The sequence below is a fragment of the Bradyrhizobium sp. JHI2711 genome (genome assembly GCF_056156565.1).
This window is the reverse complement of record NZ_JBPZPT010000001.1, coordinates 109,759-333,701: the sequence shown is the minus strand read 5'-3', so window position 1 is coordinate 333,701 and position 223,943 is coordinate 109,759. Positions and strand designations below refer to the sequence as shown.

The following is a 223,943-nucleotide window of genomic DNA, read 5'->3' as shown; positions in this document are numbered from 1 at the left end:
GGAGGCGGCGGCGGAGCGGCGGGCCTGGCGGCCTGCGGCGGCGGTGGCGCGGGCCGACGATCCTGAACTCCGGACGGTGTCCGCGCCGCTACGGGCGGCGGCGGAGGTGTCGCGGGTTTGACCGCAGTCGGGGCCGCGGGCTTGCCGGTGGCCGCGCTCGGCGGCGGCAAAGCGCCCGGCTGGGGCCCGCCCGGCCTGCCGCGCAGGTCAGGCACAGGCGGGGTCGTTGTCCCCGGCGGCCTGGGCAGGGCCGCGGACGGGCTCGCCGCGGTTCCGGAAGCCGGCGGGGGATTGGGCGTCGTTGCCGCGTTCGGCTGCGCCGGCGGAACGTTGCCGCTCGGCGCCGTGGCGGTCGCGGCGGGCTTGCCAGGGGGTGGGACGGTCCCGGGCACAGCCCCTGCCCTGGCCGGCGGCGGCCCGCCGGGGGTGCCGGGCACGGGCAGCGTATTGGCCGGCGGCAGCTTGGTCGGGGCCAGCGCTTGCGGGGTTGCTGCGGCGTTGCCGGCGGGAGCGTTCGCGCTCGGACTGGGCGTGCCGCCGGGCGTCCCCGTCGCGGGCGGCGCTCCGGCCGGCGGGCTGCCCGGAGATCGCGGCACCGGCAGCGTATTGGCCAGCGGCGGCTTGGTCGGGGCCAGCACTTGCGGGGTTGTAGCGGCGCTGCCGGCGGGAGCGTTTGCGGTCGGACTGGGTGTGCCTCCCGGCGTCCCAGCTCCGGGCGCCGCTCCGGCTGGCGGGCTGCCGGGAGTTCCCGGCGGCGGCACAGTATCGGCCTGCGGCAGCTTGGCGCTGGCGGGCGGCGGCGCTGTCGTGCCAGGGGCGACATTGGCAGGAGCTGGTGTCGGGATACCCGGCCTTGCCGTCGGCTGGATGGTCGCGCTCGGCGGCATCGGCGCCTTGCCCTGCTGGATCAGGGCGGCGCGCTGAACGACCGCCTGCGGCACGGCCGGTCCTGCCGGCGTGGCGCGGCCGGCAACCGCCGGCGCCAGATTGCCAGGTCCGATCCCAGATCCGAGCGCCGGCCCCGCGGCCGGCGGCGGCGCCGGCGGGCGGTTAATCACGGTGTTGATGACCGTGGTGTTGTGGATGTTCTGGTAGATGATGTTGTTCGGCGGCGGCGCGACATAGACCGGCGGCCTCACGAACACCGGCATCGGCACGAACACCGGCTGCGGCAGCACGAACAGGCCGACCACGGGCAGCGGCGGCGGCAGCACGACGAAATCCGGCGGCGGCGGCGGCAGATAATAGACCGGCGGCGGCGGTGGCGGCGCGAAGCCGAAATCGGGATCGCTGAAATACAGCACCGGGCGATCGACATAGACCACCTCCTCCGGCGGCGGTGGCGGCACGTCGTAGTCGATCATCGCGAAGGTCGGCGGCGGCTCGGGCGGCGCGGTGAGGATCGCAAGGCGGCGCCGCGCATCCGCCGCATGCGGCCCGCGCGGATAGCGGCGCAGATACGACCAATAGGCCTCCGGCGTGTCGGTCCGGTAGGTCCGCCGCCAGGTGATGGCTTCGCGGCGTGCGGCAACGATCGCCATCACGCGCTTGGCAAGCGGATCATTCGGATAGGCCGCGAGAAACTCCTCATAGGCCGCCAGCGTGTCGCGCTCGAGCGCGGCGGCATAGGCGTCCTGCACGCCGAGTTCGCGGATCGGCTTGCTGCGGATCGCGGCGACCTGGTCGGGCGCAGCCTGCGGCGGCGGCGCATCGGGCGCGCGCTCGAAGAACGAGAATGGCGCCGAGATCTTCTGCTCGTTCCAGGGCACCTGCGCACCCTTGGAGGCCTCGTTGACGCGCAGGCGGACGCGATCGAACACCTCGGGCAGCGGCAAGCCGCCGGTGCGGATCATCTCGGCGAGCGACTGCGCATAGATGCCGTAGGGCCCCGGCTCCTCCGGCGCCACCGTGCCGGGCGCGGCATTGAAGGCGATCAGCATGTTCGCCTCGGGCTCGACCAGCGCCAGACCGCTCGCGATCGGCTGACCGCCCTCGATGAAGGGCTGCGCACGGGCTGCGTCGAGCACGACGATATTGGCCTTGAGCGGAATCGAGGCGAGCTGGCGCGCATAGTCGCTGATGCGCAGGGCCTCGGTCGGTATGTCGGTGTCGCGGCTGATGTTGGAATCGACCGGGATGAAATAGTTCTCGCCGGCGAGCTGCACGCCGTAGCCGGCAAGATAGATCATCGCGACGGTGCCCGGGCCCGACGCCTGGGCCTTCTGGATGAAATCGCGCAAGCTCTTGCGCAGCGTGTCGCCGTCGAGATCGCGCGCGCCGACCACGTCGAAGCCGGCCGCCTGGAGCGTCTGCGCGATCAGGCCGGCATCGTTCGCGGTGGTCGCGAGCGGCGATTTGGCGTAGGCGCCATTGCCGACCACGAGCGCGATACGCTTTTCCTGCTGCTGGGCACGGACCGGGCTTGCGGCAAGGACAATGATCGGGAGGAGAAGGCAGATGACGGCTTTGAGCGTCCCACGCATGGCTTGTGCCTGCTATCGTATGAGGTGCCAGCACGCATGAGGCGCGCGGCCGGCTGAATGGCACTTGAACGAGATGACCGGATTGAGGCGGCGACATGGCCGCGCCGCCGCCAGCGTAAGGCCGGCGGAGGCACGACGAGCGGACTTCCGTAAACGCCTCCCGCTCGCCTATTCGGCCAGTCGAAGCGCTGCGACCGTCGTCCGCGCGGCCTGTTCCTCCAGCGGCAGGAAATCCAGGGGGCCCTGATTCTTGTAGCCAGACGTGATCGCGAGCGTGAGGCCCCAGCCGAGCAATCCCGTACTCGAATTTGCGATCATCGCGTTTTTTCGCTCGCTGTAGCGCGCAACGAAGAACAAGGTCTGGCCCGATCGCGCGGTGAAGTCAACGCGCGTGACACCGAGCGCCGCCTCTTCCGCCACGAACTGATGCTGGCCTGCGGGCCGATCGACATAGACGTATGTCCCGGTCTTCAGACCTTTGACCGGCATTCCATCGATGCTGAATGCCCAGTCGGGATCGCCAAACCCGCCGAAGCCCTTTTCGCGCAGGACGACCACACGTGCTTGCCCTGCTTTCGGTGGACCGATCTTTCGCTCTGCTGTCGCATAGTCGAGCCCGCTCCTTGCGGTTTCGCAGCCGCACAGCAACAAGGCAGCCACGAACAGTACCAGTCCACGCAGCAACATTACGCCCCCAGAAATTCCCCGGAAGCATTCTAGTGGAAAACACTACCTGGTTGCAACAGCATCCGGCGACCACTGCGTGGAGCGTCAACGGGATAATCCGCCGGCCGGCCTCTCTCTGGAAGAGGCACGACCACCCCACGCCCGATGCTCTCAGCCTTGGGCGAGCAACTCGACGGTCCCTGTGCTCAGCCGATAGATGCCGCCGACCACCTTGAGCTTGCCCTGCGCGACCGCCGCGTTGAGGATCGGCGCCGCCGATTTCAGCTTGGCAACGTTGTCGATGACGTTCTGGCGAATGGCGTTGTCGAGCGCGTTGCCGCTCTGCTGGGCCGCCGTCTTTACCGCCGGCGCAATCGCGGAGACCAGCGAGGGAATGTGCCCCGGCAACGGCTTGTCGTCCTTCAGCGATTTGATCGTCGCATCGACCGCACCGCAATTGTCGTGGCCGAGCACCAGGATCACGGGCGTGCCGAGCACCGCGACAGTGTATTCCATGCTGGCAACGGTCTCGTCGCCGGCAAAATTTCCGGCGACGCGGCACACGAAGAGGTCGCCGCGTCCGCTGTCGAAGGCATATTCCGGCGCGATGCGGGAATCGGCGCAGCTCAACACGGCCGCGTAGGGATTCTGACCGCCGACCAGCGCCTCGCGCTCGTGCTTGAAGTCGTGGCGGCGCGACACGCCGGAGACGTAGCGCGCATTGCCTTCCATCAGCCGCTTCAGCGCCGCATCGGGCGACAACACGTTCTGCGGCTTCGGCGGCGCCTTCGCCTCCTTGGCCAGCGCGGACCCGCCAAACACCGCCGCTGCAAGTGCCGAACCGGCGAAAAGCATCATCGAGCGCCGGGACGGAGTAACAGCTTGATGCAGGTTTTCAGAGCATTTGTCGCACATGGTTGTATTTCTTCCTGGTTTCTCGCCGAACGAGATTGTCGGGGCAGCAACTGATAGCTGCGCCCGCGCAAGCATGAAACCACGCGCGAAGCAAATAGTTAAGCTTTAGTTTGCAGCGATGCGAGCAAGGTCAGAGCTGCTGCACGTCGACGACGCCTGCCACCGCCTTGATCGCGCCGGCGATCTGCGGCGAGACCTTGAAGCGGCCGGGCAGCTTCATCTCCACCTCGGTCTCGAGGTCGAGCATCAGCACCAGCGAGACCTCGCCGTCGCCGTTTCCGCGCGGTGCGATGCCCGGACTGCCGACCTTCGGCGCGCCGCCGTTGGAAGCCGCCATCTCGGGCCCGGCGAGACGCTTGGCAATCGAGTCCAGCGGCTTGGTGTCGCGCAGGAAGATGCGCAGCCCCTTCTGCGTCTTGGCCGCGGCATCATCGAGCGGCTCGGCATGCAGCACGCGGGCGCGGACGTCCTCGCCCTGAAGCTCGGCCCCTAATTGCAGCAGCACGGCCGCGCCCGGCTCCAGCACGTCGCGATATTGCGCAAGGCCTTCCGAGAACAGCACCGCCTCGAAATGGCCGGTGGGATCGGACAGCCCCATGATGCCCATCTTGTTGCCGGTCTTGGTACGCCGCTCCATGCGCGAGACCACGGTCGCGGCAACCTTGCCAGCGGTGGCGCCGGTCTTCACGGCGCGCGAGAACTCGGCCCAGCTCTGCACCCGCAGCCGCTTCAGCACGGTCGCGTAATCGTCGAGCGGATGTCCCGACAGGAAGAAGCCGATCGCGTCGTATTCGCGGCGCAGCCGCTCGGCCGGCAGCCATGGCTCGACCTGCGGCAGCATGATGGTCGGCGCATCCGCCGACATGCCGAACATGTCGTTCTGGCCGATGGTCGCAGCTTCATGCGCGCGCTGGCAGGCGGCGAGGATCGCATCCGCACCGGCAAAGACGCGCGCCCGGTTCGGCTCCAGCGTGTCGAAGGCGCCGGCGGCGGCGAGACTTTCGATGATGCGCTTGTTGATCGCGCGCGGCGAGACGCGCGCGGCGAAATCGGCGAGCGAGGTGAACAGGCCGCCCCGGGTGCGCTCCGCGATGATCTGCTCGATCGCCTGAATGCCGACGCCCTTGAGCGCGGCGAGCGCGTAGTAGATCGTGTTCTCGCCGACCTCGAAGGTCGCGCCCGACCGGTTGATGTTCGGCGGCTCGACCTTGATGCCGAGCCGCTGCGCCTCGGAGCGGAATTCGGAGAGCTTGTCGGTGTTGTTCAGATCGAGCGTCATGGACGCGGCGATGAACTCCACCGGATAATGCGCCTTCATGTATGCGGTGTGGTAGGACACCAGCGCATAGGCCGCCGCGTGGCTCTTGTTGAAGCCGTAGTCGGCGAATTTCGCCAGCAGCTCGAAGATGGTTTCGGCCTGCCCCTTCGGCACGCCGTTCTTCACCGCCCCCGCGACGAAGATGTCGCGCTGCTTGTCCATCTCGGCGCGGATCTTCTTGCCCATGGCGCGGCGCAACAGGTCGGCGTCGCCGAGCGAATAGCCCGACATCACCTGCGCGATCTGCATCACCTGCTCCTGGTAGATGATGACGCCGAAGGTCTCCTTCAGGATCGGCTCCAGCACGGGGTGCAGATATTCCGGCTCCTCGTCGCCGTGCTTGCGCGCGCAATAGGTCGGGATGTTCGCCATCGGGCCCGGCCGATAGAGCGCGACCAGCGCGATGATGTCCTCGAAACGGTCCGGGCGCATGTCGATCAGCGCCCGCCGCATGCCCTGGCTTTCAACCTGGAACACACCGACCACGTCGCCGCGCGCCAGCATCTGATAGCTCTCGGCATCGTCGATCGGCAGCGTGGCGAGATCGACATCGATGCCGCGCGGCTTGAGCAGCTTGCAGGCGACGTCGAGCACGGTGAGCGTCTTCAGGCCGAGGAAGTCAAACTTCACGAGGCCCGCCGGCTCGACCCATTTCATGTTGAACTGGGTCACCGGCATGTCGGATTTGGGATCGCGGTAGAGCGGCACGAGCTCGCTCAAGGGGCGATCGCCGATCACGATGCCGGCCGCGTGGGTCGAGGCGTGGCGGGTCAGGCCTTCGAGACGCTGGGCGATGTCGAAGGCGCGCGCCACCACGGGATCCTCGTCGCGGAACGCCTGCAGCTTCGGCTCGCTCTCGATCGCGGCGGCCAGCGTCACCGGCGCCGCCGGATTCTGCGGCACCAGCTTGGTCAGCTTGTCGACCTGGCCGTAGGGCATCTGCAGCACGCGGCCGACGTCGCGCAGCACGCCGCGCGCCTGCAGCGTACCGAAGGTGATGATCTGCGCGACCTGGTCGCGGCCGTAGCGCTGCTGCACGTAACTGATCACCTCGCCGCGGCGGTCCTGGCAGAAGTCGATGTCGAAGTCCGGCATCGAGACGCGTTCCGGATTGAGGAAGCGCTCGAACAGCAGGCCGAACTTGATCGGGTCGAGGTCGGTGATCGTGAGCGCCCACGCCACCAGCGAGCCTGCGCCGGAGCCGCGGCCCGGCCCGACCGGAATGCCGTGAGCCTTGGCCCATTTGATGAAGTCGGACACGATCAGGAAGTAGCCCGCGTACTTCATGCGCATGATGACGTCGAGCTCGAACGCCAGGCGCTTGTTATAGTCTTCTTCCGTCGTGCCCTGAGAGAGGCCGTGCACGCGCAGACGATTGGCGAGCCCCTCCTCCGCCTGCCGCTTCAGCTCGGCCGCCTCGACCGCGGCGGCATCCGAGCTCGCCGCGGCGCCGACGGTGAAGAACGGCAGGATCGGCTTGCGCGTCATCGGCCGGAACGAGCAGCGCTCGGCGATCTCCACCGTCGAGGCCAGCGCCTCCGGAATGTCCGCGAACAGCACCGCCATCTCGGCGCGCGTCTTGAAGCGATGATCCGGCGTCAGCTGCACACGGTCGGTCTCGGCGATCAGCCGGCCGCCGGCGATGCAGAGCAGCGCATCATGCGCTTCGTAATCGTCGGTGGTCGCGAAATATGGCTCGTTGGTCGCAACCAGCGGCAGCCCCTTGGCGTAGGCGATGTCGATCAGGCCGCCTTCGACGCGCCGCTCCTTCTCGGCGTTGTGGCGCTGCAATTCGATGTAGAGACGGTCGCCGAACAGAGCAGCCAGACGCTCGCACCGCGCCCCGGCGAGCTCGGCCATGCCGCCGGCGAGCGCCAGTGAGATCGGCCCGTCCGGCCCGCCCGTCAGCGCGATCAGGCCCTCGGTCTCGCCCTCGAGCCAGTCGAGCTTGATGAACGGAGCATGGCTGTCGGGCGATTCCAGGAACGCACGCGAGTTCAGCCGCATCAGGCTGCGATAGCCGCGCTCCTGCGCGGCGAGCAGCACCACGCGCGAGGGTCCCATCGCGTTGCGCGCGTTGGGATCCTGGTCGCCGAAATCGATGGCGAGCTCGCAGCCGACGATCGGCTGGATGCCGGAGCCCGCCATCTTGTCGGAGAACTCCAGCGCGCCGAACAGATTGTCGGTGTCGGTCAGCGCCAGCGCCGGCTGGTGGTCCTTCTTGGCAAGCTCGGCGAGCTTGGCGATCTTGATCGAGCCCTTGAGCAGCGAATAGGCCGAGTGAACGTGAAGGTGGACAAATCCGGCGCTCGGCATGGTCGCGTGACGGCCTCTTGCAGATGAGATGGAGCGGTCGCCGGCGCCTCAAGGCATCATGCACTCGCGGCCGACTCGCCTCTCAATGGTGGGGTCTCACAGCTTGAGAGTCCACGCCGGAGCGGCCGCTTGGGCGCGTCGTCCCGCTTTTCCCCAAGAGGTCGGAGAAAGCCGGCCTACAGCTGCGGAATGACCTGGGCCCAAATCGCGATCATCCCGACGAACAGCGTGATGGACGCCAGTGCGGCGGCTTCTTCCACGAAAACCCTGAACATGGCCTGCTCCCTTGTTGGAACGTATGAAGAACATTGTTCTCATTTCGTTCTATGGAGTCAAGCGATCCGGAAGCCGCCGAAAGGAGATGGTTAACTCGCTGAAGACAAACAGCAAAAAAGCCCCGGCCGAGGCCGGGGCTTTCGTCAGCCACTCACGTGGAGCGGTCAGTCTCAGTAACGGCCGATCATCGGGCCGCCGAACTTGTAGTTCAGGCGGACGAGACCCATGTCGATGTCCTGCCCGATGCGTTCGACAGCGCCACTGGCGAAGGTGACGTTGTGGTCGCCGAGGAAGATGTGGTTGTACTCGACGCCGACCGTCCAGTTCGGAGCAAAACCAAACTCCAGGCCCGCGCCAACCGTGGCACCCCAGCGGGTCTCGTCGGCCCGGTCGAGATTCGCACCCGTCACGACGCTGTAGACGTCGTACTTGTTGCTGACGACCGCCGCACCGCCCTTCGCGTAGAGCAGGACGTTGTTCCAGGCATAGCCAACCTGGCCTGTGATCAGACCGAACGCATCGACGCGCGTCCGGTTCCGCAAACCGGTGATTGCGCTGATGTTGTCACCCGAGAAGTCGGCCCAGTTGCCCTGGCCCTCGAGACCGAACACGAACTGGCCGGACTGAAAGCGGTAACCGATCTGGCCACCGACGGTGCCGCCGGTCGAGTTGTGGGAGCCTTCCGGACCGAAGCCGACCAGATCCCACGACGTGTCAGCCGAACCGCCGCCGCCGTTGATACCGATGTAGAAGCCGCTCCAGTCATACACCGCAGCGATCGCCGCGGGCGGTGCTTTGGTGTAGGGCCGTGCCGCGAGATCAGCCGCAAGTGCCGGCGCAGTCGCACCAAGCGCGACCAGGCTGACAGCTGCAAGCAACAAATTCTTCTTCATTTGATTCCCGTTCCAGTTTCTTCAGTAGTGGGCCCCCCGGCCGTGGGTCGTCATAACAGCGATCGACGGAATTGCTGTAGCCGCGGCGCCACAGTGTGATCGAAAGGACTTTGCTCATTAACGAATGTTAATCGAGCATCGCGGACACCCTATCAAACAAGGGGTTTTGCAGCAGTTTCAATGTTGACGAGGCGAGACAAGCTGCATGCGCGCGCAACATCGTCGCGCGCACATTAGCGTGATGGAAGAGGCGAATGCGAATAAGTTCCTCATCCAAATTGTCGCCATCTTTTCGCTCGCTTTCATCACATTCGTGGGCGCGTCAATCGCTAGCTCGCCTCCGCGCGTACTTCGCCGGACAAAGCGACACCCCATACGCGATCAGAGTCGTCTGCGTGATGAGGCCAATCAGCGACAGTGCCTTTTGGAAGCTGCAGCCTCACACACCGTCTTTCACCTGAAAAGCCCGCCTGAAGCGGACATCTCGAAGGATGGTCGCAGGAACGGCTGAACAGCTCTCAAATGCCATAGCCCTGCGATGAGCGCGCTGCGTCTGCTCAGCTTTGCCAGGGCGCATTGCGGATCCGCGTGCACGCGTTCGGCCTTTGGAAGCTCGGATCGTGATCTGCGATGTAGTCGAAGTTGACCGTCCCGAACGTCGTCTGCGGTTTCTTCAGCGCCGAGCAGGTCTGTACCTTCACGAACTCGTTCTTGAAGTCACCGCGCGGGAACGCCGAGATCACCTGCTCGCGCTGCTCCGGTGTGTAATGATCATACCCGATGCCCACCACATCCACCAGAACGCCTGCGTTGGTGAGCGCGATTTCCGGTCTCATATATTGCGGAATGCCGGGCGTGGTGTGCAGGGCGATGGCCTCCCACACCAGATCGGCCTGGGAATCAGCGATGCCGCGTGCCCGCAGAAACTCGCGCGCTGCATCGGCACCGTCGACTTCAAACCGCTTGGTCGCGGTATGGTAGTGATCGACGAGGCCGAGGTCGTGAAACAGGGCCGCGACATAGAGAAGCTCGGAATCAAACTTCAGCTTCTGGCGCAATCCCGTCATCGCGCCGAACACGTAGACGCGAACGGAATGGTTGAACAACATCTCGTCTTCGTAACTGCGCACCAGCTCGGCGGCCTCGCGAGCCAGTTGGCTGTCGGGAATTTTGACGCCGGAGATCACTCTCGTCATTTTCAGGTTCCTGCTTTCTGTTTCGGCTGATTCCCTTCGGGTCAGGCGGCCTCCTCGAGCGCGGCCTGCGGCGTATTTCGAAAGCTGATCGACATGCGATTGTACGCATTCATCAGGCTGATCGCGATCGTGAGATCGACTAGCTCGCGCTCGCTGAAGACTTTGCGAACAGCTTGATAGGCCTCATCCGGGACGTTGGTCTCGGCGACGCGGGTGATCGTCTCGGCCCATGCGAGAGCCGCACGCTCGCGCTCGTCGAAAAGATGGCCCGCCTCGGCCCAGGCCTGGACCAGCGCGATCTTTTCGATTTTCACGCCGCTCTTCAGCAGGTCGCGTGTATGCATGTCGAGGCAGTAGGCGCAATTGTTGATCTGCGACACGCGAAGATAGACCAGGGTGACAAGCGTCGCGGGAAGTCCGCTCTGCATGACGTAGCCGTAGACACCGCCCAGCGCCTTCATACCTGCCGGTGCGACGTGATTGTAGTTGAGCCGTTCGCTCATCTGCCTGCTCCTTGATGATCGGGGATGAACCCTCCCTCTTGCCCCCTTAGGTGCCCCTGCACTGGTCCACAAAAAAGCACCAAGAACGTACAAAACTCGTGTACCACGCAGGCATGACGAGGCCGCTGCACCTGGAGCTCGATCGATCTGCAAAGACGCCGCTGGCCGAGCAGATCCACAAGGGGATCAGGACCGCGATCGAAAGCGGCGTTCTCGCCCCCGGCGCACGCCTGCCCTCCTGGCAGGATCTCGCCGCCCAACTCGGCGTCGCCCGCGGCACCGTACGGGTGGCGTACGAAAAGCTCTCATCCGCCCAACTGATCGTCGCAAGCCGCGCGACAGGAACCCATGTCGCCGACAGGCCCCCGTTCCCAGTAAGGCGGGACAGCGCCCCGTCGCCCGGCTCGTTCATGGAGATGTACCAGGAGCTGACGGCGGGGCCCGCGATCTTCCAGATGGGCGTGCCTGCGCAGGAGACCCTTCCCGCGACATTGCTGGCGCGGATGCGCGCGCAGGCAGTTCGGGCGGAGGTGAGCGCACCGGCGATCTACCCGGATCCACGCGGCGAGCTGGCGTTGCGGCGCGAGATCGCGGCCTACCTCGCGCTGGCGCGCGGGATCGAATGCGCGCCGTTCCAGATCATCGTCACTGCCGGTTTCAGCGGCGGCCTTGGCTTGGCGCTCCGCGTCCTCGGACTCGAGCAGAAGAAGGCCTGGATGGAGGACCCTGGCTTTCCCTTTACCCGGCAGGGTCTCGCGCTTGCGCGATTGTCGGTTGCGCCGATCCCCGTTGATGCGGACGGCATCGATGTCGATTACGGCATGAAACATGCTCCTGATGCGGCACTGGTGGTCGTGACACCGGGCCAGCAGGCGCCGCTCGGCTCCACATTGTCGCTTGTGCGGCGCTCACGCCTGCTCGACTGGGCAGCGCAAAGCAAGGCATGGGTGATCGAGGATGACTATCTCAGCGAGCTTCAGCTCAAGGGCCGGGCGACGCCGGCGCTCGCATCGCTCGACCGCGCCGGCCGCGTCATTCACATCGGCTCTTTCAGCAAGACGGTGACGCCTGCCCTGCGGCTGGGCTTTGTCGTCGCACCGGCCGCCCTGGCGTCGCAATTTGCCGAAGCTGCTGCGTGCCTTGCGCCCGCGCCTGGGCCGGCGGTGCAGCGCGCGATGGCCGACTTCATGCGCGAGGGCCATTATCTGCGGCATCTTCGGCGCACGAAGCGGGTTTACGCTGCACAAGGCGATGCATTGCTGAAGTACCTTCGCGCGCGCACCGCGAACATTGCGCTTGCCGGGTTGGCGGCGGTCCTGCAATTGGCGGACGGAGCACCCGATCTGGCCGTCGCCAGGGAAGCAGCACGGCTGGGACTTGCGCCTACGCCGCTATCGCTCTGGTATGCGTCGAACGGATCAGTGCGCCCGGGACTTTTGCTCGGCGTGGCAACGTCTCCGCTCAAACGAATTGAGGCGTCCTGCGATCGACTGTTGCAAATCATCGATCGTCTGACCTGATCTTGACCTGACGGACGACAGCACGCCGCGCATGGGTGCGTTGCTGCGGTGGCCGGTGAACGAAATAAGCGTGCACCGGCCGGCCATCAAAAGTTGTGATAACGGTGGTCCTCATATAGGGTCGAACCTCTTCCTCGCCGTGCGTGGTCGCTTGCTGCATGCATGTCCGTATCCTGCTCCTCCTTGCCTCGCTCTTGCTTCCCGGCACTTTGCGTGCCGAAGCAATGCCGGCCGAGAAAACCGGATTTGCCTCCAGGCTGACGATCTATCTCGCCAAGGGGCCGGCCGACGCATGCGGCCCGGGCTGCGATCGCTGGATCGCCATCGAGGGCGAGATCGATCGCGAGGCTGCGCTGCGCATTCGCCGCTTCCTCGCCGCCGTCAAGGACCTGCAGCGTCCGATCTACGTTCATTCGCCCGGCGGCAACGTCGAGCAGTCCTACGCGATCGCGCGGTTGCTGCGCAGCCGCAAGGCGATTGCCAGGGTCGGCCGGACGATCGCGACCGCCTGCGCCGCGGGCACGCAGGGAGACGCCGCTTGCTTGAAGCTCAAGAACGCGAGCGGCGAGTTCGAGGCCGAACTCACCACGACCCGTGCCATGTGCAACTCGGCCTGCGCATACCTGTTTCTGGGGGCGGCATCGCGCGAAGTCGCCCCCGACGCCGCAATGGCGGTCCATAATTCCAGGCTGGTGCTCGCCTTCGATGGACGGCCCGATCCGGCGGCCGTCGCGGAATACAGGCGTCGCCGGCTGTTGGCGGCCGATCGCGATCGCGCCGCGTTCATCGCGGCGATGGGAATTGGCCGCGAGCTCGATTCGCTGATCCGGACGGTGAAGTTCGAAAGCCTACACGTATTGACGCGATCCGAGCTCTACGGTTTCGGCATCGACACGCGACCGCTCGCCGAAACGAAATGGACGCTGGAGAAAGAGGCCCGGCCGTTCATCCGCAAGATCGCGACCGCCAAGAAGGAGAACGCCTCCACGTTCCGAACGATGGAGCTGCGCCTGTCTTGCGAAAGCAGCAAGGGCGCACCGCTGACATTTGCGGCCGAGGTCGACGAAACGGCCACCGGCAAGAGCACGATCCTGATCACGGCGGATGCCGACAAGGAGAAGACGACCGGAGGATCTCCGCTGCGGACCGGCAAGCACGAGGTCTGGCGCAGCAACATCGACCCCGACATGGTCAAGGCGATACTGGCCTCCCGCTCCCTGCATGTCCGCGAAAGCACGCCGATCGCGGACGACAAGACGGACATCATGACATTCGAGCTCGACCTGGCGGGCCTGCCGTCACAATGGGCTCGGCTCAAGGCATCCTGCGCATTGCCGACGCCGGGCCCGACAAGCTCCTGGCCGACGACGCCTGGGAAAGCGGCTCCCTGGCAGGCAGTTCATTGGCCCGAGAGCCCTTGGACGCCCGCCCCCCAACTGACCGTCAGCACAAACCCTCGGCCCGCTCCGTCGCCTTGAAATGACGTCGGACATCGCCTCGGGGGACGATTCAACGCGCAACATTCATTCACCCCTCGTCGAGCAGGGAGCGGACCTTGGCGGCCAGGTCCTCGATCGCAAAGGGCTTGGAAAGTAAATGCTTGCCGGCATCGAGCACGCCATTATGGACGATCGCGTTGCGCGTGTAGCCGGTGGTGAACAGCACTTTCAGATCCGGGTATCGTCTCGACAGCTCGGCCGCGAGTTCGGCACCGGTCATGTCGGGCATGACGACGTCGGTGAACAGCAGATCCGGAACGAAACCGCCTTCGATCTTGCCGATCGCCTCCCGGGCGCTGGCGGCCTCGACGACGGTATAACCAAGCTCGCGCAGGCTTTCGGACGAGATGCCGCGGACCCGCTCGTCGTCCTCGACGACGAGGATGGTCTCGCTCTGCGGACTTGCACCGGGATGTGGCACGCCGTGCGACGGAGTTGAGACAGGCTCCTGGCCCGCGAACCGTGGAAGATAGATCTTCACGGTCGTACCGACGTCCACCTCCGAATAGATTTTGACATGGCCGCCCGACTGCCGCACGAAGCCGTAGACCTGGCTGAGGCCAAGTCCAGTCCCCTTGCCGACGACCTTGGTCGTAAAGAACGGATCGAAGACCTTTCCCAGCACGTCGGCCGCGATGCCCGTGCCGTTGTCCGTCACCGCAGTGAGCACGTACTGCCCGGGCTGCAGCGCGTATTCGCGGGCGTATTTTCGATCTATCGAGGCGTTGGCGGTTTCGATCGTCAGCCTGCCACCCTTCGGCATGGCATCGCGTGCATTGACAGCAAGATTGACGAGAACGCTTTCGAGCTGGGCAGGGTCTGCCTTGACGCGCCAAAGGCCAGCCGCGAGGACCGTCTCGAGACGAACGAGCTCGCCGAGCGAGCGCTCGAGCAACTCACTCATCTCACCGACCATCTTGTTGATGTCCACGACCTCGGGCGCAAGAGGCTGCTGCCGCGAGAACGCCAACAATCTTTGTGTCAACGTGGCGGCACGGTTCGCACCATCCGTTGCACTATCCAAGAAACGGTCAATGTTGAGCTCGCCCTTGCCGAGCCGCCGCTTGGCGAGATTCAAGCTGCCGAGGATGACGGCCAGCATGTTGTTGAAGTCGTGGGCGATCCCCCCGGTCAATTGCCCGACGGCTTCCATTTTCTGCGATTGCCGCAATTGCTCCTCGGCCTTCATGCGCTCGGCGATCTCGTCGGCGACACGTTGCTCCAGCTCGGCATTGAGCGCTTCGAGCCTGGTCAGCAGCCCGGCATTGTCGATCGCGGTCGCGGCGTGGCCGGCGATGCCGAGCAATGCGGATTCGTGCTCCTCGTGGAATCGACCGACCTCCGCATGACCGAAGAAAAGCCCACCGAGCACCTCGCCGCTGCGCGAGATCACGGGGACCGCCAGATAGGACCGGACCGGAAGATGGCCCTCGGGCATGCCTTTCCGCGGCGCATTCTTGCCATAGCGCGGGTCTTGCAGGATGTCGTCCGACCTCACCACGCCCGTGCCCTTGAAGGTCGGCTCGAACACGGCGGTGGCGCGCGGCATCGGGAAGTTTTCGAAAGCGGATCGCGGCACGCCGGACAGCGAATACAGCATGTAGCTGCCGCCGTCCGCGGCCAGGACGTTGTAGAAGAAGGCTCCGAACTGGGCGCCCGTCAGCTCGACGCCGGCATCCGTCACGATCTGCACGATCCTCTCGAGATCGCGTTCGCGGGCAACCGATGCTCCCGTGTCGTTGAGGATCCTCAGATGACGCTCGGTCTTCTTTTGCGCGGATATATCCAGCACGGTCCCGATGAATCGCGTGGCGTGGCCGTCAGAAAAGATCGCGTGACCCGTTGCGGCGATCCAGCGCTCGACACCATCCTCGATGCCGACGGTGCGGTATTCGATGTTGTAGCTTCCCGGAGAATTGGGCTGTAACGCGGTCGAGACGGCCTCATGGGCGCGCTGCCTGTCGTCGGGATGGATGCCCTTCAGGAATGAGCCCTCGTAGCTGACCTCGGCATCCGGTGAGAGACCGAACACCTCCTTGCAGCGGTTATCCCATCGAAGAATGTCGTTGACCGGATCGTAGTCCCAGGTGCCGATTCCGGCGGCCTTGTTGGCGAGGACGAGCCGCTCGGCAGCTTCGCGCGCCGCCTGCTCCGATCGGACGCGCTCGATGTGCGCCCATGATCGCTCCGTCACCTCGGTGAGCAAGGCAAGTTCGCGCGGCGTCCAAAGATGCGGGCCACGGTGATGAATGGCCATCAAGGCGGTCAGGCGCCCCTCCTTCACCAAGGGCATGCAGATCGTCGAACCGATGCCGATGCGCTGGAAGGTGGCGGCTTCCTCGGGGGCGATCTCCTTCAGATTGTCGTTGATGATGAGGGGGCGGCCGGCGCCCAGCTCTCGCACCGCCTTCTCGCCGAAGTCGGCAAGGCTGTAGTGCCCCACTATGTGCATCGCACCGGGGGCAGCCCAATCCCCGCGGATGGTGAAGCCGTCCTGATCAGGATCCATGTCGGCATAGGCGCAGTTGGAGACGCCGAGATACTCACCGACCATTCGCGTCGTCACTGCCATGACGCCGTCTGCATCGCGCGTCTTCGCCGTTTCCTTGTTGAGAGCGTCCAGGAAGAGGAGTCGCGCTTCGTTCTCGCGCACCGCGCTCTCGGCGCGGCGACGTTCAACGGCGGTGCGGGTGCGTTCGGCAACCTCGCGGATGAGCTCGAGCTCCGCCGGGGTCCATTCGCGCGGCGTGGCATTGTTGAGGTAGAGCAGCGCCACGACCCCATCGGGCTCGGAGATCGGCATGTTGACGAATGCGCGCGCCGAGATCGCCTCGAGAGCTCGGGCGCGGTCGCCGACGCGAGCGTCCTTTTCAGCATCGGCGCAGACGACCGTCTCGCCCCGCTTCAAGTCTTCGATATAGCTGCCATAGTCGCGAAAGCGCAGCACGCCGGCCAGGCTCAAGATCCCAGGCGCATTCCAGTCGCGCGCGATCGTGATGGTCTCGGCGGAGGTGTCGACGGTGCCGTAACCTGCCCGGCTGACATTGAGGCTGCGGCCAAGCAGCTCGGCCGCCGCATAGGCGAGATCGTCGGGGCTGCCGATCTCTCGAATATGATCGCCGAGGGTGGCCAAGACGGCGTTGCGGTCGGCCGAGGATCCCCCGGTCGCTGTCGTCATCGGTCAACCCCGAACACGTCCCTCGCTCCACCTGCACAATGATGAGACAGTAACTGTAGGCGGGGCCTTCGGTTCCCGGCGCGAGGGGCGGCTCAGCATCAAGACGCCTCTCGGGTCCTGCTCGGCCCAGCGCGCGATGCAGGTGGTCAAGTGTCTTCAACAACGGCGGGCTTAGAGCGGCGTATAGATCACGAGCTTCAGCGCGGGATCGTCGTTGGCCTGGAAGCTGGTGTGCTCGAAGTGCAGCACGCCTTTGCTCGTATGGTTCATGGTCTTGCGGCCCGAGATGGTGCTGCGGATGTCGTGCGCCTCCCACCATTTGACGAATTCCGGGCTGCCCTCGCGCAGCCGCGTCAGCAGCTCCGTGAAGGCGGGATCGCCGGCCCAGACGTCGTGGGTGGCGCGAAACATCGCCACCATCGCCTTGGCTACGTCGGTCCAGCCGGCGCCGTAGGATTTTCGCGTCTGCTTGTTCGTCAACATAAGAAGCAGCGTGTTGCGATCCTGCTCCGGCAATCGCCCGAACCCGAACACCTCCTCGGCCGCATCGTTCCAGGCCAGCACGTCCCAGCGCCGGCCGGTGATGTAGGCCGGCTGATGCAGGCTCTCGATCATGCGACGAATGGGCGGAGGCACGATCTCGCGGGTGAAGGGGCTCCTTGCGGGCTCGCGCGCCAGCGCCTTGAGGTGGGCGTGCTCGGCCTTGCTGAGACGGAGGGCCCGGGCCAGCGCATCCACGGTGGTCACGGACGGGCTGACCGTGCGGCCCTGCTCGAGACGGATGTACCAGTCGACGCCGATGCCGGCGAGCTGCGCGACTTCTTCGCGGCGCAGCCCCGCGGTGCGCCGGCGCCGGCCCACCGGAAGCCCGACCGCCTTCGGCGACAGCTTTTCGCGGCGGGACCTCAGGAAGTCCCCGAATTCAACGCGGCGTGGATCGACCATGGCGGGTGTCCCGGCGATGGAGGGCCTATGAAATACTAGGATAATACCAGGCCTTCCTGACTTCCGCCAGGGCAGCATATGGACCTCACCCGACCTCGAGGTGAACATCATGAAAGCTGCCGTACTCAAATCCTTCGGATCGCCGCTGGCGATCGAGACTGTCCCCGAACCGGTGCTCGGCACCGGCGAGGTCATCATCGACGTCGTCGCGACGCGCGTGCTGTCCTACATGAACGAGGTCTTCGACGGGACGCGCAACTACGCGCTCGACCTGCCCATCGTCCCCGGCCCCGGCGGCGTCGGCCGCGTGCGCGCGATCGGTCCGGACGCGACCAGGCTTGCCGTCGGCGACTGGGTGTTCTGCGATCCGACAGTACGCTCGCGCGACGATGCCGTGGCGCCCGATATCGCCCTGCAGGGCCTGACCGCCGCGGGAGCTGGCGGCATGCGCCTGCAACGGCACTTTCGCCACGGCTCTTTCGCCGAGCAGATGCGGGTGCCGACCGAGAACGTCAAACCGCTCGGCCCGATCACGTCCGAGCAGGCGACACAATGGTGCGCGCTGGGCACGCTGCTGGTGCCCTATGGCGGCTTCCTTGCGGCAAATCTTCGCCCGGGCGAGACCGTGCTGGTGAGCGGCGCCACCGGCAATTTCGGCAGCGCCGCCGTCTCCGTCGCGCTGGCGATGGGCGCAGCCTGCGTGGTCGCGCCGGGCCGCAACGAACGGATCCTCGCCGACCTCGTCCGCCGCTTCGGGGCGCGGGTGAAGCCGGTCAAGCTCTCGGGTGACGAGGACGACGACCGTGAGACGATGAAGCGCGCCGCACCGGGGCCGATCGACTGCGTCTTCGACATCATGCCGCCCTCGGTGAGCCCGACTGTCGTGCGCGCGGCAGTCATGACGGTCCGCGCTTACGGACGCGTCGTGCTGATGGGTGGCGTCGGCATGGCGGGCGGGCCGGGCCTCGAGCTGCCCTACCCCTGGATCATGCGCAACTGCATCAGCATCCACGGCGTCTGGATGTATCCGCCCGATGCGGCCAGCCGCCTGATCGCACTGGTGCGTGCCGGGCTGCTGCGGCTGGAAGAGTACGAGACAGAGACCTTCGATCTCGACCACGCCAACGAAGCCGTGGCGCATGCTGCCGCCAATGGCGGACCGTTCAAATTGACGGTGATCAGGCCCTGAATCGTGAGGCGGCGACGGACCGCCGTCTTCGATTTTTTTCGGAAGTCTCACCAAGCACTTGGCTACTGTGCATGGGGTTGTTTTCGAGCTCTTTAGTCGAGCTCGACCACCTGGCCGTTCGACAGCGAGACCCGCCGGTCCATGCGGCCGGCGAGCTCCATGTTGTGGGTCGCGATCAGCATCGACACATGCGTCGCCTTGACCAGCTGCATCAGGGCCTGGAACACGTGCTCGGCGGTGCCGGGGTCGAGATTGCCGGTCGGCTCGTCCGCAAACAGCACGCGCGGCGCGTTGGCCACCGCACGGGCGATGGCGACACGCTGCTGCTCGCCGCCCGACAGCTCGGCGGGGCGGTGGGTGATGCGGTCGCCGAGGCCGAGATAGCCGAGGATCTCCTTGGCACGCTTGACGGTCTCGGACTTCTTCAGGCCGCGGATCATCTGCGGCAGCATGACGTTCTCGAGCGCCGAGAACTCCGGCAGCAGCCGATGCGACTGGTAGACGAAGCCGATATCGGTGCGGCGCAGCTGCGTGCGCTCGATGTCGGGCAGTTGCGAGGTCGGCGCGCCCGAGACATAGACCTCGCCGGAATCGGGGGCTTCCAGCAGCCCAGCGATGTGCAGCAGCGTCGACTTGCCCGAGCCCGACGGCGCCACCAGCGCGACCGACTGACCGGCCCACAGCGCCAGCTTGGCGCCGTCGAGGATCGTCAGCGGCACCTCTCCCTGCAAGTACTGCCGCTTTATCTCGTGGAGATAAATGACCGGTACATCTTCTGCCCCCTGCTGCTGCTCCATCAGCCCCTCACTCGTACCGGAGCGCTTCGACGGGATCGAGGCGCGCGGCGCGCCACGACGGATAGAGCGTCGCCAGGAACGACAGCGTCAGCGCCATGATGACGACGGCCGTGGTCTCGCCGACGTCGATCTCGGCGGGCAGTTTCGACAGGAAGTAGAGCTCCGGCGAGAACAGCTCGGTCGAGGTCAGCCAGGACAGGAATTGCCGGATCGATTCGATGTTAACGCAGATCACGAGGCCGACGCAGAAGCCGACCAGCGTGCCGACGACGCCGATCGAAGCGCCCGTGATCAGGAAGATCCGCATGATCGAGCCTTGCGAGGCGCCCATGGTGCGCAGGATCGCGATGTCGCTGCCCTTGTCCTTCACCAGCATGATCAGGCCGGAGACGATGTTGAGCGCGGCGACCAGCACGATCATGGTCAGGATCAGGAACATCACGTTGCGTTCAACCTGGAGCGCGTTGAAGAAGGTCGAGTTGCGCTGCCGCCAATCCACCAGGAAGATCGGCCGGCCCGCCGCCTCCGTCACCGCCTTGCGGAAGGCGTCGATCCTATCGGGGTTGGTCGTGAACACCTCGATCGAGGTGACGTCGTTGCTGCGGTTGAAATAGGCCTGCGCCTCGGCAAGCGGCATGAACACGAAGCCGAGATCGTATTCGGACATGCCGATCTCGAACACCGCGACGATCTTGTACGGTTTTATCCGCGGCGTCGTGCCCATGGGCGTCACTGCGCCCTTCGGCGCCACCAGCGTGATGCTGTCGCCGGCATGCAGCGAAAGCTGATCGGCGAGGCGCCGGCCGATCGCAACGCCCTGTCCTTCGTCAAAGCCCTCGAGGGAGCCCTGCTTGATGTTCTTGGCGATCGAGGTGAGGTTGTTGAGATCGTCGGAGCGGATGCCGCGCACCAGGACGCCCGAGGCGTTCCAAGGCGATGACGCCAGCGCCTGACCGTCAACCACCGGCGCCGCGAGCCGGATGCCCTCGACCTGGCTGAGGCGGTCGGCAACGTCCTTCCAGTCGGTCAGCGGCGATTCCAGGGGCTGGACCAGGATGTGGCCGTTGAGGCCCAGGATCTTGTCGAGCAGCTCCTTGCGGAAGCCGTTCATCACGGCCATGACGATGATCAGCGTCGCAACGCCGAGCATGATGCCGAGAAAGGAGAACCCGGCGATGACCGAGATGAATCCCTCTTTCCGCCGCGCCCGCAAATAGCGCGCCGACAGCATCCACTCGAAGGGCGCGAAAGGCGCGGTTTGCACGGTTTCGGTCATGGTCTCATCCATCGCTCGATAATCCCATGATTCGGGGTCAATTGTGGCCGGATTGGCGGCCGCGATATCGCGCGATGAACAATATTCAGCCGATCAGCCTTCTCAGCCCACAAGTCTTGCGACCGCGTCGGCAGGCGACATGGTCTCGCGCGCGCCGTCGCTGCGCCGCTTGATCTCGACCTTGCCGTCGGCAAGCCCCTTCGGCCCGATCATGATCTGCCAGGGGATGCCGATCAGATCGGCGGCGGCGAATTTGGCGCCGGCGCGTTGATCGGTGTCGTCATAGAGCACGTCGACGCCCTTGCCCGTGAGCTCGGCATAGAGCTTCTCGCAGGCCGCATCGACGGCCGCATCGCCCTGCTTCAGGTTGAGGATCGAGACGCGGAACGGTGCCACCGGTTCCGGCCATTTGATGCCGGCATCGTCATGGCAAGCCTCGATGATGGCACCCAGCAGGCGCGAGACGCCGACACCGTACGAGCCGCCATGGATCGGCACGTCGACACCATCAGGCCCCGCCACGAGCGCCTTCATCGGCTCGGAATATTTGGTGCCGAAATAGAAGATCTGGCCGACCTCAATGCCGCGGGTGTTCACCCGCTTGTCCACCGGCACCTCCTGCTCGAACCGCGCGGCATCGTGGACGTCTTCGGTCGCCGCATAGAGCGAGGTCCATTGCTTGATGATCGGCGTCAGGTCGCTCTCATAATCCACGTCCTCGCCCGGCACCGGCAGGTCCAGCACATCGCGATTGATGAACACGCCGGATTCGCCGGTCTCGGCGAGCACGATGAACTCGTGGCTGAGATCGCCGCCGATCGGGCCGGTCTCGGCGCGCATCGGGATCGCCTTCAGCCCCATCCGCGCGAAGGTCCGCAAGTATGCGACGAACATCTTGTTGTAGGCAACGCGCGCCGCGGCCTCGTTGAGGTCGAAGGAATAGGCGTCCTTCATCAGGAACTCGCGGCCGCGCATTACGCCGAAACGCGGACGCTGCTCGTCGCGGAATTTCCATTGGATATGATAGAGATTGAGCGGCAGGTTCTTGTAGGACTTCACATAGGCGCGGAAGATCTCGGTGATCATTTCCTCGTTGGTCGGTCCGTACAGCAGCTCGCGCTTGTGGCGGTCGGCGATGCGCAGCATCTCCGGGCCGTAGGCGTCGTAGCGGCCGCTCTCGCGCCAGAGGTCGGCGAGCTGGAGCGTCGGCATCAAGACCTCGATCGCGCCGGAGCGATTCTGCTCCTCGCGCACGATCTGCTCGATCTTCTTCAGCACGCGAAAGCCGAGCGGCAGCCAGGCATAGATGCCCGCCGCCTCCTGCCGGATCATGCCGGCACGCAGCATCAGCCGATGCGAGACGATCTCCGCCTCTTTCGGATTTTCCTTCAGGATGGGCAGAAAGAACCGCGACAACCGCATGGTAATACTCTGGGAATCAGTGATCGCCTGCAGTGAAACCGGATTGGGAGCGAAAACACAAGACGGGAATGAGGAAAAGCCGCTAACGCGGCGAAATACCTGTCATTTTTCCGTTGCCTTCAGGTTTGACTTCAGGAGCACCGTGCTCAGCAAAGCCGGTGAGCCTAGGGCGGTGGCACCTCGAGTTCATCCGCCAGCGTGATCTTCTCGAAATCGCTCACAAGCGCCTCGATCCGCACACGCCAGCGGCCGGCGAAGGGCAGCTCGACCTTGCGCACGTGCCAGTAGCCATCCGGCCCGAGCAAGGCGTCCCGTTCCATCGGCTCGATGCCGCGCTCAGGCAGGCTGAGCGTCAACGTCACCTCTTTGGCCGCCAGGGGCGTCCCCTCGCCGGTCATGAGCTGGAGCACGAAATCGTCCTTGCCGACCTTTCCAGGTGACACCAGCACCTGGAACATCGCCTTGTCGCCGTGGATGTGGATCGCCAACGGCGTCTCCGGAATGATCGTTCGCGGCGGCGGCGTGAAGCGCCAGCCGGCGACGACGGCAAAGATGGCGAGGGCGATCACGCATTCGAGGAGGATCGAGCGCTTGAGGATGGTCTGGGCTCCACGATCGCGGGCGAGTGCCGGAGTGAGGCGGAAGCGGTTGAGCGCCGCAAGTGCGAGCAGCATGAGAACCAGGCCGAGCTTGATCGAGAGGATGAGGCCATAGCGGGTCTCGACCAACGCCGAAACTTTTTCGAGCTGAACAATCGCAAGGGCGAGGCCCGTCAATGCCAGCACGCCGACCGCCGGCATGGCGATGCCCGAGAAGCGCTTCACGACGGCGAGTGTTGCCGGCGTCGGCTTCGACAGCAAAGCCGCGAGCGGAGCAAGAGCGCCGATCCATAGCGCAACGCACAGGCCGTGAAGAAAGATCGCCGGGCGCATCATCATTCGAGGCGGCGCCGTTGCGGCATGCCCGCTCATGGCGAGCGACAGGCCCACGCCGACCATGGCAATGATCGCAAGAGCCCGCGAAGACCATGCGCTGCGGAGCGCCAGCAAGGCGAACAGCATCGCGGCGGCAGCAACTAGAAACGCGCGGCCGGCACTGGTTGCCACCGCGACCTTCCAAGGCGCGGCCGTCGCGAGCGCCGCCGGCGGCAGGCCGAGGAGATCGAGACCCAGCGCACCGAGCGACACCACCGCGCTGGAAAGGCCGACCGCGAGCGCCATGCGCGGCACGGTCATGCCGGCCAGAGACCATGATATCCAGCGCGCAAACCACACACCGCCGACGCCTACGAACAGACCGAGATAGAGGCCAACGCGCGCCAGCCAGATCAGCGCGGCCAACCAATGGTCAGTACTCGCGGACGGCTTCGTCTCCGACGGCATGCCGACTGAAAACATCACCGATCCCACGATCGGATGGCCATCCTGCGAGACCACGCGATAGCTGACGACCGCGGTCCCCTCAGGCAGATCCGCCGGCATCTGGATCGAAATCGTGTCGCCGGACGCGCTGACGCGCGTCTCGTCCCGCGCCCTGCCCGTCCCGTCGATCAGCCGGATCGCGCCCGGCGTTACCGGTTCGTTGAACCGCAGCTCGACCATCTTGGGCGCGGTCGCGAGCGTGCTGCCATTCGCCGGCTCGACCGAGATCAGCGCCGCATGCGCGAGCGCACCGCTCGCGAAGCCCGCAGCGAAGAGCAGCGTCGCGAGCGCGGCGAGGAGGCGCATCAGGGTTTCGGCAGGAGCTTGACGCCAGGCGCCGGCGACTTGCCCTCATGCGAATGGCTTGACCCCTCGGTTGGGATCTCGATCCAGCGTCTGACGCCGGTCTCGCATTCTTGAACCACTGGGAAGTACAAGGTCGTGTTCGCCTTGAGCTTGTCGGTCAGCACCGTCTGCATGATGAACTCGTCATAGTTCTTGTCCGGCAGCTTGCCGCCGGACCACGCCACCTCCTTGACGCCGGACGAGAGCTTGTTGCCGTGATAGTCGTATTCCCCCGCATATTTGCCCTCGACGACGTCGATGGTCCAGCCGGCCTTCGGCATCGGCTTCACCGCGATGACCCCTTCCGGAATCTGCACGCGGAGCTTCACCGTCGGCGAGCCCGCGCAGCCATGCGGCACGGTGAACACCGCCTTGTAGGACGCGCCGATTGTGGCTTGCTTGGTCTCGAGAGAGACATGCGCCGCCACTGGTGATGCGGCGACCGCGGCAATCAGAATCAGGCAGGATCGCTTCGACATATTCGGTCTCCCGAGAGTCCAGAACAGTCTCATTTCATCTTCATTCCCGAATGATCCGGCATTTTCTTCATGTCCATGTGACCCGAGTGCCCCCCGCCGCCCGGTGCTTGCGCGCCGACGCCCTGGACGTCGAGGGCAACAGTGATCTTGCCGGCCTTCTCGAACTGAAGCGTCACCGGCACCTTGTCGCCCTGCTTGAACGGCCCCTTCAGCTCCTGAAGCATCAAATGATTGCCGCCGGGGGCGAGCTTCACGGTCTTGCCGGGCTCGATCGCCAATCCCTTGTCGAGCGCGCGCATCTTCATCACGCCGTTGTCCATGGCCATCTCGTGAATCTCGGCCTTGCCTGCGATATCGGCGGACACGCTGACCAACCTGTCGGCGGCGCTCCCCTTGTTTTCGATGGTCAGATAGCCGCCGGCGACCTTGGCGCCGCCCGGCGTCGCCCGGCTCCAGGCCTGCGAGATGACGAGATCGCCGGCCTTGACGTCGTCGGCTGCGACTGCCGCGCTGGTGCCGAGCAGCATGGCGGCCGCCAGAAGTGATAGCTTGATCCTGTTCATTTGGTTCCCTCGGTTTTGATCTGATTGGATCGGTCGTGGTGGTCTCGGCAGCCTCAGTGCGCTTTACCATCGATACCTCATTCCGGTGTAGACCGCCCGGCCCGCACCTGGCTCGAACAACGCCGACGTCGCGGTGGCGCGATCGATGATACTGACGCTTGCAATGTAGGTCCTGTTGGTGAGGTTTCGACCCTCGATATAGGCGGAGAACGGCCCGCCATTGTCGAAGCCCGCTTTCAATCCGAGCAGTGCATACGGCTCGGTCGTCAACGTGTTCATACTGTCGACAAAATAGGCCTGCGGCACCCATTCGACGTTCGGACCAGCATAGAACCCGGTCGGATGCTTATAGAGCAACTCGGCGCGCAAATAGTGACGCGGCGCGCCGGGCAGCTGGTTGTTGCCGAACGCCGTGTCGCTGTCGAAGCGAAAATCGCTGTAAGTATAAGCGAGGTTGAGCCACACCTTGTCGGGCGCGCCTCCTGTCACGAAGATATCGCGGAAGATTGCTGCCCCTGCCCCCGCCTCGACGCCCTGGTGGAAGGTTCGGTCGGCATTGGTCACGTTGCAATTGCCGAACGCGCTGTACAGGCACAGCAGCTCATCGCGGATATCGGCGCGATAGGTGGTCAATTCCCACGAATAGTCGGGCCGTCGCATGCGGGTCCCTATCTCGTAGGTCGTCGCAATCTGCGGGCGGATGCTGGTGAACGGAATCGTCGGAATGCCAGGACCGCGCGCGCTCTCGCCGAAGCTCGGCACTTCGGCGCTCCGCGAAACATTGGCGAAGGCCTGCCACGTCGGGTCGATCTGCCACAGCAGGCCCGCCTTCGGCGACCACAGATCAAAGCGGGTTGCTCCCGACTGGTCGCCGTCGCTGAGAAACCGGTCCTGCCGATTGCGGGTCGCATGCAGGAATTGCGTGCCGGCGATCGCGGCGACATTCGGCAGAAAGTAGAAGGTGTCCTCCACGTAAACCGAGGTGTTCTCCGAGCGATCGATCGACGACGACAGCAATGCCCCCTTCTGTCCGGCAATGTTGGCGAACTGCTGGTTGTCGACGCTGCCGTTCAACAGGTTGACGCCCGCAACCAGCCTGTTGCGGTAACCGCCGATGATGCGGTCGTCCGTAACCTTCGCGAAGCCGCCATAATCCTTGTAGCGATAATCGAGCCACTGGAAGATCGGATGCATGAGGTGCCGGTCGACGCCGAAAGCGCCGAACTCCAACCTGGTGTCGTCGAATCGGATCGTCGTCTTGTTTGCCAGCCTGATCGTGTCGATGTTGCGCTGCTGGTCCAGCGCAACGTTCGCCGGAGCCGAGGCCTCCGGATTGGTCAAGGCAGACGCCTTGGTGACGGTTCCTGGAATGCGCTGCCGCACCTCGTTGGCGTTAAGATAGAATCGCGTCTCGAAATCCGGCGAGAACTGGTAGCCAACATTGCCGCTCACGCGGTTGCCCGAGCCGAAGCTGTGATCGCGGAGGCCGTCCGTGGCCTGCGTTGATGCGGTGACGAAACCATCCCACGGCCCGTTGGCGCCTCCTGCATTGGCCTGCAGTCGCCTGAAGCCGAAGGCTCCCACGTCGAGCGAGACTCCATTCGGAAATCGGTCGCGTCCCGATGGCGTCACGAAGTTGACGGCGCCTCCCAGCGAATTGGCTCCGAACTGCAGCGCGTTCGCGCCCTTGTACACCTCGACGTATTTGTAGGCGGTCGGGTCGATCTCCTGGAAATCGCCATAGCCGTCCGCCGTATTGATCGGGATGCCGTCCATGTAAAGCTGCACGCCGCGCAGATGGAAATTGCGCGACAGGCCGGATCCGCGGATCGAAAGCCGGGTGTCGTCGCCCCATTTCGGCTGCGCAAACACGCCGGGAACGTAGTCCAGGACATCCTTGATCGTGCTGGCGGGAGTCGAATTCCGGTAGGCCTCCGCTGCGACCAGCGCTACGCCGCCCGGCGTCTGGTTGATCTCGCTCAGCGCCTGCTGGGCGGTGAGAACCGCCAGGGCACCAGGGCCAGGGGCCCCTTCGGAAGCTGCCGTCGGTTGCGGACGCGCAGTTGCGGGCGCGCGGGCCCGCGTTGATCGCGCGGCGGTTCGCTGTGCGCGGGCTGGAGAGGCCCGTTTCTCCCGCGGCGCGTCGACTGTGACGGGAGGAAGCTCGCGTCGGTTTTCCTCCGCGATTGCGTTGGATGGCACAACGAGGGCAGAAGCTGAGGCAAGCAGAATTTTGCGTGCGGAAAGCAGTCGAAAGAAGCCTGTACGAGGCATGAGGTCATTCCTGATGCCGGCAGAGAGCCGGTGCATAGCGATCCCGGCACGGCCGAAGCCGGCGCGGAGCTGAAGGTTTCGCGGATCAGGAAATGCGAGGGGGAGCGCGCGCCCAAGCGCTCGAACCGTCGATGGCGGCGAGGACGGGCGCGTTCGCCACGTGCCAGACGATGCGGGCGATGGGGCGGACGGGAGTTGAGAACGCCGCATGGGGCGGCGCGTCAAGCGAGGCGTCAGCGTGCGCGAGGCAGCAAAGCGCACATGCGCCAGCTTTTGCGGCCGGTGTCCCGGTCTCGTCGACCGGGCCGCCCTGCTCACTTGCGCTGTGGCAGATGACGCCTGCAGAGAACGGATCGGCCGCAGCCTGGCCGGCCGCGAGACAGGCGGCGATCGGCGCCAGCACCTGCATCACCAGGGCGAGCAGGACCAGAGGCAGGAATTTTTGCAGACGTGCGCGCATCCGCCGGACCATTCGTTCGTGCGCTAACTAATCACTCGGGCGCGGCCGAGTCGAGGCCAGTTCCACCGCCTGTTGGGCCCTGCGCAAACTGCTCGAAAAATTGTGGTCGGACGACCCCACCCCCCGGGCGGGCCGGCATCTGAGGCAGGAAAACCCGCCCGGCCATCCGCAAATTTCTTATATCTGTCATATATTTAGGGGACCGAAAGCCCGATCGTTTCGTCAGCTGCTCCTATTTTGAACATTCGTTGCCGAAAATGATGACAAGTGAGAAAAGTTGATCTAGCATCCCTCTTGCTCAGGCGCTGACCGCGAGGTCGAGGCCTGGTGGTCCAAGTCTCGGGAGGAGCCCCTGGCGCGCAAAACGCAGCGTCGCCCCGTCAATCAAGATCAAATCTTAAGATCGGGGATAATAGGGTCGACACAATTTTTGAGCGGGGCCGGGGCCCCGCTCTTTTTTTGCCCGCGGCGCTGAACCGTCGATGAACGCGGCCTTTCATCCCATCCACGACAGCTTCGAACGTGCGGCCTCGCGCTGCGCCGACCTCACGCCGTTCGTCTCTCGACGTCTGTTCGATCTCCATCCGGAAACGCAGGCGATGTTCCGCACGGACGGCGGTGACCTCGTGAAGGGGTCGATGCTGGCGCTGACGATCGAGGCGATTCTCGACTTCGCCGGCGAGCGCCGCGGGCATTTCCGGCTAATCGCGTGCGAGGTCGCCTCGCACGACGCCTATGGCACGCCGCGCGAGCTGTTCATCGCGTTCTTCGCCGTCATCAGGGATGCGCTCCGCGATCTGCTCGGCGATGAATGGACGCCCGAGATCGCGCAGTCCTGGGATACATTGCCCGCCGAGATCGACGCATTCGCCGTCGCGGCCACCTGACGCTTTGCGCTGCACCAACGCGCGGGCTGCGACGACACTGCGGCTGAATGCAGATTGAGTGCGAACAACTCTTGTGAGAGACTTTCGGAGTCGGTAGCGCTACCAATGACGCGCCGACGACAAAATATATGGGAGCGAGCGATGTCCGGGACGAAAGATTTCTCGACGACCAGGCGCGATCTTCTTCAGGCGGCTGCAACCGCCGGCGCCGGAGCTGCCATCCTCGGCAGCATGGGCATAAACCCCGCACTGGCCGCAGTCGGACGCAGCGAGAAGCCGTTGAAGGCGGCGTTCTCCAACGCCGGCCTCCAGGCCACCTGGTGCGCGCAAGGCAAGCAGGCGGCGGAATTCTGGGGCAAGCTGTTCAATGTCGAGGTGACCTGGTTCGACGGGCAGCTCGATGCGGTGAAGCAGCGCGCGGCGATCGACAACATGGCCTCGCAGAAATGGGACTTCGTCGCGATCCAGGCCTTCGGCATCGGCACCCTCACCCAGCCGGTGCAGAAGATGATCGATGCCGGCACGCCTGTGATCGACATGGACACGCTGATCGCGCCGCTCGATCAGATCAACGTCCATTCCTTCCTCGCTCCCGACAACGAGTTCATGGGCGCTTCGGTGACACAGGCGCTGTGCAACGCCATGGGCGGCAAGGGCAAGATCATCATGACGCAGGGCGCGCTCGGCCACACCGGTGCGCAGGGCCGCGCCAAGGGCTTCAACTCGGTCGTGAAGCAATTCCCGGGCATCGAAGTGCTGGACACCCAGCCGGCCGATTGGGACGTGTCGAAGACCGCCCGTCTCTGGGAGACCTATCTGACCAAATACCCGCAGATCGACGCGGCCTTCTTCCACAATGACGACATGGCGCTGGCCGCCGCCAACATCATGAAGGCGCGCAATCGCACCAACATCCTGATCGGCGGGGTCGACGCCATGCCGCCGGCGATCCAGGCGGTCAGCGAAGGCCGCATGTTCGCGACCGTCCGCAATCCGTCCTGCCGCATCCATGGCGGCGCGATCGTCGCGGGCGTCTCCGCCGTGGTCGGCGGCGAGAAGAGCGGACAGGGCATCCCGAAGAACGTCGTCACCGACGGCCCGGTCGTGACCAAGGCCAACGCCGCCGGGATGCAGTGGATGCAGGATCACTTCCTGATCTGAGCCTCCAGATCCTTCATGAGCGTGGGACAACAGCCCATCCTGGAACTGCAGGGCATCACGAAGAGCTTCGGCGGCGTCGAAGCGCTTCGTGGTGTCGACTTCGCGCTCTATCCCGGCGAGATCCATGGTCTCGTCGGCGAGAACGGCGCCGGAAAAAGCACGCTGATGAAGATCATCGCCGGCGTGCACACCGAGTTCTCCGGCCGCTTCCTGGTCGACGGCCAGGAGATGCATTTTCGCTCGGCGCGCGATGCGCACGCCGCCGGCATCGCCATGGTGCACCAGGAGCTCAGCGTCGCGCCCGACCTGACGGTCGCGGAGAACGTCTTCCTCGGCAACCAGCCGACCAACGCCTTCGGCCTCGTGCAATGGCGGCGGATGGCGCGCGAGGCGGGCGAGCAGCTCGCCCGCTTCGGCATCGACGTCGATCCGATGGCACGGCTCGGCGACCTTCCGATCGGGCTGCAGCAGTTGATCGAGATCGCGCGCGTGCTGTTCTCCGGCGCGCGCATCGTTATCCTGGACGAGCCGACCTCCGCCCTCTCCCCGCCCGAGGTCGAGCGACTGTTCACAACGCTCCGACGGCTGCGCGAGGAAGGCACCGCGATCGTCTTCATCTCGCATTTCATCGAGGACATCCTGCTGGTGTCCGACACGGTGACCGTGTTCCGCAACGGCCGCAAGGTTGCGGAGACGGCTAGCGCCGCGACCAGCAAAGGCGCGCTGATCGAGGCCATGATCGGCCGCGGCGGCGAGGCGCTCGAGCATAGCTACACCGACGATCTGATGCTGCCGGAGCCGAGCGACAGCAAGGTCATTCTCAGCGTCGATCAGCTGTCGCTGTCACGCAGCCTTCAGGACGTCTCGTTCGAGGCCCGCGCCGGCGAGGTGCTCGGCATCTACGGCTTCATGGGCTGCGGCCAGCAGGAGCTGTCCCGCGTCCTGTTCGGCAAGCTGAAACCGGACGGCGGGACGCTTGCAGTCGAAGGCGTGACGAAAACCTTCGCCAGCACAGCGGCGGCGCGGCGCGCCGGCGTGGCGCTGGTGCCGGAGAGCCGGCGCGACATGCTGTTCCACCAGGAGCCGGTCTACAAGAACATCTCGATCAGCATTCTCGACCGCATCTCCTCGCTGCTGCTCAAGCCGGCGCAGGAGCGCGACATCGCCAAGCGCCAGGTCGAGCAGCTGCAGATCAGGCCGCCGGTGGTCGGCCTCGATCTCGGCATGCTCTCGGGCGGCAACCAGCAGAAGGTCGCGCTGGCGAAATGGCTGACCTATCCGCCCAAGCTGCTGGTGCTGTGCGAGCCGACCCGCGGCATGGATGTCGGCGCCAAGAACGACGTCATCAACATCGTCCGCGACCTCAGAACAAAGGGGCTCGCGATCATCGTGCTGTCGACCGAGCCGGAAACGGTGCTGTCGCTGGCCGATCGCATCCTGGTGCTCAAGCGCGGCGCCCTGGTGCGGGAATTCAAGAACGAGCCGGTCAGCAAGGACCGCCTGCTGGAAGCGGCGTGACGGAGAAGCACATGAGCAGCGAGACGGCTTTGGCGGCAGGACGGAGGGCGCGGGGCCTTGCCCCCTTCCTGCGCTCGCAGATGCGCAACATCGCCCCGTTCCTGACGCTGATCTTCCTCACCGCCTTCTTCGCCTTCGCCAGCCCCTCCTTCGCGACGCTCGACAATCTCGGCAACATCCTGACCCAGGTGTCGGTGACGGGCATCATCGCTGTCGGCCTCACCTTCGTGATCCTCTGCGCCGAAATCGACCTGTCGGTCGCCAGCATCGCCAACGTCACGGGCATTGCGGTCGCCTACTTCACGCTGCAGGAATCCTACGTCAACATCGCCAACATCCCCCTGCCCGGCGCCGTCGCGATCATCCTGTCGCTCCTGCTCTGCGCCCTGCTCGGTCTCGTCAACGCGGTGGGGCTGACCGTGATCGGCATCCCCTCCTTCATCATGACGCTGGCGATGATGCAGATCGCCGCCGGCATCTCCGCGCTGCTGGTGCGCGGCCAGATCGCCTACAAGGTGCCGAGCCTGATCACGACCCTGGGCTCCGGCTCGATCGGGGGCATCCCCTGGATCGTCATTGTCGCCGCGCTGATGCTGCTCGGCGGCCACCTGGTGCTGACCTACACGCGCTTCGGCCGCTACGTCTACATGGTCGGCGGCAATCGCGAAGCGGCCGAATATTCGGGCCTCAACGTCAAGCTGATCCTCGGCGCGGTCATGGTGATCTCGGCGGTGTGCTCGGGCCTCGGCGGCATGCTCGGCGTCGCCCATTTCGGCAGTGCGCAGCAGAACGAGTTCGACACCTACCTGCTCGATTCCATCGCCGCCGTCGTGGTCGGCGGCACCAGCCTGTTCGGCGGCCGCGGCGGCATCGGCAACACCATCGTCGGGCTGTTCGTACTCGGCGTGCTCAACAACGGCCTCGACCACGTCAACATCGACAGCTTCCTGAAGATCCTGATCCGCGGCCTGATCCTCCTGGCGGCGCTGGTCATCAACGTCTATGCGCAGCGCTTGAGGGAGAAAGCGGCGGAATAGACGGCCGGCAAGACAAAAATGCGAAACAACCCCATGCACAGTAGCCGGGGCCAGCGGAATCAACGACTTGCCGGTGGGTGTCGTTAAATTGCGGATTCGGCGAAGTCGATTTGCTCCGTCGGGCAAAACAGGGGTATAGTGGCATCATCGGCAGCCGGCTTTGAAAGGTCGGTGCGCCCCCGTCCCCCGTCATTGCGAGCGCAGCGAAGCAATCCAGGACTCTCTCCGCGGATGCATTTCTGGATTGCTTCGCTGCGCTCGCAATGACGACGTGGATTCGGGATCAGCTATATCGCGGGTGCGGTCTAACTCCCGGTCTTGGCATTCGATGGCAATCGCGAGAAGCGGAAATTGCAGTGGGTTGCGCCGCCCGCCAGCGTCTGGGTCCGTTCCAGGCGGATGCCTCGCGTGGCGTAGGCGACGAAGTCGAGGCCGCAGATGTTCGGCAGGATCTCCTTGTCGCCGCGGCGCGCCGCGAGCTTGCAGAAGCCGCAGGCCTTGTAGTCGATGCCGAATTCGAAAGTGTCCTGCGGACCCGGCTCGACGAAATCGTAGACGAAATCTTCCGGAAACTCCGCTTGGTGAGCCTCTGTGACGCTCCTTGCCGCCTGTTCACGCATCAAGGCCTGGTTCTCGGGCGACATGAACTGACGCCCTGCGGCGAGACGCTCGGATTCAGGCGTCGTCAGCAGTTGCGCCTTGTAGGTTTCCCGCTCGATCTCGCCGATCACGGGCACCGGCACGCCGTGACGCCGCAGCACCCGACTGATGGCCATGAAGCCGGTCAGACGCATGAAGAAATCGCTCATGCGGCTTGCCGCGCCGCCGACATAGGGCATCTGGGTGAGGACGATCTGAAATTCGTCCATCACCTCCTGCCTGATTGCGTCGATGTCGGAGAGATGCGTGCGCTCGCGGAGCTTCGCTTCGGCAAGGCCTATCCGCTCGCGCATGGCGGCCTCCATCGCATGGCGATGCGTCTGGTAGAACGGATGAATCTCAGCCATTGGACACCTGATATGCTTGCCTCATCGCAACATCGACGACGCCGCCTCATTCCGCGGCGATCGCCTCGATCTCCAGCAGCCATTTGCTGTCGACGGTCTCGACGACCACAACGGTCAGTGCCGGCTGGTGCTCCCCGAGCATGGCCCGACGAATGGCGCGGTTGGTGACGACTTGGCTGCGATCAGTCAGGAACGTGGTGACCTTGACCAGGTGCTCGACGCCAAGGCCTGCCGCGGCGAGCACCTCCCTGACATTGCGCCAGGCCTGCTCGCATTGCGCCTCGAAGCCTTCAGGCACGGTGCCGTCGGAATTTTGAGGCACCTGGCCGCTGATGAACAGCAGGCGGTTATGCTGCTTCAGCTCCAGACCCATGCAGTAGCCGCCGGCGGGCGGGTGAACCGTTGCGGGATTGTGGCTGACGATGTGAGCTGGCGGCATGGCGTTTCTCCAGATTTTGCGCGTCAAGCGTATCCGGCGGCATCAGGGCCACGCAAAGCATCATTGCTGCGGTTCAGCGCAAGAAAATCTATTGCAAGGACGCGGCCTATCGGTGTCAAAGTGCAGTTGCGATGACCTACGCCCTTCCCCCGCTCAACGCGCTCCGCGCCTTCGAGGCCGCCGCGCGCCATCTCAGCTTCAAGCTGGCCGCGCACGAACTGCACGTGACGCCCGCCGCCGTGGGGCAGCAGGTGAAAGCGCTGGAGGCGCGCCTTGGCGTGCAGCTGTTCGAGCGGCTGCACAAGCAGCTCATCCTCACCGAGGCCGGCCAGGCCTATCTGCCAGGGATCTCCGAAGGCTTTCGCCACATCGCCGAGGCGACCTCGCAATTGAAGCCGTCAGGCACGGTGCTGCTGCAAGTGGGAGTGCACGGAAGTCACGACCTGCGCCGCCTCGAGCTTGCAGCGTTTCGCAGCGCACATGCGGAGATCGGTGTGCGCGTGCTGCAGCCCGCCGGCCTGCACGAGCTGGTCGAGGGAAAGGTGGACGTGCTGATCGCCCGCGGCGTGAGCCACCATCCCGGCTATCGCTGCGAACGGATCGATGAGGGATCAGGCGCGGGTGATTGGCTGGTTGCGCCGGAAGGCACGGCGGATTGTCCGGAGATCGTCAGTTTTCGTGAATGGCTACGCAGCCTGCCCGCGGCAAAACCGCTCGCAAATCGCCGCCCGCGTCTGGTCGGCGGCGTCGGGAGTTGAAGAGGCCCGACGTTGCGTGCCGAGGCCCAGGGCTGCTGTTCAACTTAACGCATCCTTAGCCGCAAAGAAAGTCGTGGTGACCGTCTAGGCGTCGTCATAAACCCGCGCCGCAGTTGGAACGCGGATGAGGTCCGCTGTGCTCCTGATAGCTGCCCAGAAGCCGGCCTCACCAGCCGTCAGAGTTGGGCCACAAGCGGAAGTCGGCTCTCTATTCGATAACTTCATCGGCGCGGGCGAGGAGGCTTTCGGGTAATTCCAAGCCGAGCACTCTCGCGGTCTTGCGGTTGATGATGAATTCAAATTCGGTCGGAGCTTGCACTGGCAGGTCCGCCGGATTGGCGCCGCGCAAAATTCGATCAACGTAGGATACCGCGCCTGCATATACTTTATTGAGGTTTACTCCATACGAAACAAGACCCCCTACATCGCAGAATAGTCGTAGGAAGTAGATCGCGGGCAACCTGCACTTAGCAACAAGCGCGGTCATTTCCTTCCGTCGTGCGGCAGTCAGTGCGTCAGGTAGAAAAACAAGACCAGCGTTCCGCGCGTCTTGGAGAGATACGATTAGCCGTTCGACGCTGGAGCTATCGCCGTGGGGCGTCTCCACCGAAACCACTCCGGAGGTTTGTGCGACGGCCTTTATCGAAGCGAGAAACGCAGCAGAGTTATTCCCTGGTTCTGGGTTGTAGACAACGCCGATCCGCTCAATCTGCGGCGCGATTTCCTTCAGCAGGGAGACCCACTTACCCCCGAGAGATGGTACAAAGGCAGTGAAGCCGGTAACATTACGACCGGGCCGCGCGAAAGTCTCGACATAGCGCATTCCAATCGGATCGCTGACCATCGCAAATACGGTCGGGATGTTAGACCCCTCAGCTTGCAGTGACGCCATCGACGTGTTGGTAACCGCGAACAAGACATCAGGCTTCAACGAGATCAATTCGCGCGCGCACTTGCGGCTCTCCTCAGTATCGCCATCGCTTATGCAATAATCTATGAGCAGGTTCTGACCCAACAGCCAACCTTTCTCCTTCAATACTCTTTCGAGAATTGGCCTGCTTAGAGGGCTAGCTAGGAGCGCACCCACGCGGCGGACTTGGGCTTGAGCCCCCGCAGCAAATGGGAGGATTGCTACGGCACCGCTGAAGGCTATGAATTCCCGCCGTCGCATGCGTCGCTCCCTCTAGGGATCACGCCTGTGGGAAGATCAGCTTAGCACTTTTTTCGTGAGACCATACCGGGTGCAATGACTGCTTCGGGCCAGGAGCGGACTCATGCACCGTGACAACTACAGTTCTTTACTCGATCACTTCGTCGGCCCGCGCCAATAGCTGCTCAGAGAACACTACTCCGACTTCCTTTCCAGCCGCCCGATTGATGACGAGCTCGAACTTTGTTGGCTGGTAAAACGGAATGTCAGCCGGCTTTGAGCCCTTAAGAACTTGATCAATGGCACCTGCGGCACGGCGAAAAACTTCAACCAGATCGATCCCATAAGCTACCAGCCCACCGGCTTCGACAAATGCACGAAACGGGTAAATGGTCGGCAATCGGGACTTCGCCGCCAATTCGACGATTAGTCGTCGCTTTGTAATGTGCTCCGGACTACCGTCGACGAAGAGAGCATCGGCACCTGTCAGCGACATTGTCTCAATAATACTTCGGTACTCTTCCTCACTCCCATTATCTACATAAGAGGGGCCCACAACGGTGATCCCGGCCTTATCGGCCGCCTCACGCATTGCGGCTGCCTCCGGATTTGCTCTTGTAGCTAAAATACCGAGTTTTGATATCTTGGGGGCAATCTCCCTCAGAAGCTCGATGCGTTTCGCCCAAAGCTCCAAGCCGGGATCGACGGTAACGCCAGTAATGTTTCCGCCCGGCCGAGCGATGCTGGCTGCAATGCCGTGACCCACGGGGTCGCTGGTCATGGCAACGATCGGGACTGTTGGCGTTTCCTGCTTCATTGCAAGGACCAGGGAAACGCTGATCGCAAAAACAACGTCTGGATTGCGAGCTGCGGCGTCGGTTGCGAGCTTAGGATAGCCATCAACGCGACCTTCTCCGGAGAAGCGTTCAATAGATAGATTTCTCCCTTCGACATATCCAAGACGACGAAGTTCCCTGAAGAACTCCCGGTAATAGCGAAAGCGGCTAAGTTCGTTCAGCTCTGTTACGGGGTGCGATGGATGCAATATCGCCATCCGGTGCACTTTACTCGATTGCCCGTGTGCCACAGCAGGCAGCATGGATGCTGCACCAACAAACGCAATAAAATCGCGTCGTCGCATGTGTCCCTCCCAATGCCAGGGCTGCACTGAGACAATTTAGCAGATTCAAAGCCGGATGTCGGCAATTGAGTTAAAACCCGAAGAACTCAGGTTGAGCAAATCTGGTCCGCTCCGGCCGAGCGACCGGACTAGCGACCGCCGAGGCGCAACTTCGCCGACGGGCCACAAGCGGACCATTGCGACCGAACCAATAGGCCCCATCTTCAGCCACTCTCCAGGTAGTCGCTCCCGACAAATCGCGGGTCGACGGTCGGGTTCGAACTAATATGTTCGATCATGCCGCGCGAAATCCCGATGTCCTTGAGGTAATGATCGTTGAGTGCATACAAAGCGGTCCGCAATTTTTGACGCCGCCGCTCCTCCTGAAAAGTACGCCAGTATTGTTTGAAGAAGGCGCAGATCGGATGGATGGAAAGATTCAGACGTGCCGTTCCGCCTGTAACGTGGTTCGTGCTCATGAAATTTGCCTCCGGGTAAGCGGTCACCGGAAGGAACGTGCCTGCGCCCGAACAGACCTGCTTTATCTGCGGCTTACATTTTGATTACCGGCGGCTTAATGTTTTGCAGTCGGCCGTTGCAGCGCCTCCCGAACATCCCTGGGCATGGAGGAAGTGGCAGATGCGCTATCACTTTGAAGAACACACACTTGACACGGACCGGCGCGAGCTGCGTCGAGGCGCCGAGCTGATCGCTCTCGCACCACAAGTGTTCGACCTGCTTCACTACCTGATCCGCAATAGGGAACGGGTGGTCAGCAAAGACGACATCATCAGCGCAGTCTGGAACGGCCGCATTGTCTCGGATGCAGCATTGACGACCCGTCTCAATGCAGCCCGGACCGCCGTCTGCGACACCGGCGAAAGGCAGCAGGTAATCAGGACGCTGCAGCGCCAGGGCTTCCGGTTCGTCGGCAGGGTCATCGAAGATCAGGAGCGTTCAGTTGCAGCGGCGCATGACAACAAGGAGACCTCCCCCACCCCGGCACCTCGTCTTTCCATTGTTGTGATGCCGTTCGCAAACATAAGCGGCGACGCCGAACAAGACTATTTCGCCGACGGCGTTACGGAGAGCCTGACCACGGACCTGTCGCGCATCAGCGGTTCGTTCGTCATTGGCCGACACACAGCGTTTACCTACAAGGGCAAGTCGATCGATCTCAGACAGGTCGGCCGCGACCTGAACGTTCGCTATATCCTGGAAGGTTCGATTCAGCGGGCCGGTAGCCGGCTTCGCGTAAGCGTACAGCTGATCAGCGCCGAAACGGGCAACCATCTTTGGGCAGAGCGATTCGACAAACCTGTCGCCGACCTTTTCGACATGCAGGACGAAATTGTGTCACGGCTGGCCAACACGCTGAACGCCGAGCTGATTGCAGCTGAGGCGCGGCGAGCCGAGAGCTCCGCAAACCCGGACGCGATGGACCTGTATTTCCGGGGCAGAGCCATCTCCAACATGGGGCAGACCCCCGAGCTCCTGACGCAAGCACAGGGCTTTTTCGAACGTGCCTTGGTGCTCGACCCGTCCTGCATGGAGGCACTGGTCGGCAGAGCAGAGGTCGATGTAACTTTTCCAGCGTCTTTCTTGACCGACGACGCGACCCCTCGCCTTGCAGCGGCAGAGAAGACGCTGGGCAAGGCCTTGTCGCTGGCGCCACAGAATGCCATGGCGCACTTGCTTCTCGGCCTCGTCCAGATCACCACAAATCGCGCCGCTCAAGGTATTGCGGCATGCGAACGAGCGTTGGCTCTGGATCGCAATTTGGCCGAGGCCCACGCTTGGATTGGTCTGGCAAAAACCTACACCGGTCGAGCCATGGAAGCCGAGATGCACATCCTTGAGGCGCTCCGGCTGTCTCCTCGCGACATAAGAGCCTTCCGTTGGCTGATGGTCATTGGCGCAGCCAAGTTGAACCTTGATGCCGCCGCGGAAGCGGTGGTTTGGTTAAGGCGCAGCATTGAGGCCAATCGCAACAATCCACTTGCGCAGGTTTGGCTCGCCGGCGCCTTGGTGCGACTTGGCGAGTTGGATGAGGCAAAGGCCGCTGCGCGAGCGGCCCTTGTCCTTGATCCGACTTTCACCATCCGCCGCTTGCGCGCCACAGCACCGAGCAACAATCCGACCTTCCTTGCCGGACGCGACCGAATTTACGAGGGTCTGCGCTTGGCCGGGGTGCCGGAGGGTTGACGTCCGCTTGGGTCATTAGCGGCGGTCAGTGCCACCATGGTGCCATGTCCGGTATCCCGTAGAAAGCCGACATGGCGGCGCCTCGTCTCTGGTCAGCTTGGGGCACAGAAGCCGACGTGATGGTTTGGGGCTGTCTGGCGCAACAGGACGTCGGTCAATCTGATTCGATGGTTCGCGGCGGGTGAGAAATCAATTAACGCGAGTCGCTTTCTGTGCCTCTTCGATATGGCGCCGCTGATCGAGAAACGCCTGGCTGGACCGCGTCTTGTACAAATCCAGAGACTCGGTCTCGTCGGCCTGCAGCGTGATCGCCGCATCGACATAGGCGAGCCGGTGCGGATCCGACTTGACCTTGCGCGCCAGCCGGTGGAGGCGCAGCGCGAGCGAAGCCCATTGTACCGCCTTCACCGCGGTGTCGGCGGCATAGCGAGGATAAAAGGACCAGGCCGGCTCGACCGGCAGATGCGGACGGCGCTCGTCGCGGCTTTTGAGCCGCAGCACACCCCCTTCGAGCGGATGGACGCGCTCGATGGGATGGTAACCTTTGAAATAGAGCGCGTAGGTGCCGATCTTGCCGACATTATTGCCCATCGCCGCGGCACGCCGCATCAGCGTCTCGATGTGCTCCCAGCTGTAATAGGTGTTCCAGGCGAGCTCGACGGCGCGCTCCCAGTCCGCCTTGGACATGGCGGGGTGGTCCGTCGCGACGTGGTCCAGGTCGTATTTGTTGAGGTCCGCATCCATCGCGACGCCCTTCAGGTAGAGCGTCTTGTGATCTTCCGAGCCCGGCAGCGGCGTCAGGAAGAAGAACTCCAGCATGTCGATCGGCAGCTCATGCTTGATGATCTCGATGTCGCGGACGATCGATTCCGGTGTGTCGTTGGGAAAGCCAATAATGTAGCCGCCGACGGTCATGATCCTGGCCTTCTTCCAGGCCATCATCATCTCGCGATAGTCGGTGATCTTGTTCTGTCGCTTCTTGGCGCCGAGCAGACTGTCCGGATTGATGTTTTCGAGGCCGATGAAGCATCGCCGGACGCCGGCCTTGGCGCATTTCTCGATGAAGTTGGGCAGCTTGTGGCAGAGCGTGTCGACCTGGATCGTGAAACGGAGGTCCCAGCCCTCCGTCTCGCGCAGCGCGATGATGCGGTCGAGCAAGATCTCCCAATCCTTGTTGCGCGCAAAATTGTCGTCGGTGAGAAAGAAGGCGAAGACGCCCTGAGCGACGTTGGCGCGGATCACGGCCTCGATGTCGTCGGCGCTGCGGCGTCGCGACTTGCGGCCCTGCACGTTGATGATGGTGCAGAACGAGCACTGGAACGGGCAGCCGCGCCCCGCGTCGAAGCTCGTGGTGTGGCCGATGACCCTTCCGATCTGCTGGCGGGGAATGATCGGCAAAGGCTGGCTCTCCAGGTGCGGCAGATCGTCGATGTAGTTGTAGAGAGGCCGCAACCGCCCGGCGACCGCATCCTGCAACAGTTCCTCGAGCCGTCCCTCGGCTTCGCCTGCGAAGACCGACACACCGACGTCCATCATCTCCTGAACGCCGGGATCGCGCTCCGGCAACATCGAGAGGGTGCCGGACACATGGAAGCCGCCGATCGCAACTTGGATTCCGAGCTTGCGAAACTGTCTCGCCAGATCGAGCGATCGGGGAAACTGGTTGGACTGGACCCCGACCAGCATCACCATGCCGGCGTCCGCAGCCTTGATCGCACGCGCCAGATCCGCGACACGCACCTTCCAGTTGGTCTCATCGATGGCGTCGATCTCGATGTTGAAATCGGGCCCGAGAACCCCGCGTTCGCGACAATCGAGCGCGATGCCGTAAAGGCAGGCTAGCGAATTCGAAGGCAGGCCGCCGCGCCACCATCGAATGACGTAGCCATCGTCGTCGTAATGTGACGGCTTGATCAGAACAAGCCGGAAAGTCTTGTTCGTCCTCATGAGCTACGGGTAGCTCGATCTCGGTCAAGGGCCAACTGGTTTCCGTCAGCTCCCCGCAAAAAGACAACGAACTGTGGCGCGAAAACATCCGGTCAGCTAACCGCAGACGGTGCTATAGCATGTTCGGCACAAATGGGGCTGCACAGTCGCCAGCTCATGCGCAAGACGTCCGCTCCCGGTCACGTGCGATAATGCTCTGATTGATCACAGGATTTTCCTATGCCCTCAGAAGCTGACATCGCCTTTCTGTGAGTACACGCCCAGGTGGAATAGACGTGCCTTCCCCCTTGGGCCATCAGCCCTCCGCCGAGACTAGTGCCGACCGCCCGGCAATCTCCTCGCTCCGCCAGCACCGCACCGCGTGCCCATCTGCGCGCGTCTCCAGCGTTGGCCCCGGCTCGCTCCGGCACACCGCCTCCGCGTAGCGACATCGCGGGCTGAAGGCGCAGCCGTTCGGCGGGTTGAGCGGATTGGGCAGGTCGCCGCCGGTCGTTGCCAGCGGGGCATGGCGCAGCGGATCGGGGATGGCGGCGATCAGGGCCTGCGTGTAGGGGTGCGCGGGACGCTCGAAGATCTCGCGCCAGTTGCCGTTCTCGACGATGCGGCCGAGATACATCACCGCGACGCGGTCGCTCATGTGCTCGACGACGCCGAGGTCATGGCTGATCATGATGTAGGACAGGCCGAGCGTGTCCTTCAATTCCAGCAGCAGATTGATGATCTGGGCGCGGATCGAGACGTCGAGCGCCGAGACCGGCTCGTCGCAGATGACGATTCTGGGGTTGAGGATCAGCGCGCGAGCGATACCGATGCGCTGGCGCTGGCCACCGGAGAACTCATGCGGATAGCGGTCGGCCTGCTCGGGGCGCAGGCCGACGTGCCTGAGCATCGTCGCGAGGCGGTCCTCGATCTCGCTTTTCGCGGTCACGCCGTGCACGCGCAGGGGATCTTCGAGCGTGCGGCGCACGGTCTGGCGCGGATTGAGCGACGCGTAGGGATCCTGGAACACGATCTGCACGATGCGGGCGAGCGCTTTCCGGTCTCCGGATTGCCGGTTCGTGACGACCTGCCCGTCCAGCACGATGCGGCCGCGCGTCGGCGTCAGCAGGCCGAGGATCGAGAGCGCGACCGTCGACTTGCCCGAGCCGGACTCGCCGACGAGGCCGAGGCATTCGCCGCGCTTCAGCCTGAGGTCGACGCCGTCGACGGCGCGGAGCAGCCGACGGCCGCGGCCCAGCAGGCCGCCTCCAAGCGGAAAATGAACGGCGAGATCCTCCACGCTGAGGATCACATCGTCATCCGCTCTCCCCTTTGGCTCATGCATGGTGGTGACACCGGACGAAACCGCCCGCCTCCAGCCCTTCCGTCTGAGGCGCGGTGGTTCGGCAAATATCCGTCGCCTGCGCGCAACGCGGATTGAACCGGCAGCCATCGGGGAAGCGCGTGATCGCCGGCACGACGCCCGCGATCTCCTTCAGCCTGCTGCGGCCGAGCGCAGCACGGCTGCCGAGACGCGGCAGGGAGTCGACGAGGCCCTGCGTATAGGGATGGGAGGGCGCTCGGAAGATGTCGGCCGAGCCGCGCTCCTCGACGATGCGGCCGGCATACATGACGGCGACGCGGCGGCAGACATTGGCAACAAGGCCGAGATCGTGGCTGATCATCAGGATCGCCGTTCCGCGCTCGGCGCACAGATTGCGCATCAGCTCGATGATCTCCGCCTGCACGGTGACGTCGAGCGCCGTCGTCGGCTCGTCGGCGATCAGCAGGTCCGGACCGCAGGCGAGCGCAATCGCGATCATCACGCGCTGGCGCATCCCGCCCGACAGCTGATGCGGATAGTCCTTCACGCGCCGCTCCGGCGCGGGGACGCGGACGCTCGCGAGCGCCTCGACCGCCAGCTGGTTGGCCTCCCGCCAGCTCTTGCCCTTATGCAGCACGAACATCTCGGCGATCTGCCGCCCCACCGGCGAGACCGGGTTCAGCGCCGTCATCGGCTCCTGGAAGATCATGGCGATGCGATTGCCGCGCAGTTGCCGTTGCCTCGCAGCGGACAGGTGCTGGATCTCCTGGCCCTGGAACCGGATGACGCCGCCGCCGATCGACAAGGGTGGCCGCAGCAGGCCGATCAAAGCGAGCGCCGTGATGCTCTTGCCGCAACCGGACTCGCCGACGAGGCCGAACGTCTCGCCGCCATCGATGCGGAATGAAACGCCTTCGGCCGCAGCAACGCGCCTTAATCCGTCATCGAGATCGATGCGGAGATCCTCGACCTCGAGCAGCGGCGCGCCGGTCATGTGCGCCGGCTCCGCGATTGCGGATCCAGGATGTCGCGCAGGCCATCGCCGAGCAGATTGAGGCCGAGCACGGTGAGGAAGATGGCAAGGCCCGGGAAAATCGAAAGCCACGGCGCCGTCGTGATCTGCTCGCGCGCTTCCGACAGCATGCTGCCCCAGCTCGGAAAGGGCGGGCGGACGCCGAGGCCCAGGAACGACAATGCGGCTTCGGACAGGACCGCGCTGCCCATGCCCAGCGTGCCGATGACGACGATCGGCCCCAGCATGTTCGGCAGGAGCTGCGTGATCATGATGCGGATATCACCGTAGCCGAGCACGGTGGCCGCCTGCACATAGCCCTGGCTCCGCAGCGACAGCGCCGAGGCCCGTGCCAGGCGGCAAGTGAACGACCAGTTGGTCAGCCCGAGCGCGATCAAGAGGCTGGTCAGCCCGGGACCGAGCACGGCCATGATGGCGAGCGCGAAGATCAGCGAGGGGATCGCGAGCATGAGATTGGTCAGGGCGTTGACGACATCGTCCCACCAGCCGCCGAAATAGCCGGCGCTGAGGCCGAGCGCCACGCCGATGACGCTGTTGATGAGCTGGGAGACGATACCGACCGTCAGCGAGACGCGCGCGCCGTAGAGGACACGGGAATAGATGTCGCGGCCCTGCGCGTCGGTGCCGAACCACCAGGTCCAGCTCGGCGGCTCCTCCGCATTCATGAGGTTGGCGTCCATGACGGGATCGGTGTGCGCCAGCCATGGCGCGAGCAGACCGACCACGATCGCCAGCGCGAACAACGACCCGCCGATGACGAGATTGGCGCGCAGCTTCATGCGTATCTGATCCTGGGATCGATCACGCCGTAGAGCATGTCGATCAACAGATTGATCGCGAGAAAGAACATCACCACGACGAGGATGGAGCCCTGGACGGCGGGAATGTCGCGCTGGAGCACGCTGTCGACCAGCAGCGAGCCGATGCCCGGCCAGGAGAACAGTTTCTCGACCACGACCGCCTGCCCCATCAGGGCGCCGAACTGCAGGCCCATGGTCGTGAGGATGAGGACGAGCGCGTTGCGCATCACGTGCCACTTGACGACCCTGGTCTCGCTCATGCCCTTCGAGCGCGCGGTGCGGACGAAATCCGCGGTCATGATCTCGAGCACCGCGGCGCGCGTCGTCCGCGCCAGCAGCGCCATCGGCGAGACGCCAAGCGTCACGGCGGGCAGGATCAGGTATTTGAGGCTGCCGTCACCGTAGCCGAAACTCGGCAGCCAGCCGAGCTTGAGCGCGAACAGGTACATCAAGAGCAGCCCGAGCCAGAACTTGGCCAATGACAGGCCGGACACTGCCAGCATCATCGAGACGGTGTCGACGAGGCTGCCCGGCCGCAAGGCGGCGACGAAGCCGAGCGGCACGCCGAGCAGAATCGCAAACGCCATGGATGCGAAGATCAGCTGCAGCGTCGGCCATGCCCGCTTGGCGATCATGGTCGTGACAGGCTCACGGGTCCGGAACGATGTTCCGAAATCGCCGGTCGCGAGCCCGGCGATGTAGGTGCCGAAACGCATATAGACGGGCTGATCGAGGCCGAGCTGCTTCTTCATGCGCAGCTCGACCTGCGGATCACTGTCGTCGCTCATGCTCGAGACGATGCTGCCGGGAACGACGCTGAACAGCACAAACACCAGCAGCACCACGGCGAGCACGGTCGGGATGGTCTGCAGGACGCGGCGGATCAGGAACGCGAGCATCTCAACTTTTCCCCGCTCCCTCCCTCGCCCGTCGCGCTAGGCGGGAGCGCGCGTGTCACTTCGCGGGCGAGGTCTCGTCGACCCAGAGGTCCTCGACGTTCTGGTGGGTCAGCTCGGTCGCGTTGAGCTGAATTCCCTTCAGCCAGGGCTGCACCGCCATGACCGCCTTGTTGTAGTTGAAGAACCAGACCGGCGCCTCCTCGTAGAGCAGCGCATTGGCCTTCTGCAGCAACTGGATGCGCTTTGTGGGATCGTCGGCCTGTCCGGCTTCATCGAGGATCTTGTCGAAGTCGGGATTTTTGTAGGTCGTGTAGTTACAGGCCGCCTGCGGCGTCGCCGAATGGAAGCATTTGAGCGCGGCCTGAGGATCGGGGCCGCTCGCCTGGGAATAGATGAAGGCCTGATAGTCGCCGGTGCGAACCACCTCGGCCAGCACCGCGGTCTCGACCTGCTTGACCTTGGCCTTGATGCCGACCTTGTCCAGCATCGGAATGACGGCCGAGACGATCGGCAGGCCCCAGCTTTCATTCTGGCTGGTGGTCCATTCGAACTCGAAGCCGTTAGGATAGCCGGCTTCGGTGAGCAATTGCTTGGCCTTTGCGGGATCGAAGGGATAAGGCTTCATCGCCTTGTCGTAGGCCGGCGAGGTCAGCGGCAGCCAGCTGGTGGCGCGGTAGGCCTTGCCCTTGACCAGCTTGTTGATGATCAAATCGGTGTCGATGGCGTAATTGATCGCCTGCCTCACGCGCTTGTCGGAGAACGGCTTGACCGCGGGATTCATGCCCATGTAGCGCGTGAACACCTCGGCGACCTCGACGATGGTGCCCTTGAGGTCGGCGTCGGATTGGTAGGCGACGTACTGCGCAGGTCCCAGCACCGAGGTGTCGATCTCCTTGTTGCGGAAGGCGACGTCGCGCGCCGCGGCCTCGCCCATCACCGACACCACGATCTTGTCGGCATAGGGCTTGCCGGGCTTGTAGAACCGGTCCCAGCGCTCCAGGACGATGCGCGATCCCGGCACGTGCTCCACGAACTTGAACGGACCGAGACCGATCGGCTTCTGGATGAAGCTTTCCTTGGCGGCCTCGTCGGCGGGATAGATCGAGGTCAGCGCGGTGAAGAAGTAAAAGCCGGGATCAACCTTCTCGGTCAGCTTCATCTCGATGGTGAAGTCGTCGATCTTCTTCAGGCCCGAGATCTCCTTGGCCTGGCCCTTCTCGACTGCGGCTGCGCCCTCGATGACACGGACGTAACGCGCGCCGGGATAGGCCTTGCTGCCGTCCATGATGCGGTTGTAGGACCAGATGATGTCGTCGGCCGTCATCTTGCGGCCGCTGTGGAAATAGGCGTCGTCGCGCAGCTTGAAGGTGTGAACGAGGCCTCCGCCCGAGACCACATCCTCCTTGGCGAGCTCGAGCACCGGCTTTCCTTCCGCCGAATTCCAGATGTACAGCGAACGGTGCAGGGCCTTGGCGTAGATCTCATCCTGGGCGCGCTGCGTGGTGTGAATGTCGAGGCTGGTGAAGCTCGAGCCGTAGGGCGCCGTCATGCGGATGGTTCCGCCCTTGCGCGGTGTCTGCGCCTCGGCTGTGGCGGCGAGCGCCAGTCCCAAACCGGCAACGATCGCGATGGTCTTGAACATCATGTGTCCCCCCGACGCAGGCGTATTGCGATGAGTGATTTGATCATTCGTCGCCTGCCGAAAGCAAGCTTCGTTTTGACGGCAAATGATGCCGGTTCCTGAGGCAGTCTTTCGGCGGGGCATTGACGCGGTGCGTCATCGGGCGAGAAGGATTGATGAACATTTTTCCTGATCAACGCGACCAAGCTCAGGATCATTATCTGAGCCCCAAGGGATCTGGAAAAAAATGAATCGCCGAACGCTAGCTGCCCTGCTCGCGGCCGGTCTGGTCGCCGCGACGGCCGTGCTGGCGCGCCCGGTCGCGGCCGGCCTAGGTGGAGAGAGCGTGACAGACGCTATCCAGTTCGGCTGGAGTCGCACCTCCGGCGCGAACGACAATGTCGACCAGACCTGGTGGGCGGTCCGGAGCCATGACACTCTGGACAATTTCGTCGAACGACTGCTCAGCATTCCCGTCGGGATGATGGCGCGCGGTGCGGGAGCACGTTTCGAAGCCAAGCTCTCCGAGCATACCGGCCTGCCGCTGCCCGAAGGCTGGGCCCTCGCGACGGCGAAAGATTCGCCGCAGATCCGGTCGATTTACGCCGAGACGCCGCGCGATCTCGGTTCTGTGCTCGGCTTCTATCGCGACGCACTCGGCAAGCGTGGCTGGACGGAGAAAGAAGGTGCCGTCGAAGAGCCGGACCGGGCCGTGATCACGTTCCTGACGAGAGAGGGACCGGTCCTGCTCCGGCTCTCACGTCAGGACGACAAGACAATTGCCGAGCTGTCGAGGCGCAAGCTCGCCTCGGCGACCATCGGCCTGCTGCCGAAGCCCGGGCATGTGAGGCTGATGCTCGGCAACAAGACGGATGAAGCGGCGGTGATCACCGTCGCCGACCAGGCCGTCAATCTGGCGGCGCACGCCGGCGAAGAACTGGCGAACTCTGACGGTGCCGCAGGCGAATTGCCGGACAGCCAGAAGCTCGATCTGCCGCCCGGCAGGTACAAGGTCACCCTCAAGGTGGACGGCGGAGCGGCAGCGAGCCGGGAGTTCGAGGTCGCGGCCAACGAGACCTGGGGTTTGCTGGCCGGCGCGGACGGCGTCCTGCTGCCGATGCGGCTTTACTAACGTTCCGGGGACGATCTCTCATCTCGCAATCACGGAGCGTGGGCGGGCTCCTCATGAGGCTGGTTCAGCCCGACAATTCCGGCATCCAGTCCCGCAGTTTTCGCGCGGCATTCGTCACATCCGCGATGGTCCGGAACGACGCCGTCTCCACCATCATCGCCCTCGCCAGCCGCACGGCACGGGCTTCGCTGACCGCCCGCGTGCGCGGGTCCTCGATCAGCTCGAAATCGATGTTGTGGGCGAGGCCGAAGATGCGGCGGATGATTTTTGCGGCTGCGAAGCCGACAGCGTCGGCGAACAGGCGTTGCACGTAACTTTTTCGCTCGGCTTCCAGCCGCACGGCACCCTGCTCGCCGGCGAAAAGCGTGACCGGATAGGCATCGCCGGTGCCTCCCGCCCGCCAGAGATCGAGGAACTTTCGGGCGAACTCGGTCCAGACCTGCTCGACCGTCTCCAGCACCCAGGCCTCGAATGCCGCCCGTTCGCCCGGCGCGCGCTCGTGGCCGGCGGAAGCGAAATAGGCCATCAGGAGATTGGCCAGCACGGCGCCGATGTCGAAGCCCATCGGACCGTAGAATGCGAATTCCGGATCGATCACCCGGGTCTGGCCGTCCGTGACCATGATCGAGCCGGTGTGGAGGTCGCCATGGATCAGCGCTTCCGGGCTCGCCATGAATTTCAGCTTCAGCCGGGAGACAGCGACATGCAGCTCCAAGTCCTCGCGCAGGTTCGCGGCAAGGCCGTCCAGATAGGGCGCGGTCCAGCGGTTCTGCTCGGCGATGCGGTAGGGATCGGTGAAGATCAGGTCCTCGGTGATCTTGCACAGGGCGTGGTTGCCGGCAAAGGCCGCGATGGCCTCCTTCTTCTCGGCCGCTGACAGCGCGAGGTCGGAGGTGAAGAACAGCGTCCGCGCCATGAAGGTGGTGATATCGTCGACGAAACGCGGATAGCGCGTTGCCGCGACCAGGCCCTTGCGCATGATGATGTGGGGCTCGAGCAGCTCCATCACCGTCAGCGCCAGCGCCTCGTTGTGATGCAGCACGGCCGGCACCAGGCCGGGCGCGAGCTGGGCCTGGCGCGACAGCGCCAGATATTCGTAATGGGCGCGCGACAGCGGCAGGGGCCAGCTCTCGCCGACGAGGCGGACGTAAGGCAGCGCCTGCTTCACGGCGATGCCGCCGCGCGCGCCCTTGACGATGAAGACGAGGTTGAGGTTGCCGTCGCCCACCTCGGTGATCGCCCAGGAGGACGCCTCGCCGCCAAGGAGCGCGGCGATATCAGGCAAGCCCGCGAGATAGTCCCGCAAGTCCGCCTCGTGCAAAATCCGATAGTCCCCTGCCCGGTCCCCGGTCATTGCGATCCCATCCCATGTCTGGGCCGGATCGCTACTCCCGATGCTGGCAAGCTCGAGCCGATCCGGCCATTCTTTTCATCGGATCGTAGCCACAATGTACGTTGTCTGCCACCCGGTGCTTTGGTGGCGGCCAAGCTGGGACGCTTGGTCGCGAGCTCCGATTGGTCGATTGAGGAACCCAAGCAAGCTGAGACGGTTTTGGGTTTCTGACCTTCTAAAAGGAGCGAGCGATGAGCCGCGGAATGCCATCTATGACTGCCCTGCTGGCGATGCTGGCCATCGCCGGATATCAGAACCGCGACAAGCTGGCGGAGCTGCTGAAAGGCGCCGGCGCCGGCTCGTCCACCGGCGGCCAGCAACCGCTCGGAGGCATGCTCGGCAATCTCGGCGGCATGCTCGGCGCTGGCGGAATCGGGGGCCTGCTCAATGGCGGGATTGGCGAGCTCCTGGAGAGGTTCAACCAGAATGGGCAGGGCGAGATCGCCGATTCATGGGTGAAGCCAGGCCCCAACAAGGAGATCTCCCCGCCGGAGCTCAAGCAAGCCATCGGCAGCGACGTCCTGGAGAAGCTCGCGCAGCAAACCGGGCTTTCCCAGGAGGAGATCGTCTCACGGCTAACCCGCGAGCTTCCTTCCGCAATCGACAAATACACGCCGGATGGACGCCTGCCCGACGCATAGAAGCAGCGGCTCAACTCGAAAAGGTGTACTCATGAGCATTCTCTGGACCATCATCATTGGCTTTCTCGCCGGCGTGATCGCCAAGTTCATCATGCCGGGCGACAACGAACCTTCAGGGTTCATCCTGACGACCATCCTCGGCATCGTCGGCGCCTTCGTCGCTTCGTATCTTGGGCAAGCGCTGGGCTGGTATCGCCCTGGCGAGGGTGCGGGCCTGATCGGTGCCGTGGTCGGCGCGATCATCGTGCTGTTCGTTTACGGTCTCTTCGCCGGCCGGCAGCGCCGCGCGATCTAGCTAGAAAGTCTCCCGCTCCAGGAAGCTGGAGCCGATGTCGGCCTTTCTCTTGATCGGATCGTAGTCGCAATAGACGCTGTCCGCGACCAGCGTGTAGCTGGCGCTGACCGTGTATTTGTCCGTCTTGACCGAGTTCAGGCCGATCACCGAGGTGCTCTTGCCGCCGTTCCATTTGAACGGCGTCGAGCTCTTGGCCTGTTCGCAGGCCAGCACAGCCTCGTTGAAGACATAGCCCTCGACGAACGCCTTCAGGGTGCGCACCTGCGCCGCCATTCGCCATTCGAAATAGCCGATGGCACCGAGCCCTGCGACGATCAGCACCAGAAGCGCAATGACGATACGCTGAAATGTCATTTTTGACCCCATAACAACGCCAATCAAAACTTAAAACGGCATTCCCATCATCTTCGACAGGCGCTCGATCGAGAGATAGCCGGCATGATAGGCCGCAAGGCCAATGCCGAACACGATTGCCGAGATGATCGTGGTCCAGATCAGCTTGTGCCCCATGCGGGTGAGGATGGGAGCACCGGGATCGGTGCCGGGCGCGCCAACACCGTCCTCGTGCTGGCTGCGCACGCCGAACGGCAGCGTCACGAACAGCATGACCCACCAGAGCACGAAATAGATCGCGAGCCAGGTTGAAATCTGGATGGCCATGACGCGGCCCTATGCCTGCTCGATCTCGACGAGGGCGCCGGAAAAATCCTTGGGGTGCAGGAACAGCACCGGCTTGCCGTGGGCGCCGATCTTCGGCACGCCGTCGCCGAGCACCCTCGCGCCCTCCTTCACCAGCGTGTCGCGCGAGGCGATGATGTCGACGACCTCGTAGCAGACGTGATGGATGCCGCCGTCGGGATTGCGCTCGATGAACTTCGCGATCGGCGAGGCCTCGCCGAGCGGCTCGATGAACTCGATCTTGGTGTTGGGCAGGGTCGCGAACACGGTGGTGACGCCGTGCTCGGGCAGCGGCACGGCCTCGGAAATCTGGGCGCCGAAGGCCGCACCGTAGATCTTCGCGGCCTTGACCGCATCCTTGGTCGCGATCGCGACATGGTTGAGCCGGCCCAACATGTTCCCCTCCCTATACCGTCAGTACATGTACCAGACAGGGGGGCTTTTTGCCCCAATGTTCGTTGATCACGGCCCGGACAGCGCGTCGCACCGACTCGGCCAAGGCGTCCGGATCGCGCCGGCGCGCCCTCGGCAAGCCTTCGATGGTCGACATCACGGCATCGAAGACGACGTCGTCGAAGGCCTCGCCGGCCCTGTTCTTCTCGGGGATGCCGACCAAATCGAGCTCGGGATCACCGGCGAGCTCACCCTGCGCGGTCATCGCGATGGCGACGAAGGCGCAGCCGGAAAAGCCCATGCGGCGCCGCTCCACGACGGCACGGGACTTGGAGTCTTCCAGGATCGTGCCGTCCTTGTACAGACGTCCCGACGGCACCTCGCCGACGATGCCGGGATCGCCGGGGCCGAGCTTGACGAGGTCACCGTTGCGGCAGACCAGCACGCGCGGCACGCCGGCAGCGCGGGCGAGCTTGGCGTGCTCATGCAGGTGCAGGGCCTCGCCGTGGACCGGGATCAGGATCTGCGGCTTCACCCAGGAGATCATATCGCGCAGCTCGTCACGGCGGGGATGGCCGGAGACGTGGACCAGCGCATCGCGGTCGGTGATGACCTCGACGCCCTGCAGCACCAGATTGTTGATGATCGAGCCGACCGCCTTCTCGTTGCCGGGAATGGTGCGCGAGGAGAAGATGACGCTGTCGCCGCGGTTCAGCGTGATTTCAGGATGGTCGTCATTGGCGATGCGGGCCAGCGCGGCGCGCGGCTCGCCCTGGCTGCCCGTGCACAACGCCAGCACCTTGTCCTGCGGCAGGTGGCCATAGACCTCGGGCGAGCGGAAGTTCTGCACGCCCTCGAGATAGCCGGTCTCGCGTGCAACCTGCACCACGCGCTCCATGGCCCGGCCGACCACGACGACCTCGCGGTCCGCGGCCCTCGCCGCGTCAGCCACCGCTTTGACGCGGGCGACGTTGGAGGCGAACGTCGTCACCGCGACGCGGCCCTTGGCGGATTTGACGAGGTCGATGATGGTTCGGGCGACCTCGGCCTCCGAGGGCGAACGGCCGTCGCGCACGGCATTGGTGGAATCGCCGATCAAGGCGAGCACGCCCTGCTCGCCCAATTCGCGCAGCCGCTTCTCGTCGGTCGCGGCTCCAAGCGTCGGGGTCGGGTCGATCTTCCAGTCGCCGGTGTGCAGCACGATGCCGGCGTCGGTGTGGATCGCCAGCGCATGCGCTTCCGGAATCGAATGCGCGACCGGAATGAACTCGACGTTGAACGGACCGATATCGACCCGGCCGCCTGAAGGCACCACGGTGACCGGAATCTCGGGCGCGTTGCGCTCGGCGGCGCATTTGGCCTCGAACAGCGCGGCGCTGAACCTGGTTGCGTAGATCGGGCATTTCAGCTTCGGCCAGAGGTCGATGATGGCGCCGAAATGATCCTCATGGGCGTGGGTCAGCACGAGGCCCATCAGGTTCTTGCGCTCCTTCTCCAGGAAGGAGATGTCGGGCATGATCAGGTCGATGCCGGGCAGATGCTCCTCATCGCCGAAGGAGACGCCGAGATCGACCGCAAGCCAGGCGCGCTGGTGACGGTTGCCTAGGCCGTAGATCGACAGGTTCATGCCGATCTCGCCGACGCCGCCGAGCGGCGCAAACACCAATTCGTCCGGCCTTGCCATCACGCTGCTCCCACCGAGGCGACGGGGCCGAAGAACACCTCGCCGGCCGCAACCGGCACGAGGCGGCCCTCCGCGGTGCGGACGATCAGGCAGCCGGTGTCGTCGATCGTGTCAAAAACACCTTCCAGCGTCATGGTTCCCGTGTGGATGGCAACCTTTTCGCCGAGGCCGGCGGCGCGCTCCAGCCAGAGCCTGCGGATCTCGGCAAAGCCGCGGCCATTGTCCCAGATGCCGCGGAACTCGACCCAGGCATCCGACAGCGCCATGAATAGCTCCTCGGCGCTGATCTGGACGCCGAGGGCGGCCAGCGATACGGCGGGCGTCGGGGTGCCCTCGGGCGCGGCGACCACATTGGTCCCGATGCCCACCACGACGGCAAGGCCGCCACCGACGGCCTCGGCCTCAAGGCCAATGCCGACCAGCTTCTTGCCGCTGGCGAGCACGTCATTCGGCCATTTCAGCGCGTAGCGGGGCCGGCCTTCGCCGAGACGGAGCGCGGCCTCGAGGCTCACCTTCTCCAGTGCCGCCTCCTCGGCCAGCCCTGCGGCAAAGCCGAGCGTGGCGGCGACGGCGGGGGCGACGTCCATGACTTCGAGGATGCTGGCGGCGAGATTGCCGCGCGGCGCGATCCAGGCGCGCTGGCGCCGGCCGCGGCCGGCGGTCTGCTCGGACGTGACGAACCACATCGGGCCGCGCTCGCCGGCCCTGGCGTGTTCGATCGCCTCGCTATTGGTCGAGCCGGTCCGTTCGAACGCCGCGAGCCTGTAGCCCGCAGCCGATGCGCGAGGACCGAGCGCGAAGGCCATCCTAGAACAACGACTTTGCCGCGGCGGAGGCGACGCTCACCACGGGCCCCGCGAACAGCGCAAACAGGATATTGAACAGGCCCGCCACCGCCAGCACCGTCCGCACCTCGATGCGCACCGGATCGACCCGGCCGGCCGGCTCGTCGAAATACATCGTCTTGACGATCGCGAGATAATAGTAGGCGCCGACCACGCTGGTCAGCACGCCGATGACGGCGAGCGTGAACAGGTTCGCCTTGATGGCGGCGACGAAGACGTACCATTTGGCGAAGAAGCCGGCGAGCGGCGGAATGCCGGCGAGCGAGAACAGCAGCATCGCGAACATGAAGGCGAGCAGCGGATTGGTGCGCGACAGGCCGGCGAAATCGCTGATCTGCTCCACGGCCTGGCCGTTGCGCTTCATCGCGAGGATGATGGAGAACGAGCCGAGCGTCATCGCGACATAGATCACGATGTACATCAACACGCCCTGCGCGCCTTCCACCGTGCCGGAGGCAAGGCCGACCAGCGCGAAGCCCATGTGACCGATCGACGAATAGGCCATCAGGCGCTTGATGTTGCTCTGGCCGATCGCGGCGAAGGAGCCGAGCGCCATCGAGGCGATCGACACGAACACCAGGATCTGCTGCCATTGCGAGACGATGCCGGGGAATGCGGTGAGCGTGACGCGGGTGAAGACGGCGAGCGCGGCGACCTTCGGCGCCGACGCGAAGAAGGCGGTGACCGGGGTCGGCGCGCCCTCGTAGACGTCAGGCGTCCACATGTGGAACGGCACGGCCGAGACCTTGAAGCAGAGGCCGACGAGCAGGAAGACGAGGCCGAACACCAGGCCGACATTCGAGACCGTCGCGGCCGCGGCGATGCCGGTGAAGCTCACCGTGCCGGTGAAGCCGTAGACCAGCGAGGCGCCGTACAGCAGCATGCCCGAGGACAGCGCGCCGAGCACGAAGTACTTCAGGCCGGCTTCGGTCGACTTGGCGTTGTCGCGGTTCGAGGCTGCCACGACGTAGAGCGCCAGCGACATCAATTCGAGGCCGAGATAGAGCGAGATCAGGTCGCCGGCCGAGATCAGCACCATCATGCCGAGCGTCGAGAGCAGCACGAGGATGGCGTATTCGAAAATCCGGCGCGACGGGTCTGACAGGAACTCGGTCGACAGGACGAGCGTCACGGCCGAGCCGATCAGGGCCAGGATCTTCATGAAGCGGGCGAAGTCGTCGACGATGAAGCTGCCGCCGAACGTCACCTGCTTGCCCGCGGGCTGCATGTAGACGAGCGCGCCGACCACGATGAGGAGCAACACCGCCAGCGACGTCACGGTCCTGGTCGTCTCCTGCCCGCGATAGGCGCCGAGCATCAGAAGCGCCATAGCGCCGACCGCGAGCACGAGCTCGGGCAGCACCGGCGCCAGTTGATAACCTGCAGTCGAAAAGCTCATGGCGATATCCTGACCTGCCCGATCACTGGAGCAGTGCGGCGGCCTTCACGGCCGTCACGGCGGTATTGTAATTGTTGACGAGTTGCTGGACCGAGGCGGCCGACATGTCGAGCACCGGCTTCGGATAGACGCCGAACAGGATCGTCAGCGCGATCATCGGGAATAGAATGACGCACTCCCGCAAGGTGAGATCCTTCATGCTCGCCAGCTGCGGCTTGACCAGCGCCCCGAACACGACCTTGCGATAGAGCCATAGTGCGTAGGCCGCCGAGAGGATCACGCCGAAGCTGGCGAAGAACGCGGTCGGGATCGAGACCTTGAAGGTGCCGAGCAGCGTCATGAACTCGCCGACGAAGCCGCTCGTGCCGGGCAGACCGACATTGGCCATGGTGAACACCATGAAGGTCATCGCATAGAGCGGCATCCGGTTGACGAGGCCGCCATAGGCCGCGATCTCGCGGGTGTGCAGGCGGTCGTAGACGACGCCGACGCAGAGGAACAGCGCGCCGGAGACGATGCCGTGCGAGATCATCTGGAACACGCCGCCGGCGACGCCCTGCATGGTGCCGGCGAAGATGCCCATGGTGACGAAGCCCATATGCGCGACCGAGGAGTACGCGATCAGCTTCTTCATGTCCTCCTGCATCAGCGCCACCAGCGAGGTGTAGATGATGGCGATGGCCGAGAGCGTGAACACCAGCGGCGCGAAGTCGTGCGAGGCCAGCGGGAACATCGGCAGCGAGAAGCGCAGGAAGCCGTAGCCGCCCATCTTCAGCAGGATCGCGGCGAGGACCACGGAGCCCGCGGTCGGTGCCTCCACGTGCGCGTCGGGGAGCCAGGTGTGCACCGGCCACATCGGCATCTTCACCGCAAAGGAGGCAAAGAAGGCGAGCCACGCCCAGGTCTGCAACGACCGCGGCACGGCGGTGTGCATCAGCGTCGGGATGTCGGTGGTGCCGCCGTTCCAGTACAGCGCCATGATGGCGAGCAGCATCAGGACCGAGCCGAGCAGCGTGTAGAGAAAGAACTTGAACGAGGCATAGACCCGGCGCGGACCGCCCCAGACGCCGATGATCAGGAACATCGGGATCAGGCCGCCCTCGAAGAACAGGTAGAACAGCACGAGATCGAGCGCCGAGAAGGTGCCGATCATCAGCGTTTCCAGGATCAGGAACGCCATCATATATTCGCGGACGCGGTTGGTGATCGCCTTCCAGCTCGCGATGATGCAAAACGGCATCACGGCGGTGGTCAGGATCACGAGCGGCAGTGAGATGCCGTCGACGCCCATGTGGTAGGTGATGCCGGTGGCGAGCCAGTTCGCCTTCTCGACGAATTGGAAGTCGGGGTTGCTGGGGTCGAAGCGCATGACCAGGATCACCGACACCGCGAAGGTGATCAGCGTGGTCCAGAGCGCGATCCAGCGCGAATTGCGCCGCGCCGCCTCGTCGTCACCGCGGCTCAGATAGACGATCAGCGCGCCGACCAGCGGCAGGAACGTCGTGACCGAAAGAATGGGCCAGGTTGTCATTTACTGGCCTCCAAAGCCGAACATGAACCAGGTGATCAGGCCGGCGGCGCCGATCAGCATGGCGAATGCATAGTGATAGAGATAGCCGGTCTGGATCTTGACGACGTTGCGGGTGACGTCCAGCACGCGGGCCGAGACGCCGTCGGGGCCGAAGCCGTCGATGATGAAGCCGTCGCCCTTCTTCCAGAGCTGGTAGCCGATCCACTTCGCCGGTCGGACGAAGATGATGTCGTAGAGCTCGTCGAAGTACCATTTGTTGAGCAGGAACTGGTACAGCATCGGCTGCGTGTTCGCGAGCTCGACCGGCAGGTAGGGCCGGCGGATGTAGAACAGGTAGGAGACGAGGAAACCCAGCACCATCATCACCGTCGGCAGGAAGGCGATGGTCTGCGGGATGTGATGCATCTCCTCGATGATGTGCGGGTTCATCTTGACGGACTCGCGGAAGAACTCCTCGACCCCGTGGCCGGCGAACAGCTCCTTGAACGGCAGGCCGGCGACGAACGAGCCGACCGCGAGCACGCCGATCGGGATCAGGATCCAGAGCGGAGCCTCATGCGCGGCCTCGTAATGATGCTCGTCATGCGGCTCGCCGTGGAAGGTCTTGAAGATCAGGCGCCAGGAGTAGAACGAGGTCAGGCCGGCGGCGATGATCGTCATCAGGAAGCCGTACACCGCGAACGGATTGTGCGAGGCGTAGGCGGACTCGATGATCGCGTCCTTGGAGAAGTAGCCGGCGGTGAGCGGGAAGCCGGTCAGCGCCAGCGTGCCGACCACCATCACCGCATAGGTGTAGGGAATCTTCTTCCAGAGGCCGCCCATGTTGCGGATGTCCTGCTCGTGGTGCATCGCGTAGATCACCGAGCCGGAGCCCAGGAACAGCAGCGCCTTGAAGAAGGCGTGCGTGAACAGGTGGAACATGCCGACCGAATAGGCCCCTGCTCCCATCGCCACGAACATGTAGCCGAGCTGCGAACAGGTCGAGTAGGCGACGATGCGCTTGATGTCGTTCTGGACGAGGCCGATGGTCGCGGCGAAGAACGCCGTGGTCGCGCCGAAGAACATCACGACGGCCTGGGCATTCGGAGCGAGCTCGAACAGCGGCGACAGGCGCGCCACCATGAAGACGCCGGCGGTGACCATGGTCGCGGCATGGATCAGCGCCGACACCGGGGTCGGGCCTTCCATCGCGTCCGGCAACCAGGTGTGCAGCAGGAACTGGGCGGACTTGCCCATCGCGCCCATGAACAGCAGCAGGCAGGTCAGCGTCAGCGCGTCGGCGTGCCAGCCGAGGAAGTTGATGGTCTTGCCGGTGAGGCCGGGCGCGGCGTGGAAGATGGTCTCGAAATCGGTCGAGCCGACCAGCATGAAAACCGCGAAGATGCCGAGCGCGAAGCCGAAGTCGCCGACGCGGTTGACCACGAAGGCCTTGATGGCGGCAGCGTTCGCCGAGGGCTTCTGGTACCAGAAGCCGATCAGCAGATAGCTGGCGAGACCCACGCCTTCCCAGCCGAAGAACAGCTGCACCAAATTGTCGGCCGTCACCAGCATCAGCATGGCGAAGGTGAACAGCGAGAGATACCCGAAGAAGCGCGGCCGGTTCGGGTCCTCGTCCATGTAGCCGATGGAATAGAGGTGCACGAGCGAGGACACGGTCGTCACCACCACCAGCATTACGGCGGTGAGCGTATCGACGCGCAGCGTCCACCAGACCTGGAGATCGCCGGAGAAGATCCAGGGCAGCAACTGGATCCTGTAGTCGTGATGCATGAAGCCGACGTCGACCAGCGTCATCCAGGACAAGGCCGCCGAGACGAACAGCAGCCCGGTGGTGATCAGCTCGGCCGCGCGCGAGCCCGCCGCCGGCGGCTCGGTCGGGCCATGGCCGTGATCGTCGTGAGCGTCGTCGTGATGGCTCTCGTGGATGACCGAGGCATCCTCGTTGATCTTGTCGGACGCATGGGCATGCGCGCCATGGCCGTGGCCGCCGTGATGATCGAGCTCGTCGCCCGAGGGATTGCGGGCATGCGCGCCGAACAGCGCGATCAGGCCAGCCAGAATGGCGCCCAGCAGAGGCAGAAAGACAATTGCCTGAACCATGACTTACTCTTTCCGCATGATCTGGTCGGAAAACCGGTACCCACTTTTCCGGATCATGCGCTCAGCCCTTCATCAGATTGACGTCCTCAACCGCGATCGAGCCGCGGTTGCGGAAATAGACCACCAGGATGGCGAGACCGATCGCAGCTTCGGCAGCCGCGACCGTCAACACCAGCAGCGCGAAGACCTGGCCGACGATGTCGCCGAGGAAGCTCGAGAACGCCACGAGGTTGATGTTGACCGAGAGCAGGATCAGCTCGATCGACATCAGGATGACGATGATGTTCTTGCGGTTCAGGAAGATGCCGAGGATGCCGAGCGTGAACAGGATCGCGCCGACCGCCAGATAGTGTCCGAGCCCGATCGTCATTTCACCCACTCCGCCGCGTCCGCGTCCGAGAGCCCCTGCCCCGGCGCCACCTTGCGCACCGCCATCGCGATGTCGGGCGTGCGCGCGTTCTGAACGTTGATGTCCTGCCGCTTGACCTTCTCCTTGTGGCGCAGCGTCAGCACGATGGCGCCGATCATGGCGACCAGGAGCACCATGCCCGAGAGCTGGAAGTAGTGGATGTACTTCGTATAGAGCACGAGACCAAGCGCCTCGGTGTTGCTGACGTTGGCCGGGATCGCCGCCGTGATCGTCTTGGAGACGCCGGGGTTGATGACCCAGAAGCCGACGGTGAGCAGCAACTCGAACATGAAGATGCCGCCGATCACGAGGCCGACCGGCAGGTACTCGATGAAGCCCTCGCGCAGCTCGAGGAAGTCGACGTCGAGCATCATGATCACGAACAGGAACAGCACCGCGACCGCGCCGACATAGACGACGATCAGCATCATGCCGAGGAATTCGGCGCCCATCAGCACGAACAGGCCGGAGGCGTTGACGAAGGCCAGGATCAGGTACAGCACGGAGTGCACGGGATTGCGCGAGACAATCACCATCACGGCCGAGGCGACGCAGACGCCGGCGAAGAGATAGAAGAACAGCGCGGGAAGGATCATGCCCTCACCTCACCGGTACGGCGCGTCGAGCTCGATCGCCTTGGCGATCTCGCGTTCCCAGCGGTCGCCGTTGGCGAGCAGCTTGGCCTTGTCATAATAGAGCTCCTCGCGGGTCTCGGTCGCGAACTCGAAGTTCGGGCCTTCAACGATGGCATCGACCGGACAGGCCTCCTGGCAGAGGCCGCAATAGATGCACTTCACCATGTCGATGTCGTAGCGCACGGTGCGGCGGGTGCCGTCGTTGCGGCGCGGGCCGGCCTCGATGGTGATGGCCTGCGCCGGGCAGACCGCCTCGCACAGCTTGCAGGCGATGCAGCGCTCTTCGCCGTTCGGATAGCGGCGCAGCGCGTGCTCGCCGCGGAATCGGGGCGAGATCGGGCCCTTCTCGAACGGATAGTTCAGCGTCGGCTTCGGCTGAAAGAAATAACGCATGGCGAGGAAGAACGCCGAGACGAATTCCGACAGCAGAAGCGAGCGTGCAGTGGCGTTGACGTTGATACCCATGACGGCCCTCACTTCGGCGCGATGCCGGCGAAATGCAGCACGCCGGCCACCACGATCACCATCGCCAGCGACAGCGGCAGGAACACCTTCCAGCCGAGGCGCATCAATTGATCGTAGCGGTAGCGCGGCACGATCGCCTTCGCCATCGCGAACAGGAAGAACATGAAGAACAGTTTGAGCGAGAACCAGATGATCCCCGGAACCCAGTTGAAGGGCGGCAGGTCCACCGGCGGCAGCCAGCCTCCGAGGAACAGGATGGTCGCCAGCGCACACATCGTGACGATCGCGACATACTCGCCGAGCATGAACAAGAGGTACGGCGTCGAGCCGTACTCGACCATGAAGCCGGCGACGAGCTCGGATTCGGCTTCGACGAGGTCGAAGGGCGGACGGTTGGTTTCCGCCAGCGCCGAGACGTAGAACACCACGAACATCGGGAACAACGGCCAGACGTACCAGTTCAGGATCGTCAGCTGCGGCAGCCCGATCAGGCTGGCGAGGCCGCGCGCGTGCTGGGCCTCGACCACCGCCGTCAGGTTCAGCGTGCCGGCGCAGAGCAGCACGGTGATGATGACGAAGCCGATCGAGACTTCGTACGACACCATCTGCGCGGCCGAGCGCAGCGCGGCGAGGAACGGATACTTCGAGTTCGACGACCAGCCGGCCATGATGATGCCGTAGATCGACAGCGACGAGATCGCGAAGATGAAGAGGACGCCGACATTGATGTCGGCGATCACCCAGCCGAGATTGGTCGGGATCACGGCCCAGGCGGCGAGCGCGAGCACGCATGAGACCAAGGGAGCAAGAAGAAACACGCCCTTGTTGGCGCCGGCCGGGATGATCGGCTCCTTCAGCACGAACTTGAGCAGGTCGGCGAAGGATTGCAGCAGGCCCCACGGGCCGACGACGTTCGGGCCGCGGCGGATCTGCACCGCCGCCCAGATCTTGCGGTCGGCGAGCAGGATGTAGGCGATCGCGACCAGCAGGACGACGAGCACGAGGACGCTCTGCGCGACCATGATGATCAGCGGCCAGAGGAACCCGGTCCAGAATGCGCTTTCGAAGAATTCCATCAGATCACGCTCACTCCGCTGCGGTCAGCATCTGCCCGGAGGCGAGGCGCGAGCATTCCGCCATCACGGCGGACGCACGCGCGATTGGGTTGGTCAAATAGAAGTCCTCGACCAGAGGCTTGAACGGCGCCTTCTCGGGCGAGCCGCCCTTGCCCGCCAGCTTCTTGATCTGGTCGGCCGAGCCGGCCTCGATCTGGTCGAGACGGATCAGATGCGGCACGGCCTTGAACACCGCCTGGCGCAGGGCTTGAAGCGAGTCATAGCCGAGCTTCTTGCCGAGTGCTTCCGACAGTGCGCGGATGATCGCCCAGTCCTCGCGGGCCTCGCCCGGCGGGAACGCGGCGCGGCCCGTCATCTGCACGCGGCCTTCGGTGTTGACGTAGATCGCGGACTTCTCGGTGTAGGCGGCCGCCGGCAGGATGACGTCGGCGCGGTGTGCGCCGCGATCACCATGGGTGCCGATATAGACGACGAAGGTGCCGTCAGACGCCTTGATCTCGTCGGCCCCGAGCAGGAACAGCAAGTCGAGCGTGCCGAAGGTCGTCATCTGCGCAGCATTGAGGCCGCCGCTGGTTGCGGCAAAGCCGATGTCGAGCGCGCCGACGCGCGAGGCGGTCTCGTGCAGCACGCCAAAACCATTCCAGCCGTCCTTGACTGCGCCGACATCGAGCGCGAGCTTGGCGCTGGCGGCGAGAATGGCGGCGCCGTCGTGACGGGCGGCCGCGCCCGCACCGACCAGGATGATCGGATTCTCAGCGTTCTTCAGCACGTCCATGAAGGAATGCTTGCCGGCCGCGAGCTCGGCCAGCGTCTCGGTACCGGCACCGAGGTGGTCGAAATCATAGGTCAGGTCGGCCTTGGCACCGATCACGCCGACCTTGAAGCCGCCGGCGCGCCAACGCTTGCGGATGCGGGCGTTGAACACGGCCGCCTCTTTCCGCGGGTTCGCGCCGATGATGAGCAGCGCGTCCGCCTGCTCGACGCCGGCGAGCGTCGGATTGAAGATGTAGGAGCCGCGGCCGAGCGCGGGATCGAAGGCGTCGCCGCCCTGCACCGCCAGATTGCTCGAACCGTATTTGCCGAGCAGGTCCTTCAGCGCGAACATCTCCTCGACGCCGGCGAGATCGCCTGCGATCGCGCCGATGCGCTTGCCGTCGGTGCGCGCCGCCTTGGCGGCGATCGCAGCGAAGGCTTCGGTCCAGCTCGCTGCGCGCAGCTTGCCGGCTTCGCGGATATAGGGCCGGTCGAGACGCTGGGTGCGGAGGCCATCGACCACGTGCCGGGTCTTGTCGGAGATCCACTCCTCGTTCACGGCCTCGTTGATGCGCGGCAGGATCCGCATCACCTCGCGGCCGCGGGTGTCGACGCGGATCGCAGAGCCGACGCCGTCCATGACGTCGATCGACTGGGTCTTGCCGAGCTCCCACGGGCGCGCCGCGAAGGCATAGGGCTTCGAGGTCAACGCGCCGACCGGGCAGATGTCGACGAGGTTGCCCTGCAATTCGGACGTCAGCGCGTGCTCGAGATAGGTCGTGATCTCCATGTCCTCGCCGCGGCCGGTGGCGCCCATCTCGGGCGCGCCGGCGACTTCCGCCGAAAAGCGGACGCAGCGCGTGCACTGGATGCAGCGGTTCATCGAGGTCTTGACCAGCGCGCCGAGATATTTGTCCTCGACCGCGCGCTTGTTCTCGGCGAAACGGCTGGTGTCGACACCGTAGCCCATCGCCTGGTCCTGCAGGTCGCACTCGCCGCCCTGGTCACAGATCGGGCAGTCCAAGGGATGGTTGATCAGGAGGAATTCCATCACGCCTTCGCGTGCCTTCTTCACCATCGGCGAACGCGTCGAAATCTCCGGCGGCTCGCCCTTGGGGCCCGGACGGCAGTCGCGCACGCCCCAGGCGCAGCTCGCGACCGGCTTCGGGCCGCCCTTCACCTCGACGAGGCACATCCGGCAATTGCCGGCGATCGACAGCCGCTCGTGATAGCAGAAGCGCGGAATCTCGGCGCCGGCCGCCTCGCACGCCTGAAGCAGCGTGTACTCGGCGGGGACATCGATCTCTTTGCCGTCGATGATGAGCTTGGTCATGTCTCTTACTCCGCCGCGACCATGTTCACGGGATCGCGGACCCCGATGTCATCGACATCGGCCTTGTGCGAATATTGGTCGATGCGCGCTTCGATCTCGTGGCGGAAGTGCGTGATCAGGCCCTGGATCGGCCAGGCCGCGGCGTCGCCGAGCGCGCAGATGGTGTGGCCTTCGACCTGCTTGGTGACCTCGAGCAGCATGTCGATCTCGCGCTTGTGGGCACGGCCTTCGGCCATGCGGGTCAGGACGCGCCACATCCAGCCTGTGCCTTCGCGGCACGGCGTGCACTGGCCGCAGCTCTCGTGCTTGTAGAAATAGGAGATGCGGGCGATCGCACGGATCAGGTCGGTCGACTTGTCCATCACGATCACCGCGGCGGTGCCGAGGCCCGAGCGCAGCTTGCTCAGGCTATCGAAATCCATCGGCGTGTCGATGATCTGCTCGGCCGGCACCATGCGCACCGACGAGCCGCCGGGGATCACGGCCTTGAGGTTGTCCCAGCCGCCGCGAATGCCGCCGCAATGCTTCTCGATCAGCTCACGGAACGGGATGCCCATGGCCTCTTCGACGTTGCAGGGCCGCTCGACATGGCCGGAGATGCAGAACAGCTTGGTGCCGACATTGTTCGGGCGGCCGATGCCGGCGAACCACGCCGCGCCGCGGCGCAGGATATCGGGCGCAACGGCGATGGATTCGACGTTGTTGACGGTGGTCGGGCAGCCGAACAGACCGACATTCGCCGGGAACGGCGGCTTCAGCCGCGGCTGACCCTTCTTGCCCTCGAGGCTTTCGAGCAGCGCGGTCTCCTCGCCGCAGATATAGGCGCCGGCCCCGTGGGCGACGTAGAGGTCGAACGGCCAGCCGTTGAGATTGTCCTTGCCGATCAGCTTGGCTTCATAGGCCTGGTCGATCGCGGCCTGAAGGCGCTCGCGCTCGCGGATGAACTCGCCGCGGACATAGATGTAGCAGGCATGCGCGTTCATCGCGAAGCTCGCGATCAGGCAGCCCTCGACCAACAGATGCGGATCATGCCGCATGATCTCGCGGTCCTTGCAGGTGCCGGGCTCGGATTCGTCGGCGTTGACGACGAGATAGCTGGGACGGCCGTCGGTCGATTCCTTCGGCATGAAGGACCACTTGAGACCGGTGGGGAAGCCGGCGCCGCCGCGGCCGCGCAGGCCCGAGGCCTTCATCTCGTTGATGATCCAGTCGCGGCCCTTGTCGATGATGTTCTTGGTGCCATCCCAGGCGCCGCGACGCCGCGCACCCTCGAGCCCCCAATCATGGAGGCCGTAGAGGTTCTTGAAGATGCGGTCCTTGTCCTCGAGCATATCAGTGCTTTCCGATCAACGAATGGACTGCTTGTAGGCAAGTCCGGCGGCGCAGACGGCGAAGAACAGCGCCCAGAGCAGACTGGTCTCCTGCGACGCGTTCATGAAGTAACGCTGCAGCAGGAACATGAAGGCAGCCGCGATCGCGGCGTGCATGGCGACGAAGCCCCATTTCTTCACGGCCGCGGTCCCTCCGGTTACGACGAGATCACGCATCAGGTGATCTCCTTGAGCGTGGTCGGTCCGGTGATCGGCGCCGAGAATTGGCGGCCGTTCTGCGGACCGGGCTTGGGCGGATTGCCCGAAGCGAAGCCATCGAGCACCTTGCCGAAGCTTTCCTTGGTCAGGTCCTCATAGGTGTCCTTGCCGATCAGCACCATCGGCGCGTTCACGCAGGCGCCCAGGCACTCCACCTCCTCCCAGCTGAAATTGCCGTCCTTGGAGAGATGGAAGGGCTCGTGATGGATGCGGTGCTCGCAGACGTGGATCAGATCCTCGGCGCCGCGTAGCCGGCACGGCGTGGTGCCGCAGACCTGGACGTGAGCCTTCTTGCCGACGGGGGCGAGCTGGAACATGGTGTAGAAGGTCGCGACCTCCAGCACGCGGATATAGGGCATGTCGAGCATGTCGGCGATGACGCGGATCGCGGCTTCCGACACCCAGCCCTCGTTCTGCTCCTGCGCACGCCAGAGGATGGCGATGACGGCGGAGGCCTGGCGGCCTTCGGGAAATTTCGCGATCTGCTGCCGGGCGAATGCGAGGTTCTCCTCCGTGAACGCAAAGCTCGCGGGCTGGACTTCCTTCGGTGCTAATCGGCGAACGGACATCTCTTCAATCTCTCACTGCATGCGGCGCGCGGACTTGGCATTCAGATTCTTGGCATTCAGATTTTTGGTATCCAGGTTCTTGGCGTTCATGGCCTCGATCCTGTCCTGCCAGAATGCGCTTGCGGTGCCGAAAACGTTGTAGCCGACGTGGGTCGAGACCTTGATGCGGTCGAGGATCGACAGCTCGGTCACGGTTTCCATGCGGTTGCTGCGCGGATCGAACACGATCAGCTTCAGCGGGGTCTGTTCGAGGATGAAGCGCGACACTGCGTGCGAGCGGTCGCTGCCGTGCTCCTCGCACATGATGACGCTGTCGGTCTGCAGCAGGCGGACGCCGCCCTTGATCGCCTCGATCTCGACGCCTTCGACGTCGAGCTTGATCAGGTACTTGCCGGTGGCCGCGACCTTGCCGTCCTCGATCAAATTGTCGAGCGCGATCACCGGCACCTCTTCGCCGCCCGCCGACTGATCGCCGGCGATGCTGAAGGCTTCGTGCTTGGTGCCCGACAGACGCGCGGTGCCGCGCGCCGCGCCGATGGCGCATTTCATGGTCTCGAAGCGGCCAGCGTTGATGCGGGCATTGTTGGCGAGCTTCGAATAGTTCTGGCCCGACGGCTCGATCGCGATCGCCTTGTGCGCGCCGAACGGCTTGCTCGAGACCAGCACCGACCAATAACCGTAATTGGCGCCGCAATCGAGCAGCGTGTAGTCGACGTCGATGGAATCGGCGAACAAGAGCTCGAGCTCGTCCTCGTAAATGTAGGAGCGGTTGAGCAGCTTGCTCCAATAGCCGTCGCCGTAAGGGAATTCGAACACCGCGTCGGGATTGAGCCTGATCGCGATGTTGCGCTCGGGCAGCGTCTTGCGCAGCAAATTCGCGCAGGCGATGTAGCCCATATGCGAGAAGTGCGAAGAGATCTTCGATCCCGTCACCAGCGCCAAGGCAGCCGTCCGCTCCCACAGGTTGGCCCCTTCAAGGGCCCCCGAGGCACGGTCAAACTGGATTGGCGCCTGCGCCATCACCGATCGACCTCTCCGAACACGATGTCGAGCGATCCTAGGATCGCCGACACGTCGGCCAGCAGATGGCCGCGGCAGATGTGGTCCATGGCCTGCAGATGTGCAAAGCCCGGCGCGCGGATCTTGCACTTGTAGGGCTTGTTGGTGCCGTCGGCGACGAGATAGACGCCGAACTCGCCCTTGGGCGCCTCGACCGCAGCGTAGACCTCGCCGGCCGGCACGTGAACGCCTTCGGTGTAGAGCTTGAAGTGGTGGATCAGCGCTTCCATCGAGCGCTTCATCTCGCCACGGCGCGGCGGCGCGACCTTGTTGTCTTCGACGACAACGGGGCCCTTACCGTCAGGCGCGTTCAGCTTCTGGATGCACTGTTTCATGATGCGCACGGACTGGCGCATCTCTTCCATGCGGATCAAATAGCGATCGTAGCAGTCGCCGTTCTTGCCGATCGGAATGTCGAAATCCATCTCGGCGTAGCACTCATAGGGCTGCGACTTGCGCAAGTCCCAGGCCGCGCCCGAGCCGCGCACCATCACACCCGAGAAACCCCATTCCCAGGCTTCCTTGAGCGGCACCACGCCGATGTCGACGTTGCGCTGCTTGAAGATGCGATTGGCGGTGAGCAGACGGTCGAGATCGTCCACAACCTTGAGGAACGGATCGCACCAGGCCTCGATGTCGTCGACCAGCTTCTGCGGCAGGTCCTGGTGCACGCCGCCGATACGGAAATAGGCCGCATGCATGCGGCTGCCCGAGGCGCGCTCGTAGAACACCATCAGCTTCTCGCGCTCTTCGAAGCCCCACAGCGGCGGGGTCAGCGCGCCGACGTCCATCGCCTGCGTGGTGACGTTGAGCAGATGCGAGAGGATGCGGCCGATCTCGCAATAGAGCACGCGGATCAGCTGGCCGCGGCGCGGCACCTCGATGCCGAGCAGCTTCTCGGCGGCGAGGCAGAAGGCGTGCTCCTGGTTCATCGGCGCCACGTAGTCGAGCCGGTCGAAATAAGGGATCGCCTGCAAGTACGTCTTCTGCTCGATCAGCTTCTCGGTGCCGCGGTGAAGCAGGCCGATATGCGGATCGACGCGCTCTACCACTTCGCCGTCCAGCTCCAGCACGAGGCGCAGCACGCCGTGCGCCGCAGGATGCTGCGGACCAAAGTTGATCGTGAAGTTACGAAGATTCTGCGGTTGCTCGTTCATGATCAGACCTTCGGCCCCGCTTTTTCATCGCCCGGAAGCACCGGATAGTCGGCACCTTCCCAAGGAGACAAAAAGTCGAACTTGCGGAATTCCTGGTTGAGCCGGACCGGCTCGTACACCACCCGCTTCTCCTGGTCGTCGTAGCGGACCTCGACGAAGCCGGTGAGCGGGAAATCCTTGCGCAGCGGATGGCCCTCGAAGCCGTAGTCGGTGAGGATGCGGCGCATGTCGGGATGGCCGACGAAGAACACGCCGTAGAGGTCGTAGGCTTCGCGCTCGAACCAGTCCGCGCCCGGGAAGACGTCGATCAGCGAGGGCACCTGCGTGGTCTCGTCGGCTTGCGCCTTGAGCCGGATGCGCGCGTTCAAGGTCGGCGACAGGAAGTGATAGATGACGTCGAAGCGCTTCTCGCGATCCGGGTAGTCCACCGCCGTGATGTCGGTGATGTTGACGAACCGGCAGTTCGGGTCATCGCGGAGGTACTTGACCACCTCGACGATCCTGGCGGCCTCGACGTCCACGGTGAGCTGGTTGAAGGCCAACGAGTGACCGGTCGCGGCGCCCGGAAGCGCGCTAACGATCGTCTGCCCCAGGGCGTCGAGCTTGGCGTCGTCCATGACGTAAAACCTTAGCGTTCGATGGTGCCGGTGCGCCGGATCTTCTTCTGCAGCAGCAGCACGCCGTAGAGCAGCGCCTCCGCCGTGGGCGGGCAGCCCGGCACGTAGATGTCGATCGGCACGATGCGGTCGCAGCCGCGCACGACCGAGTAGGAATAGTGATAATAGCCGCCGCCATTGGCGCAGGAGCCCATCGAGATGACGTAGCGCGGCTCGGGCATCTGGTCGTAGACCTTGCGCAGCGCCGGCGCCATCTTGTTGGTCAGCGTTCCCGCAACGATCATCACGTCGGACTGACGCGGCGAGGCACGCGGGGCGAAGCCGAAGCGCTCGACGTCGTAGCGCGGCATCGAGACCTGCATCATCTCGACCGCGCAGCAGGCGAGACCGAAGGTCATCCACATCAACGAGCCGGTGCGCGCCCAAGTGATGAGGTCGTCGGTCGCGGCCACGAAGAAGCCCTTGTCGGACAGCTCGGAATTGACCTCGAGGAAGAACGGATCATTGGCCCCGACCGGCTTGCCGGTCGAAGGATCCAAAATGCCCTTCGGGGCCGGTGCGATCACCGGACCTGCGGATTGTGTAGCCGGGTTCAATCCCATTCGAGGGCCCCTTTCTTCCATTCATAGGCGAACCCGACCGTCAGCACGGCGAGGAACACCACCATGGACCAGAAGCCGGTCGCGCCAAGCTTGCCGAACGCCACCGCCCAGGGAAACAGAAACGCCACCTCGAGATCGAAGATGATGAAGAGGATGGCGACGAGATAGAAGCGGACGTCGAACTTCATGCGGGCGTCGTCGAAGGCGTTGAAGCCGCACTCGTAGGCCGACAGCTTTTCGGGATCCGGCTGCTGGAACGCCACGATGAACGGCGCAATCAGCAGCACGAGGCCGATCAGGCCCGCTACCCCTATAAAGACGACGAGTGGAAGATAGTTCTGCAGAATGCCGCTCATTGGCGAGCCCTTTTCCCGCAGCCTCGGGACAGCCACGGATTCGTCCGATTTGGAATTATTCTGAGCCTTAGCGCAGTGCACCAATGGGCGCAAGACACGCTCTTTTCAGGCCCTTTGCCGCCCCCAGCACGGTGAAAATCCCGGAATCACCCCGCGGCTGGTATGGAGCAGATCGTCCTACCCAGCAAGGGCTGCCACGGTCTCGCAGGTCAGCCGTTCTGAGATTGCGGCACTCGGGCCGAGCCAGCTATTCGCTGCGCGCTAATCGACCGAATGCTCGGGCTTTTGGTGCGGCAGCGCAGCGCCGCAGGGGGCAACTTCCCCCGTTATCGCGGCGACCGATTTGCCGATCGGCGCGGCCAGGACACCCATGCTGGTGCGGCCGCCTCAGGTGCAGGAAAGACCTGTCCACAGCTCAGAGTAATCGGAGGAGCCATGCGTCATCACAGGACCGGGGCTCGTCCGGCGAATGTGCCCGCGATTGGCTCCAAGCCGGTCGCGGGCGCGGCGGCGACCTGCCGGTCGCTCGCGCCGCGCCCGGATGAGCTTTGGGCCGGGGGGCATGGCCCGCGAGCTCATCGTAACCGCAGATCAGCGGACGCCCAGGTGGAGCCGAGCGAACGTCACGATCGGTTGCGCTTCGTCCCAGAGCCTTCCGGCCCTGCCCTCGCCTGTCCTCACCATTTGTAGGAGACGCTGGCGGTGACGCGCCGACGGTCGCCGTAGAAGCAGGACGTGGCCGACGCGCAGCTTGCGACATAGATCTTGTCGGTCAGGTTGATCACGTTCAGCGCCGTCCGCCAGTTCTGCCATTCATAGTGGAGCGCGAGATCGCCGAGCACGACCGCGGGAACCTCGAGCGTGTTGGCGGTATCGGCCCAGGACGAGCCGATATAGCGGACGCCGCCACCGAAGCCGAACCCTGCGAGCGGTCCGTCCTTGAACGTGTAATCTGCCCACCCAGACACCAGGAGTTCGGGCGTGTTGGTCGGTGTCTTGCCGACGAGCGTCGGATCGAGATCCTTGCTCACAAAGAGATTATAGGCCGTGAAGGCACCGATGAACTTCAGCTCCTTCGTGGCATTGGCCACCGCCTCGAGCTCGATGCCGCGCGAGGTCACCTCGCCAGTCTGGTTCTGCAGGAGTGGAACGCTGCCCGGCACCGTTGTCGGGACATTCTGACGGACAAGGTCGAACGCCGAAACGGTGAAATAGCCGTCAAAACCTCTTGGCGCGACCTTCACGCCGATTTCGGCCTGCTTGCCGGTCTCCGGCAGGAACAGCTGGTTCGACGCATTGAGGCCGATGATTGGATTGTAGCTCGTCGAATAGGAGACGTAAGGCGCGATGCCATTGTCAAAATTGTAGATCAACCCGGCGCGGCCGCTGAATCTGCTGTCGTCACGGCTGCTGACCAAAGCGCCGGTGTCGCGCGCTTCCTGCGTTGTCTCCACCCAGTCGTTGCGGCCGCTCAGCACCAGCGTGAAGTTGCCAAGCTTCATCTGGTCCTGGAGATAGGTGCCGGCCTGCTTCTGAGTGATCAGGAAGTTGCGGAATGGCGAGCCCGGCAACGGAACCTCCGCTCCCCCATAGGCCGGATTGAAGACGTTGATCGAGGGCACACCGAACCCGAAGGCCTGGTAATCGTCGATTTGATAGCCCCGCAGATCGACACCGAACAGCATCGTGTGCCTGACGGCGCCGGTGTTGAAACGATACTCCAGCTGGTTGTCGAGATTGGCCTGATTCGCGGTGTTTTTCGCATACCAGTTATAGCGGCCCATCGTCGCCGTGTTGATGTTGTCCCAGCCGTTGCCGACATAGCCGCGATAGGTGATGTCGACATGCGCAAAGCGCGCGTTCTGACGGAACGTCACATCGTCGGTGAGATGACGCTCGAACTGGTAGCCGAGCATCTCCTGCTCGCGCGTGAACTTATCGACACTGGGATCGCCGACGAAGAAGCTGGTCGGGATCTTGCCGAACGGCGCGCTGGTCACCGTGCCCTGATAGGGCAGGAAGTTGATGCCGCGGGTATCCTGCTTCGAGGCCGACGCCAGCACCGTGAAGGTCGTGTCGGCATCGGGCTTCCACGTGACCGACGGCGCGATGAAGTAGTTGTTGTCAGGTGTGAAGTTGACCTGCGTACCGCCGTTCTGGACCTGGCCGACCACGCGCGCGAACAGCTTGCCGTTATCAGGACTGGTCGCAACCGGACCGCCCATGTCGAAGCTGACATAGGCGTTGCCGAAGTTGTTGACGCCGGTCTCGATGTAACGGATCGGTTCGGCCGGCGGCATCTTGCTGATGACGTTGACGATGCCGCTCGGGCTCGATCCGCCATACAGCACCGCCGACGGACCGCGCAGCACCTCGACACGCTCCATGTTGGGCGTCTGCAGCTTCCAGCTCGCATAGGACGTGTAGAACAGCTGCATGCCGTCGAGGAACAGCCCAATGTCCTCGGACTTGAAGCCGCGGATCAGCCACCAATCGTTGCGCGTGTCCGTACCGAAAGTCCCTGCCCGCACGCCGGCGGTGTAGCGCAGAACCTCGTCGAGCTTGTTCGGCTTCTGGTCGCGGATCTGCTCGGCACCGATGACGGACACCGCCTGCGGCGTCTCCATGATCGGCGTGTTGGTCTTGGTGCCCGACGAGCTGCGGCCGGCGACATAGCCATTCACCGGCCCGCGCGGCGTCTCGACGAAGCCGACGTCGCGCCGTGGCTGCGGCCTGTTCGAGGCAGGGGTCTGCGCCGAGATCCGCGTCGCGCGGCGCTGAGGCGTCGCCGCGGTGCGGCGGCGCGCTTCCGGCGCCGTGACCGTCACCGGCGGAATGTTCTGCGCGCCACTCTGCGCGGAAGATTGTGCAAGCGATGCCTGAGGCATCAAAACCCAAGCGGATGCGGTCGCCAACACGGCCGACCGCAGCATTCCAAGACTGTTCAACGCGCCACCCCAAAGCTGCATGTTTCGATGCGTCATGCCGCCTGTCCCCGGAACGGCATGCGCTCGCGACGACGCTTATGTGAGGGCGCGGGAATTCCCTAATTGAATGCTTCTTAGAAAGACTCTTAGAAGCACTCCAACACTTTGGCCGCTTGAGATGAGCTTAGCCTCCGCCGCCTCGGAGACGTCCTCACTGAGGATCGACATGCCGGGCCTCGGAAGGGCGCTACCCCCCGCCCCGGACGAGCCCCGCCAAGCCGGAGATGAAACCATTTTGCGGAACCCGCGAAACCATCCGGAAACAGACGGCGCTTAGAAGATGAGCCCGTAGACGACGGCAAAGCCCGTCGGGAGGCTCAGATGAACCACTCAATTCATTCTGCTGATCGTGCGACCCACCTGAAGATCGTGGTGGTGGCGCTGGTGGCCGGCATTGCCGTGGCCGGCTTCGGGATTGCGGCCCGCACCCATGCCGATTACAGCCAGACCGCCCAGTCCACCCAGGTCATCAAGGCCGGCAAGCCGGTGGTGGTGACCAGCGCGGGCACGTCCGAGATTCGCTGAACAACCGAAAAGATCCGGTTTGATGCCAAACGGCCGCCTTCAGGCGGCCTTTTCGTTCGGTTTCACCCATGCGACGGCGCCGCGGGGGATGTTGCCTCCGCCAGGCGCGAGAGGAGCGCAATAAGATGCCCGCCGGGCACGGCGGGCATCCGTCTTCGAGATCACTCTACCAGGTATAGCGAAGGCCGGCCTGAGTACCCGCGATCGAGGTTCCGAATCCGCCAACCCCAGGCAGCAGGGGGTCCGGCAAGGTGATGCTGCTGCCATGAACTTCGAGGTAGGACGACAGCTGCGGCGTCCAGAGCACGTTGACCTTTGCGGAACCGCGAAGACCATTAGTACCGATCACGCCGGCCGCAACGGGGACCGCACCTCCAACGGCGCCGGCGCCGCTCGCGTCAACGATCCTGTAGTACTGACCCGAGATCGACGGCTGGATCTTAAAGCCCAGCCAGTCCGTCTCGAAGCCGGCGCGCATGCCACCGTGAAATTCGGTTGAATCGCCCGTCTTGCTGCCGAAATTGGCGGTATAGCCCTCCGAATAGGTTACGCCGACCGTGGGCTCGAACCACACGGTGTAGGGGAAGTCGAACCGGTATTGGCCGTTCCAGGTATAGGCGATGCCGGTGCCGTCCGCGGTCGCGGCAAGGGGAAGATTGGATGTGGTGCGAGTCCAGCTCGCAAGCGCGGTGAAGTCAGTCGAGAAACCGCCGTTGAGATACGACAGGGTGCCGGAAGTCGATGGAATTGAACCATCGGTCGTCAGTCCACCATTCGTGAAGGTGTGCGCCCACGAATGGGAGCCAGTCCCGATGAAGGTCAGCGCGTCGGTTGCAGTGAAGATACCGATCTTGGTCACATCGACTGCGCCGGTCACCGTCGCAACGCTGACCTGGACCCCGCTCGATTGCGCACTGTCGCCACTGCCGACGAGGTTCGCGCCGTAAAGCCAGGTCGCCGGGGGCGGCGCCGCAAGTGCCGGAGCCTTGGCGTAGGCCAGCGCACCGAACGGATTGCTGACACCGCTTGCGGCGAACGGATCACGACGGTCGAAATCCGACTCCTCGCCGCTGAAGCGCAGCATTCCAGGAGGAGCAACGACCCTGCGATGCTGAATCTGGTCGCGGACGTTCTGGATGATGTTCTGAACGGTGTTGTTGATGACTTGCTGCGGAACATTGACCTCCTGTGCGGAGACCGGTCGCGTCGCAAACAGACTAAGCAAAAAAGGTACGGCCACGGCAAAGCCGCGGAGGAGAATTCCTGCCGTCATGGTATTCGATCAGCCCCCTGCTGGTTCAGCCCCGAGCCTTGGCGGGAGGTAAATTCCCGCAAGCTTCAGGCGCCGAATTTATTTGCAAAGCACCCGCGGCGTCTTCACCTGATTGGCTGAATTGGGGGTTCGGCTCCATCAAGCGCGCGCAGCTGATGCTCATTTGCAACACTTTCCCAGGCCGCGCTGCACGCCGAGCAACACGCCCGGATACGAGAAGCAACCCAACGCAGGGGTCGCGCCGATATCCCTCTACTCCACCGTCGAGCGGTTTCGCTTCTTCGTGGCACCACGCTGCGTTGGCGCCTGGCTCAGCTCCGGACTTTTCTTAGGCTTGCCTGCTTCCCGTGCCCGGATGTGCCGCCGCACGTCCTCTCGAACGTTCTGAATGATCGAGTCGCGTGACGATTCGGCCGGATCATTGCAGCGGGCCACGCTGCACAAAGCGACGAGCAGCGGCAGGGCCAGAATCGGCGCACAGGCGAACTTGACTATCCTGGTCATCCGCAGTCTCCGAAGATGTCGCCGGCCTCGGCCGCCTGCGCCATCAACACCAGCGCAGCGCGACTGGTTTCACCGCTCGCGATGTGCAGCCTCTTGGTCGAAGCATCGCCACTCCCGGTTCACGAAATCCTGAACACGGAGGCCTTTGATGTCGTCATCCAGCATCCCTTGATGTAAAATCCACGAACAAGCCGCCTTAGCCCGTTTCTGCGATTTTTCATTTTCTGAGTTTCTGCCGATGCCTGCCCATTTCGGGATTTTCGTTCTCGCAAGCTCGCGTCCCCTCTTCACGTTGCAGGATCTGGCACGCCGGATCGCCGTTCTCAGCTGCGTAGCATTGTCGATGCTCGTTTCGACAATACTGCAGGCGACCGCCGGAGACAGGATCGCGCTCGTTGTCGGCAACAGCAACTATCGCAAGGTCCCAAAACTCATCAACCCGGCCAACGACGCCGCCGACATGGCGACGTCACTGGGTCGTCTGGGATATTCCGTCAGACACCTCGCCGACCTCGACTACAATCATTTCCGGCAGGCCCTCATCGAATTCGGCAATGCGGCGAAGACGGCCGACAAGGCGGTGATCTTCTTCGCAGGCCATGGCGTCGAAATGGACGGAAAGAACTGGCTGATCCCGGTCGATGCCGAAATCAAGTCCGAGATCGATGCCTATGCCGAGGCGATCAATCTCGAGACCCTGATCGATATCTCCGTGATGCCGAAGATCATCGGCCTCGTGGTTCTCGACGCCTGCCGCAACGACCCGTTCGAAACGACGAAGGTCGCCGCCGCGGGACGCGCGGTGTCGTCGCGGCCATCCAAGGCGGCCGCGCCAGTGTCCGGCGCACCCCGTTCCCCGACGCCTTTCGCGGCCGACACGCGCGGTCTTGCCCCTGTCGAGGTGAGCGACAACGTGCTCGTTGCCTTTGCGGCCGCTGCCGGCACGACGGCGAGCGACGGGGCCGGGCGGAATAGCCCCTACTCCGGCTCGCTCCTGCGCCATGTCGAAACGCCGCAACTCGAGATCAACTATCTCTTCCGGATCGTGCACGACGAAGTCTGGAAGGAGACCGGGACACAAGAGCCGGCAATCTACGGGACGCTGCCGAAGGGCGACATCTATCTCAACGGCGAAGCCGACATCGCAAGCGGCGATGGTGGAGCAGATGCCGAGCAGCTCGCCTGGGAGTTCGTCCGCTCGACCAACGAGATCGCGACCTTGCGCCGTTTCGCCCAGCAATTCCCGGCGAGCGCGCATACGGCCGAGATCGACCAGCGCATTGCGCAGTTGCAGACGGCTGAAACGAACGCCTGGAAGATCGTCGAGCGACAGAAGTCGCTCGCGGCCTACCGCGCCTATTTGGATCTCTATCCGTTTGGCGAGCATGTCGAGAGCGCCCGGGTCGCGCTGGCTTCGCTCGAGAAGTCGGCTAAGCCGGGCCAAGCCACCGGGCAGATCGACATGCCCGGTCCGCCACCGGCGAGCTATCAGCTCGCCTCGGCCGAGACGACCACCGGCAATTCGGAGGCAGTCGAGAAGGCATGGGATGTCCTGAAGGAATCACGCGACAAGAGCGTGGTTGGCCGGTTTGCCGAGCGCTATCCGAGCTCGCGCCATAACCGCCTGCCGCCGGGCAGCGACCTTGCCCTGCGACCGGTCAATTCCACCGAGCTGATGCTGCAATCAGCGCACGACAGCGACGTGAACGCCTGCTTCGACGGCGATTCCGGGGCGTGCGCCAGATCCATCAAAAAATACCCCGACTACGTCCAGCTTCAATTCCAGCTTTGCCGGTCCAAGGGCAATCCCAAGGGATGCATGATCAACGCGGTGACCGAGGCGCGCCGGCGCGGGCTGCTGGTTTCCGCCTACACCCGCTCGGAAGAGGAAAAGGTTCGCAATCGCGAATATCGGCGAGTGGTTGCACGCGTGAACCAGAATGTCGGCAATGTGGTCAGCGGCGTCGTCAGCAACGTCGTCGGCAACGTGGTCAGCAATGCCGTTTCGACTGCGGTCAGCAATGCCGCGTCGAGCGCAGCAAGCCGGGCGGCATCGCAGGCGGCATCAGCCGCAGCGTCGAACGCTGCCAGCCGATCAGCCTCGAGCGCTGCATCAAGCGCGGCCAGCAGAGCGGCCTCGACTGCCGCTTCGAATGCCGCGAGCCGCGTCACCATTCCATCCGACATCCGCCTCAAGGAGGACATTACGGCACTCGGCTGGACCGATACTGGCCTCCGCCTCTATCGCTATCGATACAAGGGCGATGCGAGGTTCTATGTCGGCGTGATGGCGCAGGAGGTCGCGCGGCAGACTCCCGCGGCGGTGTCGTCTGGAGTGGACGGGTTTCTGCGCGTCGACTATGGTCTGCTCGGCCTCGATTTTCTCACCGACCGCGACTGGATGAGGCGGCAGCTCCGTTCGGGCATCGACTAAGGGACGCGACTCCAACTTGCGCTGGCTGGCACTGTTCATTGCCATCGGGCTTCTCTTCGACGCCGAAGCAGAAGCTTCCAACCGCCGTGTCGCCTTGGTCATTGGAAACGCGAGCTACGCGAACGCGCCGCCGCTCGGCTCTCCCGTCAATGATGCCGAGGACATTGCCGCGGGTCTCGCCGGCCTCGGCTTCGATGTCGATCTGCGCAAGAACACGACCATCGACGATCTGCGCGTGGGGCTCGTCGCCTTCACCGAGAAGTCCGCCGCTGCGGACATCGCGATCTTCTATTTTGCCGGATACAGCGCAGCCGCCGGTGTCGGCAGTTACCTGATCCCCGTCGATGCGCATCTCGCCACACCTGAATCGGCCAACGCAGAGACCGTTCCCCTGGCTGCGGTGACCGCTGCCGCAGGGCGGGCTCGCAGGCTGGGTCTGGTGATCCTGGATGCCATGCGGGAGAACCCGTTCCCTGCGATACCGAATGGCCGCAGCAGCAGCTCTTCCCTGACCTCAGCCGGAAGCACACCGATCCGCAACACGCTCGTGTTCTTTCCAGCGGAGCCGGGGCGGACCGCGGAAGAAGGCGAAGGCCGCAACAGCCCTTTCGCTGCGGCGCTGCTGAAATACCTCCGGCAGGCCGACCTCGAGATCAACTTCGTGTTTCGCAACGTTCGCGACGAGGTTCGGCAGGCAACGCACCGGAAGCAGACGCCCTACATGTATGGTCAGCTTTCCAAGGACAAGATCTATCTCCATCCCGTCAAGCAAGTCGTCCAGGACGATACCGCCGTCATGCAGCACTGCGACAACGCCGTTGCCGGGCTCGCGGATTTGAGGGCAGCCGGCGCCGACCAAGGCGAGACGCGCGACAATCTAAAGGCGGCGAGCGCGGTTGCGGCGTGCGCGGAGGCGGTCAAGCGGTGGCCAGGGGCGGACCGCCTGCACTACCAGCTCGGGCGTTCATTGTTCGCCATGCGCGATTACGGAGGAGCGGTGGCGAGCTACAAGGCGGCATCCGAGCTCGGCAACGCACGCGCGCTCTACGAGCTCGGATTGATGTACGAGAACGGCAACGGCGTCGAGAAAGATCCCGCCCGCTCGCGCTTCTACTATGAGATGGCCGCCGAGAAGAAGATTGCGCCAGCACTCGTCAGCCTCGGCCTACAGCAGGAGCGTGGAATCGGCGCGGCCAGCGATCCCGCAAAGGCCTATGCGTTGTACCAGCGGGCCGCCGAGCTCGGCGATGCGACGGCCGTCAACAGGATGGGGGAGCTTGCCGAGAAGGGACTGGGAGCCAGGCGAGACCTGAAATTGGCTCGGGCGCTGTACCAGAGGGGCGCCGCGATGGGCGGACTCGAAGCCCTGGTCAATCTCGCCCGGTGCAACGCCAACGGAATCGGCGGCCGACGGGACCTTGCCGAGGCCAGGCGGCTCCTGGCCAAGGCAGCGCAGGCCGGCAGCACCGACGCACGGCGAATCCTCGCGCATATCGAGGAGTCCAAGCCGAAATAGACGAATTCTGGCGGGGAGGAAGCGATCGGGATGAAACAGCAGTCCAAGCGGCGCTTTTGGCTGCAAAAGACAGCAACTATTTGATCCATCTGCCAAAAATGGCGCGAGAGACGGGGCTCGAACCCGCGACCTCCGGCGTGACAGGCCGGCGCTCTAACCAACTGAGCTACTCCCGCGTGACACGCAATGTCTGCGGAACGAGGGGGGACTTAAAGGCCCGATCTGGTGAAGTCAAGGATGTTGCATCCACAGCTCAAACCAGCGGATTCCACTGCTGGCACACACGAACGCGGCCCTCGGTAACGCCGGCGGCGTAGTCAGTCCGGTCCCGAATCGTCTACGCCTCCGGGAACTTGCGGGTCAGGGGCCATCTCCCTCTGGACGATCTGCAAGATCGAGGAGGCCAGACATGGCTAAGAAGGATCCGGCTAAGAAGGATTCTGCGAAGAAGGCAGCCGCGCCCGCCACGATCACGCTCAAGCACCTCGCCGCCGACATTGCCGAGCGCCAGGATGTCTCCAAAAAGCATGCCGAGGCCGTGCTGACCGACATGGTCGATCTGATCACCAAGCACCTCAAGAAGGGCGACCGGGTCCGCATCGTCGGCCTCGGCATCCTCCAGGTCCGCAAGCGCGCCGCCCGCACCGGCCGTAATCCTTCCACCGGCGAAGCGATCCACATCAAGGCCACCAGGAAGGTCGCGTTCCGCCCGGTGAAGGAACTGAAGGAAGCGATCTGAGGCCGCTAAAGCCCGCCCCCGAGCCCGTTGCGGCCGCATCACGGCCCGCTTTTCTGATATACCGCCAGCTTCAAGAACACCCGGCGGTTTGACCAGAATGTCCTCCCTCTCCTTTTCGCATACCGTGACCGCGCGCTTCCTGCGCTACGTCACCATCGACACCCAGTCCGATCCGGCATCCCCCAGCTCGCCGTCGACCGAGAAGCAGAAGGATCTCGGCCGCGTGCTCGCTGCCGAGCTGAAGGCCATGGGCGTTGTGGACGCGCATCTCGACGATTACGGCTACGTCTACGGAACGATCCCGGCCAACACCGACAAGAAGGTGCCGGTGATCTGCTTCTGCTCGCACATGGACACCTCGCCCGACGTCACCGGCAAGGACGTCAAGCCGCAAATCGTGAAGAACTATCGCGGCGGCGACATCGTCCTGCCCGGCGACACCAGCCAGGTGATCCGCTTCAATGAGCACCCTGCGCTGAAGAACCAGATCGGCAACGACATCATCACCACCGACGGCACGACGCTATTAGGCGCCGACAACAAGGCCGGCGTCGCCGAGATCATGGATGCCGCGCATTTCTTCATCAACAATCCCGACGTGAAGCACGGCACCATCAAGATCCTGTTCACGCCGGACGAGGAGATCGGCCGCGGTGTCGATAATGTCGACCTGAACAAGCTTGGCGCCGATTTCGGTTACACCATGGACGGCGAGAGCGCCGGCTGCGTCGAGGACGAGACCTTCTCGGCCGACGGCGCCACCATCACCATCAACGGCGTCAGCGCCCATCCCGGCTACGCCAAGGGCAAGATGGAGCACGCGATCAAGATCGCCGCCGCCATCGTCGAGCGCCTGCCGAAGGAGGGCTGCTCGCCCGAGACCACCTCAGGCAAGCAGGGTTTTCTGCATCCGATCGGCATCGACGGCGCGCTCGAACAGGCGACGCTCTCCTTCATCGTCCGCGACTTCACCGAGGAGGGGCTAAAGGAGAAGGAGGCGCTGCTCGAGGGCATCGTCAAGGACGTCATGAAGGACTACCCGCGCTCGACCTACACGTTCGAGGTCAAGGAGCAGTACCGCAACATGAAGCAGGTGATCGATCGTCACCCGCACGTGCTCGAATACGCCATCGAGGCGATCCGCCGCGCCGGCCTGCGCCCGATGCGCACCGCGATCCGCGGCGGCACCGACGGCTCGCGCCTGTCCTTCATGGGCCTGCCCTGCCCCAACATCTTTGCCGGCGAGCACGCGTTCCATTCGCGGCTCGAATGGGTCAGCCGGCAGGACATGGAGAAGGCGGTGCAGACCATCGTGCATCTGGCGATGATCTGGGAAGAGAAGGCCTGACGCTTCCTGAAGAGTCGAATATGGCCGGGCTTGTGCCCGGCCATTTCCATTTGGTTGAGGGGCCTACGGCACCGGCATTGCGCGCGGGTTGCGGTGGAAGCGGTTGGCGCTCGCCATCCAGTTCGGCAACGGCTCTCCATCGCGATGGCGTCCGCCGGCAACCGCCGCGGCCCAGGCCACTGCGGCGCCGATCAGGGTCGCGGCTGCGACCGAGAACGCCACGATGATCGAGTTGCGCCGCGCGCGGTTGATCGCCGTCTTCGCGTCTGCGATCAGGGCGTCAACGCGCTTTTCGGCGTCGGGGGCCGCCAGTCCCGTGACCGCGGCGACCTGCTGCACGAGGTACGTCCGGTCATCGGCGGCGACGCCGCTGTGGCTGGACGACGTCATCAGGATACGTCCGGCTTCGGCGCGCGCTTCCCTTAGGTCGGTGTTCGGAGCGCGGCGCGGCGCGCGGAACAGCTTGTCGAGCTCATAGCTCAACAGGGGCTCGGCGGCCGAGGTGTTGCTCGCCGAGCTGCGCATCGGGGAACGGTCGATCGCGGCAGCGCCGAGAAGGGCCAGCAGCGCGGCGCCGGCCAGGACTGCCAGCGCCCAGGCGGTCAACCCGTGAAGCCCGTCCCGCCGCTCGCCGTCATCCTCGATCGTTGCGAGCGCGGGCTCGGACCGGGTGGTCCGGCCGGCGACGTAACCGCCAAATCCAAAACTGACGATCGCCTGGATGATCAGATAGAGCCCGGAGAGTAGCGCCAGCGCCGCCGACGCATCGCGCCAGCTCGGCGAGGCCGAACTGACACCGAGGCCGACCGCGACACCAAAACCGATCAGGATGAACGACATTGCACTCGCAGCAAGCGCGCCCGCGAACACCGAGCTCCACTGGATGGTTCGAGGCGCCTCAACTGCCAAGCCGCCTTCCATGACCTCTTCCCGCATCAGAGTCTCGACCGTCATCGCGGCGCTCTCAGCGCAGGCCGAAGAACGACAGGATCGCCATGATGACGACGATCAAGCCGATCAGATAAATCAGTCCGTCCATTGTCCGTCCTCCTCAGTTTCTTCTCTCGCTAATCGCGAGGTATGAGGAACGTTCCAAATTGGACAGATCGTATGGAACGAACTTGGAGGATGCGGGTTGTCTGTCCAAGTCCTAGGGATAGAGATTGTGAGCACATGAGGCCTCAGCCGGCTCGTCCGGCTGGGGCCTTTCCGCGTTGCGGCCGGCAGGTTTCCTCCTGTCGTATGTTAACGACGCCGGATCCGGGATCATCAATGATGCGATCGGGGCGGAACCTCCGGATCAGGAGAGGCGCGTGGACCGCAGAACGGCGTGCCTGCATCAGGCGAATGCATTCCGGGAGAAGGCCCTCGCCGATCCCGAGCACCACGACCAATGGATCGACGAAGCCATCAAATGGCTGGAACGGGCTATGGAAGCGAGCTGTCGGGCGGTCATCACCATGGAAGGTGACAATGGCAGCGACGCTCCGGCCCCCGCGTTCGAAACCATGACGCCGCATCGGCGCGTCATTATCCGCCAGTGAGAGGCGCTGGCAGCGCATGCACTGCTGCGGCAATTGTTCCAGGGACGTAACAATGTTGCGGGTCGACACTGTTCCCGCACCCATGCTAGGCCGGGCACAGACCGCAACCAGAGTGAACTCGTGCTCGCAAACCGTCAGCCCTCAGGATCCCGCCGCTCGCGTTTTCCGCGCGGGCTGCTGTCCGTGCTGATCGCGGCGGTCTATCTGCTCGCGGGCGCTCTGCACGGCGCGCACGACATCGACATCACCACGCCCCGCGGCAGTTCGGAGATCGCCGCGGTCCTCGATCGCGCCTCCGGCCATGGCGACCACAAGACCATCGGCGGACATCATTGCCACGGCTGCTTTTCGCTGACCGTGGCACAGCCGGCACCATCGACCGCGGCGATCGCGCTCGTGTCGGCACCGAGCCCGCAACAGGCCCCCCGCCTCGCCGGAATTGTGCCCGATACCGACTCTCCCCCTCCCAGACCTATTGCCTGAACGGATTGGTCGGGCGCGGCGCGCCCATTAGGTTCATCCTTCACAGGTCGATTTCATGTTTTGCAGGGGAATGGCCGCGCGCCTCGCGTGCGCGGCAGCGTGTCTGATTGCAGCATCGGCGCTTGCACCGGCTCACGCCCAGACTTTAACGATGCGAAGCGCGCTGTCGCGCGCGCTGGCGGCGAGCCCGCGCCTGACGGCAGCCGAGCGCGACGTCGGCATCGCCACGGGCCAGCGTATCCAGGCGGGCGCCCTGCTCAATCCGGAACTGTCCTACGAACAGGACGATTCATTCGGCTCCGGCAGATATCGCGGAACGCGCTCGGCGGAGACCACGCTCCAGATCAGCCAGGCCTTCGAGCTGTTCGGCAAGCGCGAGGCGCGGATTGCCGCAGGCGCAGCCGGCGTCGAGGTCGCCGCGATCCAGCGCAAGGCGATCAGGCTGGAGGTGCTGTCGGAGACCGCGATCGCCTTTCTCAGCGTGCTCGGCGCGCAGCGGCGCATCCAGATCCTCGACGAGCAGATCGCCGCGATCGACCGCCTGACGCCGCTTCTGCGCCGCCGTGTCGAGGCCGGTGCCTCCTCGCCGGCCGAGACCGGCCGCGCCGAGGTCGCCTCCGCCCTGGTGAAGGCGGACCGCGAGCGCTTCAAGGCGACGCTGGCGAGCGCCCGGCGCGAGCTTGCGGTGTTGATGGGCGATCCCGCCGCCAAATTCGGCGAGGTGTCCGGCCGGCTCGACACCACCGGGCGGCCGCCGGCGTTCCAGGCCGTGGTTGCCGCCATCGACGCCAATCCGCAGCTGGTGCGCTGGACCGCAGTCTACGCCCAGCGCAATGCCGAGCTGCTACTGGCGCGGCTCAGGCCCTATCCGGACGTGCGGATCGCGGCCGGCTGGCGCCACTTCAACGAAACGGGCGACGATGCGGCGCGGCTGACCGTCTCCGTGCCGATCCCCGTGTTCGACCAGAACCAGGGCAACATCCTCTCGGCCCAGGAAAGCCTCGCAAAGACCAAAGCCGAGCGCGAGGCCAACCGCAACGCGCTGATCGTGATCGCCGGCCGCGCCTATGACTCGCTGCAAGGATCGCTGCGCGAGCTCGCGGTGCTGCGCGAGACCGCAATTCCCAAGGCCGTCGAAGCGTCCGAGGCGATTTCGCAAGGCTATGGCCAGGGCCGCTTCACCCTGCTCGAAGTGCTGGACGCGCAGGCCAGCGTCACCCAGGCGCGGCTGCGCGAGCAGGAGGCGCTGCAGAATTTCCACGCCGGCGTGGCCATCATCGAAGGCCTTGTCGGCAATCCCTTTACGCTGGCCCGGGAGAGCGCGCGATGAAGACGTCCTCCACCATCCTTGTAGCCATCGTCGCCGCCGCGCTAGGCGCTTACGGCTATTCCCTGCTCGCAGCGGACAAGCTCGCACACACCGATCATGGCGAGCACGCCGAGCATTCCGAACACAAGAAGCCGAGCGACCATGTCGAGCAGGACGAGCACGGCGCCGACCGCATCCGCATCTCCGACGTCAAGCTGGCGGCCGCGGGCGTCACGCTGGCGGAAGCCGCCAGCGCCACGCTGACCGACACGCTCGCCTTCAACGGCATCCTGCGCGCCAACCAGGAAGCCGTGGTGCAGGTGACGCCGCGCTTTCCGGGCCTCGCCAAATCCATCCAGAAGCGGATCGGCGACAAGGTCGGCAAGGACGACCTGCTCGCCGCGATCGAGAGCAACCAGAGCCTCACCGTCTACGAGCTGAAGGCGCCGATTGCCGGCACCATCATCGAGCGGCAGATCTCGCTCGGCGAATACGCCTCCGAGCAGAAGCCGGCCTTCGTGGTCGCCGACCTCTCCACCATCTGGGTCGACCTGTCGATCTACCGCCAGGACCTCCGCCGCGTCCGCCTCAACGACGAGGTCCTGATCGATCCCGACGACGGCCGCGGCGAGATCAAGGGCACGATCTCCTACATGGCACCGATCGGCTCAAGCGAGACCCAGACCGCGCTGGCGCGCGTGGTGCTGCCAAATCCGGACGGACGGCTGCGGCCCGGCCTGTTCGTCACGGCGCGGCTGATCCTCGCAGCGCGCAATGTCGCGGTTGCCGTGCGCCGCAGCGCGATCCAGACGCTGGAGAACAAGACCATCGTGTTCGTGCGCGAGGACGGCGACAAGATCGAGGCGCGCCCGGTCGAAACAGGCGATTCCGATCCGCGCCATGTCGAGATCAAGGCCGGCCTTTCGGCAGGCGAGCATTACGTCGCGGAGAACAGCTTCGTGGTGAAGGCGGAGATGGGCAAGGGTGAGGCCGAGCATGATTGAGCGTCTCATCGCCGTCTCGCTGCAGCAGCGCTGGCTGGTCCTCGTCCTCGCGCTCGGCGCCGTCGCCTTTGGCGCCTGGAATTTCCAGCGCCTGCCGATCGACGCCGTGCCTGATATCACCAACGTCCAGGTCCAGATCAACACCCGCGCTCCCGGCTATTCGCCGCTCGAGACCGAGCAACGCATCACCTTCCCGGTCGAGACTGCGATGGGCGGCTTGCCAAAGCTCGACTACACCCGCTCGCTGTCGCGCTACGGACTCAGCCAGGTCACGGTCGTCTTCAAGGACGGCACCGACATCTACTTCGCCCGGCAGCTCGTCGGCGAGCGCATCCAGCAGGTGAAAGACCAGCTGCCGGCGGGTGTCGAGGTCGCGATGAGTCCCATCTCGACCGGCCTCGGCGAAATCTTCATGTACACCGTCGAGGCCAAGGCGGGCGCGAAGACGCAGGGCGACCGCGACTATTCGCTGACCGACTTGCGCACCGTGCAGGACTGGATCATCCGACCGCAGCTTCGCAACGTGCCGGGCGTGATCGAAGTCAACACGATCGGCGGCTTCGAGCGGCAATTCCACGTGCTGCCGGATCCCGGCAAGCTGATGGCCTACCGGCTCGGCTTCCGCGACGTGATGACCGCGCTCGCCGCCAACAACGCCAATGTCGGGGCCGGCTATATCGAGCGCAACGGCGAGCAATATTTGGTTCGCTCGCCGGGCCAGGTCGGCACTGTCAGCGAAATCCAGGACATCGTCATCGGCTCGCGCGGCGGCAATCCGGTCAGGATCAGGGACGTCGCTGCTGTCACCGAGGGGCGCGATTTGCGCACGGGCGCTGCGACCTGGAACGGCGAGGAGACCGTGCTCGGCACCGCCATGCTGCTGATCGGCGAGAACAGCCGGACCGTGGCCCGCCGCGTCGCAGCCCGTCTGGAGGACATCGCCAAATCGCTGCCCGAGGGCGTCGTGACGCGGACCGTCTACGACCGCACCGATCTCGTCGAAGCCACCATCCGCACCGTCCGGAACAACCTGCTGGAAGGCGCGGCGCTGGTGGTCGCCGTGCTGTTCCTGATCCTCGGCAACTTCCGCGCCGCGCTGGTCACGGCCTGCGTCATTCCGCTATCCATGGCGTTGACGATCACCGGCATGGTCGAGACCAAGGTCAGCGCCAACCTGATGAGCTTGGGGGCGATCGACTTCGGCATCATCGTCGACGGCGCCGTGATCATCGTCGAGAACTGCCTGCGCATGCTGGCGGTGGCTCAGCGCGAGAAAGGCGGGCTGCTGACGACGCCCGAACGGCTGCGCGCGATCCTGCGCGGGTCGAGTGAGGTGATCAAGCCGAGCCTGTTCGGAACGCTGATCATCGCCGTGGTCTATTTGCCCGTGCTGACGCTGACCGGCGTCGAGGGCAAGATGTTCACGCCGATGGCGCTGACGGTGCTGATGGCGCTGGGCGCGGCCGTGCTGTTCTCCATCACCTTCGTGCCGGCGGCCGTCGCCATCTTCGTCACCGGCAAGGTGTCCGAGCACGAAAACCTATTCATGCGCGCGGCGAAGCGCGCCTACCTCCCCCTGCTCCGTTTTGCCATCGATAACCGGCTCGCCGTCGCCCTGTCCGCCGTGCTCATCGTGACCGCGAGCGGCATCGCCGCCTCGCGCATGGGCGGCGAGTTCATTCCGAGCCTCGACGAAGGAGACGTCGCGCTGGCCTCGATCCGGATTCCAGGTACCAGCCTCACGCAGTCGCTGGACCTGCAGAAGGCGCTGGAAAAGCGCATCATGCAGATTCCGGAGGTGAAGGAGTTCTTCACCCGCATCGGCACCGCGGAGATCGCCACCGACCCGATGTCGCCGGCGCAGACCGATGGCTACGTCATGCTGAAGCCGCGCGCCGAATGGCCCGATCCGGGCAAGTCGAAATCGGAGGTGGTCGAGGCCATCGAGCATGCTGCAGACGAGATTCCCGGCAGCGCCTACGAAATCTCCCAGCCGATCCAGTTCCGCGTCAACGAGCTGATCTCCGGCGTCCGCACCGATGTCGGCGTCAAGATCTTCGGCGACGATCTCGACATCCTGCAAGGCGCCGCCAAGCAGGTGGAGGCCGCGATCCGCGGCATCCGCGGCGCCAGCGACGTCAAGATCGAGCAGGTCTCGGGCTTGCCGATCCTCACCGTGCGCCTCGATCGCCAGGCGCTTGCCCGCTACGGCCTCAGCGTCGCCGAGGTGCAGGGCATCGTCGAGATCGCGGTCGGCGGCAAGTCGGCCGGCAAGCTGTTCGAAGGCGATCGCCGCTTCGACATCGTGGTGCGCCTGCCGGAGCACCTGCGCGGCAATCTCGAGGCGATCCGGGCGATCCCGATCCCGCTGCCGCCCTCCGAGGAGGCGGTAACCGGCAGCGCCGTTCGAACGGCGCTGGCCAGCTCGCCCCTCACCCAGATGCGCTATGTGCCGTTGTCGTCGGTCGCCACCGTCGATGCGACGCCGGGGCCGAACCAGATCAGCCGCGAGAACGGCAAGCGGCGCATCGTCGTCACGGCCAATGTCCGTGCGCGCGACCTCGGCTCTTTCGTCGCGGAGACCGAGGCGGCCGTTGCCGAGAAAGTCAAGCTGCCGCCGGGTTACTGGATCGGCTGGGGCGGCCAGTTCGAGCAGCTGGTCTCGGCCACCAAGCGGCTGACGATCGTGGTTCCGGTGGCGCTGCTCTTGGTGTTCCTGCTGCTGTTCATGGGCATGGGATCGGCGGCGGATGCGGCGCTGGTGTTCTCCGGCGTGCCGCTGGCGCTGACCGGCGGCGTCGCGGCGCTGCTGCTGCGCGACATTCCGCTATCCATCAGCGCCGGCGTCGGCTTCATCGCGCTATCCGGCGTTGCCGTTCTCAATGGCCTCGTCATCATCGCCTTCATCGAGCGTCTGCGCAGCGAGGGACGCTCGGTCGCGGAGGCCGTGCGCGAAGGCGCGCTGACACGGCTGCGCCCGGTGTTAATGACGGCGCTCGTCGCCTCGCTCGGCTTCGTGCCGATGGCGCTCGCCACCGGCGCCGGTGCCGAGGTGCAGCGGCCGCTCGCAACCGTGGTGATCGGCGGCATTCTCTCCTCGACCGTGCTGACGCTGCTGGTGCTGCCGGCGCTGTACGTGCTCTTCCGCCGTGACGTGGCAGATGAAACGCCTACAATGGCCCCTGATTTGGCGGCGTCTGCGGAGCGCTAGAATTGGGCAGCCACGACCACCACGGTTATCACGACCATGATCATGCGGGCCACTCGCATGCGCATGGCCATACACACGATCATGGTCATGGACACGGCCATGTCCATGCACCCGCCAATTTCGGCAAGGCGTTCGCGCTCGGCATTACGCTCAACATCGCGCTCGTCGTCGCCGAGGCGGTTTACGGCTATGTCGGCAACTCCACCGCCCTGCTCGCCGATGCCGGCCATAATTTGTCGGACGTGCTCGGCCTCGTCATTGCCTGGGGCGCCTCGATCGCAGCCCGCCGCGCGCCCAAAGGCCGCTTCACCTACGGCTTTCGCGCCTCCACCATCCTGGCGGCGCTGGCCAATGCGGTGTTCCTGCTGGTCGCGACCGGCGCGATCGGCTGGGAGGCGATCCTGCGCCTGCGCGAGCCGGAGCCGGTCGCAGGCGTCACCGTGATGGTGGTCGCCGGCATCGGCATCCTCATCAACGGTTTCACCGCCCTGCTGTTCGCTGGCGGACGCAAGGACGACATCAACATCGAAGGCGCGTATCTGCACATGGCCGCCGACGCCGCGGTCTCGCTCGGCGTCGTGGTCTCGGCCGCGCTGATCATCTGGACCGGCTGGCTCTGGCTCGATCCCATCACCAGCCTCATCATCTGCGCCACCATCCTCTGGAGCACGACCAGCCTCTTGCGCGGCTCCATCGACATGTCGATGGCGGCCGCGCCCAAGGGTACCGACCTCGCCGCAATCAGGGCGTTCCTGCTGGCGCGACCGGGCGTCTCGGCGATTCACGATCTCCACGTCTGGCCAATCTCGACCACCGAGACGGCGCTGACCTGCCACCTCGTTATGCCCGCAGGCAGCGACGACGCATTCCTGATGCAGACGACGGAGCTCCTCAAGACATCCTTCCGCATCGGCCACACCACGCTCCAGGTCGAGACGCATCCCGACAACGGCTGCGCGCTCGCGCCGGATGATGTGGTGTGAGGCGACTCTGCCTCCGCATCGTCATTGCGAGGAGCCGTTGCGACGAAGCAATCTAGATTGTCTCCGCGGAGGGATTCTGGATTGCTTCGCTTCGCTCGCAATGACGGTGGAGAGCGCTGCGCCCTACCCCGCCTTCGCCGTCACGATCCAGATCGCGCCCTGGAGCGCCACGCTCTGCTCCTTCAGGAACGGCGCGAGCGCCTCGCGGATCGAAGCCTTGGCAGCTTCATAGGTCTCGGGCGGATGGCCCTGGAGTGCGCGGCTGGCGGGACCGATCTGGAGAGAGCCGTCGACGGCGGCCTCGAGCCCGCCGCCGATAGCAATGTCCATCGCCAGATTGTGCGGCTCCATCGCGACGTCCGCGAATCCTGCGCCTTTCAGGATGCGCATGACGCGCTCTTCCGAAGCAAAGGCGAACGGGCCCGGCTCCTCCGGCCCAACCGGCGGCATCTTGGGCACGTGCTTGTAGACCGCCATCAGCGGCGTCATCGCCCACGGATTTTCCTTCGGCTCCCGCCAGCAGGCGAAGGCGAGCCGGCCGGCCGGCTTCAGCGCGCGACGCAGATTGGCGAAGGACGCGATGGGATCGGCGAAGAACATCACGCCGAAGCGTGAAGCGAGCAGATCGAAGCTCGCCGGTTCGAACGGATAAACGGTCGCATCCGCCAGCACGAAGTCGAGCGGCAGGCCCTTCGGCGCGAGCGCCCGCGCCTGCGCCAGCATCGGCTCGGAGACGTCGAGGCCAAGCGCGAAGCCATCGGGCGCCACCGCCTTTGCGAAGGCAAACGTCGTCGCGCCGGAGCCGCAGCCGACATCCAGAACGCGCTCGCCCGGCTTCGGCTTGGCGCGGTCGATCAACACGTCGGCAATAGGGCCGAGCAGCTTCTCCTGCGCCGCGTGGCGATCGGCCCAGCGCTGCCCGCTCGGCCCGTTCCAATAGGCGATCTGGTCGGCGTTCTCTGCGTGCCCGGCGGGTCGTTCCATTCAAGGCTCCATCATCTATTCTTGCCCTATCATAGAAGCCTGTTCGGTCGAAAAGCGGGCGCCCTAACGTCAGGCACGTGTGAGAGCGCTTTGGAGGTCGCGCGACGGATTGCCGCGTCGGCGCGTACCGGCCCGTCCGGGCCGCGTCCGATCAGAGACTGACTTTCGGAAAGCTGTCGATGTCCGCAGCCCTGGACTGCACGCGTCGAACGTCAGAACCCTCTGCTAGCAAAGAGGTTCTGCTGGACGCCATCCGGTCCCTTCGAAGGGCCAAGGCTCGCACCCTCTGCTCCCACGAGACCGACACCAGAAACGCGGTGTCGCGAAAAGCCCGGCTCGCGGCTGGATATGCACAGGCGAGCCGCACACTTTCCGCGATTGTAGCCTTCCTGCAACAGCATTCTGAATCAAACTTCGTATGTTTGTCCGAGGAGTCGATTGTGGCTTGGCGAGGGGTCGCTTGGCCGCGGTCTGGTGGAATGGGAATGTTTGGAATGAAGCAGGTTGCGCCCGCCCTCGTGGCATTGGTGACGTTTTCCGGATCAGCATTGGCAGCCGACCTTCCGCGCAAATACGCCAAGCCACCGGCTGTCGCCGCAGCTTTCGTCAACTGGACCGGCTGCTATGTCGCGGGCGGCGGCGGCTACGGCATGTGGAATCAGGAAAATTCGACTTTTGTCGACGGTCCGCTCCGCTTTCAGAATGCCGATACGATCACCACCGGTGGCCGCGGGTACTTCGGGACGGTACAGGCGGGATGCGACTATCAGTTTGCGGCGGCCAGCGAGCGCTTCGTGATCGGCGCCTTCGGTGATTATGATTTCGCCAGTCTAACCGGGCGGCTCACTCCCTCCGGCTTCTCGATGGTTGGCGACGAGAAAATGAGCTCGGCCTGGGCGGTCGGCGGCCGTCTCGGCTGGCTGGCGACGCCTAGCCTGCTGACCTATGTCTCGGCGGGTTACACCGAAGCGACCTTCGACCGCACGAACTTCAATCTGAACTTTCCGCCCTTCGGAGTTGCGGCCGGCCTCTATCAGGACAAGCGAACCTACGATGGCTGGTTCATCGGCTCCGGCGCCGAATATGCGCTGGGCTTCCTGCCGGGTCTCTTCTGGAAAACGGAATACCGCTTCTCCGACTTCAATGTCGGCACAAATCCGATCCGGGATACGGCGAGCGGATTGCCGATCGGCTTTTCCGAGGATTCGAAGAAGTACGTCCACACTGTCCGCAGCGAGTTGGTCTACCGCTTCAACTCGAGCGGCCCCGCCGCCGATGTGACGTCCCCTGCCTATCTGAAGGCGCCTCCGGCCCCCACGCCGCTCACGAATTGGACCGGCTGCCACGTCGGCGGCGGCGGAGGCTATGGGCTCTGGAATCAGGACAACACGACCTACATCGATGGCCCCACCAGAACCCGCTTCAGCGATACAGCAACGACCGGAGGCCGCGGCTTCTTCGGGACTGTGCAGGGCGGCTGCGACTACCAGTTTGCGGCAGCGGGCGCGGCCTTCGTCGTCGGCGCATTCGGTGACTACGATATCGGCAGCCTCAAGGGCCAGCTCAGCCCGCCTCGCTTCGGGATCGTGGGTGAAGAGAAGATGAGCTCGGCCTGGGCGGGCGGCGGCCGGCTCGGCTGGCTGGCGACCCCGAGCCTCCTGACCTATTTCTCAGTCGGCTATACCGAAGCCAGCTTTGACCGTACCGATTTCACCCTCAACGCTGCGCCGTTCGGAAGACCAAGCGGCGTGTTCATGGACAAGCGTACCTACAGGGGCTGGTTCATCGGCGCCGGCGAAGAACACGCGCTGAAGATCGTGCCGGGCTTGTTCTGGAAGACCGAATATCGGTTCTCTGAATTCGACACCGCAACGAACGCCGTCCGCGACACGGCAACCGGTCTGTCGGTTGGAGCGTCGATCGATTCCGAGAAATGGGTTCATGCCGTTCGCAGCCAGCTGGTCTATCGCTTCAACTGGGGCGGCGGCCCCGTCGTGGCGAAGTACTGATCACCCCACTGCTGGTCGTCGCTAAGGCAAAGCTCCGGTTCGTCCGGGGCTTTTGCTTTCTGCATTCGGTCATATGAAAGTCTGGAACAGAGTTGCGCTTTGGGCTCTGGATCCGACGCAAGCGTCTCATCCGCGCATTGCGGCCGCATTGTTTCACCGAACGGCCACATCGGAATCAGATGCCAACCAGATTTCCGCGCTAGGTTCGCGCTTCCTCAAACTGGAAAAGGCATGACCATGCGCAGCTTCACGGCATCCGTCCTCGTTGCAGCTCTCTCGCTGGGAACACCTGCCCTGGTGCAGGCACAGGGCGCATCGTCGCAATCCGACACGGAGCAATCGTCCACGCAATCCAGCACTGTGATCCGGAGCATACAGGTTGTGGACGTCAAGGAACTGCAGCCGGCCGTGCGCGCGAAGGTCGATGAACTCGTGGCGCATACGAGCGAGACGGACATCCAGTCGCTTCGGCAGTCCATCGACGCCACACCGCAGGCCGCCTCCGTGCTCAAGGCCAAGGGCTTGAGCTCGGCACAAGTCGTCGCGATCAACATCGTCGACGGTGTCCTGACGATGTTCACCAAGACAGCCTGACACCCGCAGCATGATCGCTGGCTCCTCGGCCTTACGTCGAGATCGCGCTGCGAGAAAGATTGCCCTGCAGCGGACCTGCTGCAGGGTTGGCCGTGTCCGGCATGAAAGCTCTCACCGGGCCGGCAATTGCAGCCGGGTCGGGCGCGCTCGGCCCTTGCTTCGGCCCCCGCCGGGGCGCTAAAGAGGCGCCATTGGGCGGTTAGCTCAGCTGGTTAGAGCATCTCGTTTACACCGAGAGGGTCCGCGGTTCGAATCCGTGACCGCCCACCAGCCTTCGCTCGCTTCGCGAGCTACGGCTCGGCAAGCCAGCACAGCAAGGTCGTAAGCGAGAAGCGATCGAAGGTTGCCGCGCCGAAGCCCAACGGCGAAGGCGGGCTCGGCCAGCCAACTTCAATCCCTTGGCCGCCCGGGCAGCAGCGGCACGGCGTCGATCCACACCGCTGCCGATTGGCACCAGATCTGCCTCACCGGCCGCAGCGCATCCCGCTGGCGGATCGAGCCCCAACGGATGCCCCAATCGTCGGCCTGGTCGCCCTCGCCGCTGGTGAACAGCGGGGAACCGCAATCGGCACAGAAATGCTGAAAGCGCATCCGGCCGTTGTCGCCGCGCTTGCCGTAGATTTTGGTCGAGCCACGGGTCAGGCGGACATCGGCCTTGGTGCAGATGGCCGTCACGCGGAACGGCGAGCCGGTCAGCGTCTGGCAATCGGTGCAGTGACAGACCGAGACTGCCTCCGGATCGACCTCGGCCTCGAACGCGACCTTCCCGCAATGGCATTGCCCATCGACGTGCATTGCCTCCTCCCCTTCCCCAAACAAAAACGGCGCCCGAAGGCGCCGTTTTATCATCATTTTCGAGCTGCGATCTCAGTGAGCGGTCAGGCCGCCGGCGGCTTCATCGCCGTCCGGCTTCACCGTCACCTTGGTGTCCTCTTCCCAGACGATCGGCGTAGGCTTCTTCACCAGCGCCTTGGCGACGACGTCATCGAGGCGCGAGACCGGGATGATCTCCATGCCGCCCTTGATCGCATCGGAAATCTCCGTGAGATCCTTGGCGTTGTCCTCGGGGATCAGCACCGTCTTGATGCCGCCGCGGGCCGCAGCCAGCAGCTTCTCCTTGAGGCCGCCGATCGGCAGCACGCGGCCGCGCAGCGTGATCTCGCCGGTCATCGCGACATCATGGCGGACCGGGATGCCGGTCATGACCGAGATGATCGCGGTGGCCATCGCAACGCCCGCGGACGGGCCATCCTTCGGCGTCGCCCCTTCCGGCACGTGCACGTGGATGTCGCGCTTGTCGAACAGCGGCGGCTCGACGCCGTAGTTGATCGCGCGCGAGCGGACGTAGGACGCCGCCGCGGAGATCGACTCCTTCATGACGTCGCGCAGATTGCCCGTGACCGTCATCTTGCCCTTGCCGGGCATCATGACGCCTTCGATCGTCAGCAGCTCGCCGCCGACATCGGTCCAGGCAAGCCCGGTGACGATACCGACCTGCGGCTCGCTCTCGATCTCGCCGAAGCGGTACTTCGGCACGCCGAGCAACTCTTCCAGAGTCTTCTCGGTGACCTTGACCGACTTCTTCTTGGAGATCATCAGCTCCTTCACCGCCTTGCGGGCCAGTGTAGAGAGCTCACGCTCCAGGTTACGCACGCCCGCTTCGCGGGTGTAGCGGCGGATCAGAAGCAGCAGCGCCTCGTCGTCGATCGAGAACTCCTTGGAGTCGAGGCCATGCTTGGACACCGCGTTCGGGATCAGGTGCTTGCGCGAGATCTCGACCTTCTCGTTCTCGGTGTAGCCCGCGATCCGGATGATCTCCATGCGGTCCATCAGGGGCCCCGGAATATTGAGCGTATTCGCGGTGGTGATGAACATCACGTTGGACAGATCGTAGTCGACCTCGAGATAGTGGTCGTTGAAGGTCCCGTTCTGCTCGGGGTCGAGTACCTCGAGCAGCGCCGAGGACGGATCGCCGCGGAAATCGGCGCCCATCTTGTCGATCTCGTCCAAGAGGAACAGCGGATTGGACGACTTCGCCTTGCGCATCGACTGGATGATCTTGCCGGGCATCGAGCCGATATAGGTGCGGCGGTGACCGCGGATCTCGGCCTCGTCGCGCACGCCGCCGAGCGAGACGCGCACGAACTCGCGCCCCGTCGCCTTCGCGATCGACTTGCCGAGCGAGGTCTTGCCGACGCCGGGAGGCCCGACCAGGCACAGGATCGGCCCCGTCAGCTTGTTGGCGCGCGACTGCACCGCGAGGTACTCGACGATACGCTCCTTGACCTTCTCCAGCCCATAGTGATCGGAGTCCAGGATGGCTTGCGCCTGCTCCAGGTCCTTCTTCACCTTGGACTTCTTGTTCCACGGGATCGACAGCAGCCAATCCAGATAGTTGCGCACGACGGTCGCTTCCGCGGACATCGGCGACATCTGGCGCAGCTTCTTCAATTCATGCTGCGCCTTCTCGCGCGCTTCCTTGGAGAGCTTGGTCTTCGAGATCTTCTCTTCGAGATCGGCGAGCTCGTCGCGACCGTCGTCGTCGCCGAGTTCCTTCTGGATCGCCTTCATCTGCTCGTTGAGATAGTACTCGCGCTGGGTCTTCTCCATCTGGCGCTTGACGCGGGACCGGATGCGCTTTTCGACCTGCAGCACCGAGATCTCGCTCTCCATCAGACCCAGCACCTTCTCCAGGCGCGTGGTGACCGACAGCGTCTCCAGTATGCCCTGGCGATCTGCGATCTTGACCGCGAGATGCGAGGCGACCGTATCGGCGAGCTTGGCGAAATCGGTGATCGCCTGCACGACGCCGACGACCTCGGCCGAGATCTTCTTGTTGAGCTTCACATAGCTCTCGAAGTCGGACACGACCGAGCGCGCCAACGCTTCCGCCTCGACCGATTTCGCGTCGGTGTCCGCAAGCGCGACGGCGGTCGCCTCATAATAGTCGGCGCGGTCGGTGTACTTCGCCACGCGCGCACGCTCGAGCCCTTCGACCAGCACCTTCACGGTGCCATCGGGAAGCTTCAGGAGCTGCAGCACGCTGGCAAGCGTACCGGTCTCGTAAATCGCATCGGGCGCCGGATCATCGTCGGACGCGTTCTTCTGCGTCGCGAGCATGATCAGCGCGTCGTTCTTCATCACCTCTTCGAGTGCGCGGATCGACTTCTCGCGACCGACGAAGAGCGGAACGATCATGTGCGGGAAGACGACGATGTCGCGCAGCGGCAGCACGGGATAGGCGTGTGCTTCGCCATGAACGATTGTTGGCCGGGGTTTTGGATTGGTCATGGCCTTTTCCTTTTGCTTTGCCCCCTTGCACGCAGCCCGCGATCATGCGCAACCGCCACAAGGTGCCGAGGTGATCCGCAGAACCGGTCGGTCCTCTACAAGTTGGACCGGCTCGCCGGAACGGAACTGAGGCGAATCTTGAAGAGAATTTTCGCTCGCCGCCGACATTAGGTGGCTATCGACCCGGGGGGTGTCAAGTCATTGAAAAACGCGCGCCATCAGGCGCTTACGCAACGCGGCAAGCGACGCAACACCGGCTGCGGAACCACGGCTCCGCAGCCAACTCGAGGAGACGATTGGAGCTTTCCAGCGCCGTCAGATCAGGCGCTGGCGTTCTCGACGGCACGATCGGACCGATCGGCATAGATGTAGAGCGGACGCGCCGTGCCTTCCACGACTTCGCGGGAAATCACGACTTCTTCCACACCTTCCAGGCCCGGCAGGTCGAACATGGTCTCGAGCAGGATCGCCTCGAGGATCGAACGCAGGCCTCGCGCGCCGGTCTTGCGCTCGATCGCCTTGCGGGCGACCGCGCCAAGCGCCTCGTCGGCGAAGGTCAGCTCGATGTTCTCCATCTCGAACAGCCGCTGGTACTGTTTCACCAGCGCGTTCTTCGGCTCCGTCAGGATCTTCTTCAGCGAGGTCTCGTCGAGATCCTCGAGCGTCGCCACGACCGGCAGACGACCGACGAACTCGGGGATGAGGCCGTACTTCAGGAGGTCCTCAGGCTCGACGTGACGGAAGATCTCGCCGGTCCGGCGATCCTCCGGCGCGAGCACCTGGGCGCCGAAGCCGATCGAGGTCGACCGACCGCGCGCCGAGATGATCTTCTCGAGGCCGGCAAAGGCGCCGCCGCAGATGAACAGGATGTTGGTGGTATCCACCTGCAGGAACTCCTGCTGCGGATGCTTGCGGCCGCCCTGCGGCGGGACCGAAGCCACCGTGCCTTCCATGATCTTGAGCAGCGCCTGCTGCACGCCCTCACCCGACACGTCGCGCGTGATCGAGGGGTTGTCGGACTTGCGGCTGATCTTGTCGATTTCGTCGATGTAGACGATGCCGCGCTGGGCGCGCTCGACGTTGTAGTCGGCGGCCTGGAGCAGCTTCAGGATGATGTTCTCGACGTCCTCGCCGACATAGCCGGCTTCGGTCAGCGTCGTCGCATCGGCCATCGTGAACGGCACGTCCAGGATGCGGGCGAGCGTCTGCGCGAGCAGCGTCTTGCCCGAGCCGGTCGGACCGATCAGCAGGATGTTCGACTTCGCGAGCTCGACGTCGTTGTGCTTGGTCTGATGGTTGAGGCGCTTGTAGTGGTTGTGCACCGCGACCGACAGGACCTTCTTCGCATGGCTCTGGCCGATGACGTAATCGTCCAGCACCTTGCAGATTTCCTTCGGCGTCGGAATACCGTCGCGCGACTTGACCAGCGAGGATTTGTTCTCCTCGCGGATGATGTCCATGCAGAGCTCGACGCACTCGTCGCAGATGAAGACCGTGGGACCCGCGATCAGTTTGCGGACTTCGTGCTGGCTCTTGCCGCAGAACGAGCAATATAGCGTGTTCTTGGAGTCGCTCGTGCCGACCTTACTCATTCATGTCTCCGTCCGCGGTTCGATCCCGTTCCGCTCGATCGCTCCATTCCGACACGATGGTCGGCATGAAGCTTAAGTAGAGCAAATTCCGTACCAAAAAAGACCCTACGCTTTACTACATTCCGTGCGAATCACGGTGGCTCGATTCTCCCGCGATCATAGCCGATCAATCGTAGCCAACCATGCTGTCACCCGACTATCAAGAATTCGCTAATCAGGGGTCGCCGGCTACCCGTGACAATACCGTGATTTCCGGTCTTGGCACGGGCGAAGTGATCGAAAACACCCCGGCGTTGCTGGATTGCCACGAAAAACAAGCACGAAAGCGGAACTTTCTGCTTGTCGCAGGGCGCAAAACCGCGTTTTGCGCCGTGCGCACGCGCACCTAACGTGAACGCCGCCCTGACGGGTCCACGTCAAACCGAGGGCTCGTCGTGACGCCTCAGTAGTGCTACGGGGCCTTCGCCGGCGCCGGCTCCTCGGCGCGCTTGTCGATCACCTTGTCGACCAGGCCGAACTCCTTGGCGTCGTTCGCAGTGAGGAACTTGTCGCGTTCCAACGCGTCCTCGATCGATTTGTAGGTCTGGCCGGTGTGCTTGACGTAGATCTCGTTGAGCCGCTTCTTCAGGTTCAGGATCTCCTGGGCGTGCAGCATGATGTCGGTTGCCTGGCCCTGGAAGCCGCCGGAGGGCTGGTGCACCATGATGCGCGCGTTCGGCAGCGAGAAGCGCATGTCCTTCTCGCCGGCGCAAAGCAGCAGCGAACCCATCGAAGCCGCCTGACCGGTGCACAGGGTCGAGACCGGCGGGCGGATGAACTGCATGGTGTCGTAGATCGCAAGGCCCGACGTCACCACGCCGCCCGGCGAGTTGATGTACATCGAGATTTCCTTCTTCGGATTTTCCGCCTCGAGGAACAAGAGCTGCGCGACGATCAGCGTCGACATGCCGTCCTCGACCGGGCCGGTCACGAAGATGATGCGCTCCTTCAAGAGGCGCGAGAAAATGTCGTAGGCGCGCTCGCCACGGTTGGTCTGCTCGACCACCATGGGCACGAGGTTCATGTAGGTTTCAACCGGATCGCGCATGAGTCACCTAGGGTTTCGGAGACGGACATCGCCGGGCTGGCTTGCCAGCTTGGCTGGATTTGCCGGAAGGCGAATGGACGTCCTGTGATGCAGGAACTTGGGTAAGAAGTAGAAAGGCGTAGCGACAGATATAGCCCATTTCGCTTCTGACAAGTGCGCAGCGCATTAAGGCTTAATCCGTGGGGCAGTTGAAGCTGATTCGCATAAAGAGGCCCAGCCGGCCACCTGGCTAGCTGGGCCTCTTCGCTCATCATCCTTAATAGCGGGCTATCTCAAACCCTTCAGGCCGCGGTCTTTTCCGCGTCGTCGTCCTTGTAGAGGTCCTCGCGCGAAACCTTCTTCTCGGTCACGTTGGCGAGCTCGAGGATGAAGTCGACCACCTTGTCCTCGTAGATCGGCGCACGAAGCTGGGCCAACGCCTGGGCGTTGTTGCGGTAGAAGTCCCAGACCTCCTTTTCGCGGCCGGGCATCGAGCGAGCGCGCTCGATCACGGCGCGGCCGACCTCGTCGTCGGTCACCGTGATCTTGTTCTTCTCGCCGATCTCGGAGAGCACGAGGCCGAGCCGCACGCGGCGATCGGCGATCTTGCGGTACTCCTCCTTCGCCTTGTCCTCGGTGGTGTCCTCGTCGGCAAAGGTCTTGCCGGCGGAGTCCATCTCGGCCTTGACCGAGTTCCACATCAGATTAAACTCCTCGTCCACCAGCGAGGGCGGCGCCTCGAAGCGATGCACCTCGTCGAGGCGGTCGAGCAGCGCGCGCTTGACGCGCTGGCGCGTGGCGGTGGCGAACTCGGCAACGAGGCGCTCGCGCGCGGCCTCTTTGAGCTTGTCCAGCGATTCCAGGCCGAGCGACTTGGCGAACTCGTCGTCGATCGCAAGGTCCTGCGGCGCCTCGATCAGCGTCGCGGTGGTCTCGAACTCCGCCGGCTGGCCGGCGAGCTTGTCGTTCATGTAGTTCTTCGGGAACGACACCTTCAGCGTGCGCGTCTCGCCTGCGCCGATGCCGATGAGCTGCTCCTCGAAGCCCGGAATGAAGGTGTTGGAGCCGATCAGGACCTGGATGCCCTCGCCGGTGCCGCCTTCGAAGATTTCGCCGTTGATGCGGCCCGTGAAGTTGATGGTAACGCGGTCGCCCGACTCAGCCTTGGTGCCCTCGCCCTTGGCGGCATAGGTGCGGTTGGAATCGGCGATGCGCTTGATCGCCTCGTCGACATCGGCGTCGGTGACATCAGCAACTGGCTTCTCGACCTGGAAGCTCTTGAAGTCGGCGAGCGCGATCGCCGGCACCACCTCGATGGCGACCGTGTAGGTCAGATCCGTCTTGCCGCTGAGCAGCTCCTCGACGTCCTTCTGCTCCGTCGGCATGGTGATTTTCGGCTCGGTCGCGAGACGGAAGCCGCGCTCGGAGAACAGCTGCGTGTTGGTGTCGCGGATGGTCTGGTCGATGGTCTCGGCCATCACCGAGCGGCCATAGACCTTCTTCAGATGCGCGACCGGCACCTTGCCCGGACGGAAGCCGTTGATACGGACCTTGTCCTTGAGGTCGACGAGCTTGGCGCCGGCCTTGGCGTCGAGATCAGACGCGGGAACGCTGATCTTGAACTCGTGCTTCAAACCTTCCGAGAGGGTTTCTGTGACCTGCATGGCGTCCAATCTTCTTTTCGTTCGGCCCCGGCACGTCGCGCGCCGGGACGCTGTCGTTAATCGATCCGGCGCGAGGCAAACGCCTTCACGCCGGTGGTTCATCGGACCCGCTCCAGGCGGATGATCATCCGCGCGAAAGCAGGCCTCGTAATCCGTGCAAACGCGATAAGCGCTTGGTGCGGGCGGAGGGACTCGAACCCCCACAACTTTCGTCACTGGAACCTAAATCCAGCGCGTCTACCAGTTCCGCCACGCCCGCGTGAATTCGCATCAAGACCGGCCGCGATGCCGCGGGCGGCCGGGCTTATAGCATGTGCCTGACTGTTCGCAGCAAAAAAATGGCCTGATGAGGCAAGCTTCAAGTAGGCACTGCGGCTGGACTTATCCAGCACGGCGTGGTCCGGATCGTGCCATGACAACGCGGATCCATGCTCCCCATCGGCGCGAGGTTTTGGCCGGCTTAGGGGCCTCGGCAGCCGGGCTGATCGTGGGCGGTGCAGGCCCCTCCGTCACGGCCCAGCTCGCGCTGCAGGCGAGACCGGCAACGCTGGCTTTGAGACCGGGTCAGCCGGCTACACCAATCTGGGAGCTGGCCGCCGTAAGCCACCCCAGAGACGTACGTCTCAAGCGTTTCGACCGCTGCCAGGTGGTCTTCAGCAACAACCTCCCTGTGCCGATTGCGCCAGTCTGGTACAGCCTCCACGCGCCGATGGCCGCCGACCCGCTTCGCGGCCGCGCCCCGGCAGCGCCGGATGTGACAGAAACATCAATCATTTCAGTGCCTAATGCAGGCACCCTGCTGGCCGACTTCCGCCTCTTCGAGCACCGCCTGCAGCAGCCCGCACGCGCGCTTCCGATCATCGTGGCCGAAACCGGCCCGGTCGCCGTCGATCGTGATGAGCTCCTGCTGATCCAGGAATGGCGCCTGCGGCCGGATGGCACCGCGGTCCCGCCGGGCCAGGACCCGAAGGACACGACGCCGCTTTACACAATCAACGGCAAGACTTCATTCGAACTCTCAGCTTCGGCGGGCGAGCGGCTGCGGCTACGCTTCATCAACGGCTCGCAACGCTCTGTTCTCGCAATCAAATTGGAAAACCACGAAGTCCGCGTGATGGCCCTCGACGGCCAGCCGGCCGAGCCGTTCCCCGCGCGCAACGGCGCGTTGGTGCTGGCCCCGGGTGCGCGGGCCGACGCCTTCGTGGATGCGGCCACCTCGGCCCCGTTTATGCTGCATGACGGCAAGGCGGTGCGCCAGGTCGGACACCTGACTGTCTCCGGGAAGCTGGAGCGCGCCCCGCTGCCGCCGCCGCAGCCGCTCCCGCCGAATGATCTGCCCGAGAAGCTCGATCTACGAGCCGCCCTGCGGTTCGATGTCGCGCTCGGTACGGCCGATGCCGGCTGGGCACGGCCCGCGACCTTCTCCACCGCCTCCGCCCCTGCCTTCCGCGCCAAGACCGGCCGCACCGTGGTCCTGGCGCTGCAGAACCCCGCCCCGGTCACCACCGTGTTTCACCTGCACGGCCACCATTTCCGGCTGCTCGACAAGCTCGATGACGGCTGGAAGCCCTATTGGCTCGACACGCTCGCGATCGAGCCTGGCCAGACCCAGCGCATCGCGTTCGCCGCGACCTCGCCCGGACGCTGGCTGATCGAATCCGTCGTGACCGACTGGACCGCGCCGCGGCTGGTGCGCTGGTACGGGGTGGAGTGAACGTTCAGTATTCGATGCCCAGCGCGTTATAGATCCGCCGGTGCACGGCCGGCAGCGTCTCGGTCAGATCCTCCGCGATCAGGCCCGGCCCAGCTTCGCTTCCCGCCTCGCCATGCATCCAGACGCCGATGCTGGCGGCCTCGAACGCCGGCACGCCTTGCGCCAGGAGCCCGGCGATGATCCCGGACAGCACGTCGCCGGCGCCGGCCGTGGCGAGCCAGGGCGGCGCATTGGCGGCGATGGTGGCGCGGCCGTCGGGGGCGGCGATTGTGGTGTCCGGGCCCTTCAGCAGCACGACGGCGCCGCAGCGCTCGGCGGCGGCGCGGACGCGCTCGAGCTTGGAGCGGCCGGGATGCTTGTTGCTGAGGTCGGAGAACAGGCGCGGAAACTCGCCTTCGTGCGGGGTCAGCACCACCGCATTGTCCTGCGAGGACTTGATCGATTCGAACAGGCGCTCGGGGGTTGCGGCAAAGCTGGTCAGCGCATCCGCATCGAGCACCAGATGCCGCTGCGCGGTAAGCGCGGTGTGGACGAGATCGCAGGTGCGCTCACCGATGCCCGCACCGGGGCCGATGATACAGGTGTTGTAGCGTTTGTCGCCGAGCAGCTCGCCGAACTCGATCGCGCTGTCGACGGGGCGAACCATCACCGCGGTGAGCGCGGCAGCATTGATTGCGAGCGCATCGCGCGGGCTCGCCAGCGTCACGAGGCCCGCGCCGGCGCGCAGCGCGCCGCGCGCGGCGAGCCGTGCCGCGCCGGTCGCGGCTGCGTCGCCCGAGACCGCGAGCACGTGACCGCGCGCATATTTGTGGCCATCGATGCGCGGCACCGGAAAGGCCGCGCCCCAGAGATCCGGATCGTTCTCGAAGGTCTGCGGCGCGATCTCCTCCAGCACCTGCGCATCGATGCCGATGTCGGCAACGCGCACGCGGCCGCAATGCATGCGCCCGGGCAACAGCAGATGCGCCGGCTTCTTTCGGAAGAAGGTGACGGTCTCGGTGGCGTTCACCGCCACGCCCATCACGGCCGCGCTGGTGCCGTTGATGCCGCTCGGCAGGTCGACCGCCAGCACCGGGGCACCGTTGGCGTTGATCGCCTCGATCATGGCGCGCGCTTCGCCATCCACGGTGCGGCTGAGGCCGGCGCCGAACAGCGCATCGATGATCAGCGCAGGCCTGCCGATCGCCTGCGGGTTGAACGGCAGCACCGGGTGCTTCCAGCCGCGCGCGGCCGAGGCGGCATCGCCCTGGAGCTGGTCCCGCTCGCACATCAGGATCACCGAAACCTCGCGCCCCTGCGCGGCGAGCTCGGCCGCGGCCACGAAACCGTCCCCGCCATTGTTGCCGGGGCCGGCGACGATCAGGATCGGCCCCTCCTCCACCAGCGCATGGGCGGCCTCGGCGACCGCCTGGCCGGCGCTGAGCATCAGCTTGAAACCGGGCGTGCCGGCCGCGATTGCAAGCTGGTCGGCGCGCTGCATTTCGGCGTTGGTCAGAACTTCCATGCCACTTCCTAGTACAAACGCCTCTTGAACAGGCATCTTTTGCGCCGATCCGGCGGTGGGAACGTCGAAATGCACATATATTGAACCGTTTGCCTATTTTGCGGTCTTCGGTATTTTGTGCAGGTCGGCACCATCACTCAGAGATGCTCGTTAAAAGGCTGATAACGCTCCGATAATCAGGGCATTTGCAACTTGGCATAGACCCTGCTTTCGAGGAAGCCGCTTCGGTTCGTCGTGCTCACTGACATCTTGAAGGGCGTGGCCGGCCGTTGTTGCCGGACGGGTCAGGGATCCCGGCACAGAGAAGACAAGATCGTGCGTTGAGAAATGCGCGTCCTGACGAAGACGTTGCTATTGGATCGAAAGGCCGGGAGTCGCGCAGTGAAGAAAATCGAAGCCATCATCAAGCCATTCAAGCTCGACGAGGTGAAGGAAGCGCTTCAAGAAGTCGGTCTGCAGGGCATCACCGTCACCGAGGCCAAGGGCTTTGGCCGGCAGAAGGGTCACGCCGAACTTTACCGCGGCGCAGAATACATCGTCGACTTCCTGCCGAAGGTCAAAATCGAGATCGTGATCGGCGACGATCTGGTCGAGCGCGCCATCGACGCGATCCGCCGCGCCGCGCAGACCGGCCGCATCGGCGACGGCAAGATTTTCGTCTCCAACATCGAAGAGGCGATCCGCATCCGAACCGGCGAATCCGGGCTGGACGCTATCTGAACCGGGTGCTATCCCGCATTTTGCGACACTCTGACAAGAAATAAGGCTGCTTCGGCGGCCTGATTTCGTTTGTGCGGTCGCGCGCGAACTCGCCAAAAGCGAGAACAATCTTGCTCACCTGGAAACCGACCCGCAGAGCCATAAGGGGTATGCATGAAGACCGCCAAAGACGTCCTGAAATCGATCAAGGACAACGACGTGAAGTACGTCGACCTGCGCTTCACCGATCCGCGCGGCAAGTGGCAGCACGTCACGTTCGACGTCAGCATGATCGATGAAGACATCTTCGCCGAAGGGACGATGTTCGACGGCTCCTCGATTGCCGGCTGGAAGGCGATCAACGAGTCCGACATGTGCCTGATGCCCGATCCGGTGACCGCGACGATCGACCCGTTCTTCGCCGAGACCACCATGGTCATCACCTGCGACGTGCTCGAGCCGACCACCGGCGAGCCCTATAACCGCGACCCCCGCGGCATCGCCAAGAAGGCCGAGGCGATGGTGAAGTCGATGGGCGTGGGCGACGCCGTGTTCGTCGGCCCCGAAGCCGAGTTCTTCGTGTTCGACGACGTGCGCTTCTCCTCCACCCCCTACAACACCGGTTTCCGCCTCGACTCCTCGGAGCTGCCGACCAACTCCGACACCGAATATGAAGGCGGCAATCTCGGCCACCGCGTCCGCACCAAGGGCGGCTATTTCCCGGTGCCGCCGCAGGACTCGGTGCAGGACATGCGCTCGGAGATGCTGGGCGCCATGGCCAAGATGGGCGTCAAGGTCGAGAAGCATCACCACGAGGTCGCTTCCGCCCAGCACGAGCTCGGCATGAAGTTCGACACGCTGACGCTGATGGCCGACCACATCCAGATCTACAAATACTGCATCCACCAGGTCGCGCACATCTACGGCAAGACCGCCACCTTCATGCCGAAGCCGGTCTACGGCGACAACGGCTCGGGCATGCACGTGCACCAGTCGATCTGGAAGGACGGCAAGCCGGTGTTTGCCGGCAACAAATACGCCGACCTGTCGGAGACCTGCCTCCACTATATCGGCGGCATCATCAAGCACGCCAAGGCGATCAACGCCTTCACCAACCCGTCGACCAACTCCTACAAGCGTCTGGTCCCGGGCTATGAGGCCCCCGTGCTGCTCGCCTATTCCGCGCGCAACCGCTCGGCGTCGTGCCGCATCCCCTACACCGCCTCGCCGAAGGCCAAGCGCGTCGAGGTGCGCTTCCCCGATCCGCTCGCCAATCCCTATCTCGGCTTCGCCGCGATGCTGATGGCCGGCCTCGACGGCATCAAGAACAAGATGGATCCGGGTCCGGCGATGGACAAGGACCTCTACGATTTGCCGAAGGAAGAGCTGAAGCAGATCCCGACCGTGTGCGGCTCGCTTCGCGAGGCGCTCGAAAACCTCGACAAGGACCGCGCCTTCCTCAAGGCCGGCGGCGTGTTCGACGACGACTTCATCGACGCCTATATCGAGCTGAAGATGACCGAGGTCGAGCGCTTCGAGATGACCCCGCACCCGGTCGAGTTCGACATGTACTATTCGGGCTAAGCGGTCCGAACTATCCGCGACAAGCAAAAGGCGCTTCCGGAAGGAGGCGCCTTTTCGTTTGAGGGGTCTCGACCGCTACCACGTCGCCGTGAACGCCCGCTGCAGCTCGGCCGGAGCCGTGGCGCCCGCTCGCGATCAGCACCTCGCCGCTTTCTGTTACGGGTTGTCAGGTCGCGGCATCAAATGGTCGAGCAGGCCGGTGGGGAGCGGAAACACCACGGTCGACGAGCGTTCACCGGCGATGTCGTGCAGAGCTGCGAAGTAACGTAGCTGCATTGCCTGGGGCTCCTGCGCCAGGATCCGGCCGGCTTCGACGAGCTTTTCGGCGGCCTGCTGCTCGCCCATCGCATTGATCACCTTGGCTCGCCGCAAGCGCTCCGCCTCAGCCTGTTTGGCGATCGCGCGAACCATGGTTTCGTTGATATCGACGTCCTTGATCTCTATGCCGGTGACCTTGATGCCCCAGACGTCAGTCTGCTTGTCGAGAATCTCCTGGATATCGGCGTTCAACCTGTCGCGCTCGGCAAGCATCTCGTCGAGCTCATGCTTGCCGAGCACCGAACGCAACGTGGTCTGGGCGAGCTCGCTGGTCGCCGCCATGAAGTCGCCGACCTTGATGATGGCGCGCTCGGGGTCGACGATGCGGAAGTACAGGACGGCGTTGACCTTGACGGAGACGTTGTCCCGCGAAATCACGTCCTGCGGCGGCACCACCTGCACCATCACCCGCAAATCGACCTTGACGAGTTGCTGCACGATCGGGATGAGGAGTATCAGGCCCGGGCCCTTCACACCGGTAAAGCGGCCGAGCGTGAAGACGACGCCGCGCTCGTATTCGCGCAGGATCCGAATAGCCTGGGATAGAAACACGATGACAAGCAGCGCAAGCGCCGCATACGTCAGATATTCCAGCGTCATGATGTACCTCCCTCGCCTGTCCGGGCGGGTGTGCGGCGTATCAGCAGCGTCAGGTCGACGACATTGGCGACCTCCACCGTCTCTCCGGGCTTGAAGGTTTCGGCGCCGCGCGCCTGCCAGCGCTCACCATGGGCGAAGACATGACCTTCGTTCCCGTTCCAGTCGAGAACCTCGGCGGGCAAACCGCGCATGGCCTGTGCGCCGACCAGCGCAGGAGCTTTGCGGACGCGCCGAAGCGAGCCGAGCACGATCAGAGCAAAGCCGCTGAACACGACCGCAGTGGTGCCGATCACCCACCAGGACAGTTGGTATCCAGGCGCCTCGCTCCTGAAGAGCATCATTGCTCCCAGCACGAAAGCGATGATCCCGCCGAAGCCGACCACCACGGTCGGGTTGAAGGCTTCGACGGTGAGAAGCACGAGTCCCACCAGCATCAGGGCGAGGCCGGCATAGTTGATCGGCAGCAAATTGAGCGCGTAGAGGCCGATCAGCAGGCAGATCGCGCCGATAACTCCGGGGGCGACGGCTCCGGGAGACATGAACTCGAAGATCAGGCCGTAGATGCCGACCATCAGGAGAATGAACGCCACGTTCGGGTTGGTGATGACCGCCAGGAACCGGGATATCTGTCCGGGCTCGATGGCTTCGACGACAGCATCCTTTGTTGCGAGGCGTTGCGTCTTGCCGCCTGCGAGCTCCACCACACGGCCATCAACCTGCCGCAGCAATTCAGCCTGATCGCGCGCGACGAGATCGATGGCATGTGCCTCCAGCGCGCCGTTGGCGGAGAGTGTTGCGGCCTCGCGGACCGCCCTCTCCGCCCACTCCGCATTGCGGTTGCGCAGCTCGGCGAGGCTTCGGATGAAGGCGACGGCATCGTTCGTGGCCTTCGCCGTCATCGCGTCCTTCGGCTCATCCTTCTTGTCTTTGCCATCCTTGTCGGGTGTGCCGCTCGGCAGGCCCGGCAGCGGTCCGCCAATCTGGACCGGCGTCGCCGCACCGATGTTGGTACCTGGTGCCATCGCCGCGATGTGGGTCGCGTAAAGGATATAGGTCCCCGCACTCGCCGCGTGGGCCCCGGAGGGAGCGACGTAGCCAATGACCGGGACGTGCGAGGCGAGCACATCCGCGATGATCTCGCGCATGCTGGAATTGAGCCCGCCGGGCGTGTTCATCCTCAGAAGCACGACCTCGGCGCGCCGTTCGCTCGCCGTGGCCAAAGCCTCCCGGACGTAGCTGGCTGACGCCGGGCCAATCGCCCCGTCGATCGAAACAACAAGGGCTACGCGCTTGCTCTCCTCCGCTGAGCTGGGAAGGAGGCAGCAGATCAAAGCCACGACGGTGATCGCCGCAACGAGGGCCGCCTTCATGGTCTGCACGGCACGGGCTCCCTTGCAGAGCATATGGTAATTCTTCTCATGAACCTCAATGCTGCGCGTGGAGATCAACGTTGCGATTGTGCAACGCAATGGGAATGCCCATGCAGGATTGCCGATGCGCTCGGCCTCGGCGAGCGTACGTTGAACCGAAAATTCCAGGACTCACGCACGAGCCGCCGCAATCCTTCATCATGCGCAGCCGTGTCGAGCACGCGCGCACCCTGCTGGAATCGACGACGCAGCCGATCAAGACGATCGCGCGCGCTGCCGGCTATGAGGATGAGAGCAGCTTCCGCAAGCTGACACTGATGTCACGCAATCCTATCGTGCGCGACGGATGGAGCGGGCGGTGTGAGGCTGGTGCCGTTGGCATGACCGATGGACGCAGTCCGGTCGCGGCGCTCTCGCTGGGCACAGCCTGAGCGCATCTACGATTCAACACGGTAGAGAAATCCTGCGCCAAGGAGCGGCCATCAGCTTTCGTTCTGCATCTGACTCCAATTCGTTCTCAAAGAACAAATCAGAGCCGCAAAAACCAGGACGGAGCAATTCCTACTGATTGGTTTACTCCGTCGGAAATTCGGGATGCACCTTGGATAAACAGTCCTCGTAGGGCGGATTAGCCGAAGGCGTAATCCGCCTACTGCGTGCGACGCTCACGCACGTTCGCCAAAGTTACCATCCGCGTTGCTATCTCCTGCCCAATCCGCCGGAAACAGTCCGGCCTCGACATCTCGGTGAAATGACGAATGCGGCCAATCCAACACGCGGGTCACATATCCTTGCTTGACTGGGTTGATGTAGCAATACTCGATATGGCGTGCATGGTCGGTTTCGTCGCGGATGAGGTGCTCCCAGAACCGGTTCTGCCATACGCCACGCTCCCGTCTTGCGATCTGTACAGCGGTTAAAGGCTCTGTCTTCGGCAGGGACTTCGCGAAGCGCATTTTGATCAATCTCCACCGCATCGAAAAGTCGGCATCGCCGCGGGGAAGCGTCCAGACCGCATGAAGGTGGTCCGGAAGCACGACAAACGCATCGATAGTGAACGAATAGTCCCGACAGGTCGCCGCAACGGCCGCGCGCAGCGCTGCGATGTGCTCGACGAGCAGCCGCTGCCTACGATCATGAAGATTGACCGTGAAGAACCAGCAGCCACCTGGAACAAATGCACGGCGGTAGTTCGGCATTGCAGCTGCCCCATGAACTAAAGATGGCGGATTACGCCTTCGGCTAATCCGCCCTACTCAGTCCAAGCTGAGTGCGCAACGTGGCAGAAGCTGGATTCCCGGCTCTGCGCCGCAACGCTCCGCGTTGCAGCTGGTCCGGGACACGACCGCGGCTACGCCTCCGCCTTCTGCCTTGTCACCAGCGCCTCGCCGAAGGCCTCGAACAGCTTGCGGTTGATCGGATTGTGCTGCGGGTCGTACTCCGCGTGCCATTGCACGCCGAGGGCAAAGCTCGGGGCTTCCGCGATGCGGATCGCCTCGATGGTGCCGTCCTCGGCGATGCCTTCGATCAGCACGCGCTTGCCGGGATCGAGAATGCCCTGTCCATGCAGCGAATTGACCCGGATCTTCTCGCAGCCGAGGATCGTGGCGAAGGCGCCGCCGGGCGTCAGCTCGACGTCGTGACGGTCGGCGAACACCACGGTCGGATCGGGATGGATCTCGCCGTTCTCGAGCCGGGGCATGCGGTGGTTCATGCGGCCGGGAATCTCGCGGATCTCGGGATGCAGCGAGCCGCCGAAGGCGACGTTCATCTCCTGCAGGCCGCGGCAAATGCCGAACAGCGGAATGCCGCGAGCGACGCAGGCGACCGAAAGGGCCAGCGCGACCTCGTCGCGGTGGATGTCGTAGGGCTCGTGCTTCTCGCAGGGATCGACGTTGAAGCGGGTCGGGTGAACGTTGGCCCGGGCCCCTGTGAGGATGATGCCGTCGACGGTATCGAGCAGCGCCGGGATATCCGTGATGTCGGGGGCTCCAGCGAACATCAACGGCAAGCCGCCGGAGACTTCGGCCACGGCGCGCAGGTTTCGCTCGCCAACCATCTGGACCTGAAATCGATTCTCGACGCGATAGGAATTCCCGATCACGCCGACGACCGGCTTTCTCATCTGTCGTTCCGCGCCTCCCGATAAGAAGATTCCCCAAAGATGCCCCTCCGATGGAACAAATTCAACAGAGGGGATCGCGGGACGGCAATGCTATTTTCGCGCAAATGCCTCCCGGGCGTCCAACCCGCCCTCCACGGGCAGACCCGCGGCCCTCAGCGCAATTGCCGCTGTCTCGCCCGGCGCGGTCAGCCAGGGAAGCTTGGCCTCGATTCCGCGCGTCACGGGCTCCCCGAGCACGCCTCCGAAGTCGATCGGCCAGAACCCGTTGGGCACCACCTCGGCGGAGAAGCCGCGGATCGCATAGCCCTCGCCCAGGATTGCCTCTGCCTTGTCGCTGGCGACAAGGCGCGCGGTGTTGGGATCCCTGAGATCGCCAAAGCTCACGAGCACGGGGATGAGCTCTCCTTGCACCGGGACAATGCCGGTCTGCCGGCTCATGTCCTTGAACGACACCCGGCTGCCGCGCGCGGCGCCATAGGCGCGGAGCGCCACATAGTTGATGTCGTCGAGGTCGAGCTTGGCGCCCTGCTGGTGCGCCAGCAAGACCACGATGTTCTTGCCTTGGCCGAGATCGACGAACACGGCCTCCCCGCGCGTCGTGGTGCGGCCGCTGCGGTTATAGTTGCGATCGGGCACGACAGCGAGAATGGCCGACCCGGTCTTGATCCCGGCGGGCGTCGTCACCTCGACCGTCAGGCGGTATTTGTGGTCCGGCCGGTTGATCCGGATCTGGTCGCCGCCTACGAGCAAAGCCAACAGCCCGAGCAGACCGGCCCACTTGCTGATAACGCCCAAGCGCCCCTCACTTCCTTTTCGCCACCGCTCTGCACCGTTCGCGCGGCAGCGTCAAACCGGCGCGTTGCCGCTCTTGATCGGAAGCGTGTTTGTCGAAAGAGTGCCCCATTGCAGCCACCAAAGACAGGATACGATGTGACCTTTCCCGCAGATGAACGATCCCGCTCCCGTGCCGACCTCGCGCGGGATCAGGCCTGGGCGATCGCGGCCGGAGGCATCGGCGTCGTTCTGTTCACCGCGCTGCTCGCCTTCACCTGGTATTTTGCCGCCACCCTGCTGCTGATCTTCACCGGCATGCTGCTCGGCCTCGGTCTCAACGCTCTGGTCAATGCGCTCGGCCGCCGGGTCCAGCTGCCTCACACGATCCGGCTTGCAATCGTCTGCGTTGCGCTCGCTTTGCTGCTCGCGGGCGTCGCCTATCTCGGCGGCGCCACCATTGCCGAACAGGCCTCGCTGCTGAGCAAGACCATCAAGTCGCAGATCACCAATGTCAGGTCCCTGCTCGAGAGCCACGGCATCGACACCAGCTTCTTCGACCTCGGCAACGCTGCCTCGGACCCCGCCGCCAACACCTCCTCGGAGGCAACGCCCGCGCCGGCAACGCCTTCGCGCGCTCCGCTGCCCAGTGCCGGCACGCTCGCCTCCAGCGGCGGGGCGATCGTGAGCCAGACCCTCAAGCTGCTGCTCGGCACCATTCACGGCGTCGGCAACATCTTCATCGTGCTGTTCCTGGGCCTGGCCTTCGCCGCCCAGCCCAGCGTCTATCATGACGGCCTGCTGTTCCTGGCACCGGCGCGGCACCGTACCCGTTTCGCCATCGTCATCGACCGTATCGCTGAAACGCTCGAGCGCTGGCTGATCGCCCAGATCATCGTCATGATCGCGGTCGGTGTCGTAACCTGGATCGGACTTGCCGTCATCGGCATCCCCGGCGCGTTCATCCTAGGAATCCAGGCGGGCCTGCTCGCCTTCATCCCCACGGTGGGAGCCATCATCGCCGGCGTCATCGTGGTGTTGGCGAGCCTCGCCTCCGGCTGGATCCCCGCTTTGTCGGCATTTCTGCTGTTCATGGGCGTGCACGCCATGGAAAGCTACGTGCTGACGCCGATCCTGCAGCGCCAGGCACTCGACATCCCGCCGGCCACGCTGTTCGCGTTCCAGATCCTGCTGGGCGTCGTGTTCGGCATCTGGGGCCTGGCGCTGGCGCTCCCGCTGGTCGCGATCGCCAAGGTCATGATCGACCATGTCAAGACCTACGAGGCGTCGCCTCTCGCGGAGGCGGCCTAGAGCATGATCCGGACCCGGAGGACCGCGTTAGCGGAAAGTGTGGAGCGGTTTTCCGATAAGATCATGCTCCCGAGATAAAGCCTCAGGTCGTCAGCACGGTCTCGGTGTGCTCGACCTCGGGAGGCGCGGCAAAATACTGGCCGACCAGGCCGCGCCATTCGGTGAAATTCTCCGAGCCGCGGAAGTCCACAGTGTGGTTCTCCAGCGTCGCCCATTTCACCATCAGCCGGTAACGCTGCGGCTTCTCGATCGACTTGTGCAGCTCGAAGCCGTGAAAGCCCTTGGAGCGGCCGAAAGCGGCCTTGGCCTTGGCAACGGCGGCCTCAAAATCCTTCTCGCTGCCCGGCTTGACGTCAATTTGCGCGATCTCGGTGATCATCGGCTTTCCACCCTTTTTGTTGATGGCCGTGTCTACCGCAGATGGCGACAAAGAAAAAGGCGCTGAAGCGGCGCCCTGCCCGGTCTGGAAATGCAGGCCTGTCAGGCGAACAGCAGGACCGTGCCCGCGACGATCAGCGCACAACCCGCGAACAACACGAACGGCCAGTAGCTGCGTTGCTGCGTGTAGCGGCCTTGCGCACGACGCTCGGTGATCAGCGCGCTCTCGTATTCGTCCGCAGTGGAGAACAGACAGGCGAAACCGCCGCGGGCCGAGGCAGCTTCGGCTTCGAGCGACATCAGGGCGGCTTGCGGATTCCGTCGACGGATCGATTCCATGACCACGATGGTAGGGATCGAATGGTAAACAGAGATTTACCGCAAGCCCGCCCTGCATGCTCACGCGGTGACCGGACGCGCCTGCGATGCGCCGGTCCGCGCCGCGCTCTGGCGGCGCCAGTTCTCCAGCGACAGCGGCAGCTCCTCGGCTGCCTCGACGCGGTTGCGGCCGCCGCGCTTGGCCTGGTAGAGCGCGGTGTCCGCCGAGGCCAGCAGCACCTCCAGCTCGGTGCCGGCCGGACCTCCGGCAACGCCGATGCTGACGGTGGTATCGACCGGACCTTCGTCGACCACGACGCCGGAGGTCTCGAACGCCTCGCGCACGCGCTCGGCGACCAGCACGCCCTCCTCCAGTGAGCATGGCAATAGCGCGGCGAACTCCTCGCCGCCGATGCGGCCCGACAGGTCGGAGATGCGCAAATTGCTGACCACGACGGTGGAGAACAGCTTCAGCATCTCGTCGCCGGCGGGATGGCCGAAGCGGTCGTTGATCGATTTGAAATGGTCGATGTCGAAGATCATCACGGTCACCGGCCGCCCGGCCTTGGCCTCGCGCTCGATCACGCGCGCACAAGCCTCCGAGAAGCCGCGCCGGTTGAGCATGCCGGTCAAGGGATCGGTCGATGCCGCCGTCCGGTGCGCGGTGACGGTGCGTTCCGACACCAGCATGAAGATCACGAACACGGTACCGACGGCATAGAGTATGAGCTCGACCGCGAACACGGTGACCCAGATGCTCGAGGAGAAGCCGGCATCATGCGGGCGCAGGAAGCTGCCGATCAGGATCGGCAGCATCAACACGCAGCCGTGCATCACCGGCATCACGAAGGCGAGCCAGCGCCGTTGCACGCTCTTGCGCCGTTCGGTCCAGAGCTCGCTCGCGGTCAACGCCGCGTACACCGAGACGATGCCGGCACCGACGAGCATGCGCAGCATCGATGCCGTGGGATCGAGCAGCGTCGCAGCAGCGACCCAGGCGAGCGCGCCGAGCACGAGCCCCGGCCAGTTCGGGTTGCGGCCGTGGAAGACGCGCGCCGCGTTCCAGACCATGCCGCAGGCGACGAAACCGACCGCGTTCAATGCAAGGTAAATGTGCGGCCCCAGCCTGTCGCCCGCCGCGGTCCATAGTGCGACGGAGGCGGCACCGAGCAGATAGGCGGTGCCCCACCATTTCAGCGCCGGGCTGTTCTCCTGCTTGCCGAAAAATACCATCATGGCGCCGAGCAATGCGGCGACCATGGTGGCGACCAAATAGAGCGTGATGCTATCGAGCGACATCATGTCGGCCCCCTCTAGAACATAGCAGTTACGCGATCGGCCCAGCCGATTTGCGCGCCCTTCCGAAGGCGACGCTAGGTCTCGCGGGTTCCATTCAGGTTTTCGCCGGTCCCTAAGTTTTCGGGAAACACGCCATCAATTTGCATACAAACGAACAACAAAAAGGGCGCTGAAATCAGCGCCCTTTTGCATCTCATTGAAGCCGCTTTCGCGGCGAATGCGACAAAAGCGATTAACGCTTCGAGAACTGGAAGGACCGGCGGGCCTTGGCCTTGCCGTACTTCTTGCGCTCGACCACGCGCGAGTCGCGGGTGAGGAAGCCGCCCTTCTTGAGCACGGAGCGCAGCTCCGGCTCGAAATAGGTGAGCGCCTTGGAGATGCCGTGACGGACCGCGCCGGCCTGGCCGGACAGGCCGCCGCCGGCGACGGTGCAGATCACGTCGTACTGGCCCGAACGCTGGGCCACGGAGAACGGCTGCTCGATCATCATGCGCAGCACGGGACGGGCGAAATAGACCTCGACCTCGCGCGAGTTGACGGTGACCTTGCCGGCGCCCGGCTTGATCCAGACGCGGGCGACCGCGTCCTTGCGCTTGCCGGTGGCGTAAGCGCGGTTGAACTTGTCGACCTTCTTCTCGTGCTTGGGCGCCTCGGGCGCGGCCGCCGTCTTGAGCTGCGAGAGCTGGTCGAGCGACTGAATGGATTCGGCCATGTTATGCGGCCCTCGTGTTCTTGCGGTTCAACTTGGCGATATCGATCTTCTCGGGCTGCTGCGCCTCGTGCGGATGATCGGCGCCGCCGTAGACACGGAGGTTACCCATCTGCACGCGGCCGAGCGGACCACGCGGGATCATGCGCTCGACGGCCTTCTCGAGCACGCGCTCGGGATGACGCCCTTCGAGGATCTGGCGCGCGGTGCGCTCCTTGACGTGGCCGACATAGCCGGTGTGCTTGTAGTAGGTCTTCTGCTCGCGCTTGCGACCGGTGAGGACCGCATGCTGCGCGTTGATGATGATGACGTTGTCGCCGCAATCGACGTGCGGGGTGTAGGTCGGGAGGTGCTTGCCGCGCAGGCGCATGGCAACGATGGTGGCGAGGCGGCCGACGACCAGACCCTTGGCGTCGATCAGCACCCACTTCTTCGTCACCTCAGCCGGCTTTGCCGAAAAGGTTTTCATGTCGGAGTTTCCGTGGACGGGAGATATCGGCGCGAACACCGCACCAGACTGCGCGCGGTTCTAGAGAAGAGCGGCGCAACGGTCAATGCCTCAGAGATGAAATTAGTTACGTAAAATCAATGGCTTAAAAATATGGTACGATAATACCTGCGAAAACCTCAAACATTTGGAATGGAATAGGTCGAGGTGACATGAGCGATCGGATCCGGCGAGGTGCCGGACAGCAGCTTCACCTCCCCGACCGCCAACCGTTTGCCGAGCTTGAGCAGTCGCGCCTCCGCCAGCACGTCCTGGCCGGGCTGGCCCTTGCGCAGGAAGTTGATGTTGAGATTGGTGGTCACGGCGAGCCCGATCGGCCCGATGGCAGACAGCAGCACCACGTACATGGCGAAATCGGCCAAGGCCATCAGCGTCGGGCCGGACACGGTGCCGCCCGGTCGCAGCATCTTTTCGCTGTAGCGCTGCCGCAGAAGGCAGGTCTGTCCGTCCGCGCTTTCGATCGTGATGTCGTCGCCGCTGAAGGCCTGGGGAAACTCGTGGCGGAGGAACTGCTCGAGCTCCGCCACGCTCATTTTCGCTGCCGCCATGCTGTTCCCACCCTCGCTTCACTTGCCCTGTTACATTAAGTTAGCTGCGTCATTCAAATGCAATAATCCAACGGAAACGCTTCGATGTCCGTTCAGGCCGCCCGCGCCCCCACCCCGCAACCGCCGATCCTGCTGCGCGAGATCGTCGGCAGCGTCGCCGTGCTCACGCTGAACCGACCAGCCGCGCGCAACAGCCTTTCCGAGGCGATGATCGGACAGCTGCATGCGAGCCTAAACGCAATCGCGGAAGACAAGCACATCCGCGCGGCCGTCATCGCGGCCAACGGCCCCGCTTTTTCCGCCGGCCACGACATAAAGGAACTGACCGCGCGCCGCACCGATCCGGATCGGGGTCGGGCTTATTTTGCGCAGATCATGACGGCCTGCAGCGCCATGATGCAGGCCGTCGTGCATCTGCCGAAGCCCGTGGTCGCGGCCGTCCAGGGCATCGCGACCGCTGCCGGCTGCCAGCTCGTCGCCAGCTGCGATCTTGCGATCGCATCGCACGAGGCGAAGTTCGCTACACCCGGCGTCGATATCGGCCTGTTCTGCTCGACCCCGATGGTGGCGCTGTCGCGCAACGTCCCGCGCAAGCAGGCCATGGAGATGCTGCTGACGGGCGAGCCTGTCACGGCCGACCGCGCCCGCGAGATCGGGCTCGTCAACCGTGTCGTTCCCGCCGGCACCGAACTCGGCGCCGCGATCGAGCTCGCGCAACAGGTCGCGTTGAAATCCGCCTACACGATCAAGCTCGGCAAGGAGGCCTTCTACCGCCAGGCCGAGATGAGCCTTGCAGACGCCTATCGCTATGCCGCAGAGGTGATGACCGAGAACATGATGGCGCGCGACGCCGAGGAAGGCATCGGCGCCTTCATCGAGAAGCGCGCGCCGACATGGCGGGATGAATGACCCCCGCCAACAAGAAAAGATAAGTGATGAACCACGACGCCTATCCCGACAATTACATCCGCGGCATCCTCAACAGCGTGAAATCCATCGCGATGGTCGGGGCCTCGCCGGTCAATGTGCGGCCGAGCTATTTCGCGTTCAAATACCTGATGCAGCGCGGCTACGACATGATCCCGGTCAATCCCGGCCATGTCGGCAAGGAGCTGCTCGGAAAGCCGTTCGTCGCATCACTGTCGGATATCGGCCGCCCCGTCGACATGGTCGACATCTTCCGCAACTCCAGCCACATCATGCCCGTCGTCGAGGAGGCGCTCACGCTCGACCCGCTGCCGAAGGTGATCTGGATGCAGCTCGGCGCGCGCGACGATGCGGCGGCCGCGAAAGCGGAATCAGTCGGGATCAAGGTGGTCATGAACCGCTGCCCCAAGATCGAATATGGCCGCCTGTCGTCAGAAATCTCCTGGATGGGCGTGAATTCGCGCACGCTCAGCTCCAAGCGCGCGCCGGCGCCGACGCAGGGCATGAGGCTGTCCCTCAATCGGATGAGTGTCGGCGGTGGCGACACCGCCGCATCGGATCGCGCTGCGAAGAACAAGAGCGAGCAAAGCTGACGCGATTGCGAAGGCTTCGTTTCGCAAACGCGACAATGCGCAGCACGATCGTTCCCAAAATGATTCCGATGTGACGCCGCGCCTTGACGGCGGGCACGGCGCCGATCAGCATGCCGCGCGAATTTCAGGCCACAAGAACAGGACGCCCAAATGAGCGATCGCCTTCCGGGATTTTCAACGCTCGCCGTGCATGCCGGTGCACAGCCCGACCCCACCACCGGCGCGCGCGCGACTCCGATTTATCAAACGACCTCTTTCGTCTTCAACGATGCCGATCACGCCGCCTCGCTGTTCGGCCTGCAGGCGTTCGGCAACATCTATACCCGCATCGGCAATCCTACCAATGCGGTGCTGGAAGAGCGCGTCGCCGCGCTCGAAGGCGGCACGGCCGCGCTCGCGGTCGCTTCCGGCCATGCCGCGCAGGTCGTGGTGCTGCAGCAGCTGCTTCAACCCGGCGACGAATTCATCGCCGCGCGAAAGCTCTATGGCGGCTCGATCAACCAGTTCACGCACGCATTCAAGAGCTTTGGCTGGAACGTGGTGTGGGCCGATCCCGACGATATCGCGAGCTTCGAGCGTGCGGTGACGCCGCGCACGAAAGCGATCTTCATCGAGTCCATCGCCAACCCCGCCGGCAGCATCACCGACATCGAGGCGATCTCGACCGTGGCGCGCAAGGCGGGCGTGCCGCTGATCGTCGACAACACGCTAGCCTCGCCCTATCTGATCCGTCCGATCGATCATGGCGCTGACATCGTCGTGCACTCGCTGACGAAATTCCTGGGCGGCCACGGCAATTCCCTCGGCGGCATCATCGTCGATGCCGGCACCTTCGACTGGTCCACGGGCGGCAAGTACCCCATGCTCTCGGAGCCGCGGCCGGAATATCACGGCATCCGGCTGCAGGAGACGTTTGGCAATTTCGCCTTCGCAATCGCCTGCCGCGTGCTCGGCCTGCGCGACCTCGGCCCGGCGTTGTCGCCGTTCAACGCCTTCATGATCCTGACCGGCATCGAGACTCTGCCGCTGCGCATGCAGAAGCACTGCGACAATGCCAAAGCCGTTGCCGAATACCTCGCGGGACATCCGGCGGTGGCCTCGGTGAGCTATGCCGGGCTGCCGAGCGACAAGTACAATCAGCTCGCGCGCAAATACGCACCAAAGGGCGCCGGCGCGGTGTTCACCTTCAGCCTGAAGGGCGGCTATGACGCCGGAGTCAGCCTGGTGTCGAAGCTGCAGCTGTTCTCGCACCTCGCCAATGTCGGCGACACCCGCTCGCTGGTGATCCATCCGGCCTCGACCACGCACAGCCAGCTCGACGACGCCGCCAAGATCAAGTCCGGCGCCGGCCCGGACGTGGTCCGGATCTCGGTCGGTATCGAGGACAAGGAAGACCTGATCGCGGATCTGGAACAGGCGCTGGGGACGTAGCGCCTGGGAACGACGGCGGCCGTTTTGGCCGCCGTCGGTTAACCCTCATTAACCATATCTGCCTCATACATCGTGCTTGGATCGCCCCTTTGATTCGGAGCCGACGATGCTGCGCTGGATGGTGCCCGCTCTGGCTGTGATGCTGACGGCCTCGGCGGCCATTGCCGCCGATCTGCCGGCGACGCCGAAGCGGCGCGCGGCCGGGCCGCCGCAGGACCCACCTCAGGTCTATGTCGAGACCGATCCGGATGCGCTGATCTCGCCGGCCTACGGCATCGGCAGCTACATCCGCAACCTGCCGGGCACGCCGCTGCTGCCGGGCTCCCACACCTTGCCTGGCTATTACGGCCGCCCCTGGAGCTACGATTATCAGGGCGCCTATTACGGCGGGGAACAGGTCGATTATTTCTGGCGCCTGCCCTATGCGTGCGGCGTCTACGGCTATTGCTGATCAGCCGGGCTGATGGTGATCAGCCGGGCTGACCCACGGGGACCGCGCGCGGCTGCGCCTGCACAGACTGCCGTGACGCCAGCCGCTCCACCTGCATCACTGCCAGCGTCAACACCACGATCGCAACCGCCTGGTGGGTCAGCGCGAGATCGATCGGCACCTGGTTGAGCAGCGTGAGGATGCCGAGCACCGCCTGCACGCTCACCGCCGCGAACAGCCACAACGCGCCGCTCGCGGCCGCACCTGCACGCGAGCGCACCGCGTCGATCGCATGCAGCAGCGCCAGCACGATCAACACGTAGGCGGTCATGCGATGCTCGAACTGCACCGTCAGCACATTGTCGAACATGTTGCGCCACCACGGTGTCTCGAACCACAGCCGTTCCGCCGAGGGGATGAGCGCCCCATCGATCTCAGGCCAGGTGTTGTAGGCCCGCCCGGCACGCAGGCCCGCGACCAGCGCGCCGAAATAGATTTGCACGAAGGTCACCACGAGCAGCACCGCGCTCGTGAACCGCAGCCGCGCGGGCGCCGCGATCTGCGGTCGCTGCTCGAGCCGCCGCACCGTCCAGACGATACCGGCGAAGATCAGGAGCGCGAGCGAAAGATGCGTCGCCAGCCGATATTGCGACACCTCGGTGCGTTCCGTCAGGCCCGAGGCCACCATCCACCAGCCGACCGCCCCCTGGAGGCCGCCGAGCGCGAACAGCAGCCACAGCCTGCGCTTCAGCTCACCCGACAGTCCGCCGCGCCATAGGAAGTACAGAAACGGCAGGAGATAGGCGACGCCGATGAAGCGGCCGAGCAGCCGGTGGCTCCATTCCCACCAGAAGATCGTCTTGAACTCGGACAGGCTCATGCCTGAATTGAGCTCGCGATATTGCGGGATCTTCTTGTAGGCCTCGAACGCCTCGGCCCATGCCGCTTCCGACAGCGGCGGAACACTGCCCGTGACCGGCTTCCATTCGACGATCGACAGGCCCGATTCCGTCAGCCGTGTCGCACCGCCAACCAGCACCATCAGTGCGATCAGCGCGGCCACACAGATCAGCCACCAGCGCACGGCGCGATGCGGCTCGGATGGGGCGGAAATCGTCGTCATTCAAGTACAAAACCAAGCCTGTGGCGAAGAGACTTGAACCGGGTTGCGTGCCCCTTATAGTCCCCCGCTCCCGCAGCGCAAGTAACGCGATAGCCTTGAAGTTCCCGCCATGACGATCCGCACCCGCAAGTTCCTCGGCGCCATCCTGCTCCTGGTGCTGGCCACCGTCTGGGCCCTGCTCGGCATGGCGGCGGCGCAGATGCCGTGGATCGCCGAATCCGGCTGGCGGCAGGCGATCTACTACGTCGTGGTCGGCATGGGCTGGGTGCTGCCGGCGATGCCGATCGTGAGCTGGATGCAGCGGCCCGATCGCCTCAGGTCTGGCTCGTAGCGCTCCCGGTCGGCCGCACCGGCGCAAAAGCGGCGCCCGACACCAGCACGCGCAGCATCCGCAGCGAGCGCACCCGCCCGTCCCAGGAGATCCGCGGCAGCGCGCGCAAGTTCGTCCGTCCCTCCGCCTCCACGATGCCAGGGATCGTCGAGGCCGCGCTGGCGAAGCCCGCCTGCTCCGCCATCACGACGTGGCTGCGCCGGAACGAAGCGCGGTCGCCGAACGGATAGGCGAAATGCCTGATCTCGCACTGGAAGGCCGATTCCGCCACGGCCTTGCCCATCGTCATCTCGCGCAGTGCGGCCGCGTCCTTCATGTTGGCCAGCATCGGATAGTTCACCGTTGCGCTGCCGATCGTCACGAGCGGATCGCCGGCGAGCCTGGCGAGGTCCTCCCAATCCATCGACGCCTCGCGCGAGAGCGCGGCGAGGTCGATCCGGTAGCGCGTACAGAGATCGGCGATCGCGGCCGACAGATCCGCCGGCGGCAGCGAGCGCAGCCAGCTCTCCAGATGCGAGAACAGCGCCTGCTTCCCGGCCTTGTCGGCGACCGTGAAGCGCTGCTCCTTGTCGCCCATCATCAGGTCGATGCGGCTCTCGCGCGCGATCACCTGCTCCAGGGCGAGCCACCAGGCCTCGCCGACGCCGTCGGGAAAAGCGGTCGGCACATAGATCGTAAAAGGCACGGCGTGACGCGCCAGCACCGGATAGGCGAAGGTGATGAGATCCTTGCCGGCGCCATCGAAGGTCAGCGCCACGAAGCGACGCTTCTCCGGCAGCATCACCGCGCGCCGGCAGACCCCGTCCATGCCGAGAAAATCGTAGTTCCACCGCTTCAGCGCGCGGATGGCGCGATCGAGGAATTGCGGCGTAATCTCGTGCTCGCGCAGCGGCTGAAATCCGCGCCGCCGAGGCCGCACGTAGCGGAAACGCAGGATGGCGCCGGCACCGCGACTGCGCAGCATGGCCTGGCCGGTGAACCAGGCCAGCTCGAGGCGCAGCCGTTCCAACCATCTGTCGTCGGAAGCCAAAATCCCACCCTTCGCGCGCGCCGGCGGTCAGTTCCCTCGCCCCAGTCATTACCCTTTGTTGACCTTTGTTTGCAAAGGTCGGCCACGGGCTGAAATACGTATTTTCGATTTCTCGACAGGTTTCGCGAATGACCATGGCTGCGGCGATGCAAAGCCGGACGGCAGAAGCGCCAGCGCGGTCGAAAGCGAGCCGTATCGCACAGGTCGACATCGTCACCGATCTCGCCGAGGTCGAGGCGGTCTGGCGCGGCTTCGAGGCCAGTGGCCATCTTTTCACGCCCTACCAGCGCTTCGACCTGCTCGACCCCTGGCAGCGGCTGGTCGGCGCCCGTGAAGGTGCCCGGCCGTTCATTGTGATCGCCCGCGACGCCGATCGGCGCCCGCTCCTGCTGCTGCCGCTCTCGCTGCGGCAGGGTCACGGCGTGCGCACCGCCGGCTTCATGGGCGGCAAGCACACCACCTTCAACATGGGCCTGTGGAACGCCGAGTTCGCAGCAGAGGCCGCCAGCGCCGATCTCGATGCACTGCTTGCGCCGCTCGGCGAGCACGCCGACGTGCTCGCACTGACACAGCAGCCCGAGCGCTGGCACGACCAGCAGAACCCATTTGCAGCCCTGCCGCGGCAGCGCCCGATCAACGGCTGTCCGCGACTGGTGATGGAGCCGGGCGGCCCGCCGGCCTCGCGGATCAGCAATTCCCTGCGCCGACGCCTCAAGAGCAAGGAGAAGAAGCTTCAGTCCCTCGCCGGCTACCGCTATCACCTGGCGACGTCCGAGGCAGACATCACCCGCCTGCTCGACTGGTTCTTCCGCGTCAAGCCGGCGCGGATGGCGGAGCAGAAGCTGCCGAACGTCTTCGCCGAACCCGGCGTCGAGCAGTTCGTCCGCAGCGCCTGCCTTGCGCCGCGCGGCGAAGGTCATGTCATCGACATCCATGCGCTGGAATGCGACGAGGAGGTGATCGCGATCTTCGCCGGCGTCGCCGACGGCGAGCGCTTCTCGATGATGTTCAACACCTACACGATGTCCGAGCACGCCCGCTACAGCCCCGGCCTGATCCTGATGCGCTACATCATCGACCGCTACGGCGAACGCGGCTACCGCTCGCTCGACCTCGGCATCGGCTCGGACGATTACAAGCGGATGTTCTGCAAGGACGACGAGGCGATCTTCGACAGCTTCGTCCCCCTGACCTCGCGCGGCAAGCTCGCGGCCATGGCGATGTCCTCGCTCAGCCACGGCAAGCGGCTGGTGAAGCAGAACCAGATGCTGTTCGACATGGCCCGCCGGCTACGGCAGGCGTTCGGGTAGCTCTTTCCACTTGCACGGCTGTCTTCCCTTCTCCCCTTGTGGGAGAAGGTGGCGCGAAGCGCCGGATGAGGGGTATGCCTCCGCGAGCTCGAATGGAAAGGTGAACTCGCGGAGAGATACCCCTCACCCGTCTCGCCGCTAACGCGGCGAGCCACCCTCTCCCACAAGGGGAGAGGGTAAGAAAGCCTACGCCGCCACCACGCGCGGCGTCTCGGCGGCATCGGACGGCTGCACCGGCTTGCTCAGCATCGCCACCGCGCTGAAGCCGACGGCTCTAAGCTGCTCGCACATCTGCGCGCGCGCATCCGCCGCCATCGACGCATCGGGCACCACGACGGCGCGGGCATGGGCCGTCAACAGGTCGGCCGGCAGGTCCGAGGCGCTGCCGGCGTCGATCAGCACGTGATCGTAAGCTCGCAGCAGCGCGTCGATCGCGAGTGCGACGCGCGGCGACTGCAGCAGGCTGCGGTCGAAGCCGGGACGGCCGGCCATCACCAGATGCAGCCGCGACAGCTTGTCCCGGGTGATGACTTGCGCGAACGAGGCCTCGCCCTGCATCAGCTCGGCAAGGCCGGGAGCCTGCGCATCGGCGGAGACTGCGGCAATGGTCGGCGAGGAGGCGGCGAGATCGACCACGACGACGCGTGCATCGCGCGCCAGGTTCCGCGCCAGCGTCAGCGTCGACAGCGTGATGGCCTCGCCGAGCGCCGTGCCGAGCACCGTGACCTTCTTGGCCGCAGTGCCTGCGGCACGCAGATCGTCGGCCAGACGCTCGATCTCGGCGAATTCACTCGTATCCAAATCGGCCGCCATCTCCGGCTGCAGCGGCGCGGGCTCCGCCAAGACCGGATCCAACATTGGTTCGCCGCCCCTTTCGACCACGGGCTCGATGGCCCGCTGAACGACCAGCGGCTCCTGGCGCACCGGCGTCTGCGCGGAGCCCATTGCCGCGCCCGGCGCGGTCTGGCGCAGCAACTCGCCGGTGACGACGACGCCGGACGAGAGCAGCAGCGTTGCGATCGTTGCGATCAGCACGATCGGCAGCTTCTTCGGATAGGCCGGCGTGTTCGAGACAATGGCGCGCGAGATGATGCGGCCGTCGGTCGGCGCCGTGTCGATGGTCTCGCGGGTGTTGGCCTCGCGGTACTTGGCGAGATAGGTCTCGAGCAGATCGCGCTGCGCCTTGGCCTCGCGCTCCAGCGCACGGAGCTGGACGTCCTGGCCGTTGGTGGAGGCCGCCTGCTTCTTGAGCTGCTCGAGGCTCACGGTGAGGCCATCGACCCGACCGCTGGCGATCCGGGCGTCGTTCTCGAGCGAGCGCGATATCTTGGCGGCTTCGTCTCGAATCTGATTGTCGAGGTCGCCGAGCTGCGCCTTCAGCTCCTTGATCCGGGGATGATTGCCGAGCAGCGTCGACGATTGCTCGGCGAGCTGCGCCCGCAGCGTCACCCTCTGCTCCGACAGCCGGCGCATCAATTCGGAGTTCACGACCTCGGACGCCTCGATCGGCTTGCCGCTCTGGAGCATCTCCTTGATCAGCCGTGCCTTGGATTCCGCATCCGCCTTCATCGAGCGCGCATTGTTGAGCTGGGTATTGACCTCGCCCATCTGCTGGTTCGACAGCGTGGTGTTGTTGGTTCCGATGAACAGGCCGGACTTGGAACGGAAGTCCTCGACCCGCGCCTCGGCGTCCGAGACCTTCTTGCGCAAACTCTCGATCTCGCCGGCCAGCCATTGGCTGGCGTTCTTGGCCTGCTCCTGGCGCGCGGCCTGCTGCAGCACGAGATAGCCGTCGGCGATCGAGTTGGCGACGCGCGCGGCGAGCTCGGGATCGGCGGACTGGAATTCGACCACGATCACGCGCGACTTGTCGACGGCGTAGGCCGAAAGTCGCTCGTAATAGGAATCGAGCACGCGCTCTTCCGGCGTCATCGCGAACGGATCGCGGACGATACCGACGAGCGCGGCAAGCGACTTAAGCGGCGAGATGCCCTGCAGCACCGGGTCGAATTCGGGGCGCTCGGCGAGCTTGTTCTTCTTGATGATCTCGCGCGCCAGATCGCGCGACAGCACCAGTTGCACCTGGCTGGTGACGGCCTCGGCATCGAGCGCCTGCCGCTCCTCGGTGCGGTCGCTGTTCGGACGCAGGAACACGTTCTCGCGGCCGTCGATCAGAATCCGGGTTTCAGATTTGTAGCGCGGCGTGACGAGATTGACGATGGCGAGCGAGGCAACGAGCGCCAGCACCGTCGGCACGATGACCCAGCCGCGCTTGCGCGCCAGGGCCGCACCGAGCGCGTGCAGGTCGATGTCGCCGGATTCGACCTGTCCAGGCTTGGCGATGACGGGCGCGGGCTTCGCTTCGGGCTTCGCTTCGATCTTGGCCTCAAACTTGGCTTCGATCTTTTCGGCTTCCGCTTCGCGCTTTTCGGCCTTCGTTTCGCTCTTGGGCGCAGCTTCGCCTTTGGACTTCGCGACGGCCCGCGCGATCACAGCCTTGTCCTTGCCGGCACGCCAGAACGCTAAACGCATCGAACACTCCCGCAGGGCAATGCTGCGACTCTACCTCAACCGGGGCGATTACACTCCATTAAGGTTGCCGCTGGGTTAATCGGGACGACACGCGCCTTGCGCGCGTCGTCCCGTCACCGTTTGTTAACCACGAGGCCCCTTAATCCATCTCGATTATTTCGTGAGAATTGTTCGGCAAGTCGCCGTCGAGCTGGTTTTGATCATGCCCCCCTCTCCCGACCGGCCGCTTCGCATCCTTCACGCCGTGCGCGCTCCGGTCGGCGGCATCTTCCGCCACATCCTCGACGTCGCCAACGGCCAGGTTGACCGCGGCCATCATGTCGGCATCCTCGCCGACAGCCTCACCGGCGGCGAGCGCGCCGACAAGGCGCTGACCGAGCTTGCGCCGCGCCTGAAGCTCGGCGTCCACCGCATGGCGATCCGCCGCGAGCCGTCGCCCGATGACGTCCTGGTATGGCTCCGCATGCGGCGGCTCATCGCCACGCTCAAGCCCGACGTGCTGCACGGCCACGGCGCCAAGGCCGGTGCCTTCATCCGCATGCGGCGGCGCTCGGACGACACGATCCGGATCTACACCCCGCATGGCGGCTCGCTGCATTATCCGCTCAACACCTTCAAAGGCGAGTTCTACGCGCGGCTCGAACGCGCGCTGATGGACTCCACGGACCTGTTCCTGTTCGAGAGTGCCTTTGCGCGCGACACCTATCAGCGTATCGTCGGCACGCCCAAGGGCGTGGTGCACTGCGTTTTCAATGGCGTGACGCCGGAGGAATTCGAGCCGGTCATCACCGCCGAGGATGCGACCGACCTGTGCTATGTCGGCGAGTTCAGGCACATCAAGGGCGCCGACCTGCTGGTCGATGCCGTGGCGCGCCTGCACGAGGGCGGCAAAAAGGTCACGCTCACGCTCGGCGGCGACGGCGAGGAGACGGCCGCGCTGAAGGCGCAGGTCGAGCGGCTCGGCCTGGCGAACGCCATCCGCTTCATCGGTCACGTCAAGGCGCGCTACGGCTTCTCCAAGGGGCGGCTGCTCGTCGTCCCCTCGCGCGGCGATTCCATGCCTTATGTCGTGATCGAGGCCGGCGCCGCGGGCATTCCGATGATCGCATCCAAGATCGGCGGCATCCCCGAGATCCTGGGCGTCGACAGCCCCGCGCTGTTCGCGCCCAGCGATCCCGAGGCCATGGCGGAGGCGATCGCCGCAGCGCTGGACGATCCGCAAACCACCGCGCAACGCGCACTCTCCTTGCGCGAGCGCATCTCGGCGCACTTCTCACAAGCCGCGATGGTCGAGGGCGTGCTCGCCGGCTATCGCGACGCATTTGCCAATCATTAACCATCCTTAAGTCCAGCTTTAGAGAATCTTCCGATTTGTTCGATAATCGAAGCGCCAGGGTATGCTTGCCCGGGCGCGCAATGCCGTGCCGCGGGTTCTGGAATGGACGTGAACGCCCGTGGAACCGCTCAACGCACGCTCGATGCTCGATGCCGCGGCCAGCGCTGCGGCAAAGCCTGCTGACCAGCCCTTCGTGGAGCGCCGTCGCCGGCTCTCGCCTGCCGCGCTCGATGTCGTCAACCAGAAGGTCGCCCGCGCCTATTCGCCGATCGTGATCGCCGGCTTCGTGCGCCTTGCCGATTTCGCGCTGCTGAGCCTCGTCGGCATCGCAATCTATCTCGGCTACGTCATGCCGCTCGCGGGGGCGTTCAGCTGGATCTATCCAGCCGAGGTCATCGCCGTCGCCATCGCCGCCGTGGTCTGCTTCCAGGCCGCCGACATCTATCAGGTGCAGCTGTTCCGCGGTCAGCTCCGGCAGATGACGCGGATGATCTCGTCCTGGTCGTTCGTCTTCCTGCTCTTCATCGGCATCTCCTTCTTCGCCAAGTTCGGCAGCGAAATCTCGCGGCTGTGGCTCGCCGCCTTCTACTTCCTCGGACTCGCCGCGTTGATTGCCGAGCGCCTGGTGCTGCGCGCGCTGGTCCGCGCCTGGGCGCGCCAGGGCCGGCTCGACCGCCGCACCATCATCGTCGGCTCCGACAGCAACGGCGAGCAACTGGTCGAGGCGCTAAAGGCGCAGGAGGATTCCGACATCCACGTGCTCGGCGTGTTCGACGATCGCAACGACAGCCGCGCGCTCGACACCTGCGCCGGCGCGCGCAAGCTCGGCAAGGTCGACGACATCGTCGAGTTCGCCCGCCGCACCCGCGTCGACCTCGTGCTGTTCGCGCTGCCGATCTCGGCGGAGACGCGCATCCTGGAGATGCTGAAGAAGCTCTGGGTGCTGCCGGTCGACATCCGCCTCTCCGCGCACACCAACAAGCTGCGCTTCCGGCCCCGCTCCTATTCCTATCTCGGCGAGGTGCCGACGCTCGACGTGTTCGAGGCGCCGATCACCGATTGGGACCTGGTGATGAAATGGCTGTTCGACCGTATTGTCGGCAGCCTTGCGCTGCTCGCAGCCCTGCCGGTGATGGCGTTGGTTGCGCTCGCCGTGAAGCTCGACAGCCCCGGCCCGGTGCTGTTCCGACAGAAGCGGTTCGGCTTCAACAACGAGCGCATCGACGTCTACAAGTTCCGCTCGATGTACCACCATCAGGCCGACCCGACCGCCTCGAAGGTGGTGACCAAGAACGATCCGCGCGTCACCCGCGTCGGCCGCTTCATCCGCAAGACCAGCCTGGACGAGCTGCCGCAGCTCTTCAACGTGGTGTTTTCAGGCAATCTGTCGCTGGTCGGCCCGCGCCCGCATGCGGTGCAGGGCAAGCTGCAGAGCCGGCTGTTCGACGAAGCCGTGGACGGCTATTTCGCCCGCCACCGCGTCAAGCCGGGCATCACCGGTTGGGCCCAGATCAACGGCTGGCGCGGCGAGATCGACAACGAAGAGAAGATCCAGAAGCGCGTTGAGTTCGACCTCTATTATATCGAGAACTGGTCGGTGCTGTTCGACCTCGTCATTCTCCTGAAGACGCCGATCTCGCTGCTGACCAAGAACGAGAACGCGTATTGAGTTTCTCTGTCATGCCCCGCGTAGGCGGGGCATCCAGTACTCCGTAGCGCCAGTGGTTTCCACGATAGGCGCCGCGGAGTACTGGATCGCCCGGTCAAGCCGGGCGATGACGGCTGTGTTGTGGCGCATGAGTTGCGTAAGCGTATGAGCGTGTGATGGCGTATGCGGCGACAGCCGGTGGAGTGAACGCAGCCGCAACGGCCGCGCCCGGCGTGCTGGCGTTGCAGCGCGCGCTGGTGTGGCTGGTCGGCGCCTCTGGCGCCATCGTCTTCATCGAGCCGAGCCCTTACGAGATCGCGACGCTGCTCGCGACCGTCACCTTTTTCGCCACCGGCCTGCGCCTGCGTCTCGTGCTGATGCCGCTGCTGTTGATGCTGATCCTGCTCAATGTCGGCTACACCATCAGCGCGATTCCGCTGTACGAGCGGACGGAGGTGGTGAGCTGGATCGCGACCTCCTGGTACATGGCGGTGACCGTATTGTTCTTCGCCATGGTCATCTCCGAGGACACCGAGGCCCGGCTCGACATGCTGCGCCGCGGCCTCGTGGTCGGCGCGATGATTGCCTCGCTGCTGGCGATGGCCGGCTACTTCCACCTGGTTCCCGGCGGCAACGAGCTCTTGACGCTCTACGGCCGCGCGCGCGGCACCTTCAAGGACCCGAACGTGCTCGGCGCCTACCTGATCCTGCCGGCGCTGTTCGCGCTTCAGAGCGTGGTCTCCGATAAACTGGCCAAGGCATTCCGCAACGTCATCGCCTTCGGCATCATGTCGCTGGCGATCCTGCTCGCCTTCTCGCGTGCGGCCTGGGGCGGCCTGGTGCTGACCTCCGCCTTCATGCTGGCGCTGATGGTGCTGACCAGCCACACCAATGCGCAACGTTCGCGCATCGTCATCATGGCGATCGTCGCCGCGGTGCTCGGCCTCGCGCTGATCGCCGTGCTGCTGTCGTTCGATTCCACGGCGGAGATGTTCAAGCAGCGCGCGAGCTTCGGCCAGAGCTATGACGAAGGCCGCTTCGGCCGGTTCGGCCGGCACATCCTGGGTGCGGAGATGGCGCTCGATCTGCCGTTCGGCATCGGTCCACTGCAATTCAACCGCTACTTCCCCGAGGACACCCACAACTCCTACCTCAACGCCTTCATGTCCGGCGGCTGGCTCTCCGGCGTGTGCTATCCCGCGCTGGTGTTCACCACCGTCATCATGGGTTTCCGCCACGTCTTCATCCGTGTGCCGTGGCAGCGCGCCTACCTCGCGATCTTTTCCGCCTTCCTCGGCACCGTCGGCGAAAGCTTCGTGATCGACACCGACCACTGGCGGCACTTCTGGATGATGCTGGGCGCAGTGTGGGGGATGATCGCAGCCGCGCAAGCCTACAAGCTCAGGTCCGGCGAGGACGCTTCTTCAGCTTGAGATCCGGCCGCTTTTCGGGCGGCGTGTCGAGCAGACCTTTCAGTGCCTCGGTCGCCGCGAGCGTGCCCTTGTATGCTTCATTGGAGAAGCGAAGCAGCAGCCGCAATTCCTCGTCGGAATAGCCGTTGCAGACGTTCTCCATCGCCTGCTGCATCGGCACGTAATACTGGCCGAGGCCGGCGATCGCCTCCGGCACGACCGTGATGAAGACCTTGCGACGATCCTTCTCGTCTCTTTCGCGCCGCACCAGGCCCGCCTTTTCGAGCCGGTCGACAACACCGGTGATGGCACCGGTGGTCAGGCCGGTGACCTCGGCGAGCCGCCCTGCCGTGACGCGGCCTTCGAGATACAGGATGTCCATGCATTCGAGATCGGAATTGGCAATTCCGGCAACGTTGGCAACGGTCTGTCCGTAGAGCACGCCCTGCGCGGAGGACCTGCGCATGGCGTCCTCGAGTTCCTGCAGCAGCGCAGCGCGCGCCTTCGTCCTTGACAAGGCCCACCTCATCTCTTAGGCAATATATATCTTAGTCACTAAGATAATTAGTGACCGTAATTTCTCCTAGCACCACGGAAACGTCGGGAGCAAGCCATGGCCCACCGTCCCCGCAAGGGGCTGATCATCGGCGCCGGCATCGCCGGCCCCGTCGCCGCGATCCTGCTGCGCCGCGCCGGCATCGAATCCGCGATCTACGAGGCCTGGCCCTATTCGAAAGGGACCGGCGGCGGCCTGCAGATCGCACCGAACGGCATGCATGTTCTGGACGAGATCGGGCTGGCGAAGCAGCTGATCGACCGCGGCTCGGTCGCGGAAGCCTTCAACTTCTATTCGCAGGGCGGCGAGAAGCTCGGCTCGATCAACCGCGATCTGGCGCGGCGCTTCGGCCAGCCGGCCGTCAACATCGCGCGCGCCACGCTGAACGAGATCCTGATCGACAAGGCCTGGTGCGCCTCTGTCTCGCTCTATTTCGAGAAACGCCTGATCAAGATCGAGGATCGCGGCGACCAGCCGATCATCGCCTACTTCGCCGACGGCACCACCGCCGAAGGCGACTTCCTGATCGGCGCCGACGGCGTGCACTCGGTCGTGCGCCGCCAGGTCGTGCCCGACGGCCCGCAGCCGTTCGACACCGGCCTGATCGGCTTCGGCGGCTTCGTGCCGCATGCCGTGCTTGACGGCAGATCCATCGGCCAGCACGTCGAAACGACCTTCGGACAGAGCGGCTTCTTCGGCTATGGCTATTGCAGCTCCGATCGAAAAGACGGCGTGATGTGGTGGAGCACGCAGCCGGCGCACGGCATGGACGTGGCGACGTTCCGCGCGCTCGACCATGCGACGCTGAAGCAGCATCTGCGCAGCTTCCATCACGGCTGGCATGATCCGATCCCCGCCATCATCGAAACGGCCGAGAACATCGTGGTCACCGACACGCTCGACGTCGCGACCCTGCCGACCTGGTCGCGCAAGCGTTCGCTTCTGATCGGCGATGCCGCGCACGCGACCAGCCCTCACGCCGGCCAGGGCGCCTCGCTGGCGCTGGAGGACGCGATGCGATTTGCTCGGCTGATGCAGGAGGGCCAGGAGCTCGGCGCCACTTTCCAGGCCTTCGAGGCCGAGCGCCGCCCGCGCACCGAGAAGATCGTCGCGATCGCCCGCCGCAACGGCAACAACAAGCGCGAGTTCAGCGCCACCGGCGCCTGGATGCGCAATCAGATGCTGAAATGGCTGCTGCCACTGGGTGCCAAGGGCATGGACTTCATGTACGCGTATGATGCCAGGGCGGTGTGACAGAGACGGTGCCGTAGGGTGGGCAAAGCGCAGCGTGCCCACCACCGAGAGATGGTGGGCACGGCGCGTTGCGCCTTTGCCCACCCTACGAGAGCCAACCTAGCTCTCCACTTTGAACGTCAGCCCGGCATTGTCCTGCAGCCGCTTGATCAGCTTGTGCTGCATCGCTGCGCCCGGCGTCCAGAAGCCGGCGGGAACGTCGCTCGCATCGCGCAGCAGGCAGATGGCGCATTCGGAGATCATCTTCGAGGTCGAGCCGTAGCCGGGATCGCGGTCGCCGGTGACGCCGGCGCGGACCATGCGGCCGTCGGGGGCGATCGCGACATAGAGCAGGTTGAACAGGCCGTTCTCCCGCTCCTCCTTCGACGGCCCCTCGCCCGGCTTCGGCGCGTTCGGGCCGGTCTTCTCGGCATTGGCCGCCATCACGCGCTTGGCGTTGGCCTCACCCTTCTCGCCGGGGCCAGTCAGCACCATCTCGTCGTAGACGAAGTCCTTCCCGTAGGGAAAGCCCATCAGCATGTTGGAGCGATGGACGTTGCGGGTGTTGATCAGCGCCATCATGAACGGCGCGGCCCAGGATTGCAGGTCCTCCTCGAAGACCGCCCTGTTGCCCTTGGGCTGCTTCGGGCCGGTGAAATCAGGCGTCAGCGCGAAGTGGTCGTTGAGGATGGCGACGAGGCTGAGATCTTTGGCGACGGCGTCGAAGGTCGCCTTCGCGCTCGCCGCCGTGCCGCCTGACAACGTGCCGCGCATGTCGCGCACGCGGCCCTTCACGCGCGGTGCCGGCGCGCCGAACACGCGCCTGGCTTCCTCCTGCACGAAGAAGGTGCCGAGCTCGAACGGCACGGAATCATAGCCGCAGGAGAACACGATGCGCGCGCCGCTCGCCTTGGCCGCCGCCTCGTACTTGTCGATCATCTGCCGCATCCAGACCGGCTCGCCGCAGAGATCGAAATAATCGACACCCGCAGCGACGCAGGCAGCTAACAGGTCCTCGCCGTAGAACTGGTAGGGGCCGACCGTCGTGATCACCGATTTGGTTTGCGCCACCATCGCCTTCAGCGACGCCGCATCCGACGCATCCGCCACGATCAGCGGCGTGTCGGCCGGCGCGCCGATCGCATCGCGCACCGATTTCAGCTTGTCGAGGCTGCGTCCCGCCATCGCCCATTTGAGCGCCTTGTCGTCCTTGTAACTCGCCGCCAGATATTCGGCGACGAGTTGACCGGTGAAGCCGGTCGCGCCGTAGACGACGATGTCGAATTTCGCAGAGCTCATGATCGGCCTTTACTTCTTCGCGTAGCTCACGCCCATGCCGGCACGGACGTCGCTTTGAATGCCATAGGGCGGGATCGGATAGCGCAGGCCGTTCTTCGCCAGCGCCTTCATGCCCTCGATTGCCTTGGCGAGATGCGAGGGCTTCAATGCCATCAGCATCTCCTCGTCCGGCACGCCGCCATAGCGCCGTTCGGCATAGCATGGCAAGGACAGGCTGGGCTCCCCAGTCTTGAGCGCCCGCCCCCATGAATCGGCGCAGGCGGTCTCGCCGACCACGCCCCATTCGAACTTCTTGTAGCCGGTATATTGCAGCCCGTTGATCAGGATGATCATCTGCCCCGGCGTCGCATAGACGAGGCAGATATCGGGAGGATCGAGCCGGCCGCTCGCGAGCGGGCTGACGGCGAGCGCCTGATAGTGCCCGAACGGAACCACGTCCAGCGCCGCCTGGCGCTTGCGCGCGTCCTCCGCCGTGCCGTGCCAGACCCCGACATAGTTTTCGCCGGCGAGCCATTTCTCGTCCTGCGGCGCAAGACCGATCACCGCGCGGCATTGGGCGCCTACGAGATCGTCGGCGGTGATGCCGACGGTCCAGCCCAGGCGCGCGGCCATGCTGACAATCTGATCGGTGGTGTGAATTGCGTTCGGGCGGCGGATCTTCGGGATCGCCTCCATTTCTGCGACGCTCGCGAACAGCTTCATGCCGATCACGTTCGTCTTCAGCCGCAGCAGGCTGTTGAGATCGGCGACGAGGCCAGCAAGGTCGATCCTGTCCGTACTCTGCTGTTGCATGGCTTCCTCCGCGCCGGCGATGGTGCGCCGCGTATTCTTGTTTTGCGGCTTTGTTCTAGTCCCTGCCCGGTCCCGGAAGCAACTCGGAGATCCTGCCCATCAGACGGTAAGCGGTAAGACCGATCCACTCGCGCACCGCAACTTCGGTTCGTCTCAAGCCGTCCGCGCCCATGTTGGTGAAGGAGAATAGATCCTCACGTCCCCCCATCCGCCAGTCCACCGGATAGGCCTCGACGTCAAATCCGGCCTTGCGGAAGATTCCCATCGAGCGCGGCATATGGAAGGCCGACGTCACCAGGAGCCAGCGCTCGCCGGGCTTTGGCGATACCAATTGCTTGGTGAAGATCGCATTCTCCCAGGTGTTGCGGGAGTTACGCTCGAGGATCAGGCGGTCCTTCGCGATGCCGAGATTCTCCAGGATCGGCGCGGAATAGTCGGCCTCCCTGGCCTCGCTCGACACCAGGTTCGCGGAGCCTCCGGTGAAGACGATGCGCGCATTGGGGTAGCGGCGCGCAAGCTCGGCCGGCGCAAACAGACGATCGGCCGCGTGCGCGACGACCGGCGTGCGATGCGCCGCCGACAGATCGGTGTCGACCGAGCCGCCAAGCACGATGATGCCGTCGGGCGCGCCGCGCGAGGCGTCCCACGCCGGGAAGCGCGACTCCAGCGGGTAGATCAGGAGATTGCCGAGCGGCGAGAACGCTGCGAGCGCCAGCAGCACCAGCGTGGTCACGGCAAGCCGGCGGCCAAACGCGGCAAAGCGCGTCGCCATCAGCACGACAGATACAATTCCGAGCTCGACCAGAAGATTGATCGGCAGCAGCGCGACGCCAATGGTCTTGGAGAGAGCGAAAAACAGAGGAGCCTCGCTGGAATGATCGTGCCTGCCATGCGCGGGCTTGGCCGGCACGGCCTTGTTCGGAAATCCTTCTTGAAAGAGGATCGATCGCCGGGTCAAGCCCGGACCGATCAAACCAACCGGACGCGGCAAATGACCCATCATCACCTGCATTCCAGCCCCGAAACCTGCCATTGGGGCTTCTTCGAAGCCGCACTCGAGCCCGTCCTCACCGTGGCCAGCGGCGACGAGGTGACGGTCGACACCATCAGCGGCGGTCCCGACATGCTGCCTGATCGCGACAGGTTTCACATTCCGCCCGAGATGCACGAGGTTCATGCCAGGAGCGAACGCATGCTGCCGGGCCACATCCTCACCGGTCCGATCGCGATCGAAGGGGCCGAGCCCGGCGACGTGCTCGCGGTCGAGATCCTCGACGTGCAGCTCCGGCAGGATTGGGGCTGGAACATGATCAAGCCGCTGTCCGGCACCCTGCCCGACGATTTCCACGAGACGCGGATCCTGAACATTCCGCTCGACCGTACCACGATGGTCGGCCGCATGCCGTGGGGCCTCGACCTGCCGCTGAAGCCGTTCTTCGGCGTGATGGGCGTATCGCCGCCGCCAGCCTGGGGCCGCATCTCCTCGCTGATCCCGCGCGCGATGGGCGGCAATCTCGACAACAAGGAGCTAGGAGCCGGTGCGACGCTGTATCTGCCGGTGTTCGTGCCGGGGGCGATGTTTTCCTGCGGCGACGGCCATGGCGTGCAGGGCGACGGCGAGGTCTGCGTCACCGCGATCGAGACCGCGCTGCAGGGCCGCTTCCGCCTGACGCTGCGCAAGGACCTGAAGCTAGACTACCCCCGCGCCGAGACGCCGACGCATTACATGACCATGGCGATGGACCCCGATCTCGACCAATGCGTGGTGCGCGCGCTCCGCGACATGATCGCGCTGCTCGGCGAAACGCGAAATCTGTCGCGCGAGGATGCCTACACGCTGTGCAGCCTCGCCGCCGATCTCCGGGTGACCCAGACCGTCAACGGCGCCAAAGGCATCCATTGCATGATCGAAAAGGCGATCGTGCACGGCTGAGCCGCCGCGCCCTTTCCTGACCTGCCGACATCACGCCGAGCCCGGTTTTCCCGGCGGCGCGTCGTGATGTGTCCGATTCTCAAGCGATTCCAATCACGTGAGCTTCCGCCCCAGCGCTGATTTGACTTCCACCCCCGAACCTAAATAGAGTCTTAATCGTTACTTTTATGTACCCGAGTAAGAGGCTAGCGTTCGGGCCATGGCCACCGAAAAAGCCGAGACTGACCGCATTCCCGTAACCTTGGCGCTCTCGACCATCGCGTATCTGGAGAAGCTGGTGAGACAGGGCACCCACGGCACCAGCGTTCCCGGCGTCGCACGGACATTGATCGAGGAAGGCATCCGTCTCGCCATCAAGGACGGTCTTCTGTCGATCCGCGACAATGGCAGGACGTGAGCGCACCCGGTACGTGAGGCGGGCGGATCTCGAGACCGCGGATGGCCGACATCTGCAACCTGGGATCGCCGACAAATGCCTGTTCTCTCACCGACCTGGACCGACGAACGAATCGAACTCCTGAAGCAGCACTTCGAGGCCGGCCTCTCCTGTCGCGAGATCGCCGCCGACATCGGCGTCAGCCGCAACGCGGTGATCGGCAAATTGTCGCGGCTCAATCTGACGCGCGGCCGGACGGTCGACGACCGAAAGGTCCAGGACAAAGGCCTGGCGCCGGCGCGGATGCGCAAGGCCGTGCCGCGGCTGCAATACGAGATGCTCGCCTCGATCTATGGCGAGACCGATGCGCCGGTGTTTGCCGGCCCAATCGACGAGGCCAACCGCTGCTCGTTGCTGGAGCTGTCGGAGAATCGCTGCCGCTGGCCGATCTCGACGCCGGGCGCAGCCGATTTCTGCTTCTGCGGCAACACGGCGCCGGACGGCCAGCCCTATTGCGCCGGCCACAGCCGCCTCGCCTATCGGCCGGCGGCGCGCACCCGCGTGATACGCGGCTGACGTTGCGGGCATCTGGACAACAAAAAACCTCCGGCGGGGCATCGCCGGAGGTTTCTGGAGGCTTAGCATGAAGCTAAGAGCCGCAACTTTCGTATCTGGCTGGCAGTGATATAGCTTAGTAGCTCAAGTAAGTAAATAAGTTTGACGCGACGGAATCGCATGGCTCGCCTTCGTGTTCCGCAACGGCATTCGATTTTCCGAAACTCTTGCCATGAAAAACCCCGGCAGTTTCCCGCCGGGGGTCTCCGATCGATTTGCGCGATCGATGATCAGAAGTTGCGCTGAGCGCGCAGCAGCATGCTCACCGAGTCTTGGTCCTTCAGCTCGTACACGGCCGCCGGCTTCGCAGCGCTGGCAATGCCCGGGCTCGCGATGAAGCCGGAGTACTTCTGGTCCAGACGCGACCAGCTCAAGTCGGCAGTGAACGCCAGGCCCTTGACCGGGGTCCACACGGTGTTCACACCGACCACCGCGAAGTTGAAGTCCGGATTACAGGTCGAACCGGCCAACCCGATTGCGGCGAAGTTGGTGCAGATCAGGGCCTTGCCCGTGTTGCCGTACTTCAGCTGGGCGTAGCCACCGTAGATGGCGCTGGCCCAGTTCGGGCTCCAGTTGTGGGTATAGCCGCCACGGAAGCCCCAGGTCTTGACGGTATCGATGCCGGTACCGGTTCCGAACACGCCGTCGGCGAGACCGGCGAACCCGGTGCTCTGATACGCGCCGTTGCCGCTGCCGCTGAACATGAAGAAGCTCTGCGGGAACAGGCTCTGGAAGTTGTAGCGGGTCGCACCGTCGGTGTAGACGGCCTGCAGGTTGATGACGTCACCCGCGCCGGTCGGGATGTTCTTGATCGACAAGGCGCCCTGCACGGCCCAGCCCCACTTGTCGGAGGGATGACCGGTGACTTCAGTCGCGCCGTAATAGGCTGAATGCAGCTCATGGGCCGCGACCGAGATCTGCGCCAGACCCCAGGCCTGGTCGACACGAACCTGACCGATCACCTCGGGCATGCGCGTGCCGCCCCAGGCGCTGGCGCCATAGACGCCGGTCACGAACTGCGCCGCCGTACCCGACGACACGTTCCAGAGGTTCGATTGACCATTGTTCGCCGAGGTCTCGTCCTGCAGCGCGAACGAAGCAGTGATGCCCTGGCCGAAGTCAGCCGTGTAGGCAACCTGGTTCACGCCGTTGACGTGGTTGGAGCCGCCCGGAAGGGTATCGGGGCCGCCGGCCGGATAGCTCTGCCAGGGAGCGTCGAAGATCGAGACCGTGCGGCCGAAAGTGAAGCCCGCGAACTGGATGAACGCATGGTAGAGACCGAGCGAGGCCGAACTGGTCGAGAACGCCGACGGGTTGCTGCCGGTGACGTTCGTGGAGTCGTAGCTGACGACCAGGTCGGCGTAGGTGCGAACAACGCCGTATTCGGTCGCCGTGCGGGTATCGATGTTGAAGTCCAGACGAGCGCGGCTGTAGTAGTAGTTGGTCAGACGGTTGTTGGACCCGCCGTTCACACTGCTCGAGCTGTTCCTGAAGCCATAGTCGCCGCCGCCGCCGAGAAGCATGTCAGCGCGGATGTAACCACCAAACTTGATGCAGGTATCGGTGCCCGGCATGTAGTAGAAACCCGCGCCGTAGAGCGAGCAGATCTTCACGTATTCGACTGCCTTGGCCTTGACCGGAAGATCAGCCGCCTGAGCTCCACCAACGGCGATCAGTCCCGCCGCAGTGCCGAGCAAAAGGCTCTTCACCACTTTCATTTAAAACCTCCAAGTTGCTCATTTCACGGAGACCGGACCGTGAGGCCCCCCAGATCCCCGTCTCTTCATCAAATCCGCTCGGCCGCTTCGCGTTTTCGGACGTACCTGCATTCGCGAGGGACGTGAGCGAACCACCTGCAACGGGACGATCGAGAACCCCCCACCGTCGGGATCAATATGCCCGCGCCGTTCCGTTAATCAAAATAGTTTATTAGATCAGCTTTGTGGTTTCACTAACCCTGTGGCCGCAACGCAACACCGGTGTTGAGCCAAAAAGCCTGATCGGGTCATATTTGTAGTTTTCGTGACACCATTACCCTGCTCTGCACTTGCGTCAGAGCAGAGTTGCGTGGACTATGCCCGCCGAAAATGAGCCGGAAAGAGAATCAGCTTGCGGGAGTGACGCTGTGTCCGCGACGAGGAAGGAAGGCGCGCGCCTGCGCACCATCGGCAACCTGGATATCATCAGGCGATTCACCTGGGAGATATCGTCGATCAACATGTATCTCGAGGAGCTGCGTCAGTTCTGGGCGAGGACGCTCGGCATCAGCGGACCGCAATGGCTGATCCTGATGGCCATCTCGGACCTCGACAAGGACGACGGCATTCCGGTCAACGTCGTGTCCAAGCTCCTCCACGTCGATCCGTCCTTCGTCACCACCCAGTCCAAGCTGCTGGAGAAGAAGGGCCTTTTGCGCCGCCGCCCCTCGCCGACCGACGCGCGCGTGGTCCGGCTATCCCTGACCGAGAAAACGCAGAAGCACCTGGCGAGCCTCAACGAGCAGTACAAGACCATCAAGGAATTCGTCTTCCAGGAGTTCGACGAGGCCGAGCTCGCCGAATTCACCACCAAGCTCGCGACGCTGAAGACCCGGCTGGAAAAGGCCTGCGTCCGCCTCAGCCTGGACCTCTGACGGCTCGCCGCTAGATCCGCCCCGCGCCACGGAGCCGCGATTCCAGCCAGTCGAATATATATTCGTTGGCAAGGCTCGGATTGTCGGCATGGGCCTGCGCGGCGCCGGTCTCCGCCGCGGTGAACACTTTCAGCGTGACATCCGAGCTGCCGAGCCGGGAATTCCGGACGAGCTGACGCGCCCGGTCGGCCTTGAGCCAGCCGTCCTCCCCGAGCGTGATCAGCACCGGGCAGTCGGCGCTGGAGGCCATCAGCGGCGCATGCGGCACAGGGACGATGCTGACGTCGCTCATCGCGAATCGGCTGGCGAAAAAGGCCCGCTCGTGCAGATCCCACAGGCCGCCGTCGCAGACGGCGGCGGCAAGCCGCGGCTCCTGCAGCACCGCGCGCGCCACGAAGGACGAGCCCCAGCCATCGGCGATGATCCCGACCCGCGCGAAATCGACGTCCTGCCGCATCTCCAGATAATCCATGACGCCGGGGATCGCGCTCTCGAGATCCTGGCGCCGCAATAGCGCCTCGAGAAAATCGTCGCGCTGGTCGCCGAACAGGTCGAGCGCCAGCATCGAGAAGCCACGCTCGCGCGCGTGCGGCACGAGCTTGAACAGAAATTCTTCCTTGCGGTGGCCGGGCTCGCCGATGCAGATCACGGTCGGCGCCGGCTCCTTCCCCGATGGCGCGGGCAGGAAGTATCCCTGCAGCGAGTGCCCGTCGAGCCAGGGTATCGTCACCACCTCGCCGGCCGGGCTGCGCGCGGCGAGATAGCGGCGCGCGCATTCCTGCATGGCCAGCACGGCGACCCAGCGGCGCTCGTCGGCGGGATCGAGCGGCATCGCTGCGGCACCATAATAGTTCATGGCGCGCAGCCAATTGCGCTGCGCACTGGCGCGGTGGCCCTCCGCGAACGCGGTCTCCGCGCGCTGCCGATTGGTCTGCGCCAGCTTCTTCCACTCGCGGTGCCAGGAGCGGTCGTCGCCGCGCTTCAGCTGCCGCGCGATCATCAGGCATTCCGCGATCGTGGCGCCGCCCTCCTGGGCCGCCGCGAGCAGCCGCGTGAACTCAGCTGAAATGTCCTCTCGCTCCGGGCAAAAGGTCCAGTCGTCGGAGAGGCATGCGGGCATCATTGGGAGCTACGCTCTAATCGTCGCGTTACCCCGATTGACTAAACCATTTCAAGTCGCCGACCAAGCCGGCGCGCGCGTCATTACAGGCATGTGAGATCAACATCGCTTGAACAACGTCATGACGGATGCGTGACATTGCAACAGATCATGGTGCGCGACGAACATTGGCGGGAGCTGGCACTTAGAATTGTCCAAGTATCTCTTGCCATGACGACCATCATAGCCATATCGGCGCGCCTTGCTGGGCGCGCTAAAGAATATGACCCCTAGCGGCGGCGTGCGCGCACGCCTCTCCTTCGAGACGGCGCTGACGTGCCTCCTCGGGTGCGATGGGTGGGCGCCCCGGCAGCGGCCTCAACCAAGCCGCCAGCCGACCTCCTGCGTAATACTTTCGAAGAAGGCACGGTCATAGGCCTGCTCCGGCGCGGCGCGCACGCGCTCGTCGAGAAGCTTGGCGTCCTCGCCGACCAGAATGCGCCACCGCTCCGCCTTGACCCCGTCGAGGATGATCTTGGCGGCTTCTGCCGCCGTCGTCGGCGCATCCTCCAGGAAGCTGCGGGCGCGCTCGGCGAACGCCGCCTGGATGTCCTCGTCCGACATCCCGTCGGCATCCGGCACGCCGGCCGCGACCATGCGCTTGCGGGTCAGCGCGACCTCATCGGCATTGAGCCGCTCCGAGCCGTCGGCGCTCTGCACCTTGCGCGAGTTGGAGACGATCGAGGTGCCGATATGGCCGGGCATCACCACCGAGCATTTGACGTGCGGCGCATGCAGGCGCAAATCGTTGATCAGCGCTTCGGTGAATCCCTTCACTGCGAATTTGGCCGCACTGTAGGCGGTGTGCGCCTGGTTCATGCCGATCGAGGCCCAGAAGCCGTTGACGCTGGCGGTGTTGACGATGTGGGCTTCGTCCGCGGCCACCAGCATCGGCAGGAAGGTGCGCACGCCGAGATAGACGCCGCCCCAGCAGATGTTGAAGGTGCGCTCCCATTGCTCGCGGGTGTTGGTGAACAGGCTGCCGCCGCCGCCAATGCCGGCATTGTTGAACAACAGATGGATCCTGTCGGTCTGCTGCTGCTCGGCGAGCTCGTCGCGAAAACGCTTCAGATGGTCCTCGATCGCGACGTCGGCGACGTGCGTCGTGACGCGCAGCCCCTGCGGCAGCTTCTCGGCCTCGCACAGCCGCTTGGTCTCGGCCATCGCGGCCTCCGAGACGTCGCACATGGCGACGTTGCAGCCCTCGGCCACGAGCTGCCGCGCGAGCTCGCGCCCCATGCCCGTGCCGCCGCCGGTGATGACTGCGATCTTTCCAGCAAAATCCTTCATGGGACTTCGGTCCCTCCCCTTGTCGGTGTGTTTCTTGGTCACGGCGCCGCTGACCGCGGCGCGCGCAAAACTGTAGCAGCGCGACATCCGCGGGTAAAAGCCGTGCGCTGCCCTCTTCGCCTTCGGTAATTTCGGCGGGCGGACTACGCGCGATGTTGCGCGCGGGCCTTGTGAAGTGGCTCATAGGCGACACGGCCCGGATAATCGATCATTCCTGAGTATTTTCCAGCGGATTCCCCGTATTTGTCCGGCTTCGGGTTAATGGCAATTTTTCTACAATCCGAATCGCCAAATGGGGGTGGACGCTGGATTGAGTCGGCCAGGCCAGCGTGTTGTTTGCGTGTCACAGGCTCTGGCACTCCGCTTGCATCCTCTTCGTGGTCAGAAACAACCAACGAGGTGATAGGAATGTTCGTGACCGTCGTTGCCGTGCTTTGCCGGCTTGGCGCAGCCAGCTCAGGCAGTTGTGTCGAGGAAATCGTGACAGACAGCAACATGACACCCGAGATTTCGCTAATGCAGTGCGCGATCGGCGCACAAGCGCCTCTCGCGAAGTGGATGGGTGAGCATCCGATCTATCACGCGAACTGGCGCCTCGAGCGCTACAAATGCGTGCCGGGTCATTACGAGATCAAGGGCCACGCCTAAGGCCCCGCAAAACCACTGGTACCGAGACCACGGATACCAGAACGATCGATCCAAGAGGAAACGCCCGGGGGCCGCTTATCCCTGCGTGCGGACACTGCCAGCGCCAGACCGATCACGGCAGGCGCTCTGTGACAATGATCACGCCCTCCCTCTAAGCCACTTCACGCAAGATGATCGCGCGTGCCCGCCGTCCTTCCGGCGTCGGCATCAGCGCGAAGTTGTGCGGTTGCTCGCGCAATAGATGCAGCTCGATCGGCACGCCCACCGCCCTCGCTCTTGCGGCAAGGTCGACGCTGTCTGGATACAGAAGATCGCGCGTGCCCGAAAAAATCGTCATCGGCGCGAGCCCGCGGAAACTGCCGTTGAGCGGGCTGACGAAGGGATGGCCGACTTCGAGCTCGCCGGCATAGAGCCGCGCGGCCTCGACGATGCCCGGAATATCCTGGATCGGATCGCGCGCCGCGATCGCAACCTGCTCCGGACGGCCGACCGAGGCATCGGCCGCGGGCGAGATCAGCAGCAACCGGCTCGGCTGCCGATGACCGCGATCGCGCAGCCATTGGCAGGCGGCGAGCGCAAGCCCAGCGCCGGCCGAATTGCCGACGACCGTCACTTTTGCATCGCCAGCGTCTTCCAGCAGCATGCGCAGCAGCTCGGCCGTCGCCGGCACGACGTCCTTGGCGGTCGCCCGCGGCGCCAGCGGGTAGATCGGCACGACGCAGCAGATTCGCGCCTTGCGCGTCATCTCACCGATGAAGCGCCAATGCGCCGGCGCGATCTCGTTGATGTAGCCGCCGCCATGCAGGAACATGACGTAGTTGCAGCCCTCGTGGCCTGACGCCGGCTCGGTGTAGTAGACCGGCCAGCCGCCCATCTTGGTCAGCGTCACCTCGACGTTGCCGACCCCGACCGGCTCGTGAGAGGCCGGCGCCAGCGCCAGCTTCTGCACACGCGCCAGCACCGCCTCGGCGGATGCAAGCTGCTGCTTGTAGGGAAGCTGCCGCAGCAGCAGGTTGAGGGCCCGGCTTTGCAGGCTTGGTGCTGGATCGCGCGGCGCCCGCGCGCCGAATACGCAGCCGCCCGGACAGAATTGGAAGGCCGATACAAGTCTCGCAACGCTCATCGCCACATCCCCATCCGGCTGTTTCGACCCGGCGACGAAGAGGGTTGCCGACCCGCCGCCATTGGTCGATATAATGCGAGCATTCACTCGCTTTTCCTACTCGCATTCAGATCACAAGTCCGTGGCCCGCAAACCGTCCACAACACCCCGGAAAAATGCCTCGCAGGAGCGATCCCGTGCCACCGTCGACGCGCTGGTCGAGGCAACTGCTCGCATTCTGGTCAAGGAAGGCTTCGAGAAGGCCAGTACCAACCGCATCGCCGAGATCGCCGGCGTCAGCGTCGGCTCGCTCTACCAATATTTTCCCAGCAAGGAGGCCCTCGTCGCCGCCGTGATCGATCGCCACAATGATGCGATCATGAATGTCGTCCGCGCCGCCTTCGCGGAGGTCGCCGACCTGCCGATCGAGATGGCCGTGCACCGCCTCGTCACCGTCGCGATCGAGGCCCATCACATCGACCCGAACCTGCATCGCGTCCTCGCCGAGCAGATCCCCCGCTCCGGTCACCTCGCGGAAGTCGAAGCCTACAGCCACGAAATCCACGCCCTCGTGCGCACCTATCTCGAACGCCACCGCAAGGAGATGCGCAAGATCGATCCCGCGCTCGCAGCATTCATGTGCGTGAGCGCGATCGAAGCCATCGCGCACAACACCGTGCTGAACGGAGAGATGCTGTCGGAGAAGATGGTGAAGGTGCTGGTGGACGAGACGACGCGGATGGTGGTGGGGTATTTGAGGTAGCGGAGCCTGAGATTACGGAAATCGGCGACAGCGCGCCCATTTGGATGAGGCAGCGTCCTGCGCCCTGAGAGGCGCGCCAGAATGCAGTCCAGCACTGTCACCGTAATGTCCGAACACGACGGATCGAGGAAGCGCCCACTTCGCCAGGCCCGATGACACAAAGCGCACCGCGTTTGTTCGGGACCAAGTTACCATGCATAGTACCGGGGCTCTCGGCGGGCCGCTTGACTCAGGTCAATATCCCGCCGGCCTCAGCGCGCCAACATTGTCGTATGGGTGTTGTATTGCCTGCCATCTAGCGTGAGCGATCCCGGCGGAGTGCCGGGGCGCGGACATCGATCGTGAATCGTGACACGACGGAAAGCAGAATGAAGCTCGCGCTTGCGCTGCCACCACCGCAACGTGATTTGCGTCTCGACCTGTTTCGCGGCCTCGCCAACTGGGCGATGTTTCTCGGCCATGTGCCCGGCACAGTGCTGGTGTGGTGTTCGTTCCGAAATTATGGATTCAGCGACGGGGCCGACCTGTTCGTGTTCATCTCCGGCTACACCTCGGCGCTCGTTTATACCCGAAAAATGGAGCGAGGCTTTGTGTTCGGAACGAGCAGGCTCTTCAGGCGCGTATGGCAAATCTACACCGCCCATATCGTGCTATTCATGATCTACCTGGCTTTCATCCATTTCCTGTCGGAGAGGTTCAACGCGCCTGATCTGATCGATCTGTTCAACGCCGGACCGGTCACCAGCGCGCCGATCGAGATGATGACGCAGGGGCTTTTGCTGCGATACAAGCCTCTGAATTTGGACGTGCTGCCGCTGTACGTCGTCTTGATGGGCCTGTTTCCTCCGATCCTCTGGTTGATGTTGAGATTTCCCGACGCCGCCATGATCGGGTCGGTGCTGTTATATCTGGCTGCGCGGCAATTCCATTGGAACCTGCCTTCCTATCCGTCGGGAAGCTGGTACTTCAATCCGCTGGCGTGGCAGCTTCTGTTTGTTACGGGCGCATGGCTCGCGTTGACCGGTGCGGGGCGTCTGCATTTCTTGCTGCGGTCCAGGTTCGTGCTGGTTGTTGCGGTTGCCTATTTGATTTTTGCGGCGATCATGACGTTAGCTGCTCACCAGCCTCAGCTCCGGGCCTTGTTTGCGCCTGCCTTGTTCGAGCTTTTCAATCCCAACGACAAGACCAATCTGGCGCCCTACCGCTATCTTCATTTGATGGTACTGATTATCCTTGGTGCCCGGTTCATACCGATCGATGCGCGCGGGCTACAAGCCACCATCTTGCGACCCCTGGTAAAGTGCGGCCAGCAGTCCCTCGAAGTGTTCTGTGTGGGCATTCTCCTGGCCTTCATCGGGTACTTCATCCTGCAGTTGGCAGGGAACGGCATCCTCGCTCAACTGCTCGTCGGAGCTGCGGGAATCGCGATCATGACGGCGGTTGCCTACTACAGATCCTGGTCAAAGCGAGTAGAGAAACCTTCACATGAGAGTCCGGTGGATGGAAAGAGGGCGCCGGAAAGCACCGGCCCCCTCGAGCATCTTGTAGTGCGCGCCGCCGGAACGGTGCCGCAGGTCGCTTGCGGGACGGGTACGCAGCAGCAGCCGTTAAGGGAAGTTTGACAACCGCGCCGGCCGTCAAGATCGCGATCGAGGCCCATTCCATCGACCCGAATCTGCACCGCGTCCTCGCCGAGCAGATCCCCCGCTCCGGCCACCTCGCCGAGGTCGAGGCCTACAGCCACGAAATCCACGCCCTCGTGCGCGCCTATCTCGAACGTCACCGGAAGGAGATGCGCAAGCTCGACCCCGCGCTCGCAGCGTTCATGTGCGTGAGCACGATCGAAGCCATCGCGCACAACACGGCGCTGAACGCAGCCGAGATGCTGTCGGAGAAAATGGTGAAGGTGCTGGTGGACGAGACGACAAGGATGGTGGTGGGGTATTTGAGCTGGGTGGGCGACAAGCCAGGGCACTTGCGATCTAGCTCCGCACGATGCTTCTTGAGCTTCGCATCTGGCCTGATGACGATCGCACTGCCCGCGTCCAAAGCTGATCGTATTTGCGCGACTCATCCTCCGCCGGGACGCGACCGCGTCAGTCGTCGCGCGGTAACTCGCCTCGCCAATTTAAATATTTATGCATATTTAATTTTGACAAATTAAATCATTATTATTTGAGGCCGGGCAGAACCGGAGCGTGGTCAATCTCAGTCAGGCACGCTCTTGCTCCGCGATGTCGGTATGTCATCACCGTTTTGCGCGTCTTGAGGAACGCGACCTCTGAGCTTGCATTGTCGGCTTGATCTTCAATCGTTCACGAGGTCGACAATGCATCTTCTCGTCAGAATGGCGGCGATTGCGACAGTCCCTGCTTGGATCGGATTGAACGCGAACGGCGCTGCAGCACAGGATTTCCATGACCGGTGGTCCATCATTCCGAAGGCTCAGGCAGAGCCGGCGCCTGCTGGACCCGAACAGCCGAAGAAGGATCAGATTGAGGCGCCACCTCCAACCGCACAAGAGCCATCGGCTGATCGCTCGGGCATGCGATCTTTCAATCGAGTCTTTTCGGGAAAGGCCTCCTATTATTCATATTCCAAAGGCAAGACAGCGAGCGGTTCGACATTCAATCGGAATCACCTCACGGCGGCGCATCGCAGCCTGCCGTTCGGCACCAAGGTCCGCGTGACCCATGGAGGAAGCAGCGTCATCGTCACCATCAACGACAGAGGCCCGTTCATTCGTGGCCGCGTCCTCGATCTCTCGCTCGCTGCCGCGCGCAGCTTGGGGATTACGAATCGCGGCGTAGCTCAGGTTCGTGCCGAGGTGTTGTAGCGGGCGGCTTTTGAACGGCCGTGACATTGAAAACCCGACGCGTTTGTGGATATGACCTCGAGTACTCACCGCCTTCAACGGGATGGCGATGGGGTATTTGAGGTATCAGCGCTTGTGCCTTTTGGGGAAGCCGGCGGAAGCCTCGCAGAATAACAAGTAGTCCCGCAACGCCGATCATGTCGGCGGGCAGACGAAGGTCGTCAGGCTTCCTTCTTCTTCACGCTGATATTTCCGTCGCCCTCGATATATGCCTCTACGACGTCCGAGGGACTCGCTATCCCCTCCTCGCGAAGCTTGCTCATCAACTCATCCATCGTCACCAGCTCCTGCCGCATGTGGCGGCGAAGGACCTGCCCGTTTTTGATGAGCAGGAGCGGCGCCGGCCGAGCAAGCCGCTCCACGAAAGGCACGTGATACCCGACCCAGTCGATGGCTAGATTCCAGAAAATGATGGTGGCAACGAGCACGATACCTTCTGTGATCGAGTGGTATTCGCCCGCCATGCCATTCTGCGCCGCGTCCGCCAACAGGACGACGAGAAGCAAATCGGGAATGCTGAGTCCGCCGGTTTGTCGCTTCAAAATGAACCGCATCAGGGTGAAGATGCCGAGATACATGATGGTGCCCCGCACGATCATTTCCATGATGGAATGCGTCGGGACGAAGATCTCGCTCCACGATAACTGAAACATGTTGCCCTCGCCTGAATGGAAGCGTCCTGATGCCGCGAATCGAAACTCTTATCGGACCCGAACAGTTTCGGAGTTGCGAGGAGGATGGTGAAGAGTTGAGGCTCTAGCCGACCGCTCGACCGTGATTGTCCTCTGGACGATCAGCTCCTACCACTGTCCGACGCGGCGATTCGGAAAAACAATATGACTCAATGACATCGCTACTGTGCATGGGGTTGTTTTCGTCGTTTCGATGTACCGCCCACCGCAGGCCCCGCTTCTGGCCACAGGCATCGTCGCGGCCGGAGCACGCTCCACGCCGACGGTCACCCGACAGAGGTTGAAAAAATGGTCGGAGCGAGAGGATTTGAACCTCCGACCCCTAGTCTCCCAGACTAGTGCGCTAACCGGGCTGCGCCACGCTCCGAATGCCGTTCCATTAGCTAGGATCGCCGCTTTGCGCAAGGCGAGGCCGCAGCATTTTGGTGTATCCGCCCAAGCGGGGCCGGAACTGCCCCGCAAAGCCGGGGACCGCCCTAGCCCTCCTTCAGGGCCTGATCCAGCATCTCGCGACAGGCGACGAGGTCGCCGAGGACCCGCTCCAGCCGCTCGCGGTCGAGCGCGCTGGGGCCGGCGGGCACGGCGGCGCCGCCTTTGCGGAAGGTGGTGAGGATCTCCTCGTCGTCGACCTCGGTGAAGCGGAAGTCGATGCCTTCCTCTTCATCGCCCTGATAGTCGTCATCGTCGGTGTCGGTGATGCCCTTGATGGGGGCCTCGTCCTCGGGCTCCATCAGGCTCGCGCCGATCGCGTCCTCGATGGCGCCAAAGGAGACCGCGGCCGCGCTGTCGGCGAGGCCCTGCACCGATTTGACGCCGTGCTCTTTCAGGATCCGCTGCACCCCGCGGATGGTATAGCCTTCGCCGTAGAGCAGCCGGCGGATGCCTTTGAGCAGGTCGACGTCGTCGGGGCGATAATAGCGGCGGCCGCCGCTGCGCTTCATCGGCTTGATCTGGGAGAAGCGGGTCTCCCAGAACCGCAGCACGTGCTGCGGAATGTCGAGTTCCTGCGCTACTTCGCTGATGGTTCGGAACGCATCCGGCGCCTTGTCCAAAGGCCAGTCCTTTCCGAAAGGCGGTTACGCCTCTTCTTGAGCCTGGGTGGCGTCACCGTTGGTACGGTGCTGGGCGTTGATCCGCTGCTTCAGGATCGCCGACGGCTTGAACACCATGACGCGGCGCGGCGAGATCGGCACCTCGGTGCCGGTCTTCGGGTTGCGGCCGATGCGCTGGCCCTTCTTGCGCACCATGAAGGAGCCGAACGAGGACAATTTCACCGTCTCGCCCTTCTCCAGGCAGTCGGTGATCTCCTTCAGCACGAGTTCCACGAAGGCAGACGATTCCGTGCGCGATAGGCCCACCTTCTGGTAGACGGCTTCGCACAGATCGACACGCGTTACGGTTTTGCTGGTCTCACTCATCGCCCTGCCCCACCTCACGGCGAACAATTCTTGTCTGAAATTATGAGCTTACGATACGGCGGTCAACACCGCACATCAATGCACACGTCGCGATAATCGGCGCGGATTCCGGCAAAATTTTATCGGTGTGGCTTACCAGCGCACCAGCGCGGAGCCCCAGGTGAAGCCGCCACCCATGGCCTCCAGCAGGACCATGTCGCCCTTCTTGATGCGGCCGTCCTTGCGCGCCACCGAGAGCGCCAGCGGGATCGAGGCCGCCGAGGTGTTGCCGTGACGGTCCACCGTCAGCACCACCTTCTCCGGCGCGATGTGCAGCTTGTGCGCGGAAGCGTCGATGATTCGCTTGTTGGCCTGGTGCGGCACGAACCAGTCGATGCCGTCGGCATCGAGCCCGGTCGCCTTGAAAGCATCGACGATCACGTCGGTGATCATACCGACCGCGTGCTTGAAGACCTCGCGGCCCTCCATGCGCAGATGGCCGACGGTCTGGGTCGAGGACGGCCCGCCGTCGACGAACAGCTTTGCCTTGTGGCGGCCGTCGGAGCGCAGATGCGTGGTCACGATGCCGCGGTCGGTCGCGGCATTGCCGGGCTGCTCCTGCGCCTCCAGCACCACGGCGCCGGCGCCGTCGCCGAACAGCACGCAGGTGCCGCGATCGTTCCAGTCGAGGATGCGCGAGAAGGTCTCCGCGCCGATCACCAGCGCGCGCTTGTAGGCCCCGGTGCGCAGGAAATTGTCGGCGGTGGCGAGCGCGAACACGAAGCCCGAGCACACTGCCTGCAGATCGAAGGCCGCGCCATGATTGATGCCGAGGCCGTGCTGCACGGCGACGGCGGTCGCGGGGAAGGTGTTGTCGGGCGTCGAGGTCGCCAGCACGATCAGCTCGATCGATTGCGCGTCAACGCCGGCATCGCGGAGCGCCGCCTGTGCCGCCTTGATGGCGAGGTGCGAGGTGAACTCGCCCTCGGCCGCGATGTGCCGCTCGCGAATGCCGGTGCGCTGCACGATCCACTCGTCGGAGGTATCGATGCGCGCCGCCAATTGGGCGTTGGTCACCACCTGCTCCGGCAAGTAAGAGCCGCAGCCGAGCACGACCGAACGAATCTGAGTCACGAAACATCCTCCGGCGCGGGCTGCACGAATTTGAGTGCACCACCCTCGCGGTTGAGCATCTGATTGATCTTGTTCAGGAGATCGTAGTGAGCCATCTCATAGCCAACATCGATCGCATAGGCAAAGCCTTCGGCGTTGGTTCCGCCGTGGCTCTTGACCACCACCCCGTTTAGTCCCAGCAGCACGCCACCATTGGACTTGTTGGGGTCCATTTTGTCGCGCAGGGCCTTGAAGGCGCTGCGCGCGAAGAGGTAGCCGAGCTTGGACATCCAGCTCCGCTGCATCTCGTGACGAAGCAATTCCGCCATCTGCCGTGCGGTTCCCTCGGCCGCCTTCAGCGCGATGTTGCCGCTGAAGCCTTCGGTGACGATCACGTCGGCGAGCCCCTTGCCAATGCCGTCGCCCTCGACGAAACCGATATAGTCGAGCTCCGGCAGGTTCCGCGCCCGCAGGATCTCGCTGGCCTCGCGGATCTCCTCGTGGCCCTTGATCTCCTCGGCGCCGATATTGAGCAGCCCGACCGTGGGCCGGGTTTTGTTGAACAGCACGCTCGCTTTGGCCGCGCCCATCACCGCCATCGACACCAGATGGTGGGCATCGCCGCCGAGGGTGGCGCCGAGGTCGAGCACGACGGACTCCCCGCGCAGGGTCGGCCAGATCGCCGAGATCGCCGGCCGGTCGATGCCCGGCAGGGTGCGCAGATGGAAGCGCGCCATCGCCATCAGCGCGCCGGTGTTGCCGGCGGAGATCGCGACGTCCGCCTCGCCCTTCTTGACCGCGTCGATCGCGAGCCACATCGAGGAGGTCTTGCGGCCGCGCCGCAGCGCCTGGCTCGGCTTGTCCTTCATGCTGACGGCGACGTCGGTATGGACGATCTTGGATGCGGCCTTCAGCTTCGGGTGCTGGTCGAGCTCGGGCTCGATCCTGGCGCGGTCGCCGACCAGCAGGAACTCGGTGTCGCGATGCCGGCCAAGCGAGATGGCGGCGCCCGGAATGACCACGGCGGGGCCGACATCGCCCCCCATGGCGTCCAGCGCGATGCGAACCTTGCTTGGCATGTAAGTCCTGGAAACCTGGTCTGGTGCGGTCTTGGATCAGCGGGGCCGCAAAATGGGTTCGCCACCGGGACGGCGGCCGGCCAAGCGCCACGCCGCACCCGGACCGGGGCGCGACAATAGCGTTTTGTACCCCCGAAACAACCTCTTGCCCCCAGCCTTTTGCATTCGGGGCAATCCGGCCGCCGGGCGCGGATTTCGCGAGAAATCCATTGAAATCAGACAGATAAACAGCTGTCTCAAACCATCGAGGCAAATGGCTCGCGTCCCCTGCCAAGGCAGCCCGCGAGCCAAAATGCCCCTCATTGGCCCTTCTTCTTGTCCTGCAATGCCTTCAGCACGGCGAAGGGATGGTCTTCGGGGTCGGGAGCGGTGACCTCCGCCTCGAACACGGCCCCCTCCTTGCGTGGATAGGGATCGATCGCCAGGAACAGGACGTCGGTGGCGAGCCGGCCGAGGTCGATGATGCCGCCCGTGATCGGCTCGGGCGGGTCGGCAACCTCGGGCGGCGCCTCGTCGTCCTGCCCCTCCTCGATCAGATCGGCCAGGCGGCGCGCCTCGGCCTCGGGGGCGAACATCAGGTCCACCTCCTCCTCGATCTCGCTCTCGATCGGATCCAGCGTGACGACGCAGGTCTGGCCGATCCGGCCACGAACCAGGCCCGTGACCTGGACCCGCCCCCCGCTTTTCGGCACGATATCGAAGCTGGCATGGGCGGACAGGATCTCGCGCAAGCCCGCGACCTCCGCCATCGCCTGCCGCTCGGCCACTGAGGCCTCGAGCTCGCGATGCAACCCGCCGTCCGGGATTTGCGCAACGATGACGGGCGCCCGCCAGGGATCGCGCTCGGTATCTGGTCGGCTCATGGCGTGACATCCTCTGACAGCGCCCGGGGAAACTTGAAGGACGCGCGCAGCAGCGCGGCCTCGTCGGTCCGGCCAAGATCGGCCTCGCTGGCCCTCGCATAGGCCGCGAGCCGCTCCGCCTGGTCGAAGCCGGTCCCATTCAAGATATTCTTGCAGATCGCCGCTGCCAGCGCCTCGCCGCCGGCTTCCATCGCCTGGTCGTAGGCCTGGACGCGGCCGTAGAATGCCTCGCCGAAGGCCCGCATCCGCTTCGGCACGGTCTGGTCGCCCACCCCCATCTCGCGCAGATTGTCGTCCATGTCCTCGCAGAAGCGGTCGAACAGCGCCTGCGACAGCTCCGCGGCGCCCTGAACCGCGCGCAGACGGCGCAGCAGCAGCCAGAGATGCAGCAGCAACAGGTCGAAACGCCCGTTAACCGTATCGGGCACACCCAAGACCCGGTAAAACAGGGGTTCTCGCGCCTGCGTCACGATCATGCCATAGATGGCCTCAATGGTGCCAGGCGGGGTTCGCCGGGGTTTCCTGAAGTGATTGAACGGCCAAAGCATTGTGGTTTCCGCAAGCGGGCGCGCGCGAGTTGCATTCAGACGCCCAGCCCGGTACTTCAGCGCCTCGCGCGACGCAAGGGGACGGAATCAGTTCCGCTATGACGATAACGAACCAGATCAGCCTGCGCGCGGACATGCGGCGCGGCCTTCATGCCTGTTGGCGCGGCCTGCGCATGCTCGCGGCCACCGCCGTGATCGGCGTGGCCCTTGCAGCTTGCACCGGCGAGCAGTTCCAGAAAGGCTACATCCTGCCGCCCGGCGCGCTCGAGCAGATTCCGATCGGCGCGAGCCAGGATCAGGTGCTGATCGTGATGGGCACGCCTTCGACGGTCGCGACCCTCGACGGTGAAGTGTTCTACTACATTTCGCAGCGCTCGGAGCGCCCGGTCGCCTTCATGAACCAGAAGGTGGTCGATCAGCGTGTCATCGCAGTCTATTTCGACAAGACCCGGCGCGTGCGCCGGCTTGCGAATTACGGTCTCCAGGACGGCAAGATCTTCGACTTCATCAGCCGCACCACGCCGACGTCGGGTCAGGAGATGAGCTACCTTACCCCGCTGTTCAAGCTGCTCAGCTTCAACTGAGGCCGTCGAAGGATTCGATCGAAGCGGCTTGTCGCTTCGCGTCGAAAATGCGCGTCGAACGAGGCTCCTGAAGCCGCTTAATTCCATCGCAAGGTATATGGGCTTACGCCTGCGTCGTCGTGCCGCTCTCTGCGCGGCACTTGTCGTCGCGCGCGACTTGCGGTCGCACGTGCCGTTCCCTACGGTTCCCGCAAAGCAAAAAGCAGGAGTGGATTCGTGCATAAGCCTTTGTTGTCCCGCCGTCGTGTGCTCGCCGGTGCTGCCGGCCTTTCGGCCGCAGCGATTCTACCGCGATCGAGCCTTGCCGACTGGAAGCCCACTGAAAACGTTCGTCTCATCGTGCCGGCCGCGGCCGGCGGCTCGACGGACGTGATGGGCCGCCTCCTGGCCGCGCATCTGCAAACCGCCTGGGGTCAGTCGACTGTGGTGGAAAACCGCTCCGGCGGCGGCGGCACGATCGGCACCGCCGAGGCCGTGCGCGCCAAGCCGGATGGTCACACCATCCTGGTCGGCAACCCCGGCCCGAACGCGATCGCCTACAGCATCTTCAAGAACCTCAGCTACAAGCCGGACCAGCTTCAGCCGGTCTCGAACATGATCCGGATTCCGAACATCGTCTCGGCGCATCCGAAGACCGGCATCAAAACGATTCCCGAGCTGATCGCGTATCTGAAGGCCAATCCGGACAAGCTCAGCTACGCCTCCTCCGGCGTCGGCCAGAGCCCCCACCTCACCGGCGCCTGGTTTCTCCAGCTCACCGGCCTGAAGATGACGCACATCCCGTTCCGCGGCGCCGGCCCCGCGCTCCAGGCCGCCCTTGCCGGCGACATCCAGATCCTGTTCGACAATCTCTATCCGACCCTGCCTCAGGTGCAGAGCGGCACGCTCAACGGTCTCTGCGTCACCACGCCCGAGCGCAGCGACCTCGCCAAAGACCTGCCGACCATGCGCGAGAGCGCGCCGGAGCTGGCGAATTTCGACGTGTCCTCCTGGTTCGCGGTCTTCCTGCCGAAGGGCGCTTCGCCCGAGGTGCTGGGCGCGCTCAATCTCCAGGTCAAGGCGATGCTGGAGCGCGAGGACGTCAAGAAGCAGATCGCCGCCATGGGCGCCCGCGCCGACTACGGCACGCCCGAGCAGTTCGCCGCCTTCGTGGACGCCGAGACGAAGAAGTTCGCCGGCATCATCCAGAAGGAAGGCCTGCAGATGGACGTACAGTAGGTCTCTCTCACGTCATTGCGAGAGAAGCGAAGCAATCCAGGCTGTCTCTGCGGAACGATGCTGGATTGCTTCGTCGCAAGAGCTCCTCGCAATGACGTCGGGAGAGCGTCGGATCGCCAAATCAAAAACCCCGCGGCTCACGCCGCGGGGTTTTCTCTTGTCGCGTCAGCGCCGCTCAGTGCGCCAGGATCGCCAGCAGCAGCAGGGCCACGATATTGGTGATCTTGATCATCGGGTTCACCGCAGGTCCCGCCGTGTCCTTGTAGGGATCGCCGACGGTATCGCCGGTCACCGCGGACTTATGGGCATCAGAGCCCTTGCCGCCGAAATGACCGTCCTCGATGTACTTCTTGGCGTTGTCCCAGGCGCCGCCGCCCGAGGTCATGGAGATCGCGACGAACAGGCCCGTCACGATGACGCCGAGCAGCATGGCGCCGACGGCCGAGAATGCCGCCGACTTGCCGGCCGCGCCGCCGCCCGCGATCGCATAGATCAGGAAGTAGACGACGATCGGCGACAGCACCGGCAGCAGCGAGGGGATGATCATCTCCTTGATTGCCGCGCGCGTGAGCAGGTCGACCGCCTTGCCGTAGTCGGGCTTGTCGGTGCCCTGCATGATGCCCGGCTTCTCGCGGAATTGGCGACGGACCTCCTCGACGATCGCACCGGCCGCACGGCCGACCGCGGTCATGCCCATCGCGCCGAACAGGTACGGCAACAGACCGCCGAACAGCAGGCCCACCACGACGTAGGGATTGTTCAGTGAGAAGTCCGGATTGACGCCGGCGAAGTAGGGATGCTGCGCGGAGCGGGCCACGAAGAACTTGAGGTCCTCGTTGTAGGCCGCGAACAGCACCAGGGCGCCGAGACCAGCGGAGCCGATCGCGTAGCCTTTGGTGACCGCCTTGGTGGTGTTGCCGACCGCGTCGAGCGCGTCGGTCGACTTGCGCACCTCCTTCGGCAGTCCCGCCATTTCGGCAATGCCGCCGGCATTGTCGGTGACGGGGCCGAAGGCGTCGAGGGCGACGATCATGCCGGCCAGCGCCAGCATGGTGGCGGTCGCGATCGCGATGCCGAACAGCCCGGCGAGGCTGTAGGTGACCAGGATGCCGGCGATGATGACGATCGCAGGCAACGCGGTCGCTTCCATCGAGATGGCGAGGCCCTGGATCACGTTGGTGCCGTGGCCGGTGACCGAGGACTGGGCGATCGACTTCACCGGACGATAGTCGGTCCCGGTGTAGTATTCGGTGATCCAGATGATCAGGGCGGTGACGACGAGACCGACCACGCCGCACTCGAACAGCGCCAGGCCGGTGTAGTTGACGCCCTCGAGCTTGCCGAAGCCGATCAGGTAGTAGATCACCAGGGCGATGCCGATCAGCGACAGGATGCCCGTAGCGATCAGGCCCTTGTAGAGCGCGCCCATGATCGACTGGCTCGGCCCGAGCTTGACGAAGAAGGTGCCGATGATCGAGGTGATGATGCAGATGCCGCCGATCGCGAGCGGCAGCGTCATCATGTTGGCGAGGATCGGCGTCTTGGCGAAGAAGATCGCCGCCAGGACCATGGTGGCGACCGCGGTCACCGCATAGGTCTCGAACAGGTCGGCGGCCATGCCGGCGCAGTCGCCGACGTTGTCGCCGACGTTGTCGGCGATGGTCGCAGGGTTGCGCGGGTCATCCTCGGGAATGCCGGCCTCGACCTTGCCGACGAGGTCGCCGCCGACGTCCGCACCCTTGGTGAAGATGCCGCCGCCGAGACGGGCGAAGATCGAGATCAGCGAGGCGCCGAAGCCGAGCGCCACCAGGGCGTCGACGACGACGCGGCTATCCGGCGCGAGCTTCAGCGAATGGACCAGGAAGCCGAAATAGAGCGTCACGCCGAGCAGCGCCAGACCCGCCACCAGAAGGCCGGTGATGGCGCCCGCCTTGAAGGCGAGCTCCAGGCCGCCGGCCAGCGACGTCGTCGCGGCCTGGGCGGTGCGCACATTGGCGCGGACCGAGACGTTCATGCCGATGAAGCCCGCAGCGCCGGACAGGATCGCGCCGATGGCGAAACCGATCGCGACATAGAGCCCGAGGAAATAGGCAAGCAGCACGAAGATGACGATGCCGACGATACCGATCGTGGTGTATTGCCGCCGGAGATAGGCTTGTGCGCCTTCGCGCACCGCCCCTGCGATCTCCTGCATGCGCGGCGACCCCGCATCCGCGCCCAAGACCGAAGACGTCGCCCAAATCGCGTAGGCGACGGAAAGCGCTCCGCAGAGCACTATCAACCATAATGCTGTCATGTGATGTTTGCCTCAGATCCTTGATGTACCCCCGGCGCCTTTTGTTGTCCGTCGTGCGGTGCAGCGCCTTGATTTTGAACAAAGCCGCCCCCTTGCCCTTAAGGGACGGCTCCAGTCGGCCGCGAGCTTGCCAAAATCACATTGAGGGTGCAACGCCGGATCAGCCCGAAAAGGCCGATCTTGGCAGGTATTTAGGACCAAGCGCTGAGAACTCAGATGCCGGTTTGGAGCAATTCCTAGAAGTGGCTGTAGGACAGCCGCGTCAAAAGCAGATCCTGGCCCTGCCCGTCCAGGAAGCGCAGCGGCTTCTGCCCCTCCGTGATGGTACCGATTGCAGTCACGGCAACGCCGAGGGACTGCCCCGCGGCAATCAGCGTCTCGCATTGTGCCGGCGGAACGGTGCAGAGCACCTCGTAGTCGTCGCCCCCGGCAAGCAGCGTCTCGACAGACGCGACGTTGCGGGCGCGAAGGCCGGCTGCCGCGGCCGAGAGTGGCAGGCTCGTCACGTCGACCGAAGCCGCGACCCCGGAGGCGGCACAGAGCTTGGTTAGATCGCCGGCGAGGCCGTCGGAGACGTCCATCGCCGCGGTGGCATGATCGCGCAGGGCTGGCGCCAGCACGTTGCGTGGCTGCGGCACCCGATAGCGCGAGACCAGAAAATCCCGTGCCGCGGGATCGGAGGTCAGCGCGCTGGCGGCAGCCCCGCCTTTGAGCACGTCGAGGCCAAGCGCGGCATCGCCGATCGTGCCCGTGACCAGGACGCGGTCGCCCGGCCTTGCGCCGGTGCGGCCGATCATCCGCCCCTGAGGCACACGGCCGAAGGCGGTGATCGAGATCATCTGCGGGCCCGGCGTCGACACCGTGTCGCCACCGAGCAGAGGACAAGCGAAGGTCTTCGCATCCTCGCCCAGCGCGTCCGCAAAGGGACGCAGCCAGGCATCCTCCTTGCTGCGCAGCGCCAGCGTCAGCACGAAGCCTGCCGGCGTCGCTCCTTTCGCCGCGAGATCGGACAGGTTCACCCGCAGCGCCTTGCGCGCGATGTTGTCAGGCGGATCGCCGGCAAGATAATGCACGCCCTCCACCACCGCGTCGGTGGAGACGACGATGTCCTCGCCGGACGAGGACAGCACCGCCGCGTCGTCGACCAACCCGAACGCGCCGGGATCGGTCGCCAGCGGTTTGAAATAGCGCGCGATGAGGGAGTCTTCGCCGGAGGGATTTTGTGTGGTTTCCATCGGCGTCAGCCCCATCCACCGCTGTCATCGCCCGGCTTGACCGGGCGATCCAGTATTCGAGAGACAGTCGTGTTAGCCCGATAGGCCGCGGCGTACTGGATCACCCGCCTTCGCGGGTGATGACGACGGAGAATGGGGCAGTCGTCTCGCATCACTTCACCGCCCTCGCGGGAAACTACCCCCGCCCGAACTCGTCGCCGCGAAACTGCCGGCCGATCTGGTCGAGCACGGCGTTGACCATGCCGGTCTCCTCGCGGTCGACGAAAGCATTGGCGACGTCGACATATTCGGAGACCACCACCCGGCCCGGCACGTCCTTGCGATGCTGGAGCTCATAGGCTCCTGCCCGCAGCACTGCCCGCAGGATCGCCTCGATCCGCTTGAGCGGCCAGCCCTTCGACAGCGCCTCGTCGATCAGAGGATCGAGCTTCTTCTGGTCGCGGACGACGCCGGAGACGACGTCGCGGAAAAAGGCGGCTTCCGCCGGCAGATACGTCTCGCCCTCGACCTCGTTGCCGAGCCAATGGCTTTCGAATTCGGCAAAGATGTCGTTGATGCCCGCACCGGCGATGTCCATCTGGTACAGTGCCTGCACGGCTGCGAGCCGTGCCGCACCGCGCCGGTTCGCCTTCTTCTCGACAACGCCGGTCGGCTTCTTGGTGTTATCGGCCATGGCTTCAGGCCCGCGCCAGGCGGCGTTTAATGCGCAGCATCGCAAGCGCGGCGCGCGCGGCATCGCCGCCCTTGTTGAGCTCGCTGGCACGCGCCCGCGCCCAGGCCTGCGCCTCGGTGTTGACGGTGAGGATGCCGTTGCCGAGCGGCAGCTTCCGCGCCACGGCGAGGTCCATCAGCGCGCGCGAGGATTCCTGCGAGACGATCTCGAAATGAATGGTGTCGCCGCGGATCACGCAGCCGAGCGCGATCACCGCATCATAGGGCCTGCCGTTCGCCGCCGCGGCATCGACCGCGATGGCGACTGCCGCGGGGATCTCCAGCGCACCGGGAACCGTAATGACGTCGTGGGTCAGGCCGGCCGCCTTCAGCTCGGCCACCGCGCCGTCCAGCAGCGCATCCTGGAGATCGTCATAGAACCGCGCCTCGACAATCAGCGCGCGCGCGCCGGAAACGTCGGTCTGGTCCTTCAGGGGTGCGCGCCGCGCGTCTGCCATCGTTCAATCCGTTTCGAAAGGGGTCGGCGCTATGTAGTCGCCGGAAGCATGTAAGCCAAGTTCTAAGAGACCGTCATTTCCGTCAGCCGCGCCGCGTAGCGGGCCATCAGGTCGACCTCGATATTAACCTCATCCCCCGCCTTCCAGCTGCCGATCGTCGTAACATCAAGCGTGTGCGGAATGATCAGCACCGAAAAGGTCACGTCTGCAACCGTATTGATCGTCAGCGAGACGCCGTCGAGCGTGATCGAGCCCTTGGTGGCGATGAACCGGGCCAGCTCCCGCGTCGTCGAGAGCACGAAACGCGCCATATCCGGCAAGTCCTCCCGGCTGACGATGGTTGCAATGCCATCGGCGTGGCCGGCGACGATATGGCCGCCGAGCTCATCGCCGATCTTCAGCGCGCGCTCGAGGTTGAGCCTGGTGCCGACCTTCCAGTGCTTGGCCGTCGTCAGCGCCAGCGTCTCGGCCGCGGTATCGACGTCGAACCACGTTCTGCCGTCTGCGATGCCCGAGGCAACCACGGTCAGGCAGACGCCGTTGCAGGCGATCGAGGCGCCGTCCGCAATCGTGCTCTGATCGTAGCGGCAGGCGATCCGCAGCCGGTGCAGCTGCCCCGGCGCCGTTGGCGTGAAGCTGACGATCTCGCCGATATCGGTGACAATGCCGGTGAACATTACGCGCGCTCGTAGATGGTGAGAGTATCCTTGCCGCAGGTCTCGCTAGCATGAACCTTGTAGGCCGGCGACTGCGTGATTTTCGACAGGGGCAATGCATCGAGCGCATCGACGCCGCCTTCGCCGACCGCTTCCGCTCCGCGGAACAGCCAGACCTCGTCGACGAGATCGGCCGCGACGAACGATGCCGCAACGCGGCTGCCGCCCTCGACCATCAGCCGTGTGATGCCCTTGTCCGCCAGCGCATGCAGCACGGCCGAAAGATCGAGCCCGGATGCACTCCCCGGAGGCATGCGCATGATTTGCGCACCGGCCGCGCCAAGGCGCGTCGCGGCGGCCGCTTCCGCAAGCTCAGACGCGATCACCCAAAGCGGCGTCTCGCGCGCGGACCGAACCAGCTGGCTCGATGCGGGAATGCGCAGGCTCCGGTCGAGCACCACACGCACCGGCGAGCGCGCCGCCATGCCCGGCAGGCGGCAGTTGAGCTGCGGATCATCCGCCAGCACCGTGCCGATGCCGACCAGGATGGCATCGCTTTGCGCGCGGAGCAGATGCACGCGGTTGCGTGCCGCCTCCCCCGTGATCGCAAGGGGCTTGCCGCCGGCCGCACCGATCTTGCCGTCAGGCGAGACCGCGAGCTTCAGGATCACATGAGGACGCTGGTCCCGGATGCGGCGGAAATGGCCGGCATGGTCGAACGCGGCCTCCGCCGCGCACAGACCGACGTCCACATTGATGCCGGCGGCGCGCAGGCGCGCATGGCCCTGGCCCGCAACTTCCGGATTGGGGTCCTCGATCGCCGCCACCACGCGCTTGATGCCGGCGGCGATCACAGCATCGGCGCAAGGCGGCGACTTGCCGAAATGCGAGCACGGCTCCAGCGTGACGTAGAGCGTGGCGCCCCGCGCTGCTTCGCCCGCCCGCCGCAACGCCTCGGGCTCACCGTGCGGACGTCCGCCTGCTTGCGTCCAGCCGCGGCCGACGATGACGCCGTCCTTGACGATGACGGCGCCCACGGCCGGATTGGGCCAGGTCCGGCCCTGCCCGCGCCGACCGAGCGCAAGCGCCAGCTCCATGAAACGGCGATCAGCATCCTTGGCCTCGCGGGCCTTCTGCGCGAACTGGTCTTCCAGGATGCGGAAGATCATTTGCGGATCGCGGCGAGCCGCGCTTCCTCCTCGCCGGAGAGCTCGCCGAGCACGTCGGCGAAATCCTTGGCCTCGCGGAAATTGCGGTAGACCGAGGCAAAGCGCACATAGGCGACGTCGTCGAGCGTGCGCAGATGCTCCATCACGGTCTCGCCGATCACCTCCGAGGAGATCTCGGCCTCGCCTCCGGTCTCGAGCTCGCGCACGATGGTGGAGACCATCTTCTCGACGCGCTCCGGCTCGACCTGCCGCTTGCGAAGTGAGATCTGCACCGAGCGCATCAGCTTGTCGCGATCGAACGGCACGCGGCGGCCGTTGCGTTTGATCACCGTGAGCTCGCGCAGCTGTACGCGCTCGAAGGTGGTGAAGCGGAAATTGCAGGCGACGCACACGCGCCGCCTGCGGATCACGGACGAGTCCTCGGTCGGACGCGAGTCCTTTACCTGCGTATCGAGACTGTTGCAGTTCGGGCAGCGCATCCGTGTGACCTTTATTTTCGCATGATCTCTTCGGAAAACCGGTACCCACTTTTCCGGATCATGCGGCGCCTTACTGGTAGATCGGGAACCGGTCGGTGAGCGCCTTGACCCGTTCCTTGACCGCAGCCTCCACCAGCGGCGCCTTGCCGTCGGAGGATTGCGCGATCGCATTGAGGACCTCGGCGATCATGCCGCCGACCTGCTGGAATTCGGCCACGCCGAAGCCGCGGCTGGTCGCAGCCGGCGTGCCGAGCCGAATGCCCGAGGTCACAAAGGGCGATTCCGGGTCGAACGGAATGCCGTTCTTGTTGCAGGTGATGGCGGCGCGAACCAGCGCCTTCTCCGAGACGTTGCCCTTCAGGCCCTTCGGCCGGAGATCGACCAGCATCAGATGATTGTCGGTGCCGCCGGAGACGATATCGAGACCATGGCCCTTCAACGTCTCGGCCAAGGCCTTGGCGTTCTCGACGATGTTCTTGGCGTAGACCTTGAAATCCGGACGCAGCGCCTCGCCGAAGGCGACCGCCTTGGCTGCAATCACGTGCATCAAAGGACCGCCCTGCAGACCCGGGAAGATCGCCGAGTTGAGCTTCTTGGTCAGCGTCTCGTCATTCCACAGCATCAGGCCGCCGCGCGGACCACGCAGCGACTTGTGCGTCGTGGTGGTGGTGACGTGCGCATACGGCACCGGGGAAGCATGCACGCCGCCGGCGACGAGCCCAGCGAAATGCGCCATGTCGACCAGCAGGTAAGCGCCGACGCTGTCGGCGATCTCGCGGAAACGCTTGAAGTCCCAGGCGCGCGAATAGGCCGAGCCGCCGGCGATGATCAGCTTCGGCTTGACCTCTTCGGCCTGCTTGGCCACCGCATCCATGTCGATGATCTGGTCCTCGCGGCGCACGGTGTAGTGCGCGGCCTTGAACCACTTGCCGCTCATGTTCACGGGCGAGCCATGGGTGAGATGGCCGCCGGCGGCGAGATCCAGGCCCATGAAGGTATCGCCGGGCTGCAGCAGCGCCAGGAACACCGCCTGGTTCATCTGGCTGCCGGAGTTCGGCTGCACGTTCGCAAAGCTGGCGCCGAACAGCTTCTTGGCACGATCGATCGCAAGGTTCTCGGCGACGTCGACCCACTCACAACCGCCGTAATAGCGCGCGCCCGGATAACCTTCCGCGTATTTGTTGGTCATGACCGAACCCTGCGCTTCCAGCACGGCCCGGCTGACGATGTTCTCGGAGGCGATCAACTCGACCTCGTGGCGCTGCCGACCGAGCTCACCCTTGATGGCGGCAGCGATTTCCGGATCGGCCTGCTCGAGCGAGGCGGTGAAAAACGAATCGGGCGCGGAGGCGGACTTGGGTGCGGTCATCTTGCGAATATCTCCACCGCCGCAGCCTTTTGGCGGGCTACGGGCGGGTCTGGTGTGGCGGTCGGAAGCACGCGCGATCTACCACATCGGCCGACCGCGGCCAAGCATTTGCGGGTCGGGCCTGATATTTATGCAAGATATGGTGGGATTGGAGGTTTTCAGCCCGGGAGCGGTCTTGCGAGATCCGCTCCCCGTCAATATCCGGGTGGGGCCGCTTTGGGCCTTATTTCTTGCCAGCTGCCGCCGGGGCAGCCGGCGTCGTTTTACAGCCCGGTATACCCCGCCTTCACGGGGTCGACGCTGCCGTCGAGCTGGCGCAGATAGGTCAGGCCGCAGACCGTCAACCTATGGGTGTCGGTCTCGCCGGCTTCCATCAGGATGTTGAGGTAGTTCGTGACCTTTTCACGCGCCTCGGCGCTGGCCGCCGCGGTGCGGTTGGCGAGCAGGTCGTAGGTCTGCATGATGCGGTCGATGGCAGCTTCCATGGCATCCTCTGGTTGGTCGGGATCTTGGGGGTTTTGATCAGGCAACCGCTCTGGCCTCGGTCTGCGCCTGGAACCGGGCGATCGCCCTGTTGGCCAGCCTGATCTTGTTGAATTCGCCCTGCTGGAGCAGCTTGACGATCAGGTGAAGCAGGCGGTCGTCGGTGACGAGAGTGTCCGGGATTGCGCCGGAGCGGCGAAGGTAGTTCGCGGCGATGGCGTAGGCCTCGCTGACGAGTTCCACGTTCATCACCCGAAGCCCGCGCTCGACCAGCATCGCCGTTTCTCCGATCCGAAGAAGATAAGCGCCGAGCCCGGAACTGGTTCCTGGCTGCCGGGGGGATTTTTTCGCAGGTGCAAAAAAATATCAACGCACCGGTCCGGGGCAACTCCGGACCAGCGCGCTTGGGGAAGTCAGGCACGTTCGGGAGGGCTGCCGGTCTTGTTGCGGGCCGGCTTCGCCCAGATCCCTTTAGAACTCAGAGGCGATAGAGGATCTGGTCGGTCCAGAACCGCTCCAGGCGGTGCAGCGACTTGTTGAGGTTCGCAAACTCGTCGCCGGAGATGCCGCCGACCTGCTCCACCGTCTTGACGTGCTTCTGGTAGAGCGCATCGACGATGCGGCGGACTTCCTGGCCCTGCGGGGTCAGGCGGATGCGCACCGAGCGGCGATCGACGCGCGAGCGCTGATGATCGAGGAAGCCGAGCTCGACGAGCTTCTTCAGATTGTAGGAGACGTTGGAGCCGAGATAGTAACCGCGCGTGCGCAATTCGCCCGCGGTCAGCTCCTTGTCGCCGATGTTGTAGAGCAAGAGCGCCTGGACCGAGTTGATGTCCGCGCGGCCGCGGCGATCGAATTCGTCCTTGATCACGTCGAGGAGCCGGCGATGCAGCCGCTCCACCAGAGTCAAAGCTTCCAGATAGAGCGACTGCACCGAACCCTGCTGGCCGGAGACGCGCTCTGCGGTATCTGCCGCAGTTGCGACGGCTTTCATCATGACACTTCCCCTGTTGTCGTTTTTATCGACACTTATTCGACGAAACTTGTGTCCCGTCTGATAGGTGCAACTTAAGAGGGGCGTTTGAAGATCGGCTTAAATAAGAGAATAAAGAGATCATGAATTTAAGACAGTGAATTGCGCATTAAGCCTGTGCCACAAGTACTTTTTGAAAGCCTCTGTTGACCTTCGCAAGGTCCTGTTCACCCTCCGTCCGCCGCTGTTGTCGCATTCCAGAACAGCCCCGCCCCGTTTCGAAACGCACGCGTAAGAGCTGTGGCGGAACCGGCTGGTCAATGAAAACTTACCGCGAATTTTAGGCAACCAGCGGTCAACCAAACGCAACATTCTCCTGTCCCGGACAAGCGCAGCAAGCGGCGCGCCGACCCGGGATCCCAGAAGCCAAAAGCGAGATATCGGAAAGATGGGCCCCGGCTCTGCAACGCATCACGCCGCAAACTTCGGCGTGCTGCATTGCGTCCGGGGCACGAGAGCGTGAGCGTGAATCTCTGCGCGCTACGGCGGCCGCTCGCGCGCGGCCATCCAGGCGAGCGCAAGATAAGCGGCCAGCATGAAGACCTCGACGCCGACCACGACGAGGCTGCCGCCGTAGATTCCCGGGAACATCAGCTCGATCACGGCCATCGACACCACGGTCGTCAGCCACACCACCGCGCCCCAGGGCGTCGCCAGCCAGAGGCCGACGGCGGCGACGAGCTCGATCACCGCGAAGTAGACCGTCGCGGCCTGCCAGGCCATCGACTGGTTCTCGAACGCCTCGTCCTCGCCGCCGACGAAGCCCGTGACCTGCGCCCAGTGATAGAGGCCTTTCAGGATCGAGAGCAGCGCCATCACCCGCAGGAACAGCACCAGCCGTCGGGTCCAGACATTGTCGTCGGACTCCGAGCGCTCCGAGGAGATCGCCGCCACTGAGAGCGCGCTCTCTCGGGCAGTGTCACGGGCAGCGTCCCTGGCATTGGCGCCGCCTTGGGCCGCATCGCGGGTGGAGATCTCGGACATGGCCCCTTCTGGCTGCTTCGGCCCGCAAAATCAATCGGCTGCCCAAGTCAGGTTCAGATCTGCCTTGCGGCAGGTCAAGCCGCGGTGACGGGAACCATGCGAGCTGGTATAAGAATAATTCCAGCCGGAGGAAGAGTGATGGCGATCAAATACGGACGTCCGATCGAATTGCGCGACGTTTCGCGCCGGGACAGCACGGCAGTGCCGCATGCCCTCGATCTGACCGTCCGTCCGCGCCGCAACCGCAAGGCCGAGTGGGCCCGGCGCATGGTGCGCGAGAACGTCCTCACCACCGACGACCTGATCTGGCCGCTGTTCCTGATCGACGGCACCAACAAGCGCGAGCAGGTCGCCTCGATGCCCGGCGTCGACCGCCTCAGCGTCGACCAGGCCGTGCGCGAGGCCGAGCGCGCGATGAAGCTGACCATCCCCTGCATCGCGCTGTTTCCCTACACCGATCCGTCCCTGCGCGACGAGGAAGGCTCGGAAGCCACCAACCCGAACAACCTGGTCTGCCAGGCCGTGCGCGCGATCAAGAAGGAGTTTCCGGAGATCGGTATCCTCTGCGACGTCGCGCTCGATCCCTTCACCAGCCACGGCCATGACGGCCTGATCTCCGACGGCAAGATCCTGAATGACGAGACGGTCGCCGTGCTGGTGCGTCAGGCCTTGGTGCAGGCCGAAGCCGGCTGCGACATCATCGCGCCCTCCGACATGATGGACGGCCGCGTCGCCGCGATCCGCGAGGGGCTGGACCGCGCCGGCCTGCTCGACGTGCAGATCATGGCCTATGCCGCGAAATACGCCTCCGCCTTCTATGGCCCGTTCCGCGACGCCATCGGCTCGGCCAAGACGCTCACCGGCGACAAGCGCACCTATCAGATGGATAGCGCCAACACCGATGAAGCGCTGCGCGAGGTCGAGCTCGACATCGCCGAGGGCGCCGACATGGTGATGGTGAAGCCCGGCATGCCCTATCTCGACGTGGTCCGCCGCGTGAAGGACACGTTTGCGATGCCGACCTTCGCCTATCAGGTCTCCGGCGAATACGCGATGATCGCCGCAGCCGCGAACAACGGCTGGCTCGACGGCGACCGTGCCATGATGGAAAGCCTGCTCGCCTTCAAACGCGCCGGCGCCGACGGTGTGCTGAGCTATTTTGCGCCGAAGGCGGCGGAGAAGCTGCGGGGCCAGACGTAAGCTGTCGTAGGGTGGGCCAAGCGAAGCGGGCCCACCGATTCATCCATCGTGTAAGTCGGCGGGCAATGGTGGGCACGGCGCAAGCGCGCCTTTGCCCACCCTACAGGACCGCCCGATCACCGCCCCCGAATCGCCGGAATATTTCGGCTTGCTGCCGCCCGCGCGCCCTTGGCACGGGCATGGCCTGTTCCCATGTCCTGCGAGGGGAGCTTCGCTGGGAGAACGGACCATGTCGTACAACTCGGGCAATTCAGGCGGCTGGCGCAATGACGGCGCCATGCAACCGCATGCCTACGACCCTGACCTGCATCCGGAACTGTTCCGGGGCGTCGCGACGCGGCGGGTGTTCGCCTTCCTGATCGACATGGTCGTGATCTCGGTGCCGGTGATCCTCGGCTACATCTTCATCGCCTTGTTCGGCGTGGTCACCCTCGGCATCGGCTGGGCGCTGTTCTGGATCGCCTGGCCGGCCTCCGTGATCTGGGCTATCGTCTATTACGGCGCCAGCATCGGCGGTGCGTCCTCCGCCACGGTCGGCATGCGCCTGATGGACCTGGAGCTGCGCACCTGGTACGGCGCGCCCGGCTACTTCGTGCTCGGCGCCACCCATGCCGTGCTGTTCTGGGTGACGGTCTCGTTCCTATCGCCGTTCGTGGTGCTGGTCGGCCTGTTCAACGGCCGCCGTCGCCTGCTGCACGATTTCGTGCTGGGAACGGTCGTGATCAACAATTCGGTTCGCATACCCACTCCGCAGGCGGCGCGGACGTGGTGAGCTAATCGATTGACCGGGGGCTTTTGGAGCGCGATGCTGATGCCTGTTTCGGAGGCCCACGACGTCCCTTGACCCAGCACTCGCGCGACACCCCCCAGTTTTACCTCACGGCGCCCTCACCCTGCCCGTATTTGCCGGGCCGACATGAGCGCAAGGTGTTCACGCATCTGGTCGGGGACCGCGCCGGTGACCTCAACGACCTGCTCACCCATGGCGGTTTCCGCCGCAGCCAGTCGATCGCCTACCGTCCCGCCTGCGACCAGTGCCGGGCCTGCGTCTCGGTCCGGGTCATCGCCAACGAGTTCCGCCCCTCGCGCAACTTCCGCAAGGTGATGGCCCGCAACGCCGACATCATCGGCGAGCAGCGCAGCGCGGTGCCGACCTCCGAGCAATATTCGGTGTTCCGCGCCTATCTCGACGCCCGCCACCGCCACGGCGGGATGGCCGACATGACCGTGCTCGACTACGCCATGATGGTCGAGGACAGCCACGTCGAGACCCGCATCATCGAATACCGCAAGCGCGGCCCCGACAGCGGCATCACCGGCCGCGGCGAGGAGCTGATCGCAGTGGCGCTCACCGACGTTCTCAGCGACGGCCTGTCGATGGTCTATTCGTTCTTCGAGCCTGGCCAGGTCAGCCGCTCGATGGGCACCTTCATGATCCTCGACCATATCGCCCGTGCGCGACGGCAAGGGCTGCCTTACGTCTATCTCGGCTACTGGATCGAAGGCTCCAAGAAGATGGACTACAAGGCCCGCTTCCTGCCGCAGCAGCGCCTCGCCCCCTCAGGCTGGCTGCGCATCGACGCGCAGGGCGACACGGCGTCCGAGCCGCAGGATTAGTGAATGGCGAGTAGCGAATAGGAGAACGCCCCCACTCGCTACTCGCCATTCGCCACTCACCCAAAGAACGTATCTGCCAGCAACTTCAGATTCAAAATCACGATGATGCCCGCGACGATCCAGGCGACCGCGGCAACCGACATCGGGATCGCGAACTTGCCCATCTTGCGCCGATCCGAGACGAAGCGCACCAGCGGGATCACCGCGAAAGGCAGCTGCATCGACAGCACGACCTGGCTGAACACAAGCAAATCCGCGGTGCCGCGCTCACCGTAGATCGCGGTGACGATGATCACGGGAATGATGGCGATGCCGCGGGTCAAGAGGCGGCGCGCCCAGCTCGGCAGGCGCAGGTCGAGAAAGCCCTCCATCACGATCTGGCCAGCGAGCGTCGCGGTGACCGTCGAATTGAGGCCCGAGGCGAGCAGCGCCACCGCGAACAGCGTCGAGGCGATGCCGAGGCCGAGCAGCGGCGACAGCAGTTCGAACGCCTGCTCAATCCCGGCCACGTCGGAGTGGCCGCTCTTGTGGAAGGTCGCAGCAGCGACGACGAGGATCGCGGCGTTGATGAACAGCGCCAGCATCAGCGCGATGGTCGAGTCCGTCGTCGCCCATTTGATCGCTTCGCGCCGGCCGGTGTCGTTGCGTTCATAAGCGCGCGTCTGCACGATCGAGGAGTGCAGGTAGAGATTGTGCGGCATCACGGTGGCGCCGATGATGCCGATCGCGATGTAGAGCATGTCGGAATTGGTGAAGATCTCGCTCTTGGGCACGAAGCCCCGCAAGACCTCTGCCACCGGCGGAGCCGCCGCCGCGATCTGCACCGCGAAGCAAACGGCGATCACCACCAGCAGCGCGATGACGAAAGCCTCCAGGAAGCGGAAGCCCCGGTTCATCAGCAGCAGCAGCAGGAAGGCGTCGAGGGCTGCAATCAATGCGCCGCCAATCAGGGGAATGCCGAACAGCAGCTTCAGCGCGATCGCCGTGCCGATCACCTCGGCGAGATCGCAGGCAATGATGGCCGCCTCGCAGGCGAGCCAGAGCAGGAAGTTCACCACCCGGGGATAGGAGGCGCGGCAGGCCTGCGCGAGATCCCGGTCGGTGACGATGCCGAGCCGAGCCGCCAGCGACTGGAGCAGGATCGCCATCAAGTTCGAGATCAGGATGACGGAGAGCAGCGTGTAGCCGAACTTCGACCCGCCGGCGAGATCGGTCGCCCAATTGCCGGGGTCCATATAGCCGACCGAGACGAGGTAGCCCGGCCCGACGAAGGCCAGCAGCCGGCGCCACCAGCGGCCCGCGGCGGGAATGGCAACGGTGGAATTAACCTCAGCGAGGCTTTTGGTGGTGGGCGCATCAGCGCGCCAGCCGGCGAGGTCGGGAGTTATGTGGGGTGATCGGGCATCCATATCGGCAGAATACCCAAGTTCATTCTTATTGCAACTCATTTGCAACTGCATCTAGCGGCGGGCATTCCCGCCGCCGATCGCGGAAATCGCTTCTTGTCGGGAAGCGGGTGGGTTTGGTGGTCATCGGGGGCCAACATTGGCGCAAATTCGCCTCTACGGGATATGCGCCATGTCAACGCCGCCTCGCCTTCCTGACACTTTCAACCGCCTCGCCTGGTCCAATCTCGCAGCGCAGTCGGCCGAGCAGATCGCGCTCGCGGCAGCGCCCATCGTCGCCGTGCTGACGCTGGGGGTGGCCGAAGGCCAGACCGGCCTGCTGCAGACCGCGCTCACCCTGCCCTTCGTCCTGTTCGCCATCCCCGCCGGCGTGTTTGCAGACCGAATTTCCCGCCGCAGGCTGATGGCGAGCGCCGAGGCACTGCGGGCGGTGGCGCTCGCGGCCGTCGTGCTGCTGCTCACGCTGGGAGCCCTCAACCTGCCGCTGCTGGCCCTGCTCGGCTTCGCCGCCGTGTGCGGCACCGTCGTTTACAGCGTGGCAGCACCGGCGCTGGTGCCCTCGCTGGTGAGCTCCAACTTGTTGCCGGCGGCGAATGCGCGCATCGAGCTGGCGCGCACCATCGCCTTCGCCAGCGGGCCTGCACTCGGCGGTGCGCTGGTTGGGTGGTGGGGCGCGAGCCCGGCGTTCGGCTTTGCCGCGGCGCTCTCGGCCATCGCGGTCGTGCTGCTCTCCGGCATCTACGAGCCCGCACGTGCGCCGGCGCCCCGGCGGCATCCGCTGCAAGAGATCCGCGAGGGCGCGGCCTTCGTGTTTCACCATCCGCTGCTGCGGCCGGTCTTCATCACCCAGTTCATCTTCAACACCGGCTGGTTCCTGCAGATCGCGGTGTTCGTGCCCTACGCCGTGCGCCATCTCGGTCTGAGCGCCGCCGGTGTCGGCACGGTGCTGACGATGTACGGCGTCGGCATGGTGATCGGCGCGCTCCTCGCCACGCGCGTGATGAAGCGCATCGCCTTTGGCACCGTGGTGGGGCTCGGCCCCGTCACCGGCTTTGTCGCCGCCTTGGTGATGGCGCTGACGGTGCTGGTCCCCTCGCCCTGGCTCGCGGGCTTGAGCTTCTTCCTGCTCGGCGTCGGCCCGATCCTATGGGTGATCTCGACCACGACGCTGCGCCAGTCCGTGACGCCGCCGCGCCTGCTCGGCCGCGTCTCCGCCATCAACATCATGAGCTACGGCGCCCGCCCGCTCGGTTCAGTGCTGGGCGCGCTCGTCGGCGGCCTCTGGAGCGCGGAGGCATGCCTCTATCTCGCCGCGGCGTTATTCGGCGTGCAGGCGCTGGTGATCCTGCTGTCACCGGCAGTGGGACTGGACCGGCAGCCAGACATGGTGGGAGATGAGGTGGCGGCGCGGTGCTGACCACAAGTGCATTGCGAGGAGCGTAGCGACGACGCAATCCAAGGTCCCTCCGTTGAGGGACCCTCGATTGCTTCGCTGCGCTCGCAATGACGGCGTCTGTGACGCCGCGGAGACTAACCCGCCAGATAGCGCTCGTAGCTGCCCCTGACCGGCTCGCTCGCGTCGACTTCCGGATCGAGCGTGTAGAGATCCTGCGCGCGGCCGATGCCGCGCAGCGCGTAGCGGCCGGTGGAGACGAGATAGCGGCGGCCGGCAGCATCTAGGCCCTTGTAGAATTCGGACGAGGCCAAGAGCTCGCGATCCACCGAGCGGCTCATCGAGGCGATGCGGCTGACCTCGTTGACGGTCGGGCCGACCACGGTGAAATCAAGCCGGTCCTCGCTGCCGATATTGCCGTAGAAGACCTCGCCGACATGCAGGCCGATATAGGCTGACGTGGTCGGACGGCCCTCCGCCGCCCGCCGTTCGTTCAGCGCAGCGACATTCTTGCGGAACAGGTGCTCGGCGCGGAGCGCGGCCCGCCGCGCATCCGCCATGTCCTCGCCCCAGAACATCGCGAGCACGCCGTCGCCGATCAGCTTCAGTACGTCGCCGCCGGCTTCGTGGATCGGATCGATCACGGCCTGCGCATAGTCGTTGAGGAACGGGATGATCTCGTCGGGACCGATGCTCTCGCTGATGCCGGTCGAGCCGCGCAGGTCCGAATACCAAAGCACGGCATTGATGCGCTCGGTGACGCCGCGCGAGATGCGCCCGCGCAGCACCTGCTCGGAGGCGTCGCGGCCGAGATAGACCCGGCCGAGCGTGCGCGCGATGTCGACCTGCTGCGCCGACTTGATCGCGAGCCCCAACACCGGAACCAGATCGCGCAGCGCTTCCAGCTCCAGTCCGGAGAACCCGCTCGCGCGGCGGGTGGTCCAGCAGGAATAGAGGCAATCCATCAGGCCGAGCGCCCCGTTCTCGCCGAAGCGGTGGACGAAGGCGAGATAGTGCTTGTGGCCCTTCTCGGCGAGCTCGCCGATCTGCGAGAAATCCATCGACGGCGCATCGGCGAGATCGATCACCATCTCGTCGTGGCCATTCTCGAGCATGTGGAAGAACACCGAGCGGCGCCAGCTCTTGGCGGCGTCGCCGTCGGCGGTCGAGCCGTATTCGAAGGCATCGCTCTCGTTGCTGGGACGATCGCTCCAGCGGAAGCCGCGGCCTTCATAGATCGGATGCAGCGTGTCGATGACGACGAGGCCACGCGACAGTTCCAGCCCCTCGGCGCAGCAACGCTCGCAGAAGCCGCGGAGCAGTTCAATTTCAGGCAGGCCCGTGAGCCCCTGGCCGGTCAGCCAGTTCATCAGCGTAAGGCGCGAGGTCAATTGCATGCGCCATTATGGCGTGCATTCGTGACGAGCGGAAGGCGGGTATCTGCATACAACCCAAAGGCTCCCCGCCGGCAGCAGGTCGAATATGCCGCAGACGCGGTTGACGCGCTCTCGCCGCGAGCTGCAAATGCGCCGATGACACGGCCGATCAAAAATACGGGGACATGACCCGGCACCAGCTCCCGATCATCCTGGCGCTCGGCACCACGCAGACCCTCGCCTGGGCCTCCAGCTATTATCTGCCGGCGCTGCTCGCCGACCCAATGGGACGCGAGCTCGGTGTCTCCTCCAACTGGATCTTCGGTGCGTTTTCGGCCGCGCTGGTGATCTCCGCAATGCTGGGCCCGCGCATTGGACGGCAGATCGATCTCGTCGGCGGCCGTCAGGTGCTGTCGGCGTCCAACCTGACCATTGCCGCCGGCCTCGTGCTGCTTGGCATCTCGCAGTCGGTGATGGTGATGGCGATCGCCTGGCTGGCGCTCGGCATCGGCATGGCAATGGGGCTCTACGATGCCGCCTTCGCCGCTTTGGGGCGCATCTACGGCACCGAGGCGCGCAGGCCGATCACCGGCATCACGCTGATGGCGGGCTTCGCCTCCACCGTCGGCTGGCCGCTCACCGCCTGGGGCCTGTCGCATATCGGCTGGCGCGAAACCTGTTTTGCCTGGGCCGCCGCCAATATCCTGATCGGCCTGCCGCTCAATTTCTTCATGCTGCCGGTCATCAAGGGCGCCAAGCAGGCGGCAGCCGCGGCCGCGAAGCCGCATGTGCCGCTCGACCGCACCATGATGTTGCTGGCCTTCATCTTCGCGGCGGTCTGGACTGTCACCGGCGCGATGGCCGCGCATTTCCCGCGCATCCTGGAAACGATGGGGGCAACGCCAGCCGAGGCGATCGCGGCCGGCGCATTGATCGGGCCGGCGCAAGTTGGTGCCCGCATGCTGGAGGCCGGCTTCCTCAGCCGCTTCCATCCGCTGTGGTCGACGCGGCTCGCCAGCCTCACCCACCCGCTCGGCGCCGTGATCGTTGCGATTTTCGGTGGCGCTGCGGCGAGCGCGTTCGCGTTGTTCCACGGCTCCGGCAACGGCATTCTGACGATCGCCCGCGGCACCCTGCCGCTGTCGATCTTCGGCCCGAAGGATTTCGGCTATCGCCTCGGCATCATCGGCGCGCCGGCACGGATGGCGCAGGCGGTGGCGCCGCTCGCCTTTGGCCTGCTCATCGACCTCATGGGCGCCAAGGTGCTGATCGTCTCATCCGCGCTCAGCCTCTCGGCGCTGGCCGCGCTGTTCCTGATCCGCGCCGGCCGGCGGCCGGATTGACCAGCACGCCGGCAATCCATTGCGCCGCCGTGAAGTGCTCGAGCGCTGCAAAGCTGCCTTTCGCCAACCCCGCCAGCACCAGTACGACGGCGCCCGCGCCCATGCCGACGGTGAGAAAACCGAGCGCGCTCGAGCGCTGCATCAGCGGTCGCGACAGCACGTTGTAGAACGCCATGCAGAACACCACACCGGTCATGATCACTCGCCGCGCCATGCGCCCGGTGGGCTTTGCGCGAGGCCAGCCGCCAGCGCCGCCGACACGCCGAGCAGAAACGCGCAAGGCAACAGGCAGAGAAAGCCGATCCCCCAACGCAGGGCCGCGAGCAGGACGGGATCGGCGCCGCCGACGAGGTAGCGGGTGACGGCCGCGGCAGTCCCGCCGAAGCTGCTCGAGACAAGCGCGATCGTAACTCCGCCCCACTCGCCCACGACCTTCTCCTGTCACGGAGCTTTCGCGGGCCCTAGCATGATGCTGTTGCCACCCTTGTGGCAGCGGCCTCAGGGAAAGGTCAGTCGGTAAAACTCCGGCGCCATCCTCTGGCTGTCGCGCTGGGCGGTTGTCGTGGTTGATCCAGAGCTGCGCCTTCTCCTTGGCGAGCGTGTCTGCGATCTTCTGCATCGAGGCCGGCGGCGGCCGGAAGCTTGCCCCGACCGGATGCCCTTCCAGCTGGCGCGCTCTTCGCCCACATCACGGCGGATAGAGATCGCCATCACCTCGCTTCTCGTCCGGAGGGCTGGCTGGAGCATCGTGCACCGTCAACGGTCGCCGATCCGCAACCAATCGCGCCAGCTGCGGCGCGGCGGCACTGGTACCGATGAGCCGAAACACCACGCCGCTTCGATTGCCCCCGGCACGTACACCCTGCAGAGCATCTGACTCGTCGCAGAACAGCGCATAGTCGGGACCAACTCGCCGTGGGAGCGGCCCGGTTCGTGCGGGGCCCGCCGACGAATAAGGCGACTTGCGTTTCGGCGCCGACAGAATGTAGCCGCCGGCCACGTGCACACCCGCGACGCTGTCCGTACCGATCCCGTTGAGGGTGCCCAGGCGAGAAACAAGCGAGCCGGTCCTGTCAAATTCCCCACCGGCATACGTGCAGCCGGCCTCGGCCGCGCGGCCCGCCTCCCATCCGGCGTCGATGAAGTACGAACGCTTCGCACCCGTGCGCATGTTCATGTTCGGATCGGTACGTGCCACATAGGCATGAACCTCGCTCCCCAACTCGATGCCCTCCACCTTGATCTTCCAATTCCCATGCTCGGGCACCATGCCGGCTCCCGCGATGGTGGGCTCGACCGCAATCAGCCACACCCTGTTGTCACCCCAGTCAACGGGGCCATACGCACCGGTATAGGGCGGAAGCGCCGGTGCAGCGGGCGGCGGGGGTGGGGGACCGGGAGGCGCTGGACCGGCAGTCGACGAGGAGCTACGACCGCCGGGCGAGGTGAGCGTAACAATGACATTGTCCGTGCAGTTCTTCTTCATCCAGACTTCGGCAAAGCAGAGCACGGTATTGTCGGGGGGAAGGCGCCACGTCCATTCGACATGGTCGGGCTCTGCCATGCTTTGCCTGACGAAATGGATGTGCCCATCGCTCAGATAGTTGTTGCCGGCAGGCAGGAAGACGTCGAGCTTTGGACTTACGGAAACGCCGTCATAGTGGGTGACAAGCTCCCTCAGCTTGCCCTCGAGCTCCGACGTGCCGTTGTGAGGTCCGGTTGTCGGCCCGTAGCTGACATTGATCACCACGTTCGTTGTGCCAGAATTGACAAATGACATGATGTAATCGACTGCATCGGCGACGTAACCTTTCAGCCAGACGCCGGTCGCGTCACGAAGGCAGCTCTCGGGAAACTGCACGAACACGATATCTGCTTCGCAAGCGGGATCGGTCAGGGGATCTCCGGGCTGCCAACTTGGCGGATCGCGGCGCGCGATGCGTGCCGAGAGCGGAATGCGTCCGGCGAGGACATCCATTACATGTGCGCCATGCGAGGCCTGATGCTTGAGGGTCTTGAAACCTCCACGCGCGTAGCAGCCATCCTCGTCGATCGTGTTTGCCCTCTTGTGCAACTGGATCCAGTCGTTGAGTCCAACCACGCCGGATATGGAGTCTCGAAGGAACTCGAGGCCGTAATTGAAATCGAACGGCTTCTCGCCAAAGACGTCGGCACCTACCGGGATCGGGACTCGGCCTGCGTGCTCGTTCTGATCCCAGACGCCGCGCACGCGTGTCCCGGTTGCGACACCCGCGATCCTTTTGACAAACTGAGCGGCCGCGAACGGACAGCCATCGTCGATCACGCCGATGAGGAGAGGTGTCGGTGGTTGTTCGCTCGCGGACCTGTTGCGCTGCGCACCCTTTTGTATGGCCGTCGGCTTCAACGGGAGGGACAGCTCGACCCGGGATACGTTGTCGTCCCACGCCCGGAAACTGTCCTTCTCGACAGCCCTTATGTAAGCCCGCATGGTCAGATATCGCGAGTTCGGGCTGGTCAGCCCGAATTCGGCGCCGAAGTCACTAGGACTCATGGCTCTCACAAAATTATCGGCCAGCCCGGCGTGCTTAAGCTCCACGAACAGGAATAGCTTGGACTCCTGCTCGTCGAAAAAATCGAAGTTCTTAAATTCGCTCGCGATTGCGTACCGGAGGTACGGGTCGAAGCATCTCGGCAATTCCTCGGCCATGGAATGCTCTCCACTTCGGTTGCAGGGACGTGTTTCCTACGGAAATCTTGTCGAAACTTCGTAGTAGGCCTTGTCCCATAGTTCCTTCATCAGGAGGGACTGCGTAACAGTCCCTCCTGTGGTTTCCGAATAGAACTTGTTGGCATTGAGCGCCTGGTCAGCGTGGAAGGGATTGAAATCCGTGCGAGAGTTACTGTCGGCGTGGCTGGCGTTGAATTTGCGGCTCTTGGTTGCCGTGCTCCCGAGACAACGGCCGACGAAGTACTCGCCCAAGGCGATACCCAGCATCCGCCCTGCCATGCTGTCGACTGGAAAATGGACTCCGGCCACGACCCGATTGGTTGCGATTCGTGCGGCCTGCCGGTCGAGCTGCTCGACGATCTCCGGGAATCCGGATGTCGTCTTGTGCAGGCTCAATAGCCGTTTCAGCACGTAGGCTACCGCGTAAGCCTGCGTCGCATGTCCGCTCGGGAAACTTCCGTGTCCCGGCGTCGTGATCATCGGCTGAACCTGGGCGTTGTATTCCACGGGACGCGAGCACCCCAGCGCATGCTTGAAGCGCATTTCCACGTAAACGCAGAATTGCAGGACCATGTTGATGAGCTCGAATGTCCGCCTGGTCCTCTCGGGATGCAGGTAGACGATCGAGGACCAGAAGGCATACTGGGGATCGATCTGCGCTATGATTTCTGTGGCGCGTTCGTTGCGCAGCTCGGCCCAGCTCACGACCATCTCAATCTGGTCTTGAAACGTCGATTGGACCGGACGCCCTAACTCCGCAATCACGTATGCGGGCGAGCGAACCAGGAATGCGTTCGGATCGGCGCCCGACACCTGAAGGGTGATGCCCTGCAGCATCTCCCCGACCGCTGTGTAGGCGCGCACCCACGGCTCCCAGCGATCCAATTGGGCTGGGTCTTCGATCGCCGGCAAGGCCGGCGCGTAGTAGTAAAAATACGGAGAGGTCGGTCGCTCCGGAACAACGATTGTCCCTTCGCGAGCGTGGATGAGTGCATCCACCATGATGGGATTGGCCCAGACGTCGCCGAGCGTGCCAATTATCGCCCCACCGGCCCCTCCAGCGCCGCCCGCTCCGCCTGCACCTCCTGCCCCCCCTGCGCCGCCGGCTCCGCCAGCACCACCTGCACCGCCTGCTCCTCCCGCCCCGCCTAGTTGAGCCATTGCCTGCCTCCTTATGAAAACAAGTCGGTATGAGGTTAGTCAGCCTGTCGTCGGTAGTCCTGCCACTTCGAGGCAGCGAGCCCAGTGCCTGCCTGTTTCGAGATGCGCATTGGGGAGGCGCCCGATGTATCGATCTAGGGTCAAATGCGGCTCGAGCTCGCACATCTTGCCCAAGGCTTCGCGGGCCTCCGCGACCCGTCCCTGCGAAACGAGTGCGATAGCGAGGACCCGCCACGTAGACGGATGCATGCGATTGAGAATGAGAGATGAGCGCGCGAGCTCTTCCGCCTCGTCGTATCGATGCGCCGATAGAAGCGCCGTGGCGCCCAGGGACTCGAAATAATACCGCTGCGGATCGAGCGGGGAGAGTTTCAGAGCGCGCCGCGTTGCGTCCACGGCTGCCTCGCCGTCGCCTTTGAAGGCGTCGACGGTGCCCCGGTAGAGCCAGCCCAACGCGTGGCTGGGGTTGGCATCGACGGCCTGCTCGCACCGCTTTCGGGCAGCGTCCAGATCCTTCAACATGTGACAATAGACGAAGCCTTCGGTCGCAAGCGCAAGCGCGTCGGACGGGTCACGGTCGAGCGCCGCGCGAGTGGCGCTCAAGGCCTCGGCGGCCTCGCGTTTGCGGTCCTCGGACCAGCCGCGCGTCATGCGCAGGATGTACCAGTTGGCGAGCCAGGCGCGCGGGGCAGCTATTCGGCCGTGGCGATTGATCAGTTCCTCCAGCACCGTCCGGGTCTGGAGAAACTCCTCCCTGCTCGACCGGTGCATCAGGCGGATGCTGCCAAGCAGCAGCGAGTAGCTTTCTAGCGTCGGTAACGGCTGGGTCAGGATATGCTCGACCTCGGCATCGAAGACCGACAGATGCACTGCAGCGGCGATGCGGTGAGCCAGTTCGCTCTCCGGCTGCAGCAGATCGCCGATATTGCCGCTCAGGCGGTCGGTCCAGACGACTTGATTGGTTCGCGCCGCGGACAGCTCCGCCGTCACCAGAATCCGGTCCGCATCGACCACATAGCTGCCGCTGAGAATGTAGGTGGCACCGAGATGCGCCGATACTTCCGCCACATCGCTGACCCTGCCGCGAAATATGTTGGTCGACAGACGCGAGATCACCTTGAGGTTCGCCGATCTGGAGAGGCACCAGATCACGCTGTCCGCGATCAGGTTACCAACGTCGAGATGCTCCTCCGCGTCCTTGCGCGCGTCGAAGGGGATGACGGCGATCGTCGGCTCCATGGGAGTTCCATAGTCTCGCCGAGCTGCGAGGCTTGGGTGTGGACTGGCCGGACCAACGCGGTAGGCGCGAACCGGCTTGTCAAAGTGCTTGAGGATACAGTCGCCCAAATCTTCGCACAGCGCATCCACTCCGTGCGTCAGCTCGTCGCGCGCCGCAGCGCTGCCAATCGTCTCCCCCGGACTGGCCAGGCTGGCAAGAGCTGTCGCCAGTTGCTCATGCGCGGCCTCGCTGGCGATGGTTTCACCGGGACCGGCAAGAGTTGCGAGCCGGGCTGCGAGGTTGATGCCGGTGCCATAGATGTCAGTGCCGTCACTCCAGGCGGTGGAGGAGTTGATCCCCGCACGAAGCTGGAAGTGTTGATCTTCAGGCCGCCCGGTGTTCTGAACGGCGATACTCCGGTGCATTTCGGCGGCGGCATTGACGGCATCACGCACGGATTCGAAGCGGGCCATGAGCCCGTCTCCGAGGCTCTTCACGAGGCCGCCGCGATAACGCGGCAGAATTTGGCCGGTGGCAAGTTGGACGAAGTCGGTCCATCGACGCACCGCGGACGCCTCATGCTCCCGCATCAGACGCACGGACTCGACGAGGTCGACCAAGAGGACCACGGTGTCCTGCTGCACGAGGCCCATTGCTCGTCTCTCCGAAGCCCGGCCTCCGCTGACCGGGCTCTCAGGTGAATGGCCCTTAAGGCCGGTACTGCTTCACTACCTTGATGTTGACCGGACCTTGCCCGGCAGTTGCGAACTCAGCGCACGCACGTCCTCATCGAGCGCACGTCAATCCATACTGCGCAGCTGGCCGCTCGGTTATGAACCAGATCACGATTTGCGAAACGCCCGGGTGGGTCGCAATCGCGACAACTCAAAATGAAAACGCAAACTTCTTCTCGTCATGCGCGAAGTCACGTTCACTCACCGCTAATGCGGGCAGGTCTCGACCTCGACCGTGACGTGGCTGAGGCCCTTCAGCCCGGCGAGCCGCCGCTTGTAGACGGCCGGCTGCTTCGGCTTGTCCGACACCACCGAGAGCAGCACGGCACAATGGCCGGGGCCGACCTGCCAGAGATGCAGGTCGGTGACGCGATCCTCACCGATCTCCATGCGGGCGCGGATCACCCGCTCCAGCTTCTCGTCGGCGCGCACGTCGAGCAGCACCGCACCCGATGATTTGATCAGGCCGAATGCCCAGCTCGCGATCACGGCGCTGCCGATCAGACCCACCGCCGGGTCGGCCCAGACCCAGCCGGAATACATGGCAAGGCCGAGCGCTGCGATCGCCAGCACCGAGGTTGCGGCATCGGTCATGACATGGACATAGGCCGCGCGGAGGTTGTTGTCGTGCTGATGCTGGTGACGATCGTGCTCGTGGTCATGCTCAGCGTGGTCATCATGCGGATGGCCATGGCCGTGGTGATGATCGTGGCTGTCGCGCAGCAGCCACACGCTGGCGAGATTGACGCCCAAGCCGAGAGCAGCCACGGCCATTGCCTCGCCGTAGACGATCGGCACCGGATTGATCAAGCGCAGCACGCTCTCATAGGCGATCTCGACCGCGATCAGGCCGAGGATGATCGCGCTGGCGAAGGCGGCAAGATCGCCGAACTTGCCGGTGCCGAAGGTGAAATGCGCATTCCCCAGATGCCGCCGCGCGAAGCGATAGGCGAAGGCGGCAATGCCGAGCGCCGCCGCATGGGTGCCCATGTGCCAGCCGTCGGCGAGCAGCGCCATCGAACCGAACAGCGAGCCGGCGACGATCTCGCCGACCATCATGACCAGCGTCAGCACGACCACGAACCAGGTGCGGCGCTCGTTGTCGTCGTGCTTCTCGCCCAGGAAGGCGTGGTCATGGGTCCATTGTTCGATGGAATGGGAATGCATCGAATTCTCCCGAAGATTCAGCTCTGTTGGCCTCCAATATAGACGGCAGGCACCAATTTTCTAAGGACCAATCGTCCCGCGGATTGACAGTGCTTCTTAGTTTCGCTGTAATCTGCGCCATGGGGATTTGAGCGATCTCCCCACGAGGCGACAGGCCCAAGCATCGCGTCCCGTTTGGTTCTCGAGGACGCATCATGTCTACATTCACGACCATCTCATCCGACAAAATGGCACGGCTGATCGGCACGGCGAATGCGCCGGTTCTGATCGATGTGCGCACCGAGCAGGATTTCGCCGCCGACCGGCGGCTGATTCCCGGCTCCATCAAGCTCGGCCACGACAACGTGGCGGACTGGGGCGGCGCCTTCGCCGGCCGCCGCGCCGTAGTCTCCTGCCTCCGCGGCGAGAAGCTCGCGCAAGGCACCGCGGCCTGGTTACGCCAGCTCGGCGCGCAGGCCGAAACGCTGGAGGGCGGCTTCGAGGGCTGGAAGGCGGCCAAGCTGCCGCTGGTCGACGCCCGCAAGCTGCCGCCGCGCGATGCCAAGGGTCGCACCGTCTGGGTGACGCGGGCGCGGCCGAAGGTCGACCGCATCGCCTGCCCGTGGCTGATCCGCCGCTTCGTCGATCCGGGCGCAGTGTTCCTCTATGTCGCGCCGTCCGAGGTGGTCGCCGTCGGCGAGCGGTTCGGCGCAGCGCCCTTCGACATCGAGAACGTGTTCTGGAGCCACCGCGGCGAGCTCTGCACCTTCGACGTGATGATCGAGGAGTTCGGCATCGCGACTCCGCCCCTGCTGCGCCTCGCGACGCTGGTGCGCGGCGCCGACACCGCGCGACCCGACCTCGCGCCGGAGGCGCCCGGCCTGCTCGCGGCCTCGCTCGGGCTGTCGCGCATGTATGACGACGACCTCGAGCAGCTCGAGGCCGGCATGCTGCTCTATGATGCCTTCTACCGCTGGTGCCGCGACGCCACCACCGAGACTCACAACTGGCCGACCAACAAGGTGAAGGCGTAATGGACGTTCGCGCCGATCAAGCGGGAGCTGGTGCCGGTCACGGCATCAGCTTCAACGAAGCTTTCCGCGTCTGGCTCCGTGTCGCCTGCCTGAGCTTTGGCGGGCCCGCGGGCCAGATCGCGGTGATGCACCGCATCCTGGTCGAGGAGAAGAAGTGGATCTCCGAAGGCCGTTTCCTGCACGCACTGAACTATTGCATGCTGCTGCCGGGACCTGAGGCGCAGCAGCTCGCGACCTATGTCGGCTGGCTGATGCATCGCACCGCCGGCGGGCTGATGGCGGGCGGGCTGTTCATCCTGCCCGGCATCATCGCCATCATGGGCCTCAGCTACATCTATGCCGCCTTCGGCAATGTCAGCTTCGTCGAGGCGCTGTTCTTCGGGCTCAAGGCGGCCGTGCTCGCCGTCGTCGTCGAGGCGGTAGTGCGCGTCGGCAAGCGCGCGCTGAAGAACCGCATCATGATCGCGCTCGCAGGCATCGCCTTCGTCGCGATCTTCTTCTTCGCGGTCCCCTTCCCGATCATCATCATCGCCGCCGGCCTCATCGGTTATGCCGGCGCCCGAAGCGGCCGTCCGGAATTCGCGCCGGCCGGTCACGGCCATGGCGGCGGCGCCGCGATCGACAGCATGCTCGGCGAGGCCGTGCCCGATCACGTCCGGCCGAACACGGCGCGCGCGATCCGCGTCGGTGCATTGTGGCTGGCGCTTTGGCTGGTGCCGGTGATCGCACTGCTGATGGCCCTGGGTCAGGCCAATGTGTTCAGCCAGATCGCGCTGTTCTTCTCGAAGATGGCGCTGGTTACGTTCGGCGGCGCCTATGCGGTGCTGGCCTATGTCGCCCAGCAGGCGGTCGAGCATTATCATTGGCTCAAGCCGCATGAGATGCTCGACGGTCTCGGCATGGCCGAGACCACGCCGGGCCCGCTGATCATGGTGTTGCAATTCGTGGGCTTCATGGCGGCCTATCGCGACCCTAGCGGCCTGTCGCCGATGCTCGCGGCCACGCTCGGCGGCCTGCTCGCGACCTGGGTTACCTTCATGCCCTGCTTCCTCTGGATTTTCGTCGGCGCGCCCTACATCGAGCGCCTGCGCGGCAACGCGGGCCTCGCCGGCGCGCTCAGCGCGATCACCGCCGCCGTGGTCGGCGTGATCCTCAACCTGTCGATTTGGTTCGCGCTGCACATCCTGTTCCGCGAGACCGTGCCGGTGCATGCGTTTCCGCTGAACTTCGACATGCCGGTGCTGAGGAGCGTCGACGTGCCGGCGCTGGTGCTGGCGATCGCGGCGGCCACCGCGATCTTCCGGTTCAAGCTCGGCATGCTGACGGTGCTGGCGGGCAGCTGCGCGGCGGGCGTGGCGTTGCGGATGGCCGGGATGATCTGATGCCAGGGACGTGACTAATCGTGAGTCCAGGATGAGTTGGAACGCCGCGGCCGAACGCCACCTAGGCAGGGGGCGTTTGGAGAAACAGCGATGCGTTTCCTTCTGGTTTTCAGTTTTCTGATCACCTTGGTCGGCGTTGCCGACGCCGCACAGGCGCGTCATCCACACCGGCGGCACGCGATTGTCCATTCCGGTCAGGGTATGGTCCCGTCCGGTCCAGCTTCGGGCTTCGCCTACGCGCCGCCGCCGGAAACCTCAGCTCATCCTGGCGCCACTGAACCTTATTTCGGCGCTTCTCAAGGTTATGCGCCCGGCGAAAAGGAGCGGTTTCTCCGCAGCTTGTTCAGTCCATAGACCCGTTCCACCTTGGGCCGGCTCGCTGATGCCGCGGGAAAGCTGCTGAGTCGAACCCTGCAGCCTTCCCTTATTCACGTCGTAAGCGCCGGCGTTTGTTAGCGTCGGGTTGGATCGTTTGTGCCGCCCGGGCGGATGGTCTGAGGACCGCCCTGGCCGGAACCCGCGCCACTGCCGCCGCCGGAGCCTACGCTGGATCCCGTCGAACTGCCGGTACCTGCATCGCCCGCTCCTGTTCCACCCGCCGCGCCGCTCGTTCCGCCGCTGGTTCCTCCGGCCCCGGCGCTAGCGCCCGCACCCGCGCCGCCCGCTCCACCTGCGCCTGCCCCGCCTCCGGCACCTCCGCCCGCCTGCGCATGGGCGAACCCGATCGACGCGCCAGCAAGCAACGCACACATGGCCACTGAGAAGATTGTCTTTCGCATTGTTCAAACTCCGATTGACGATGACATGCCAATCGAAGCCGCGCGCAAACGTTCCTGATGATATTCGTCGGAGGCTTTCAACATTGGTAGGAACGATGTCGCGCAACGTTGAATTGAATCTGGGTCCCGCCACTCGCCCATCTTCCGCGACGCGCGCATGACTCAACACAATGCGCCTTGAATCCCGGCTGCCGGCTACCGCATCATCATCCGCGAGATCGCTTCCCCGATCACCACCGTCGTGAAATGCGTGTTGGCGCGGCAATCGGACGGCATGATCGAGGCGTCGGCTACACGCAGGCCGCCGATCCCTTTCACGGTGCCGTCGGGGTTGACCACGCCATCCGGGTCGTCCAAGCCGCTCATACGGCAGCTGCCGGCGGCATGCTGGATGTCGCCCGTCTCGCGGCGCAGCACCGCTTCGAGCTCGTGATCGGGCAGGCTGGCGGCCTGCGGCAGCGTCAGATCCGTGTCAGCGAGCCTGATCCAGTCGGCGATGCCTGACAGCGCCGGCTGCGATGTGATGACCGCGAGGCGTTTCACCGCATCGATCATGCGTAGCATGTCGCGCGGATCGGCCAGCATGTTCTCCTCGACGACCGGATCGATTGCAGGATCGGTCGAGGCCAGCTTGAGCGTCCCGCGCGAATAGGCGTTGAACAGCCCCGCGCCGATCGCTCCGGGGTTCCCGATGCCGCGATGATTGAAGGCGATCAGGATCATGTCGCGCTTGCCGCCATTGGCGAGGCCGGAGGAATAGGTCACGCAGCAATTGGTGTGGCGCGTATCCGGATCGGTGGGACGAAGCTCGTCCCGGAGCTGGATCGTGGCGCGAAACAGCGGATGGTCGAAGAAATGGCGGCCGACCGGCAGATCGCGCGTGACAGCAATCCCCATTGCCTTCAACTCCTCGGCCGGCCCGATGCCCGAGCGCAGCAGGATCGCCGGACTGTGGATGGCGCCGGCGCACAGCACGATCTGGCGGGCGCTGATCTCCTGGGTGCCCTGCCCCTCGACATGAACGCGGACACCGGTCGCCCGTCCGTCGCTGATCAGCACGCGATCGACCAGCGCATGCCCGCGGATCTCCAGGTTGGCGCGCCCGCGTGCGGGCTCGAGATAGCCCTCATTGGTGGTGATGCGGCGCAAGTCGCGGCTGTTGATGGGGTAGCACGCAACGCCCTCGCCGTCCGGACCATTGACGTCGGCGCACCAGGGATAGCCGCTCGCAAGTGCCGCATCGCGCAAGCCGCGGTCGATCGGACCCCACTTTTGCAAAGGCGCGCGGTAGACCGGCAGTGGCCCGCCGCGGCCGTGGCCCTCGACATCGCCGAAGTCCAGATCGTCCTCGATCACCGAAAACAGCGGCATCACCTCTTTCGCCGACCAGCCGGTGCAGCCATTGGCCGCCCATTCGTCGAACGCATCGGCAACGCCGCGGATCGCGATCTGGCCGTTCATCATCGACGAGCCGCCGAGCCCCTTGCCGCGCCAGTAGAAGCGCGGCTCCTGCCCAGCGACGCGGCGCGTCAGAAGATCGGGCCATTGCCATTTCTCCTGGTACTCGCGCTTGTGGATGATCGGGATCGGATTCGTCGTCCGCACCTCCCAGGGCGCCTCGTCGGCGCGCCAGTCGAGCCCCGCCTCGAGCAGCAGGACGCGCCGTGCGGGATCATCGGAGAGCCTTGCGGCCACGGCGGCGCCGGCGGAGCCGCCGCCGACAACAATGACATCGTACATCGCGCTACTTCTCAACGTTCCAGAACACCGGGATGGCGGACGGTATCAGACCGCGCAAAGTCGCGCGATAGGCGGCCGGCTGCGCGAACTGGCCCCACGGGATTCCGGGCGCCTGATCGTACATGACGGCCTGGATCTCGCCCGCGATCTTCTTCCGGTCCGCCTCGGCCGGCGCCTTGGCGAAGGCTTCCATCAGAGGGGTGATACGCGCATCGCATTGCCAGCCGGTGAAGTCGGCACAGTTGAAGGCAACCATGACATTGGTCAGCGGCGAGCCGAGGTCGAAGCCGCCGGCGTGGACGCCATAGACGCTCCAGCCCTCCTTCTTGGCGCGGCGCGCCAGCACGCTCGCCCAGTCCATCACCTGCAGATCGACATTGAAGCCGGCCGCCTTCAGCCGCTCGGCGAGCACCTGCGCCGAAACGCGCGGGGCTTCGAGATCGTTGGCCTGCATCACGATGACGGACTCGCCGGCATATTTGGTCGCCTTCAGTGCAGCCTTCGCCGCTTCGATCGAGGGCTTGGCCGCCGCTTCCGTGCCGGCCTTGCTCTCATATGTGGTGCCGCAGGTGAAGTAGGTCGCGCAAGGCGTGGCGTATTTGGCGTCGAGCCCGAGCGCATCCAGCACTTCGCGCTGGTCGACCAGCTTCCACAGCACGCGGCGGATTTCCGGATCATCGAACGGCTTCGAGGCCGCGTTGAGACGGTAGGCGCCGGCGAACATGTTGCCGCCGGTGAAGTTGACGAGCTTGACGCGCGTGTTCTTCTCCAGCTGCGGCAGCAGATCGAACGGCGCGTACTGCATGAAATCGATTTCGCCGGCCTGCAGCGCAGAGGCGGCAGTCGCACCATCGGGAATGACGCGGACCTCGAGCGTGTCGACATTGACGCGCTTGCCGCCGGCCAGGAAGTCCGCGGGCTCGGGACGCGGCACATAGTCGCCGAACTTCTTCAGGATCATGCGGTCGCCGGTGCGGTGGTCGGCCTTGCTGTAGACGAACGGGCCGGAGCCGACGATCTCGGTGATGCGCTGGTCGCCGGGCGTCTTCGCGATGCGCTCGGGCATCATGAAAGCGACCGGGCTGACGGGATTGCCGAGTGCGTCGATGACGAGCCCGGACGGCTCCTTCAGCGTCAGCACGAAGGTTTTCGCATCGACCGGCTCGAGCGAAGCCGTGATCGCAAAAATGCGGCGGCCGAGCGCGCTGCGGGTGCCCCAGCGACGCAGCGAGGCCACGCAATCGGCTGCCGTGACGGGCTGGCCGTCGTGCCATTTCAGGCCGTCGCGCAGCGTGAACGTATAGGTCAAGCCATCGGGCGAAACTTTCCAGTCCTGCACCATTTGCGGCTTGATGTCGCCCTTGGCATCCTTCGCAAACAGCGTGTCGAACACCATGTAGCCGAACGTGCGCGAAATATAGGCCGTGGAGAAATGCGGATCGAGCGTGACAATCTCCGCCTCGAGCACCGCGACGAGATTGCCCGCCGCATGCGCGGGCGCCGTCACCAGCGCAAGGCCGACCAGCGCGGGAATGACTTCAGTTTGAACATTGGAGTGTTTTTTGCCTTTTGACCAGTCGTTTACAGTCGCCAGGAAAAAGCAATGTTCGTGCCCACACGTATGCGCTCATAGCTAGCTGCCACGCGTTTGCAGGATGCACATACTTAGAGTTGGAGAGCGAGGCTGGCGCAGCTCGTCATTGCGAGCGCAGCGAAGCAATCCAGAGTCTTTCCGCGGTGGGATTATGGATTGCTTCGCTGCGCTCGCAATGACGGTGGAGCAGAGAGCACAACACGCGCTGTCGCCGCCCGGCTTGATCGGGCGACCCAGTATTCCAGAGACAGCTGATGGATACGGAGAAGCCGCGGCGTCCTGGATGCCCCGCCCCCGTGCGCAATTGCGCACTAGGCGGGGGATGACAGCGTCGTTGTGGCGACAGTTGGGGCCAGTGCCCTACCCGATCACCCGACCGAACTTGTTCGACTTCGGGAAACCCTTCGGCGGCAGGCGGCCGGCGTCGGCGCGGGTGCCCTGCCATTCCGCCAGCTCCTTCATGGTCGCGGAGAATTCGCGTCCTGCGGAATCCTTCCAGGTCAGGCCCGCCTTGGCGTCGAATACCGCAACGTCGGACAGGCCGCCGTCCTTGTATTTCTGCAGGCGCACGCCGCGGCCGCGGGCCATCTCCGGCACCTGGTCGAGCGGGAAGACCAGCATCTTGCGGTTCTCGCCGATGACGGCGACGGTGTCGCCCGTCACCTCGGTGATCGCGCGGGCCTCGTTCGGCATGTCCACGTTGAGGACCTGCTTGCCCTTCTTGGTGGTGCCAACGCAATCGTCCTCGTTGACCACAAAACCCTGGCCCTCGTGGCTGGCGACCAGGAATTTGCGGCCGCCCTTGTTGACGAACAGCGCGACGGGCGCGGCCTCCTGCTCGAGGTCGATGAACAATCGGATCGGCTCGCCATGGCCGCGGCCGCCCGGCAGCTTGGCGACGTCGAGCGAGTAGAACTTGCCGTTGGTGGCGAACAGCAGCAGCTTCGAGGTCGTCTCGGCGAAGAAGGCGAAGCCGAGCTTGTCGTCCTGCTTGAAGGCAAGGCCCGAGAGATCCTCGACATGCCCCTTCATGGTGCGGATCCAGCCCTTGTCGGAGACGACCACCGTCACCGGCTCGCGCTCGACGAAGGCCTCCTCGATCGCGGCGAGATCGTGCTCGGGCGCATCCGCGAAGGTGGTGCGACGCTTGCCGAGCGGTGTCTTCGGTCCGAACATGTCGCGGACCTTGCCGACCTGCTCGCCGACCTTCTTCCACTGCTCGGCTTCGGAGGCGAGCACCGCATTGATGCCCTTGAGCTCGGCGCGGAGGTTCTTGTCCTCGGTGCGGATCTCCATCTCCTCGAGCTTGCGCAAGGAGCGCAGGCGCATGTTGAGGATGGCTTCCGCCTGCACCTCGGTGAGCTTGAACGCCTTCATCAGCTCAGGCTTCGGCTCGTCCTCGGTGCGGATGATCCTGATCACCTTGTCGATGTTCAGGTATGCGATCAGGAAGCCGCCGAGCACTTCCAGCCGGTGCTCGATCTGCGCCTTGCGGTAGTTGCTGCGGCGGATCAGCACGTCGCGCAGATGGTCGAGCCATTCGCGCAAGCACTCCGCGAGCCCCACGACCTTGGGGATGCGCCCCTTGATCAGGACGTTGAGGTTCAGCGGAATCTTGTTTTCGAGCTCGGTGAGGCGGAACAGCGATTCCATCATCAGCGCCGGATCGACGTTCTTCGACTTCGGCTCGATCACGATGCGGACGTCTTCGGCCGATTCGTCCCTGATGTCGCCGACCAGCGGCAGCTTCTTCTGGTCCAGCAGCTCGGCGACCTTCTCGATCAGACGCGACTTCTGCACCAGGAACGGAATCTCTGTGACGACGACGGCCCAGGTGCCGCGTGCGCCCTCCTCCTGCGTCCACCGCGCTCGGACGCGGAACGAGCCGCGGCCGGTGGTGTAGGCTTCCGCAATCGCCTGCTTGGAATCGACGATGATGCCGCCGGTCGGGAAATCCGGGCCCTTGACCCACTTCAAGAGCGCCTTCGACTTTGCGTCGGGCTTCTCGATCAGGTGCAGCGCGGCATCGCACAGCTCGGCGGCGTTGTGCGGCGGGATCGAGGTCGCCATGCCGACCGCGATGCCCTGCGCGCCGTTGGCGAGCAGGTTCGGGAAGCCGCCCGGCAGCACGATGGGCTCTTTCGATTGGCCGTCGTAGTTGGCGCGGAATTCGACCCCGTCCTCGTCGATGCCCTCGAGCAGAAGCCGCGCGACGTCGGTCATGCGCGCTTCGGTGTAGCGGTAGGCGGCGGGGTTATCGCCGTCGATATTGCCGAAATTGCCTTGGCCGTCGACCAGCGGATATCGCGAGGAGAAATCCTGCGCGAGGCGGACCATGGCGTCGTAGATCGCCTGGTCGCCGTGCGGATGGAACGAGCCCATCACGTCGCCGACGATCTTGGCCGACTTCTTGAAGGCCGTGCCGGGGTCGAGCCTGAGCAGGCGCATGCCGTAGAGGATGCGCCGGTGCACCGGCTTCAGGCCGTCGCGCGCGTCCGGCAGCGCACGGTGCATGATGGTGGAGAGGGCATAAGCGAGATAGCGCTCTTCCAGCGCCTCACGCAGCGGCACCTCGTGGATTTCAGCCGGTTCTTCCGGCGGAACGATTCGTTTTCCCATGCCGCCCGGTTAAACCGTGGAAGCGAATCGGGCAAGGATCGAATGGTTCCCTGTGGGCGACGTACTAACCTGCCCAGCCGGCTGTGACGGTCTGGGTTGGGGCTGGACCAGGTGTTTGCGCAGGCGCCGGCGCATTGGTCAGGCAACGGCGGGCGGCCTCGATCTCGGCGTCGGTCGCGCCCCGCGACCGCGCCCATGTCTCTGCAGCGGCAGCGGAATATTTCGCCACATAGTACCGCACCACCGTGCACGAGGCCCGGCGAAACGCCCCGGGCTGCGGCTCGCCAGCCATGGCGTCGGGCGCGAACGCAAGCAGCGTCGCGGACAAGGCGAATCCCCTGATCAACATTTGGGCTGTCCCCCGATGTGGAACCTCAAGCCCCAAGTCCGCGCGGGCCGATTTCGTTCCAGGGAACTGCATGCTGCTGGGCAAGGCTGGGTAGCCATTACGTCATGGCGCCGGGATCGCCGCCCTCGCCTGCTGCCGCATCAGGGCGTTGATGAAGCCGGCCCGCGCATCGGAATGGCCTTGGCCGCGCGGCTCCAGCACGTGGCGGAGCAGGAACAGGCCGGTGAGCCGAAAACCGTCCTGGAGATCCTGCTCGGTGAGATCGCCCGCGGTTTCGCCCTGGCGCAGGAACGGCGGCAGCCGCAACAGCCGGTCGCGCCACGGCTCGCCCGCGCCGCGCGATACCGCGCCGCCTGATTTCGGCGAGACATAGATCAGGTCCGTGGTCTCGCCGGTCACCGCGCAATTGTCCAGCGCCAGGCCGAAACCCAGCTCGGCGAGCATCGCCAGCTCGAAATGGATCAGGTGCACGGCCGCGCTGCCGATGTCGTCGAAATCGTCGAGCGAATGCTCGAGCAGCGCAAAGATGTCCTCATGCGGATCGCGCTCCGGCAACAGCCGCGCGATCGAGGCCAGATGGGTGACGCCATAGACGCCGTGGGACGATGCCAGCAGCGTTGCCGCGCGCAGCTTCAATCCCTCGATTGCGTAGGTCCCCAGATGCTCGTCGAGCCGCGCCCGCCACACCGCACTGACGCTGTTCCCCGGCTGCAGCAGCGGCCGCATCCGCGAACCGGCGCCACCGCGGACGAGGCCGAGATGCCGGCCATGCGCGCGCGTCAACAGCTCGACAATGGCGCTGGACTCGCCATGCCGCCGCACCCCCAGCACGATGCCTTCGTCGGACCATTCCATAGGGGAAGTGTAGCGGATTCCGGCGTTCAATCGTAGGGCGGATTAGCCGAAGGCGTAACCCGCCAATCGCCCGTGCACGTCAAAGGTGGATTACGCTTCGCTAATCCACCCTACGGCGCCTCACGCGTTGAACCAGTCCCGCGCGTCGCCGCTGAAGGAGAAATACAGGCCTATCGTCGTCAGCGCGCAGGAGACGATCTCGATGGCGCTGTCGAGCTCCAGGCCCTTCTCGCCGATGATCTGGCCGAGCGAGATCACCGACAACACGAGGGCCGCCGCCAGCACCCAGCGTGGCCAGTTCTTGCGATGATGCGCGGCCAGCCGGACGAAATAGAGCAGCAGGAGGATCATGCCGCCGGCGAGCAGCGTCCCGGTCATGATCATCTGCTCGGTCACCGCGGCATTGGGCGTGCGGTCCTGCACGGCGACCGAGACGGCGTCCAGCATCAACGATGCATAGAGCAGCGCTTCGAAGCGCTGGACGTTGGTGGGTAGGCTCATCGAATGCCGATCTTTTCTTGGTTATTCTTTTGGGAAGTCCAGGCCCATCTCGCGATAGCGATCGGGATCGTCGCCCCAGTTCTCGCGCACCTTGACGAACAGGAACAGGTGCACCGGCACGTCCAGAATCTGCATCAGCTCTTTCCGCGAGTCGGCGCCGATCGACTTGATGGTGGCGCCGCCCTTGCCGAGCACGATCTTGCGCTGGCTTTCGCGCTCGACGTAGATCGTCTGCTCGATCCGCACAGACTTGTCCTTGCGCTCCTCCCACTTGTCGGTCTCGACCGTGGACTGGTAGGGCAATTCCTGGTGCAGCTTCTGATAGATCTTCTCGCGCGTGATCTCGGCCGCCAGCTGCCGCATCGGCGCGTCCGACATCTGGTCCTCGGGGTAGAGGAACGGACCCGGCGGCACCATGTCCGCGAGCGTCTTGCGGATGTCGTCGACGCCATCGCCCGAGATCGCCGAGATCATGAAGGTCCTTGCGAACGCCATGCGCTCGTTGGCGGCCCGCGCCAGCGCCAGCAGCTTCTCGCGCTGGACCAGGTCGACCTTGTTGATGACGAGAATCTTGTCGTGATTGACGCTGGCGGCCTTGGCGAGGATCGCCTCCGCCTCCTCGTCGATGCCCGTTTTGGCATCGAGCAGCACGCAGACCAGATCGGCATCATGCGCCCCGCTCCAGGCGGTCGAGACCATGGCGCGGTCGAGCCGGCGCTTGGGCGAGAAGATGCCGGGCGTGTCGACAAGGATAATTTGCGCGTTGTTCTCGATGACGATACCGCGGATCAGCGCGCGCGTGGTTTGCACCTTGCGCGAGACGATCGTGACCTTGGCGCCGACCAGCGCGTTGACCAGCGTCGACTTGCCGACATTCGGCGCGCCGATCAGCGCGACGAAGCCGCAGCGCGTCGCGCCGGGTGCCCCGCCGCTTGCTTCAACCGTCATTGCTGCCGCCGACGCCTTCGCGTTCGATCATCACTGAGGCTGCCACTTTCTCTGCCGCGCGCTTGCTGCCGCCGATACCCTCGGCCGGGGCCAGGCCCGGCAGATCGACGGCGACACGGAACTGCGGATCGTGATGCGGGCCGGTGCGCTCGACCTCGCGATAGACAGGCGTCGGCAGTCCCTTGCCTTGCGCCCATTCCTGCAGCACGGTCTTGGGATCGCGCAAGGGCCGGCGCGGCTTGTGCATCCGCTCGGTCCAGTTGCGCTTGACGAATTCGGCTGCCGCCGCATGGCCGCCGTCGAGGTAGATGGCGCCGATCACGGCCTCGCAGATGTCGCCGAGGATGGATTTGCGCAGGCGGGCATCGGCACTGGAGCCGACCGAGCCCAGCTTGATGTCGTCGACGAGACCGAGCGACTTGGCGACGTCCGCGCAGCTCTCCTTGCGCACGAGCTCGGCAAGCCGCTTGGACAGCTCGCCCTCATCGGCGTTCGGGAAGGCGTGATAGAGCATGTCGGAGACGACGAGCCCGAGCACGTGGTCGCCGAGGAATTCCAGCCGCTGATAGCTGTCGCCTCGCTTGCGCCCGGACTTCAGGGCCGAGACATGCGTGATCGCCTGCATCAGCATATTTGGATCGGCGAAGCTGTGGCCGATCCGCGCCTCGAGCGCCGCGTTGGCATTCGTGCCCTTGGCCTTGCTGCTCCGCGGCCGTTTCTTCTTGGCAGGCGCCTTCGCCGCAGCATCGCCCTCGGGAGCGGCTTGCACCTCGGTCGGTTGGATCGCGATGTCCTTGGCTTCGTCTTTCATCGGACGATTTTGAAGAACCGATTCCAGCGCACCGCCCACGGCCAGCGCCAGAGCATCCAGGCGTGCTCGCCTTCAGCGATGGAGAAGAAGATCATCTGGGCGCGGCCGATCAAGTGCTCCTGCGGGACGTAGCCGACCTGGCCGAGAAAGCGGCTATCGGTGGAGTTGTCGCGGTTGTCACCCATCATGAAGAAGTGGCCGGCCGGGACGGTGTAGACGTTGGTGTTGTCCATGTAGCCGTTGTCGGCGCAGTCCAGCGTCTCATAGGACACGCCGTTCGGCAGCGTCTCCTTCCAGCGCTTCACCCGGGAGATGCCGCCGCCTTCCGAGCCGCAAGGGTCCTCGCCGACATATTCGCTCATGCGCTGCCGCTCGACGGGCGTATCGTTGATGTAGAGCAGCCCGTCCCGCATCTGGACACGGTCGCCGGGAAGGCCGATCACGCGCTTGATGTAGTCGGTGGAATCGTCCTTCGGCAGGCGAAACACGACGATGTCGCCACGAGCGGGGTCCGAGCCCCAGATCCGTCCCGAGAACAGTGGCGGCGAGAATGGAATCGAGTAATGGCTGTAGCCATAGGAATATTTCGAGACGAACAGATAGTCGCCGACCAGCAGCGTCGCCTTCATCGAGCCGGACGGGATGTTGAAAGGCTGAAACAGGAAGGTGCGGATCACGAGCGCGATCAGGAGAGCATGAATGACGACTCGGATCGTTTCGCCGACGCCGCTCTCAGTTTTCGTTCCCGAAGTCACGCTCATTGCTCTCTCAATTCCGGCCGGCGATCATAGAGCGCCCTCCTCCCGCGAACGGCCCACCGGTTCGCGGCGCAAGGAGATTGTCCTGATTCTGATAGTGAGGGCCAATTCCGGCGTAAAGCCGAATTCGCCCAGGCTGATTTGCGTTCGCGGACTTTTAGACGGTTGTCGGAGGCCACGCAATCAAGGATCGCATCAAAACTGATTAAGATATTGATTTATAAAGAAAATCACAAAACGCCCGAACCGCGATCAAGGTTTCGGCAGCGGGACGGCGGAAATGACGACAAAAGCCTGCGCCAGCGGCCAGTCGTCGGTGATCGAAAGGTCGATCCGCGCCTCGAACCCCTCCGGTGTCAGGGCCCGGAGCCGGGCCAGCGCGCCGCCGGTCAGCTGCATGGTCGGCCGCCCGCCCGGCAGGTTGACCACCCCCATGTCGCGCCACCAGACGCCGCGCCTGATGCCGGTGCCGAGTGCCTTGGAGCAGGCCTCCTTGGCGGCGAAGCGCTTGGCGTAGGTCGCCACCACCATCTTCTCGTTCTTGGCGCGCCGTTCCGCCTTGGCGCGCTCGGCCGCGGTGAAGATGCGGTCGAGAAAACGCTCGCCGTGGCGCTCGATCACCTTGGCGACGCGGGTGATGTCGATCAGGTCGGAGCCGATGCCGATGATCATGCCCGGCTCCGGCCACGATCCATCGCCGCGCGCATGCTGCGCACGGTCTCGGCCAGCCCCACGAACAGCGCCTCGCCGATCATGTAATAACCGATGTTCAGCTCCATGATTTCGGGCAAGCTCGCGATCTTCTCCGCCGTCGCATAGTCCAGCCCGTGGCCGGCGTGAACCTCGAGTCCCGCGTCCTTCGCCAGCTTCACCCCGGCCACGATCCGCTGCCATTCAGCCTCGGCCTTGTCGGTGTGGCCATCGACGACGGCATCGCACCAGGCACCGGTGTGGATCTCGATCACAGGGGCGCGCAGCCGTGCCGCCATCTCGATCTGGGCGGGATCGGCCGCAATGAACAGCGAGACGCGGATGCCGGCCTCGCTCAGCCGCGCGATATAGGGCGCGAGCGCGCTGCGCTGGCCGACCACGTCCAACCCGCCTTCGGTCGTCACCTCCTGGCGCCGCTCCGGCACCAGGCACACCGCGTGCGGCTTGGTGGCGAGCGAGATCCGCATCATGTCGTCCGTCGCGGCCATCTCGAAATTGAGCGGCTTGGAGATCTCCGCCTTCAGGCGCGCCATGTCCTCGTCGCGGATGTGCCGGCGGTCCTCGCGCAAATGTGCGGTGATGCCGTCGGCGCCGGCCTCGATCGCGAGCAGCGCGGCGCGCACCGGATCGGGATGGCGGCCGCCGCGCGCGTTACGCACGGTTGCGACGTGATCGATATTGACGCCGAGGCGGAGCGGAGGTGCGGGCATTTCAGAACTCGCGAAATCAGAGGGAACGGCGCATGCGAGATGCGCCTATCCATTAACACGTTCGACTTTGGCGACGACCGCCTTCGCGCGCAGCTGGGCCAGGATCGCGCTGAGGTGCTTCAAGTCGTAGACTTCGAGATCGATCGTCGTCTCCGTGAAATCGGGCGAGCGGCGCTGCATGCTGATGTTGTCGATGTTGCCGTCGTGCTCGGCGATCACGGTCGCGATCTGCGCCAGCGCGCCGGGCTCATTGACGTTCTCGACCTTGATGCGGGCCGGGAAGCGCTGCGGCGCGGAATCCTCGATGTCCCAGCGGACGTCGAGCCAGCGCTCCGGCTCCTCCTCGAAATCCTTCAGGGCCGGCGCCTGGATCGGATAGATCGTGATGCCCTCGCCCGGCGTGACGATGCCGACAATGCGATCGCCGGGGACGGCGCCGCCGTTCGGCGCGAACTTCACCGGAAGGTCGGAATTGATGCCGCGGATCGGGATCGCGACCGGGCTGCGCGACTGTTCGGAGACCCCCTTCTCCTTGAGCTTGGCGGCAAGGCCCTTCTTGACGCCGTAGCGCGCGATGCGCTCCTCCTTGTAATCCGGGTACATCGCACGCGCGACATGGGAGGCCTTGATCTCGCCGCGCCCGACCGCCGCCATGACGTCCTCGATCGAGGTGCGCGCGAGCCGCGGCAGCGCGCCCTTGAGCTTGTCGTCGGCGTATTCGATCTTGGCGCGCTCGAACAGGCGCTCGACGATGCGCCGGCCGAGCCCGACATATTGATCCCGCACCGCGGTGCGCGTGGCGCGGCGGATCGCGGCACGCGCCTTGCCGGTGACGGCGAGCGTTTCCCAGGCCGAGGGCGGCGCGGACTGCGCCTCCGAGGTCAGCACCTCGACCTCGTCGCCGTTCTGAAGCTCCGAGGACAGCGGCGCGAACTTGCCGTTGATCTTGCAGCCCACCGCGCTGTTGCCGACGTCGGTATGCACCGCATAGGCGAAGTCGATCACGTTGGCATGGCGCGGCAGCGCGATCAGCTTGCCCTTCGGGGTGAAGCAGAACACCTGGTCGTGGAACAGCTCGAGCTTGGTGTGCTCGAGGAATTCCTCCGGGTTCGCGCTTTCCGAGAGGATGCCGATGGTGTGGCGCAGCCAGGCGAACGCGTTGGACTCGCGCTTGAGGAATTCGGTCGGCGAACCCACGCCCTCCTTGTAGAAAACGTGCGCGGCGATGCCGCGCTCGGCGATCTGGTCCATCGCCTCGGTGCGGATCTGCAGCTCGACGCGCTGGTTGCCGGGGCCGATCACCGTGGTGTGGATCGAGCGGTAGTCGTTCTGCTTCGGCGTCGAGATATAGTCCTTGAAACGTCCGGGCACGACCGGCCAGGTGGTGTGGACGATCCCGAGCGCGCGATAGCAGGCCTCGACGTCGCTGACGACGAGGCGGAAGCCGAAGATGTCGGACAATTGCTCGAAGCCGACCGACTTGCGCTCCATCTTGGTCCAGATCGAGAACGGCTTCTTGCGCCGGCCATAGACCCGCGCCCCCAAGCCACGGTGGCGCAGATTGTTGGAGAGCTGGTCCTCGATCTCGCCGATCAGGTTGCGGTTGCGCTCAGCCAGCGCGTCGAGCCGCTGCATCACCACCGAATAGGCTTCGGGATCGAGGGTGCGGAAGGACAGATCCTCCAGCTCCTCGCGCATTTCCTGCATGCCCATGCGCCCCGCCAACGGCGCATAGATGTCGAGCGTCTCCTCGGCGATGCGCCGGCGCGATTCCGTCGGCACGAAGTCCAGCGTGCGCATGTTGTGCAGACGGTCGGCGAGCTTGACCAGAAGCACGCGGACATCGTCGGCAATGGCCAGCAACAATTTGCGCAGATTCTCGGCCTGCTTAGCCTCCCGCGAGACCAGCTCGAGCCGCTTCAGCTTGGTCAGGCCATCGACCAGCGCGCCGATCTCCGAGCCGAAGATCTGGTCGATCTCGGCCCGCGTCGCCTCGGTGTCCTCGATCGTGTCGTGCAGCAGCGCCGCCACGATGGTGGCGTCGTCGAGCTTGAGGTCGGTGAGAATCGCAGCCACCTCGAGCGGATGCGAGAAATACGGATCGCCCGAGGCGCGGGTCTGCGAGCCGTGGGCCTTCATGGCGTAGACGTAGGCACGGTTCAGCAGGTCTTCGTTGGTGTTGGGATTGTAGGACCTGACGCGCTCGACGAGGTCATATTGACGCATCATCCGGGCGCGAGGCCTGGCGGGGCGCGCGACCGGCGCAGTCGGGGCCACGGCAACCGATTCGGTTGCGGCCTGCATCTGCGTGGATCTGCGGCGCCGATATACCATGCCGTCCTGCCTTCAAACGGGCTTGAGCCGGCCCGCTGCATACATCCTAACTCCGATCGCGCTCGTGTCCGATCAATTCAGTGACAGGGCCAAGCACCGACCGCAGCGCTATGGTAACCACGAAAAGGTCAACAAAAGCAAAGGCCCGAACCATCGTTCGGGCCTTTGATATGATCACAAGAAGAAGATGATCGCGATGGAGGAATTACTCGTCTTCCTCGGGCTGCTCCTCGGGAGGCGCGAGGCCTTCCAGGCCCTTCAGCAGCTCCTCCTCGGTCATGCGCTCCACGGCGACCTCGGTGTCGTCGGCATCGACGCTTGCCCCCGCGGAACCGATCAGCGGCACTGTATCCGGCTCGGGCTCGTCCACCTCGACGAACTTCTGCAACGAGTGGACCAGCTCCTCGCGGAGGTCCTCCGGCGAGATCGTCGTCTCGGCAATTTCACGCAAAGACACAACAGGGTTCTTGTCGTTATCGCGGTCAACCGTTAGTTGTGAACCGGATGAAATCATGCGGGCACGGTGGGCGGCCAGCAGGACCAAGTCAAACCGGTTGTCGACCTTGTCGATACAATCTTCTACGGTGACGCGAGCCATGGACTGTCGCTCCGTTGTGGGTGGGACGAAATATGTGGATGATTGGGGCTAGTTATAGGGGCCGGGACGGTTTCGCAAGACCATTTTGTGATTTGGCCTCGCCAAACCGCTCTGCTACCCCCACATTGGGGCTGGGACGGGTGGTTTTCCGGGCTGCCGTTGGGGGCGGCCCCGGGGTGTATGCAAGTCCGCCATAACTATACCTTGATTGCCCCGACTTCTCCGGATTTGCGGTTTCGACGGGTTTCTGCGGCACTCTAGAACTGCGCGGCCTGTTGTCGCCGCGCCAACAAAAAACGATCAATCACGAACGCTACGCGAGCAAACTGAATGTCACCTTCTCCTACCAACAAGATCGCGCTCTTCATCGACGGGGCCAATCTCTACGCGACGGCGAAAACCCTCGGCTTCGACATCGACTACAAGCGCCTGCTGAAGGAGTTTCAGAGCCGCGGGACGTTATTGCGGGCGTTCTATTACACCGCCATCATCGAGGACCAGGAATACTCCTCGATCCGCCCGCTGATCGACTGGCTGGACTACAACGGCTACACGGTCGTCACCAAGGCGACCAAGGAATTCATCGACGCCTCCGGGCGCCGCAAGGTGAAGGGCAACATGGACATCGAGCTCGCCGTCGACGCCATGGAGCTCGCCGAGCACATCGACCAGATGGTGCTGTTCTCGGGTGACGGCGACTTCCGCTCCCTGGTCGAGGCCGTCCAGCGCCGCGGCGTGCGGGTCACGGTGGTCTCCACCATCGCCAGCCAGCCGCCGATGATCGCCGACGAGCTGCGCCGCCAGGCCGACGTCTTCACCGACCTCGTCGAGCTGCAATCCAAGCTCGGCCGCGATCCGTCCGAGCGCCCCGCCCCGCGTGACCGCGGCGAGCGTGGTGAACGCCACCACGCCCCGCAATTCCTCCAGCGCGCGACCACGACGGCGCCGAGGGGCGATGACGACTTCGAGGAGTGAGGCGGCCCGGTCAAGCCGCCAGCCTCTCACAATCGTTCCCGACCGTGACTGCCCGCTCTGCCCGCGCCTGGTCGCCTTCCGCGAGGCGAACCGCGCGCGCGAGCCCTCGTGGCACAATGCGCCGGTTGCGCCCTTCGGCGACATCAAGGCCCGCCTCCTGATCGTGGGCCTCGCCCCGGGAATGCAGGGCGCCAACCGCACGGGGCGGCCGTTCACGGGCGATTATGCCGGCGACCTGCTCTATGCCACGCTGATCGAATACGGCTTTGCGAGGGGCACCTATCAGGCGCGTCCCGACGACGGCCTGAAACTCGTCGACTGCCGGATCGCCAATGCCGTGCATTGCGTGCCGCCGCAGAACAAGCCGCTGCCGATCGAGATCAACACCTGCCGCCAGTTTCTCGTGGCCAATCTGGCGACGATGCCGAAGCTGCGCGCTATCGTCGCGCTCGGGCGAATTGCGCACGACAGCGTGCTCAAGCCGCTGAATTTGAAGGCCTCGCAAGCCCCCTTCGGCCACGGCGCGGTGCATCAGGCCGGCGCGTTCAGGCTCTACGACAGCTATCACTGCTCCCGCTACAACACGAACACCGGCGTGCTGACGCCAGACATGTTCAGATCCGTGTTCGCGAAGGTGAAGGCGGATCTCGATTAGCTAGAGCATGATCCGGAAAAGTGCGTAGCGGTTTTCCGAAAAGATCATGCTCAAACAATAAGCTAAAGCGCGATGACGATTCATCCTAATCGCATCGCGCCTTATTGACGGGATTTGCCTTGAGCCAGGCCAGCACGTCGCCGGCGTTCCGGTCGGGCGGAAACACCGGATAGAACACGTGCGTGATCCTGGCGTCGTCGATAACAAGCGCGAGGCGCTTGATCAGCGTCAGGCCCGCGACCTCCATGGTCGGCAAGTTCAAGGCGCGCGTCAGCGCCAGCTTCTCGTCCGAAAGCACCGGGAACGGCAGATGCAGGCGCGACGCCATCTCGATCTGATAGTCGTTGCTCTGGGTCGAGAGGCCGAACACATGCGCGGCGCCGGCGGCCTTCAGCTCGGCGTAGAGATCGCGAAAGGCGCAGGTCTGGGGCGTGCAGCCGCGCGCTCCGGGGATCATGTCCCAATCGTCGACCAGCGCGATCTTGCCGGGCTCGCCGGTGCGGGGATAGGCGAACACCACGGTGCGGCCGCGCAAAGCCGACAGGGTGACCGATGTGTCGTCGGTCGCGAGCAGGCCAATCGGCGGCAACGTCATGCCTTCGAGATGCGCGGCGGCGCCATCGTCGGAAGGCGCGGGAATCTGGCTCCAGTCGACCTCGAGCAGGTTCCGTTGATTCATCTCGTCATCCCCTCGCCCGCAGCAGCCTGCCCTTCTCCCGGCTCCAGTCGCGCTTCTTCTCGGACTCGCGCTTGTCGTGCAGCTTCTTGCCCTTCGCAACCGCCAGCTGCAGCTTGGCCCGGCCGCGCTCGTTGAAGTAAAGCTTGAGCGGGATCAGCGTCATGCCCTCGCGGTCGACCGCGCCGATCAGCTTGTTGATCTGGCGGCGGTGGAGCAGCAGCTTTCGCGGCCGCTTGGGCTCGTGGTTGAAGCGGTTGCCCTGCAGGTATTCGGGAATGGTGGCGTTGATCAGCCAGATCTCGCCGTTCTTGGAATCGGCATAGGATTCCGCGATCGTGCTCTTGCCGTTGCGGATCGACTTGACCTCAGTGCCGGTCAGCGCAATGCCCGCCTCGATCGTGTCCTCGATGGCGTAGTTGAAACGCGCCTTGCGATTTTCCGCCATCACCTTGATCGGACGTTCGTTCTTATCGGCCATGACGGGCAAACCTGATCGAGATGCGCTCGGATTCTAACAGTTCGGATGAAGTGGGCGCGTCACTTCTTGAGGAGATCGCGGATCTCGGTCAGCAGCTCGACCTCGGCCGACGGCTTTGGCGGAGCGGCGGGCGCCGCCTCCTCCTTGCGCTTCAGCGTGTTCATGGCGCGGATTACCAGGAACAGCACGAAGGCGACGATGATGAAGTTGATCGTCAGTGTCAGGAAGCTGCCGTAAGCAAGGACGGCGCCTTGCTTTTTCGCATCCGCCAAGTTGGTGGCGGTGACCGCCTTCGACAAGGGGATGAAGTAGTTCGAGAAGTCGAGGCCACCGGTGACCGCGCCGACGATCGGCATGATGACGTCACCGACCAGCGAGGTGACGATCCCGCCGAAGGCCGCGCCGATGATGACGCCGACCGCGAGATCGACGACGTTGCCCTTCATGGCGAACTCGCGGAACTCCTTGAGGATCCGCGCGCCCTTTTCCTCCACGCTCATGAAAGGCTCCCCCGAACGGTAATGCGTCAGTTGACCAGGCCGGCGTGAACCATCGCGCTGCGCACCGCAACCCGCGTCGGCTCGGACACCGGAACCATCGGCAGCCGCAGCGTCTCGTCCAGCTTGCCGAGCAGCGACATCGCGTACTTGATCGGCGCCGGATTGCTCTCGATGAAGAGGTTGTTGTGCAGCGGCATCAGCTTGTCGTGGATCGCGAGCGCCGCCTTGGTGTCGCCCTTCTGCCAGGCGGCGTGGAACTCCGAGCACAGGCGCGGCGCGACGTTCGAGGTCACCGAGATGCAGCCATGGCCGCCATGGGCCATGTAGCCGATGATGGTGGCGTCCTCGCCCGAGAGCTGGTTGAAGTCCTCGCCCATCGCCGCGCGCTGCTGCGACACGCGGACCATGCTGGCGGTGGCGTCCTTGACCCCGGCGATGTTCTTCAGCTCCCACAGCCGCTTCATGGTGTCGACCGACATGTCGATCACCGAGCGCGGTGGGATGTTGTAGATGATGATCGGAATGCCGATCGCATCGTTGATCGCCTTGAAGTGCTGGTACATGCCTTCTTGCGTCGGCTTGTTGTAATAGGGCGTGACGATCAGCACGGCGTCCGCGCCCGCCTTTTCGGCGTGCTGGGAGAGCTCGATCGCCTCCTTGGTCGAGTTGGAGCCGGCGCCGGCGATGACGGGCACGCGGCCCTTGGCTTCAGCGATGCACCATTCCACGACCTTCTTGTGCTCGTCATGGCTGAGCGTCGGGCTCTCGCCCGTAGTGCCGACCGGAACGAGGCCATTGGTGCCCTCGGAGATCTGCCAATTGACCAGGGAGCGGAATGCCGCCTCGTCGAGCGAGCCGTTCTTGAACGGGGTGACCAAGGCGGTGAACGACCCTCGGAATTTCGTCTTGGCTGCCATGGACTTCCTCCGTACGCGGCGATCTCTTGAGCAAGCCCCCTTCATATCGGGTCTATCCGGCCGGTAAAAGACCCGGGGTCGGTGCCAGGCTGGGTTTAGGCCGCGATTTTGCCGCGGTGCTGGTGCAAATCGGCCCGAGGTAAGCGGCTGTTGGTATTTTCTCCGCATATTCAAGCAAATTCAGCTAGGTCTTGAGCCACTTCACTGATTCGGGGCGACGAAACGCCGTGACCTCCTTTGCATCTGCCGCGTGGCGATCCCTGAGTATGGCATTGTGCCTGATGGCCGGGCTGTCGATGGACTGCGCCGCGTTCGCCAAGTCCAACGAGACGGCCGCGGAGACCAAGGATCCCGCCAAGCCAGCAGCCAAGGACGCCTCGAATGGCCCGGCCAAAGGATCAACCAAGGAAACGGCGAAGGATACAGCCAAGGGAACCGGCAAGGACGCCGCGAAGGCCGCAAAGGGTACGCTCGGCACCCCCGCCAAGGACGCCGCGAAGAAGCCGGACGCCGGCAAGAACGCCAGCAAGGAACCGGCGAAGGACAAGCCCAAAGACAAACCCAAGCCTGCGGCCACCGCTCCCGTTGCTACGGCACCTGCTTCCGCGCCAAAGGCAGCGCCGACTGCGAGCGGCGCGCCGCCCAAGGCAGCCCCCGCCCCGGCCGTGACTGCCACCGTCAAACCAACTGCGCCGGCCCCAGCCAGACCGGCCGCAGCTCCCATACTGGCGCCTGCAACACGCCAGCATGCAGCGCCGCGCAAGCCGGTCATCCCGGCCGCCGTCGCTGCGACATCGTCGACGTCGCAGGCTGACAAGGACACCCTGGAGAGCGTCATCGAGCTCGTGCGTAAGCGCAAGGCCGGCGACGCCACCAATGCCGCGGCCGGCATCTCCGATCCGGTCGCGCGAAAGCTCGCCGAATGGATCATCCTGCGCAGCGAGGACAACGGCGCGACCGTGGAACGCTATCGCGCCTTCCTCTCAGCCAATCCGAGCTGGCCGTCGCAGACCTTCCTGCGCCGGCGGCTCGAGGCCGCGATGTGGGACGACAGGCGCGACGAGTCGGTCGCGTGGTCGTGGTTCGAGAACGAGTCGCCGATCTCCGCCAAGGGACGCTTCACGCTGGCCAGGGCGATGCTGGCGCGCGGCGACCGCGCCAATGCCGAGCGGCTGGTGCGCGACGCCTGGCGCGCCGATCCGATGTCGGAGGACACCGAGAACAACGCGCTCGACCAGTTCGGCGCCCTGCTCACGCCAGGCGACCAGAAAGCGCGGATGGACAACCTGCTCTACGGCAGCGAGAACGAGGCGGCGCTACGCGCCGCCAAGCGTCTCGGCGCCGGCTATGTCGCGCTCGCCAAGGCCCGCATCGCCGCGGTCAAGAAAGCGCCGAACGCGCGGGCGCTGCTCGATGCCGTGCCGCGCGAGCTGCACGGCGATCCAGGCTTCATCTTCAGCAAGATCCAGCTGCTGCGCCGCGAGGAGAAGTTCACTGAAGCCGCCCAGCTGATGCTGTCGGCGCCGAAGGATCCGGGTCGCCTCCACAATCTCGATGAATGGTGGATCGAGCGGCGCCTCCTGGCGCGCAAGATGATCGACACCGAGGAATTCCGCAGCGCCTATCTGATCGCGCGCGACGCCGCCCTGCCCTCGCGCGACATCTACAAGACCGAGCAGGAGTTCACCGCCGGCTGGATCGCGCTGCGCTTCCTCAACGATCCCGCGACCGCCGCCCAGCATTTTGCTCGCATCGGCGTCGGCAGCGTCAATCCCACCGCGCTGGCGCGTGCCGGCTATTGGCAGGGCCGCGCTGCCGAGGCGATGGGCCGCCAGCAGGAGGCACGCAATGCCTATGCGCGGGCGGCCGAGCAATCGACCAGCTATTACGGCCAGCTCGCGCGCGCAAAGCTCGGCCTGCCGCAGATCGAGCTCAACAGCCAGCCGCGCGGTCGCGGCGCCGAGCGGCTCGAGATCGTGCGCGCCGCGCAACTGCTCTACGAGCTGGACGAGCGCGAGTTCGCGATACCGCTGCTCGCCGACATGGGCGAGAACGGCGATCCCGAGGCGCTCGCGGGCCTCGGCGAGCTCACCCAGCGCTACAGCGACGCGCGCGGCATGCTGCTGCTCGGCAAGGCCGCGCTCAACCGCGGCCTCCCGTTCGACTTCTACGCCTACCCCGTCAACGGCATCCCTCAGTTCACGCCGATCGGCCCCGAGGTCGAACGCAGCATCATCTATGCGATTGCGCGGCAGGAGAGCGCGTTCAACCCGTCGGTGGTCTCGCCGGCGCAGGCCTACGGGCTGATGCAGGTGACGCCGGATGCCGCCCGCTACGTCTGCAAGCGCCACGGCGCAACCTACGACCTCGGGCGGCTGAAGAACGACTCCGTCTACAACGCCACGCTCGGCTCGGCCGAGCTCGGCGGACTGCTCGAGGATTATCGCGGCTCCTACATCATGACCTTCGCCGCCTACAATGCCGGCCGCGGCAGCGTGAAGAAGTGGGTCGAGCGTTACGGCGATCCGCGCGACCCCAAGGTCGATGCCGTCGACTGGGTCGAGCTGATTCCGTTCTCCGAGACGCGCAACTATGTGCAGCGGATCATGGAAAACCTTCAAGTCTACCGCGCCCGTTTCGGCGGCGGCACCCGCTTGCAGATCGAAGCCGATCTGCGCCGCGGCGCCGTCAGCGTGCAGTAACGGGCGTCGATGGCCCGTTAGAATCAAAGCCTGGTTGCTGGGCAGGGCTCGGCAGGATTCGTCGACGGCGCCAGCGACCTGACGATAGGATTGCGCCAAGCGTTCCCACGCACCGGTTAGCTTATGCCTCACAAGGCTGGGAACGTGTCACGCTGCGCGTGGTCGGTGCGTTCCTGTTCGCAGCCGTGATCTCGTCGGGCCTCGCGACCGGCGGCTCCCCCCTTCGGCAAGAACCGCCATCCTGCCCAGCCACAGGTAACCGGCATCCAGGATCGCTATTGCCTGCAAGAACGGCGTTGGGAGAATCCTGGCAACTGCCAGTTGTCCAATTACAGCCAGTGCATGGCGACCGCGTCGGGCACAATCGATGCCTGCGGTCTCAACCCGACCTATGCCTTCAAGGAGTGGAAGGGCCTGAGATGGTAGTTTGATAGCACTTTGCCGACATTCCAGCTTGCGAGCCAACAAGGTCCGCACGTTAAGCGAAGCGCTACGCTCCAAAGAAAAACCCCGGCAGTTTCCTGCCGGGGTTCATGGATCAACCTAGGGTCGATCTTAGAAGTTGCGCTGAGCGCGCAGGAGCATCTGCAGGTTGCCCTGATCCTTCAGCTCGTAGGTGGCTGCGGGCTTGGCAACAGCCAGGTTGGCCGTGTTGGCGCCCGTGACAACGCCAGAGTGCTTCTGGTCGAGCCAGACGTAGCTCACGTCAGCCGTGAAGGCGAGACCCTTGACCGGAGTCCAGACCAAGTTGCCGCCGATAACCGCAAGGTTGAAGTCGGGGTTACAGGTCGAGCCAGCGGCGGGGGCCAGAGCAGCAGCGAAGTTGGCGCAGATCAGAGCCTTGCTTTGATCGCCGTAGCGGAGCGAAGCATAAGCACCGTAGATGCCCGACGCCCAGTTCGGGGACCAGTTGTGGGTATAACCACCGCGGAAGCCCCAGGTCTTGACGGTCTCGATACCGAGACCGGAACCGAACACGCCATCAGCGATACCGGCGAAGCCGATGCTCTGATAAGCGATGCCGCTGCCGCCGTAGATGAAGATGGTCTGCGGGAACAGGCTCTGGAAGTTGTACCGCGAAGCACCGTCGGTGTAGACCGCCTGCAAGTTGATCGAGTCACCCGCACCAGTCGGGATGTTCTTGATCGACAAGGCACCCTGCACCGCCCAGCCCCACTTGTCCGACGGATGACCCGTGAGCTCCGTCGTACCGTAATACGCCGAGTGGAGTTCGTGCGCCGCCGCCGAGATCTGGAACAGACCCCAAGCCTGATCGACACGAACCTGACCAACGATGTCGGGCATGCGCGTGCCACCCCAATCGTTGACACCGTAGATGCCCTGGATGAAGGCAGCGCCCGCAGCCGCAGTCGTGGCGAAGCCACCCACTGCACCGGCAACGCCCGTCACGCTCGCATTCCAGAGGTTGGACTGGCCGCCAGCGGCGGTCGTCATATCCTGCAACGCGACCGAACCCGTGATGCCCTGGCCGAAATCAGCCGTGTAGGCAACCTGGTTCACACCGGTGACGTTGTTGCTGCCGCCCGGAAGGAAGTCGGGACCGCCAGCCGGATAGCTCTGCCACGGTGCGTCGAAGATCGAGACGGTGCGGCCGAAGGTGAAACCAGCGAACTGGATGAACGCATGGTAGAGGCCGAGCGAAGCCGAACCGACCGAGAAGGCAGACGGGGCGCTGCCGGTCACCGAGGTGGCATCCCAGCTGAAAACCGTATCGGCGTAGGTGCGGACCACGCCATACTCGGTTGCCGTACGGGTATCGATGGTGAAGTCCAAACGAGCGCGGGTCTGATAGTAGTTGTCCAGACGGTTGTTGGCGCCGCCGGGAGCACCCTGGCCAATGCCGTAGTCGCTGTTCGTGTTAAACAGCATGTCGGCACGCAGATAACCGCCGAACTTGATGCAGGTGTCGGTGCCCGGGATGTAGTAGAATCCAGCACCGTACAGGGAGCAGATCTTCACGTACTCGACCGCCTTGGCCTTCACGGGGAGATCGGCTGCCTGAGCTCCGCCCACGGCGATCAGACCCGCCGCTGAGCCGAGCAAAAGGCTCTTAACCAACTTCATGTTAAACCTCCAAGTTGCTCTTCAGGGAAGGTCACTGACCGGACGGCCAATTCCCCAACCCCCTCTAAATCACCGCTTTCGGCCCCTTCGCGTCTTCGGACACACCCGCATGAACGCGAGGGACTTAAGCGAATGACCTAAACGGGACGACCTCGGGATGCCCCCCTCCGTCGCTCAGTCACAATTACCGAACGTCCTTGCACACACAACAAGAGAACGCTCCGAAACGGGCCGGTGCAGCGTGTTTTCCAACGGGTGTTGCACAAATAACACGCAGATGTGATCAAACCGCTCTCGTAACCCGTTGTTTACATTAACGTTTTTGGAGCGGTTCCAAATGCCATCAAAGTTCCGCACATGAGGCGCCGCGCGCGAGAGCTCGGCTTGAGCCAGCTTTGAGGCGCTCGAATCGTGGAATCAGAAGGAGACTCAGTGGACAGGCATCGACCCGCCTCCCCGTCGCGCAATCTGACGCAGGCAGCCTGCAAATACCTCCGCCGTCCGGGGCTCGCCATCACTCTCTATATGGAAGTCACGCTGGCGGGATAATCGGGCCGGACAGCTCGGCGAGCGAGGACGCAGAGGTGCTAGTCCTTCTTTGCACCTTTGAATTTCCTCGAAAATTCAGCGCCACGCCCTGATCCGAGCGCAAACCCGTCTCGTTTCGCAAATCGCTGGGAATATTCGAGCGAAAACACGCGCTTCCAAATTGACCAGCCCGAGCAAATAGATGCATAAGGCTCGCACCGGAGAGGTGGCCGAGTGGCTGAAGGCAACGCTTTGCTAAAGCGTCATACGGTCTCAAGCTGTATCGAGGGTTCGAATCCCTCCCTCTCCGCCACCCGGCAGCAGAATCCCCGGAAGCAGAATCAAGGTCCCTGCGCGCGTCCAGCGGAAGGCGATGGGCGACGCCGGTACGAAAGTTCCGCACAAGGATGAGGGCGGCGAGCCCGCGCGATTCGCGCGCTCCTTATATATGTGAGCCCCCAACCTAAATGCCGGATCGCCAGACCCGCCAATGCGAGGGCGCTATCAGCACGGCCTCATCGGCCCAAACATTGAACCAGATGCCGCCCTTACGCCGGCATGGAAAGGACCATGGCACAATACCTGTTTTGTGCAGACGCCCGAGTTCCAGGTCGCACTCGTCGGGAGCGATCTGAATCGGCAGCCATCGTCCATTCGTAGCCTGGTTGCTCATGCCGTCGGATTCTAGGCGACGCCATGAAGAAGAAACTTGCTCCAGCGCAAGCGCGTCCGCCCGTGCGAATGAGCGCAGGCGGCGCGGCCGTTGTTCTCGCCGGCAAAGGTGACTAGAGTTTTTGCACCATTTCGCCCGAGCACAGACCCCCTACGTCGGGTCGAGAACCCATTGCATGTCGCAACAAGGCCGCAACAAGGGAGCCTCGGCCCCCTCCTCACTCCATCCGTCAGCTATTCTGGACCAGGCAATTGCGGCGCACCGTTCGGGCAATCTGTCGGAAGCGGAACGGGCCTACACGACCATTCTGAAGGGAAGCAGAACGCATGCCGTCGCGCTCCATATGCTGGGGCTGTTGCACGCCCAGCGCGGCCATTTTGCGGATGCCGAGCCTTTGCTGAAGAAGGCTGCACGCGTCGACCCCGGCAATCCCGACGTTCTTTTCAACTATGCCAACGTGCTGCGCGCGCTGGACAAGCCGGACGATGCGCTCGTCTGGCTTGCGAAAGTAATCGCCCTGGCTCCGAACTTCGCGGACGCGCATCTCAATCGCGGAGCGATCCTCATTGCACGGCAGCAGCTTCGCGAAGCCATAGCCGAGTTTGATCGCTCCATTGCGATCGCACCGTCGAGCGCCGCGTTCGCCAACCGAGGCAGCGCGTTGCAGCAGCTTGGTCGACTCGTGGAAGCGCGTGACAGCTACGCCCGCGCCATCGAGCTTGCACCGGCCGACCCACAGAACCATTTCGCGTTGTCTGAGGTTCTTGGCCAGCTGGGGCGAGACGACGAAGCGATCGTGGCTCTGGAACGAACGGTCGCACTTGATAAGACGTTCCCGTTTGCGCTGAGCAACCTCGTTGCTTGCAAGCGGAAGCGCGCCGACTGGAGCAGCTTCGAACGTGAACAGGCCACTATGGAAGACGCTGCCGAGGCAGGCGTGCCGGTCGACCCCTTCACCTTCTTTCATGTCTCCTCATCGCCTGCACGCCAATTGACCTGCGCGAAGGCCTATGTCGCCAAGGTGACCCCCGACGGGGGTGCCGCCAGGCCCGGAACGCCGAGACCGGCGTCCCGGCTCCGGATCGCGTACATGTCGGCCGATTTTCGCAGTCATGCCACCGCGTATTTGATGGCCGGAATCTTCGAGGCGCACGACCGCGAGCGCTTCGACGTCACCGCCATCTCCTACGGGCCCGACGACGACAGCCAGATGCGCAACCGCCTGAGGGCCGCATTCGAACGTTTTGAAGATGTCAGCGACCTTGCCGACGAGGACGTCGTCAAGCTGATCGGCCAGCTCGAGATCGAGGTTCTCGTCGATCTCGGCGGCTTCACCGCCGGTGCACGGCCGAAAATCATTGCGCGCCGGCCGGCTCCTATCCAGGTCAGCTATCTCGGCTTTCCCGGCACGATGGGCGCCCCCTATGTCGACTATCTCATGGCCGACCGGATCGTCATCCCCGAAGCAGAGCAGACTTATTACGCCGAGAAGGTGATCTATCTTCCCAATAGCTACCAGGCGACCGACGCGAAGCGACCGCTCCCGTCAAAGCCACCGAGCCGGAGCCAGCTCGGACTGGCGGACGATGCGTTCGTCTACTGCGCGTTCAACAGAAGCCCCAAGATCACGCCCCCGTTGTTCGGCGTCTGGATGCGGCTGCTCGACAAGACCCCCGGAAGCGTCCTTTGGCTGCTAGATGGTGACCCGGTCGCCATGGAGAATCTCAAGCGCGAAGCCGTTGCGCGGGGGATTGTCGCCGAGAGAATCGTGTTCGCTCCGCGCGTCCCTGCTGAGGAGCATTTGGCGCGCCACCAGGTCGCCGATCTGTTCCTGGACACATTGCCTTACAACGCCCACACCGGGGCCAGCGACGCCCTGTGGGCCGGCTTGCCGGTCCTGACGTGCCTTGGGACCACTTTTGCCGGACGCGTTGCAGCCAGTCTCCTGAACGCCGTAGGCCTTCCCGAGCTGGTGACGCGATCGCTGGAGGAATATGAGGCTTTGGCACTTCGGATCGCGCACGATTCCGAACTTCGCGTCGCGCTCAGGAGCAAGCTGGCGGCGCGCCGGACCACTTGGCCGCTTTTCGATACCGTCCGCATGACGCGGGATATCGAAAAGGCATTCGACGAAATCTGGCGCAGGCATTGCGCCGGCGAAGCGCCGGCCTCGTTTGCCGTGCAAACCTCGACCTGAAGCCGCCGCGGCGCGATGGCGCCGCCCGGTCAAGGTCCGGTTCCCAACCGAAGTGACGCTCAGTGCGCGCAGACCCAGGCTCTCGCCTCACGCTGCGCGACGGAGATCTCGGTCTCCGACATCTGCCCGGCGATTTCCTGGCGCAGCGCCACAGCGTCCTTGCGGCCCTTCAGCGCGGCGAGATTGAACCATTTGTGCGCGGCGACGAGATCGACGATGCCGGAGCGGCCGCTCGCCCAATAGATCCCGCGCTCGAACAGCACGTCCGACAGCGCGCTCGCATCGACCGGCGTCGCCGTCTCCAGATCGAAAGTACCCTGAAACATCACGCATCCCCTTTGTTCTTATGCCGCCTCGTCCCCCGAGCGCGGCTCCCGTCCAACCTCTGATGTGCATGACCCGTCCCGGGATGGTGCACTGTTCAACTCTTCCCCGTCGCCGTTTGCCGGCTTGTTGGAGGCGATGATGGCGGGCAAATTTGAATGGCAGTTTAAGCATCGCGATGAAGCAGACGTAAACGCGGGCGCGCGTCTCCTGTGCCGAGAATTCAAAAAGTCCCTGATTCGCAGGCACTTCTGTCATTCGTCAGATTCGGTTTACCCTGGGATTTCAGGACATCGATAACCATCGCGCGCAGTGGCGCAGGTCATGTGACTGCTTTTCTTGTCGTCATCCGCGCCCCGGCTACGCCAAGGCTTCGCCTGGGCATGCGGTCTCGGGCCGTCCAAGTTCGGAAGGCGGCAGGCGGGTGATCCAGTATCCTGCGGCCGCAATCGTTCCACGACAAGCCGCGCGTGCTGGATCGGCCCGTCGGAGCCGGGCGGCGACACCGCTGGGCGAAACGGTGCGCGATCACGCCACAGGACGCCTTGCCTCTCCAAGCCAAGCGATCAAGCCGGCATGACAGAAGCGCGCTCGGACGCGACGCGGTCAAATCAACGATGTGAGGGAGAGGAATGCCGGCAATGCCCCGGCTTCAAGGGAACGAGGGCGTCGGCGAACACGTCAGGACCAGATTCCACTTTGGCCCGAAGGCCTGTCGTGAAATTGCGGAGCCCGTTTGAGGAGAACCGCACCGAACGAAGAAAACTCGTTTCTTCTGCCGGACCGCGAAAGAGAACGGTCCGACCGTTGACCTGATGTCTCGCCGACACCCTCTATCGTCGACCAGAACCTCTAGGAGGCGCTGATGACGTGCCGGCTATCTGGAGCCGGCAACTTCAGAAGCGAAGTTACTTCTTCTTCTTCGCGACCTTGCGGGTCTTCTTCGCAGTCTTCTTCACTGCGCTCTTCGCCTTCTTCGCCTTCTTCGCTTTCTTGGCCATGTTGCCCTCCGATGTGTGAGATGGCTTTAATCGCTGCGTGCACTCGGGGATCGAATGCACTTCATCCCGAATACACCAACACGAAGAAAAAAACAGCTTCTCGCTTAAAGAAGTGTTGACGCAGCAAGGCGCCTGCGCTTGGCGGGCGCGACGCAGGCGCTTCGTACGACGTGCACTTGCGATCATGCAGAGCGCGCGCATCGCCGACGTTCGCGAACGATGCGATTGCACGAAAACACTATGCAGCAAGTATTTTTTCGCACGCGCGTATCGCGCGCGACCAACGCAGCGATGCGCATCGACAATCGTGCGGTCGCCTCGCAAAGGCGTTTCGCGGACTCTGAGTCGCGATTTTTGGCAACGAAAATATTTTCATGCTTAACGGCGCGGGCGCTCGCCGGAGCGCGTTCAAGCCGCCGTTTCGGGCGAATCGCGCGGCGGCGATTCGGCCGCCGCATCGCCGTCGATCAGGATGAAGTTTGCCGTCGAGGATGCGCGCGAGCGTCGCAGCGAGAACCAAAAGCGAGGTGACGAAACGCGTCCGTCACCTCGTTCGAATGCGTCAGGCTTAGACGCCGAGCTTGGACTTGAGCAGGTCGTTGACGCTCTGCGGGTTGGCCTTGCCGCCGGATGCCTTCATGACCTGGCCGACGAACCAGCCGAGCGATTGCGGCTTGTCCTTCACCTGCGCCGCCTTGTCGGGATTGGCCGCGATGATGTCGTCGACCACCTTTTCGATCGCTGAGAGATCCGTGACCTGCTTCATGCCACGGCTTTCGACCAGCGCGCGGGGATCGCCACCCTCCTGCCAGACGATTTCGAACAGATCCTTGGCGATCTTGCCCGAGATCGTACCCTCGCCGATCAGGTCGATGATCGCAGCCAGTTGCCCGGCATTGACGGGCGAGGCCGTAATATCCCGGCCTTCTTTGTTGAGACGGCCGAACAGCTCGTTGATCACCCAGTTCGCCGCCATCTTGCCGTCGCGGGCGCGGGTGGCGAGCTTGTCGAGCACCGTCTCGTAGAACAGCGCGCTCTCGCGCTCGGCGACCAGCACGCTCGCATCATAGGCCGAGAGGCCGAAATCGGCGACGAAGCGCGCCTTCTTCTGGTCCGGCAGCTCCGGCAGCTTCGCCTTCAGCGCGTCGACGAAGTCCTGGCTGAACTCCAGCGGCAACAGGTCGGGGTCGGGGAAGTAGCGATAGTCGTGCGCCTCCTCCTTCGACCGCATCGAGCGCGTCTCACCCTTGTTGGGATCGAACCGGCGCGTCTCCTGCTCGATCTCGCCCCCGTCCTCCAGGATCTCAATCTGGCGCCGCGCTTCATACTCGATCGCCTGGCCGATGAAGGCGATCGAGTTCATGTTCTTGATCTCGCAGCGGGTGCCGAGCGGCGCGCCGGGCTTGCGCACGGACACGTTGACGTCGGCGCGCAGGGATCCCTTCTCCATGTCACCGTCGCAGGTGCCGAGGTAGCGCATGATCGAGCGCAGCTTGGTCACATAGGCCTTGGCCTGCTCGGCGTCGCGGATATCAGGCTTCGAGACGATCTCCATCAGCGCCACGCCAGAGCGGTTGAAATCGATGTAGGACAGCGACGGCGACCGGTCGTGCAGCATCTTGCCGGGATCCTGCTCCAGATGCAGCCGCTCGATACCGATGGTGGCCGTCTTGCCGCCGTCGAGATCGATGATCACCTCACCCTCGCCCACGATGGGCGATTTGTACTGGCTGATCTGGTAGCCCTGCGGCAGGTCCGGATAGAAATAGTTCTTGCGGTCGAACACCGAGCGCAGGTTGATCTGCGCGTTGAGGCCGAGCCCGGTCCGGACAGCCTGCCTGACGCATTCCTCGTTGATGACCGGCAGCATGCCCGGCATCGCGACGTCGACCAGCGAGACGTGGCTGTTCGGCTCGCCGCCGAAAGCGGTAGATGCGCCCGAGAACAGTTTGGCGTTCGAGGTCACCTGGGCATGGATCTCCATGCCAATGACCATCTCCCAGTCACCAGTTGAGCCCTTGAGAAGCTTGTGCGTGGCCGTGCTCATGTCCTGCTCCCGAGCAGCGTGGCAGCGATCCGCTCCCACTCCGCTTCCAATGAATCCTTTGCCGCCGGCTGGCCGGCCTGGCGGTACCAATAGCCGGCATTGCCGAGATCGCCTTCGACGCGGTGCAAATAGGCATGCACCCAGGCGGCCTCGCGGCTGCTCTCGTCCTGAACGATCTTGTGCGCGCGGTCCCAGTCGCCCTTCGCCGCCCACCACAGGCCGGCGAGCGGCGCGTTCAGGTCCGGCGCGGGCGCCGCGCCACTGATGCTCGCGATGAAATCGGCGACATTCACCACCACCTCGCGGGCGTGAAGCGGCCGGCGGCCTGCTCGATCACCTCGCCGAGCGAGAACAGCGTCTCCTCATCGAACGGACGGCCGATCAATTGCAGCCCGAGCGGCAGGCCCTGCACGTCCTTGCCGGCGGGCACCGCGATGCCGGGCAGGCCCGCCATGTTCACGGTCACCGTGAAGATGTCGTTGAGATACATCTCGACCGGGTCGGCGCCGCCCTTCTCGCCGATGCCGAAGGCCGCCGACGGCGTCGCCGGGGTGAGGATGGCGTCGACGCCTTTGGCGAAGCAGTCCTCAAAATCCTTCTTGATCAGCGTGCGCACCTTCTGCGCGCGCAGGTAATAGGCATCGTAATAGCCGGCCGAGAGCACGTAAGTGCCGATCATGACGCGGCGGCGCACCTCGGCGCCAAATCCCTCCGCACGGGTGTTCTCGTAGAGCTCGATGATGTTCTTACCCTGCTCGCGCAGGCCGTAGCGCACGCCGTCATAGCGCGCCAGGTTGGACGAGGCCTCTGCCGGCGCCACGATGTAATAGGCCGGCAGCGCGTATTTGGTGTGCGGCAGCGACACCTCGACCAGCTCGGCACCGGCCGCCTTCAGCCACGCCGCGCCCTCACTCCACAGTTTCTCGATCTCGGCCGGCATGCCGTCGAGGCGATACTCCCGGGGGATGCCGATCTTCATGCCCTTCACGGACTTGCCGATCGCCGCCTCGTAGTCCGGCACGGGGATATCGACCGACGTCGTGTCCTTGGGATCGTGGCCGGCCATCGAGCGCAGCAGCATCGCGGCATCGCGTACGCTGCGCGCGATAGGGCCCGCCTGGTCGAGCGAGGAGGCAAAGGCGACGATGCCCCAACGCGAGCAGCGGCCATAGGTCGGCTTGATGCCGACGGTCGCGGTGAACGCGGCCGGCTGGCGGATCGAGCCGCCGGTATCAGTCGCGGTCGCGCCCATGCAGAGCAGCGCCGCCACGGCCGAGGCCGAGCCGCCGGACGAGCCGCCCGGCACCAGCGTGGTGTTGCTGCCCTCGCGCCGCCAGGGATTGCCGACGGGGCCGAAGCACGAGGTCTCGTTCGCCGAGCCCATCGCGAACTCGTCATTGTTGAGCTTGCCGAGCATCACCGCGCCGTCGCGCCAGAGCTGCGAGGTGACGGTGGACTCGTAGGTCGGCACGAAATTGCCGAGGATCTTCGAGCACGCCGTGGTGCGCACGCCCCTGGTCGCGAACAGGTCCTTGATGCCGAGCGGGATGCCGGCGAGCGGGCCCGCATCGCCCTTGGCGATCTTGCTGTCCGCCTCGCGCGCCATGGCGCGCGCCTGGTCCGGCGTCTCTATCACGAAGGCGTTGAGCACGCGCGCTTTCTCGATCGCGGAAAGATGCGCGTCGGTCAGCTCGAGCGACGTGAAATTTTTTGCCGCGAGGCCCTTGCGGGCCTCGGCGAGCGTCAGCGATGTCAAATCGGTCATTTATTGATCGGGCTGCAGAAGAACGGAGACAGGGTCTTGTCGTTGGCCGGGTCGTCCTTTTTGGCGGCGGCTTTCGCGGCCGCCTCGATCTCGTCGAGCACGGCATTGACGGCGACGTTGGGATCGGCAGCCTTGCCCTGCCGTTCCATCTTGTCGAGATAATTCATGTAGGCCTGATAGGCCTTCTCATCGTCGCAAAGCAGGCACATCGGATCTAACCTGTTTATTCAACGACCTTCGGCACCAGGAAGAAGTGACCTTCGGTCGCGGGCGCGTTGGCAACGATATCGTCGGCGATCCCGCCGTCGTCGACCACGTCCTGCCGCTTCTTCATCTGCATCGGGGTGACCGAGGTCATGGGATCCACGCCCTCGACATTGACCTCCGAGAGCTGCTCGACGAAAGCGAGCATGGCGTTGAGCTCGCCCTGCAGATGCGGAACCTCGCCCTCGGAAACCGCAATGCGCGCCAGATGCGCGATGCGGCGGACGGTAGCGGCGTCGACGGACATTATATAAGGCCTCTTACGGCAAAACCTATGTGCCGTATAGCAGAGGCCGCTTTTGCGCCGCAACCGGCGCTTCCCCCTATCCGGCGAGGGCCTTCATGCGCCCCAGCGCCGATTTGGCGAGATCCCGGGTCAATTCGGCGGCGGGAAGCTCGCGGCCCAGCGCAACGGCCTGCCCTGCCCAGAGATTGGTGAAATCCACCCTGCCCTGCTTTTCGGCAGCCGCTTTCAACGGCCCCAGCGCCGTCGCGGCGTGGGGAAACGGCGGCGCATCCGGCGAGATCGGACCGGCCTCGCGCATCAGCCGGTTCTGCACCCCGCGCGCAGGCCGGCCGGTCATGACATTGGTGATGACGGTGGAATCGTCCCGCGCCTCGGCAAGCGCCTTGCGGCCGCCCGCGCTGAGCTTGGATTCCGGGCAGCGCAGATAGGCGCTGCCGATCTGCACGCCGGCGGCACCGAGCGCGAAGGCTGCGGCAATGCCGCGTCCGTCGGCGATGCCGCCCGCCGCGATCACCGGCACCTTCACGGCATCGACGACCTGCGGCACCAGCGCGAAGGTGCCGGGCTGCTCGGCGATCTTGTCGGTCAGGAACATGCCGCGATGGCCGCCCGCCTCGGCACCTTGCGCGATCACGGCATCGGCGCCGTGTTCTTCCAGCCAGACCGCCTCCTTAACCGTCGTCGCGGACGAGATGACGAGGCAACCCGCCGCCTTGACGCGCCGCAGCAGCGCTTGCTCCGGCAGGCCGAAATGGAAGCTGACGACCTCCGGCTTCAGCTCCTCGACCACTTCGCAGAACGCTGCATCGAACGGCGCGCGGTTCGCAGCCGCGATCGGCGCGGAGGGATCGAGACTGTGCTCGGAATAGTACCCCGCGAGCCGCTGCTTCCACCGCGCCTCGGCTTCGCGCGTCAACTCGACCGGCGTGTGGCAGAAGAAGTTCATGTTGACCGGCGCCTTGACGCGCTGGCGGATGAGACCAACCTGCTCGCGCGCCTTCTCCGGCGAGATCATCGCACACGGCAGCGACCCCAGCGCCCCGCCCTGCGCAGCCGCAATCACCAGCTCCGCATCCATCACGCCAGCCATCGGCGCCAGCACGATCGGAAATTCGGTCTTGAAGAGATCGATCAGTCGACGGTCAGGCCACATGATGCTTGCCTCGCATTCGCTCTTCCCTCTCCCCTTGTGGGAGAGGGTGGATCGCCGCGATAGCGGCGAGACGGGTGAGGGGTTTGCATCCGCGGAAGCAGACCTCTCAGATTTGACTTCACTCTCCGCGGAAAGAACCCCTCATCCGGCGCTGCGCGCCACCTTCTCCCACAAGGGGAGAAGGAAGAACACCTCTCGCTGAATTCCGGCGTCCTGCCAGCAACTGCTCCGCCTCCGCCGCAATCCGCTCGACGATCTCCGCCGCCGGTGGGATATCATGAATCAACCCAACCGCCTCGCCGGCGATCACGGCCGCGACATCGAAATTGCCCGCCGCCCTTGCTGCCGCATACTCGGAAGCGACTGCGGCAACATTCTGCATCAGCTCGACCTCGCGGCCGATCCAGCGCTTGGCATGATCGTTGACCAGGCACCGCCCGGTAAACGGCGCCGGCCAGACATTGTTGCGGGAGAGATCGAAGAGGATGCCGCGCACGGTCGAACCGGAGTTCGCCGCGCAGATGCGGCGCTTGGCCTCCTCCGCACCGTCGGCCTCCTGGCTGGCATAGAAGCGCGTGCCGAGCAGCACGCCGCTCGCGCCCAGCATCATCATGGCCGCGAGGCCGCGCCCATCCGCGATGCCGCCAGCCGCCACCACTGGAACGCGCCCCGCGACGAGATCGACGATGGCGGGCACGAGATCGACAGTGGTGCGCGAAGCGCCATGACCGCCCGCCTCCGTGCCTTGCGCAATCAGGATGTCAGCACCGGCATCGAGCGCCTGCCGCGCCATCGCTTCGTCCTGCACCTGGCAAATCAGGCGCGCGCCGGCGGATTTGATCTTGGGCGCGAACGGCGCGGGATCGCCGAACGACAACATGATCGCAACTGGTTTTGCAGCGAGCGCGACATCGAGAAGCTCGGGCCGCTTGGCGAGGCTCCAGGTGATGAAGCCGATCCCGAACGGTGCACTGAGGTCGGCGAGCTTCGCCGTCTCCTGCTCCAGCCAGACCCGTTCGCCATAGCCGCCGCCAAGAATGCCGAACCCGCCGGCGCGGCTCACCGCCGCGACCAGGCGGCTGCCAGCAATGACATCCATCGGCGCCAACAGGATCGGATGCTCGATCCCCAGCAGCGTGGTCAGCGACGTCGTCATCGGCATACGGCTCCTCCCCGATCTGGACAGCGAGACTAGGCGCGACTAGCATTCTCGAAAATTGAATTGTTGCGAACGCTGCCATCTCAAAAGCGAAACGACACCATGGAACTCAGCGATATCAAGACCTTCGCCGCGGTCGCCCGCACCGGCGGCATCACCCGCGCCGCCGAAGAGCTCAACACCGTGCAGTCGAACGTCACCCAGCGCGTGAAGGCGCTGGAGGCGGAGATCGGCACGCCGCTGTTCGAGCGGCACTCGCGCGGCATGACGCTGACCGGCGCCGGCAAGCGCCTCCTCCCCTATGCGCAAAAGATGGCAGCGCTGTCGCGCGAAGCCTTGCTCGCCGCGCGCGACGATGGCGAGCCGAAAGGACCGCTCGCGATCGGATCGATGGAGACCACGGCAGCCGTGCGATTGCCGCCGCTGCTCGCCGATTTCCACCGCCGCTTCCCGGCCGTGCGCCTTTCGTTGCGCACCGCGCCGACCGCCGACCTCGTCGCCCTCGTGCTCGACGGCACGCTTGACGGCGCCTTCGTCGCTGGACCCATCACGCATGACGACCTCACCGCGACGAGCGCGTTCCGCGAAGAGCTGGTGCTGGTCAGCGCGCGCCGCTGGGCCTCGCTCGCCGAGCTGCGCGCCGGCACGCCGGAGTCGGGTCCGACCGCGCTGGTGTTCCGCACCGGCTGCACCTATCGCCAGCGGCTCGAACAGATCTTCGTCGAATTCGGCTGGCCATCGGCGGCGCGCTTCGAGCTCGGCACGCTCGACGGCATGATCGGCTGCGTCGCCGCCGACATGGGCGTGACCCTGCTGCCGCGCGCCGTCGTGGAACGCAGCGCGATGAACGGCGCCGTCGCCGTCCACACGCTGAGCCCGTCACATGCACGTGTCGAGACACTCTTCATCCAGCGCCGCGCCGGACATCAATACAGCGCGCTGAGCGGTTTTGCCGATTGCCTGAAGAAGGACGAGGACGTCATCGCGGCATGACGGAGCGCCAACGTTCCACGCCACGAAATTCGTCACAAATCCATCGCGTTTGAATCGATCCGCGCTGCGTGCTGCCATCGCAGCGCAGCACTTCGAAAAGCTTTGAAGCCCGCGCTTCTTCTACGTTAGGATGAGTGACTGGCCAGCGCGAAACCATAAACGAAGCCAAACACCGGCAGAAAACATCGGGAGGACTATTGATGCGCAATACGCTCGTGTTGTGCTGCGTCGCTGCGTTGTCGGCGATTTCAGGAACTGCAAGCGCACAGGACTGGACCAAATCGAAATGGGGGCCGAACGACGAGATCGGCGCCGCCAACTACATGACGCCCGAGCTCGTTGTGAAGGCGGCATCGCTGGTGAAGACCGGCAAGACCTACGCCCTCGGCATCCCCGTCACGCCGCAGACGCCCGCCTACCCGCCGCGCACCTTCAAGCTCACCATCGTGCAGCCCGGACAGGCCGGCACCCCGGGTCTCGGTCCGAACAAGGCCACTTACAACGATGACATCCTCGACAGCTGGGTCGGCATCGGCAGTCAGCTCGACGGGCTCGGCCATCTCGGCGTCGAGCACGTCTACTACAACGGCAACAAGCTGGCCGATTTCGCCGATCCCAATGGCTTGAAGAAGCTCGGCATCGAGAAGGTGCCGCCGATGGTCGCCCGCGGCGTGCTGCTCGACATGGCCGCCTATTTCAAGACCGACGTGGTGAAGGAAGGCACCGCCTTCAACGTCAAGGAGATCGAGGAAGCCGCCAAGCAGCAGAACGTCGAGATCCGCCAGGGCGATGTCGTCATCTTCCACACCGGCTGGCTCAGCCTGATCGGCAAGGACGACAAGCGCTACTCGGCCGGCGAGCCCGGCCTCGGCGTCGAGGGCGCGAAGTACCTCGCCGGCAAGGGCGTCGTCGCGGTCGGCGCCGACACCTGGGGGCTCGAGGTGTTGCCGTTCGAAGGCAAGACCGTGTTCGAGGTCCACCAGATTCTGCTCGCGATGAACGGGACCTATATCCTCGAGAACATGGACACGGCGGCGCTCGCGCGCGACAAGGGCTATGAATTCCTGTTCGTGCTGGGCCAGCCGCGCTGGACCGGCGCCGTGCAGGCCATGATCAACCCGATCGCGATCCGCTGAGCTGAAAACCGGGCGAGGAGCCGCTTGCCGCGCGGCAGGCCCCTCGCCCACCCCTCCGTCACCGCGGCCTCACCTGCCACCGCCGCAATGCCACGACGGCCCAGATCGCCTCGACCAGGCCGAACGGCCAGGCGCCTTGCAGGAAGCCATAGGCCGACCCCAGCGCGCAGGACGCCGCGAACAGCAGCACGAACCAGTGGCTGCGATCCTCCAGGGCATAGCAGACCAGCATCGCCGTCACGGCAAACAGGCCGAATAGTGTCAGTGCATCCATGGTTATCAGTTCACCCCGCAGCGCGACGCATGATATGCGCTAAAGCCATGCCGGCTCCTATCCTGCCTCTCATCGATGCTGCAACCCACTGGCCCGCGCGCGGCGCGCTGGTCGGACTCGATTTGGGCACCAAGACCATCGGTGTTGCCGTATCCGACCCGGACCGGCGGCTGGCGACCGGAGTCGAGACGATCCAGCGCAAGCAGTTCAAGCAGGATGCCGCCAGGCTGCTGGCCGTCGCCACCGAGCGCAAGGTGGTCGGCTTCGTGCTCGGCCTGCCCATCAACATGGACGGCAGCGAAGGGCCGCGCGCGCAATCGACCCGCGCCTTCGCGCGCAATCTGGCCGGATTGACCGCGCTGCCCATCGGTCTCTGGGACGAACGTCTTTCGACCGCGGCGGTCGAGCGCGAGCTGATCGGCATGGACGTCAGCCGCGCCAAGCGGGCCGAGGTGATCGACGAGCACGCCGCGATCTTCATCCTGCAAGGCGCACTCGATCGCCTTGCCAATCTTCGCACGAGCCCGGGACCGGACTGATCCATGGCCGTCGTCATCGCGGCGCTGCTGCCGGTCTTCATCCTGATCGTGCTCGGCATCGTGCTGAAGCGCAGCCTGATGCGACTCGACACGCAATGGCACGGGTTGGAGCAGCTGACCTATTTCGTGTTGTTTCCGATGCTGCTGATCCAGACCCTGGTAAAAGCCGACCTCTCCAAGGTGCCGGTCGCCGGCGTCGGCGGCGCGCTGCTGCTGTCGGCACTGGCGATGTCGCTGTTGTGCCTCGCGCTGCGCCCCGCCCTGTCGCGGCTCGGCATCGACGGCCCCGCCTTCACCTCGATCTTCCAGGGGGCGACGCGCTGGCAGACCTTCGTTGCGCTGTCGATCGCCGCCAATCTGTTCGGCGATGTCGGGCTGGCGCTCGCCTCCGTTGCGATGGTGGCGATCATCCCGCTCGTCAACGTGTTCAGCGTGTCGGTACTCGCTCGTTACGCATCGCCGGAAAAGCAATCCGGCCGCGCCATCTTCATGACGTTGGTGCGCAATCCCTTGATCTGGGCCTGCGTCATCGGCCTTACTGTCAATGTCACCCATCTGCCGCTGCCAAGGCTTTGGCATGAGGTTGCAGACGCGCTCGGCAGCTCCTCCCTCGCCATCGGCCTGCTCGTCACAGGCGCGGGATTGCATCTCGAAGGGCTCTTCCGTCCAAGCCTCGGCGCAGCCGTCGGCGTCGTTTTCAAGCTCTTGCTGATGCCCGCGCTCGCGATGGGGCTTGGTCTCTGGTTCGGGCTTTCCGGCAACAGCCTGGCGATCGTGGCGATCTGCTCGGCGGTGCCGACCTCGTCCAGCGCCTATGTCCTCGCCCGCCAGATGGGCGGCGACGCCCCGCTGCTGGCGCAGATCATCACGCTGCAGACGATCTTTGCAGCCATCACGATGCCGATCGCGATCGCCCTGGCGGCTTAGCTCCCCAGCCACATCGTCAGCACCACCGCGGTGAGATTGTTCAGCGCATGCAGCACGATGGTGAGCCACAGCGAGCCGGAGCGGTAGCGCATGTAGCCGAACCACAGGCCGATGGCAAAAACTTCGGCGAGGAAGTACATGTCGTACTGCAGATGGACGATTGTCCACACCAGCGACGACATCAGGATCGCGCCGGGTGCGCGCAGGAAGCTCGCCGACCAGCCACGATAGAGGAAGCCTCGCGCCAGAACCTCTTCCGACATCGGCGCCGCCACCGCGAATGCGGCCAGCAGCAGCAGCGCGGCGCCCTTGTCGCGGCCCGTTTTCAACAGATCGGTCATGAAGCCCGGCGTCGCCTCGCGGCCGAGGGCGCGCGACATCGTCTCCCAGAGCAGCACGATCAGGATGAGGCCGACGGCGCCGAACAGCAGCTGCTTCCAGGACGGCCAATGCAGCGCGAGATAATCGAAGAACGAAGCTTTCTTGATGCGAATGGCGAGCCAGACCGCGGCCAGTGTCGCCGGCAAGCCCATGATGACCGAGAGCGCAAGCGTCTGGGGCTCGCGGCCGACGACCTGCAGCGAAGCGAGGTCCATGGGTAGACCACG

At 64.4% G+C, this 223,943-nt stretch carries 207 protein-coding genes and 5 tRNA genes (2 of these 212 only partly in view); 71 read left to right on the top strand and 141 right to left on the bottom strand.

Features of this window, described 5'->3' with window-relative positions:
• From ACTEK7_RS01600 to ACTEK7_RS01570, 7 genes are all read right to left on the bottom strand, one after another.
• Window positions 1–2,483, bottom strand: the 5' portion of a protein-coding gene (locus ACTEK7_RS01600) for a caspase family protein (protein WP_225147145.1). It extends 319 nt beyond the left edge of the window; the window shows 2,483 of its 2,802 coding nt (coding positions 1–2,483); its start codon is at window positions 2,481–2,483; its stop codon lies off the left edge, out of view.
• Window positions 2,484–2,651: 168 nt separating this feature from the next.
• The gene (locus ACTEK7_RS01595) at window positions 2,652–3,170 is read right to left on the bottom strand and encodes a DUF2846 domain-containing protein (RefSeq protein ID WP_225147146.1); all 519 of its coding nucleotides are present in this window, start codon (window positions 3,168–3,170) and stop codon (window positions 2,652–2,654) included.
• A gap of 150 nt (window positions 3,171–3,320) precedes the next feature.
• Entirely contained in the window at window positions 3,321–4,064 is a 744-nt protein-coding gene (locus tag ACTEK7_RS01590) for a carbonic anhydrase (protein WP_225147147.1), read from the bottom strand.
• 130 nt (window positions 4,065–4,194) lie between these two features.
• Window positions 4,195–7,698, bottom strand: a complete 3,504-nt coding sequence (gene dnaE / locus ACTEK7_RS01585) for a DNA polymerase III subunit alpha (protein WP_225147148.1) — start codon at window positions 7,696–7,698, stop codon at window positions 4,195–4,197.
• A 446-nt stretch (window positions 7,699–8,144) separates the two neighbouring features.
• A complete protein-coding gene (locus ACTEK7_RS01580; protein ID WP_225124086.1) occupies window positions 8,145–8,867 on the bottom strand; it encodes an outer membrane protein in 723 nt (240 codons plus the stop codon).
• A gap of 557 nt (window positions 8,868–9,424) precedes the next feature.
• Entirely contained in the window at window positions 9,425–10,063 is a 639-nt protein-coding gene (locus ACTEK7_RS01575; protein ID WP_036025269.1) for an HD domain-containing protein, read from the bottom strand.
• Window positions 10,064–10,104: 41 nt separating this feature from the next.
• Complete coding sequence (locus ACTEK7_RS01570) at window positions 10,105–10,566, bottom strand: carboxymuconolactone decarboxylase family protein (RefSeq protein ID WP_036025271.1); 462 nt, start codon at window positions 10,564–10,566, stop codon at window positions 10,105–10,107.
• A gap of 113 nt (window positions 10,567–10,679) precedes the next feature.
• Between ACTEK7_RS01570 and pdxR the strand changes: the two genes are divergently transcribed.
• Together pdxR and ACTEK7_RS01560 are read left to right on the top strand one after the other, a co-directional pair.
• Entirely contained in the window at window positions 10,680–12,086 is a 1,407-nt protein-coding gene (gene pdxR, locus ACTEK7_RS01565; protein ID WP_225147211.1) for a MocR-like pyridoxine biosynthesis transcription factor PdxR, read from the top strand.
• 224 nt (window positions 12,087–12,310) lie between these two features.
• Complete coding sequence (locus tag ACTEK7_RS01560) at window positions 12,311–13,564, top strand: hypothetical protein (protein WP_345944100.1); 1,254 nt, start codon at window positions 12,311–12,313, stop codon at window positions 13,562–13,564.
• Between the two features lie 49 nt (window positions 13,565–13,613).
• Here the strand turns inward: ACTEK7_RS01560 and ACTEK7_RS01555 are convergent, their stop codons facing one another.
• Both ACTEK7_RS01555 and ACTEK7_RS01550 read right to left on the bottom strand, forming a co-directional pair.
• Window positions 13,614–16,763: a GAF domain-containing hybrid sensor histidine kinase/response regulator gene (locus tag ACTEK7_RS01555; protein ID WP_225147150.1), complete on the bottom strand. Its 3,150-nt coding sequence runs from the start codon at window positions 16,761–16,763 to the stop codon at window positions 13,614–13,616.
• A 171-nt stretch (window positions 16,764–16,934) separates the two neighbouring features.
• Window positions 16,935–17,708: a helix-turn-helix transcriptional regulator gene (locus ACTEK7_RS01550; RefSeq protein ID WP_225147151.1), complete on the bottom strand. Its 774-nt coding sequence runs from the start codon at window positions 17,706–17,708 to the stop codon at window positions 16,935–16,937.
• A 109-nt stretch (window positions 17,709–17,817) separates the two neighbouring features.
• Between ACTEK7_RS01550 and ACTEK7_RS01545 the strand changes: the two genes are divergently transcribed.
• Window positions 17,818–18,897: a zinc-binding dehydrogenase gene (locus ACTEK7_RS01545; RefSeq protein WP_225147152.1), complete on the top strand. Its 1,080-nt coding sequence runs from the start codon at window positions 17,818–17,820 to the stop codon at window positions 18,895–18,897.
• A 92-nt stretch (window positions 18,898–18,989) separates the two neighbouring features.
• On the opposite strand, the gene ACTEK7_RS01540 is transcribed toward ACTEK7_RS01545, so the two are convergent.
• The 8 genes from ACTEK7_RS01540 to ACTEK7_RS01505 all read right to left on the bottom strand — a co-directional run bounded on the left by ACTEK7_RS01540 (window position 18,990) and on the right by ACTEK7_RS01505 (window position 27,934).
• Complete coding sequence (locus tag ACTEK7_RS01540; protein ID WP_036010093.1) at window positions 18,990–19,694, bottom strand: ABC transporter ATP-binding protein; 705 nt, start codon at window positions 19,692–19,694, stop codon at window positions 18,990–18,992.
• 7 nt (window positions 19,695–19,701) lie between these two features.
• The gene (locus tag ACTEK7_RS01535; RefSeq protein WP_036010095.1) at window positions 19,702–20,982 is read right to left on the bottom strand and encodes a lipoprotein-releasing ABC transporter permease subunit; all 1,281 of its coding nucleotides are present in this window, start codon (window positions 20,980–20,982) and stop codon (window positions 19,702–19,704) included.
• A gap of 90 nt (window positions 20,983–21,072) precedes the next feature.
• Window positions 21,073–22,392: a proline--tRNA ligase gene (gene proS, locus ACTEK7_RS01530; protein WP_225147153.1), complete on the bottom strand. Its 1,320-nt coding sequence runs from the start codon at window positions 22,390–22,392 to the stop codon at window positions 21,073–21,075.
• A 164-nt stretch (window positions 22,393–22,556) separates the two neighbouring features.
• Window positions 22,557–24,119 (bottom strand): copper resistance CopC/CopD family protein, encoded by a 1,563-nt coding sequence (locus ACTEK7_RS01525; RefSeq protein WP_225147154.1) that lies wholly within the window; start codon window positions 24,117–24,119, stop codon window positions 22,557–22,559.
• On the bottom strand, window positions 24,119–24,637 hold the full coding sequence (locus ACTEK7_RS01520; RefSeq protein WP_225113116.1) for a YcnI family protein: 519 nt from the start codon (window positions 24,635–24,637) through the stop codon (window positions 24,119–24,121). Before ACTEK7_RS01520 ends, ACTEK7_RS01525 begins: the two co-directional genes overlap by 1 nt.
• A 29-nt stretch (window positions 24,638–24,666) precedes the next feature.
• On the bottom strand, window positions 24,667–25,200 hold the full coding sequence (locus ACTEK7_RS01515) for a copper chaperone PCu(A)C (protein WP_225125182.1): 534 nt from the start codon (window positions 25,198–25,200) through the stop codon (window positions 24,667–24,669).
• 63 nt (window positions 25,201–25,263) lie between these two features.
• Complete coding sequence (locus tag ACTEK7_RS01510; protein ID WP_225147155.1) at window positions 25,264–27,474, bottom strand: TonB-dependent receptor family protein; 2,211 nt, start codon at window positions 27,472–27,474, stop codon at window positions 25,264–25,266.
• 85 nt (window positions 27,475–27,559) lie between these two features.
• Complete coding sequence (locus ACTEK7_RS01505; RefSeq protein WP_193374985.1) at window positions 27,560–27,934, bottom strand: DUF2946 family protein; 375 nt, start codon at window positions 27,932–27,934, stop codon at window positions 27,560–27,562.
• 482 nt (window positions 27,935–28,416) lie between these two features.
• On the opposite strand from ACTEK7_RS01505, the gene ACTEK7_RS01500 reads away from it, so the two are divergent.
• From ACTEK7_RS01500 to ACTEK7_RS01485, 4 genes are all read left to right on the top strand, one after another.
• A complete protein-coding gene (locus tag ACTEK7_RS01500) occupies window positions 28,417–28,821 on the top strand; it encodes a globin (RefSeq protein WP_225147156.1) in 405 nt (134 codons plus the stop codon).
• Window positions 28,822–28,962: 141 nt separating this feature from the next.
• Complete coding sequence (locus ACTEK7_RS01495) at window positions 28,963–29,982, top strand: sugar ABC transporter substrate-binding protein (RefSeq protein ID WP_225133764.1); 1,020 nt, start codon at window positions 28,963–28,965, stop codon at window positions 29,980–29,982.
• A 15-nt stretch (window positions 29,983–29,997) separates the two neighbouring features.
• Window positions 29,998–31,500 carry a sugar ABC transporter ATP-binding protein gene (locus ACTEK7_RS01490; RefSeq protein ID WP_225147157.1) on the top strand — a complete coding sequence of 501 codons (1,503 nt, stop codon included), beginning with the start codon at window positions 29,998–30,000 and terminating at the stop codon, window positions 31,498–31,500.
• 11 nt (window positions 31,501–31,511) lie between these two features.
• Complete coding sequence (locus tag ACTEK7_RS01485) at window positions 31,512–32,537, top strand: ABC transporter permease (RefSeq protein ID WP_225147158.1); 1,026 nt, start codon at window positions 31,512–31,514, stop codon at window positions 32,535–32,537.
• Window positions 32,538–32,842: 305 nt separating this feature from the next.
• On the opposite strand, the gene ACTEK7_RS01480 is transcribed toward ACTEK7_RS01485, so the two are convergent.
• Both ACTEK7_RS01480 and ACTEK7_RS01475 read right to left on the bottom strand, forming a co-directional pair.
• Entirely contained in the window at window positions 32,843–33,544 is a 702-nt protein-coding gene (locus ACTEK7_RS01480; protein ID WP_225147159.1) for an L-2-amino-thiazoline-4-carboxylic acid hydrolase, read from the bottom strand.
• Between the two features lie 46 nt (window positions 33,545–33,590).
• A complete protein-coding gene (locus ACTEK7_RS01475) occupies window positions 33,591–33,983 on the bottom strand; it encodes a RidA family protein (RefSeq protein WP_225147160.1) in 393 nt (130 codons plus the stop codon).
• 131 nt (window positions 33,984–34,114) lie between these two features.
• Between ACTEK7_RS01475 and ACTEK7_RS01470 the strand changes: the two genes are divergently transcribed.
• Window positions 34,115–34,741, top strand: coding sequence for a LysR family transcriptional regulator (locus ACTEK7_RS01470; protein WP_225133768.1), 627 nt, complete (start codon window positions 34,115–34,117; stop codon window positions 34,739–34,741).
• Between the two features lie 208 nt (window positions 34,742–34,949).
• Here the strand turns inward: ACTEK7_RS01470 and ACTEK7_RS01465 are convergent, their stop codons facing one another.
• The 3 genes from ACTEK7_RS01465 to ACTEK7_RS01455 all read right to left on the bottom strand — a co-directional run bounded on the left by ACTEK7_RS01465 (window position 34,950) and on the right by ACTEK7_RS01455 (window position 37,490).
• On the bottom strand, window positions 34,950–35,912 hold the full coding sequence (locus tag ACTEK7_RS01465; RefSeq protein WP_225133769.1) for an ABC transporter substrate-binding protein: 963 nt from the start codon (window positions 35,910–35,912) through the stop codon (window positions 34,950–34,952).
• A gap of 127 nt (window positions 35,913–36,039) precedes the next feature.
• Window positions 36,040–37,032 carry an ABC transporter substrate-binding protein gene (locus ACTEK7_RS01460; RefSeq protein ID WP_225147161.1) on the bottom strand — a complete coding sequence of 331 codons (993 nt, stop codon included), beginning with the start codon at window positions 37,030–37,032 and terminating at the stop codon, window positions 36,040–36,042.
• A 203-nt stretch (window positions 37,033–37,235) separates the two neighbouring features.
• On the bottom strand, window positions 37,236–37,490 hold the full coding sequence (locus tag ACTEK7_RS01455; protein WP_225133770.1) for a DUF1127 domain-containing protein: 255 nt from the start codon (window positions 37,488–37,490) through the stop codon (window positions 37,236–37,238).
• A 160-nt stretch (window positions 37,491–37,650) separates the two neighbouring features.
• Here ACTEK7_RS01455 and ACTEK7_RS01450 point away from each other — a divergent pair, with 160 nt between their 5' ends.
• Window positions 37,651–39,216, top strand: coding sequence for a winged helix-turn-helix domain-containing tetratricopeptide repeat protein (locus tag ACTEK7_RS01450; protein WP_225133846.1), 1,566 nt, complete (start codon window positions 37,651–37,653; stop codon window positions 39,214–39,216).
• A 189-nt stretch (window positions 39,217–39,405) separates the two neighbouring features.
• Here the strand turns inward: ACTEK7_RS01450 and ACTEK7_RS01445 are convergent, their stop codons facing one another.
• From ACTEK7_RS01445 to ACTEK7_RS01420, 6 genes are all read right to left on the bottom strand, one after another.
• Entirely contained in the window at window positions 39,406–41,163 is a 1,758-nt protein-coding gene (locus ACTEK7_RS01445) for a B12-binding domain-containing radical SAM protein (RefSeq protein ID WP_225147162.1), read from the bottom strand.
• A 295-nt stretch (window positions 41,164–41,458) separates the two neighbouring features.
• Window positions 41,459–42,487 (bottom strand): ABC transporter ATP-binding protein, encoded by a 1,029-nt coding sequence (locus ACTEK7_RS01440; protein WP_225133772.1) that lies wholly within the window; start codon window positions 42,485–42,487, stop codon window positions 41,459–41,461.
• On the bottom strand, window positions 42,480–43,460 hold the full coding sequence (locus tag ACTEK7_RS01435; RefSeq protein WP_225113108.1) for an ABC transporter ATP-binding protein: 981 nt from the start codon (window positions 43,458–43,460) through the stop codon (window positions 42,480–42,482). Before ACTEK7_RS01435 ends, ACTEK7_RS01440 begins: the two co-directional genes overlap by 8 nt.
• Window positions 43,457–44,278 (bottom strand): ABC transporter permease, encoded by an 822-nt coding sequence (locus ACTEK7_RS01430; RefSeq protein WP_036010134.1) that lies wholly within the window; start codon window positions 44,276–44,278, stop codon window positions 43,457–43,459. Before ACTEK7_RS01430 ends, ACTEK7_RS01435 begins: the two co-directional genes overlap by 4 nt.
• Window positions 44,275–45,198, bottom strand: a complete 924-nt coding sequence (locus ACTEK7_RS01425) for an ABC transporter permease (protein WP_128265629.1) — start codon at window positions 45,196–45,198, stop codon at window positions 44,275–44,277. Before ACTEK7_RS01425 ends, ACTEK7_RS01430 begins: the two co-directional genes overlap by 4 nt.
• A 55-nt stretch (window positions 45,199–45,253) precedes the next feature.
• Window positions 45,254–46,843 (bottom strand): ABC transporter substrate-binding protein, encoded by a 1,590-nt coding sequence (locus ACTEK7_RS01420; protein WP_463671661.1) that lies wholly within the window; start codon window positions 46,841–46,843, stop codon window positions 45,254–45,256.
• A gap of 223 nt (window positions 46,844–47,066) precedes the next feature.
• On the opposite strand from ACTEK7_RS01420, the gene ACTEK7_RS01415 reads away from it, so the two are divergent.
• Window positions 47,067–47,951 (top strand): hypothetical protein, encoded by an 885-nt coding sequence (locus ACTEK7_RS01415; RefSeq protein ID WP_225147163.1) that lies wholly within the window; start codon window positions 47,067–47,069, stop codon window positions 47,949–47,951.
• A 64-nt stretch (window positions 47,952–48,015) separates the two neighbouring features.
• On the opposite strand, the gene mtnK is transcribed toward ACTEK7_RS01415, so the two are convergent.
• On the bottom strand, window positions 48,016–49,305 hold the full coding sequence (gene mtnK, locus ACTEK7_RS01410) for an S-methyl-5-thioribose kinase (RefSeq protein ID WP_225147164.1): 1,290 nt from the start codon (window positions 49,303–49,305) through the stop codon (window positions 48,016–48,018).
• A gap of 230 nt (window positions 49,306–49,535) precedes the next feature.
• On the opposite strand from mtnK, the gene ACTEK7_RS01405 reads away from it, so the two are divergent.
• Both ACTEK7_RS01405 and ACTEK7_RS01400 read left to right on the top strand, forming a co-directional pair.
• Window positions 49,536–49,985: a YidB family protein gene (locus ACTEK7_RS01405; protein WP_036025325.1), complete on the top strand. Its 450-nt coding sequence runs from the start codon at window positions 49,536–49,538 to the stop codon at window positions 49,983–49,985.
• Window positions 49,986–50,016: 31 nt separating this feature from the next.
• Complete coding sequence (locus ACTEK7_RS01400) at window positions 50,017–50,280, top strand: GlsB/YeaQ/YmgE family stress response membrane protein (RefSeq protein ID WP_024341246.1); 264 nt, start codon at window positions 50,017–50,019, stop codon at window positions 50,278–50,280.
• On the opposite strand, the gene ACTEK7_RS01395 is transcribed toward ACTEK7_RS01400, so the two are convergent.
• The 22 genes from ACTEK7_RS01395 to ACTEK7_RS01290 all read right to left on the bottom strand — a co-directional run bounded on the left by ACTEK7_RS01395 (window position 50,281) and on the right by ACTEK7_RS01290 (window position 72,463).
• The gene (locus tag ACTEK7_RS01395) at window positions 50,281–50,634 is read right to left on the bottom strand and encodes a hypothetical protein (protein WP_036010150.1); all 354 of its coding nucleotides are present in this window, start codon (window positions 50,632–50,634) and stop codon (window positions 50,281–50,283) included.
• A 30-nt stretch (window positions 50,635–50,664) separates the two neighbouring features.
• Window positions 50,665–50,940 carry a DUF1467 family protein gene (locus tag ACTEK7_RS01390; protein ID WP_025036606.1) on the bottom strand — a complete coding sequence of 92 codons (276 nt, stop codon included), beginning with the start codon at window positions 50,938–50,940 and terminating at the stop codon, window positions 50,665–50,667.
• Window positions 50,941–50,949: 9 nt separating this feature from the next.
• Window positions 50,950–51,354: a methylmalonyl-CoA epimerase gene (gene mce / locus ACTEK7_RS01385; RefSeq protein WP_036010154.1), complete on the bottom strand. Its 405-nt coding sequence runs from the start codon at window positions 51,352–51,354 to the stop codon at window positions 50,950–50,952.
• Between the two features lie 10 nt (window positions 51,355–51,364).
• The gene (locus ACTEK7_RS01380; protein WP_225143299.1) at window positions 51,365–53,035 is read right to left on the bottom strand and encodes a ribonuclease J; all 1,671 of its coding nucleotides are present in this window, start codon (window positions 53,033–53,035) and stop codon (window positions 51,365–51,367) included.
• On the bottom strand, window positions 53,035–53,841 hold the full coding sequence (locus tag ACTEK7_RS01375) for a biotin--[acetyl-CoA-carboxylase] ligase (protein WP_036025332.1): 807 nt from the start codon (window positions 53,839–53,841) through the stop codon (window positions 53,035–53,037). The genes ACTEK7_RS01380 and ACTEK7_RS01375 overlap by 1 nt, the downstream gene beginning before the upstream one ends.
• A gap of 1 nt (window position 53,842) precedes the next feature.
• Entirely contained in the window at window positions 53,843–55,279 is a 1,437-nt protein-coding gene (nuoN, locus tag ACTEK7_RS01370; RefSeq protein ID WP_036025333.1) for an NADH-quinone oxidoreductase subunit NuoN, read from the bottom strand.
• 22 nt (window positions 55,280–55,301) lie between these two features.
• Complete coding sequence (locus ACTEK7_RS01365) at window positions 55,302–56,810, bottom strand: NADH-quinone oxidoreductase subunit M (RefSeq protein WP_036010164.1); 1,509 nt, start codon at window positions 56,808–56,810, stop codon at window positions 55,302–55,304.
• The gene (gene nuoL, locus ACTEK7_RS01360; RefSeq protein ID WP_225147165.1) at window positions 56,811–58,910 is read right to left on the bottom strand and encodes an NADH-quinone oxidoreductase subunit L; all 2,100 of its coding nucleotides are present in this window, start codon (window positions 58,908–58,910) and stop codon (window positions 56,811–56,813) included.
• Between the two features lie 61 nt (window positions 58,911–58,971).
• Window positions 58,972–59,280 (bottom strand): NADH-quinone oxidoreductase subunit NuoK, encoded by a 309-nt coding sequence (gene nuoK / locus ACTEK7_RS01355; RefSeq protein ID WP_036010170.1) that lies wholly within the window; start codon window positions 59,278–59,280, stop codon window positions 58,972–58,974.
• Complete coding sequence (locus ACTEK7_RS01350) at window positions 59,277–59,915, bottom strand: NADH-quinone oxidoreductase subunit J (protein ID WP_036010173.1); 639 nt, start codon at window positions 59,913–59,915, stop codon at window positions 59,277–59,279. The genes nuoK and ACTEK7_RS01350 overlap by 4 nt, the downstream gene beginning before the upstream one ends.
• Window positions 59,916–59,924: 9 nt before the next feature.
• Window positions 59,925–60,419 carry an NADH-quinone oxidoreductase subunit NuoI gene (gene nuoI, locus ACTEK7_RS01345; protein WP_157283556.1) on the bottom strand — a complete coding sequence of 165 codons (495 nt, stop codon included), beginning with the start codon at window positions 60,417–60,419 and terminating at the stop codon, window positions 59,925–59,927.
• Between the two features lie 8 nt (window positions 60,420–60,427).
• Complete coding sequence (nuoH, locus tag ACTEK7_RS01340; RefSeq protein ID WP_085969087.1) at window positions 60,428–61,495, bottom strand: NADH-quinone oxidoreductase subunit NuoH; 1,068 nt, start codon at window positions 61,493–61,495, stop codon at window positions 60,428–60,430.
• A gap of 10 nt (window positions 61,496–61,505) precedes the next feature.
• Entirely contained in the window at window positions 61,506–63,581 is a 2,076-nt protein-coding gene (gene nuoG, locus ACTEK7_RS01335; protein WP_225147166.1) for an NADH-quinone oxidoreductase subunit NuoG, read from the bottom strand.
• A 5-nt stretch (window positions 63,582–63,586) separates the two neighbouring features.
• Complete coding sequence (gene nuoF, locus ACTEK7_RS01330) at window positions 63,587–64,912, bottom strand: NADH-quinone oxidoreductase subunit NuoF (RefSeq protein WP_036025343.1); 1,326 nt, start codon at window positions 64,910–64,912, stop codon at window positions 63,587–63,589.
• Window positions 64,913–64,927: 15 nt separating this feature from the next.
• Complete coding sequence (locus tag ACTEK7_RS01325) at window positions 64,928–65,128, bottom strand: hypothetical protein (RefSeq protein ID WP_050991808.1); 201 nt, start codon at window positions 65,126–65,128, stop codon at window positions 64,928–64,930.
• Window positions 65,128–65,739: an NADH-quinone oxidoreductase subunit NuoE gene (nuoE, locus tag ACTEK7_RS01320; RefSeq protein ID WP_225147167.1), complete on the bottom strand. Its 612-nt coding sequence runs from the start codon at window positions 65,737–65,739 to the stop codon at window positions 65,128–65,130. The genes ACTEK7_RS01325 and nuoE overlap by 1 nt, the downstream gene beginning before the upstream one ends.
• 12 nt (window positions 65,740–65,751) lie before the next feature.
• Window positions 65,752–66,759, bottom strand: a complete 1,008-nt coding sequence (locus ACTEK7_RS01315) for an FkbM family methyltransferase (RefSeq protein ID WP_225147168.1) — start codon at window positions 66,757–66,759, stop codon at window positions 65,752–65,754.
• Window positions 66,759–67,955 (bottom strand): NADH-quinone oxidoreductase subunit D, encoded by a 1,197-nt coding sequence (locus ACTEK7_RS01310; RefSeq protein ID WP_036010192.1) that lies wholly within the window; start codon window positions 67,953–67,955, stop codon window positions 66,759–66,761. The genes ACTEK7_RS01315 and ACTEK7_RS01310 overlap by 1 nt, the downstream gene beginning before the upstream one ends.
• 2 nt (window positions 67,956–67,957) lie before the next feature.
• Window positions 67,958–68,572 (bottom strand): NADH-quinone oxidoreductase subunit C, encoded by a 615-nt coding sequence (locus ACTEK7_RS01305; protein WP_057029443.1) that lies wholly within the window; start codon window positions 68,570–68,572, stop codon window positions 67,958–67,960.
• A gap of 11 nt (window positions 68,573–68,583) precedes the next feature.
• Window positions 68,584–69,174, bottom strand: a complete 591-nt coding sequence (locus ACTEK7_RS01300) for a NuoB/complex I 20 kDa subunit family protein (RefSeq protein WP_036025347.1) — start codon at window positions 69,172–69,174, stop codon at window positions 68,584–68,586.
• On the bottom strand, window positions 69,165–69,530 hold the full coding sequence (locus ACTEK7_RS01295) for an NADH-quinone oxidoreductase subunit A (protein WP_008136158.1): 366 nt from the start codon (window positions 69,528–69,530) through the stop codon (window positions 69,165–69,167). Before ACTEK7_RS01295 ends, ACTEK7_RS01300 begins: the two co-directional genes overlap by 10 nt.
• A gap of 677 nt (window positions 69,531–70,207) precedes the next feature.
• On the bottom strand, window positions 70,208–72,463 hold the full coding sequence (locus tag ACTEK7_RS01290) for a TonB-dependent siderophore receptor (RefSeq protein WP_225147213.1): 2,256 nt from the start codon (window positions 72,461–72,463) through the stop codon (window positions 70,208–70,210).
• Window positions 72,464–72,838: 375 nt separating this feature from the next.
• On the opposite strand from ACTEK7_RS01290, the gene ACTEK7_RS01285 reads away from it, so the two are divergent.
• Window positions 72,839–73,042: a hypothetical protein gene (locus tag ACTEK7_RS01285; protein WP_036010204.1), complete on the top strand. Its 204-nt coding sequence runs from the start codon at window positions 72,839–72,841 to the stop codon at window positions 73,040–73,042.
• Between the two features lie 166 nt (window positions 73,043–73,208).
• On the opposite strand, the gene ACTEK7_RS01280 is transcribed toward ACTEK7_RS01285, so the two are convergent.
• Entirely contained in the window at window positions 73,209–74,315 is a 1,107-nt protein-coding gene (locus tag ACTEK7_RS01280; protein WP_225147169.1) for an autotransporter outer membrane beta-barrel domain-containing protein, read from the bottom strand.
• 252 nt (window positions 74,316–74,567) lie between these two features.
• Window positions 74,568–74,819 carry a hypothetical protein gene (locus tag ACTEK7_RS01275; protein ID WP_225147170.1) on the bottom strand — a complete coding sequence of 84 codons (252 nt, stop codon included), beginning with the start codon at window positions 74,817–74,819 and terminating at the stop codon, window positions 74,568–74,570.
• Window positions 74,820–75,162: 343 nt separating this feature from the next.
• Here ACTEK7_RS01275 and ACTEK7_RS01270 point away from each other — a divergent pair, with 343 nt between their 5' ends.
• On the top strand, window positions 75,163–77,253 hold the full coding sequence (locus ACTEK7_RS01270; protein ID WP_225147171.1) for a caspase family protein: 2,091 nt from the start codon (window positions 75,163–75,165) through the stop codon (window positions 77,251–77,253).
• A 16-nt stretch (window positions 77,254–77,269) separates the two neighbouring features.
• A complete protein-coding gene (locus ACTEK7_RS01265; RefSeq protein ID WP_225147172.1) occupies window positions 77,270–78,769 on the top strand; it encodes a caspase family protein in 1,500 nt (499 codons plus the stop codon).
• A 99-nt stretch (window positions 78,770–78,868) separates the two neighbouring features.
• Here ACTEK7_RS01265 and ACTEK7_RS01260 read toward each other — a convergent pair.
• Window positions 78,869–78,945 (bottom strand) — tRNA-Asp (locus ACTEK7_RS01260).
• 233 nt (window positions 78,946–79,178) lie between these two features.
• On the opposite strand from ACTEK7_RS01260, the gene ACTEK7_RS01255 reads away from it, so the two are divergent.
• Together ACTEK7_RS01255 and pepT are read left to right on the top strand one after the other, a co-directional pair.
• Window positions 79,179–79,508 (top strand): HU family DNA-binding protein, encoded by a 330-nt coding sequence (locus ACTEK7_RS01255; RefSeq protein ID WP_036010212.1) that lies wholly within the window; start codon window positions 79,179–79,181, stop codon window positions 79,506–79,508.
• 97 nt (window positions 79,509–79,605) lie between these two features.
• The gene (gene pepT / locus ACTEK7_RS01250; RefSeq protein WP_225147173.1) at window positions 79,606–80,856 is read left to right on the top strand and encodes a peptidase T; all 1,251 of its coding nucleotides are present in this window, start codon (window positions 79,606–79,608) and stop codon (window positions 80,854–80,856) included.
• A 63-nt stretch (window positions 80,857–80,919) separates the two neighbouring features.
• Here pepT and ACTEK7_RS01245 read toward each other — a convergent pair whose 3' ends face one another.
• On the bottom strand, window positions 80,920–81,810 hold the full coding sequence (locus tag ACTEK7_RS01245; RefSeq protein WP_036010217.1) for a hypothetical protein: 891 nt from the start codon (window positions 81,808–81,810) through the stop codon (window positions 80,920–80,922).
• 359 nt (window positions 81,811–82,169) lie between these two features.
• Between ACTEK7_RS01245 and ACTEK7_RS01240 the strand changes: the two genes are divergently transcribed.
• The 6 genes from ACTEK7_RS01240 to ACTEK7_RS01215 all read left to right on the top strand — a co-directional run bounded on the left by ACTEK7_RS01240 (window position 82,170) and on the right by ACTEK7_RS01215 (window position 89,390).
• A complete protein-coding gene (locus ACTEK7_RS01240) occupies window positions 82,170–82,400 on the top strand; it encodes a hypothetical protein (RefSeq protein WP_225113095.1) in 231 nt (76 codons plus the stop codon).
• A gap of 120 nt (window positions 82,401–82,520) precedes the next feature.
• Window positions 82,521–82,883: a hypothetical protein gene (locus ACTEK7_RS01235; protein ID WP_225113094.1), complete on the top strand. Its 363-nt coding sequence runs from the start codon at window positions 82,521–82,523 to the stop codon at window positions 82,881–82,883.
• A 55-nt stretch (window positions 82,884–82,938) separates the two neighbouring features.
• Window positions 82,939–84,213, top strand: a complete 1,275-nt coding sequence (gene ihpA, locus ACTEK7_RS01230; protein ID WP_036010223.1) for a divalent metal ion exporter subunit IhpA — start codon at window positions 82,939–82,941, stop codon at window positions 84,211–84,213.
• On the top strand, window positions 84,210–85,196 hold the full coding sequence (gene ihpB, locus ACTEK7_RS01225) for a divalent metal ion exporter adaptor subunit IhpB (RefSeq protein WP_225147174.1): 987 nt from the start codon (window positions 84,210–84,212) through the stop codon (window positions 85,194–85,196). Before ihpA ends, ihpB begins: the two co-directional genes overlap by 4 nt.
• Window positions 85,189–88,407, top strand: a complete 3,219-nt coding sequence (locus ACTEK7_RS01220; RefSeq protein WP_225147175.1) for an efflux RND transporter permease subunit — start codon at window positions 85,189–85,191, stop codon at window positions 88,405–88,407. Before ihpB ends, ACTEK7_RS01220 begins: the two co-directional genes overlap by 8 nt.
• Before the next feature lie 2 nt (window positions 88,408–88,409).
• Window positions 88,410–89,390 (top strand): cation diffusion facilitator family transporter, encoded by a 981-nt coding sequence (locus tag ACTEK7_RS01215; RefSeq protein WP_109143569.1) that lies wholly within the window; start codon window positions 88,410–88,412, stop codon window positions 89,388–89,390.
• Window positions 89,391–89,513: 123 nt separating this feature from the next.
• On the opposite strand, the gene ACTEK7_RS01210 is transcribed toward ACTEK7_RS01215, so the two are convergent.
• Entirely contained in the window at window positions 89,514–90,374 is an 861-nt protein-coding gene (locus tag ACTEK7_RS01210; protein ID WP_225147176.1) for a class I SAM-dependent methyltransferase, read from the bottom strand.
• Window positions 90,375–90,553: 179 nt separating this feature from the next.
• Here ACTEK7_RS01210 and ACTEK7_RS01205 point away from each other — a divergent pair, with 179 nt between their 5' ends.
• From ACTEK7_RS01205 to ACTEK7_RS01195, 3 genes are all read left to right on the top strand, one after another.
• A complete protein-coding gene (locus ACTEK7_RS01205) occupies window positions 90,554–92,383 on the top strand; it encodes an outer membrane protein (protein ID WP_225147177.1) in 1,830 nt (609 codons plus the stop codon).
• 231 nt (window positions 92,384–92,614) lie between these two features.
• The gene (locus ACTEK7_RS01200) at window positions 92,615–92,977 is read left to right on the top strand and encodes a hypothetical protein (RefSeq protein ID WP_051057016.1); all 363 of its coding nucleotides are present in this window, start codon (window positions 92,615–92,617) and stop codon (window positions 92,975–92,977) included.
• Between the two features lie 193 nt (window positions 92,978–93,170).
• Window positions 93,171–93,247, top strand: a tRNA-Val gene (locus ACTEK7_RS01195).
• Window positions 93,248–93,367: 120 nt separating this feature from the next.
• Here the strand turns inward: ACTEK7_RS01195 and ACTEK7_RS01190 are convergent.
• The 3 genes from ACTEK7_RS01190 to clpX form a co-directional block, all read right to left on the bottom strand.
• The gene (locus ACTEK7_RS01190) at window positions 93,368–93,772 is read right to left on the bottom strand and encodes a GFA family protein (RefSeq protein ID WP_225147178.1); all 405 of its coding nucleotides are present in this window, start codon (window positions 93,770–93,772) and stop codon (window positions 93,368–93,370) included.
• Between the two features lie 72 nt (window positions 93,773–93,844).
• Window positions 93,845–96,268, bottom strand: coding sequence for an endopeptidase La (lon, locus tag ACTEK7_RS01185; RefSeq protein ID WP_036010279.1), 2,424 nt, complete (start codon window positions 96,266–96,268; stop codon window positions 93,845–93,847).
• Window positions 96,269–96,588: 320 nt separating this feature from the next.
• The gene (gene clpX / locus ACTEK7_RS01180) at window positions 96,589–97,860 is read right to left on the bottom strand and encodes an ATP-dependent Clp protease ATP-binding subunit ClpX (protein ID WP_008547851.1); all 1,272 of its coding nucleotides are present in this window, start codon (window positions 97,858–97,860) and stop codon (window positions 96,589–96,591) included.
• A 182-nt stretch (window positions 97,861–98,042) separates the two neighbouring features.
• Here clpX and ACTEK7_RS01175 point away from each other — a divergent pair, with 182 nt between their 5' ends.
• Complete coding sequence (locus ACTEK7_RS01175; RefSeq protein WP_225147179.1) at window positions 98,043–98,249, top strand: hypothetical protein; 207 nt, start codon at window positions 98,043–98,045, stop codon at window positions 98,247–98,249.
• Window positions 98,250–98,311: 62 nt separating this feature from the next.
• Here ACTEK7_RS01175 and ACTEK7_RS01170 read toward each other — a convergent pair whose 3' ends face one another.
• The 3 genes from ACTEK7_RS01170 to ACTEK7_RS01160 form a co-directional block, all read right to left on the bottom strand.
• The gene (locus ACTEK7_RS01170; protein WP_025036638.1) at window positions 98,312–98,947 is read right to left on the bottom strand and encodes an ATP-dependent Clp protease proteolytic subunit; all 636 of its coding nucleotides are present in this window, start codon (window positions 98,945–98,947) and stop codon (window positions 98,312–98,314) included.
• A 281-nt stretch (window positions 98,948–99,228) separates the two neighbouring features.
• Entirely contained in the window at window positions 99,229–100,590 is a 1,362-nt protein-coding gene (gene tig / locus ACTEK7_RS01165; RefSeq protein ID WP_225147180.1) for a trigger factor, read from the bottom strand.
• 174 nt (window positions 100,591–100,764) lie between these two features.
• Window positions 100,765–100,849: transfer RNA gene (locus tag ACTEK7_RS01160), tRNA-Leu, on the bottom strand.
• 153 nt (window positions 100,850–101,002) lie between these two features.
• Between ACTEK7_RS01160 and ACTEK7_RS01155 the strand changes: the two genes are divergently transcribed.
• The gene (locus ACTEK7_RS01155) at window positions 101,003–102,304 is read left to right on the top strand and encodes a multicopper oxidase family protein (protein ID WP_225147181.1); all 1,302 of its coding nucleotides are present in this window, start codon (window positions 101,003–101,005) and stop codon (window positions 102,302–102,304) included.
• 4 nt (window positions 102,305–102,308) lie between these two features.
• Here ACTEK7_RS01155 and ACTEK7_RS01150 read toward each other — a convergent pair whose 3' ends face one another.
• Window positions 102,309–103,808 carry an NAD(P)H-hydrate dehydratase gene (locus ACTEK7_RS01150; RefSeq protein WP_225147182.1) on the bottom strand — a complete coding sequence of 500 codons (1,500 nt, stop codon included), beginning with the start codon at window positions 103,806–103,808 and terminating at the stop codon, window positions 102,309–102,311.
• A gap of 381 nt (window positions 103,809–104,189) precedes the next feature.
• Between ACTEK7_RS01150 and ACTEK7_RS01145 the strand changes: the two genes are divergently transcribed.
• A complete protein-coding gene (locus ACTEK7_RS01145) occupies window positions 104,190–104,528 on the top strand; it encodes a P-II family nitrogen regulator (RefSeq protein WP_007603495.1) in 339 nt (112 codons plus the stop codon).
• A gap of 153 nt (window positions 104,529–104,681) precedes the next feature.
• A complete protein-coding gene (gene glnA / locus ACTEK7_RS01140) occupies window positions 104,682–106,091 on the top strand; it encodes a type I glutamate--ammonia ligase (protein ID WP_036010292.1) in 1,410 nt (469 codons plus the stop codon).
• 156 nt (window positions 106,092–106,247) lie between these two features.
• Here glnA and ACTEK7_RS01135 read toward each other — a convergent pair whose 3' ends face one another.
• Both ACTEK7_RS01135 and ACTEK7_RS01130 read right to left on the bottom strand, forming a co-directional pair.
• The gene (locus ACTEK7_RS01135) at window positions 106,248–107,009 is read right to left on the bottom strand and encodes a slipin family protein (RefSeq protein WP_225147183.1); all 762 of its coding nucleotides are present in this window, start codon (window positions 107,007–107,009) and stop codon (window positions 106,248–106,250) included.
• On the bottom strand, window positions 107,006–108,388 hold the full coding sequence (locus tag ACTEK7_RS01130) for an NfeD family protein (protein WP_225147184.1): 1,383 nt from the start codon (window positions 108,386–108,388) through the stop codon (window positions 107,006–107,008). Before ACTEK7_RS01130 ends, ACTEK7_RS01135 begins: the two co-directional genes overlap by 4 nt.
• A 191-nt stretch (window positions 108,389–108,579) precedes the next feature.
• Here ACTEK7_RS01130 and ACTEK7_RS01125 point away from each other — a divergent pair, with 191 nt between their 5' ends.
• The gene (locus tag ACTEK7_RS01125; protein WP_249786448.1) at window positions 108,580–108,810 is read left to right on the top strand and encodes a hypothetical protein; all 231 of its coding nucleotides are present in this window, start codon (window positions 108,580–108,582) and stop codon (window positions 108,808–108,810) included.
• A gap of 234 nt (window positions 108,811–109,044) precedes the next feature.
• Here ACTEK7_RS01125 and ACTEK7_RS01120 read toward each other — a convergent pair whose 3' ends face one another.
• The 3 genes from ACTEK7_RS01120 to ACTEK7_RS01110 all read right to left on the bottom strand — a co-directional run bounded on the left by ACTEK7_RS01120 (window position 109,045) and on the right by ACTEK7_RS01110 (window position 111,299).
• Window positions 109,045–109,578, bottom strand: coding sequence for an REP-associated tyrosine transposase (locus ACTEK7_RS01120; protein WP_225147185.1), 534 nt, complete (start codon window positions 109,576–109,578; stop codon window positions 109,045–109,047).
• Window positions 109,579–109,730: 152 nt separating this feature from the next.
• Entirely contained in the window at window positions 109,731–110,504 is a 774-nt protein-coding gene (locus ACTEK7_RS01115) for a gamma-glutamyl-gamma-aminobutyrate hydrolase family protein (RefSeq protein ID WP_036025392.1), read from the bottom strand.
• 90 nt (window positions 110,505–110,594) lie between these two features.
• On the bottom strand, window positions 110,595–111,299 hold the full coding sequence (locus tag ACTEK7_RS01110; protein ID WP_109143560.1) for a hypothetical protein: 705 nt from the start codon (window positions 111,297–111,299) through the stop codon (window positions 110,595–110,597).
• Between the two features lie 135 nt (window positions 111,300–111,434).
• On the opposite strand from ACTEK7_RS01110, the gene ACTEK7_RS01105 reads away from it, so the two are divergent.
• Complete coding sequence (locus tag ACTEK7_RS01105) at window positions 111,435–112,586, top strand: AI-2E family transporter (RefSeq protein WP_036010309.1); 1,152 nt, start codon at window positions 111,435–111,437, stop codon at window positions 112,584–112,586.
• 82 nt (window positions 112,587–112,668) lie between these two features.
• On the opposite strand, the gene ACTEK7_RS01100 is transcribed toward ACTEK7_RS01105, so the two are convergent.
• From ACTEK7_RS01100 to ACTEK7_RS01075, 6 genes are all read right to left on the bottom strand, one after another.
• Window positions 112,669–112,965 (bottom strand): antibiotic biosynthesis monooxygenase family protein, encoded by a 297-nt coding sequence (locus tag ACTEK7_RS01100; RefSeq protein ID WP_025036647.1) that lies wholly within the window; start codon window positions 112,963–112,965, stop codon window positions 112,669–112,671.
• Window positions 112,966–113,066: 101 nt separating this feature from the next.
• Window positions 113,067–113,303 (bottom strand): hypothetical protein, encoded by a 237-nt coding sequence (locus ACTEK7_RS01095; protein ID WP_036010312.1) that lies wholly within the window; start codon window positions 113,301–113,303, stop codon window positions 113,067–113,069.
• 60 nt (window positions 113,304–113,363) lie between these two features.
• On the bottom strand, window positions 113,364–114,584 hold the full coding sequence (locus ACTEK7_RS01090; protein ID WP_225147186.1) for a GGDEF domain-containing protein: 1,221 nt from the start codon (window positions 114,582–114,584) through the stop codon (window positions 113,364–113,366).
• A gap of 229 nt (window positions 114,585–114,813) precedes the next feature.
• Window positions 114,814–115,293: a 30S ribosomal protein S9 gene (rpsI, locus tag ACTEK7_RS01085; protein ID WP_018642439.1), complete on the bottom strand. Its 480-nt coding sequence runs from the start codon at window positions 115,291–115,293 to the stop codon at window positions 114,814–114,816.
• Between the two features lies 1 nt (window position 115,294).
• A complete protein-coding gene (gene rplM, locus ACTEK7_RS01080; RefSeq protein WP_018642440.1) occupies window positions 115,295–115,759 on the bottom strand; it encodes a 50S ribosomal protein L13 in 465 nt (154 codons plus the stop codon).
• A 158-nt stretch (window positions 115,760–115,917) separates the two neighbouring features.
• Window positions 115,918–116,346, bottom strand: coding sequence for a PaaI family thioesterase (locus ACTEK7_RS01075; protein ID WP_036010317.1), 429 nt, complete (start codon window positions 116,344–116,346; stop codon window positions 115,918–115,920).
• Between the two features lie 84 nt (window positions 116,347–116,430).
• On the opposite strand from ACTEK7_RS01075, the gene ACTEK7_RS01070 reads away from it, so the two are divergent.
• The 4 genes from ACTEK7_RS01070 (at window position 116,431) to ACTEK7_RS01055 (ending at window position 119,748) form a co-directional block, all read left to right on the top strand.
• Window positions 116,431–117,255 (top strand): enoyl-CoA hydratase, encoded by an 825-nt coding sequence (locus ACTEK7_RS01070; protein WP_225130780.1) that lies wholly within the window; start codon window positions 116,431–116,433, stop codon window positions 117,253–117,255.
• A gap of 26 nt (window positions 117,256–117,281) precedes the next feature.
• A complete protein-coding gene (locus ACTEK7_RS01065) occupies window positions 117,282–117,866 on the top strand; it encodes a CoA-binding protein (RefSeq protein ID WP_036010322.1) in 585 nt (194 codons plus the stop codon).
• 150 nt (window positions 117,867–118,016) lie between these two features.
• A complete protein-coding gene (locus ACTEK7_RS01060) occupies window positions 118,017–119,297 on the top strand; it encodes an O-acetylhomoserine aminocarboxypropyltransferase (protein ID WP_036010324.1) in 1,281 nt (426 codons plus the stop codon).
• 106 nt (window positions 119,298–119,403) lie between these two features.
• Window positions 119,404–119,748 (top strand): hypothetical protein, encoded by a 345-nt coding sequence (locus ACTEK7_RS01055; protein WP_225147187.1) that lies wholly within the window; start codon window positions 119,404–119,406, stop codon window positions 119,746–119,748.
• A gap of 19 nt (window positions 119,749–119,767) precedes the next feature.
• Here the strand turns inward: ACTEK7_RS01055 and ACTEK7_RS01050 are convergent, their stop codons facing one another.
• Window positions 119,768–120,850, bottom strand: coding sequence for a COX15/CtaA family protein (locus ACTEK7_RS01050; RefSeq protein ID WP_225147188.1), 1,083 nt, complete (start codon window positions 120,848–120,850; stop codon window positions 119,768–119,770).
• A gap of 109 nt (window positions 120,851–120,959) precedes the next feature.
• Here ACTEK7_RS01050 and ACTEK7_RS01045 point away from each other — a divergent pair, with 109 nt between their 5' ends.
• Window positions 120,960–121,181: a DUF2842 domain-containing protein gene (locus tag ACTEK7_RS01045; protein WP_036010340.1), complete on the top strand. Its 222-nt coding sequence runs from the start codon at window positions 120,960–120,962 to the stop codon at window positions 121,179–121,181.
• Here ACTEK7_RS01045 and ACTEK7_RS01040 read toward each other — a convergent pair.
• Complete coding sequence (locus ACTEK7_RS01040; protein WP_225147189.1) at window positions 121,165–122,211, bottom strand: polysaccharide deacetylase family protein; 1,047 nt, start codon at window positions 122,209–122,211, stop codon at window positions 121,165–121,167. The genes ACTEK7_RS01045 and ACTEK7_RS01040 overlap by 17 nt on opposite strands.
• A gap of 128 nt (window positions 122,212–122,339) precedes the next feature.
• Here ACTEK7_RS01040 and ACTEK7_RS01035 point away from each other — a divergent pair, with 128 nt between their 5' ends.
• Window positions 122,340–123,521: a GNAT family N-acetyltransferase gene (locus ACTEK7_RS01035; protein WP_225147190.1), complete on the top strand. Its 1,182-nt coding sequence runs from the start codon at window positions 122,340–122,342 to the stop codon at window positions 123,519–123,521.
• Between the two features lie 186 nt (window positions 123,522–123,707).
• Here ACTEK7_RS01035 and ACTEK7_RS01030 read toward each other — a convergent pair whose 3' ends face one another.
• Window positions 123,708–126,053 (bottom strand): GumC family protein, encoded by a 2,346-nt coding sequence (locus tag ACTEK7_RS01030; protein WP_225147191.1) that lies wholly within the window; start codon window positions 126,051–126,053, stop codon window positions 123,708–123,710.
• Between the two features lie 202 nt (window positions 126,054–126,255).
• Here ACTEK7_RS01030 and ACTEK7_RS01025 point away from each other — a divergent pair, with 202 nt between their 5' ends.
• From ACTEK7_RS01025 to ACTEK7_RS01015, 3 genes are all read left to right on the top strand, one after another.
• Window positions 126,256–127,389, top strand: a complete 1,134-nt coding sequence (locus ACTEK7_RS01025; protein ID WP_036010354.1) for a glycosyltransferase family 4 protein — start codon at window positions 126,256–126,258, stop codon at window positions 127,387–127,389.
• A 118-nt stretch (window positions 127,390–127,507) separates the two neighbouring features.
• Complete coding sequence (locus ACTEK7_RS01020) at window positions 127,508–129,058, top strand: undecaprenyl-phosphate glucose phosphotransferase (protein ID WP_036025420.1); 1,551 nt, start codon at window positions 127,508–127,510, stop codon at window positions 129,056–129,058.
• Between the two features lie 155 nt (window positions 129,059–129,213).
• The gene (locus ACTEK7_RS01015) at window positions 129,214–130,470 is read left to right on the top strand and encodes an O-antigen ligase family protein (RefSeq protein WP_225147192.1); all 1,257 of its coding nucleotides are present in this window, start codon (window positions 129,214–129,216) and stop codon (window positions 130,468–130,470) included.
• Here the strand turns inward: ACTEK7_RS01015 and ACTEK7_RS01010 are convergent.
• Window positions 130,439–130,915, bottom strand: coding sequence for a MarR family transcriptional regulator (locus ACTEK7_RS01010; RefSeq protein WP_050995948.1), 477 nt, complete (start codon window positions 130,913–130,915; stop codon window positions 130,439–130,441). The two genes, ACTEK7_RS01015 and ACTEK7_RS01010, sit on opposite strands and share 32 nt — an antisense overlap.
• Window positions 130,916–131,062: 147 nt before the next feature.
• Between ACTEK7_RS01010 and ACTEK7_RS01005 the strand changes: the two genes are divergently transcribed.
• Window positions 131,063–132,259 carry an FAD-dependent monooxygenase gene (locus tag ACTEK7_RS01005; protein ID WP_225147193.1) on the top strand — a complete coding sequence of 399 codons (1,197 nt, stop codon included), beginning with the start codon at window positions 131,063–131,065 and terminating at the stop codon, window positions 132,257–132,259.
• Between the two features lie 99 nt (window positions 132,260–132,358).
• On the opposite strand, the gene ACTEK7_RS01000 is transcribed toward ACTEK7_RS01005, so the two are convergent.
• Genes ACTEK7_RS01000 through ACTEK7_RS00990 form a run of 3 tightly spaced genes read right to left on the bottom strand, consistent with a single transcriptional unit; the run spans window position 132,359 to window position 135,152 of the window.
• Window positions 132,359–133,537 carry a saccharopine dehydrogenase family protein gene (locus ACTEK7_RS01000; protein WP_225147194.1) on the bottom strand — a complete coding sequence of 393 codons (1,179 nt, stop codon included), beginning with the start codon at window positions 133,535–133,537 and terminating at the stop codon, window positions 132,359–132,361.
• Between the two features lie 9 nt (window positions 133,538–133,546).
• Window positions 133,547–134,329, bottom strand: a complete 783-nt coding sequence (locus ACTEK7_RS00995) for a DUF169 domain-containing protein (RefSeq protein ID WP_225147195.1) — start codon at window positions 134,327–134,329, stop codon at window positions 133,547–133,549.
• Between the two features lie 55 nt (window positions 134,330–134,384).
• Window positions 134,385–135,152: a YdcF family protein gene (locus tag ACTEK7_RS00990; protein WP_036010382.1), complete on the bottom strand. Its 768-nt coding sequence runs from the start codon at window positions 135,150–135,152 to the stop codon at window positions 134,385–134,387.
• Window positions 135,153–135,320: 168 nt separating this feature from the next.
• On the opposite strand from ACTEK7_RS00990, the gene ACTEK7_RS00985 reads away from it, so the two are divergent.
• The 3 genes from ACTEK7_RS00985 (at window position 135,321) to ACTEK7_RS00975 (ending at window position 137,214) form a co-directional block, all read left to right on the top strand.
• On the top strand, window positions 135,321–136,262 hold the full coding sequence (locus ACTEK7_RS00985; RefSeq protein WP_225143247.1) for an acetamidase/formamidase family protein: 942 nt from the start codon (window positions 135,321–135,323) through the stop codon (window positions 136,260–136,262).
• Between the two features lie 199 nt (window positions 136,263–136,461).
• Window positions 136,462–136,659: a hypothetical protein gene (locus ACTEK7_RS00980; protein WP_024341172.1), complete on the top strand. Its 198-nt coding sequence runs from the start codon at window positions 136,462–136,464 to the stop codon at window positions 136,657–136,659.
• 75 nt (window positions 136,660–136,734) lie between these two features.
• Window positions 136,735–137,214, top strand: a complete 480-nt coding sequence (locus tag ACTEK7_RS00975; RefSeq protein WP_225147196.1) for a GcrA family cell cycle regulator — start codon at window positions 136,735–136,737, stop codon at window positions 137,212–137,214.
• A 269-nt stretch (window positions 137,215–137,483) separates the two neighbouring features.
• Here the strand turns inward: ACTEK7_RS00975 and ACTEK7_RS00970 are convergent, their stop codons facing one another.
• A complete protein-coding gene (locus ACTEK7_RS00970; protein WP_036025433.1) occupies window positions 137,484–138,971 on the bottom strand; it encodes a porin in 1,488 nt (495 codons plus the stop codon).
• Between the two features lie 407 nt (window positions 138,972–139,378).
• On the opposite strand from ACTEK7_RS00970, the gene ACTEK7_RS00965 reads away from it, so the two are divergent.
• Window positions 139,379–139,885 (top strand): MarR family winged helix-turn-helix transcriptional regulator, encoded by a 507-nt coding sequence (locus tag ACTEK7_RS00965; RefSeq protein WP_036010395.1) that lies wholly within the window; start codon window positions 139,379–139,381, stop codon window positions 139,883–139,885.
• A gap of 10 nt (window positions 139,886–139,895) precedes the next feature.
• On the opposite strand, the gene ACTEK7_RS00960 is transcribed toward ACTEK7_RS00965, so the two are convergent.
• Together ACTEK7_RS00960 and ACTEK7_RS00955 are read right to left on the bottom strand one after the other, a co-directional pair.
• Window positions 139,896–141,008, bottom strand: coding sequence for an alpha/beta hydrolase family protein (locus tag ACTEK7_RS00960; protein ID WP_036010398.1), 1,113 nt, complete (start codon window positions 141,006–141,008; stop codon window positions 139,896–139,898).
• Window positions 141,009–141,362: 354 nt separating this feature from the next.
• Window positions 141,363–142,334 carry an SDR family NAD(P)-dependent oxidoreductase gene (locus ACTEK7_RS00955; protein ID WP_036025445.1) on the bottom strand — a complete coding sequence of 324 codons (972 nt, stop codon included), beginning with the start codon at window positions 142,332–142,334 and terminating at the stop codon, window positions 141,363–141,365.
• A 408-nt stretch (window positions 142,335–142,742) separates the two neighbouring features.
• Between ACTEK7_RS00955 and ACTEK7_RS00950 the strand changes: the two genes are divergently transcribed.
• The gene (locus tag ACTEK7_RS00950) at window positions 142,743–142,982 is read left to right on the top strand and encodes a hypothetical protein (protein WP_025036674.1); all 240 of its coding nucleotides are present in this window, start codon (window positions 142,743–142,745) and stop codon (window positions 142,980–142,982) included.
• A gap of 151 nt (window positions 142,983–143,133) precedes the next feature.
• Here ACTEK7_RS00950 and ACTEK7_RS00945 read toward each other — a convergent pair whose 3' ends face one another.
• Window positions 143,134–144,105, bottom strand: coding sequence for an alpha/beta fold hydrolase (locus ACTEK7_RS00945; RefSeq protein WP_083235130.1), 972 nt, complete (start codon window positions 144,103–144,105; stop codon window positions 143,134–143,136).
• Window positions 144,106–144,226: 121 nt separating this feature from the next.
• Here ACTEK7_RS00945 and ACTEK7_RS00940 point away from each other — a divergent pair, with 121 nt between their 5' ends.
• From ACTEK7_RS00940 to ACTEK7_RS00925, 4 genes are all read left to right on the top strand, one after another.
• Window positions 144,227–144,847, top strand: a complete 621-nt coding sequence (locus ACTEK7_RS00940; protein WP_036010401.1) for a TetR/AcrR family transcriptional regulator — start codon at window positions 144,227–144,229, stop codon at window positions 144,845–144,847.
• Window positions 144,848–145,215: 368 nt separating this feature from the next.
• Window positions 145,216–146,469: an OpgC domain-containing protein gene (locus tag ACTEK7_RS00935; protein WP_063822468.1), complete on the top strand. Its 1,254-nt coding sequence runs from the start codon at window positions 145,216–145,218 to the stop codon at window positions 146,467–146,469.
• Window positions 146,466–147,011: a hypothetical protein gene (locus ACTEK7_RS00930; RefSeq protein ID WP_225125132.1), complete on the top strand. Its 546-nt coding sequence runs from the start codon at window positions 146,466–146,468 to the stop codon at window positions 147,009–147,011. The genes ACTEK7_RS00935 and ACTEK7_RS00930 overlap by 4 nt, the downstream gene beginning before the upstream one ends.
• A 165-nt stretch (window positions 147,012–147,176) precedes the next feature.
• Window positions 147,177–147,683, top strand: coding sequence for a septal ring lytic transglycosylase RlpA family protein (locus ACTEK7_RS00925; RefSeq protein ID WP_036010404.1), 507 nt, complete (start codon window positions 147,177–147,179; stop codon window positions 147,681–147,683).
• Between the two features lie 200 nt (window positions 147,684–147,883).
• Here the strand turns inward: ACTEK7_RS00925 and ACTEK7_RS00920 are convergent, their stop codons facing one another.
• The 8 genes from ACTEK7_RS00920 to ACTEK7_RS00885 all read right to left on the bottom strand — a co-directional run bounded on the left by ACTEK7_RS00920 (window position 147,884) and on the right by ACTEK7_RS00885 (window position 153,414).
• Window positions 147,884–148,375, bottom strand: coding sequence for a DUF421 domain-containing protein (locus tag ACTEK7_RS00920; protein WP_036010407.1), 492 nt, complete (start codon window positions 148,373–148,375; stop codon window positions 147,884–147,886).
• Between the two features lie 328 nt (window positions 148,376–148,703).
• A tRNA-Pro gene (locus ACTEK7_RS00915) sits at window positions 148,704–148,781 on the bottom strand.
• Window positions 148,782–148,890: 109 nt separating this feature from the next.
• Window positions 148,891–149,466, bottom strand: a complete 576-nt coding sequence (locus ACTEK7_RS00910; RefSeq protein WP_057029740.1) for a MerR family transcriptional regulator — start codon at window positions 149,464–149,466, stop codon at window positions 148,891–148,893.
• Between the two features lie 24 nt (window positions 149,467–149,490).
• Window positions 149,491–149,832, bottom strand: coding sequence for an integration host factor subunit alpha (locus ACTEK7_RS00905; protein WP_036010431.1), 342 nt, complete (start codon window positions 149,830–149,832; stop codon window positions 149,491–149,493).
• Between the two features lie 132 nt (window positions 149,833–149,964).
• The gene (locus tag ACTEK7_RS00900) at window positions 149,965–150,945 is read right to left on the bottom strand and encodes a beta-ketoacyl-ACP synthase III (RefSeq protein ID WP_036010434.1); all 981 of its coding nucleotides are present in this window, start codon (window positions 150,943–150,945) and stop codon (window positions 149,965–149,967) included.
• Complete coding sequence (gene plsX / locus ACTEK7_RS00895; protein ID WP_057029741.1) at window positions 150,942–152,003, bottom strand: phosphate acyltransferase PlsX; 1,062 nt, start codon at window positions 152,001–152,003, stop codon at window positions 150,942–150,944. The genes ACTEK7_RS00900 and plsX overlap by 4 nt, the downstream gene beginning before the upstream one ends.
• Before the next feature lie 299 nt (window positions 152,004–152,302).
• Entirely contained in the window at window positions 152,303–152,866 is a 564-nt protein-coding gene (locus tag ACTEK7_RS00890) for a YceD family protein (protein ID WP_225147197.1), read from the bottom strand.
• Window positions 152,863–153,414, bottom strand: a complete 552-nt coding sequence (locus ACTEK7_RS00885; RefSeq protein ID WP_036025467.1) for a ubiquinol-cytochrome C chaperone family protein — start codon at window positions 153,412–153,414, stop codon at window positions 152,863–152,865. Before ACTEK7_RS00885 ends, ACTEK7_RS00890 begins: the two co-directional genes overlap by 4 nt.
• Before the next feature lie 98 nt (window positions 153,415–153,512).
• Here ACTEK7_RS00885 and ACTEK7_RS00880 point away from each other — a divergent pair, with 98 nt between their 5' ends.
• The gene (locus tag ACTEK7_RS00880) at window positions 153,513–153,998 is read left to right on the top strand and encodes an outer membrane protein assembly factor BamE (RefSeq protein ID WP_225147198.1); all 486 of its coding nucleotides are present in this window, start codon (window positions 153,513–153,515) and stop codon (window positions 153,996–153,998) included.
• A 216-nt stretch (window positions 153,999–154,214) separates the two neighbouring features.
• Window positions 154,215–155,216: a Bug family tripartite tricarboxylate transporter substrate binding protein gene (locus ACTEK7_RS00875; RefSeq protein ID WP_036010447.1), complete on the top strand. Its 1,002-nt coding sequence runs from the start codon at window positions 154,215–154,217 to the stop codon at window positions 155,214–155,216.
• Between the two features lie 175 nt (window positions 155,217–155,391).
• On the opposite strand, the gene ACTEK7_RS00870 is transcribed toward ACTEK7_RS00875, so the two are convergent.
• The 12 genes from ACTEK7_RS00870 to ACTEK7_RS00815 form a co-directional block, all read right to left on the bottom strand.
• A complete protein-coding gene (locus ACTEK7_RS00870) occupies window positions 155,392–157,512 on the bottom strand; it encodes a sodium-translocating pyrophosphatase (RefSeq protein WP_109143543.1) in 2,121 nt (706 codons plus the stop codon).
• 236 nt (window positions 157,513–157,748) lie between these two features.
• Window positions 157,749–158,747: a thiamine-phosphate kinase gene (thiL, locus tag ACTEK7_RS00865; protein ID WP_225147199.1), complete on the bottom strand. Its 999-nt coding sequence runs from the start codon at window positions 158,745–158,747 to the stop codon at window positions 157,749–157,751.
• Window positions 158,748–158,922: 175 nt separating this feature from the next.
• Window positions 158,923–159,420: a transcription antitermination factor NusB gene (gene nusB / locus ACTEK7_RS00860; RefSeq protein WP_036010453.1), complete on the bottom strand. Its 498-nt coding sequence runs from the start codon at window positions 159,418–159,420 to the stop codon at window positions 158,923–158,925.
• Between the two features lie 4 nt (window positions 159,421–159,424).
• Window positions 159,425–159,916: a 6,7-dimethyl-8-ribityllumazine synthase gene (ribH, locus tag ACTEK7_RS00855; RefSeq protein ID WP_225147200.1), complete on the bottom strand. Its 492-nt coding sequence runs from the start codon at window positions 159,914–159,916 to the stop codon at window positions 159,425–159,427.
• A 62-nt stretch (window positions 159,917–159,978) separates the two neighbouring features.
• A complete protein-coding gene (locus tag ACTEK7_RS00850) occupies window positions 159,979–160,593 on the bottom strand; it encodes a riboflavin synthase (RefSeq protein ID WP_225147201.1) in 615 nt (204 codons plus the stop codon).
• Window positions 160,593–161,741, bottom strand: a complete 1,149-nt coding sequence (gene ribD, locus ACTEK7_RS00845) for a bifunctional diaminohydroxyphosphoribosylaminopyrimidine deaminase/5-amino-6-(5-phosphoribosylamino)uracil reductase RibD (RefSeq protein ID WP_225147202.1) — start codon at window positions 161,739–161,741, stop codon at window positions 160,593–160,595. Before ribD ends, ACTEK7_RS00850 begins: the two co-directional genes overlap by 1 nt.
• Window positions 161,738–162,220 (bottom strand): transcriptional regulator NrdR, encoded by a 483-nt coding sequence (gene nrdR / locus ACTEK7_RS00840; protein WP_011087793.1) that lies wholly within the window; start codon window positions 162,218–162,220, stop codon window positions 161,738–161,740. The genes ribD and nrdR overlap by 4 nt, the downstream gene beginning before the upstream one ends.
• A gap of 70 nt (window positions 162,221–162,290) precedes the next feature.
• A complete protein-coding gene (gene glyA, locus ACTEK7_RS00835) occupies window positions 162,291–163,589 on the bottom strand; it encodes a serine hydroxymethyltransferase (protein WP_036025480.1) in 1,299 nt (432 codons plus the stop codon).
• A 263-nt stretch (window positions 163,590–163,852) separates the two neighbouring features.
• The gene (locus ACTEK7_RS00830; RefSeq protein WP_025036694.1) at window positions 163,853–164,074 is read right to left on the bottom strand and encodes a hypothetical protein; all 222 of its coding nucleotides are present in this window, start codon (window positions 164,072–164,074) and stop codon (window positions 163,853–163,855) included.
• A gap of 37 nt (window positions 164,075–164,111) precedes the next feature.
• Window positions 164,112–164,348: a hypothetical protein gene (locus ACTEK7_RS00825; RefSeq protein ID WP_036010478.1), complete on the bottom strand. Its 237-nt coding sequence runs from the start codon at window positions 164,346–164,348 to the stop codon at window positions 164,112–164,114.
• Between the two features lie 202 nt (window positions 164,349–164,550).
• Window positions 164,551–165,069, bottom strand: coding sequence for a transcriptional regulator LdtR (gene ldtR, locus ACTEK7_RS00820; RefSeq protein ID WP_036025481.1), 519 nt, complete (start codon window positions 165,067–165,069; stop codon window positions 164,551–164,553).
• Window positions 165,070–165,585: 516 nt separating this feature from the next.
• The gene (locus tag ACTEK7_RS00815; protein ID WP_025036697.1) at window positions 165,586–166,089 is read right to left on the bottom strand and encodes a DUF6163 family protein; all 504 of its coding nucleotides are present in this window, start codon (window positions 166,087–166,089) and stop codon (window positions 165,586–165,588) included.
• Window positions 166,090–166,227: 138 nt separating this feature from the next.
• On the opposite strand from ACTEK7_RS00815, the gene hemB reads away from it, so the two are divergent.
• The 3 genes from hemB to ACTEK7_RS00800 all read left to right on the top strand — a co-directional run bounded on the left by hemB (window position 166,228) and on the right by ACTEK7_RS00800 (window position 168,906).
• Window positions 166,228–167,289 (top strand): porphobilinogen synthase, encoded by a 1,062-nt coding sequence (hemB, locus tag ACTEK7_RS00810; protein WP_036025484.1) that lies wholly within the window; start codon window positions 166,228–166,230, stop codon window positions 167,287–167,289.
• A gap of 229 nt (window positions 167,290–167,518) precedes the next feature.
• A complete protein-coding gene (locus tag ACTEK7_RS00805; protein ID WP_036014977.1) occupies window positions 167,519–168,061 on the top strand; it encodes an RDD family protein in 543 nt (180 codons plus the stop codon).
• A gap of 68 nt (window positions 168,062–168,129) precedes the next feature.
• On the top strand, window positions 168,130–168,906 hold the full coding sequence (locus ACTEK7_RS00800) for an arginyltransferase (RefSeq protein WP_036014979.1): 777 nt from the start codon (window positions 168,130–168,132) through the stop codon (window positions 168,904–168,906).
• A gap of 56 nt (window positions 168,907–168,962) precedes the next feature.
• On the opposite strand, the gene ACTEK7_RS00795 is transcribed toward ACTEK7_RS00800, so the two are convergent.
• A complete protein-coding gene (locus ACTEK7_RS00795; protein ID WP_036014980.1) occupies window positions 168,963–170,315 on the bottom strand; it encodes an Nramp family divalent metal transporter in 1,353 nt (450 codons plus the stop codon).
• 169 nt (window positions 170,316–170,484) lie between these two features.
• On the opposite strand from ACTEK7_RS00795, the gene ACTEK7_RS00790 reads away from it, so the two are divergent.
• Window positions 170,485–171,729 (top strand): MFS transporter, encoded by a 1,245-nt coding sequence (locus ACTEK7_RS00790; protein WP_036014982.1) that lies wholly within the window; start codon window positions 170,485–170,487, stop codon window positions 171,727–171,729.
• A 113-nt stretch (window positions 171,730–171,842) separates the two neighbouring features.
• Here ACTEK7_RS00790 and ACTEK7_RS00785 read toward each other — a convergent pair whose 3' ends face one another.
• Window positions 171,843–173,102 carry an adenylate/guanylate cyclase domain-containing protein gene (locus ACTEK7_RS00785; RefSeq protein WP_036014983.1) on the bottom strand — a complete coding sequence of 420 codons (1,260 nt, stop codon included), beginning with the start codon at window positions 173,100–173,102 and terminating at the stop codon, window positions 171,843–171,845.
• A 164-nt stretch (window positions 173,103–173,266) separates the two neighbouring features.
• On the opposite strand from ACTEK7_RS00785, the gene ACTEK7_RS00780 reads away from it, so the two are divergent.
• Window positions 173,267–174,424: an MFS transporter gene (locus ACTEK7_RS00780; RefSeq protein WP_225147203.1), complete on the top strand. Its 1,158-nt coding sequence runs from the start codon at window positions 173,267–173,269 to the stop codon at window positions 174,422–174,424.
• On the opposite strand, the gene ACTEK7_RS00775 is transcribed toward ACTEK7_RS00780, so the two are convergent.
• From ACTEK7_RS00775 to dmeF, 6 genes are all read right to left on the bottom strand, one after another.
• A complete protein-coding gene (locus ACTEK7_RS00775) occupies window positions 174,366–174,620 on the bottom strand; it encodes a hypothetical protein (protein ID WP_225175091.1) in 255 nt (84 codons plus the stop codon). The genes ACTEK7_RS00780 and ACTEK7_RS00775 overlap by 59 nt on opposite strands.
• A gap of 2 nt (window positions 174,621–174,622) precedes the next feature.
• Window positions 174,623–174,853, bottom strand: a complete 231-nt coding sequence (locus ACTEK7_RS00770) for a hypothetical protein (RefSeq protein WP_225147205.1) — start codon at window positions 174,851–174,853, stop codon at window positions 174,623–174,625.
• A gap of 259 nt (window positions 174,854–175,112) precedes the next feature.
• On the bottom strand, window positions 175,113–177,113 hold the full coding sequence (locus tag ACTEK7_RS00765) for a S8/S53 family peptidase (RefSeq protein ID WP_225147206.1): 2,001 nt from the start codon (window positions 177,111–177,113) through the stop codon (window positions 175,113–175,115).
• 36 nt (window positions 177,114–177,149) lie between these two features.
• Entirely contained in the window at window positions 177,150–178,295 is a 1,146-nt protein-coding gene (locus ACTEK7_RS00760; RefSeq protein WP_202801507.1) for a phosphatase PAP2 family protein, read from the bottom strand.
• 39 nt (window positions 178,296–178,334) lie between these two features.
• Window positions 178,335–180,167 (bottom strand): adenylate/guanylate cyclase domain-containing protein, encoded by a 1,833-nt coding sequence (locus ACTEK7_RS00755; RefSeq protein WP_036025493.1) that lies wholly within the window; start codon window positions 180,165–180,167, stop codon window positions 178,335–178,337.
• A 288-nt stretch (window positions 180,168–180,455) separates the two neighbouring features.
• A complete protein-coding gene (gene dmeF, locus ACTEK7_RS00750; RefSeq protein WP_225148425.1) occupies window positions 180,456–181,415 on the bottom strand; it encodes a CDF family Co(II)/Ni(II) efflux transporter DmeF in 960 nt (319 codons plus the stop codon).
• 194 nt (window positions 181,416–181,609) lie between these two features.
• Between dmeF and ACTEK7_RS00745 the strand changes: the two genes are divergently transcribed.
• From ACTEK7_RS00745 to ACTEK7_RS00735, 3 genes are all read left to right on the top strand, one after another.
• The gene (locus ACTEK7_RS00745; protein WP_057029754.1) at window positions 181,610–182,428 is read left to right on the top strand and encodes a chromate resistance protein ChrB domain-containing protein; all 819 of its coding nucleotides are present in this window, start codon (window positions 181,610–181,612) and stop codon (window positions 182,426–182,428) included.
• On the top strand, window positions 182,428–183,810 hold the full coding sequence (gene chrA, locus ACTEK7_RS00740) for a chromate efflux transporter (RefSeq protein ID WP_225148424.1): 1,383 nt from the start codon (window positions 182,428–182,430) through the stop codon (window positions 183,808–183,810). Before ACTEK7_RS00745 ends, chrA begins: the two co-directional genes overlap by 1 nt.
• 90 nt (window positions 183,811–183,900) lie before the next feature.
• Window positions 183,901–184,164, top strand: coding sequence for a hypothetical protein (locus ACTEK7_RS00735; protein WP_225148423.1), 264 nt, complete (start codon window positions 183,901–183,903; stop codon window positions 184,162–184,164).
• A 620-nt stretch (window positions 184,165–184,784) separates the two neighbouring features.
• On the opposite strand, the gene ACTEK7_RS00730 is transcribed toward ACTEK7_RS00735, so the two are convergent.
• The 13 genes from ACTEK7_RS00730 to rpoZ form a co-directional block, all read right to left on the bottom strand.
• Window positions 184,785–186,329 (bottom strand): GMC family oxidoreductase, encoded by a 1,545-nt coding sequence (locus ACTEK7_RS00730; protein ID WP_225148422.1) that lies wholly within the window; start codon window positions 186,327–186,329, stop codon window positions 184,785–184,787.
• Window positions 186,330–186,333: 4 nt separating this feature from the next.
• A complete protein-coding gene (locus ACTEK7_RS00725) occupies window positions 186,334–187,836 on the bottom strand; it encodes an ABC transporter substrate-binding protein (RefSeq protein WP_225148421.1) in 1,503 nt (500 codons plus the stop codon).
• 447 nt (window positions 187,837–188,283) lie between these two features.
• Window positions 188,284–190,542 carry a DNA topoisomerase IV subunit A gene (parC, locus tag ACTEK7_RS00720; protein ID WP_036015009.1) on the bottom strand — a complete coding sequence of 753 codons (2,259 nt, stop codon included), beginning with the start codon at window positions 190,540–190,542 and terminating at the stop codon, window positions 188,284–188,286.
• Window positions 190,543–190,606: 64 nt separating this feature from the next.
• The gene (locus ACTEK7_RS00715) at window positions 190,607–190,891 is read right to left on the bottom strand and encodes a hypothetical protein (protein WP_036015015.1); all 285 of its coding nucleotides are present in this window, start codon (window positions 190,889–190,891) and stop codon (window positions 190,607–190,609) included.
• Window positions 190,892–190,993: 102 nt separating this feature from the next.
• Window positions 190,994–191,746, bottom strand: coding sequence for a DNA repair protein RecO (gene recO, locus ACTEK7_RS00710; RefSeq protein ID WP_225148420.1), 753 nt, complete (start codon window positions 191,744–191,746; stop codon window positions 190,994–190,996).
• A 120-nt stretch (window positions 191,747–191,866) separates the two neighbouring features.
• Entirely contained in the window at window positions 191,867–192,247 is a 381-nt protein-coding gene (locus ACTEK7_RS00705; RefSeq protein ID WP_225148419.1) for a hypothetical protein, read from the bottom strand.
• Between the two features lie 21 nt (window positions 192,248–192,268).
• Window positions 192,269–193,195, bottom strand: coding sequence for a GTPase Era (era, locus tag ACTEK7_RS00700; RefSeq protein ID WP_036025516.1), 927 nt, complete (start codon window positions 193,193–193,195; stop codon window positions 192,269–192,271).
• Window positions 193,185–194,006, bottom strand: a complete 822-nt coding sequence (gene rnc / locus ACTEK7_RS00695) for a ribonuclease III (protein ID WP_109143526.1) — start codon at window positions 194,004–194,006, stop codon at window positions 193,185–193,187. The genes era and rnc overlap by 11 nt, the downstream gene beginning before the upstream one ends.
• Window positions 194,003–194,767, bottom strand: coding sequence for a signal peptidase I (gene lepB / locus ACTEK7_RS00690; RefSeq protein WP_036015031.1), 765 nt, complete (start codon window positions 194,765–194,767; stop codon window positions 194,003–194,005). Before lepB ends, rnc begins: the two co-directional genes overlap by 4 nt.
• 249 nt (window positions 194,768–195,016) lie before the next feature.
• Entirely contained in the window at window positions 195,017–195,436 is a 420-nt protein-coding gene (gene acpS / locus ACTEK7_RS00685; RefSeq protein WP_225148418.1) for a holo-ACP synthase, read from the bottom strand.
• Complete coding sequence (locus ACTEK7_RS00680; protein ID WP_057029760.1) at window positions 195,433–196,185, bottom strand: pyridoxine 5'-phosphate synthase; 753 nt, start codon at window positions 196,183–196,185, stop codon at window positions 195,433–195,435. Before ACTEK7_RS00680 ends, acpS begins: the two co-directional genes overlap by 4 nt.
• A 45-nt stretch (window positions 196,186–196,230) precedes the next feature.
• Complete coding sequence (locus ACTEK7_RS00675) at window positions 196,231–198,519, bottom strand: RelA/SpoT family protein (protein WP_036015037.1); 2,289 nt, start codon at window positions 198,517–198,519, stop codon at window positions 196,231–196,233.
• Between the two features lie 205 nt (window positions 198,520–198,724).
• Window positions 198,725–199,117, bottom strand: a complete 393-nt coding sequence (rpoZ, locus tag ACTEK7_RS00670) for a DNA-directed RNA polymerase subunit omega (protein WP_007603391.1) — start codon at window positions 199,115–199,117, stop codon at window positions 198,725–198,727.
• A 330-nt stretch (window positions 199,118–199,447) separates the two neighbouring features.
• On the opposite strand from rpoZ, the gene ACTEK7_RS00665 reads away from it, so the two are divergent.
• Window positions 199,448–200,092: a LabA-like NYN domain-containing protein gene (locus tag ACTEK7_RS00665; RefSeq protein ID WP_036015038.1), complete on the top strand. Its 645-nt coding sequence runs from the start codon at window positions 199,448–199,450 to the stop codon at window positions 200,090–200,092.
• A complete protein-coding gene (locus ACTEK7_RS00660; protein WP_036025518.1) occupies window positions 200,073–200,747 on the top strand; it encodes a uracil-DNA glycosylase in 675 nt (224 codons plus the stop codon). Before ACTEK7_RS00665 ends, ACTEK7_RS00660 begins: the two co-directional genes overlap by 20 nt.
• Window positions 200,748–200,832: 85 nt before the next feature.
• Here ACTEK7_RS00660 and ACTEK7_RS00655 read toward each other — a convergent pair whose 3' ends face one another.
• The 4 genes from ACTEK7_RS00655 to dapA are packed head-to-tail and all read right to left on the bottom strand — an operon-like array spanning window position 200,833 to window position 203,321.
• Window positions 200,833–201,426 (bottom strand): peroxiredoxin, encoded by a 594-nt coding sequence (locus ACTEK7_RS00655; RefSeq protein ID WP_036025520.1) that lies wholly within the window; start codon window positions 201,424–201,426, stop codon window positions 200,833–200,835.
• Window positions 201,427–201,430: 4 nt separating this feature from the next.
• Entirely contained in the window at window positions 201,431–201,904 is a 474-nt protein-coding gene (gene smpB, locus ACTEK7_RS00650; protein ID WP_025036727.1) for an SsrA-binding protein SmpB, read from the bottom strand.
• 59 nt (window positions 201,905–201,963) lie between these two features.
• Entirely contained in the window at window positions 201,964–202,404 is a 441-nt protein-coding gene (gene mscL, locus ACTEK7_RS00645) for a large conductance mechanosensitive channel protein MscL (protein WP_225148417.1), read from the bottom strand.
• Window positions 202,405–202,430: 26 nt separating this feature from the next.
• Window positions 202,431–203,321, bottom strand: a complete 891-nt coding sequence (gene dapA / locus ACTEK7_RS00640; RefSeq protein WP_036015047.1) for a 4-hydroxy-tetrahydrodipicolinate synthase — start codon at window positions 203,319–203,321, stop codon at window positions 202,431–202,433.
• A 281-nt stretch (window positions 203,322–203,602) separates the two neighbouring features.
• Here dapA and ACTEK7_RS00635 point away from each other — a divergent pair, with 281 nt between their 5' ends.
• Window positions 203,603–206,023: a transglycosylase SLT domain-containing protein gene (locus ACTEK7_RS00635; protein ID WP_225148427.1), complete on the top strand. Its 2,421-nt coding sequence runs from the start codon at window positions 203,603–203,605 to the stop codon at window positions 206,021–206,023.
• A gap of 264 nt (window positions 206,024–206,287) precedes the next feature.
• Window positions 206,288–206,449 carry a DUF3551 domain-containing protein gene (locus ACTEK7_RS00630; protein WP_109143524.1) on the top strand — a complete coding sequence of 54 codons (162 nt, stop codon included), beginning with the start codon at window positions 206,288–206,290 and terminating at the stop codon, window positions 206,447–206,449.
• 129 nt (window positions 206,450–206,578) lie between these two features.
• On the opposite strand, the gene ACTEK7_RS00625 is transcribed toward ACTEK7_RS00630, so the two are convergent.
• Window positions 206,579–208,108 carry a porin gene (locus tag ACTEK7_RS00625; RefSeq protein ID WP_225113869.1) on the bottom strand — a complete coding sequence of 510 codons (1,530 nt, stop codon included), beginning with the start codon at window positions 208,106–208,108 and terminating at the stop codon, window positions 206,579–206,581.
• 748 nt (window positions 208,109–208,856) lie between these two features.
• Between ACTEK7_RS00625 and ACTEK7_RS00620 the strand changes: the two genes are divergently transcribed.
• Both ACTEK7_RS00620 and ACTEK7_RS00615 read left to right on the top strand, forming a co-directional pair.
• Window positions 208,857–208,949 (top strand) — tRNA-Ser (locus ACTEK7_RS00620).
• A gap of 481 nt (window positions 208,950–209,430) precedes the next feature.
• A complete protein-coding gene (locus ACTEK7_RS00615) occupies window positions 209,431–211,506 on the top strand; it encodes an O-linked N-acetylglucosamine transferase, SPINDLY family protein (RefSeq protein WP_225148416.1) in 2,076 nt (691 codons plus the stop codon).
• A 59-nt stretch (window positions 211,507–211,565) separates the two neighbouring features.
• On the opposite strand, the gene ACTEK7_RS00610 is transcribed toward ACTEK7_RS00615, so the two are convergent.
• The 8 genes from ACTEK7_RS00610 to ACTEK7_RS00575 form a co-directional block, all read right to left on the bottom strand.
• Window positions 211,566–211,832, bottom strand: coding sequence for a hypothetical protein (locus ACTEK7_RS00610; RefSeq protein ID WP_036015126.1), 267 nt, complete (start codon window positions 211,830–211,832; stop codon window positions 211,566–211,568).
• A 1,567-nt stretch (window positions 211,833–213,399) separates the two neighbouring features.
• A complete protein-coding gene (gene gatB / locus ACTEK7_RS00605; RefSeq protein WP_036015058.1) occupies window positions 213,400–214,878 on the bottom strand; it encodes an Asp-tRNA(Asn)/Glu-tRNA(Gln) amidotransferase subunit GatB in 1,479 nt (492 codons plus the stop codon).
• Window positions 214,875–215,177, bottom strand: coding sequence for a hypothetical protein (locus tag ACTEK7_RS00600; protein WP_085974545.1), 303 nt, complete (start codon window positions 215,175–215,177; stop codon window positions 214,875–214,877). Before ACTEK7_RS00600 ends, gatB begins: the two co-directional genes overlap by 4 nt.
• Entirely contained in the window at window positions 215,168–216,643 is a 1,476-nt protein-coding gene (gene gatA, locus ACTEK7_RS00595; protein WP_036025529.1) for an Asp-tRNA(Asn)/Glu-tRNA(Gln) amidotransferase subunit GatA, read from the bottom strand. Before gatA ends, ACTEK7_RS00600 begins: the two co-directional genes overlap by 10 nt.
• On the bottom strand, window positions 216,640–216,852 hold the full coding sequence (locus ACTEK7_RS00590) for a hypothetical protein (RefSeq protein WP_027547180.1): 213 nt from the start codon (window positions 216,850–216,852) through the stop codon (window positions 216,640–216,642). The genes gatA and ACTEK7_RS00590 overlap by 4 nt, the downstream gene beginning before the upstream one ends.
• A gap of 14 nt (window positions 216,853–216,866) precedes the next feature.
• Window positions 216,867–217,154: an Asp-tRNA(Asn)/Glu-tRNA(Gln) amidotransferase subunit GatC gene (gatC, locus tag ACTEK7_RS00585; protein WP_225135680.1), complete on the bottom strand. Its 288-nt coding sequence runs from the start codon at window positions 217,152–217,154 to the stop codon at window positions 216,867–216,869.
• Between the two features lie 76 nt (window positions 217,155–217,230).
• On the bottom strand, window positions 217,231–218,307 hold the full coding sequence (locus tag ACTEK7_RS00580) for an NAD(P)H-dependent flavin oxidoreductase (protein ID WP_225148415.1): 1,077 nt from the start codon (window positions 218,305–218,307) through the stop codon (window positions 217,231–217,233).
• Window positions 218,308–218,425: 118 nt separating this feature from the next.
• A complete protein-coding gene (locus ACTEK7_RS00575; RefSeq protein ID WP_225148414.1) occupies window positions 218,426–219,469 on the bottom strand; it encodes an NAD(P)H-dependent flavin oxidoreductase in 1,044 nt (347 codons plus the stop codon).
• A gap of 99 nt (window positions 219,470–219,568) precedes the next feature.
• On the opposite strand from ACTEK7_RS00575, the gene ACTEK7_RS00570 reads away from it, so the two are divergent.
• Complete coding sequence (locus ACTEK7_RS00570) at window positions 219,569–220,459, top strand: LysR family transcriptional regulator (protein ID WP_036025534.1); 891 nt, start codon at window positions 219,569–219,571, stop codon at window positions 220,457–220,459.
• A gap of 200 nt (window positions 220,460–220,659) precedes the next feature.
• Window positions 220,660–221,595, top strand: coding sequence for a cyclase family protein (locus ACTEK7_RS00565; protein ID WP_036025535.1), 936 nt, complete (start codon window positions 220,660–220,662; stop codon window positions 221,593–221,595).
• Window positions 221,596–221,653: 58 nt separating this feature from the next.
• Here the strand turns inward: ACTEK7_RS00565 and ACTEK7_RS00560 are convergent, their stop codons facing one another.
• On the bottom strand, window positions 221,654–221,869 hold the full coding sequence (locus ACTEK7_RS00560) for a hypothetical protein (RefSeq protein WP_036015080.1): 216 nt from the start codon (window positions 221,867–221,869) through the stop codon (window positions 221,654–221,656).
• A 47-nt stretch (window positions 221,870–221,916) separates the two neighbouring features.
• On the opposite strand from ACTEK7_RS00560, the gene ruvX reads away from it, so the two are divergent.
• Window positions 221,917–222,408: a Holliday junction resolvase RuvX gene (ruvX, locus tag ACTEK7_RS00555; protein ID WP_036015081.1), complete on the top strand. Its 492-nt coding sequence runs from the start codon at window positions 221,917–221,919 to the stop codon at window positions 222,406–222,408.
• 3 nt (window positions 222,409–222,411) lie between these two features.
• Window positions 222,412–223,335, top strand: coding sequence for an AEC family transporter (locus ACTEK7_RS00550; protein ID WP_109143515.1), 924 nt, complete (start codon window positions 222,412–222,414; stop codon window positions 223,333–223,335).
• Here ACTEK7_RS00550 and ACTEK7_RS00545 read toward each other — a convergent pair.
• Window positions 223,332–223,943, bottom strand: partial view of a CPBP family intramembrane glutamic endopeptidase gene (locus ACTEK7_RS00545; RefSeq protein ID WP_225148413.1) — the 3' portion only. Its footprint extends 153 nt past the window's final position; 612 of the gene's 765 nt are visible here — the last part of the coding sequence; its start codon lies beyond the right edge, outside the window; it ends in the stop codon at window positions 223,332–223,334. The two genes, ACTEK7_RS00550 and ACTEK7_RS00545, sit on opposite strands and share 4 nt — an antisense overlap.

Excerpts from the sequence above, each read along its gene's own strand:
- ACTEK7_RS01595 (WP_225147146.1), bottom strand. The coding sequence starts at position 3,170 with ATGTTGCTGCGTGGACTGGTACTGTTCGTGGCTGCCTTGTTGCTGTGC.
- ACTEK7_RS01590 (WP_225147147.1), bottom strand. The coding sequence starts at position 4,064 with ATGTGCGACAAATGCTCTGAAAACCTGCATCAAGCTGTTACTCCGTCC.
- dnaE (WP_225147148.1), bottom strand. The coding sequence starts at position 7,698 with ATGCCGAGCGCCGGATTTGTCCACCTTCACGTTCACTCGGCCTATTCG.
- ACTEK7_RS01580 (WP_225124086.1), bottom strand. The coding sequence starts at position 8,867 with ATGAAGAAGAATTTGTTGCTTGCAGCTGTCAGCCTGGTCGCGCTTGGT.
- ACTEK7_RS01575 (WP_036025269.1), bottom strand. The coding sequence starts at position 10,063 with ATGACGAGAGTGATCTCCGGCGTCAAAATTCCCGACAGCCAACTGGCT.
- ACTEK7_RS01570 (WP_036025271.1), bottom strand. The coding sequence starts at position 10,566 with ATGAGCGAACGGCTCAACTACAATCACGTCGCACCGGCAGGTATGAAG.
- pdxR (WP_225147211.1), top strand. The coding sequence starts at position 10,680 with ATGACGAGGCCGCTGCACCTGGAGCTCGATCGATCTGCAAAGACGCCG.
- ACTEK7_RS01560 (WP_345944100.1), top strand. The coding sequence starts at position 12,311 with ATGCCGGCCGAGAAAACCGGATTTGCCTCCAGGCTGACGATCTATCTC.
- ACTEK7_RS01555 (WP_225147150.1), bottom strand. The coding sequence starts at position 16,763 with ATGACGACAGCGACCGGGGGATCCTCGGCCGACCGCAACGCCGTCTTG.
- ACTEK7_RS01550 (WP_225147151.1), bottom strand. The coding sequence starts at position 17,708 with ATGGTCGATCCACGCCGCGTTGAATTCGGGGACTTCCTGAGGTCCCGC.
- ACTEK7_RS01545 (WP_225147152.1), top strand. The coding sequence starts at position 17,818 with ATGAAAGCTGCCGTACTCAAATCCTTCGGATCGCCGCTGGCGATCGAG.
- ACTEK7_RS01540 (WP_036010093.1), bottom strand. The coding sequence starts at position 19,694 with ATGGAGCAGCAGCAGGGGGCAGAAGATGTACCGGTCATTTATCTCCAC.
- ACTEK7_RS01535 (WP_036010095.1), bottom strand. The coding sequence starts at position 20,982 with ATGGATGAGACCATGACCGAAACCGTGCAAACCGCGCCTTTCGCGCCC.
- proS (WP_225147153.1), bottom strand. The coding sequence starts at position 22,392 with ATGCGGTTGTCGCGGTTCTTTCTGCCCATCCTGAAGGAAAATCCGAAA.
- ACTEK7_RS01525 (WP_225147154.1), bottom strand. The coding sequence starts at position 24,119 with ATGCGCCTCCTCGCCGCGCTCGCGACGCTGCTCTTCGCTGCGGGCTTC.
- ACTEK7_RS01520 (WP_225113116.1), bottom strand. The coding sequence starts at position 24,637 with ATGTCGAAGCGATCCTGCCTGATTCTGATTGCCGCGGTCGCCGCATCA.
- ACTEK7_RS01515 (WP_225125182.1), bottom strand. The coding sequence starts at position 25,200 with ATGAACAGGATCAAGCTATCACTTCTGGCGGCCGCCATGCTGCTCGGC.
- ACTEK7_RS01510 (WP_225147155.1), bottom strand. The coding sequence starts at position 27,474 with ATGCCTCGTACAGGCTTCTTTCGACTGCTTTCCGCACGCAAAATTCTG.
- ACTEK7_RS01505 (WP_193374985.1), bottom strand. The coding sequence starts at position 27,934 with ATGCGCGCACGTCTGCAAAAATTCCTGCCTCTGGTCCTGCTCGCCCTG.
- ACTEK7_RS01500 (WP_225147156.1), top strand. The coding sequence starts at position 28,417 with ATGAACGCGGCCTTTCATCCCATCCACGACAGCTTCGAACGTGCGGCC.
- ACTEK7_RS01495 (WP_225133764.1), top strand. The coding sequence starts at position 28,963 with ATGTCCGGGACGAAAGATTTCTCGACGACCAGGCGCGATCTTCTTCAG.
- ACTEK7_RS01490 (WP_225147157.1), top strand. The coding sequence starts at position 29,998 with ATGAGCGTGGGACAACAGCCCATCCTGGAACTGCAGGGCATCACGAAG.
- ACTEK7_RS01485 (WP_225147158.1), top strand. The coding sequence starts at position 31,512 with ATGAGCAGCGAGACGGCTTTGGCGGCAGGACGGAGGGCGCGGGGCCTT.
- ACTEK7_RS01480 (WP_225147159.1), bottom strand. The coding sequence starts at position 33,544 with ATGGCTGAGATTCATCCGTTCTACCAGACGCATCGCCATGCGATGGAG.
- ACTEK7_RS01475 (WP_225147160.1), bottom strand. The coding sequence starts at position 33,983 with ATGCCGCCAGCTCACATCGTCAGCCACAATCCCGCAACGGTTCACCCG.
- ACTEK7_RS01470 (WP_225133768.1), top strand. The coding sequence starts at position 34,115 with ATGACCTACGCCCTTCCCCCGCTCAACGCGCTCCGCGCCTTCGAGGCC.
- ACTEK7_RS01465 (WP_225133769.1), bottom strand. The coding sequence starts at position 35,912 with ATGCGACGGCGGGAATTCATAGCCTTCAGCGGTGCCGTAGCAATCCTC.
- ACTEK7_RS01460 (WP_225147161.1), bottom strand. The coding sequence starts at position 37,032 with ATGCGACGACGCGATTTTATTGCGTTTGTTGGTGCAGCATCCATGCTG.
- ACTEK7_RS01455 (WP_225133770.1), bottom strand. The coding sequence starts at position 37,490 with ATGAGCACGAACCACGTTACAGGCGGAACGGCACGTCTGAATCTTTCC.
- ACTEK7_RS01450 (WP_225133846.1), top strand. The coding sequence starts at position 37,651 with ATGCGCTATCACTTTGAAGAACACACACTTGACACGGACCGGCGCGAG.
- ACTEK7_RS01445 (WP_225147162.1), bottom strand. The coding sequence starts at position 41,163 with ATGAGGACGAACAAGACTTTCCGGCTTGTTCTGATCAAGCCGTCACAT.
- ACTEK7_RS01440 (WP_225133772.1), bottom strand. The coding sequence starts at position 42,487 with ATGCATGAGCCAAAGGGGAGAGCGGATGACGATGTGATCCTCAGCGTG.
- ACTEK7_RS01435 (WP_225113108.1), bottom strand. The coding sequence starts at position 43,460 with ATGACCGGCGCGCCGCTGCTCGAGGTCGAGGATCTCCGCATCGATCTC.
- ACTEK7_RS01430 (WP_036010134.1), bottom strand. The coding sequence starts at position 44,278 with ATGAAGCTGCGCGCCAATCTCGTCATCGGCGGGTCGTTGTTCGCGCTG.
- ACTEK7_RS01425 (WP_128265629.1), bottom strand. The coding sequence starts at position 45,198 with ATGCTCGCGTTCCTGATCCGCCGCGTCCTGCAGACCATCCCGACCGTG.
- ACTEK7_RS01420 (WP_463671661.1), bottom strand. The coding sequence starts at position 46,843 with ATGATGTTCAAGACCATCGCGATCGTTGCCGGTTTGGGACTGGCGCTC.
- ACTEK7_RS01415 (WP_225147163.1), top strand. The coding sequence starts at position 47,067 with ATGAATCGCCGAACGCTAGCTGCCCTGCTCGCGGCCGGTCTGGTCGCC.
- mtnK (WP_225147164.1), bottom strand. The coding sequence starts at position 49,305 with ATGACCGGGGACCGGGCAGGGGACTATCGGATTTTGCACGAGGCGGAC.
- ACTEK7_RS01405 (WP_036025325.1), top strand. The coding sequence starts at position 49,536 with ATGAGCCGCGGAATGCCATCTATGACTGCCCTGCTGGCGATGCTGGCC.
- ACTEK7_RS01400 (WP_024341246.1), top strand. The coding sequence starts at position 50,017 with ATGAGCATTCTCTGGACCATCATCATTGGCTTTCTCGCCGGCGTGATC.
- ACTEK7_RS01395 (WP_036010150.1), bottom strand. The coding sequence starts at position 50,634 with ATGACATTTCAGCGTATCGTCATTGCGCTTCTGGTGCTGATCGTCGCA.
- ACTEK7_RS01390 (WP_025036606.1), bottom strand. The coding sequence starts at position 50,940 with ATGGCCATCCAGATTTCAACCTGGCTCGCGATCTATTTCGTGCTCTGG.
- mce (WP_036010154.1), bottom strand. The coding sequence starts at position 51,354 with ATGTTGGGCCGGCTCAACCATGTCGCGATCGCGACCAAGGATGCGGTC.
- ACTEK7_RS01380 (WP_225143299.1), bottom strand. The coding sequence starts at position 53,035 with ATGGCAAGGCCGGACGAATTGGTGTTTGCGCCGCTCGGCGGCGTCGGC.
- ACTEK7_RS01375 (WP_036025332.1), bottom strand. The coding sequence starts at position 53,841 with ATGGCCTTCGCGCTCGGTCCTCGCGCATCGGCTGCGGGCTACAGGCTC.
- nuoN (WP_036025333.1), bottom strand. The coding sequence starts at position 55,279 with ATGAGCTTTTCGACTGCAGGTTATCAACTGGCGCCGGTGCTGCCCGAG.
- ACTEK7_RS01365 (WP_036010164.1), bottom strand. The coding sequence starts at position 56,810 with ATGACAACCTGGCCCATTCTTTCGGTCACGACGTTCCTGCCGCTGGTC.
- nuoL (WP_225147165.1), bottom strand. The coding sequence starts at position 58,910 with ATGGTTCAGGCAATTGTCTTTCTGCCTCTGCTGGGCGCCATTCTGGCT.
- nuoK (WP_036010170.1), bottom strand. The coding sequence starts at position 59,280 with ATGACGATCGGGCTCGGACACTATCTGGCGGTCGGCGCGATCCTGTTC.
- ACTEK7_RS01350 (WP_036010173.1), bottom strand. The coding sequence starts at position 59,915 with ATGATCCTTCCCGCGCTGTTCTTCTATCTCTTCGCCGGCGTCTGCGTC.
- nuoI (WP_157283556.1), bottom strand. The coding sequence starts at position 60,419 with ATGGGTATCAACGTCAACGCCACTGCACGCTCGCTTCTGCTGTCGGAA.
- nuoH (WP_085969087.1), bottom strand. The coding sequence starts at position 61,495 with ATGGAATTCTTCGAAAGCGCATTCTGGACCGGGTTCCTCTGGCCGCTG.
- nuoG (WP_225147166.1), bottom strand. The coding sequence starts at position 63,581 with ATGACCAAGCTCATCATCGACGGCAAAGAGATCGATGTCCCCGCCGAG.
- nuoF (WP_036025343.1), bottom strand. The coding sequence starts at position 64,912 with ATGCTCGAGGACAAGGACCGCATCTTCAAGAACCTCTACGGCCTCCAT.
- ACTEK7_RS01325 (WP_050991808.1), bottom strand. The coding sequence starts at position 65,128 with ATGCGTGATCTCGTCGTAACCGGAGGGACCGCGGCCGTGAAGAAATGG.
- nuoE (WP_225147167.1), bottom strand. The coding sequence starts at position 65,739 with ATGTCCGTTCGCCGATTAGCACCGAAGGAAGTCCAGCCCGCGAGCTTT.
- ACTEK7_RS01315 (WP_225147168.1), bottom strand. The coding sequence starts at position 66,759 with ATGGCGCAGGCGCCAATCCAGTTTGACCGTGCCTCGGGGGCCCTTGAA.
- ACTEK7_RS01310 (WP_036010192.1), bottom strand. The coding sequence starts at position 67,955 with ATGAACGAGCAACCGCAGAATCTTCGTAACTTCACGATCAACTTTGGT.
- ACTEK7_RS01305 (WP_057029443.1), bottom strand. The coding sequence starts at position 68,572 with ATGGACGACGCCAAGCTCGACGCCCTGGGGCAGACGATCGTTAGCGCG.
- ACTEK7_RS01300 (WP_036025347.1), bottom strand. The coding sequence starts at position 69,174 with ATGGGATTGAACCCGGCTACACAATCCGCAGGTCCGGTGATCGCACCG.
- ACTEK7_RS01295 (WP_008136158.1), bottom strand. The coding sequence starts at position 69,530 with ATGAGCGGCATTCTGCAGAACTATCTTCCACTCGTCGTCTTTATAGGG.
- ACTEK7_RS01290 (WP_225147213.1), bottom strand. The coding sequence starts at position 72,463 with ATGCTGCGGTCGGCCGTGTTGGCGACCGCATCCGCTTGGGTTTTGATG.
- ACTEK7_RS01285 (WP_036010204.1), top strand. The coding sequence starts at position 72,839 with ATGAACCACTCAATTCATTCTGCTGATCGTGCGACCCACCTGAAGATC.
- ACTEK7_RS01280 (WP_225147169.1), bottom strand. The coding sequence starts at position 74,315 with ATGACGGCAGGAATTCTCCTCCGCGGCTTTGCCGTGGCCGTACCTTTT.
- ACTEK7_RS01275 (WP_225147170.1), bottom strand. The coding sequence starts at position 74,819 with ATGACCAGGATAGTCAAGTTCGCCTGTGCGCCGATTCTGGCCCTGCCG.
- ACTEK7_RS01270 (WP_225147171.1), top strand. The coding sequence starts at position 75,163 with ATGCTCGTTTCGACAATACTGCAGGCGACCGCCGGAGACAGGATCGCG.
- ACTEK7_RS01255 (WP_036010212.1), top strand. The coding sequence starts at position 79,179 with ATGGCTAAGAAGGATCCGGCTAAGAAGGATTCTGCGAAGAAGGCAGCC.
- pepT (WP_225147173.1), top strand. The coding sequence starts at position 79,606 with ATGTCCTCCCTCTCCTTTTCGCATACCGTGACCGCGCGCTTCCTGCGC.
- ACTEK7_RS01245 (WP_036010217.1), bottom strand. The coding sequence starts at position 81,810 with ATGACGGTCGAGACTCTGATGCGGGAAGAGGTCATGGAAGGCGGCTTG.
- ihpA (WP_036010223.1), top strand. The coding sequence starts at position 82,939 with ATGTTTTGCAGGGGAATGGCCGCGCGCCTCGCGTGCGCGGCAGCGTGT.
- ihpB (WP_225147174.1), top strand. The coding sequence starts at position 84,210 with ATGAAGACGTCCTCCACCATCCTTGTAGCCATCGTCGCCGCCGCGCTA.
- ACTEK7_RS01220 (WP_225147175.1), top strand. The coding sequence starts at position 85,189 with ATGATTGAGCGTCTCATCGCCGTCTCGCTGCAGCAGCGCTGGCTGGTC.
- ACTEK7_RS01210 (WP_225147176.1), bottom strand. The coding sequence starts at position 90,374 with ATGGAACGACCCGCCGGGCACGCAGAGAACGCCGACCAGATCGCCTAT.
- ACTEK7_RS01205 (WP_225147177.1), top strand. The coding sequence starts at position 90,554 with ATGTCCGCAGCCCTGGACTGCACGCGTCGAACGTCAGAACCCTCTGCT.
- ACTEK7_RS01200 (WP_051057016.1), top strand. The coding sequence starts at position 92,615 with ATGACCATGCGCAGCTTCACGGCATCCGTCCTCGTTGCAGCTCTCTCG.
- ACTEK7_RS01190 (WP_225147178.1), bottom strand. The coding sequence starts at position 93,772 with ATGCACGTCGATGGGCAATGCCATTGCGGGAAGGTCGCGTTCGAGGCC.
- lon (WP_036010279.1), bottom strand. The coding sequence starts at position 96,268 with ATGACCAATCCAAAACCCCGGCCAACAATCGTTCATGGCGAAGCACAC.
- clpX (WP_008547851.1), bottom strand. The coding sequence starts at position 97,860 with ATGAGTAAGGTCGGCACGAGCGACTCCAAGAACACGCTATATTGCTCG.
- ACTEK7_RS01175 (WP_225147179.1), top strand. The coding sequence starts at position 98,043 with ATGCTGTCACCCGACTATCAAGAATTCGCTAATCAGGGGTCGCCGGCT.
- ACTEK7_RS01170 (WP_025036638.1), bottom strand. The coding sequence starts at position 98,947 with ATGCGCGATCCGGTTGAAACCTACATGAACCTCGTGCCCATGGTGGTC.
- tig (WP_225147180.1), bottom strand. The coding sequence starts at position 100,590 with ATGCAGGTCACAGAAACCCTCTCGGAAGGTTTGAAGCACGAGTTCAAG.
- ACTEK7_RS01155 (WP_225147181.1), top strand. The coding sequence starts at position 101,003 with ATGACAACGCGGATCCATGCTCCCCATCGGCGCGAGGTTTTGGCCGGC.
- ACTEK7_RS01150 (WP_225147182.1), bottom strand. The coding sequence starts at position 103,808 with ATGGAAGTTCTGACCAACGCCGAAATGCAGCGCGCCGACCAGCTTGCA.
- glnA (WP_036010292.1), top strand. The coding sequence starts at position 104,682 with ATGAAGACCGCCAAAGACGTCCTGAAATCGATCAAGGACAACGACGTG.
- ACTEK7_RS01135 (WP_225147183.1), bottom strand. The coding sequence starts at position 107,009 with ATGACGCTGGAATATCTGACGTATGCGGCGCTTGCGCTGCTTGTCATC.
- ACTEK7_RS01125 (WP_249786448.1), top strand. The coding sequence starts at position 108,580 with ATGCGCAGCCGTGTCGAGCACGCGCGCACCCTGCTGGAATCGACGACG.
- ACTEK7_RS01120 (WP_225147185.1), bottom strand. The coding sequence starts at position 109,578 with ATGCCGAACTACCGCCGTGCATTTGTTCCAGGTGGCTGCTGGTTCTTC.
- ACTEK7_RS01115 (WP_036025392.1), bottom strand. The coding sequence starts at position 110,504 with ATGAGAAAGCCGGTCGTCGGCGTGATCGGGAATTCCTATCGCGTCGAG.
- ACTEK7_RS01100 (WP_025036647.1), bottom strand. The coding sequence starts at position 112,965 with ATGATCACCGAGATCGCGCAAATTGACGTCAAGCCGGGCAGCGAGAAG.
- ACTEK7_RS01095 (WP_036010312.1), bottom strand. The coding sequence starts at position 113,303 with ATGGAATCGATCCGTCGACGGAATCCGCAAGCCGCCCTGATGTCGCTC.
- ACTEK7_RS01090 (WP_225147186.1), bottom strand. The coding sequence starts at position 114,584 with ATGATGTCGCTCGATAGCATCACGCTCTATTTGGTCGCCACCATGGTC.
- rpsI (WP_018642439.1), bottom strand. The coding sequence starts at position 115,293 with ATGGCCGAATCCATTCAGTCGCTCGACCAGCTCTCGCAGCTCAAGACG.
- rplM (WP_018642440.1), bottom strand. The coding sequence starts at position 115,759 with ATGAAAACCTTTTCGGCAAAGCCGGCTGAGGTGACGAAGAAGTGGGTG.
- ACTEK7_RS01075 (WP_036010317.1), bottom strand. The coding sequence starts at position 116,346 with ATGGCGGCAGCGAAAATGAGCGTGGCGGAGCTCGAGCAGTTCCTCCGC.
- ACTEK7_RS01070 (WP_225130780.1), top strand. The coding sequence starts at position 116,431 with ATGTCCGTTCAGGCCGCCCGCGCCCCCACCCCGCAACCGCCGATCCTG.
- ACTEK7_RS01065 (WP_036010322.1), top strand. The coding sequence starts at position 117,282 with ATGAACCACGACGCCTATCCCGACAATTACATCCGCGGCATCCTCAAC.
- ACTEK7_RS01060 (WP_036010324.1), top strand. The coding sequence starts at position 118,017 with ATGAGCGATCGCCTTCCGGGATTTTCAACGCTCGCCGTGCATGCCGGT.
- ACTEK7_RS01055 (WP_225147187.1), top strand. The coding sequence starts at position 119,404 with ATGCTGCGCTGGATGGTGCCCGCTCTGGCTGTGATGCTGACGGCCTCG.
- ACTEK7_RS01050 (WP_225147188.1), bottom strand. The coding sequence starts at position 120,850 with ATGACGACGATTTCCGCCCCATCCGAGCCGCATCGCGCCGTGCGCTGG.
- ACTEK7_RS01045 (WP_036010340.1), top strand. The coding sequence starts at position 120,960 with ATGACGATCCGCACCCGCAAGTTCCTCGGCGCCATCCTGCTCCTGGTG.
- ACTEK7_RS01035 (WP_225147190.1), top strand. The coding sequence starts at position 122,340 with ATGACCATGGCTGCGGCGATGCAAAGCCGGACGGCAGAAGCGCCAGCG.
- ACTEK7_RS01030 (WP_225147191.1), bottom strand. The coding sequence starts at position 126,053 with ATGCGTTTAGCGTTCTGGCGTGCCGGCAAGGACAAGGCTGTGATCGCG.
- ACTEK7_RS01025 (WP_036010354.1), top strand. The coding sequence starts at position 126,256 with ATGCCCCCCTCTCCCGACCGGCCGCTTCGCATCCTTCACGCCGTGCGC.
- ACTEK7_RS01015 (WP_225147192.1), top strand. The coding sequence starts at position 129,214 with ATGGCGTATGCGGCGACAGCCGGTGGAGTGAACGCAGCCGCAACGGCC.
- ACTEK7_RS01010 (WP_050995948.1), bottom strand. The coding sequence starts at position 130,915 with ATGCGCAGGTCCTCCGCGCAGGGCGTGCTCTACGGACAGACCGTTGCC.
- ACTEK7_RS01005 (WP_225147193.1), top strand. The coding sequence starts at position 131,063 with ATGGCCCACCGTCCCCGCAAGGGGCTGATCATCGGCGCCGGCATCGCC.
- ACTEK7_RS01000 (WP_225147194.1), bottom strand. The coding sequence starts at position 133,537 with ATGAGCTCTGCGAAATTCGACATCGTCGTCTACGGCGCGACCGGCTTC.
- ACTEK7_RS00995 (WP_225147195.1), bottom strand. The coding sequence starts at position 134,329 with ATGCAACAGCAGAGTACGGACAGGATCGACCTTGCTGGCCTCGTCGCC.
- ACTEK7_RS00985 (WP_225143247.1), top strand. The coding sequence starts at position 135,321 with ATGACCCATCATCACCTGCATTCCAGCCCCGAAACCTGCCATTGGGGC.
- ACTEK7_RS00980 (WP_024341172.1), top strand. The coding sequence starts at position 136,462 with ATGGCCACCGAAAAAGCCGAGACTGACCGCATTCCCGTAACCTTGGCG.
- ACTEK7_RS00975 (WP_225147196.1), top strand. The coding sequence starts at position 136,735 with ATGCCTGTTCTCTCACCGACCTGGACCGACGAACGAATCGAACTCCTG.
- ACTEK7_RS00970 (WP_036025433.1), bottom strand. The coding sequence starts at position 138,971 with ATGAAAGTGGTGAAGAGCCTTTTGCTCGGCACTGCGGCGGGACTGATC.
- ACTEK7_RS00960 (WP_036010398.1), bottom strand. The coding sequence starts at position 141,008 with ATGATGCCCGCATGCCTCTCCGACGACTGGACCTTTTGCCCGGAGCGA.
- ACTEK7_RS00955 (WP_036025445.1), bottom strand. The coding sequence starts at position 142,334 with ATGAAGGATTTTGCTGGAAAGATCGCAGTCATCACCGGCGGCGGCACG.
- ACTEK7_RS00950 (WP_025036674.1), top strand. The coding sequence starts at position 142,743 with ATGTTCGTGACCGTCGTTGCCGTGCTTTGCCGGCTTGGCGCAGCCAGC.
- ACTEK7_RS00945 (WP_083235130.1), bottom strand. The coding sequence starts at position 144,105 with ATGAGCGTTGCGAGACTTGTATCGGCCTTCCAATTCTGTCCGGGCGGC.
- ACTEK7_RS00935 (WP_063822468.1), top strand. The coding sequence starts at position 145,216 with ATGAAGCTCGCGCTTGCGCTGCCACCACCGCAACGTGATTTGCGTCTC.
- ACTEK7_RS00925 (WP_036010404.1), top strand. The coding sequence starts at position 147,177 with ATGCATCTTCTCGTCAGAATGGCGGCGATTGCGACAGTCCCTGCTTGG.
- ACTEK7_RS00920 (WP_036010407.1), bottom strand. The coding sequence starts at position 148,375 with ATGTTTCAGTTATCGTGGAGCGAGATCTTCGTCCCGACGCATTCCATC.
- ACTEK7_RS00905 (WP_036010431.1), bottom strand. The coding sequence starts at position 149,832 with ATGAGTGAGACCAGCAAAACCGTAACGCGTGTCGATCTGTGCGAAGCC.
- plsX (WP_057029741.1), bottom strand. The coding sequence starts at position 152,003 with ATGCCAAGCAAGGTTCGCATCGCGCTGGACGCCATGGGGGGCGATGTC.
- ACTEK7_RS00890 (WP_225147197.1), bottom strand. The coding sequence starts at position 152,866 with ATGAGCCGACCAGATACCGAGCGCGATCCCTGGCGGGCGCCCGTCATC.
- ACTEK7_RS00885 (WP_036025467.1), bottom strand. The coding sequence starts at position 153,414 with ATGCTTTGGCCGTTCAATCACTTCAGGAAACCCCGGCGAACCCCGCCT.
- ACTEK7_RS00880 (WP_225147198.1), top strand. The coding sequence starts at position 153,513 with ATGACGATAACGAACCAGATCAGCCTGCGCGCGGACATGCGGCGCGGC.
- ACTEK7_RS00870 (WP_109143543.1), bottom strand. The coding sequence starts at position 157,512 with ATGACAGCATTATGGTTGATAGTGCTCTGCGGAGCGCTTTCCGTCGCC.
- thiL (WP_225147199.1), bottom strand. The coding sequence starts at position 158,747 with ATGGAAACCACACAAAATCCCTCCGGCGAAGACTCCCTCATCGCGCGC.
- nusB (WP_036010453.1), bottom strand. The coding sequence starts at position 159,420 with ATGGCCGATAACACCAAGAAGCCGACCGGCGTTGTCGAGAAGAAGGCG.
- ribH (WP_225147200.1), bottom strand. The coding sequence starts at position 159,916 with ATGGCAGACGCGCGGCGCGCACCCCTGAAGGACCAGACCGACGTTTCC.
- ACTEK7_RS00850 (WP_225147201.1), bottom strand. The coding sequence starts at position 160,593 with ATGTTCACCGGCATTGTCACCGATATCGGCGAGATCGTCAGCTTCACG.
- ribD (WP_225147202.1), bottom strand. The coding sequence starts at position 161,741 with ATGATCTTCCGCATCCTGGAAGACCAGTTCGCGCAGAAGGCCCGCGAG.
- nrdR (WP_011087793.1), bottom strand. The coding sequence starts at position 162,220 with ATGCGCTGCCCGAACTGCAACAGTCTCGATACGCAGGTAAAGGACTCG.
- glyA (WP_036025480.1), bottom strand. The coding sequence starts at position 163,589 with ATGACCGCACCCAAGTCCGCCTCCGCGCCCGATTCGTTTTTCACCGCC.
- ACTEK7_RS00830 (WP_025036694.1), bottom strand. The coding sequence starts at position 164,074 with ATGGAAGCTGCCATCGACCGCATCATGCAGACCTACGACCTGCTCGCC.
- ACTEK7_RS00825 (WP_036010478.1), bottom strand. The coding sequence starts at position 164,348 with ATGCTGGTCGAGCGCGGGCTTCGGGTGATGAACGTGGAACTCGTCAGC.
- ldtR (WP_036025481.1), bottom strand. The coding sequence starts at position 165,069 with ATGATGAAAGCCGTCGCAACTGCGGCAGATACCGCAGAGCGCGTCTCC.
- ACTEK7_RS00815 (WP_025036697.1), bottom strand. The coding sequence starts at position 166,089 with ATGTCCGAGATCTCCACCCGCGATGCGGCCCAAGGCGGCGCCAATGCC.
- hemB (WP_036025484.1), top strand. The coding sequence starts at position 166,228 with ATGGCGATCAAATACGGACGTCCGATCGAATTGCGCGACGTTTCGCGC.
- ACTEK7_RS00805 (WP_036014977.1), top strand. The coding sequence starts at position 167,519 with ATGTCGTACAACTCGGGCAATTCAGGCGGCTGGCGCAATGACGGCGCC.
- ACTEK7_RS00795 (WP_036014980.1), bottom strand. The coding sequence starts at position 170,315 with ATGGATGCCCGATCACCCCACATAACTCCCGACCTCGCCGGCTGGCGC.
- ACTEK7_RS00790 (WP_036014982.1), top strand. The coding sequence starts at position 170,485 with ATGTCAACGCCGCCTCGCCTTCCTGACACTTTCAACCGCCTCGCCTGG.
- ACTEK7_RS00785 (WP_036014983.1), bottom strand. The coding sequence starts at position 173,102 with ATGCAATTGACCTCGCGCCTTACGCTGATGAACTGGCTGACCGGCCAG.
- ACTEK7_RS00780 (WP_225147203.1), top strand. The coding sequence starts at position 173,267 with ATGACCCGGCACCAGCTCCCGATCATCCTGGCGCTCGGCACCACGCAG.
- ACTEK7_RS00775 (WP_225175091.1), bottom strand. The coding sequence starts at position 174,620 with ATGACCGGTGTGGTGTTCTGCATGGCGTTCTACAACGTGCTGTCGCGA.
- ACTEK7_RS00765 (WP_225147206.1), bottom strand. The coding sequence starts at position 177,113 with ATGGCCGAGGAATTGCCGAGATGCTTCGACCCGTACCTCCGGTACGCA.
- ACTEK7_RS00760 (WP_202801507.1), bottom strand. The coding sequence starts at position 178,295 with ATGGCTCAACTAGGCGGGGCGGGAGGAGCAGGCGGTGCAGGTGGTGCT.
- ACTEK7_RS00755 (WP_036025493.1), bottom strand. The coding sequence starts at position 180,167 with ATGGGCCTCGTGCAGCAGGACACCGTGGTCCTCTTGGTCGACCTCGTC.
- dmeF (WP_225148425.1), bottom strand. The coding sequence starts at position 181,415 with ATGCATTCCCATTCCATCGAACAATGGACCCATGACCACGCCTTCCTG.
- ACTEK7_RS00745 (WP_057029754.1), top strand. The coding sequence starts at position 181,610 with ATGTCTACATTCACGACCATCTCATCCGACAAAATGGCACGGCTGATC.
- chrA (WP_225148424.1), top strand. The coding sequence starts at position 182,428 with ATGGACGTTCGCGCCGATCAAGCGGGAGCTGGTGCCGGTCACGGCATC.
- ACTEK7_RS00735 (WP_225148423.1), top strand. The coding sequence starts at position 183,901 with ATGCGTTTCCTTCTGGTTTTCAGTTTTCTGATCACCTTGGTCGGCGTT.
- ACTEK7_RS00730 (WP_225148422.1), bottom strand. The coding sequence starts at position 186,329 with ATGTACGATGTCATTGTTGTCGGCGGCGGCTCCGCCGGCGCCGCCGTG.
- parC (WP_036015009.1), bottom strand. The coding sequence starts at position 190,542 with ATGGGAAAACGAATCGTTCCGCCGGAAGAACCGGCTGAAATCCACGAG.
- ACTEK7_RS00715 (WP_036015015.1), bottom strand. The coding sequence starts at position 190,891 with ATGTTGATCAGGGGATTCGCCTTGTCCGCGACGCTGCTTGCGTTCGCG.
- recO (WP_225148420.1), bottom strand. The coding sequence starts at position 191,746 with ATGGAATGGTCCGACGAAGGCATCGTGCTGGGGGTGCGGCGGCATGGC.
- ACTEK7_RS00705 (WP_225148419.1), bottom strand. The coding sequence starts at position 192,247 with ATGAGCCTACCCACCAACGTCCAGCGCTTCGAAGCGCTGCTCTATGCA.
- era (WP_036025516.1), bottom strand. The coding sequence starts at position 193,195 with ATGACGGTTGAAGCAAGCGGCGGGGCACCCGGCGCGACGCGCTGCGGC.
- rnc (WP_109143526.1), bottom strand. The coding sequence starts at position 194,006 with ATGAAAGACGAAGCCAAGGACATCGCGATCCAACCGACCGAGGTGCAA.
- lepB (WP_036015031.1), bottom strand. The coding sequence starts at position 194,767 with ATGAGCGTGACTTCGGGAACGAAAACTGAGAGCGGCGTCGGCGAAACG.
- acpS (WP_225148418.1), bottom strand. The coding sequence starts at position 195,436 with ATGATCATCGGCATCGGCTCCGACCTGATCGACATCACCCGCGTCGCC.
- ACTEK7_RS00680 (WP_057029760.1), bottom strand. The coding sequence starts at position 196,185 with ATGCCCGCACCTCCGCTCCGCCTCGGCGTCAATATCGATCACGTCGCA.
- ACTEK7_RS00675 (WP_036015037.1), bottom strand. The coding sequence starts at position 198,519 with ATGGTATATCGGCGCCGCAGATCCACGCAGATGCAGGCCGCAACCGAA.
- rpoZ (WP_007603391.1), bottom strand. The coding sequence starts at position 199,117 with ATGGCTCGCGTCACCGTAGAAGATTGTATCGACAAGGTCGACAACCGG.
- ACTEK7_RS00665 (WP_036015038.1), top strand. The coding sequence starts at position 199,448 with ATGTCACCTTCTCCTACCAACAAGATCGCGCTCTTCATCGACGGGGCC.
- ACTEK7_RS00660 (WP_036025518.1), top strand. The coding sequence starts at position 200,073 with ATGACGACTTCGAGGAGTGAGGCGGCCCGGTCAAGCCGCCAGCCTCTC.
- ACTEK7_RS00655 (WP_036025520.1), bottom strand. The coding sequence starts at position 201,426 with ATGAATCAACGGAACCTGCTCGAGGTCGACTGGAGCCAGATTCCCGCG.
- smpB (WP_025036727.1), bottom strand. The coding sequence starts at position 201,904 with ATGGCCGATAAGAACGAACGTCCGATCAAGGTGATGGCGGAAAATCGC.
- mscL (WP_225148417.1), bottom strand. The coding sequence starts at position 202,404 with ATGAGCGTGGAGGAAAAGGGCGCGCGGATCCTCAAGGAGTTCCGCGAG.
- dapA (WP_036015047.1), bottom strand. The coding sequence starts at position 203,321 with ATGGCAGCCAAGACGAAATTCCGAGGGTCGTTCACCGCCTTGGTCACC.
- ACTEK7_RS00635 (WP_225148427.1), top strand. The coding sequence starts at position 203,603 with ATGGCCGGGCTGTCGATGGACTGCGCCGCGTTCGCCAAGTCCAACGAG.
- ACTEK7_RS00625 (WP_225113869.1), bottom strand. The coding sequence starts at position 208,108 with ATGAAGTTGGTTAAGAGCCTTTTGCTCGGCTCAGCGGCGGGTCTGATC.
- ACTEK7_RS00610 (WP_036015126.1), bottom strand. The coding sequence starts at position 211,832 with ATGTTTCAGGGTACTTTCGATCTGGAGACGGCGACGCCGGTCGATGCG.
- gatB (WP_036015058.1), bottom strand. The coding sequence starts at position 214,878 with ATGAGCACGGCCACGCACAAGCTTCTCAAGGGCTCAACTGGTGACTGG.
- gatA (WP_036025529.1), bottom strand. The coding sequence starts at position 216,643 with ATGACCGATTTGACATCGCTGACGCTCGCCGAGGCCCGCAAGGGCCTC.
- ACTEK7_RS00590 (WP_027547180.1), bottom strand. The coding sequence starts at position 216,852 with ATGTGCCTGCTTTGCGACGATGAGAAGGCCTATCAGGCCTACATGAAT.
- gatC (WP_225135680.1), bottom strand. The coding sequence starts at position 217,154 with ATGTCCGTCGACGCCGCTACCGTCCGCCGCATCGCGCATCTGGCGCGC.
- ACTEK7_RS00580 (WP_225148415.1), bottom strand. The coding sequence starts at position 218,307 with ATGTGGCCTGACCGTCGACTGATCGATCTCTTCAAGACCGAATTTCCG.
- ACTEK7_RS00575 (WP_225148414.1), bottom strand. The coding sequence starts at position 219,469 with ATGCCGATGACGACGTCGCTGACCACGCTGCTGGGGATCGAGCATCCG.
- ACTEK7_RS00570 (WP_036025534.1), top strand. The coding sequence starts at position 219,569 with ATGGAACTCAGCGATATCAAGACCTTCGCCGCGGTCGCCCGCACCGGC.
- ACTEK7_RS00565 (WP_036025535.1), top strand. The coding sequence starts at position 220,660 with ATGCGCAATACGCTCGTGTTGTGCTGCGTCGCTGCGTTGTCGGCGATT.
- ACTEK7_RS00560 (WP_036015080.1), bottom strand. The coding sequence starts at position 221,869 with ATGGATGCACTGACACTATTCGGCCTGTTTGCCGTGACGGCGATGCTG.
- ruvX (WP_036015081.1), top strand. The coding sequence starts at position 221,917 with ATGCCGGCTCCTATCCTGCCTCTCATCGATGCTGCAACCCACTGGCCC.
- ACTEK7_RS00550 (WP_109143515.1), top strand. The coding sequence starts at position 222,412 with ATGGCCGTCGTCATCGCGGCGCTGCTGCCGGTCTTCATCCTGATCGTG.